The 230,686-nt window shown below is 70.3% G+C and carries 192 protein-coding genes, 6 tRNA genes, 1 pseudogene and 1 riboswitch (2 of these 200 only partly in view); of the genes and pseudogenes, 136 read left to right on the top strand and 63 right to left on the bottom strand.

Features of this window, described 5'->3' with window-relative positions; translation table 11 throughout:
* Positions 1–1,319, top strand: the 3' portion of a protein-coding gene (locus tag JG616_RS02995; protein ID WP_199391631.1) for a sigma-54 dependent transcriptional regulator. The gene continues 46 nt to the left of window position 1, outside the view; 1,319 of the gene's 1,365 nt are visible here — the last part of the coding sequence; its start codon lies beyond the left edge, outside the window; the stop codon is at positions 1,317–1,319.
* A gap of 6 nt (positions 1,320–1,325) precedes the next feature.
* On the opposite strand, the gene JG616_RS02990 is transcribed toward JG616_RS02995, so the two are convergent.
* From JG616_RS02990 to JG616_RS02980, 3 genes are all read right to left on the bottom strand, one after another.
* Positions 1,326–1,790: a thioesterase family protein gene (locus tag JG616_RS02990; protein WP_199391630.1), complete on the bottom strand. Its 465-nt coding sequence runs from the start codon at positions 1,788–1,790 to the stop codon at positions 1,326–1,328.
* On the bottom strand, positions 1,787–4,738 hold the full coding sequence (gene uvrA, locus JG616_RS02985; protein WP_199391629.1) for an excinuclease ABC subunit UvrA: 2,952 nt from the start codon (positions 4,736–4,738) through the stop codon (positions 1,787–1,789). The genes JG616_RS02990 and uvrA overlap by 4 nt, the downstream gene beginning before the upstream one ends.
* A gap of 430 nt (positions 4,739–5,168) precedes the next feature.
* Positions 5,169–7,589, bottom strand: a complete 2,421-nt coding sequence (locus JG616_RS02980) for a S8 family serine peptidase (RefSeq protein WP_199391628.1) — start codon at positions 7,587–7,589, stop codon at positions 5,169–5,171.
* Positions 7,590–8,181: 592 nt separating this feature from the next.
* On the opposite strand from JG616_RS02980, the gene rplU reads away from it, so the two are divergent.
* The 3 genes from rplU to cgtA all read left to right on the top strand — a co-directional run bounded on the left by rplU (position 8,182) and on the right by cgtA (position 9,945).
* The gene (gene rplU, locus JG616_RS02975; protein ID WP_199361252.1) at positions 8,182–8,505 is read left to right on the top strand and encodes a 50S ribosomal protein L21; all 324 of its coding nucleotides are present in this window, start codon (positions 8,182–8,184) and stop codon (positions 8,503–8,505) included.
* A gap of 12 nt (positions 8,506–8,517) precedes the next feature.
* Positions 8,518–8,778, top strand: coding sequence for a 50S ribosomal protein L27 (rpmA, locus tag JG616_RS02970; protein ID WP_199361254.1), 261 nt, complete (start codon positions 8,518–8,520; stop codon positions 8,776–8,778).
* A 105-nt stretch (positions 8,779–8,883) separates the two neighbouring features.
* The gene (gene cgtA, locus JG616_RS02965) at positions 8,884–9,945 is read left to right on the top strand and encodes an Obg family GTPase CgtA (RefSeq protein ID WP_199391627.1); all 1,062 of its coding nucleotides are present in this window, start codon (positions 8,884–8,886) and stop codon (positions 9,943–9,945) included.
* 284 nt (positions 9,946–10,229) lie between these two features.
* Here cgtA and rpsT read toward each other — a convergent pair whose 3' ends face one another.
* Positions 10,230–10,502 carry a 30S ribosomal protein S20 gene (gene rpsT, locus JG616_RS13590; RefSeq protein ID WP_199361258.1) on the bottom strand — a complete coding sequence of 91 codons (273 nt, stop codon included), beginning with the start codon at positions 10,500–10,502 and terminating at the stop codon, positions 10,230–10,232.
* 118 nt (positions 10,503–10,620) lie between these two features.
* On the opposite strand from rpsT, the gene murJ reads away from it, so the two are divergent.
* The 5 genes from murJ (at position 10,621) to ispH (ending at position 17,811) form a co-directional block, all read left to right on the top strand.
* Entirely contained in the window at positions 10,621–12,312 is a 1,692-nt protein-coding gene (gene murJ / locus JG616_RS02955) for a murein biosynthesis integral membrane protein MurJ (protein ID WP_199361654.1), read from the top strand.
* Between the two features lie 92 nt (positions 12,313–12,404).
* Positions 12,405–13,355, top strand: coding sequence for a bifunctional riboflavin kinase/FAD synthetase (locus JG616_RS13585; RefSeq protein WP_235972855.1), 951 nt, complete (start codon positions 12,405–12,407; stop codon positions 13,353–13,355).
* 56 nt (positions 13,356–13,411) lie between these two features.
* A complete protein-coding gene (ileS, locus tag JG616_RS02950) occupies positions 13,412–16,198 on the top strand; it encodes an isoleucine--tRNA ligase (protein WP_234446629.1) in 2,787 nt (928 codons plus the stop codon).
* Positions 16,189–16,701 carry a signal peptidase II gene (gene lspA, locus JG616_RS02945; RefSeq protein ID WP_199361265.1) on the top strand — a complete coding sequence of 171 codons (513 nt, stop codon included), beginning with the start codon at positions 16,189–16,191 and terminating at the stop codon, positions 16,699–16,701. The genes ileS and lspA overlap by 10 nt, the downstream gene beginning before the upstream one ends.
* A 159-nt stretch (positions 16,702–16,860) precedes the next feature.
* Entirely contained in the window at positions 16,861–17,811 is a 951-nt protein-coding gene (gene ispH / locus JG616_RS02940) for a 4-hydroxy-3-methylbut-2-enyl diphosphate reductase (protein ID WP_199361267.1), read from the top strand.
* Positions 17,812–17,911: 100 nt separating this feature from the next.
* On the opposite strand, the gene JG616_RS02935 is transcribed toward ispH, so the two are convergent.
* Together JG616_RS02935 and JG616_RS02930 are read right to left on the bottom strand one after the other, a co-directional pair.
* A tRNA-Thr gene (locus JG616_RS02935) sits at positions 17,912–17,987 on the bottom strand.
* A 44-nt stretch (positions 17,988–18,031) separates the two neighbouring features.
* Positions 18,032–19,711 (bottom strand): GMC family oxidoreductase, encoded by a 1,680-nt coding sequence (locus JG616_RS02930; RefSeq protein WP_343224966.1) that lies wholly within the window; start codon positions 19,709–19,711, stop codon positions 18,032–18,034.
* Between the two features lie 152 nt (positions 19,712–19,863).
* On the opposite strand from JG616_RS02930, the gene radA reads away from it, so the two are divergent.
* A complete protein-coding gene (gene radA, locus JG616_RS02925; RefSeq protein WP_199391625.1) occupies positions 19,864–21,243 on the top strand; it encodes a DNA repair protein RadA in 1,380 nt (459 codons plus the stop codon).
* A gap of 15 nt (positions 21,244–21,258) precedes the next feature.
* Here radA and ccsA read toward each other — a convergent pair whose 3' ends face one another.
* Positions 21,259–22,041 (bottom strand): cytochrome c biogenesis protein CcsA, encoded by a 783-nt coding sequence (ccsA, locus tag JG616_RS02920; protein ID WP_199391624.1) that lies wholly within the window; start codon positions 22,039–22,041, stop codon positions 21,259–21,261.
* Positions 22,042–22,138: 97 nt separating this feature from the next.
* A riboswitch (molybdenum cofactor riboswitch) is annotated at positions 22,139–22,245 on the top strand.
* 6 nt (positions 22,246–22,251) lie between these two features.
* Here ccsA and moaA point away from each other — a divergent pair.
* From moaA to rplS, 12 genes are all read left to right on the top strand, one after another.
* Positions 22,252–23,232, top strand: a complete 981-nt coding sequence (gene moaA, locus JG616_RS02915; RefSeq protein ID WP_199391623.1) for a GTP 3',8-cyclase MoaA — start codon at positions 22,252–22,254, stop codon at positions 23,230–23,232.
* A gap of 83 nt (positions 23,233–23,315) precedes the next feature.
* Entirely contained in the window at positions 23,316–24,284 is a 969-nt protein-coding gene (moaCB, locus tag JG616_RS02910) for a bifunctional molybdenum cofactor biosynthesis protein MoaC/MoaB (protein WP_207748924.1), read from the top strand.
* Positions 24,281–25,546, top strand: coding sequence for a gephyrin-like molybdotransferase Glp (gene glp / locus JG616_RS13765; RefSeq protein WP_343224965.1), 1,266 nt, complete (start codon positions 24,281–24,283; stop codon positions 25,544–25,546). The genes moaCB and glp overlap by 4 nt, the downstream gene beginning before the upstream one ends.
* Positions 25,543–25,803, top strand: coding sequence for a MoaD/ThiS family protein (locus JG616_RS02900; RefSeq protein WP_199391621.1), 261 nt, complete (start codon positions 25,543–25,545; stop codon positions 25,801–25,803). The genes glp and JG616_RS02900 overlap by 4 nt, the downstream gene beginning before the upstream one ends.
* Positions 25,804–25,805: 2 nt before the next feature.
* A complete protein-coding gene (locus JG616_RS02895; protein WP_199391620.1) occupies positions 25,806–26,291 on the top strand; it encodes a molybdenum cofactor biosynthesis protein MoaE in 486 nt (161 codons plus the stop codon).
* Positions 26,288–26,641, top strand: a complete 354-nt coding sequence (locus JG616_RS02890) for a hypothetical protein (protein WP_199391619.1) — start codon at positions 26,288–26,290, stop codon at positions 26,639–26,641. The genes JG616_RS02895 and JG616_RS02890 overlap by 4 nt, the downstream gene beginning before the upstream one ends.
* A gap of 454 nt (positions 26,642–27,095) precedes the next feature.
* Positions 27,096–28,463 (top strand): signal recognition particle protein, encoded by a 1,368-nt coding sequence (gene ffh, locus JG616_RS02880; RefSeq protein WP_199361287.1) that lies wholly within the window; start codon positions 27,096–27,098, stop codon positions 28,461–28,463.
* A gap of 17 nt (positions 28,464–28,480) precedes the next feature.
* Positions 28,481–29,323 carry an aminotransferase class IV gene (locus JG616_RS02875; RefSeq protein ID WP_199361289.1) on the top strand — a complete coding sequence of 281 codons (843 nt, stop codon included), beginning with the start codon at positions 28,481–28,483 and terminating at the stop codon, positions 29,321–29,323.
* Positions 29,324–29,426: 103 nt separating this feature from the next.
* Positions 29,427–29,690, top strand: coding sequence for a 30S ribosomal protein S16 (rpsP, locus tag JG616_RS02870; protein WP_199361291.1), 264 nt, complete (start codon positions 29,427–29,429; stop codon positions 29,688–29,690).
* A gap of 39 nt (positions 29,691–29,729) precedes the next feature.
* Complete coding sequence (gene rimM, locus JG616_RS02865; RefSeq protein WP_199361294.1) at positions 29,730–30,242, top strand: ribosome maturation factor RimM; 513 nt, start codon at positions 29,730–29,732, stop codon at positions 30,240–30,242.
* A gap of 58 nt (positions 30,243–30,300) precedes the next feature.
* The gene (trmD, locus tag JG616_RS02860; protein ID WP_199361656.1) at positions 30,301–31,086 is read left to right on the top strand and encodes a tRNA (guanosine(37)-N1)-methyltransferase TrmD; all 786 of its coding nucleotides are present in this window, start codon (positions 30,301–30,303) and stop codon (positions 31,084–31,086) included.
* 131 nt (positions 31,087–31,217) lie between these two features.
* Complete coding sequence (rplS, locus tag JG616_RS02855) at positions 31,218–31,640, top strand: 50S ribosomal protein L19 (RefSeq protein WP_199361297.1); 423 nt, start codon at positions 31,218–31,220, stop codon at positions 31,638–31,640.
* A gap of 14 nt (positions 31,641–31,654) precedes the next feature.
* Here the strand turns inward: rplS and JG616_RS02850 are convergent, their stop codons facing one another.
* A complete protein-coding gene (locus JG616_RS02850) occupies positions 31,655–33,175 on the bottom strand; it encodes an MATE family efflux transporter (protein WP_199391617.1) in 1,521 nt (506 codons plus the stop codon).
* Between the two features lie 48 nt (positions 33,176–33,223).
* Between JG616_RS02850 and JG616_RS02845 the strand changes: the two genes are divergently transcribed.
* Entirely contained in the window at positions 33,224–33,640 is a 417-nt protein-coding gene (locus tag JG616_RS02845) for an RNA-binding S4 domain-containing protein (RefSeq protein WP_199361302.1), read from the top strand.
* An 82-nt stretch (positions 33,641–33,722) separates the two neighbouring features.
* Here the strand turns inward: JG616_RS02845 and JG616_RS02840 are convergent, their stop codons facing one another.
* The 5 genes from JG616_RS02840 to JG616_RS02820 form a co-directional block, all read right to left on the bottom strand.
* A complete protein-coding gene (locus tag JG616_RS02840) occupies positions 33,723–35,252 on the bottom strand; it encodes a catalase (protein ID WP_199391616.1) in 1,530 nt (509 codons plus the stop codon).
* Between the two features lie 117 nt (positions 35,253–35,369).
* A complete protein-coding gene (locus tag JG616_RS02835) occupies positions 35,370–35,984 on the bottom strand; it encodes a DUF937 domain-containing protein (RefSeq protein ID WP_199361306.1) in 615 nt (204 codons plus the stop codon).
* 54 nt (positions 35,985–36,038) lie between these two features.
* Positions 36,039–36,734: an MOSC domain-containing protein gene (locus JG616_RS02830; RefSeq protein ID WP_199391951.1), complete on the bottom strand. Its 696-nt coding sequence runs from the start codon at positions 36,732–36,734 to the stop codon at positions 36,039–36,041.
* Between the two features lie 56 nt (positions 36,735–36,790).
* Positions 36,791–39,361: a DNA mismatch repair protein MutS gene (mutS, locus tag JG616_RS02825; protein WP_199391950.1), complete on the bottom strand. Its 2,571-nt coding sequence runs from the start codon at positions 39,359–39,361 to the stop codon at positions 36,791–36,793.
* Positions 39,362–39,431: 70 nt separating this feature from the next.
* Positions 39,432–40,895: a GGDEF domain-containing protein gene (locus JG616_RS02820; protein WP_235972853.1), complete on the bottom strand. Its 1,464-nt coding sequence runs from the start codon at positions 40,893–40,895 to the stop codon at positions 39,432–39,434.
* Between the two features lie 223 nt (positions 40,896–41,118).
* Between JG616_RS02820 and JG616_RS02815 the strand changes: the two genes are divergently transcribed.
* From JG616_RS02815 to JG616_RS02730, 18 genes are all read left to right on the top strand, one after another.
* A complete protein-coding gene (locus tag JG616_RS02815; protein WP_199391615.1) occupies positions 41,119–43,716 on the top strand; it encodes a TonB-dependent receptor in 2,598 nt (865 codons plus the stop codon).
* A gap of 120 nt (positions 43,717–43,836) precedes the next feature.
* A complete protein-coding gene (locus JG616_RS02810; RefSeq protein ID WP_199361457.1) occupies positions 43,837–44,331 on the top strand; it encodes a CinA family protein in 495 nt (164 codons plus the stop codon).
* Between the two features lie 153 nt (positions 44,332–44,484).
* Complete coding sequence (locus JG616_RS02805) at positions 44,485–46,167, top strand: AarF/UbiB family protein (protein ID WP_199391948.1); 1,683 nt, start codon at positions 44,485–44,487, stop codon at positions 46,165–46,167.
* Between the two features lie 33 nt (positions 46,168–46,200).
* Entirely contained in the window at positions 46,201–46,908 is a 708-nt protein-coding gene (lexA, locus tag JG616_RS02800) for a transcriptional repressor LexA (RefSeq protein WP_199361458.1), read from the top strand.
* Positions 46,909–47,131: 223 nt separating this feature from the next.
* Entirely contained in the window at positions 47,132–48,232 is a 1,101-nt protein-coding gene (gene recA, locus JG616_RS02795; protein WP_199361459.1) for a recombinase RecA, read from the top strand.
* Positions 48,233–48,387: 155 nt separating this feature from the next.
* The gene (locus tag JG616_RS02790) at positions 48,388–48,822 is read left to right on the top strand and encodes a regulatory protein RecX (RefSeq protein WP_235972852.1); all 435 of its coding nucleotides are present in this window, start codon (positions 48,388–48,390) and stop codon (positions 48,820–48,822) included.
* Positions 48,823–48,962: 140 nt separating this feature from the next.
* Entirely contained in the window at positions 48,963–51,680 is a 2,718-nt protein-coding gene (alaS, locus tag JG616_RS02785) for an alanine--tRNA ligase (RefSeq protein WP_199391613.1), read from the top strand.
* Positions 51,681–51,820: 140 nt separating this feature from the next.
* Positions 51,821–52,024, top strand: a complete 204-nt coding sequence (gene csrA / locus JG616_RS02780; protein ID WP_199361462.1) for a carbon storage regulator CsrA — start codon at positions 51,821–51,823, stop codon at positions 52,022–52,024.
* A gap of 71 nt (positions 52,025–52,095) precedes the next feature.
* Positions 52,096–52,188 (top strand) — tRNA-Ser (locus tag JG616_RS02775).
* Positions 52,189–52,263: 75 nt separating this feature from the next.
* Positions 52,264–52,340: transfer RNA gene (locus JG616_RS02770), tRNA-Arg, on the top strand.
* A gap of 371 nt (positions 52,341–52,711) precedes the next feature.
* Entirely contained in the window at positions 52,712–57,952 is a 5,241-nt protein-coding gene (locus JG616_RS02765; RefSeq protein WP_199391612.1) for a DEAD/DEAH box helicase, read from the top strand.
* 11 nt (positions 57,953–57,963) lie between these two features.
* Positions 57,964–60,768: a helicase-related protein gene (locus tag JG616_RS02760; protein ID WP_199391611.1), complete on the top strand. Its 2,805-nt coding sequence runs from the start codon at positions 57,964–57,966 to the stop codon at positions 60,766–60,768.
* A complete protein-coding gene (locus tag JG616_RS02755) occupies positions 60,765–64,691 on the top strand; it encodes an N-6 DNA methylase (RefSeq protein WP_199391610.1) in 3,927 nt (1,308 codons plus the stop codon). The genes JG616_RS02760 and JG616_RS02755 overlap by 4 nt, the downstream gene beginning before the upstream one ends.
* Complete coding sequence (locus JG616_RS02750) at positions 64,688–66,937, top strand: hypothetical protein (protein ID WP_199391609.1); 2,250 nt, start codon at positions 64,688–64,690, stop codon at positions 66,935–66,937. Before JG616_RS02755 ends, JG616_RS02750 begins: the two co-directional genes overlap by 4 nt.
* A 40-nt stretch (positions 66,938–66,977) precedes the next feature.
* Positions 66,978–67,322: a hypothetical protein gene (locus tag JG616_RS02745; RefSeq protein ID WP_199391608.1), complete on the top strand. Its 345-nt coding sequence runs from the start codon at positions 66,978–66,980 to the stop codon at positions 67,320–67,322.
* Positions 67,319–69,121: a DUF262 domain-containing protein gene (locus JG616_RS02740; protein WP_199391607.1), complete on the top strand. Its 1,803-nt coding sequence runs from the start codon at positions 67,319–67,321 to the stop codon at positions 69,119–69,121. The genes JG616_RS02745 and JG616_RS02740 overlap by 4 nt, the downstream gene beginning before the upstream one ends.
* Entirely contained in the window at positions 69,118–69,861 is a 744-nt protein-coding gene (locus JG616_RS02735) for an HNH endonuclease (RefSeq protein ID WP_199391606.1), read from the top strand. The genes JG616_RS02740 and JG616_RS02735 overlap by 4 nt, the downstream gene beginning before the upstream one ends.
* 57 nt (positions 69,862–69,918) lie before the next feature.
* On the top strand, positions 69,919–71,589 hold the full coding sequence (locus tag JG616_RS02730; RefSeq protein ID WP_199391605.1) for a tetratricopeptide repeat protein: 1,671 nt from the start codon (positions 69,919–69,921) through the stop codon (positions 71,587–71,589).
* A 15-nt stretch (positions 71,590–71,604) separates the two neighbouring features.
* Here JG616_RS02730 and JG616_RS02725 read toward each other — a convergent pair whose 3' ends face one another.
* A complete protein-coding gene (locus JG616_RS02725; RefSeq protein WP_199391604.1) occupies positions 71,605–74,586 on the bottom strand; it encodes an AAA family ATPase in 2,982 nt (993 codons plus the stop codon).
* Between the two features lie 210 nt (positions 74,587–74,796).
* Here JG616_RS02725 and JG616_RS02720 point away from each other — a divergent pair, with 210 nt between their 5' ends.
* The 7 genes from JG616_RS02720 (at position 74,797) to JG616_RS02690 (ending at position 82,445) form a co-directional block, all read left to right on the top strand.
* Positions 74,797–75,411, top strand: coding sequence for a type IV toxin-antitoxin system AbiEi family antitoxin domain-containing protein (locus JG616_RS02720; RefSeq protein WP_132999428.1), 615 nt, complete (start codon positions 74,797–74,799; stop codon positions 75,409–75,411).
* Positions 75,401–76,324 (top strand): nucleotidyl transferase AbiEii/AbiGii toxin family protein, encoded by a 924-nt coding sequence (locus JG616_RS02715; RefSeq protein WP_199391603.1) that lies wholly within the window; start codon positions 75,401–75,403, stop codon positions 76,322–76,324. The genes JG616_RS02720 and JG616_RS02715 overlap by 11 nt, the downstream gene beginning before the upstream one ends.
* Positions 76,311–76,529 carry an antitoxin gene (locus JG616_RS02710; protein WP_235972850.1) on the top strand — a complete coding sequence of 73 codons (219 nt, stop codon included), beginning with the start codon at positions 76,311–76,313 and terminating at the stop codon, positions 76,527–76,529. Before JG616_RS02715 ends, JG616_RS02710 begins: the two co-directional genes overlap by 14 nt.
* Positions 76,530–77,111: 582 nt before the next feature.
* A complete protein-coding gene (locus tag JG616_RS02705; RefSeq protein ID WP_199391602.1) occupies positions 77,112–78,884 on the top strand; it encodes a right-handed parallel beta-helix repeat-containing protein in 1,773 nt (590 codons plus the stop codon).
* A 251-nt stretch (positions 78,885–79,135) separates the two neighbouring features.
* Positions 79,136–80,488: a TIGR03013 family XrtA/PEP-CTERM system glycosyltransferase gene (locus JG616_RS02700; protein WP_343224964.1), complete on the top strand. Its 1,353-nt coding sequence runs from the start codon at positions 79,136–79,138 to the stop codon at positions 80,486–80,488.
* Positions 80,489–80,547: 59 nt separating this feature from the next.
* Positions 80,548–80,814, top strand: a complete 267-nt coding sequence (locus tag JG616_RS02695; RefSeq protein ID WP_343224963.1) for an acyl carrier protein — start codon at positions 80,548–80,550, stop codon at positions 80,812–80,814.
* On the top strand, positions 80,811–82,445 hold the full coding sequence (locus tag JG616_RS02690; protein WP_199391600.1) for an AMP-binding protein: 1,635 nt from the start codon (positions 80,811–80,813) through the stop codon (positions 82,443–82,445). Before JG616_RS02695 ends, JG616_RS02690 begins: the two co-directional genes overlap by 4 nt.
* A gap of 61 nt (positions 82,446–82,506) precedes the next feature.
* On the opposite strand, the gene JG616_RS02685 is transcribed toward JG616_RS02690, so the two are convergent.
* Genes JG616_RS02685 through JG616_RS02655 form a run of 7 tightly spaced genes read right to left on the bottom strand, consistent with a single transcriptional unit; the run spans position 82,507 to position 90,306 of the window.
* Positions 82,507–83,613 (bottom strand): hypothetical protein, encoded by a 1,107-nt coding sequence (locus JG616_RS02685; protein ID WP_199391599.1) that lies wholly within the window; start codon positions 83,611–83,613, stop codon positions 82,507–82,509.
* A 2-nt stretch (positions 83,614–83,615) separates the two neighbouring features.
* The gene (locus tag JG616_RS02680; protein WP_199391598.1) at positions 83,616–84,560 is read right to left on the bottom strand and encodes a hypothetical protein; all 945 of its coding nucleotides are present in this window, start codon (positions 84,558–84,560) and stop codon (positions 83,616–83,618) included.
* Positions 84,557–86,287 (bottom strand): HAD-IIIC family phosphatase, encoded by a 1,731-nt coding sequence (locus JG616_RS02675; protein WP_199391597.1) that lies wholly within the window; start codon positions 86,285–86,287, stop codon positions 84,557–84,559. The genes JG616_RS02680 and JG616_RS02675 overlap by 4 nt, the downstream gene beginning before the upstream one ends.
* Positions 86,284–86,583 carry a hypothetical protein gene (locus JG616_RS02670; RefSeq protein ID WP_199391596.1) on the bottom strand — a complete coding sequence of 100 codons (300 nt, stop codon included), beginning with the start codon at positions 86,581–86,583 and terminating at the stop codon, positions 86,284–86,286. The genes JG616_RS02675 and JG616_RS02670 overlap by 4 nt, the downstream gene beginning before the upstream one ends.
* Positions 86,580–88,541 (bottom strand): asparagine synthase (glutamine-hydrolyzing), encoded by a 1,962-nt coding sequence (asnB, locus tag JG616_RS02665; RefSeq protein ID WP_199391595.1) that lies wholly within the window; start codon positions 88,539–88,541, stop codon positions 86,580–86,582. Before asnB (JG616_RS02665) ends, JG616_RS02670 begins: the two co-directional genes overlap by 4 nt.
* Before the next feature lie 2 nt (positions 88,542–88,543).
* Positions 88,544–89,314: a J domain-containing protein gene (locus JG616_RS02660; RefSeq protein WP_199391594.1), complete on the bottom strand. Its 771-nt coding sequence runs from the start codon at positions 89,312–89,314 to the stop codon at positions 88,544–88,546.
* On the bottom strand, positions 89,311–90,306 hold the full coding sequence (locus JG616_RS02655) for a polysaccharide deacetylase family protein (RefSeq protein WP_199361472.1): 996 nt from the start codon (positions 90,304–90,306) through the stop codon (positions 89,311–89,313). Before JG616_RS02655 ends, JG616_RS02660 begins: the two co-directional genes overlap by 4 nt.
* 101 nt (positions 90,307–90,407) lie before the next feature.
* On the opposite strand from JG616_RS02655, the gene JG616_RS02650 reads away from it, so the two are divergent.
* From JG616_RS02650 to JG616_RS02640, 3 genes are read left to right on the top strand one after another with little or no spacing between them, the layout of a single operon-like run.
* On the top strand, positions 90,408–93,197 hold the full coding sequence (locus JG616_RS02650; protein ID WP_199391593.1) for a right-handed parallel beta-helix repeat-containing protein: 2,790 nt from the start codon (positions 90,408–90,410) through the stop codon (positions 93,195–93,197).
* A 40-nt stretch (positions 93,198–93,237) separates the two neighbouring features.
* Entirely contained in the window at positions 93,238–94,308 is a 1,071-nt protein-coding gene (locus tag JG616_RS02645; protein ID WP_199391592.1) for a Gfo/Idh/MocA family oxidoreductase, read from the top strand.
* Complete coding sequence (locus tag JG616_RS02640) at positions 94,305–95,315, top strand: NAD-dependent epimerase/dehydratase family protein (protein WP_199391591.1); 1,011 nt, start codon at positions 94,305–94,307, stop codon at positions 95,313–95,315. The genes JG616_RS02645 and JG616_RS02640 overlap by 4 nt, the downstream gene beginning before the upstream one ends.
* A gap of 14 nt (positions 95,316–95,329) precedes the next feature.
* On the opposite strand, the gene JG616_RS02635 is transcribed toward JG616_RS02640, so the two are convergent.
* On the bottom strand, positions 95,330–96,496 hold the full coding sequence (locus tag JG616_RS02635) for a glycosyltransferase (protein WP_199391590.1): 1,167 nt from the start codon (positions 96,494–96,496) through the stop codon (positions 95,330–95,332).
* A 26-nt stretch (positions 96,497–96,522) separates the two neighbouring features.
* On the bottom strand, positions 96,523–97,353 hold the full coding sequence (locus JG616_RS02630) for a class I SAM-dependent methyltransferase (protein ID WP_199391589.1): 831 nt from the start codon (positions 97,351–97,353) through the stop codon (positions 96,523–96,525).
* A 163-nt stretch (positions 97,354–97,516) separates the two neighbouring features.
* Here JG616_RS02630 and JG616_RS02625 point away from each other — a divergent pair, with 163 nt between their 5' ends.
* From JG616_RS02625 to JG616_RS02570, 12 genes are all read left to right on the top strand, one after another.
* Positions 97,517–99,085, top strand: a complete 1,569-nt coding sequence (locus JG616_RS02625) for an oligosaccharide flippase family protein (RefSeq protein WP_199391588.1) — start codon at positions 97,517–97,519, stop codon at positions 99,083–99,085.
* A gap of 116 nt (positions 99,086–99,201) precedes the next feature.
* Positions 99,202–100,314 carry a glycosyltransferase family 2 protein gene (locus tag JG616_RS02620; RefSeq protein WP_199391945.1) on the top strand — a complete coding sequence of 371 codons (1,113 nt, stop codon included), beginning with the start codon at positions 99,202–99,204 and terminating at the stop codon, positions 100,312–100,314.
* Between the two features lie 5 nt (positions 100,315–100,319).
* The gene (locus tag JG616_RS02615) at positions 100,320–101,465 is read left to right on the top strand and encodes an acyltransferase (protein ID WP_199361479.1); all 1,146 of its coding nucleotides are present in this window, start codon (positions 100,320–100,322) and stop codon (positions 101,463–101,465) included.
* Positions 101,465–102,844: an O-antigen ligase family protein gene (locus JG616_RS02610; RefSeq protein ID WP_199391587.1), complete on the top strand. Its 1,380-nt coding sequence runs from the start codon at positions 101,465–101,467 to the stop codon at positions 102,842–102,844. The genes JG616_RS02615 and JG616_RS02610 overlap by 1 nt, the downstream gene beginning before the upstream one ends.
* A gap of 4 nt (positions 102,845–102,848) precedes the next feature.
* Entirely contained in the window at positions 102,849–104,075 is a 1,227-nt protein-coding gene (locus JG616_RS02605) for a glycosyltransferase (protein WP_199391586.1), read from the top strand.
* Between the two features lie 110 nt (positions 104,076–104,185).
* The gene (locus JG616_RS02600; RefSeq protein ID WP_199361482.1) at positions 104,186–104,434 is read left to right on the top strand and encodes an acyl carrier protein; all 249 of its coding nucleotides are present in this window, start codon (positions 104,186–104,188) and stop codon (positions 104,432–104,434) included.
* Positions 104,435–104,438: 4 nt separating this feature from the next.
* Positions 104,439–105,938 (top strand): AMP-binding protein, encoded by a 1,500-nt coding sequence (locus JG616_RS02595; protein WP_199391585.1) that lies wholly within the window; start codon positions 104,439–104,441, stop codon positions 105,936–105,938.
* Positions 105,935–106,942, top strand: coding sequence for an NAD(+) synthase (nadE, locus tag JG616_RS02590; RefSeq protein WP_207748954.1), 1,008 nt, complete (start codon positions 105,935–105,937; stop codon positions 106,940–106,942). Before JG616_RS02595 ends, nadE begins: the two co-directional genes overlap by 4 nt.
* Entirely contained in the window at positions 106,939–108,018 is a 1,080-nt protein-coding gene (locus JG616_RS02585) for a hypothetical protein (protein ID WP_199391584.1), read from the top strand. The genes nadE and JG616_RS02585 overlap by 4 nt, the downstream gene beginning before the upstream one ends.
* A gap of 2 nt (positions 108,019–108,020) precedes the next feature.
* Positions 108,021–109,232 (top strand): GNAT family N-acetyltransferase, encoded by a 1,212-nt coding sequence (locus JG616_RS02580; RefSeq protein WP_199391583.1) that lies wholly within the window; start codon positions 108,021–108,023, stop codon positions 109,230–109,232.
* Positions 109,233–109,237: 5 nt separating this feature from the next.
* Positions 109,238–110,452 (top strand): glycosyltransferase family 4 protein, encoded by a 1,215-nt coding sequence (locus tag JG616_RS02575; protein ID WP_199391582.1) that lies wholly within the window; start codon positions 109,238–109,240, stop codon positions 110,450–110,452.
* Positions 110,449–111,678 carry a pyridoxal-dependent decarboxylase, exosortase A system-associated gene (locus tag JG616_RS02570; RefSeq protein WP_199391581.1) on the top strand — a complete coding sequence of 410 codons (1,230 nt, stop codon included), beginning with the start codon at positions 110,449–110,451 and terminating at the stop codon, positions 111,676–111,678. Before JG616_RS02575 ends, JG616_RS02570 begins: the two co-directional genes overlap by 4 nt.
* 4 nt (positions 111,679–111,682) lie before the next feature.
* Here the strand turns inward: JG616_RS02570 and JG616_RS13715 are convergent, their stop codons facing one another.
* Genes JG616_RS13715 through JG616_RS02545 form a run of 5 tightly spaced genes read right to left on the bottom strand, consistent with a single transcriptional unit; the run spans position 111,683 to position 116,744 of the window.
* Positions 111,683–112,438, bottom strand: a complete 756-nt coding sequence (locus JG616_RS13715; RefSeq protein ID WP_199391580.1) for an acyltransferase — start codon at positions 112,436–112,438, stop codon at positions 111,683–111,685.
* The gene (locus JG616_RS02560; protein ID WP_199391579.1) at positions 112,435–113,745 is read right to left on the bottom strand and encodes a hypothetical protein; all 1,311 of its coding nucleotides are present in this window, start codon (positions 113,743–113,745) and stop codon (positions 112,435–112,437) included. The genes JG616_RS13715 and JG616_RS02560 overlap by 4 nt, the downstream gene beginning before the upstream one ends.
* Before the next feature lie 22 nt (positions 113,746–113,767).
* Positions 113,768–114,538 carry a CpsD/CapB family tyrosine-protein kinase gene (locus JG616_RS02555; RefSeq protein WP_199391578.1) on the bottom strand — a complete coding sequence of 257 codons (771 nt, stop codon included), beginning with the start codon at positions 114,536–114,538 and terminating at the stop codon, positions 113,768–113,770.
* The gene (locus JG616_RS02550; RefSeq protein ID WP_199361491.1) at positions 114,535–116,124 is read right to left on the bottom strand and encodes an XrtA system polysaccharide chain length determinant; all 1,590 of its coding nucleotides are present in this window, start codon (positions 116,122–116,124) and stop codon (positions 114,535–114,537) included. Before JG616_RS02550 ends, JG616_RS02555 begins: the two co-directional genes overlap by 4 nt.
* Positions 116,124–116,744, bottom strand: coding sequence for an XrtA/PEP-CTERM system exopolysaccharide export protein (locus JG616_RS02545; RefSeq protein WP_199391577.1), 621 nt, complete (start codon positions 116,742–116,744; stop codon positions 116,124–116,126). Before JG616_RS02545 ends, JG616_RS02550 begins: the two co-directional genes overlap by 1 nt.
* Before the next feature lie 130 nt (positions 116,745–116,874).
* Here JG616_RS02545 and galE point away from each other — a divergent pair, with 130 nt between their 5' ends.
* Complete coding sequence (gene galE / locus JG616_RS02540) at positions 116,875–117,891, top strand: UDP-glucose 4-epimerase GalE (RefSeq protein ID WP_199361663.1); 1,017 nt, start codon at positions 116,875–116,877, stop codon at positions 117,889–117,891.
* Here galE and JG616_RS02535 read toward each other — a convergent pair.
* Positions 117,888–118,826 carry an alpha/beta fold hydrolase gene (locus tag JG616_RS02535; RefSeq protein WP_235972849.1) on the bottom strand — a complete coding sequence of 313 codons (939 nt, stop codon included), beginning with the start codon at positions 118,824–118,826 and terminating at the stop codon, positions 117,888–117,890. The genes galE and JG616_RS02535 overlap by 4 nt on opposite strands.
* Entirely contained in the window at positions 118,823–119,632 is an 810-nt protein-coding gene (gene thiD, locus JG616_RS02530; protein WP_199391576.1) for a bifunctional hydroxymethylpyrimidine kinase/phosphomethylpyrimidine kinase, read from the bottom strand. The genes JG616_RS02535 and thiD overlap by 4 nt, the downstream gene beginning before the upstream one ends.
* A 123-nt stretch (positions 119,633–119,755) precedes the next feature.
* Here thiD and JG616_RS02525 point away from each other — a divergent pair, with 123 nt between their 5' ends.
* Together JG616_RS02525 and JG616_RS02520 are read left to right on the top strand one after the other, a co-directional pair.
* Positions 119,756–120,778, top strand: coding sequence for an acyltransferase (locus JG616_RS02525; protein WP_199391575.1), 1,023 nt, complete (start codon positions 119,756–119,758; stop codon positions 120,776–120,778).
* 16 nt (positions 120,779–120,794) lie between these two features.
* Entirely contained in the window at positions 120,795–122,462 is a 1,668-nt protein-coding gene (locus JG616_RS02520; RefSeq protein WP_199391574.1) for a SulP family inorganic anion transporter, read from the top strand.
* 154 nt (positions 122,463–122,616) lie between these two features.
* Here JG616_RS02520 and JG616_RS02515 read toward each other — a convergent pair whose 3' ends face one another.
* The 3 genes from JG616_RS02515 to JG616_RS02505 all read right to left on the bottom strand — a co-directional run bounded on the left by JG616_RS02515 (position 122,617) and on the right by JG616_RS02505 (position 125,208).
* Positions 122,617–124,026, bottom strand: a complete 1,410-nt coding sequence (locus JG616_RS02515; RefSeq protein WP_199361496.1) for a PhoH family protein — start codon at positions 124,024–124,026, stop codon at positions 122,617–122,619.
* A gap of 120 nt (positions 124,027–124,146) precedes the next feature.
* Positions 124,147–124,626, bottom strand: a complete 480-nt coding sequence (locus tag JG616_RS02510) for a peroxiredoxin (RefSeq protein ID WP_199361497.1) — start codon at positions 124,624–124,626, stop codon at positions 124,147–124,149.
* 18 nt (positions 124,627–124,644) lie between these two features.
* Complete coding sequence (locus JG616_RS02505) at positions 124,645–125,208, bottom strand: glycine cleavage system protein R (protein ID WP_229822980.1); 564 nt, start codon at positions 125,206–125,208, stop codon at positions 124,645–124,647.
* 188 nt (positions 125,209–125,396) lie between these two features.
* Between JG616_RS02505 and dapA the strand changes: the two genes are divergently transcribed.
* Positions 125,397–126,308: a 4-hydroxy-tetrahydrodipicolinate synthase gene (gene dapA, locus JG616_RS02500; protein ID WP_199391573.1), complete on the top strand. Its 912-nt coding sequence runs from the start codon at positions 125,397–125,399 to the stop codon at positions 126,306–126,308.
* Positions 126,309–126,329: 21 nt separating this feature from the next.
* Positions 126,330–126,851 carry a hypothetical protein gene (locus JG616_RS02495; protein WP_199361499.1) on the top strand — a complete coding sequence of 174 codons (522 nt, stop codon included), beginning with the start codon at positions 126,330–126,332 and terminating at the stop codon, positions 126,849–126,851.
* A gap of 79 nt (positions 126,852–126,930) precedes the next feature.
* Here JG616_RS02495 and fdxA read toward each other — a convergent pair whose 3' ends face one another.
* Together fdxA and JG616_RS02485 are read right to left on the bottom strand one after the other, a co-directional pair.
* Entirely contained in the window at positions 126,931–127,254 is a 324-nt protein-coding gene (gene fdxA / locus JG616_RS02490; RefSeq protein WP_199361500.1) for a ferredoxin FdxA, read from the bottom strand.
* A gap of 162 nt (positions 127,255–127,416) precedes the next feature.
* Positions 127,417–127,492, bottom strand: a tRNA-Glu gene (locus JG616_RS02485).
* A gap of 149 nt (positions 127,493–127,641) precedes the next feature.
* On the opposite strand from JG616_RS02485, the gene pcnB reads away from it, so the two are divergent.
* From pcnB to pgi, 6 genes are all read left to right on the top strand, one after another.
* The gene (pcnB, locus tag JG616_RS02480) at positions 127,642–128,961 is read left to right on the top strand and encodes a polynucleotide adenylyltransferase PcnB (protein ID WP_199391572.1); all 1,320 of its coding nucleotides are present in this window, start codon (positions 127,642–127,644) and stop codon (positions 128,959–128,961) included.
* Positions 128,958–129,452 carry a 2-amino-4-hydroxy-6-hydroxymethyldihydropteridine diphosphokinase gene (gene folK, locus JG616_RS02475; protein WP_199391571.1) on the top strand — a complete coding sequence of 165 codons (495 nt, stop codon included), beginning with the start codon at positions 128,958–128,960 and terminating at the stop codon, positions 129,450–129,452. Before pcnB ends, folK begins: the two co-directional genes overlap by 4 nt.
* 82 nt (positions 129,453–129,534) lie before the next feature.
* Positions 129,535–130,365, top strand: coding sequence for a 3-methyl-2-oxobutanoate hydroxymethyltransferase (gene panB, locus JG616_RS02470; protein ID WP_199391570.1), 831 nt, complete (start codon positions 129,535–129,537; stop codon positions 130,363–130,365).
* Positions 130,362–131,243, top strand: coding sequence for a pantoate--beta-alanine ligase (gene panC / locus JG616_RS02465; RefSeq protein ID WP_199361503.1), 882 nt, complete (start codon positions 130,362–130,364; stop codon positions 131,241–131,243). The genes panB and panC overlap by 4 nt, the downstream gene beginning before the upstream one ends.
* Positions 131,244–131,557: 314 nt before the next feature.
* Positions 131,558–131,938 carry an aspartate 1-decarboxylase gene (gene panD / locus JG616_RS02460; protein ID WP_199391569.1) on the top strand — a complete coding sequence of 127 codons (381 nt, stop codon included), beginning with the start codon at positions 131,558–131,560 and terminating at the stop codon, positions 131,936–131,938.
* Between the two features lie 3 nt (positions 131,939–131,941).
* Positions 131,942–133,456 (top strand): glucose-6-phosphate isomerase, encoded by a 1,515-nt coding sequence (pgi, locus tag JG616_RS02455; RefSeq protein WP_199391568.1) that lies wholly within the window; start codon positions 131,942–131,944, stop codon positions 133,454–133,456.
* 186 nt (positions 133,457–133,642) lie between these two features.
* On the opposite strand, the gene queG is transcribed toward pgi, so the two are convergent.
* A complete protein-coding gene (queG, locus tag JG616_RS02450) occupies positions 133,643–134,752 on the bottom strand; it encodes a tRNA epoxyqueuosine(34) reductase QueG (RefSeq protein WP_199391941.1) in 1,110 nt (369 codons plus the stop codon).
* 22 nt (positions 134,753–134,774) lie between these two features.
* Between queG and JG616_RS02445 the strand changes: the two genes are divergently transcribed.
* From JG616_RS02445 to JG616_RS02420, 6 genes and pseudogenes are all read left to right on the top strand, one after another.
* Complete coding sequence (locus JG616_RS02445; protein ID WP_199391567.1) at positions 134,775–136,271, top strand: NAD(P)H-hydrate dehydratase; 1,497 nt, start codon at positions 134,775–134,777, stop codon at positions 136,269–136,271.
* A 14-nt stretch (positions 136,272–136,285) separates the two neighbouring features.
* A pseudogene (tsaE, locus tag JG616_RS02440) lies at positions 136,286–136,678 on the top strand (tRNA (adenosine(37)-N6)-threonylcarbamoyltransferase complex ATPase subunit type 1 TsaE); the annotation flags it as partial.
* Between the two features lie 162 nt (positions 136,679–136,840).
* Positions 136,841–138,406, top strand: a complete 1,566-nt coding sequence (locus JG616_RS02435) for an N-acetylmuramoyl-L-alanine amidase (protein WP_199391566.1) — start codon at positions 136,841–136,843, stop codon at positions 138,404–138,406.
* A 72-nt stretch (positions 138,407–138,478) separates the two neighbouring features.
* On the top strand, positions 138,479–140,413 hold the full coding sequence (mutL, locus tag JG616_RS02430; protein ID WP_199391565.1) for a DNA mismatch repair endonuclease MutL: 1,935 nt from the start codon (positions 138,479–138,481) through the stop codon (positions 140,411–140,413).
* Positions 140,413–141,399: a DUF1684 domain-containing protein gene (locus JG616_RS02425; RefSeq protein ID WP_234446604.1), complete on the top strand. Its 987-nt coding sequence runs from the start codon at positions 140,413–140,415 to the stop codon at positions 141,397–141,399. The genes mutL and JG616_RS02425 overlap by 1 nt, the downstream gene beginning before the upstream one ends.
* Before the next feature lie 47 nt (positions 141,400–141,446).
* Positions 141,447–142,475 carry a TraB/GumN family protein gene (locus JG616_RS02420; RefSeq protein ID WP_199391564.1) on the top strand — a complete coding sequence of 343 codons (1,029 nt, stop codon included), beginning with the start codon at positions 141,447–141,449 and terminating at the stop codon, positions 142,473–142,475.
* On the opposite strand, the gene rnfB is transcribed toward JG616_RS02420, so the two are convergent.
* The 4 genes from rnfB to JG616_RS02400 all read right to left on the bottom strand — a co-directional run bounded on the left by rnfB (position 142,433) and on the right by JG616_RS02400 (position 148,734).
* Positions 142,433–142,897, bottom strand: coding sequence for an Rnf electron transport complex subunit RnfB (gene rnfB, locus JG616_RS02415; RefSeq protein ID WP_199361511.1), 465 nt, complete (start codon positions 142,895–142,897; stop codon positions 142,433–142,435). The two genes, JG616_RS02420 and rnfB, sit on opposite strands and share 43 nt — an antisense overlap.
* A 7-nt stretch (positions 142,898–142,904) precedes the next feature.
* The gene (gene metG / locus JG616_RS02410) at positions 142,905–144,992 is read right to left on the bottom strand and encodes a methionine--tRNA ligase (RefSeq protein WP_199391563.1); all 2,088 of its coding nucleotides are present in this window, start codon (positions 144,990–144,992) and stop codon (positions 142,905–142,907) included.
* 140 nt (positions 144,993–145,132) lie between these two features.
* Positions 145,133–148,162, bottom strand: coding sequence for a TonB-dependent receptor (locus JG616_RS02405; RefSeq protein ID WP_199391562.1), 3,030 nt, complete (start codon positions 148,160–148,162; stop codon positions 145,133–145,135).
* 110 nt (positions 148,163–148,272) lie between these two features.
* Positions 148,273–148,734, bottom strand: a complete 462-nt coding sequence (locus JG616_RS02400) for a DUF2147 domain-containing protein (RefSeq protein ID WP_199361514.1) — start codon at positions 148,732–148,734, stop codon at positions 148,273–148,275.
* A gap of 159 nt (positions 148,735–148,893) precedes the next feature.
* Between JG616_RS02400 and apbC the strand changes: the two genes are divergently transcribed.
* Both apbC and dcd read left to right on the top strand, forming a co-directional pair.
* The gene (gene apbC, locus JG616_RS02395; RefSeq protein WP_199361515.1) at positions 148,894–149,775 is read left to right on the top strand and encodes an iron-sulfur cluster carrier protein ApbC; all 882 of its coding nucleotides are present in this window, start codon (positions 148,894–148,896) and stop codon (positions 149,773–149,775) included.
* A gap of 106 nt (positions 149,776–149,881) precedes the next feature.
* Positions 149,882–150,469, top strand: a complete 588-nt coding sequence (dcd, locus tag JG616_RS02390) for a dCTP deaminase (protein WP_199391561.1) — start codon at positions 149,882–149,884, stop codon at positions 150,467–150,469.
* 3 nt (positions 150,470–150,472) lie between these two features.
* On the opposite strand, the gene JG616_RS02385 is transcribed toward dcd, so the two are convergent.
* Positions 150,473–150,910, bottom strand: coding sequence for an HIT family protein (locus JG616_RS02385; RefSeq protein ID WP_199391560.1), 438 nt, complete (start codon positions 150,908–150,910; stop codon positions 150,473–150,475).
* 13 nt (positions 150,911–150,923) lie between these two features.
* On the bottom strand, positions 150,924–151,679 hold the full coding sequence (locus tag JG616_RS02380) for a dienelactone hydrolase family protein (protein ID WP_199361518.1): 756 nt from the start codon (positions 151,677–151,679) through the stop codon (positions 150,924–150,926).
* A 149-nt stretch (positions 151,680–151,828) separates the two neighbouring features.
* Here JG616_RS02380 and rimO point away from each other — a divergent pair, with 149 nt between their 5' ends.
* Both rimO and JG616_RS02370 read left to right on the top strand, forming a co-directional pair.
* Positions 151,829–153,232: a 30S ribosomal protein S12 methylthiotransferase RimO gene (gene rimO / locus JG616_RS02375; protein ID WP_199361519.1), complete on the top strand. Its 1,404-nt coding sequence runs from the start codon at positions 151,829–151,831 to the stop codon at positions 153,230–153,232.
* Between the two features lie 10 nt (positions 153,233–153,242).
* Positions 153,243–154,349: an acyltransferase family protein gene (locus tag JG616_RS02370; RefSeq protein WP_199361520.1), complete on the top strand. Its 1,107-nt coding sequence runs from the start codon at positions 153,243–153,245 to the stop codon at positions 154,347–154,349.
* Here the strand turns inward: JG616_RS02370 and greB are convergent.
* Positions 154,334–154,840 (bottom strand): transcription elongation factor GreB, encoded by a 507-nt coding sequence (gene greB, locus JG616_RS02365; RefSeq protein ID WP_199391559.1) that lies wholly within the window; start codon positions 154,838–154,840, stop codon positions 154,334–154,336. The genes JG616_RS02370 and greB overlap by 16 nt on opposite strands.
* A 60-nt stretch (positions 154,841–154,900) precedes the next feature.
* Positions 154,901–156,427, bottom strand: a complete 1,527-nt coding sequence (locus JG616_RS02360; protein WP_199361522.1) for a helicase HerA-like domain-containing protein — start codon at positions 156,425–156,427, stop codon at positions 154,901–154,903.
* 143 nt (positions 156,428–156,570) lie between these two features.
* Here JG616_RS02360 and JG616_RS02355 point away from each other — a divergent pair, with 143 nt between their 5' ends.
* From JG616_RS02355 to JG616_RS02340, 4 genes are all read left to right on the top strand, one after another.
* Entirely contained in the window at positions 156,571–158,097 is a 1,527-nt protein-coding gene (locus JG616_RS02355) for a transglycosylase SLT domain-containing protein (protein ID WP_199391558.1), read from the top strand.
* 41 nt (positions 158,098–158,138) lie between these two features.
* Positions 158,139–159,800 carry a protein adenylyltransferase SelO gene (locus tag JG616_RS02350; RefSeq protein WP_199391557.1) on the top strand — a complete coding sequence of 554 codons (1,662 nt, stop codon included), beginning with the start codon at positions 158,139–158,141 and terminating at the stop codon, positions 159,798–159,800.
* 38 nt (positions 159,801–159,838) lie between these two features.
* Entirely contained in the window at positions 159,839–161,776 is a 1,938-nt protein-coding gene (locus JG616_RS02345) for an ATP-binding cassette domain-containing protein (RefSeq protein ID WP_199391556.1), read from the top strand.
* A gap of 127 nt (positions 161,777–161,903) precedes the next feature.
* The gene (locus tag JG616_RS02340; protein WP_199391555.1) at positions 161,904–162,977 is read left to right on the top strand and encodes a diguanylate cyclase; all 1,074 of its coding nucleotides are present in this window, start codon (positions 161,904–161,906) and stop codon (positions 162,975–162,977) included.
* A gap of 16 nt (positions 162,978–162,993) precedes the next feature.
* Here the strand turns inward: JG616_RS02340 and JG616_RS02335 are convergent, their stop codons facing one another.
* Entirely contained in the window at positions 162,994–164,808 is a 1,815-nt protein-coding gene (locus tag JG616_RS02335; protein ID WP_199391554.1) for a M14 family metallopeptidase, read from the bottom strand.
* Between the two features lie 120 nt (positions 164,809–164,928).
* On the opposite strand from JG616_RS02335, the gene JG616_RS02330 reads away from it, so the two are divergent.
* Together JG616_RS02330 and JG616_RS02325 are read left to right on the top strand one after the other, a co-directional pair.
* Positions 164,929–166,566 carry an oligopeptide:H+ symporter gene (locus tag JG616_RS02330; protein WP_199391553.1) on the top strand — a complete coding sequence of 546 codons (1,638 nt, stop codon included), beginning with the start codon at positions 164,929–164,931 and terminating at the stop codon, positions 166,564–166,566.
* Positions 166,567–166,574: 8 nt separating this feature from the next.
* Positions 166,575–167,177, top strand: coding sequence for a rhomboid family intramembrane serine protease (locus JG616_RS02325; protein WP_199391940.1), 603 nt, complete (start codon positions 166,575–166,577; stop codon positions 167,175–167,177).
* Between the two features lies 1 nt (position 167,178).
* Here the strand turns inward: JG616_RS02325 and JG616_RS02320 are convergent, their stop codons facing one another.
* Positions 167,179–167,364, bottom strand: a complete 186-nt coding sequence (locus JG616_RS02320; RefSeq protein WP_199361529.1) for a hypothetical protein — start codon at positions 167,362–167,364, stop codon at positions 167,179–167,181.
* A 178-nt stretch (positions 167,365–167,542) separates the two neighbouring features.
* Here JG616_RS02320 and JG616_RS02315 point away from each other — a divergent pair, with 178 nt between their 5' ends.
* The 5 genes from JG616_RS02315 (at position 167,543) to JG616_RS02295 (ending at position 171,078) form a co-directional block, all read left to right on the top strand.
* Complete coding sequence (locus JG616_RS02315; protein WP_199391552.1) at positions 167,543–168,463, top strand: hypothetical protein; 921 nt, start codon at positions 167,543–167,545, stop codon at positions 168,461–168,463.
* A gap of 9 nt (positions 168,464–168,472) precedes the next feature.
* Positions 168,473–168,751, top strand: a complete 279-nt coding sequence (locus JG616_RS02310; protein ID WP_199361531.1) for a GNAT family N-acetyltransferase — start codon at positions 168,473–168,475, stop codon at positions 168,749–168,751.
* 77 nt (positions 168,752–168,828) lie between these two features.
* Positions 168,829–169,548: a pseudouridine synthase gene (locus JG616_RS02305; protein ID WP_199391551.1), complete on the top strand. Its 720-nt coding sequence runs from the start codon at positions 168,829–168,831 to the stop codon at positions 169,546–169,548.
* 259 nt (positions 169,549–169,807) lie between these two features.
* Complete coding sequence (locus tag JG616_RS02300) at positions 169,808–170,017, top strand: cold-shock protein (protein ID WP_096297887.1); 210 nt, start codon at positions 169,808–169,810, stop codon at positions 170,015–170,017.
* A 209-nt stretch (positions 170,018–170,226) separates the two neighbouring features.
* Entirely contained in the window at positions 170,227–171,078 is an 852-nt protein-coding gene (locus JG616_RS02295; RefSeq protein ID WP_199391550.1) for a DUF3298 and DUF4163 domain-containing protein, read from the top strand.
* An 87-nt stretch (positions 171,079–171,165) separates the two neighbouring features.
* On the opposite strand, the gene JG616_RS02290 is transcribed toward JG616_RS02295, so the two are convergent.
* The 7 genes from JG616_RS02290 to JG616_RS02260 all read right to left on the bottom strand — a co-directional run bounded on the left by JG616_RS02290 (position 171,166) and on the right by JG616_RS02260 (position 178,950).
* On the bottom strand, positions 171,166–173,337 hold the full coding sequence (locus JG616_RS02290; protein ID WP_235972918.1) for a M3 family metallopeptidase: 2,172 nt from the start codon (positions 173,335–173,337) through the stop codon (positions 171,166–171,168).
* A gap of 176 nt (positions 173,338–173,513) precedes the next feature.
* The gene (locus tag JG616_RS02285) at positions 173,514–173,936 is read right to left on the bottom strand and encodes a universal stress protein (RefSeq protein ID WP_199391548.1); all 423 of its coding nucleotides are present in this window, start codon (positions 173,934–173,936) and stop codon (positions 173,514–173,516) included.
* Positions 173,937–174,006: 70 nt separating this feature from the next.
* The gene (locus JG616_RS02280) at positions 174,007–174,816 is read right to left on the bottom strand and encodes a ferredoxin--NADP reductase (protein ID WP_199361536.1); all 810 of its coding nucleotides are present in this window, start codon (positions 174,814–174,816) and stop codon (positions 174,007–174,009) included.
* 58 nt (positions 174,817–174,874) lie between these two features.
* Positions 174,875–176,770: an ABC transporter ATP-binding protein gene (locus tag JG616_RS02275; protein WP_199391547.1), complete on the bottom strand. Its 1,896-nt coding sequence runs from the start codon at positions 176,768–176,770 to the stop codon at positions 174,875–174,877.
* A 55-nt stretch (positions 176,771–176,825) separates the two neighbouring features.
* A complete protein-coding gene (locus JG616_RS02270) occupies positions 176,826–177,737 on the bottom strand; it encodes a DUF4097 family beta strand repeat-containing protein (protein WP_199361538.1) in 912 nt (303 codons plus the stop codon).
* A 14-nt stretch (positions 177,738–177,751) separates the two neighbouring features.
* Positions 177,752–178,378, bottom strand: a complete 627-nt coding sequence (locus JG616_RS02265) for a hypothetical protein (RefSeq protein ID WP_199391546.1) — start codon at positions 178,376–178,378, stop codon at positions 177,752–177,754.
* Complete coding sequence (locus JG616_RS02260) at positions 178,375–178,950, bottom strand: RNA polymerase sigma factor (RefSeq protein WP_235972848.1); 576 nt, start codon at positions 178,948–178,950, stop codon at positions 178,375–178,377. The genes JG616_RS02265 and JG616_RS02260 overlap by 4 nt, the downstream gene beginning before the upstream one ends.
* Before the next feature lie 106 nt (positions 178,951–179,056).
* Here JG616_RS02260 and JG616_RS02255 point away from each other — a divergent pair, with 106 nt between their 5' ends.
* Positions 179,057–180,583, top strand: a complete 1,527-nt coding sequence (locus JG616_RS02255) for a fumarate hydratase (RefSeq protein WP_199391544.1) — start codon at positions 179,057–179,059, stop codon at positions 180,581–180,583.
* A 25-nt stretch (positions 180,584–180,608) separates the two neighbouring features.
* Here JG616_RS02255 and JG616_RS02250 read toward each other — a convergent pair whose 3' ends face one another.
* The 5 genes from JG616_RS02250 to JG616_RS02230 form a co-directional block, all read right to left on the bottom strand.
* Positions 180,609–181,874: a phospholipase D-like domain-containing protein gene (locus JG616_RS02250; protein WP_199361669.1), complete on the bottom strand. Its 1,266-nt coding sequence runs from the start codon at positions 181,872–181,874 to the stop codon at positions 180,609–180,611.
* Between the two features lie 103 nt (positions 181,875–181,977).
* Positions 181,978–183,096, bottom strand: coding sequence for a phospholipase A (locus JG616_RS02245; RefSeq protein ID WP_199391543.1), 1,119 nt, complete (start codon positions 183,094–183,096; stop codon positions 181,978–181,980).
* A gap of 44 nt (positions 183,097–183,140) precedes the next feature.
* A complete protein-coding gene (locus tag JG616_RS02240; protein WP_199391542.1) occupies positions 183,141–183,626 on the bottom strand; it encodes a DUF456 domain-containing protein in 486 nt (161 codons plus the stop codon).
* A 78-nt stretch (positions 183,627–183,704) separates the two neighbouring features.
* Positions 183,705–184,184: a glycine zipper 2TM domain-containing protein gene (locus JG616_RS02235; protein WP_199391541.1), complete on the bottom strand. Its 480-nt coding sequence runs from the start codon at positions 184,182–184,184 to the stop codon at positions 183,705–183,707.
* 162 nt (positions 184,185–184,346) lie between these two features.
* Positions 184,347–184,835 (bottom strand): hypothetical protein, encoded by a 489-nt coding sequence (locus tag JG616_RS02230; RefSeq protein WP_199391540.1) that lies wholly within the window; start codon positions 184,833–184,835, stop codon positions 184,347–184,349.
* Positions 184,836–184,903: 68 nt separating this feature from the next.
* Between JG616_RS02230 and JG616_RS02225 the strand changes: the two genes are divergently transcribed.
* Positions 184,904–185,743: a tRNA threonylcarbamoyladenosine dehydratase gene (locus JG616_RS02225; protein WP_199391539.1), complete on the top strand. Its 840-nt coding sequence runs from the start codon at positions 184,904–184,906 to the stop codon at positions 185,741–185,743.
* Position 185,744: 1 nt separating this feature from the next.
* On the opposite strand, the gene JG616_RS02220 is transcribed toward JG616_RS02225, so the two are convergent.
* Both JG616_RS02220 and JG616_RS02215 read right to left on the bottom strand, forming a co-directional pair.
* Entirely contained in the window at positions 185,745–186,509 is a 765-nt protein-coding gene (locus tag JG616_RS02220) for a TatD family hydrolase (protein WP_199391939.1), read from the bottom strand.
* 4 nt (positions 186,510–186,513) lie between these two features.
* The gene (locus JG616_RS02215) at positions 186,514–186,744 is read right to left on the bottom strand and encodes a DUF6116 family protein (RefSeq protein WP_199361547.1); all 231 of its coding nucleotides are present in this window, start codon (positions 186,742–186,744) and stop codon (positions 186,514–186,516) included.
* A 179-nt stretch (positions 186,745–186,923) separates the two neighbouring features.
* On the opposite strand from JG616_RS02215, the gene JG616_RS02210 reads away from it, so the two are divergent.
* The 4 genes from JG616_RS02210 to JG616_RS02195 all read left to right on the top strand — a co-directional run bounded on the left by JG616_RS02210 (position 186,924) and on the right by JG616_RS02195 (position 192,114).
* On the top strand, positions 186,924–187,730 hold the full coding sequence (locus JG616_RS02210; protein WP_199391538.1) for a glycine zipper 2TM domain-containing protein: 807 nt from the start codon (positions 186,924–186,926) through the stop codon (positions 187,728–187,730).
* Positions 187,731–188,009: 279 nt separating this feature from the next.
* Positions 188,010–189,179 (top strand): acyl-CoA dehydrogenase family protein, encoded by a 1,170-nt coding sequence (locus JG616_RS02205; protein ID WP_199361640.1) that lies wholly within the window; start codon positions 188,010–188,012, stop codon positions 189,177–189,179.
* Positions 189,180–189,252: 73 nt separating this feature from the next.
* Entirely contained in the window at positions 189,253–189,804 is a 552-nt protein-coding gene (locus tag JG616_RS02200) for a GNAT family N-acetyltransferase (protein ID WP_199391537.1), read from the top strand.
* A 36-nt stretch (positions 189,805–189,840) separates the two neighbouring features.
* Positions 189,841–192,114: a thiamine pyrophosphate-dependent enzyme gene (locus JG616_RS02195; RefSeq protein ID WP_199391536.1), complete on the top strand. Its 2,274-nt coding sequence runs from the start codon at positions 189,841–189,843 to the stop codon at positions 192,112–192,114.
* 135 nt (positions 192,115–192,249) lie between these two features.
* On the opposite strand, the gene JG616_RS02190 is transcribed toward JG616_RS02195, so the two are convergent.
* Together JG616_RS02190 and JG616_RS02185 are read right to left on the bottom strand one after the other, a co-directional pair.
* Entirely contained in the window at positions 192,250–192,741 is a 492-nt protein-coding gene (locus JG616_RS02190) for an OmpA family protein (RefSeq protein ID WP_199361637.1), read from the bottom strand.
* Positions 192,742–193,060: 319 nt separating this feature from the next.
* The gene (locus tag JG616_RS02185) at positions 193,061–193,969 is read right to left on the bottom strand and encodes a folate-binding protein (RefSeq protein WP_234446607.1); all 909 of its coding nucleotides are present in this window, start codon (positions 193,967–193,969) and stop codon (positions 193,061–193,063) included.
* Between JG616_RS02185 and JG616_RS02180 the strand changes: the two genes are divergently transcribed.
* The 21 genes from JG616_RS02180 (at position 193,876) to JG616_RS02080 (ending at position 213,141) form a co-directional block, all read left to right on the top strand.
* Entirely contained in the window at positions 193,876–194,178 is a 303-nt protein-coding gene (locus tag JG616_RS02180) for a DUF1674 domain-containing protein (protein ID WP_343224962.1), read from the top strand. The genes JG616_RS02185 and JG616_RS02180 overlap by 94 nt on opposite strands.
* Positions 194,179–194,269: 91 nt before the next feature.
* On the top strand, positions 194,270–194,659 hold the full coding sequence (sdhC, locus tag JG616_RS02175; RefSeq protein ID WP_199361636.1) for a succinate dehydrogenase, cytochrome b556 subunit: 390 nt from the start codon (positions 194,270–194,272) through the stop codon (positions 194,657–194,659).
* The gene (gene sdhD, locus JG616_RS02170) at positions 194,656–195,063 is read left to right on the top strand and encodes a succinate dehydrogenase, hydrophobic membrane anchor protein (RefSeq protein WP_207748887.1); all 408 of its coding nucleotides are present in this window, start codon (positions 194,656–194,658) and stop codon (positions 195,061–195,063) included. Before sdhC ends, sdhD begins: the two co-directional genes overlap by 4 nt.
* 10 nt (positions 195,064–195,073) lie before the next feature.
* Positions 195,074–196,864: a succinate dehydrogenase flavoprotein subunit gene (gene sdhA, locus JG616_RS02165; protein ID WP_199391535.1), complete on the top strand. Its 1,791-nt coding sequence runs from the start codon at positions 195,074–195,076 to the stop codon at positions 196,862–196,864.
* Positions 196,865–196,877: 13 nt separating this feature from the next.
* Positions 196,878–197,669 (top strand): succinate dehydrogenase iron-sulfur subunit, encoded by a 792-nt coding sequence (locus JG616_RS02160; RefSeq protein ID WP_199361634.1) that lies wholly within the window; start codon positions 196,878–196,880, stop codon positions 197,667–197,669.
* A 49-nt stretch (positions 197,670–197,718) separates the two neighbouring features.
* A complete protein-coding gene (locus JG616_RS02155; protein ID WP_199391534.1) occupies positions 197,719–197,976 on the top strand; it encodes a succinate dehydrogenase assembly factor 2 in 258 nt (85 codons plus the stop codon).
* Positions 197,924–198,376 carry a hypothetical protein gene (locus JG616_RS02150; protein ID WP_199391533.1) on the top strand — a complete coding sequence of 151 codons (453 nt, stop codon included), beginning with the start codon at positions 197,924–197,926 and terminating at the stop codon, positions 198,374–198,376. Before JG616_RS02155 ends, JG616_RS02150 begins: the two co-directional genes overlap by 53 nt.
* A gap of 23 nt (positions 198,377–198,399) precedes the next feature.
* Positions 198,400–199,641, top strand: a complete 1,242-nt coding sequence (locus JG616_RS02145) for a lipoprotein-releasing ABC transporter permease subunit (protein ID WP_199361631.1) — start codon at positions 198,400–198,402, stop codon at positions 199,639–199,641.
* A 10-nt stretch (positions 199,642–199,651) separates the two neighbouring features.
* Positions 199,652–200,380, top strand: a complete 729-nt coding sequence (lolD, locus tag JG616_RS02140; RefSeq protein WP_199361679.1) for a lipoprotein-releasing ABC transporter ATP-binding protein LolD — start codon at positions 199,652–199,654, stop codon at positions 200,378–200,380.
* Positions 200,381–200,581: 201 nt separating this feature from the next.
* The gene (locus JG616_RS02135) at positions 200,582–201,055 is read left to right on the top strand and encodes a transposase (RefSeq protein WP_199391532.1); all 474 of its coding nucleotides are present in this window, start codon (positions 200,582–200,584) and stop codon (positions 201,053–201,055) included.
* A gap of 158 nt (positions 201,056–201,213) precedes the next feature.
* Positions 201,214–203,559: a DNA internalization-related competence protein ComEC/Rec2 gene (locus JG616_RS02130; RefSeq protein ID WP_343224961.1), complete on the top strand. Its 2,346-nt coding sequence runs from the start codon at positions 201,214–201,216 to the stop codon at positions 203,557–203,559.
* 186 nt (positions 203,560–203,745) lie between these two features.
* Positions 203,746–204,453, top strand: a complete 708-nt coding sequence (locus JG616_RS02125; RefSeq protein ID WP_199361628.1) for a MotA/TolQ/ExbB proton channel family protein — start codon at positions 203,746–203,748, stop codon at positions 204,451–204,453.
* A gap of 7 nt (positions 204,454–204,460) precedes the next feature.
* Positions 204,461–204,907, top strand: a complete 447-nt coding sequence (locus tag JG616_RS02120; protein WP_199361627.1) for a biopolymer transporter ExbD — start codon at positions 204,461–204,463, stop codon at positions 204,905–204,907.
* A 65-nt stretch (positions 204,908–204,972) separates the two neighbouring features.
* Entirely contained in the window at positions 204,973–206,724 is a 1,752-nt protein-coding gene (gene msbA / locus JG616_RS02115) for a lipid A export permease/ATP-binding protein MsbA (RefSeq protein ID WP_199361626.1), read from the top strand.
* Positions 206,725–206,764: 40 nt separating this feature from the next.
* Positions 206,765–207,781, top strand: a complete 1,017-nt coding sequence (gene lpxK, locus JG616_RS02110; RefSeq protein ID WP_199391530.1) for a tetraacyldisaccharide 4'-kinase — start codon at positions 206,765–206,767, stop codon at positions 207,779–207,781.
* Between the two features lie 209 nt (positions 207,782–207,990).
* Positions 207,991–208,761, top strand: coding sequence for a 3-deoxy-manno-octulosonate cytidylyltransferase (gene kdsB / locus JG616_RS02105; protein WP_199391529.1), 771 nt, complete (start codon positions 207,991–207,993; stop codon positions 208,759–208,761).
* A 116-nt stretch (positions 208,762–208,877) separates the two neighbouring features.
* A complete protein-coding gene (locus tag JG616_RS02100) occupies positions 208,878–210,311 on the top strand; it encodes a redoxin family protein (protein WP_199391528.1) in 1,434 nt (477 codons plus the stop codon).
* On the top strand, positions 210,308–212,191 hold the full coding sequence (gene uvrC, locus JG616_RS02095) for an excinuclease ABC subunit UvrC (protein ID WP_199391527.1): 1,884 nt from the start codon (positions 210,308–210,310) through the stop codon (positions 212,189–212,191). The genes JG616_RS02100 and uvrC overlap by 4 nt, the downstream gene beginning before the upstream one ends.
* The gene (gene pgsA, locus JG616_RS02090; protein WP_199391526.1) at positions 212,188–212,787 is read left to right on the top strand and encodes a CDP-diacylglycerol--glycerol-3-phosphate 3-phosphatidyltransferase; all 600 of its coding nucleotides are present in this window, start codon (positions 212,188–212,190) and stop codon (positions 212,785–212,787) included. Before uvrC ends, pgsA begins: the two co-directional genes overlap by 4 nt.
* A gap of 134 nt (positions 212,788–212,921) precedes the next feature.
* A tRNA-Gly gene (locus JG616_RS02085) sits at positions 212,922–212,997 on the top strand.
* 70 nt (positions 212,998–213,067) lie between these two features.
* Positions 213,068–213,141 (top strand) — tRNA-Cys (locus JG616_RS02080).
* A 38-nt stretch (positions 213,142–213,179) separates the two neighbouring features.
* Here JG616_RS02080 and JG616_RS02075 read toward each other — a convergent pair.
* Positions 213,180–214,979 carry a sensor domain-containing diguanylate cyclase gene (locus tag JG616_RS02075; protein ID WP_199391525.1) on the bottom strand — a complete coding sequence of 600 codons (1,800 nt, stop codon included), beginning with the start codon at positions 214,977–214,979 and terminating at the stop codon, positions 213,180–213,182.
* Between the two features lie 205 nt (positions 214,980–215,184).
* Between JG616_RS02075 and JG616_RS02070 the strand changes: the two genes are divergently transcribed.
* The 14 genes from JG616_RS02070 to asnB (JG616_RS02005) all read left to right on the top strand — a co-directional run.
* Positions 215,185–215,979: a CpsB/CapC family capsule biosynthesis tyrosine phosphatase gene (locus JG616_RS02070; protein WP_199391524.1), complete on the top strand. Its 795-nt coding sequence runs from the start codon at positions 215,185–215,187 to the stop codon at positions 215,977–215,979.
* A 41-nt stretch (positions 215,980–216,020) separates the two neighbouring features.
* Positions 216,021–216,719 carry a polysaccharide biosynthesis/export family protein gene (locus JG616_RS02065; RefSeq protein ID WP_199361618.1) on the top strand — a complete coding sequence of 233 codons (699 nt, stop codon included), beginning with the start codon at positions 216,021–216,023 and terminating at the stop codon, positions 216,717–216,719.
* Between the two features lie 29 nt (positions 216,720–216,748).
* Complete coding sequence (locus JG616_RS02060) at positions 216,749–219,031, top strand: polysaccharide biosynthesis tyrosine autokinase (RefSeq protein WP_199391523.1); 2,283 nt, start codon at positions 216,749–216,751, stop codon at positions 219,029–219,031.
* An 8-nt stretch (positions 219,032–219,039) separates the two neighbouring features.
* Complete coding sequence (locus tag JG616_RS02055; RefSeq protein ID WP_199391522.1) at positions 219,040–220,359, top strand: J domain-containing protein; 1,320 nt, start codon at positions 219,040–219,042, stop codon at positions 220,357–220,359.
* Positions 220,356–221,516, top strand: coding sequence for a hypothetical protein (locus JG616_RS02050; protein WP_199391521.1), 1,161 nt, complete (start codon positions 220,356–220,358; stop codon positions 221,514–221,516). The genes JG616_RS02055 and JG616_RS02050 overlap by 4 nt, the downstream gene beginning before the upstream one ends.
* A gap of 59 nt (positions 221,517–221,575) precedes the next feature.
* The gene (locus tag JG616_RS02045; RefSeq protein WP_199391520.1) at positions 221,576–221,989 is read left to right on the top strand and encodes a hypothetical protein; all 414 of its coding nucleotides are present in this window, start codon (positions 221,576–221,578) and stop codon (positions 221,987–221,989) included.
* A 144-nt stretch (positions 221,990–222,133) separates the two neighbouring features.
* A complete protein-coding gene (locus JG616_RS02040; RefSeq protein WP_199391519.1) occupies positions 222,134–222,562 on the top strand; it encodes a hypothetical protein in 429 nt (142 codons plus the stop codon).
* 73 nt (positions 222,563–222,635) lie between these two features.
* Positions 222,636–224,063: an O-antigen ligase family protein gene (locus JG616_RS02035; RefSeq protein WP_199391518.1), complete on the top strand. Its 1,428-nt coding sequence runs from the start codon at positions 222,636–222,638 to the stop codon at positions 224,061–224,063.
* A complete protein-coding gene (tviB, locus tag JG616_RS02030) occupies positions 224,060–225,346 on the top strand; it encodes a Vi polysaccharide biosynthesis UDP-N-acetylglucosamine C-6 dehydrogenase TviB (RefSeq protein ID WP_199391517.1) in 1,287 nt (428 codons plus the stop codon). Before JG616_RS02035 ends, tviB begins: the two co-directional genes overlap by 4 nt.
* 46 nt (positions 225,347–225,392) lie before the next feature.
* Positions 225,393–226,730: an oligosaccharide flippase family protein gene (locus JG616_RS02025; RefSeq protein ID WP_343224960.1), complete on the top strand. Its 1,338-nt coding sequence runs from the start codon at positions 225,393–225,395 to the stop codon at positions 226,728–226,730.
* Between the two features lie 10 nt (positions 226,731–226,740).
* On the top strand, positions 226,741–227,916 hold the full coding sequence (locus JG616_RS02020) for a polysaccharide pyruvyl transferase family protein (RefSeq protein WP_199391515.1): 1,176 nt from the start codon (positions 226,741–226,743) through the stop codon (positions 227,914–227,916).
* Between the two features lie 2 nt (positions 227,917–227,918).
* Positions 227,919–229,124 carry a glycosyltransferase gene (locus JG616_RS02015; protein WP_199391514.1) on the top strand — a complete coding sequence of 402 codons (1,206 nt, stop codon included), beginning with the start codon at positions 227,919–227,921 and terminating at the stop codon, positions 229,122–229,124.
* Positions 229,124–230,194: a glycosyltransferase family 4 protein gene (locus JG616_RS02010; protein ID WP_199391513.1), complete on the top strand. Its 1,071-nt coding sequence runs from the start codon at positions 229,124–229,126 to the stop codon at positions 230,192–230,194. The genes JG616_RS02015 and JG616_RS02010 overlap by 1 nt, the downstream gene beginning before the upstream one ends.
* Positions 230,194–230,686 carry the 5' portion of an asparagine synthase (glutamine-hydrolyzing) gene (asnB, locus tag JG616_RS02005; RefSeq protein ID WP_199391512.1) on the top strand. 1,460 nt of this gene lie beyond the right edge of the window, so the window shows 493 of its 1,953 coding nt (coding positions 1–493); the start codon lies at positions 230,194–230,196; its stop codon lies off the right edge, out of view. The genes JG616_RS02010 and asnB (JG616_RS02005) overlap by 1 nt, the downstream gene beginning before the upstream one ends.

The raw sequence follows: 230,686 nt of genomic DNA, 5'->3' as shown, positions 1-230,686 counted from the left end.
AGGCGCTGCCCGCCGGACTGGGCGGGCGGGGCTGGGAGGCGCGGATGGTGTCCTCGGCCGACGCGATCCCCGGCCTGCTGGCCGACGGCGGCAGCTGCAGCGCCGGCCTGCTCGACCTGCGCGGCGGCGCCGAGCCGACCGCGCACGCGCTGGACCGCATCCGCGAGGTGCTGGGTCGCGGCGGCCTGGGCTGGGTCGCCGGGCTGGCGCCGGGCCAGGTGCGGCTGGAGCAGGTCCGCCAGCTGGTGCGCGACCACTGCCACGACTACGTGGTGCTGCCCTGCGACGACGGCCTGCTGGCCACGGTGCTGGGGCACGCCCACGGCATGGCGCGGCTCGAGGACCGCGGCGTGTCGGCGCCGCGTCCGCTGCCGTCGATGGACGGCATGATCGGCGACAGCCCGGTGATGCAGGCCCTGTACCGCCAGCTGCAGCGCGCCGCGCTGACCGATGCGCCGGTCTGCATCGGCGGCGATACCGGCACCGGCAAGGAGCTCGCCGCCGCGGCGATCCACCGGCATTCCCGCCGCCATGGCGCACCGCTGGTGGTGATCAACTGCGGCGCGATCCCCGACAGCCTGGTGCAGTCGGAGCTGTTCGGCTTCGAGCGCGGCGCGTTCACCGGCGCCAACCAGCGCAAGCGCGGACGCTTCGAGCATGCCGACGGCGGCACCCTGTTCCTCGACGAGATCGGCGACCTGCCGCTGGAGTCCCAGGCCTCGCTCCTGCGCTTCCTCGAGCAGGGCACGATCCAGCGCCTGGGCGGCCACGAGGACGTCGCGGTGAACGCGCGCATCATCTGCGCCACCCACGTCGACCTCGCGACCGCGGTCGAGCGCGGCCGCTTCCGCGAGGACCTGTACCACCGCCTGCGCGTCATCGAGCTGCACATGCCGCCGCTGCGCGAGCGCGGCGGCGACATCGCGCTGCTGGCGGCCTGGGCGCTGGACCGGCATACGGGGGAGGCGGGGAGCCGGGTTCGCGGCTTCACCCGCGACGCGCTGCGCGCGCTGCACGACCACGGCTGGCCCGGCAACGTGCGCGAACTGGTGAACCGCGTGCGCCAGGCGGTGGTGATGGCCGAGGGCACGCGGATCACCGCGCGCGACCTGCGCCTGCAGGAGGCGGGCGTGGCGCTGCAGACCCTGGGCGAGGCGCGGCTGGAAGGCGAGCGCGCCGCCATCGAGCGTGCGCTGCTGCGCAACAGCGGCCGCCTGCAGGCGGCCGCGCGCGACCTCGGCATCTCCCGGGTCACCCTCTACCGGCTGATGAACCGGCACGGGCTGCGCGGCGGCGAGGACGCCACCGGAACCGGCTGAGGCGGCTCAGCCCCCGGCGACCCGCCTGACCGCCCCCGGCAGGGCGGTGGGCCGGCCGGTGCGGCGATCGACCCAGACCATCACCACGTGGCCGTCGGCGTGCAGGGTGCCGCCGTCGGCGCCGGTGATGCGGTGGCCGATGGTGACGCTGCTGGTGCCGACCCGGTCGGCGGTCAGTTCGACCACGATCGAGCCCGGATACGGGATCGGCTGCCGGTAGTTCATCTGCACCGCGGCAAGCAGCGGCGCGGTTTCGTCGGTCACCCAGTCCTCGCCCAGCGATTCGAACCAGCGGATCCGGGCCTCCTCCAGGTAGGTCATGAAGTTGGAGTTGTTGACGTGGTTGAAGGCGTCCAGGTCGCGCCAGCGGAGCTCGATCGGCATGCGGTGGAGGAGGGCGCCATGCTCGGCGGGGGCGCGCTGGGCGGGGGCGTGCTTGTCGGGGGCATGCTTGTCGGGTTCGTGGCTCATGAGATGTCCCGGGCCTTGCGGCGGCGCGTGGGGATGCCGGTCTTGCCGCGCGCACGCGGCTTCGCCGGCTCGGCGATGGTGGGCACGGTGGCGCGCGCGGCGTGTTCCTCGAGCAGCTTGGCGAGGAAGCGGCCGGTATGCGACTGCGGCATGGCGGCGACCTCCTCCGGCGTGCCCTGGGCGATGATCTCGCCACCGCGGTGCCCGCCGTCGGGGCCCAGGTCGATGACGTGGTCGGCGGTCTTGATCACGTCCAGGTTGTGTTCGATCACCACCACGGTGTTGCCGTCGTCGCGCAGCTTGTGCAGCACGCCCAGCAGGTGGTCGATGTCGTGGAAGTGCAGGCCGGTGGTCGGCTCGTCGAGGATGTACAGCGTGCGCCCGGTGTCGCGGCGCGAGAGCTCCTTCGACAGCTTGACGCGCTGCGCCTCGCCGCCCGACAGCGTGGTCGCCGACTGCCCCAGGCGGATATAGCCCAGGCCGACGTCGGCCAGCGTCTCCAGCTTGCGCGCGAGCGTCGGCACCGTGTGGAACAGGTCCAGCGCCGCCTCGACGGTCAGCTCGAGCACCTCGTGGATGTTCAGGCCCTTGTAGCGGATCTCGAGCGTTTCGCGGTTGTAGCGCTTGCCGCCGCAGACGTCGCAGGGCACGTAGATGTCGGGCAGGAAGTGCATCTCGACCTTGAGCAGGCCGTCGCCCTGGCAGGCCTCGCAGCGGCCGCCGCGCACGTTGAAGCTGAAGCGCCCCGGGCCGTAGCCGCGCGCGCGCGCCTCGGGCACCTGCGCGAACAGCTCGCGCAGCGGCGTGAACAGCCCGGTGTAGGTCGCCGGATTGGAGCGCGGCGTGCGCCCGATCGGCGACTGGTCGATGTCGACCACCTTGTCGAACAGGTCCAGGCCCTCGACCGTGCGGAACGGCGCCGGCTTGTGCGAGGCGCCGTTGATCTCGTTCGCGGCCAGCGCGTACAGGGTGTCGTTGATCAGGGTCGACTTGCCCGAGCCCGAAACCCCGGTGACCACGGTGAACAGCCCGTGCGGGATCACCAGGTCGACGTCCTTGAGGTTGTTGCCGCTGGCCCCCAGCAGGCGCAGGGCCAGCTTCGGATTCGGCGCGTGGCGCGTGGCGGGAACCTCGATGCGGCGCGTGCCGGACAGGTACTGGCCGGTCAGCGAGCGCGGCGCGGCCAGCACGTCGGCGTAGCTGCCCTGGGCGACCACCTCGCCGCCGTGCACGCCGGCGCCGGGTCCGATGTCGACGATGTGGTCGGCCAAGCGGATCGCGTCCTCGTCGTGCTCGACCACGATCACCGTGTTGCCGAGGTCGCGCAGGCGCGTCAGCGTGCCCAGCAGGCGTTCGTTGTCGCGCTGGTGCAGGCCGATCGAGGGCTCGTCGAGGACGTACATCACGCCGACCAGGCCGGCGCCGATCTGGCTGGCCAGGCGGATGCGCTGGGCCTCTCCGCCCGAGAGCGAATCGGCCTTGCGCTCGAGCGTCAGGTAGTCGAGGCCGACATCGACCAGGAAGCCGAGCCGCTCGCGGATTTCCTTGACGATGCGCTCGGCCACTTCGCCGCGCCAGCCGGGCAGTTCCAGCTGGCGGAAGAACGCCAGCGCCTCGCCGATCGGCAGCACCACGATCGACGGCATCGCGCGTTCGGCGACGAAGACGTTCCGCGCCGAACGGTTCAGGCGCGCGCCTTCGCAGTCGGGGCAGGGTTGTTCGCTGATGTACTTGGCGAGCTCCTCGCGCACGGCGGCCGATTCGGTCTCGCGGTAGCGGCGCTCGAGGTTCGGGACGATGCCTTCGAAGCGGTGGCGACGCTTGCTGCGCACGCCGCCCTCGGTCATGTAGGTGAAGCCGATGGCCTCGTTGCCGCTGCCGAACAGCACCGCCTGGCGCACGTCCTCGGGCAGCTCCTGCCAGCGGGTGTCGACGCTGAAGCCGTAGTGCTTCGCGAGCGAGGCGATGAGCTGGAAGTAGTAATGGTTGCGCCGGTCCCAGCCGCGCACCGCGCCCGCGGCCAGCGACTGCTCGGGATGCACCACCACGCGTCCCGGATCGAAGAACTGGCTCACGCCCAGGCCGTCGCAGGTGGGACAGGCGCCGGCGGGCGCGTTGAACGAGAACAGCCGCGGCTCGAGCTCGGGCAGGGCGTAGTCGCAGACCGGGCAGCTGTAGCGCGACGAGAACAGCAGCGGCTCGACCGCGGCATCCTCGAGCGCCCGCACCTCGGCCATGCCGTCGCCCAGCTTCAGCGCCGTCTCGAAGGACTCCGCCAGACGCTGCTGCATGTCCTCGCGCACGCGGAAGCGGTCGATCACCGCCTCGATGGTGTGCTTCTGGCGCAGCGCGAGCGGCGGCACCGCATCGATCTCGTACACCGCGCCGTCGACGCGCACGCGCACGTAGCCCTGGGCGCGCAGCTGCTCGAACACCTGGGCGTGCTCGCCCTTGCGCTCGCGCACCACGGGCGCCAGCAGCATCCAGCGCCGCTCGGCGTGGGCCGGGTCGGCGGCCAGCGCCATGACCTGGTCGACCATCTGGCTGACGGTCTGCGCCTCGAGCGGGTAGTGGTGGTCGGGACAGCGCGGCTGGCCCACGCGGGCGTACAGCAGGCGCAGGTAGTCGTAGACCTCGGTGATCGTGCCGACCGTGGAGCGCGGGTTGTGCGAGGTCGATTTCTGCTCGATCGCGATCGCCGGCGACAGGCCTTCGATGTGGTCGACGTCGGGCTTGTCCATCACGCTCAGGAACTGGCGCGCATAGGCCGACAGGGATTCGACGTAGCGGCGCTGGCCCTCGGCATAGATGGTGTCGAAGGCCAGCGACGACTTGCCGGAACCGGACAGGCCCGTGACCACGATCAGCTTGTCGCGGGGCAGGTCGAGGCTGATGTCCTTCAGGTTGTGCGTACGGGCTCCGCGGATGCGGATGAGGTCCAGCGCCATGCGGGTGGGGTCCGGGGTCGGGTAAGGGGAGCGGAGGGCGATCGACCAGCCTACCGAGCCCCCTTGATGGGGGCAATCGCGGGGATTTCCAGCTCGGGCGCCGCGCCCGGTGCATCGCCGCGGCGCTTTGACGCATGGCCTGCTGCCGCTCATGTCCCCCGACGCCGGCCCGCCGGGCCGGCATCTCCTCCTTGACTTCCCGTCAGCAGGCCACGCGCCAAAGCGTTGCAGGCCGCGGGCGACCGGAGCAAGAACAAGAGCGGGAGCCGCGCGCTGGCCCCGGCAGCAGGCTTCGCACCCCAGCACCGCCAAGCATCCCGCCGGACAGCGTGCCGGAATCGGCCGACGCGCAATGCCAGGACCTGGGAGAAGCGGCAAAAGAAAGGGGCCCGGCGAACCGGGCCCCTCGTGTTGCGCCTTGCGTCCGGGATCAGCGACGCGCGGTGTAGTTCACCGTGATCTCGGCGGAGCATTCATCGGTGCCGGCGTTGCAGACCTGGTAGGTCGCGCTGCCGGGGCCGACGGCGCCCGCGTTGAAGGTGTGCATGAGTTCGCCGTTGTTGGCGACCGTGGCGGCCACCTCGCCGTTGAACACCACGTCGACCTGCTCACCCTCGCCACCCGACCAGGTCAGGGGAACGCGGACGCGCTGGCCGCGCAGGACGAACACATAGCGGGCCGTGAGGTCGTCCGGAGCCACGCCACCGCCCGGACCGCCGACGTAGCTGGCGGTCAGCGACAGCCCGGACGCCGCGGCATAGCCGTGGACGCGGACATACCACTGGCCGGCCTGCGGGGTCGGGAACGCGCAGTTCTCGTTGTTCCCGGTGTTCCACGAACGGCAGTCGTACAGCGTGTTGGTCGGAACCTCGTTGCGGCGGACGTACAGGTCGGCGTCACCGCCGGCCGCACCCGCAAGCTGCACGTTCAGGTCGGTCGCGCCTTCCGGCACGTCGATGAAGTACAGCAGCTGCTCGCCGGTGCCGACGCTCAGACCACTGACCGTGACGCCATTCTCCAGCTCGCCGGTCGGCGGCGGCGGCGGCGGGGGCGGCGGACCGTCCTCGTCGTAGGTACCGGTAAGCGTCCAGTTGTCGGATGCGCTGTAGGCATCGACGCGGACGTGCCAGGTGCCGGCCTCGGGGTTGTCGATGGTGCAGGTCTCGGCCACCGCGCCACCGGTGTACGGGCGGCAGTCGTAGAGCGCATCGGTCGGAGCCGCACCGAAGCGGACATACAGGTCCGAATCGCCGGTGCCCGGTGCCATGGTGAACACCAGGCTGCCCATGTCTTCCGGAACTTCCAGGGTGTAGAAGCGGTCCTCGCCCGCACCCATCGGCCCGGCGTTCACCGTGACCCCGTTCTCGAGCTCGACCGGCGGCGGCGGCGGCGGCGGCTCCGGCGGATCGTCCGGCAGCTCCTCGGTGCCATCGGCCACGGCCACCGCGCGACCCGCGTCGATCAGGCTGGCGCACCACAGGGACGCGGTGCTGCAGCCGGTGACGAGGCCGTTGGCGTCATACCCGGTGTTGCGCAGCATGGTCTCGACCTCGTCCGGCGGCAGGTGTTCGCCGGCGGCTTCCATCATCAGCGCGGCGGTGCCGGCCACGTGCGGGGCCGCCATCGAGGTGCCGGCGTACCACGCATACGAGTCGTCCTCCGGGCCTTCGAGACCGGTGTTGAGGGTCGACAGCACCTGGTTGGTCGCGGGCATGACGCCACTGCCGGCCGGGGCCGCGACGCTGATGCCGGAGCCGTAGTTGGTGCTGGCGTACTTGGTGTTGTTCGGGCCGGTGCCGGCAACGGCGATCACGCCGTCGCAGCCCGCGGGGCTGAAGTTCGCCACGTCGGAACTGGAGTTGCCGGCCGCCGCGATCACGGTGGTGCCATTGGCGATCGCGAGGTCGATCGCGTCCTGCATGGCCGTCGGGCAGACGGTCGAGCCACCCAGGCTCAGGTTGATGATGTGCGCCGGGGTGGCGTTGGCCGGCACGCCCGGGACGGTGCCGCCCGAGGCCCAGACGATGGCGTCGTTGATGTCTGCGAACGAGCCGCCGGCGTTGCCCAGGACGCGCACGTGCTGGACCTTGGCGCCGTGTGCGACGCCGGCGACGCCGAGGCTGTTGTTGGTCAGCGCGGCGACGGTGCCGGCGACGTGGGTGCCGTGCCAGCTGCTGTCGTACTTGTCGTCCCAGTCGCCGGTATCGGTCGGGTCGGCGTCGCGACCGTCGCCGTCGCGCGCGTTGGCGGGATCGGAGATGAAGTCGTAGCCCGCGACGAACTGGCCGGTGAGGTCTTCGTGCTCGAGCTCGCCGGTATCGAGCACGGCGACGATGTAGCCGCTGCCGTCGGCGGTGTCCCAGGCTTCGGTGGCATTGATGCCCATGCCGCCGCCCTTGTAATGCCACTGCTGCGCGAACATCGGATCATTGGGTTCGAACGCGCGGTACAGGCGGCCGTTCGGCTCGACCGCCCGGACGGACGGGTGCTTCATCAGCGCGACTTCGAGCTGCCTGCGCTCGACGACGTCGATATCCCGGTTGGTGCGGATCAGCTGGGCGCCGGTGCCGGTGGTCCGCTCGATGGTGATGCGGGCACCGAGCGCCTTGCCGATCGCGTCGAGCTGGCGCTGCATGTCCGCGGCGGGCTTCGCGCCCTTGTGGAAGCTCACCAGGAAGCTGTCGTAGTGCGTGTCGGCGGGGGCCTTCAGGTTGGTGCCATAGGCCTGCGCGGGCTTGGAAAAGACCGGCTGCTTGGCCACCGCCTTCTGCATCTGGGCGATCTTGCCGGCCGCTGGCGTGCGCATGGCCGAGTAGGCGGGCGCCGCGAACAGGGCGGCGGTGATCGCCACTGCCAGTGCGGTCGTTGTGTTGCTCCGAGTCGTGCTTGTCATTTCGTTCCTCTCTCCTTTCGTCGATCCGAACGCGCTTGGCGGTCGGCCCCATCCACGTCGTGGCTCGTGCTACTCCAGTGGAAGCTGTACGCACGCCCATGGCGCAGCCCCTGGGGCTGCGGCCTGTGGACGTGCAGGTGGAAACGCGGCGCGCTGCGCTGCGGGGGCCGGCGGATCGCGGAGGATCCGGGGGCGGTGAATCGGGTTTGCGGGACGCGTGCGTCCGCACGCCGCGGGGCGGCCGCGAAGGCTGGAACGGGTACCCGGGTGGTTCAGGCTGAGCACGTACAGAGGATCTCCGGTAGGCGATCGCAGCCTTTGCGGCGCTTACCACGGCGCCGGCATCGGGTGCCTGACAGCTGGTTGTGCAGCGGATGGGCCCCTGTACCCGTCCGACAACCCGAACCTACCGGAAGCCGCCCGGGAAGCGCAACCGTATAGCGGCCATTCAGCGAGGTTTGACCGCAAATTGCCGATTCCTCTACAATTCCGCTCCTGTCCGCCCTCGATGGCGGCAGGCGACCACAATAACTACAGAGGAAGTCTGGTCATGTACGCAGTCCTGGTAACGGGCGGCAAGCAGTACCGCGTGATGCAGGGTGAGACCCTGCGCGTGGAGCTGCTGGACGTCGAAGCGGGCAAGGAGATCACGTTCGACAACGTGCTCATGCTCGGTGATTCCGATGGCATCAAGCTCGGTGACGCGCTCAAGGGCGCCACCGTCACCGCCACCGTCAAGGCCCACGGCCGCGCCGACAAGGTGCGCATCGTGAAGTTCCGCCGCCGCAAGCACCATCGCAAGCAGATGGGCCACCGGCAGCACTACACCGAAATCGAGATCACCGGGATCGCTGATTCCGGCGACAAGAAGTAAGGAGACGCAGCCATGGCACATAAAAAGGGCGTAGGTTCCTCGCGCAACGGTCGCGACTCCAATCCGAAGTACCTCGGCGTGAAGATGTACGGTGGCCAGGCGATCGACGCCGGCAACATCATCGTCCGCCAGCGCGGCACCCAGTTCCACCCGGGTTCGGGCGTCGGCCTCGGCCGCGACCACACCCTATTCGCGCTGATCGACGGCAAGGTCGAGTTCACGACCAAGGGTCCGAAGAAGCGCCGCACCGTGAACGTGATCGCCGAGGCCTGAGCCTCGCGACACGTTCCGTGAAGGGCCCCGCTCCGGCGGGGCTTTTCGTTTCCGGGCATCCTTCGCGGAGCCCCGTCCATCCCATCAGATCCGGCAGCCGACCCCATGAAACTCGTAGACGAAGCCGAAATCACCGTGATCGCCGGCAATGGCGGCAACGGCTGCGTCGGCTTCCGGCGCGAGAAGTACATTCCCCTCGGCGGCCCGGACGGCGGTGACGGCGGCAACGGCGGCGACGTGTGGCTGGAGGCGACGCGCAACCTCAACACCCTGGTCGATTTCCGCCACCAGAAGCTGTTCCGCGCGCAGCGTGGCCAGGACGGCATGGGCCAGCAGCGCTACGGCAAGGGCGGCGACGACGTGGTGATCATGGTCCCGGTGGGCACCCAGGTCCTCAACGTCGACACCGAGGAGGTGATCGGCGACCTGGTGGGCGACGGCGATCGCCTGCTGGTGGCCCGCGGCGGCGAGGGCGGCCTGGGCAACATGCATTTCAAGAGCTCGGTCAACCGGGCCCCGCGCAAGGCCACGCCGGGCGCCGAGGGCGAACAGCGCGAGCTGCGCCTGGAGCTGAAGCTGCTGGCCGACGTCGGCCTGCTCGGCTTCCCCAACGCCGGCAAGTCCACCCTGATCCGCGCCGTCTCCGCGGCGACGCCGAAGGTGGCCGATTACCCGTTCACCACGCTCTACCCGAACCTGGGCGTGGTCAGCGTGGAGCCGGCGCGCAGCTTCGTGATCGCCGACATCCCCGGCCTGATCGAGGGCGCTGCCGACGGCGCCGGCCTGGGCGCGCTGTTCCTGCGCCACATCCAGCGCACCCACCTGCTGCTGCACCTGGTGGAAGTCGAGCCGCTGGACGGCTCCGATGCCGCCGACCAGGTGCGCGCGATCGAGCAGGAGCTGGCGAAGTTCGACGCCGGCCTGATGGACAAGCCGCGCTGGCTGCTGTTCAACAAGGCCGACCTGCTGCCGGCCGATGACGCCCGCGCCCACGCCGAGCGCGTGGTGGCCACCCTGGGCTGGACCGCCCCCTGGTTCATCGTCTCCGGCCTTGCCCGCGAAGGCACCCGCGACGTGATGCTGAAGATCCAGGCCTTCCTCGACGAACAGTCCCGCGACGCCGCAGATGCCGCCCATGCGGCGGCCGAGGGGCCCGTGGCGGGCTGAACGACAAAGGCTTTTGCCACGGATCTGCGCGGATCAAGAGCCCATTTGCACGGATAAGGCAAAAGCCTTCTTTATCAGCCGCCCCACTCCCCGCAAGATTGCGCGCATCACTGCTTCGCGCGATCCCCGGCTGAAGAGCCTTGGCTCTATCCGTGTAAATGGGCTCTTGATCCGCGCAGATCCGTGGCAAAGCTGTTGCCCTGGTACCACGGACGGAGCCCGAATCCCACGCAAACGAAAAGCCCGGCCGGAGCCGGGCTTTCGGGTGTCGCGGGCGTGCTGCCTCAGGCGGCGGTGGCGATCGCCTTGATGCGGGCGGCCAGGCGGCTCTTGTGGCGGGCGGCCTTGTTCTTGTGGATCAGGCCACGGGCGCTGAACCGGTCGAGAAGCGGCTGCGCGGAGTTGAAAGCCTCCTGCGCGCCAGCGGCGTCATTGGCGTCGAGCGCCTTCAGCACCTTCTTGACGGCGGTGCGCATCTGCGAGCGCTGGCTGTTGTTGCGCAGGTTGCGCACGACGGCCTGCTTGGCGCGCTTCTTGGAGGACTTGATGTTGGCCACGGCGGGATCCTGGAAACGGTGTAAAGATGGAATTCGGGTCGAACAAGCAGGAAAGTATGGCCGAATCATGGATTTGCGTCAACAATCCCCGGGTCATGGGATTGCTGGCGTGAGTGCAATGGTACAGGGCGGGGCCAAGGGGGAGGGCGTGGACGGCGCGGTCGGGGCCGCGGGGCTGGATCCGGCCGCCGCCACGCCGGCGGGCTCGGCTCCAGGAACGCCGCCCGCGCCGCCGCCCGCCAATGCCCCCAGGCGGGGCGGCGGCCTGTTGCGTTCGACGGCCGTGTTCAGCGCCATGACCCTGCTGTCGCGCATCGCCGGCTTCCTGCGCGACGCATTGCAGTCGCGCGTCTTCGGCGTGTCGGTGGCGATGGACGCCTTCGTCATCGCCTACCGGATCCCCAACTACCTGCGCCGGATCTTCGCCGAGGGCTCGGTGCAGATGGCCTTCGTGCCGGTCTTCAACGAGCTGCGCGAACGCGGCGACCCGCGCGCGCTGAAGGCGTTCCTGGACGCCATGGCCGGCGCGCTGCTGGCCGTGGTGCTGGTGTTCGCGGCCGTCGGCATGCTGGCCGCGCCGCTGCTGGCGCGCATGTTCGCGCCGGGCGCGATCGACGATCCGGAGAAGCTGGCGCTCATCGCCGACATGCTCCGCATCACCTTCCCCTACCTGGTGTGCATCTCGCTGATGGCCCTGGTGGCCTCGGTGCTCAACAGCTTCGGCCGCTTCGCGCTGCCGGCGGTGACGCCGGTGCTGCACAACCTGGTGATGATCGCCGCCATCGTCTGGGGGTCGCGCTACTTCGCCGAGCCGGTGAAGGCCCTGGCCTGGGGCGTCCTGGTGGCGGGCGTGCTGCAGCTGGCCCTGCTGTGGCCGGCGCTGGGGCGGCTCGGCATGCGGCCGGCCTTCAAGCCCGGCTTCCGCCATCCCGACGTGCGCCGGGTCGCCAGGCTGATGGTGCCGACCCTGTTCTCGTCCTCGGTGGCTCAGCTCAACCTGCTGGTGGGCACGGTGTTCGCGTCGCTGCTGGTGACCGGCAGCCAGACCTGGCTGTACCTGTCCGATCGCCTGGTGGAGTTTCCGCTGGGCCTGTTCGGCGTGGCCATCGGCACGGTGATCCTGCCGCACCTGTCGCGCCGGCACGCCGCCGAGGACAGCGAGGGCTATGGCGTCACGCTCGACTGGGCGCTGAGGATGGCGCTGCTGGCGGGCGTGCCGGCCGCGGTCGGCCTGCTGCTGCTGGCCGAGCCGCTCACCGCGGTCGTCTACCAGGGCGGCCGCTTCACGCCGCACGACACCCGCATGGCCGCGCTCAGCCTGTCGGCGATGAGCATCGGCATCCCGGCCTTCATGCTGACCAAGGTGCTGGCGCCGGCCTTCTATGCCCGCCAGGACACGAAGACCCCGATGCGCGCGGCGATCATCACGGTGATCGCCAACGTCGTCATGACCATCGCCTTCACCACGCCGCTGTGGCTGTGGGACGTGCCCGGGGCCCACGGCGGGATCGCCCTGGCGACGGGGTTGGCCGGCATCGTCAACGCCTGGCTGCTGTGGCGCTACCTGAAGCGCGCCGGCCTCGCCCGGCTGCAGCCGGGTTGGGGCGTGTTCTGGCTGCGGATGGCGGTCGCCTGCGCGGCGATGGCGGCCACGGTGCTCGCGCTCAGCCGCTGGATCGGCGACTGGACGGCCATCGACAGCCTGCTGCTGCGCGCCGCGCTGCTGCTGGCGGTGGTCGCCGCCGGTGCCCTGGCCTACGGGGTGGCGATGCTGGCGCTGGGCCTGCGACCACGGCACCTGCGGCACTGAAGCCGGGTGCAGGGACGCGGCCGCTATACTGGGCGGCCGACCCCGGTCGGGCGCGCGGCCACGGGTGGCCGCGCCACACCACACTGGATCCCATGAAGCAGCTGTTCCGCGACGTCGACGGCGGGCCCCTGTGCCCCGAAGGCAGCGTGGCCTGCATCGGCGCCTTCGACGGCCTGCACCTCGGCCATCGCGCGCTGGTGCGCCACGCCGCGGCGCGCGCACGCGCGCTTGACGTGCCGCTGGTGGCCCTGAGCTTCGAGCCCTTGCCGCGCGAGTTCTTCGCGGCTGCCGCCCCGCCGCCCCGCCTGATGCTGCCGCGCGCGCGCGCAGCCGGGCTGCAGGCGCTGGGTGCGGACCTCGTCGGCCTGCTGCGCTTCAATGCGCGCTTCGCGGCCATGTCCCCGGACGCGTTCGCCGCGCGCGTGCTGGCGGGGCGGCTGCGTGCACGCGAGGTCTGGGTCGGGCCATGCTTCCGCTACGGCAGCCGGCGCGCCGGCGACCTGGCGACCCTGCGCGCCTCGGGCGAAGGCCTGGGCTTCAGCGCGGGCGAGATCGCGCCGGTGCAGCTCGACGGCGAGCGCGTGTCCAGCACGCGCATCCGCGCCGCGCTCCTGGCTGGGGATTTCAACAGCGCCGCGCGCCTGCTGGGCCGCCCCTACGCCATCAACGGGCGCGTGGTGCGCGGGCGCCAGCTCGGCCGCACGCTGGGCTTCCCCACGGCCAACCTGCGCTTCGGCGGCAAGGTGCCGGCGCTGCAGGGCATCTACGCCACCCGCGTGCACGGCGTAGGCGACGCACCCTGGCCGTCCGTGTCGAGCTTCGGCACCCGGCCCACGGTGGGCGGCCTCGAACCCCTGCTCGAAGCCCACCTGTTCGATTTCTCCGGCGACCTGTACGGTCGCCGCATCGAGGTGGAATTCGTCGCGCGCCTGCGCGACGAAGAGAAGTACCCCGACCTGCCGACCCTGGTCGCGCAGATGGATCGCGATGCCGCGCAGGCACGCGACATCCTGATGCAGGCCCCCCAGCGAGCAACCGCGTGACCGACGACAGCCAGCGCTACAAGCCGACCATCCTCCTGCCCGAGACCGCGTTCCCGATGCGCGGCGACCTGCCCAGGCGGGAGCCGGACACGCTCGCGCGCTGGGAGGCGGACGGCCTCTACCGGCAGCTGCGCACGCACGCCGCGGGTCGGCCGCGCTTCGTGCTGCACGATGGCCCGCCCTATGCGAACGGTCCGATCCACCTCGGGCATGCGGTCAACAAGATCCTGAAGGACATCATCGTCCGCTCGAAGACGGTGGCCGGTTTCGATGCGCCCTACATCCCGGGCTGGGACTGCCACGGCCTGCCGATCGAGATCGCGATCGAGAAGAAGCACGGCCGCGTCGGTGCCAAGCTCGACGCCGCCGCGTTCCGCCAGGCCTGCCGCGAATACGCGCTGTCGCAGATCGCGCTGCAGAAGCAGGACTTCAAGCGCCTCGGCGTGCTCGGCGACTGGGACGATCCCTATCTTTCGCTCGACCCGAAGTTCGAGGCCGACGAGATGCGCGCGCTGGCCAAGGTGATCGACAACGGGCACCTGCTGCGCGGCGCCAAGCCGGTGTACTGGTGCTTCGACTGCGGCTCGGCGCTGGCCGAGGCCGAGATCGAGTACCAGGACAAGGTGTCGCCGGCGGTGGACGTGGCCTACGTGGCGCGCGACGCCGCGGCGCTGGCCCGTGCGTTCGGTGCGGTGCTGCCGGATGGCGTCGAGGTTGTGGTGCCGATCTGGACCACGACTCCATGGACGCTGCCCGCGTCGCTGGCGGTGTCGCTGGGCCCGGACATCGAGTATTCGCTCGTCGAAGGCCCCGCGCATGGCGACACGCCGCGCTGGCTGGTGCTGGCCGCGTCGCTCGCCGAGCGTGCGCTGGCGCGCTACGGCGTCGAAGGCGAGGCGGTCGTGCATGGCCATGCCAAGGGCGAAGCGCTGGAGCACATGCTGCTCGCGCATCCCTTCTATGCCGCACGCGATATCCCGCTGATCCTGGGTGGCCACGTCACCGACGACGACGGCACGGGCGCCGTGCACACGGCCCCCGGCCATGGCCAGGAGGACTTCACCGCCGCGCAGCAGTACGGCCTGGTCGAGCGCTACACGGCAGGGCAGATGAACCCGCTCGATGGCCGTGGCGTCTACCTGCCTTCGACGCCCGCGGCCAACGGCGTCGAACTGGCCGGCACGCACATCTGGAAGGCCAATGACGCGCTGGTCGAAGTGCTGCGCGCCAGCGGCGCGCTGCTGGCGTACGCCAAGCTCGAGCACAGCTATCCGCACTGCTGGCGCCACCGCACGCCGGTGGCCTTCCGCGCCACCCCGCAGTGGTTCATCTCGATGGACCAGGCCGGCCTGCGTCGCGATGCGCTGGCCGCGATCCAGGGCGTCGAGTGGTTCCCCGGCTGGGGCGAGGCGCGCATCGCCGGCATGGTCGAGGGCCGTCCGGACTGGACCATCTCGCGCCAGCGCACCTGGGGCGTGCCGATCGCGCTGTTCGTGCACCGCGAGACCGGCGAGCCGCATCCGCGCTCCAGCGAACTGATGCGCGCCGCCGCCGACCGGGTGGAGCAGGGCGGCATCGACGCCTGGTTCGACCTGGATCCCGCGGAGCTGCTGGGCGACGAGGCCGCGCACTACGACAAGGTCACCGACATCCTCGACGTCTGGTTCGACTCCGGCGTCACCCACGAATGCGTGCTGGCCGCGCGCGGCATCGGCAAGCCGGCCGACCTCTACCTGGAAGGCTCCGACCAGCACCGCGGCTGGTTCCAGTCGTCGCTCCTGACCGGCATCGCGATCGACAAGGCGGCGCCGTACCGGCAGTGCCTGACCCACGGTTTCACCGTCGACGAGCACGGCCGCAAGATGTCGAAGTCGCTCGGCAACGGCATCGAGCCGCAGGAGATCATGAAGACGCTCGGCGCCGACATCCTGCGCCTGTGGATCGCCTCGGCCGACTACAGCAACGAGATGTCGCTGTCGAAGGAGATCCTGAAGCGCAACGCCGACGCCTACCGCCGCATCCGCAACACCGCGCGCTTCCTGCTCGGCAACCTGCACGGCTTCGACCCCGCGGTGCACCTGCTGGCGGCGGACGACATGCTCGCACTCGACCGCTGGATCGTGCACCGCGCCTGGGAGCTGCAGGCGAAGATCACCGACGCCTGCGCGCGCTACGACTTCGCCGAGGTGGTGCAGCTGTTGATGAACTTCTGCAGCGTCGACCTGGGCTCGCTGTACCTCGACGTCACCAAGGACCGCCTGTACACCATGCGCGAGGACTCGCGCGGACGACGCAGCGCGCAGTCGGCGATGTACCGCATCAGCGAGGCCTTCGTGCGCTGGATCGCACCGATCCTGGCCTTCACCGCCGACGAGATGTGGGCCTACCTGCCGGGCGAGCGCGAGGACAACGTGCTGTTCGCGACCTGGTACGAGGGACTGGAGCCGCTGGCCGATGGCGCGCCACTGTCGGCGCGCGAGTTCGACGAGCTGCTGCGCCTGCGCGAGCAGGTCTCGAAGGTGCTGGAGCCGATGCGCGCCAGCGGCGAGATCGGCGCCGCGCTCGATGCCGAGATCACCCTGGCCTGCGGCGTGGCGGACCAGAACCGGCTGTCGGGCCTGGTCGACGAGCTGCGCTTCTTCTTCATCAGCGGCGACGTGGCCCTGGTCGCCGAGGACGGCGCCGAGGCGATCCGGGTGTCGGCGGTGAAGACGGACAAGCCCAAGTGCGTGCGCTGCTGGCAGCGGCGTGGCGACGTGGGTTCCGTGGCCCTGCATCCGGCGCTGTGCACGCGCTGCGCATCCAACGTCGACGGTCCGGGGGAGGATCGCCAGTGGTTCTGAAGCCCAAGCCCAATGCACTGTCCTGGCTGCTGCTCTCGCTGCTGGTCCTGGTGCTCGACCAGCTGACCAAGCAGTGGGTGCTGACGAGCCTGCCCGAGTACACCGCGATCCCGGTGATCGACGGCTTCTGGAACTGGTACCGCACCTACAACACCGGCGCGGCATTCAGCTTCCTGTCGGACGCCGGCGGCTGGCAGAAGTGGTTCTTCACCGTGCTGGCCTTCGGCATCAGCGGCCTGCTCGCGGTGTGGCTGTCGCGCACCCCCCGCGCCGACTGGCGCACCGCGCTGCCCTTCGCGCTGGTGATCGGCGGGGCCATCGGCAACGTCATCGACCGGCTGGTCCATGGCCACGTGATCGACTTCATCCAGTGGCACTGGCGCGAGCATTACTGGCCGGCCTTCAACATCGCCGACGCCGCGATCGTCGGCGGTGCCGTCGGCATCGCGCTGTTCGGCCTGCTGGCGCCGAAGCCGGAAGCCGGCCGCAGCCCGCCGATGTAGGAGCGGCCATGGCCGCGATCGCCACCCGCGCCATCGTATTGCCTAGGCCAGGCGGCGCCCGATGCCGATCGCGGCCATGGCCGCTCCTACAGGGAGGGACGGTAGGGGTCCCGCCGGCTCGTAGGGCTGGTAAAGGCGCCGCCGGGTAGAATGGGCGCCATGGACATCCTGCTCGCCAATCCCCGTGGGTTCTGCGCCGGCGTCGATCGCGCGATCGAGATCGTCAAGCGCGCGATCGAGACCCTGGGCGCACCGATCTACGTTCGCCACGAGGTCGTCCACAACCGCTACGTCGTCGACGACCTCAAGCAGCGCGGCGCGATCTTCGTCGAAGAGCTCGACGAGGTGCCGGACGGCAACACGGTCATCTTCAGCGCCCACGGGGTCTCGCAGGCCGTGCGCAGCGAAGCCGAGCGCCGCGGCCTGAAGGTCTTCGATGCCACCTGTCCGCTGGTGACCAAGGTGCACTTCGAGGTCGCGCGCCACTGCCGCGCGGGCCGCGACGTGGTGCTGATCGGCCACGCCGGGCATCCCGAAGTCGAAGGCACGATGGGCCAGTGGAACCGCGAACGCGGCCGCGGCAGCATCTACCTGGTCGAGGACGTCGCCGACGTCGAGGCGCTGCAGGTGGCCCAGCCGGAGAATTTCGCCTACACCACGCAGACCACGCTCTCGGTCGATGACACCCGCAGCGTGATCGCGGCCCTGCGCCGGCGTTTCCCGGCCATCCAGGGCCCGAAGAACGACGACATCTGCTACGCCACCCAGAACCGCCAGGACGCGGTGCGCGAGCTGGCCGCCGAGTGCGACCTGGTGCTGGTCGTCGGCTCGCCAAACAGCTCCAACTCGAACCGGCTGCGCGAGCTGGCCGAGCGCGAGGGCGTGGAGGCCTACCTGATCGACGGCGCCGACGAGATCCAGCCCGGCTGGGTGCTGGGCCGCCGCCACGTCGGCGTGACCGCGGGCGCATCGGCGCCGGACGTGCTGGTCGAGGGCGTGCTGGCGCGGCTGCGCGAGCTGGGTGCCGACGGCGTGCGCGAACTCGCAGGCGAGCCCGAGAGCATGGTGTTCGCGCTGCCCAAGGAGCTGCGGCTGCAGCTGGTGGAGTAGGGGCGCACTGACGCACGTGACCGGCCGTGTGAACCTGCGCGGCCATGAACGACAAAGGGCTGGACGGGATCCGTCCAACCCTCTGGTGTATCGCTGCAACTGGTGCCGGAAATAGGAATCGAACCTACGACCTACGCATTACGAATGCGCCGCTCTACCAACTGAGCTATTCCGGCGTGGCCGCGTATTGTAGGGGGCGCCCGGCGCCGGGGTCAAAGCATCAGAGGCCGACGATCTCCAGCCCGGTGCGCAGCCGGTCGGCGAGGCGCATCGCGAGCGCGACGATGGTGAAGGTCGGGAAGGCCCAGCCGCTGGTCGGGAAGACCGAGCTTCCGGCCACGTGCAGGTTCTCCATGCCGTGGACCCTGCAGTGCGGATCGACCACGCCATCCTCGGGCCGACTCGCCATGCGCGTGGTGCCGATGTGGTGGGCGGTCCCGACCACGGCGGGTTCCACCGACGGGTCGCGCACCCACGGCGAGGCTTCGAAACGCCCGCCGCAGCACCGCGCCGCCTCCTCGCCGAGCAGGGCTGCGCTGGTCCGGTAGGAGGCATGGTCGAGCGCGGTCAGGCGCCAGTCGACCCGCACCCTGCGCATGCCCAGCGCGTCGCGCGCCTCGCCCAGGGTGATCCGGCTGTCCGGGTTGGGCGCCTGCTCGAAGTAGGCCATCAGGTCGACCCGGCTGTAGCGGTCGACCGGCCGCTTGCGCAGCCTGCGCGCGAAGGCACCCGCGACGTCGCTCGCGTTCATGCCGACCCGCAGCGCCAGGCGGGCGCGCCGGCCGTTGCTCCTGCGCGGTGCCGGGGCCGGCATGGAGGCGCCGGCAATGCCGCTGGCCAGTGCCTGCTGCACCTCGGCATCGACCTTGTTCGCCGCCTCCAGCGCCGGTGGACGGAAGCTCGCGCGCAGTTCGCGCAGTGCCTGCAGCCCCGCGGGCGCGGCGTCGGTGACCGGGATCGGCCGCGCCCGCGCATTGAGCAGGCCCAGGCGTCGCTGCGCGCTGTCGGCGAGCCCGAGCTCCCGGTAGAGCGGGCGGCTTTCGCGCTGTCCGTCGCGATCGTACGGGCGCAGCAGCGCGGCAAGGTCGCCGCCCACCACCTGGCCGGCGACGCAGCGCGGGTGGTCCATGAAGTGGCGCCCGACCTGGTCGTGGCGGTTGCCGAGCCCGCCCGGGTGCACGCCGTCGGACGCCAGCAGCAGGCGTGCGTTCTCGATGCCGCCGGCGGCGAGCACGTAGTGCCTGGCGTGCACGGCGCCGCGGCGCCCATCGAGCGCGCCGATGCGCGCGGCCTGCACCCGGCCGGCGTCGCGTGCGGCGGCCAGCTCCATCAGGTTGGCGTGCAGCAGCAGGGTGATGTTGCCGGACTCCTGGAACAGGGTCCGGTAGTGGGTCTGGAACAGCACCGGGCTTTCGATGCAGACCCGGTCGATGGCGTGTTCGCCGCGCAGCGGAAGGGCGTGCAGGAAGCGCGCGTTGGCGAATGAACCGTCACCGATGTCGTGGCGCGCGTCGATGCCGCAGGCGTCGCGGGCACGCCGGCACCAGGCCACGAGTTCGTCGAAATCGAGCGGCCAGCCGCTGGACGGCACCCACGGGCGGGCCTCCAGGTCGAGCCGGGTCAGGGGCACGCAGCCGCCGCCCCAGAGCCGGCAGCTGCCGCCCAGGGCGCGCAGCCGGCACAGCGCGGGGTCGAGCAGGGCAGGGCCCACCGATTCGCCGTCATTGAGCGCCTGGCTGTCCTGCTCGCTCTCCAGTCCGCCGCTTTCCAGCACGCAGACCGTGAACCGGCTGTGCGCGAAGGCCGACGCGATGGCGATCCCGGCCGGCCCGGCCCCGATGACGCAGACATGGCAGTTGAAATCATCGGGCGTGGACGGGTCGAGGTAATCGAGGATCACGTGCCTGCGCTCCGGATGCCGCCGAACACGGCGGGTGACCCGACTGGAAACGTGAACAGGCCGACGCAGCGGACACCGCGCGGGCCGCGTCTCGCGCCCCGCGACGGGCGCCGGCTATCCTTCCGGCCACTTCCCCCGAGGCATCCCGATCCATGGCCAAGGCCCGTACCGCCTACGTCTGCAACGAATGCGGCGCCGATTTCAGCAAGTGGCAGGGCCAGTGCGGGGCCTGCGGGGCCTGGGACACGCTGTCCGAGATCGTGCTCGAAAGCGCGGCCTCGGCCAAGGCGGCCGGGCCGGCGCGCCGCGGCGGCTGGGCCGGCAAGGCCGAGGCGCCGAAGGTCATGCCGCTGGCGGACGTGCGCCAGGCCGACGAGGTGCGCGTGAGCACCGGCATCGGCGAATTCGACCGCGTGCTGGGCGGCGGCCTGGTCGAGGGCGCGGTCGTGCTGGTGGGCGGCGATCCCGGCATCGGCAAGTCGACCCTGCTGCTGCAGGCGGTGGCCAGCATGTCGGCGGAGCTGCCCGGGCTGTACGTGACCGGCGAGGAGTCGCTGGCCCAGGTGGCCGGGCGCGGATACCGGCTCGGCCTGCCGCTGGACGGGGTCAATGCGCTCGCTGAAACCTGCGTCGAGCACATCCTCGGGCATGCCTCGAAGCTCAGGCCGCGGCTGATCGTCGCCGACTCGGTGCAGACGCTGTGGACCGAGACGCTGACCGCCGCCCCGGGCTCGGTCAGCCAGGTGCGCGAGAGCGCGGCAAGGCTCGTGCGCTACGCCAAGGAGACCGGCACCGCGGTGTTCCTGGTCGGCCACGTGACCAAGGAGGGCGGGATCGCCGGTCCGCGCGTGCTCGAACACATGGTCGACGCGGTGCTGTACTTCGAGGGCGACTCGGGCAGCCGCTTCCGCGTGCTGCGTGCGTTCAAGAACCGCTTCGGCGCGGTCAACGAGCTGGGCGTGTTCGCGATGGGCGACAAGGGCCTGAAGGAGGTGCCGAACCCGTCGGCGATCTTCCTCTCGGGCGGCTCGCGCCAGCCCGGAAGCTGCGTGATGGTCACCCGCGAAGGCACGCGGCCGCTGCTGGTCGAGGTGCAGGCCCTGGTCGATTCATCGCCACTGTCCAACCCGCGCCGGGTGGCGGTTGGCCTGGAGCAGAACCGGCTGGCGATGCTGCTGGCCGTACTGCACCGCCACGGCGGCATCGCCACCGGCGACCAGGACGTCTTCGTCAACGTCGTCGGCGGCATCCGCGTGCAGGAGACCGCGGCCGACCTGCCGGTGCTGCTGTCGGTGCTGTCCTCGCTGCAGGACCGGCCGCTGGCCGACAAGACCATCGCCTTCGGCGAGGTCGGGCTGTCCGGCGAGATCCGCCCGGTGCCCAACGGCGAGGAGCGGCTGAAGGAGGCCGCGACGCACGGCTTCCTGCGCGCGATCGTGCCAAAGGCCAACGCCCCGAAGTCCGGTCGCTACAAGGACCTGGAGGTGGTTGGCGTCGAGCGCCTGGCCGACGCCATCGACGCCGCCGGGTGACCGGCCCAGCCAGGATCAGGCGCGCTGCAGCACCAGCTCCAGCACGAACTTGCTGCCGAAGAACGCCAGGACCAGCAGCGCCATCGCGGCCAGGGTCCAGTGCACGGCGGTACGGCCGCGCCAGCCCTTGCGCCAGCGGCCCAGCAGCAGCACGCCGAACACCAGCCACGACAGCAGGCTGAGCACGGTCTTGTGCAGCAGGTGCTGCGCCAGCAGGTCGTCGACGAACAGGATGCCGGTCAGCAGGGTCGCGCCCAGCAGCACGAAACCGGTGGCGATGGTGCGGAACAGCAGGGTCTCGAGCTCCACCAGCGGTGGCAGCGCGCGCAGCCAGTGGTGGATCTCCCGGCGGCTGAGGGCGCGTTCCTGCAGCCAAAGCCCGACCGCGAGCAGCGCCGCGACCGCCAGGGTCGCGTAGGCGAGCAGGGCCATCCAGGCATGCAGCTGCAAGCGCCAGTCCAGCGGCTCAGGGGGACGATGGCCGTGCATATGGGTTGCCACCAGCGCCGCGGAGGCGAGCGGGAACACCACCATCCCGAGCGTGGCCATGCGTCCGCGCGCGCCCACCGCCGTGGTCAGCACCGCCATGCCGAGGGTCACCAGCGACAGCGCGGCGTAGAAGTGCATGTCGGCGCCGCCGATTCGGCGCCAGGCAAATACGTGCTCGGCCGCATGCATCACCAGCGCGAGCGCCGCGGCCGGCAGCCAGGCGCGGCCGGCGCCGCCGCGGCGGACTTCCGCCACCAGCAGGCCGGTGGCCAGGAGATACAGCGCGACGGCGGCGAGCACGGCAATCATCCGCGCAGTTTCGCATACGGGCTCTCCCGCTGAACGCGCACCGCGGTCGGCGCGCGGAGCGGCTATGCTGGCGGCAAGCGGGGCCCTGGCTCCGCGACTCCAAGCCCGGCGGCCTGTGTCCTCACGGATATGGCTCCCGGGCCGTGGCCTCCGGGCCACCGGGTCGGACTGGAAACGGACCGGCCTCCCTGCATCGGAATGGAGCACAACATGGTGGCCCTGGTCGACCGGTTCGGACGGTCGTTCCCGTATCTGCGCCTCTCGCTGACGGAGGCGTGCAACTACAGCTGCAGCTACTGCCTGCCGGACGGCTATCGCGCGGAGGGCCGCGCGCGCTTCCTCGAGCTCGACGAGATCCGGCGCCTGGTCCGCGGCTTCGCGGCGCTCGGCATGAGCAAGCTGCGCCTGACCGGTGGCGAGCCGACGTTGCGCAAGGACCTGCTGCCGATCATCTCGACGGTCGCCACCGTACCGGGCATCCGCCGCGTCGCCATCACCACCAATGGCACCCACCTGCCGCGCCATGTCCGCGCGTGGCGCGAGGCCGGCCTGACCGCGCTCAACGTCAGCCTCGACACCCTCGATGCCGGGCGGTTCCGCGAGATCACCGGCCACGACCGCTTCGCCGAGGTCACCGAAGGCGTCGAGCTGGCGCTTGGGCTCGGCTTCGACTCGGTCAAGCTCAACGCCGTCCTGCTGCGTGGCCGCAACGACGACGAGCTGCCCGCGTGGTTCGACTACCTGCGCGGGCGCGACGTCGCGATCCGCTTCATCGAGCTGATGCGCACCGGCGACAACCTCGACTTCTTCGAGCGCCACCACCTGCGCGCGGAAGCGATCGAGCAGCAGCTGCTGGCCGCCGGCTGGTCGCTGCGCCCGCGCGCGCCCGACGCCGGCCCCGCGCGCGAGTACGCCCACCCCGACTATCGCGGCCGCGTGGGCATCATCGCGCCGTACTCGAAGGACTTCTGCGCCGGCTGCAACCGCCTGCGGGTCACCGCGCGCGGCGACCTGCGCCTGTGCCTGTTCGGCGACTTCGGCATCGGCCTGCGTCCGCTGCTGCAGTCCGACGACGACTTCGACGCGCTGGTCGCGCGTATCAGCACCCAGCTCGGCCTCAAGGCCGCCGGCCACGGCCTGCACCAGGGCCAGACCGGTCTCACCCCGCACCTGGCATCCATCGGAGGATGAGCCACAGCATGGCGCACGAAAGCCCGACCCACGACGGCACGAAACACGAAGGCCCGCCCCAAGACAGCCCGGCCGCCTTCCACATGGCCGACATCCGCAACAAGCGCGCGACCCGCCGGCGCGCGGTGGCCGTGGGCGAGCTGCTCGCCGGCGCGGCCGCCTTCCCGCTGATCGTCGGCCGCCGCCTGCCCAAGGGCGATGCGCTGGTGATGGCCGAAGTGGCCGGCCTGCAGGGCGCGAAGATGGCGTCCGCGCTGATGCCGCTGTGCCATCCGCTGCCGCTGGAGCTGGTACGGGTGCGCTGCGTGCCGGTGGCGGCGCGCAACGCCATCCGCGTGTACTGCGAATGCGCCACCGAGGCGCGCACCGGCGTGGAGATGGAAGCGCTGGCAGGTGCCAATGCCGCGCTGCTGACGCTCTATGACCTGACCAAGCCGGTGGAGCCGGCGCTGGCCATCGGCGGCATCCGCCTGCTGTTCAAGGAAGGCGGCAAGAGCGGCCTGTGGCTGCACCCCGAGGGCATGGACGACGACGAGCGGGCGCACTACCGGCCGCGCGACATCGCGCCCCTGGCCGACGTGCCCTGCGCGGTGCTGACGCTGAGCGACCGCGCGAGCCGCGGCGAGTACAAGGACACGTCCGGGCCGGCGCTGGTCGACGGCCTGCGGAGGCTGGGCGCACGCGTGGCCGAGGCCGAGGTGCTGCCCGACGGCGTCGAACCGTTGGCCGGACGCCTGCGCGCGCTGGCCGGCGAGGACGTGCGCATCACGCTGTGCACCGGCGGCACCGGGCTCGGCCCGAACGACGCGACGCCGGACGCGCTGCGCGCGGTGGCCGACCGCCGCATTGACGGCCTGGCCGAGATGTTCCGCAGCGAAAGCGCGAAGCACACGCCGATGGCTTGGCTGAGCCGCGCCGACGTGGTCCAGGTCGGGCGGATGCTGGTGTTCGCGCTGCCGGGCAGCGAGCGCGCGGCGAAGCAGGGCATGGACATCCTGGCGCCGCTGCTCGCGCACGCGCTGGCGATGGTCGATGGCGGGGGCCACGCGTGAGCGGCGCGGTCAGCCACGAGGAGGCGCTGGCGCTGATCCTGCACGAGGCCGCGCCGTTCGCGGTCGAGCACCGGAGCCTGGCCGAGGCCACGGGCCTGGTGCTGGCGGAGGACGTGGTGGCGGGCGCCGACCTGCCGCCATTCGACAATTCCGCGATGGACGGGTTCGCGCTTGTCGCCGACGGCGGGTCGCTGCCGGCGGGTACGGAGTTCGAGGTCGCCGGCTCGCAGGTCGCGGGCGACGAGGCGTCGCACGCTCGCGGCGCCGGCGCCTGGGAAATCATGACCGGCGCGCGCATGCCCGGCGGCCTGGACAGTGTCGTGCCGGTGGAGCGCGTCGAGGTGCTGGCGCGCGACGGCGACGGGCGCGCGCGCCGCATCCGGCTCACGGCCGACGTGCAGCCCGGCGACAACGTGCGCCTGCGCGGGCAGGACGTCGAGCGCGGGACGACCGTGCTCACGGCTGGCCGGCCGGTGGATGCCGCCGCGGTGATGGTGCTGGCCTCGCTCGGCGTCGACCAGGTCGCGGTGCGGCGACGGCCACGGGTGGCCGTGCTCAACACCGGGCGCGAACTGGTCGATGATCCCCGCCGGTCCCTGTCCTCGGGCGAGATCCGCAACAGCAACGGGCCCTTCCTCGCCGCGCGCGTGGACGCCGCGGGCGCGGAGCTGGTGCTGCGCGAGACGGTGACCGACGAGCCGGCGGACTTCCTCGCCGCCCTCGGGCGTGCCCGGGCGGCCGGTGCCGACGTGGTGCTCAGCACCGGCGCGGTGTCGATGGGCCGCCATGACTTCGTGCCGGATGCGCTGCGCGGCATCGGCGCCGACATCCGCTTCCACAAGGTGGACATCCGCCCCGGGCGGCCGCTGCTGTTCGCCCGCCTGGCCGGCGGCCAGCTGTATTTCGGGCTGCCCGGCAACCCGGCCTCGGCCGCGGTCGGCCTGCGCTTCTTCGCCGAGGCGGCGCTGCGGGCGTTCACCGGCCTGGCGCCCGAGCGCCCGCTGTGGATGCCGCTGGCCGCGCCCTGGCAGAAGCGCGCCGCGCTCCGCTTCCACCTGAAGGCGCGGGTCGAGCTGGCCGACGGCGTGGTGCGCGCGCGAGTGCTGCACGGGCAGGAGTCGTTCAAGGTGCAGCCGCTGATCGATGCCAATGCGTGGATCGTGGTGCCTGCAGCCACGATGGCCTTTGCGGCCGGCGACATGGTGGAGGTCTACGCACCCGGGCATGCCGAGGGCCTGAAGTTCGAGGAGGTGGCGCGATGAAGGTGGTCGTGAGCCTGTTTGGTGCGTTCCGCGAGCACGACCCCGCCGCGAGGCTGGAACTCGACCTGCCCGACGGGGCGCGCGTCGCCGACCTGCGCGAGGCGCTCGACCGCCATGGGCGCGAACACTGGCCGGCGTACCGGCCCGAGCTGCTCAAGGCCTCGGCGTTCGCGAGCGAGACCACGCTGCTGCGCGACGCCGAGCAGGTGCCCGATGGCGTGCCGATGGCGGTGCTGCCGCCGGTGAGCGGAGGCTGAGCATGGAGCGCTTCCACTGTGCGGTCAGCGACATTGCCAACGGCCCGCTGGATCCGGCGGCGGCGATCGCCTTCGTGTCCGATCCGGGCTTCGGCGGCATGACCATGTTCGCCGGCCGCGTGCGCGACCTGAACCACGGCCGGGTCGTCACCGGTGTGAGCTACGACATGTTCGAGCCGCTGGCACTGAACGGCTTCCGCGCCATCTGCGAGGACATGGACGCGCGCTTCGGGCCGAAGGTGAAGCTCTACGTGGCGCATGCCAGGGGACGGCTGGGGGTCGGCGACCTGGCGGTGGTGATCGCCGCCGGCACCCCGCACCGCGACGAGGCCTTCCGCGCCTGCCGCGAGCTCATCGAGCGGGTCAAGCACACCAGCCCGATCTGGAAGCAGGAGCATTACCTGGACGGCGACAGCGTGTGGAGCGAGGGCTGCTCGCTGTGCGGCGTGGACGACGCGTCGCCCGCGGCGGAGCCGGGACCGCGATGAAGGTCCAGCTGCAGGGCCAGTCGCTGCGACTGCGGATCGACGAGGACGAGCTGGCGCGTCTCCTGGATGGCGGGGTGGTGGCGAACGAGACCCGGGCCCCGGGCGCTGCATTGGGGCACTTCCTGCGCATCGTCGAGGGCGCGGCAGCGACCTTCGCCGTCGGCTCCGACGGCTGGCACATCGGCTTGCCCGATGAGGACCTTCGTGGCTACGTCTCCGGTCTGCCCTCCCGGGATGCCCTGGAGTTCACGCTGGGCGGGGGCGACGCCGCTCTCGCGCTCGTCTTCGAGGTCGACGTCCGCGACAGCGTCCGCCGCCGCGGCCCGCCACCGCGCCGCCGACCCCGGTAACCCCGGTAACCCCGGTAACCCCGGTAACCCCGGCAACCGCGGCAACCGCGGCAACCGCGGCAACCGCGGCAACCGCGGCAACCGCGGAACCCCCGGAACCCGCGGAACCCGCGGAACCCCCGGAACCCCCGGAACCCCCGGAACCCCCGGAACCCCCGGAACCCGCGGAACCCCCGGAACCCCCGGAACCCCCGGAACCCCCGGAACCCCCGCACCCCCCGGACCCCCCGCACCCCCCGGACCCCCCGCACCCCCCACCCTGTAGGAGCGGCTACAGCCGCGATCGCCCTGCGTGGTCCTGCGGGCATCGTCATGGGCATGACCAGGTGCGTCCTCCCTGTCGGCGATCGCGGCTGTAGCCGCTCCTACAGGGGGGAGCCGGGGCCGGGCCGGGCGTCGGCTTACGGGCCGAAAGCTATACTTGCCGGTCCAACGCCCCACGCAGGTCCACCGCATGTTCGAGTCCCTCACCCAGCGCCTCTCCGGCACCATCGAGCGCCTGCGCGGCCGCGGCCGGCTGACCGAGGAGAACATCCGCGAGGCCACCCGCGAGGTGCGCATCGCGCTGCTCGAGGCCGACGTCGCGCTGCCCGTGGTGCAGGCCCTGATCGAGCGCATCAAGGTGCGCGCGGTTGGCCAGGAAGTGCTCAAGTCGCTGACGCCGGGCCAGGCGCTGATCAAGGTCGTGCGCGACGAGCTGACCGCGGTCATGGGTGCCGCCGCCGCGGACCTCAACCTCAACGTGCCGGCGCCGGCGGTCATCCTGATGGCCGGCCTGCAGGGCGCGGGCAAGACCACCACCGTTGGCAAGCTCGCGAAGCTGCTGAAGGAAAAGCGCAAGAAGAAGGTGATGGTGGTCAGCGCCGACGTCTACCGGCCGGCCGCCATCGCCCAGCTGGAAACGCTGGCGAAGCAGGTCGACGTGCGCTTTTTCCCGTCCGACGCCGCGCAGAAGCCGGTCGACATCGTCCGCGCCGCGATCGAGGACGCCCGCCGGTCCTTCATCGATGTGCTGCTGGTCGACACCGCCGGCCGCCTCGCGATCGACGAGGCGATGATGGCCGAGATCAAGGCGTTGCATGCCGCCGTGAACCCGGTCGAGACCCTGTTCGTGGTCGACGCCATGACCGGCCAGGACGCGGCCAACACCGCCAAGGCCTTCAGCGAGGCGCTGCCGCTGACCGGCGTGGTGCTGACCAAGACCGACGGCGACGCCCGCGGCGGCGCGGCGCTCAGCGTGCGCTACATCACTGGCCGGCCGATCAAGTTCATCGGCACCGGCGAGAAGGTCGACGGGCTCGACGTCTTCCATCCCGACCGCATCGCCAGCCGCATCCTCGACATGGGCGACGTGCTGTCGCTGGTCGAACAGGTGGAAGGGCAGGTCGACAAGGAGAAGGCGCAGAAGCTCGCCGAGAAGGTTGCCAAGGGCAAGAAGTTCGACCTCAACGACATGCGCGACCAGCTCGAGCAGATGCAGGGCATGGGCGGCATCCACGGCCTGATGGACAAGCTTCCGGGCATGGGCCAGGTGCCGGACTCGGTGAAGAACCAGGTCACCGGCAAGGAAGTGCCGCGCATGGTCGCGATCATCAATTCGATGACGAAGAAGGAGCGCCGCAACCCGGCGCTGCTCAACGGCTCACGGCGCAAGCGCATCGCCGCCGGTTCCGGCGTCACGCCGGCCGACGTCAACAAGCTGATGAAGCAGTACCAGCAGATGGAAAAGATGATGGCCAAGCTGGGCCGCGGCGGCATGAAGGGCATGATGCGCGGCCTGCAGGGGATGATGGGCGGCCGCGGCGCGATGCCGTTCCGCTGAGCGCTGGAGCCCGTCGCATGGCGGAGGATCCGGCGGTGCCCAAAGCCCTTGCCACCTCCGCGGACGATCCCGTGGAGGCCGGCCACTTCACCACCATGCAGATGCGCGCGGGCCGTGTGCAGGGGCGCGACCTGCACCTGCTGCGGCTGCGCCAGGCGTCCGGGCACCTGTGGGGGATCGGTACGGACAAGGGCAAGCTGCTGCGGGAAATCCGCGATGCCTGTCTGCGGCACGGCGACCGGACCGATCGCACGCTCCGGGTCTGCGTGCGTCCCGGCGGGTCCCGGGTGTCGTCGGACGACGACGCGGCCGTCGCTTCGCCGTTCCGGTACGACACGTCGGCACCGGGCGACGCGGTTCGTCTGCTGCGTGTCGACGTCGAGATCGAGCGGCCGCGCACCGTTCCCGCATCGCCGCTGCGCGTGCGCAGCCATCACGGCCTTCGCGCCTGCCCGGAAGTGAAACACCTTGCGCTGCAACCCCAGTTCGCGCTGCGCGCGGAGGCACAGTCCGCCGGTTACGACGATGCACTCCTGGTCGCCCCCGATGGGCGCATCGCCGAAGGCAGCTTCTGGAGCGTCGCCTTCTGGGACGGGGACACGGTGACCTGGCCCCTTGCTCCTGCGCTCCCGGGCGTGACCTGGCGGCTGCTGGAGCGTGCGCTCCACGAGGCCCGGATCCCCCAGCAGCGCGTGCCGCTGCGCCTCGACGAGCTGGCCGGGCAGCGCGCCGCCTTCGCGGTCAATTCGAGCGGAATCCGCGCCATCGCGGCGGTCGATGCCCATGTGTTTCCCGGTGATGCCGGGTTCGGCCGCGCGCTGCGGGACCTTCTGGACGCCGTTCCCTGGGACGACCTCTAGGCGCGGGACGGGGAGGCGGGGCGGGGTTTCGCGCGGCTTCGGCCTGGGCTACAATTCCCGGCTTACCTCGCCATCCTGGCGACTGGGCAACACGGAAACCACCATGGTCAAGATCCGCCTTACCCGCGGCGGCGCCAAGAAGCGCCCCTTCTACCACATCATCGTCACCGACTCGCGCAGCGCGCGCGACGGCCGCAACATCGAGCGCGTGGGCTACTACAACCCCGTCGCGCAGGGCGCCGAGCAGCGCGTCGTGCTGGACACCGCCCGCGTCGACCATTGGGTCTCGCAGGGCGCGCAGCTGACCGACAAGGTCCGCGACCTGTACAAGGAAGCGGCCAAGGCGACGGCGGCAGCCGCCGCCTGATGTCCGGGCCGCGCCTCCGCGCGCGGCCGCATCCTGCATATGGACAGCCAAGGGCGCCGCATCCTGCTGGGCAGGGTCCACGGCGCCTTTGGCGTGCGTGGTGAACTGAAGCTGGAGTCGTTCACCGACCCGGCCCGCACCATCTTCCGCTACCAGCCCTGGATCCTGCGCGACGCGCAGGGACGTGAGCGCGAGCTCGAGGGCGTGCGTGGGCGCGACGGCGCGAAGGGACTGGTGGCCACGTTCCCGGGCGTCGAAGACCGCGAGAGTGCCGACGCCCTGCGCGGCACCGAGGTCTGGGTCCCGCGCGCGGCGCTGCCGCCGCCGGCACCCGGTGAGTACTACTGGGTGGATCTCGAAGGCCTGCGCGTGGCCACCGTCGAGGGGGTCGACTTCGGCACCGTCTCGCACCTCTTTTCCACTGGCGCCAACGACGTGCTGGTGGCGCGTGGCGATCGCGAACGCATGATCCCGTTCGTGACCCCGGACTACGTGGTGTCGGTCGACTTCGAGGCCGGCCTGGTCACGGTCGACTGGGACCCGGAGTTCTAGCGTGGCGCCCGACGCCACGGAGCTGGCCGGCGCCGGCGACGCGGCCGCGCGGCCGCCGCTGCGCATCGACGTCATCAGCCTGTTCCCCGACTTCGTGGCCCAGGTCGCCGGCCACGGCGTGGTCGGTCGCGCAACCGCGCGTGGCCTGCTGTCGCTGGAAGGCTGGAACCCGCGCGACCACGCCGAAGGCAGCTACCGCCGCGTCGACGACCGCCCCTTTGGTGGCGGCCCCGGCATGGTGATGCTGCTCGACCCCCTGCGCGCGACCATTGCCGCGGCCCGGGCCGCCGATCCGGCGCCGGCACGCGTCGTGTACATGAGCCCGCAGGGGCGCCGCTTCGACCAGGCCAAGGCCCGGGAGCTGGCGGCGCTGCCGCGGCTGGTGCTGCTGTGCGGCCGCTACGAGGGCGTGGACGAGCGGCTGCTGGCGGCCGAGGTCGACGAGGAGCTCTCGATCGGCGACTACGTGCTGTCGGGCGGCGAGCTCGCGGCCGCGGTCGTGGTCGATGCCGTGGCCCGGCTGCTGCCGGGGGCGCTCAACGACGCCGAGTCCGCCGCCCAGGACAGCTTCGAAGCCCCGGCCGGCGGCGCCGGCCCGCTGCTCCTGGACTGCCCGCATTACACGCGCCCGGTCGAACATGCGCTCGGCACGGTGCCCCCGGTCCTGCTTTCGGGCAACCATGCGGCCATCGCGCGCTGGCGCCGCCAGCAGTCGCTGGTCCGGACCTGGCGGAGGCGGCCGGACCTGCTGGACCTCGACGCCCTTCCGGCCGCTGACCGCCGGCTGCTCGACGAGGGGCTGGCCGAGGCCGGTCTCCCGCGGGTCGGGCCTGGCCGGACCTAGGCCGGGCGCTGGCGCGGCCCGTCGGAATCGGGGTAGAATGCGCGGCTAGCTGTCACCACGCCAAGACGCGGGTCCACGTGCACTCGCGCTACAACAGCCCACAGGGCACTACCAACAGGCATCCAACCACCATGAACAAGCCCTCGCTCAACACCCTGCTGCAGACCTTCGAGACCGAGCAGGCCACGCGCCAGCTTCCCGTCTTCGGCCCCGGCGACACCGTCGTGGTCAACGTCAAGGTGAAGGAAGGCAATCGCGAGCGCGTCCAGGCCTACGAGGGCGTGGTCATCGCGAAGAAGAACGCCGGCCTGAACTCGTCGTTCACCGTGCGCAAGATTTCCCATGGCTTCGGCGTCGAGCGCGTGTTCCAGAGCCACAGCGCCGCGATCGACTCGGTCGAGGTCAAGCGCCGCGGCGCCGTGCGCGCCGGCAAGCTCTACTACCTGCGCGAGCTGGAAGGCCGCAAGGCGCGCATCAAGGAAGACCTGGCGGGCAACGCGAAGGCGCGCGCCAAGGCCGCCGCCGAAGCCGAAGCCGCCAAGTCGGCCGGCTGAGCAACGCCCCGGCGCTATCGCAGCGCTGATCCGGACGGCCGCCCCAGGGCGGCCGTTCGCGTTTCCTCGTCCGACGTCCGCGGGCAGGGGTCGGCCACCGGACCCGGGGGTTGCGAAGGCACCTCGGCCGGGATCGCGACCGCATCGGCCTCGTGGCCGCCGGCGCCGGCCAGCATGCGCGCCTCCCGCCAGCCTCCCCAGCGGTAGTAGGCAAGCGACATCGCCATCGCGCAGAGCGCGCTGACCGGGAAGCTCAGCCAGATCGCGTCGGCCCCCAGGCTCGGCTGCAGCAGGTTGGCGAAGGGCACGCGGATACCCCAGAGGGCCAGGCCCAGGATCAGCAGCGGCGGGATCACCGCGCCGGTGGAGCGCACCACGCCCGACACCACGAAGGTCACTCCGAAGAACAGGAAGGACCAGATCGCGATCACGTTGATGTGCTGGCCCAGCTCGATCGACGGACTGCCCGGAGGCAGGAACAGCGACAGGATCCGCGGACCGAACAGCAGCAGCGGCGCGATCAGCGCACCGGTCAGCAGGAAATTGAACGCGACGCCGGCGCGCATGGTGCCGCCGACGCGGTCCCAGCGCCCGGCGCCGACATTCTGCGCCGCCATCGAGGTGCAGGCCGCGCCCACCGCCATGGCCGGCATCTGCACATAGGTCCAGAGCTGCAGCGTCGCGCCATAGGCGGACGCGGTGTCCACGCCGTGCGCGTTGACCATGCTGATCATCACCAGCATTGCCAGCGAGACCAGGATCATCTGCAGCCCCATCGGAACGCCCTTGACCACCAGCGCGCGGACGATCGCGAGGTCCGGGATGTAGGCGCGGCGTTCGCTGCGCGGGATCCACAGTGGATGGCGACGCCAGCGCAGCCAGGCGAGGAGCGCCGCGAGGCTCGCGGCATTGGCCACCAGGGTGGCCGCGGCCGAGCCCGCGATGCCCATGCGCGGCAATGGGCCCGGGCCGAAGATCAGCAGCGGGTTGACGATGATGTCGATCACCACCACCAGCGCCAGGAAGAAGAAGGGCGTGCGGGTGTCGCCGGCACCCCGGAGCACCGCGCTGATGAAGGCGAACATGTAGAGGAAGGGCACCGCCAGGAAGATCACCTTCAGGTAGGCCTCGGCCAGCGGCAGCGAGGCCTCCGGCGTGCCCATCCACGCCAGCACGTGGCGCGCCAGCGGCAGGCCGGCGGCGGCGACCAGCAGCGACAGGCCGCCGAAGAAGCTGGCGCTGGTGCCGATGACCCGCCGTGCCTGCACCGCATCCTTCGCGCCGATCGCCTGGGCGACCAGGATCGTCGCCGCCATCCCGATGCCGAATACCGAGCCCAGCAGGAAGAACAGGATGTTGTTGGCGTTGGCCGTGGCGACCAGGGCCTCCTCGCCGAGGAAGCGTCCGACCCACACCGCATTCACCGAGCCGTTGAGCGACTGCAGCGCGTTGCCGGCGAGGATCGGTAGCGCGAAGACCAGCAGGGTGCGCCCGATGGCGCCGTCGGTGAGGTCACGCGTGGACGGTTTCGGCATCGGCGCATCCTGCCAGAGCGGCGTTGAAGGCGGCGCTAGAATCCGCGCATGACGCAGGACGAAACCGGCAGCACGCGCCCCGACAGCGTGCGCATCGACGTGTGGCTCTGGGCCGCGCGGTTCTTCAGGACCCGCACGCTGGCCCGGCAGGCGCTGGAGACCGGCAAGGTCGAGGTCGGCGGCCAGCGGCCGAAGGCGTCGCGCGCGGTGCGGGTGGGCGACGCGCTGCGCGTGGTGCGCGGCGAGGACGTGTTCGAGGTCGAGGTGCTGGGATTGTCGGACGACCGCGGGCCTGCGGCCGTCGCGCAGCAGCTCTATCGCGAATCGGAGGCCTCGGCCCGGGCGCGCGCCGAAGCGCTCCTTGCTCGGCGCGCGGCCCGCGACGGCTACCGCGCGCCGGAACACCGGCCCGACAAGCGTGCCCGCCGGCTCATCCGCGCCCTGGGCGACATCGACGCCACCTGAGCCCGTCCGGACGCAGCGGGGCCGCGGCTCTGGAGGGAACCGCGGCCCCGGTCTCAGGCGGCGTGCGTCACGGCGATCGGCCTCACGCCAGCGCGGACGCCTCCTCCTGGCCCAGGCTGTTGGGCGACTGCCCGGCGGCGAACGCGCCCAGCTTGCGCAGCGCGGCCTCGACGCCGGCACCGTAGGCCGGATCGGCCTTGCTGCAGTTCTCCACGTGGCGGCGCTTGATGAAGTCGGGCGCGTCACCCATGGCGCGGGCGGTGTTGTCGAACAGCGCCTGCTGCTGCGCCGGCGTCATCAGGCGGAACAGGTCGCCCGGCTGGCGGTAGTAGTCGGCGTCGTCCTCGCGGAAGTTCCACCAGTCGGCCACGCCGCCGATCTTCAGCGGAGGCTCGCGGTACTGGGGCTGCTCCTGCCACTGCTGGAAGCTGTTGGGCTCGTAGTGGGGCAGGCCGCCGTAGTTGCCGTCGACGCGGCCGATACCGTCGCGGTGGTTGCTGTGCACCGGGCAGCGCGCGGCGTTGACCGGGATCTGGTGGTAGTTCGTGCCCAGCCGGTAGCGCTGCGCGTCGGCGTAGTTGAACAGGCGCGCCTGGAGCATCTTGTCCGGCGACACGCCGATGCCCGGCACCAGGGTCCCGGGCGCGAACGCGCTCTGCTCGACGTCGGCGAAGAAGTTTTCCGGGTTGCGGTTGAGCTCGAACTCGCCGACCTCGATCAGCGGGAAATCCTTCTTCGACCACACCTTGGTCAGGTCGAAGGGATGGAACGGCACCTTCTCCGCGTCCGCTTCAGGCATGACCTGGACGTACATCGTCCACTTGGGGAAATCGCCGCTCTCGATCGCGTTGTAGAGGTCGCGCTGGTGGGTCTCGCGATCATTGCCGATGGCCTCGGCGGCCTCGGCGTCGGTCAGGTTGCGGATGCCCTGTTGGGTGCGGAAGTGGAACTTCACCCAGAAGCGCTCGCCGGCCTCGTTCCAGAAGCTGTAGGTATGCGAACCGAAGCCGTGCATGTGGCGGTAGCTGGCCGGGATGCCGCGGTCGCTCATCACGATGGTGACCTGGTGCAGGGCCTCGGGCAGCAGCGTCCACCAGTCCCAGTTGTAGGTCGCCGAGCGCAGGTTGGTGCGCGGGTCGCGCTTCACCACCTTGTTGAGGTCGGGGAACTTGCGCGGGTCGCGGATGAAGAACACGGGGGTGTTGTTGCCCACCATGTCCCAGTTGCCTTCCCCGGTGTAGAACTTCAGCGCGAAGCCGCGGATGTCGCGCTCGGCATCGGCCGCGCCGCGCTCGCCGGCGACGGTGGTGAAGCGGGCGAACATTTCGGTCGTCTTGCCCACCTGCGAGAAGATCGCGGCGCGGGTGTACCTGGTGATGTCGCGGGTAACCGTGAAGGTGCCGAAGGCGCCGGAGCCCTTGGCGTGCATCCGCCGCTCCGGGATGACTTCACGGACGAAATTGCCGAGCTTCTCGTGCAGCCAGACGTCCTGGGCCAGCAGCGGGCCGCGCGGCCCGGCGGTCAGGCTGTTCTGGTTGTCGGGCACGGGTGCGCCGAAGTCGGTGGTCAGGTGCGTGACCGGACACGTCCTGGTGCTGTCGCTGCTGCTCATGTGCGGGGTTCCCCTTTCTGTGTGGGTGGCGGTCGGAGTCGTGCCTCGACTCTAGGACCGCCCGATAGAAAGGTGAAATCGAATGATGGAAATCGATTGATAGGCCACGCCTAATGATCATCTCCGCCCGAACAGTCCTCCCAGCTTCACCAGGTCGCCAAGGCCGAGTTCGCCGTCGCCGTCCTGGTCCAGCACTGCACCCAGCAGGCCGCCGCCCAGGCCGCCCTGCTGCCGGATCTCCTGCTGCTCCCGGCCCAGCAGCCCGCCCAGCGCCTGCGCGCCCGCCGGTTGCTGCGAACCCCCGCCGGACATCATCCGCTTGGCGAGGTAGGCCATCACGATCGGCGCCAGGATCCGCAGCAGCTGGCCGGCCTGGCCTTGGCCGAGCCCCGTGGCCTGGGCAACGCCGGCCTCGGCGCGCGGCTGCTGGCCGCCGAAGATGTGGCCGAGGATGCCCGCGCCGTCGGTCTGGCGGCCCTGCGGCGCGCCCCCCAGCACCGCGCCCAGCACGCTGCCGAGATCGACGCCTGCGTGGTCCTTCTGCAGCGCGCCGAACAGCGCCTGTGCGCCCTGCGGCTGGCTGGCATTGCGGCCGAGTGCGCCCAGGATCAGCGGCAGCGCCGCCTTGATCGCGGCCGAGGACTGCTCCTGGCTGATGCCGAGCTGCTGGGCCAGCTGGCTGGCGGGGCCGCCCTGCAGCTGGGCGGCGAGATCGTCGGTGAGCATGGCCATGTCAGCACTCCTGTCGTCCGGGACCCCGATCGTACGCGCGACCCCGCGCGCGGGTCACCCGTCCGCCGGCCCGTCGATGCGCCGCGTCCAGTCCTCGACCTGGCTCGTCGCCAGGCGGCGCTCGAGCACCGTGCGCCAGGACGGCACCAACGGGAGCTGCAGGGCCTCGGCCAGCTGAGCGGCGTCGAGCACGCGATCGGCCAGCAGCCGCATCAGGCGCCGCAGGGGCCAGCCGGGGCAGGGCCGTTCGACCAGTTCCAGCACGTCGCCGGTGCTGGCATGGCCCGGCTGCAGCACGCGGTAATACCAGCCGGTCCGGCCGGTGTCCTGCACGCGTCGCGCCATGTCGCGCACGCCGAAGCGGTCATTGAGCTTCCAGCATGGTTGCCGCCCCTGGCTCACCTCCAGCAGCGCCCCGCCGAGCGAGAACCGGTCGCCCAGGCAGACACTGCCCTCGTCCAGGCCAGCGCTGCTCAGGTTCTCGCCGAAGGCACCGGGCGCGGCCAGCAGCGGCAGGTTGCCGAGCTCCGTTCGCCAGGCCGCGTAGTGGTCGCGCGGATAGTGGTGGACGGCCTTGTCGACGCCGCCATGCACGCGCGGGTCGCCCTGTTCGTCGCCGTCGAGGCCCAGGCTGCCGATGTGCACCGGTCCGCTGCGCGGCGCCTTGGCGATGGCGCTGCGGCTGCCCGCGCGCGTATAGGGCACGGCGATCCCGGTGAGGAGGGCGTCGATGCGGACGGATGACGACAGGACGCCGGCGGGGCCGCCGTGGTCGGAGCGGGGCCTGTCGTCTTCGCCGCCGACGGTCACGTGAGCGCCTTCAGCCGGTACAGCGCTTCCAGCGCCTGCTTGGGCGTGAGTTCGTCGGGATCGATGCCGGCGAGCGCGTCAAGGGCGGCCGATGAGGGCGAGAACAGGCCGTACTGCTGCGGCGCGTCGAGCACCTCGGCCGACAGCGGCGGGCGGGCGGCCGGGCCCTGCTGCTCGAGTTCGGCCAGGCGGCCGCGGGCCTGGCGCAGCACCGGCCTCGGCAGCCCGGCCAGCGCCGCCACCTGCAGCCCGAAGCTGCGGTTGGCCGGGCCTTCCTTCACCGCGTGCATGAAGACCAGCGTCTCGCCGTGCTCGACGGCGTCCAGGTGCACGTTGGCGATGCCGCTGCCGGGCGCGGCCAGCGCCGTGAGTTCGAAGTAGTGGGTCGCAAACAGCGTGTAGCAGCGGTTGTGGCCGGCCAGGTGGCGCGCGCAGGCCTCGGCGAGCGCCAGGCCGTCGTAGGTCGAGGTGCCGCGGCCGATCTCGTCCATCAGCACCAGCGACTGCGCCGTCGCATGGTGCAGGATGTGGCTGGTCTCGCTCATCTCGACCATGAAGGTCGACTGCCCGCGGGCGAGGTCGTCGCCCGCGCCGATCCGGGTCAGGATGCGGTCGATCGGGCCGATCCGCGCGCGCGCCGCGGGAACGAAGCTTCCGATGTGGGCCAGCAGCACGATCAGCGCGTTCTGGCGCATGTAGGTGCTCTTGCCGCCCATGTTGGGCCCGGTGATGACCAGCATCCGGCGGTCGTCGCCGAGCACCAGGTCGTTGGGCTCGAAGGGCTCGTCGCGCACCGCTTCGACCACCGGGTGGCGGCCACGCTCGATCTCCAGGCAGGGCGCGTCGACGAGCTCGGGCCGCGCCCAGTCCAGCGCATGCGCGCGCTCGGCCAGGCCTGCCAGCACGTCGAGCTCGGCGAGCGCTCCGGCACAGCGCTTCAGCGACTCCAGGTGCAGGTTGAGTTCGTCCAGCAGTTGCTCGTACAGCAGGCGCTCGCGGGCCAGCGCACGTTCGCGCGCGGACAGCACCTTGTCCTCGAAGCCCTTCAGCTCCTCGGTGATGTAGCGCTCGGCGTTGGCCAGCGTCTGCCGCCGGGTGTAGTGGGTCGGCGCCCTGGCCGCGTGCGCCTTGCCGACCTCGAGGTAATAGCCGTGCACGCGGTTGTAGCCGACCTTGAGCGTGGGGATGCCGCTGGCCTCGCGCTCGCGGGCCTCCAGCTCGACCAGGAACTGGTCGGCATGGGTCGACAGCCGGCGCAGGTCGGCCAGCTCCGCATCGAAGCCGTCGGCAAAGACCCCGCCGTCCCGCGCCAGCACCGGCGGCTGTTCCACCAGGGCGTCGGCCAGCAGTGCCGCCTGCGCGGCGTGCTCGCCGAGACCGTCGACCAGGGCCTGCAGGCGCGGCGAATCCACCGGGCCCAGCAGCGTGCGCACGCCGGGCAGCATGCCCAGCGCATCGCGCAGCGTGGACAGGTCGCGCGGCCGCGCCGAGCGCAGCGCGATGCGCGAGAGGATGCGCTCCACGTCGCCGAGCCCGCGGAAGCGCTCGCGCAGGTCGCGTCCGGCGTCGCTGTCGAGCAGGGCCGACACGGCGTGCTGGCGCTCGCCGACGACGATCCGGTCGCGCAGCGGCCGGTGCAGCCAGCGCCGGAGCAGGCGCCCGCCCATCGGCGTCACCGTGCTGTCGAGCACCCCGAGGAGGGTGTGCTTCTGCTCGCCGTCGACGCGCGTGTCGAGCTCGAGATGGCGGCGCGTGGCCGCGTTCATCGCGATCGCGCCGTCGCTGGACTCGAGCGTGATCGAGGTGAGGTGGGGCAGGCGCTGCTTCTGTGTTTCCTCCACGTAGCCGAGCAGCGCGCCCGCCGCCGCGATCGCCTGCGGCCGGTCGTCGATGCCGAAGGCGGTGAGGTCGTGCAGTTCGAAGAAGCGCAGGAGCTGGCGGCGCCCGCTGTCGGCGTCGAACAGCCAGGGCGCGCGCCGGCGCAGGCCGCTGCGCGAGGTGGCGCAGGCCGGCCAGCCTTCCTCGTCGGGCAGCAGCAGCTCGGCCGGGTCGAGGCGGGCGAGTTCGGCTTCCAGCGCGTCGTCACCCGTGACCTCGTTGGCGAGGAAGCGGCCGGCGGACAGGTCGGCCCAGGCCAGGCCATAGCCGTCGCGGCCGCGGCTGACCGCGAGCAGCAGGGTGTCGCGGCGTTCCGACAGCAGCGCCTCGTCGGTAACCGTGCCGGGCGTGACGATGCGCACCACCTTGCGCTCCACCAGGCCCTTGCTGGTGGCCGGGTCACCGACCTGCTCGCAGATGGCGACCGATTCGCCCAGCGCCACCAGGCGCGCGAGATAGCCCTCGGCGGCATGGTGCGGCACGCCGGCCATCGGGATCGGCTGCCCGCCGGAGCTGCCGCGCTGGGTCAGGGTGATGTCGAGCAGCCTGGCCGCCTTGCGCGCGTCGTCGAAGAACAGCTCGTAGAAGTCGCCCATGCGGAAGAACAGCAGCACGTCGGCGTGCTCCGCCTTGGCGGCGAAGAACTGCTTCATCAGGGGCGTGTGTTCGGGCGTCTTGTCCAGCGTCATGCGTCCGGCGTGCAGGGTGCGCGCGGCGCGCGCGCAGGACACCGGATTGTAGCCGGGCGGGGCGCTCCGCTCAGCGGCGCAGGGCCTGCGCGCCGGGCGGATCGGGCAGGCCGCCGTCGTCGACCACGACGCGGTCGCGGCCGCCGCGCTTGGCCGCGTACATGGCCGCGTCCGCACGGGCCAGGACCCGTTCGTAGTCGGGGTGGCGGTCCTGGACCGCGACGCCGATGCTGCCGGTGAGCTGGAGCGTGCTGCCGTCGGCCAGGGCGACCGGCGCCAGGGCGATGGCGTTGCGCAGGCCTTCGGCGATCGCGACCGCGTCTTCGCGCGACACCGAGCCGAGCACCACCACGAACTCCTCGCCGCCGTAGCGGAACAGGTAGTCGCTGCCGCGGGTGTTCTCCACCAGCAGCGCGGCGACGTGCTTCAGCGCGCGATCACCGGCCTCGTGGCCGTGGGTGTCGTTGATCGACTTGAAGTGGTCGAGGTCGAGCATGAGCACCGCGAACTGGCGCCCGGTATTGGCCTGCAGCGCGATCTCGCGGCGCAGGATGGTCGGCAGGAAGCGGCGGTTGAGCAGCCGGGTGAGGGCGTCGCGGCCCGATTCCAGGTCGCCGATGCCGTCGAACATCATCGACACCAGGCTGCGGATGGCGTCGGCGCCGACGCGCAGTTCGTCGAGCAGCTCGCGGCGGTCGGCATGGGTCAGCGCTTGGGGCAGGCGCGCGCGCAGGGTGCTGTCGATGCGCGCGGCGATCAGGTTCACCTCGCGGGTCTCGGCGGTGTCGCCGAAGCTCGCCATGCCCTTGTGCAGGAACCACAGGCCGAACTCGGAGTTGGAGATCTGCAGCGGCGTGGCCGCGCCCGGGTGCTCGGACATCAGCGCGTAGATCAGTGCGTTCTCCCAGGTCAGCAGCAACGCGCGCTGGCGCTCGCGCTCCGTGCCGATGTTCTGGATCAGCGAGAACAGGCGGAAGGCGCCGTCGACCTGGCCGGCAGCCTCGCGCGAGCGGGTGTAGGCGCGCGTCATCGACTCCAGCGCGATGTCGACCAGGCCGTTCGCGCACAGGATCGCGTCGATCGCCAGCGCTTCGCTGCCGGCGTGCCGGCGGATCCCGGCGTGGAGGTCGTCCTTGAGCATGCGGCCGCCGCGCGCCACCAGGTCGACCGGGATGCCGATGCGCGCGTGGACCTGGCCGACGTGCTCCTGGGTGGCCTGCAGCGCGTTGACGTCGCCGGCGCGGGCCGACAGCAGCGCCACCAGCCAGCGCTGCAGCGACGGCTTCAGGCGCTCGCGCACCTGGTCGACGTTGAGGTAGCGCGAGGCCCGGGGGTCTTCCAGCATGTCGCCATAGAAATGGTCGGCCACGACCTGGCCGCCCTCGGCCACGACCACCGCCAGCACCGCCCGGACCTCGTCGGACAGCGCGTCGACGCGGCGCGCCCAGTCGGTGGCAAGCCTCGGATCCGGCATCGATTCGACCGTGGGACGGGCATGGCCCGCGGCGGGAAGGGGGGCTGCATGGACGGCCATCCGGATATTGTCGCCCGCTCCGCCAGGCGCGTGGTGAACGCGCCGCGCCGGGAGTGGAACGCACATACGCATGCGTCCGGAAGTGTGCTAGCGTCCGGCGCAAGGTTGCGATACCGCAGCGCCCGGCCAGTCCCCCCACGCAGGCCCGGCGCATCTGTCTGATGGCGCGTGCCATGGCAGCGGTCGCACCGACGTCGATGACATCCATCCGTAGGGGGACACCATGGTCTCAGGCCATCCGCAACGCCACGCGCTCGCCACCGCGCTTCTCGCCATCCTCGCAAGTCCCGCCCTGCTGTCCACGGCCCACGCCCAGGACGCCACGCCCGCGGTCGAGGACCGGCCCACCACGCTCGCCGGCATCACGGTCACCGCGCAGAAACGCGAGGAGGCCCTGCAGGACGTGCCGATCGTCGTCAACGTCCTCGACGCGCAGCTGCTCCAGGACACCGGGGTTCGCGACATCAAGGACATGCAGGTGCTGGTGCCCGGCCTGACCGTGACCAGTACCCAGTCCGCGGCGCAGACCACCGCGCGCATCCGCGGCATCGGCACCGTCGGCGACAACGCCGGCCTGGAATCCTCGGTCGGTGTGGTGATCGACGGCGTCTACCGCTCGCGCAACAGCGTCGGCTTCGGCGACCTGGGCGAGGTCGAGCGCATCGAGGTGCTGAAGGGCCCGCAGGGCACGGTCTTCGGCAAGAACACCTCGGCCGGCGTGATCAACGTGGTCACCCGTCGCCCCAGCTATTCGCAGAGCGCCGAAGCGGAGATCACCGCCGGCAACTACGGGCTGATCGGCGTGTCCGGCGGCTACAACGACGCGCTGGGTGATCGCGCCGCCTTCCGCGTGTTCGCGGCCAAGCGCGACCGCGACGGCGTCGACGAGGTCCGGACCGGCGGCGGCCCGCGCAAGGCGACCGACGACGGCGACCAGAACTACCACACCGTGCGCGGCCAGCTGCTGCTCGAACCCACCGACACGCTCGACATCAACTTCAGCGCCGACTACAGCAGCCGCGAGGAGAACTGCTGCGTCACGGTGACCACGCAGCGCGGCCCGACGGCCGCGATCATCAACGCGCTGACGCCGGGCGGCGAGGGCATCATCCCGACCGCGGACCCGGAGCGCCGCCTGGCCTACTCCAACCGTTCGACCGAGCAGGACCTCAAGGACAAGGGCGTGTCGATGCAGGTGGACTGGGACTCGTCCTGGTTCGGCAACGCCACCCTGACCTCGATCACCGCCTTCCGCGACTGGCAGGCGATCAACGGCCTCGACTTCGACTACAGCGGCGCCGACATCCTGTATCGCGCGCCGGACGCCGACGAGTCGCTGACGCGCTTCGAGACCTTCAGCCAGGAGCTGCGCCTGACCGGCTCGACCGATCGCCTCGACTGGATGGTGGGCTTCTTCTATTCCGACGAGGACCTGGACCGCAACGACTCCTACCGCTTCGGTGCCGCCTACGAGCCGTATCTGTCGACCCTCGTGGGCACCCAGGTGCTGGGCGCCGTGGCCGCGCAGCTGGCGCCGCTGGGGCTGACGGTGAACCAGGCCAATCCCGCGACCTTCCTCTCGCAGGTGTCGGGCCGGCCCTTCGGAACCAACTACCAGGGACTGGCGGCGCTGGACCGGCACGACCAGAACGCACGCACCACCGCGATCTTCACCAACAACACCTTCCACGCCACCGACGCGCTCGACATCACCCTGGGCCTGCGCTACACGCACGAGAAGAAGGAGCTGCACTCGGTCTACAGCAATCCCAACGGCAGCATCGGCTGCGGCTCCACGCTGGCCAATCCGGCCGCGCGCGTGGGCGGGGCGCTGGCGCAGCGCATCAACAACTTCGCCCTGCTGCCACCGGGGCTGCAGCAGCAGCTGCTCGGCGCCCTGGTGCCGGTGGTCGCCCCGCAGGTGGCCGGCTTCATGTGCCTGCCCTGGGCCAACATCGCCCACAACGGCCGCGACGTCGAGCAGTCGCGGACCGAGAAGGAGTGGTCGGGCACGGTGAAGGTCGCCTACGACTGGTCCGACGACGTCATGACCTATGCCTCGGTCGCGCGCGGCTACAAGGCCGGCGGCTTCAACCTCGACCGCGTGCAGTCGTCCAACGGCCTGTCGAGCGGCGTCCAGGGGATCCTCCCGGTCGACGACACCTCGTTCCCCGGCGAGTTCGTCAGCAGCTTCGAACTCGGTGCCAAGAGCACCTGGGCCGAGGGCAACCTGCTGCTCAACGCGGCGTTGTTCTACCAGGACTACAAGGACTTCCAGCTCAACAGCTTCCTCGGCACGAGCTTCGTGGTGCGCTCGATCCCGGAGGTGGTGTCGCGCGGCGTCGAACTGGACCTGATGTGGCAGACCCCCATGCAGGGCCTGATGCTGCAGGGTGGCCTGACGTATGCCGAAACCGAGTATGGCGACGACCTGCTGCCCGACGCCGACCTGGCGCTGCTGCCCGGCAACCAGATGAGCTTCGCGCCGAAGTGGTCGGGCAACGCGTCGGCCACCTACGAGTGGGATTTCGGTGCCAACTACCTGGGCCGCTTCAACATCGGCGCCAAGTACATGTCCGACTACAACACCGGCTCCGACCTCGATCCGCAGAAGGAGCAGGAGGCCTACACCCTGCTCAACGCGCGCATCGGCTTCGGTCGCCAGGACAAGCGCTGGATGGTCGAGTTCTGGGGCCAGAACCTGACCGACGAGACCTACAAGCAGGTGGGCATCGACGCGCCGATCCAGGCCGGCTCGTGGAACGCCTTCCTCGGCGCTCCGCGGACCTACGGCGTGACGTTCCGGGTCAACTACTTCTGATCCAGGCGGTCCCTGCACGACCCGACGGCCCGCACACGCGGGCCGTTTCCGTTCCGGTCGCGCGCGACAAACCCGGCGCCCACCGCCGATACTGCGCACACCCTCCCCCGGAACCACGCCATGCACGTCTCCAGCGACGAGGCCCTCGCACAGCTTGCGCACGACACCGGCGCCCGCCTGCAGGCCAACCGCGACATGCTGGTCACCGCCGAAAGCTGCACCGGCGGCTGGATCGCCAAGGTGGTCACCGACATCGCCGGCTCCTCGGCCTGGTTCGACTGCGGCATGGCGGTGTACAGCTACGAGGCCAAGCAGGCGCTGCTGGGCGTGCGCCCGCAGACGCTGGAAGAACATGGCGCGGTCAGCCGCGAGACCGTGATCGAGATGGTCTCCGGCGCCCTGGTGCATTCCGGCGCCACGGTGGCGGTGGCGGTCACCGGGATCGCCGGCCCCGGCGGCGGCACCGAGGACAAGCCGGTGGGAACGGTCTGGATCGCCTGGAAGCGGCGCGGCGGCTATCCGCAGGCGCAGGTCTTCCAGTTCGCCGGCGACCGCGACGCGGTGCGCCGGCGGACCGTGGTGGAGGCGCTGTCGGGGTTGGAGCGGCTGTTCTGATCGTGCGGGCAGGGCGGGGGCAGGGAACGCATCCTGTCGGGTCCGCGCGCTTCCGCGAGGCAACGGGTACCGCCGGTATAGTTGCGCGATGACCCTTGGCCACGCCTGTCCCGTGCCCTCCGGTCCTGCCGTCCGGGAGGGCCGCCGGTGACCATGCTCGACGCCCTCGCGGGTGTCCGCGATCTGGGCCGGCTGCAGGAAATCGCCAGCGTCTTCGTGCGCCACGGCTTCGGCGACCTGGTGCGGCGCAGCGGCATCGCCGGCGCGCTCGAGCGGGCCGGGCGCCTGCTGCACCGGGATCCGGGCGAGGCGCGACGCGACATGACCCCGCCGCGGCGCCTGCGCTCCGCGCTGCAGGAACTCGGCCCCACCTTCGTCAAGCTCGGCCAGGTGCTGGGCACGCGCGTGGACCTGCTGCCGCCGGACTGGATCGCCGAACTGGGCCTGCTGCAGAACGCGGTGCCGGCGCTGCCGTGGGAGGCGATCCGTCCGCAACTGGTGGAAGACCTGGGCATGGATCCCGAACAGGCCTTTGCCCGCGTGGAGACGGTGCCGGTGGCCGCGGCGTCGCTCGCCCAGGCGCATCGCGCCTGGCTGCACGACAGCACCGCGGTGATCCTCAAGGTGCGCCGCCCCGGCATCGTCGGCGTGGTCGAGGCGGACCTGCGGTTGATGGCCCGGCTGGCGGACATGATCGAGTCGCAGCTGCCGGACCTCCGGCGCTACCGGCCGGTGGAGGTGGTCCGGCAGTTCCGCGATTCACTGCGCCGCGAGCTCGACTTCGCCGCCGAGTGCCGCAACGCCGAGCGCATCGCCGCCAACTTCTCCGCCGATGCCGGCGTGGTGATCCCGCGGGTGCACTGGCAGTGGACCTGCGAGCGGCTCAACGTCCAGGACTTCATCGACGGCATCCCCGCCGGCGACCTGGCCGCGGTGGACGCGGCGGGCCTGGACCGCACCGCGCTGGCGCGGGCGGGCACCGGCATCGTGCTGGAGATGCTGCTCGAGGACGGGCTGTTCCATGCCGATCCACATCCCGGGAACCTCTTCTTCCTGCGCGACGGGCGCATCGCGATCATCGACTTCGGCATGGTCGGCCACCTCGGCGACCGCCGTCGGCTGGAGATCGCGCGCCTGCTGCACGGCATGGTGGTGCAGGACGCGGAAGCGGTGGCCGACATCCTGCTGCACTGGAGCATCGGCGGCGAGGTCGACGAGGAGCGGCTGGAGTCCGACACCGCCACCCTGGTCGACCGCTACCGCGGCGTGCCGCTCAAGGACCTGCGCATGGGCACGATGCTGTCCGATGCCGCGGGCCTGCTGCGTGCCCACGGCCTGGTGCTGCCGCCGGACCTGGCGCTGGTGATCAAGGCCTTCCTGACCCTGGAAGGCTTCGGGCGCCAGCTCGATCCGGACTTCGACATGGCGACCGAAGCCAGGCCGTGGCTGGAGCGCGTGATGCTGCGGCGCTATGCGCCGTCGGTGCTGGCGAAGCGCGGGCGCCGCGGGCTGGCCGGCATGCTGGAATTCGGCGCCGAGCTGCCGCGCGACCTTCGGCGGCTGCTGCGCGCCGCCCGCGGCGGCCGGCTGGGCGCGCGCATCGACATTCCCACCCTCGACGCCTTCGGCGATCGCATCGACCGCGCGGCCAGCCGGTTGACGATGGGGGTGATCACCGCGGCGCTGATCATCGGCTCCTCGATCGTGATGAACAGCGTCGGTGGCGGGGCGCGCAACCAGTGGCTGATGGCGCTGGGGGTGGCGGGCTTCGTCGGCGCGGCGGCGCTGGGGGTGTGGATCGTCTATTCGATCTGGAAGGGCGCCCACAGGCGTTGATTCCGGATCTCGTTAGTAGTATTACTACTAACCATGGACATCACCGACACCCAGCAGGCCGTCCTGGCCCTGATCGCCGAGCGCATCGCGGAGGAGGGCATGCCGCCTTCCCAGGCCGAGATCGCACGCGCCTTCGGCTTCAGCAGCGTGCGGGCCGCGCAGTACCACCTCGAAGCGCTCGAGGCCGCCGGCGCGATCGAACGCGTTCCGGGCCGCGCGCGGGGCATCCGCGTGCTGCGCGCGCCCGCCGCGGACCCCGCCGCCTCTGTAGGAGCGGCTACGGCCGCGATCGCCGGTGATGCGACCGCCAGATCGGGAATCGCGGCTGCAGCCTCTCCAACAGGACGCGGCATGGACGTTCTGGAACTCCCCGTCCTGGGCCAGGTGGCGGCCGGCGTCCCCATCGGCGCCGACATCGGCAGCGAGCAGATGGTGCTGATGGACCGCGCGTTCTTCTCGCCGGCGCCGGACTACCTGCTGCGCGTGCGCGGCGACTCCATGCGCGACGAAGGCATCTTCGACGGCGACCTGATCGGGGTGCACCGTACCGCCGACGCGCGTTCGGGCCAGATCGTCATCGCCCGCATCGACGACGAGATCACCGTCAAGCTGCTGAAGGTCGGCAAGGACCGGATCCGCCTGCTGCCGCGCAACCCGGACTACGAGCCGATCGAGGTCGCGCCTGGCCAGGACTTCGCGATCGAAGGCCTCTACTGCGGCCTGGTGAGGCCGAACCGGTGAGCGGCTGCCGGCCCGCCAGGCAGCCCTTGCCTGGCGACTGCGCCCCACCTGCAGGAGCGGCTACAGCCGCGACCGCCTTCCACCCACGCCGGCACGGGCCATCACCCGCTGCCCGGCCCGGTTTCCACCCTTCAATCTGGATCGGCATTCCAGGTCGCAGTCCCTGCGACCACCTGCCTGCACACTGATTCCATTCCCGAATACACGAGCTGAGGACACCACGATGGACGAGAACAAGAAGCGCGCGCTTTCCGCCGCACTGGGCCAGATCGAGAAGCAGTACGGCAAGGGCTCGGTGATGCGCATGGGCGACCGCGTCGCCGAAGTCATCCCGGTGATCCCCACCGGCTCGCTGCTGCTCGACGTCGCGCTCGGCATCGGTGGCCTGCCCAAGGGCCGCGTGGTCGAGGTCTACGGCCCGGAGTCGTCGGGCAAGACCACGCTCACCCTGCAGGCCATCGCCCAGTGCCAGAAGCAGGGCGGCACCGCGGCCTTCATCGACGCCGAGCACGCGCTCGATCCCACTTATGCGCAGAAGCTGGGCGTCAACGTCGACGACCTCCTGGTCTCGCAGCCGGACACCGGCGAGCAGGCGCTGGAAATCGCCGACATGCTGGTGCGCTCGAACGCCGTCGACATGGTGGTGGTCGACTCGGTCGCCGCGCTGACGCCCAAGGCTGAGATCGAGGGCGAGATGGGCGACCAGCTCCCCGGCCTGCAGGCGCGCCTGATGAGCCAGGCGCTGCGCAAGCTGACCGGCAACATCAAGCGCAGCAACTGCCTGGTGGTCTTCATCAACCAGCTGCGCCACAAGATCGGCATCATGATGCCGGGCCAGAGCCCGGAGACCACCACCGGTGGCAACGCGCTCAAGTTCTACGCCTCGGTGCGCCTGGACATCCGCCGCATCGGCGCGATCAAGAAGGGCGACGAGATCATCGGCAACCAGACCCGCATCAAGGTGGTCAAGAACAAGATGGCGCCGCCGTTCAAGCAGGTCATCACCGAGATCCTCTACGGCGAGGGCATCAGCCGCGAGGGCGAGCTGATCGACATGGCCGTGGATGCCAAGCTCGTGGAGAAGGCCGGCGCCTGGTACAGCTACGGCGACGAGCGCATCGGCCAGGGCAAGGAGAATGCCCGCCAGTACCTCAAGGAGAACGTCGCGGTGGCCGAGCGCCTGGAGGCCGAGCTGCGCGCGAGGATGGCGCCGCTCCAGGGTGCGGCCGCCGCCGTCGTGGAGGATGACGATGCCGGCGCCGAGGATGAAGGCGAAGGCGAGGGCGCGACGGTCGCCAAGCGCGGCCGGGGCGCCAGGGCCTGAGCATGGGCGGGGCCGGCAGCTTCGGCCGCCGTCGCCGCGGCACCGGTTCTGGCTCGGGCGTCGACTCCGGCTCCGGCTCCGCCGAGGGAGCCGGGGAGGGGACGTCCGCGCCGGAGCGCAGGCGTCGGCCGGAGCCCACGCCCGGCCAGCGGGCGATGGGCCTGCTGGTCCGGCGCGAGCATTCGCGCAAGGAGCTCGCGCGCAAGCTCGAAGCGCGCGGAGTGGACGGCGACGAGGCCGCGGCCACCGTCGCACGCATGGCGGAGGCGGGCTGGCAGGACGACGCGCGCTTCGCCACCGGACTGGCGCGCTCGCGCGCACTGGCCGGATACGGGCCGCTCAGGATCCGCGCCGAGCTGTCGACCCATGGCCTGGGCCAGGATCTGGTCCAGGCGGCCTTCGACGCACTGTCCGAGTCCGGCGATGACGACTGGCGGACGATGGCCCGCGGCCTGGTGGAGCGCCGGCATGGTGCCGGCGTGGTCGACGACCCGGCGCTGCGGCGCAAGGCCGCCGACTTCCTGTTCCGCCGCGGTTTCGACGGCGACACCGTGCGCGCGGCCACCGCCTTCGACTTCGACGACGCCTGACCGCTGGGGGGGCGGGGAGCCTCTGGATCTGCCCGGCCTGCTAACCTAACGGGGACCCGAGCGCCAGCGCCCGGCACCCGCGCAGGCCGAGGCCGGCAGGGCGCCGGCGCGGCTGCGCCCCCACCCTGCCTGCAGCCTCCATGCCCTCCGAACCGACTCCCGCACGCCCGACCACGGCCGACATCCGCCGTGACTTCCTCGACTTCTTCAGCGGCCGTGGCCACACGATCGTGCCCTCCGCCCCGCTGGTGCCCGGCAACGATCCGACCCTGCTGTTCACCAACTCGGGCATGGTCCAGTTCAAGGACGTGTTCCTGGGCGCGGAGAAGCGCAGCTATGTGCGCGCGGCCGACGTCCAGCGCTGCCTGCGCGCCGGCGGCAAGCACAACGACCTCGACCAGGTCGGCTACACCGCGCGACACCACACCTTCTTCGAGATGCTGGGCAACTGGTCGTTCGGCGACTACTTCAAGCGCGACGCCATTGCCTGGGCCTGGGAGTTGCTGACGGAGGTGTGGAATATCCCGGCCGAGCGCCTGGTGGTCACCGTCTACCACACCGATGACGAGGCCCACGGCATCTGGCGCGACGTGATCGGCGTGCCCGAAGACCGCATCATCCGCATCGGCGACAACAAGGGCGCGCCGTTCGCCTCCGACAACTTCTGGCAGATGGCCGACACCGGCCCCTGTGGTCCCTGCACCGAGATCTTCTACGACCACGGCGCCCACATCGCCGGTGGCCCGCCGGGCTCGCCCGACGAGGACGGCGACCGCTACATCGAGATCTGGAACCTGGTGTTCATGCAGTTCGACCGCCAGCCCGACGGCCGCCTCGACCCGCTGCCGGCGCCCTGCGTCGACACCGGCATGGGCCTGGAGCGTCTGGCCGCGGTGCTGCAGGGCGTGCACGGCAACTACGAGATCGACCTGTTCCAGGCGCTGATCGCCGAGGCCGCACGGCTGACCGGCACCGCCGACCTCGGCAACAAGTCGCTGCGCGTGATCGCGGACCACATCCGCGCCTGCAGCTTCCTGGTCGCCGACGGCGTGCTGCCCTCGAACGAAGGCCGCGGCTACGTGCTGCGCCGGATCATCCGCCGCGCGCTGCGCCATGGCTGGATGCTGGGCGTGCGCCAGCCGTTCTTCCACCGCCTCGTCGCCACCCTCGATACGCAGATGGGCGAGGCCTATCCGGTGCTGCGCGAGCAGCGCGCGCTGGTGGAGCGCGCGCTGCTCGCGGAAGAAGAGCGCTTTGCCGAGACCCTGGACAGTGGCATGCGCATCTTCGACGAAGTCGCGGCCCGCAGCGCCGGTCCCGCTTCAAACGGCGTGATCCCGGGTGCCGATGCCTTCCGCCTCTACGACACCTACGGATTCCCCCTGGACCTGACCGCCGACATGGCGCGCGAGCGCGGCATGGGCGTCGACACCGCGGGCTTCGACGCCGCAATGGCCGAGCAGCGCGAGACCGCGCGCGCGGCCGGCAAGTTCGGCGGCGGCACGACGCTGCCGGCCGAGCTCGTGGCGCGGATCGCGCCCACAGGCTTCCTCGGATATGACCAGGTCGAGGCCGAAGGGCTCGAGGTCGTCGCCATCCTGCGCGCCGGGGTTCCGGTCGAGCGCATCGATGCCGGCGACGAGGCGATCGTCCTCCTCGACCGCACGCCGTTCTATGCGGAGTCCGGCGGGCAGGTCGGCGACACCGGCAGCCTGGCTTCCGGGAACGCGGACGGGCCGGGCGTGCCAGACGCTGCAGGCGCCGGGCGCCCCGGAACCGTGTTCCGCGTCGACGACACCCGCAAGTTCGCCGGCCAGTTCCACGGCCACGTCGGCGAGCTGCAGGCGGGAACGCTTGCCGTCGGCGATCGGCTGGGCGGCAGGGTCGATGCCGCGCGTCGCGGCACCATCGTGCTCAACCACAGCGCCACCCACCTGCTGCACGGCGCGCTGCGCGAGCGGCTGGGCACGCACGTGGCACAGAAGGGTTCGCTGGTCGCGCCCGACCGGCTGCGCTTCGACTTCTCGCATTTCGAGCCGATCAGCGCCGCCGAGCTGCGCGACATCGAGCTCAGCGTCAACGACGAGGTCCGCGCCGACCACGGGGTCGAGATCCGCGAGATGGGCATGCAGGACGCGATCGACGCCGGCGCCATCGCGCTGTTCGGCGAGAAATACGGCGAGCGCGTACGCGTGGTCAGGATGGGCGGTTCGGTCGAGCTCTGCGGCGGCACCCACGTCGGGCGCACCGGCGAGATCGGACTGTTCAAGCTGGTGTCCGAGGGCGGTGTCTCCGCCGGCGTGCGCCGCGTCGAGGCCGTCACCGGCCGCGCCGCGCTGGAACACGTTGCGCGCGAGGAGGCCCGGCTCGAAGAGGCCGCGCGCCTCCTCGGTGGCACGACGGCCGAGGTTGCCGACAAGCTCCGCGCACTCCTCGATCGACAGAAGAAGCTCGAGCGCGAGCTGGACACCCTGAAGGCGCGCGCCGCCAGCAGCGCGACCGCCGACCTGTCGGCCGGCGCGGTGGAGGTGGGCGGGATCAAGGTGCTGGCCGCGCGCATCGAGGGCCTCGACGCACGTGCGCTGCGCGATGCACTGGACCGCTGCAAGCAGCAGCTTGGCGATGCCGTGGTGCTGCTGGCCGGCGCCAGCGATGGGCGCGCGGCCCTGGTCGCCGGCGTCAGCGGCGCGGCGCTCGGACGCATCAGGGCCGGCGAGCTGCTCTCGGCGGTGGCGGCACAGGTCGGCGGCAAGGGCGGAGGTCGGCCGGACATGGCCCAGGGCGGTGGCGAGGACGGGCCTGCGCTGCAGGCCGCGCTGGCCGCCGTGCCCGACTGGGTCGCCGCACACCTGGCCTGAACGCAGCCATCCTCCGTTACTTTCTGCATACATCGCGGCCGTGCGAGCGCCCGCTATGATGTTCAGCTAGGTGATCAAACCGGGTGGCGCCTCCAGGCGCCTCCACCAGACCGGGCGCAGAACCGGCTCAGGAGTTCGACATGTTGATTTTGACCAGGCGGGTCGGCGAGACGCTCATGATCGGTGATTCGGTCACCGTGACCGTGCTCGGCGTCAAGGGCAACCAGGTGCGCGTCGGCATCACCGCGCCCAAGGATGTCTCCGTCCACCGCGAGGAGATCTACCAGCGAATCCACCGCGACGACGCCGCGGCGCCGGGCGGTCAGGAGGAGGACGCGGACTGACGTTTGCCGGTTTCGCGTCGAGCCGGTATTCTTACGCACCTCGACGGCCGCAGGCCGCGAGCGTTTCACCCGGAGACTTGCCCGAGAGGCCGAAGGGGCTCCCCTGCTAAGGGAGTATGGGGTCAAAAGCTCCATCGAGGGTTCGAATCCCTCAGTCTCCGCCATCTCCAACGAGATGGGTTCCACCGAGATGATTGACGAACGTCATTCACCTCTTCATAATTCCGCTTCTGCACAACGCGCCCGTAGCTCAGCTGGATAGAGCACCAGGCTACGAACTTGGGGGTCGGAGGTTCGAATCCTTCCGGGCGCGCCATAGAAAAAGCACAAGGGTCAACGGGTTAGCGCTCGTTGGCCCTTTTGCGTTGTGGGCGCCGCGCGGCGCGCGTGCCAAATCCGTGCCAAATCCGTGCCATGCCCTGAGAAAGGCCCGTGCCAATTCGCGGAAAAGGGGTCATCCGGATTGGTGGTCGCTTCTGCTGCGACTGGGGCCACGCATGTTTCCAACATCCGGGAAGGTCAGGCGGCAGCTGACTACGCACGCCGCACCTGCTTTTGCGGGTCTGACTCCGTAGTATTGGGGGTCAGACACCCGATTTTGGCGACAGCAGCCAAGCGAATGTCAGGAGATGAAGGCCAAGTGTCGCCAGGGGGGCGGAGTTGGACGTATTTGCACTGAAGCAGCACTTGATCGGGGACTACAGCCGGTTTGCCCGTTCATTCACGACGATTCGTGCCGACGACCTGGGGCAGGGCGTCGAGCAGGAGTACGCCAGTGGGCGCTTCTGGCCCGAGCCGCTGATCCAGATCAATCCCCGTTACAGCCTCGGCCGGACCACTGCAGAGTTGGCGGCAGCAGCTGAGCTGCACCCTGTCACCGCCAAACACTTCCCGATCGGGCTCTACCGCCATCAGGAGCAGGCCGTTGCGTTTGCCGGGCAGGGCGAGAGCTTCGTCGTCACCACCGGCACCGGGTCCGGAAAGTCGCTGTGCTTCTTCTTGCCGATCGTCGACGCCGTCCTGCGCGCGAAGGAGCAGGATCCGACGCCGCGCACCCGGGCCATCGTCATCTATCCGATGAACGCGCTGGCGAACAGCCAGCGCGAGGAGCTGATCAAGTACTTGGGTGAGAACGGCCCGGTCACCTTCGCCCGTTACACGGGGCAGGAAGACCAGGACGAGCGCGAGCGGATCAAGAACAACCCGCCGGACATCCTGCTGACGAACTTCATGATGCTGGAAATGCTCATGACCCGGCAGTCGGAGCTGGACACCCAGGTCATCCGCAACTGCGAGGGCCTGCAGTTCCTGGTCCTGGATGAGCTGCATACCTACCGCGGTCGCCAAGGTGCGGACGTGGCCATGCTGGTCCGGCGCGTGCGCGAGCGCATGTCGCCCGAGCGACTGCAATGCATCGGCACGTCGGCCACCATGGCCTCTGGCGGGACCCGTCAGGACCAGAACACGCAGGTGGCCGAGGTCGCGTCCACGCTGTTCGCGACCACGATCCCGGCCTTCAACGTCGTGACCGAGGACCTGGACCGTGCCACCGACCCGGCCAGGACCGCCGAGTCAGTCGCCGGCGAACTGACTGCCGCGATCAACGCAGGTATCCGGCCGGACATCAGCGACGCCGACCTTCGGGACAACCCGCTCGCGATCTGGGTGGAAACGCGGCTCGGCATCACCCGTGACCAAGGGCACAAATGGATCCGTGCCAAGCCCGTCACGGTGGCAAAGGCGACCGAGTTGCTCGCCGCCGAGGCAGGCACCGACGAAGAGAGCGCCGGCCGTGCCCTCCGCGATCTTCTGCTGATCGCCGCCATTCCCGAGGGTGAGCGACGAGCAAAGGCTGAAGGCAATGATCGTGCGTTCTTCGCCTTCCGCCTGCACCAGTTCATCAGTGGCGCGGGCGTGGTGTACACCACGCTCGATCCCTACGGGAGCCGCCCTGTCGAGCTGGAAGGACAGCAGTTCTTGCCTGCCGACCCCGCCAAGCGCCTGTACTCCACCTATTTCTGCCGCAGTTGTGGCCAGGACTACCACCCCGTGCGCCTGCGCAAGGACGACGGTGGTCCGATGCTGCTGGCCCGCGACATCGACGACATGCCTCGTCAGGGCGACAAGGGCGAAGAAGACTCCGACGCTGACGATGACGCGCAAGGTGAGCGCCTGGGCTTCCTGCTCGGCGATCCGAAGCCAGGCGATCTGGACTTCACCGGCCAGATCGTGGACTACCCCGAGGCCTGGATCGAAACGCCGGCCAGCGGCGAGCCCCGGCTCAAGCGCACGCATCGCCATCTGGAGGCGCGGCAGCTTCTGGTCGAACCCGATGGCCGCGTCGGCACCGGACGGCCTTACTGGTTCTTGCCCGGCAAGTTCCGCTTCTGCCTGCAGTGCCGTGACGTCCACGGCGCGCAGGGCAAGGACATCAACCGCCTGGCCGCCCTGTCGGCCGAGGGACGCAGCTCCGCGACCACCTTGCTGACCACCAGCGTCCTGCGCTGGATGCATGGGGGGGCCTCGAACGGCATCGACGTCGACAAGCGTAAGCTGCTGGGCTTCACCGACAACCGCCAGGACGCCGCGCTCCAGGCCGGACACTTCAACGACTTCACCTTTGTCACCCTGCTGCGCGGCGCAATCTTCCGTGCCCTGCGCGAAGCCGGTGGGGAAGGCCTATCGGACAGCGGCCTCGGCGCGGCGGTCCGTGCCGCGCTTGGGTTCGATCGCGAGTTGGCGCGCGGCGAGGACCCTGGCGAAAGCCACCGCCGTGAATGGCTGCAGGATCCCGCCGCGATTGGCCGTGACCTTGCCGAGGCGCAGGAGAGCCTGCGCTTCATCCTTGCCTACCGCACCTGGTACGACCAGCGCCGTGGCTGGCGCTACACCAACCCGAATCTGGAAGAACTCGGGCTGCTGCGCGTGTCTTATCGGGACCTTGCAGAGTTGTGCGCTGATGTCAGTCACTTCGCCGACGCCCCCCCCCTGCTGCGCAACGCCTCAGCTGAAACCCGCGAGCGCGTATTCCAGGAACTGTTCGACTACATGCGTACCGGGCTGGCGGTCGACGCGGCGGCACTGGACAAGCAGTCGCTCGATCAATGTCGCGACGAATCGCTCCGGTTGCTCCGGGATCCGTGGGGCTTTGGGCGCGAAGAGCGCCCGCTCGGCTCGCGTTGGCTGTTCCTGCAGCCGCCATCCGGCCGCACGCTGCGCGGCAAGGACGAGGAGCTGATCCTGCGCGGCGGTCTGCAGACCCGCCTGGGCAAGACGCTGCGCAATTCGACGCTGTGGTCCGATCCGCACGCTGCCTCCCTGAATCGCAAGGATTATCAGGCGCTGTTCGAAGCGATGATCCGCATCGCCCAAGCGGGCGGCTTCATCCGCAAGGATGATCACACCCTCTTCAATGTGCCCGGTTACCGGCTCAATGCCGGTCGCGTGCGCTTCCTGGCCGGAGACGGTGGCGGCAAGCGGGCCAACGACTTCTTCCAGGCCCAGTACGCAACCGTCGCCGACGTACTAGCCCAGCAGGACCGCGCCTTGTTCGCGCTGGAGGCCCGTGAGCATACGGCGCAGGTGTCCGCCGAGCTGCGTGCCCTGCGTGAGATCCGCTTCCGCTTTGGCTTGGCCGAGCAGGCGAAGCTGGCCGGCGACCTCAAGGCCGCCTGCAAGGAGCAGGGCGAGCCGAACCGCTTCCTGCCGGTGATGTTTTGCTCGCCCACCATGGAGCTGGGCGTGGACATTTCGGCACTCAATGCCGTGTATCTGCGCAACGTGCCGCCCACGCCTGCCAACTACGTCCAGCGTGCAGGCCGGGCCGGCCGCAGCGGCCAAGCAGCGCTGGTGGTCACCTATTGCGCCGCGCGCAGCCCCCATGACCAGTACTTCTTCCGAGATCCTTCAGGGATGGTGCATGGCGTCGTCAGGCCGCCACTGCTCGACCTGGCCAATGAGTCGCTGATCCGCAGCCACCTGCAGGCCGAATGGCTGGCGAGCACCGGCCAGGCGCTGGAGACTTCCATCGCCAACGTTGTTGATCCGGGCCTGCCGAATGCTCCCGTCCGCGATGCATTGACCGTCGCCATGCGGACCGACGAGGTCACCCAACTGGCGACCCGGCGTGCGGAGCGGATCCTGCTGGCCATGGCGGGTCATCTCGATGCCACGCACGCCCCGTGGTATCCGGGCGCCAGCGCCTTCGCGCATGAGGTCGCAACTTCGGCGCCGGCGCAGTTCAACGCCGCCTTCAACCGCTGGCGTGATCTGCTCAGCTCCGCCCAGCGCCAGAAGCAGCTCGCTCAGAACACCCTCAACAACCTCGCCATCACCGATCGCCGCGAGCGTGAAGATGCCCAGCGCCGCGACCGCCAGGCCAACGATCAGATCAGCCTGTTGCTGCACGGCAAGGATTCGTTCTCCAGCGACTTCTACACCTACCGCTACCTCGCCACCGAAGGCTTCCTGCCCGGCTACAACTTCCCGCGCCTGCCGCTGATGGCCTATGTGCCGGGACGCGCGGACGTGCGCAGCGGCAACGTGTTCCTGCAGCGGCCGCGGTTCCTCGCATTGTCGGAGTTCGGTCCGCGCAGTCTCGTCTACCACGAGGGTCGCGCCTACCGTGTGGTGAGTGCCCGCATCGCCCTCTCCAGCGCCGAACAGGCCACGGCAGGCGGACTGCTGTCCACGTCGGCCGCTCGGGTCTGCGCGCACTGCGGGGCCGCGCACTTCGCCTCGCACTGGAACGACTGCCACTCCTGCGGCATGCCGCTGGCCGATGCTCACAAGATCAATGGCCTGTACCGCATCGAGAACGTCGACACCCAGCCGGCCGAACGCATCACCGCCAACGACGAGGAGCGCCAGCGCCAGGCCTTCGAGCTGCAGACGGTGTACGAGTGGGGTATCCGGCACGGCCGCGTGGATGCCAGCACTGTGCTGGCGCAGGACGGGGAGGGCGACATCCTGACCCTGCGCTATGGCCCCGGCGCCACCATTACCCGGGTCAACAAGGGCCTGCGGCGGCGCAAGAACCCCAACCAGTTCGGCTTCTTCATCAACCCCCGCACCGGCTGGTGGGTGAAGGAAGATGTGGACGAGGATGACAACGCCGGCCACGACGACAGGCTGCCGCCCCAGCGCATCGTGCCCTTCGTGCAGGACAACAAGAACGCACTGCTCATGCAGCCGCATGGCGACTGCGAGCCACGCACGCTGGCAACCCTGCAGCACGCGCTCAAGCGCGGCATCGAGGCCGTGTTCCAGCTGGAGGAAGCCGAACTGCTGGCGGAGCCGCTTCCCAGCGCAGGCGAGCGCCAGGGTGTGCTGTTCTACGAAGCCACCGAAGGCGGGGCGGGCGTCCTGACCCGACTGGCCCACGATCCCGGTGCCCTGGCCCAGGTCGCCCGTCATGCCCTGCGCGTGATGCACTTCGACATTCCAGATGCCGGGCCATTGCCCGCGCCGGAGGAGCTGCGCGACCTGCCGGAGGTGAAGTGCGTCGCCGGCTGTTACCGCTGCCTGCTGTCCTATTACAACCAGCCTGATCACGAGCTCATCGACCGGCGCGACCGCGGCGTGCTGCGCCTGCTGTGGCGACTGGCCCAAGTCACCACGTCGCTGCAGGCCCAGCCCGATGCGCCTGTGCAGCCACCGGAAGCGCCGGCGGCGCCGGGTTGGGCCGGGCAGTGGCATGCACAGCGCGCCAAGCACGGCCCCGATCTACCGCCGCCAGCCACCGCCGAAGCCGACGGCCAGGTGGTGTTGCACTGGCCGGACCACTATGCCGCTGTCGCCTTGCCCGATACCCCCCGTGAACTGCAGGCCGCTTGGGAAGACCGCGGCTACAGTTTCATCCGTTTCCCTGCCGACACCGCCGCCTGGCCGCCGCTGTTCCAGCGCCTGGGCCGGCTGCTCGGCCTCTGATTGCGTCATTGATGAACACACCAGCCCTGCAATTCACCCCCGGGTCCCTGGTCCGCGCCCGCGGCCGCGAATGGATCGTCCAGCCCGGCAGCGTCACGCCACTCCTGCGCCTGCGCCCGCTGTCCGGCGGCGAGGACGAAGGCGCGGTGATTCACGCCGGGCTGGAGCCGGACATCGGTTCCGCCCAGTTCCCCGCGCCCGATCCCGCGCAGGAAGGCAGCCAGCACGATGCCATCCTGCTCGCTGACGCCCTGCGCATGGCGCTGCGTCGCGGCGCCGGCCCGTTCCGCTGCTTCGGCAATATCTCGGTCGAGCCGCGCACCTACCAGCTCGTGCCCCTGCTGATGGCCCTGCGCCAGGATCCGGTGCGTCTGCTGATTGCCGATGACGTCGGCATCGGCAAGACCATCGAGGCCGCGCTGATCGCGCGCGAGCTGTACGACCGCGGCGAAATCCAGCGCATGGCCGTGCTTTGTCCGCCGCACCTGGTCGAGCAATGGGTGCGCGAGCTCAACGAACGCTTCCACATCCCGGCCGTGGCCGTCACCGCCAGCAGCGCCGCGCGCCTGGAGCGCGGCCTGCCGATCGGCGATTCGATCTTCCACGCCCACGCCTTCACCGTGGTGAGTCTCGACTACATCAAGTCCGACCGGCACCGCCACGATTTCATCCGCGCCTGCCCGGAGTTCGTCATCGTCGACGAGGCGCATACCTGCGTCAGCACCGGCCAGGCCCGCCAGCAGCGCTTCGAACTGCTGCGCGAGATTTCGGCGGATGCCGAGCGCCACCTGGTGCTGCTTACCGCCACCCCGCACAGCGGCGACCAGGAGGCTTTCTACAGCCTGTTGGCCCTGCTCAAGCGCGACTTCGCCCAGTTCGCCACCGCCAGCGGCGCGCTCAAGGAGACCCTGCGCGAGCAGCTCGCCCAGCACTTCGTCCAGCGTCGCCGCCCGGACATCGACGAGTGGCAAGACGGCAGCGTCTTCCCGCAGCGCGAAACCACCGAGATTACCTACAAGCTGACAGGCCAGTGGGACAAGTTCTTCCAGGACGTGCTCGACTACTGCCGCGACGTGACCGAGCGCGCCGGTGAAGACGCCCGCCGCCAGCGGCTGAGCTTCTGGGGCACGCTGGCGCTGATGCGCTGCGTGGCCTCAAGCCCGGCCGCCGCAGTCCAGGCGCTGAACACCCGCCTGCTGGCCGAACAGGTCGACAACGCCCCCGAGGAAGTGCTGCAAACCCTGTTCGACGGCAGCGAAGACAATCTGGATGAAGACGACGTCGCCCCCGCCGCCGACACCGGCGACCCGGCCCTGCACGCCCTGCTGGCCCAGGCCCGCGCGTTGGCGGGCGAGGACGACGACCCCAAGCTGCGCCTGCTGCACGAGCACCTGAAGCAGCTCATCGCCGACGGCTTCAACCCCGTGGTGTTCTGCCGCTACATCGCCACCGCCAACTACCTGCGCGAGCACCTGGACGGCAAGTTTCGCGGCGTCACCGTGGACGTGGTCACCGGCGAGTTCCCGTCCGAAGAGCGCGAGCGCCGCGTCGAAGCGCTGGGCGAGGCCGATCGCCGCCTGCTGATCGCCACCGACTGCCTGTCCGAAGGCGTCAACCTGCAGCAGCACCTGGACGCCGTGGTCCACTACGACCTGTCCTGGAACCCCACCCGCCACGAACAGCGCGAAGGCCGCGTCGACCGTTTCGGCCAGCCCAGCTCCAAGGTGCGCGCCACCCTGATGTACGGCGCCAACAACCCGGTCGACGGCGCGGTGCTGCAGGTGATCCTGCGCAAGGCGGAAAAGATCCGCGAGGAGCTCGGCGTACCGGTGCCGATGCCCGACGACGACCACACCCTGACCCAGGCCCTGATGAAGGCGGTGATGCTGCGCAGCGAGCGCGCCGGCGGCCCGCAGCAGGCGTTCGACTTCGACCAGTTCGAGGAAGCCCGTGAACTGGACGTGCGCTGGACCTCGCTGGCCGAAAAGGCCAAGGCCAACCGCACCGTGTTCGCCCAGCGCCGCCTGCGGCCTTCCGATGTGCTGCCCGAATGGGAGCGCATGAAAGCCGTGCTCGGTGACAGCGAAGACGTCCGGCGCTTCACCACCGAGGCCATGTCCCGCCTCGGAGCCGGTCTGCTGTTCCGCCCAAGGCGCGGCGCCACCGCGCCGCTCACCGCATTACCGCGCGTCCTGCGCGAGCGCCTGGAAGCGGCTGGCCTGGAAGGCGACATCGGCATCGACTTCACCCAACCGCCCGCGCCGCGCTGCCGCTACGTCAGCCGCAGCCACCCGCTGGTCAGCACCCTGGCCGACGAGCTGCTGGAGCGCGCCGTCAGCGGCGAAACCCGCGACAACCAGCAGCTCGCCACGCTGGGCCGCATCGGCGTCTGGCGCAGTCCGGCGGTGCAGGCCGTCACCACCGTGCTGCTGCTGCGTCTGCGCCACCAGATCACCACCACCCGTTCCGGCCGCAGTAGCGTGCTGCTGGTCGAAGAAGCGCTGCCGGTGGCCTGGCAGGGCCGCGCCAATCCGGCCGAAGTGCAGGGCGATCAACTACTGGCATGGTTGCAGGCCCCGGCCAGCGGCAACCTGCCCGAACCGGTGCGCCAGCGCGAGATGCACAGCGTGCTGGCCCTGATGGACGAACGCCGCGATGCACTGGAGGCCATCGCCGACGCCCAGGCCGAGCGCCTGCTGGCCGACCACCGTCGCGTGCGCGAGGCGGCCGACGCCCGCGGCCGCTACAAGGTGGATGCGCTGAAACCGGTGGATGTCATCGCTGCCTTCGTGCTGATGCCCGGAGCCGGCGCATGAGCCGCCGTGATGCCGCCCTGGCCTTCGACGCTATCCACATCGAAGGCGGCCTGCTGCCCGCCGAATGGCTGGCCAGCATCGCCGCGCTCAAGGCTGCCCACCAGTCGCCCGCCGACTATGGCATCCCCAAGGGCCTGAACCTGCGCGATGAAGTGGGCCGCTACTGGCGCATCGCCCAGGCCCACTGGAGCGATTTCGCCAACGCGCGCGAGCAGGCCGAAGACCCGCACGCCCTGGCCAGCCGGTTCGTGCAGGCGCTCATGCGCGACGTGTTCGGCGCCAGCGACCTGCAACCACACGCCGCGCCGGTCGAGATCGGCGAACGCCTGTACCCCATCAGCGCCAGCGCCCGCACAGGCCGCCTGCCGCTGGTCATCGCCGCTGCCCACCAGCGCCTGGACGAGCGCGACCGCCGCTACGGCGACAGTGGCCGCCAGCGCAGCGCCTTCGGCCTGCTGCAGGACTACCTCAATGCCGCCGACGCGGCCGTGTGGGGCATCGCCAGCAACGGCAGCCTGCTGCGCCTGGCGCGCGACAACGCCAGCCTCACCCGCCCGGCATGGATCGAGGCCGACCTCGCGCGCATCTTCAGCGAAGAACGCTACGCCGACTTCTCGCTGCTGTGGCTGCTGATCCACGCCAGCCGTTTCGGCAACCCGGATGCGCTGGCGGCGCAGTGTCCGCTGGAGACCTGGCGCGAGGCCAGCAAGGAACAAGGCACCCGCGCCCGCGACAAGCTCCGTCAAGGCGTGGAAGAAGCACTGCTGGCGCTGGGCCAGGGTTTCCTGTCCGAAGCCGCCAACCAGCCGCTGCGCGATGCCCTGGCCAGCGGCACTCTGGATCGCAATGCCTATTTCCAGCAGCTGCTGCGGCTGGTCTACCGGCTGATCTTCCTGCTCACCATCGAGGAGCGCGGCCTGCTGCACCCGGCCGCTGCCGATGCCGATGCCATCACGCTCTATGCCGATGGCTACAGCCTGCGCCGCCTGCGCGAGCGTGCCCGCAAGCGGCGCGCCTTTGATCGTCACGCCGACCTGTGGGAGGGCCTGAAGCCCGTGCTGGCGGGCCTGGCCCACGGCCAGCCGCTGTTGGCGCTGCCCGCACTCGGTGGCCTGTTCGCCGAAGACCAGTGCCCGGACCTCGACGCCGGCACCCTTGGCAACGCGGCCCTGCTCGAAGCCGTGGCCAAGCTTGGCTGGATGCGCGAGGGCCGCAGCCTCACCCGCATCAACTGGCGCGACATGGGCCCGGAAGAACTGGGCAGCGTCTACGAAAGCCTGCTGGAACTGGTGCCCGACATCAGTGCCGATGGCCGCGTGTTCCGCTTCGCCAATGCCGATGCGTCCAAGGGCAACGCGCGCAAGACCAGCGGCAGCTACTACACGCCCGACGCGCTGGTACAGGAACTGCTGGATTCCGCGCTGGAGCCGGTGATCGCCCAGCGCACCCATGGCGCCGCCGACCCTCAGGCCGCGCTGCTGTCCATTACCGTCTGCGATCCCGCCTGCGGCAGTGGTCACTTTCTGCTCGGCGCCGCGCGCCGGCTGGCCACGCGCCTGGCGCAGCTGCGTGCGCAGGGCACGCCCAGCGGCGAGGACTTCCGCCACGCCCTGCGCGATGTGGTCACCCACTGCATCTTCGGTGTGGACCGCAACCCCATGGCCATCGAGCTGGCGCGCATGTCGCTGTGGCTGGAGGCGATGACTCCGGACAAACCCTTGGGCTTCCTCGACCACCACCTGCAATGCGGCGACGCACTGCTGGGCCTCACCGATCTGGCCGCGCTGAAGCAGGGCATCCCCAAGGATGCGTTCAAGCCGCTGTCCGGCGACGACAAGGACGTCTGCAAGGAACTGGCAAAGCGCAACGCCGCCGAACTCAAAGACCTGCAACGCAAGCGCACCGCGCAGAGCTTCGGCCAGCGCGACCTGCTCGGCCTGCGCGCCGGCGGGCTGGAGCAGTTGCGCGCGCTGGAAGCGCTGCCCGACGCCACGCTGGAGCAGATCGCCGCCAAACAGGCCGCCTGGCAGGCCTTTGCCGATGAATCCGCCGACAGCTCGCTGCGCCACGCCGCCGACATGCTGCTGGCCGCTTTCCTGCTGCCCAAGACAAAAGCGACCCAGGACCACGTGCCCACCACCGCCACCGTGGTGCTGGAACTGCTGGGCGATCACGCCGCCCCCGGCCACGCCGGCAAGCGCGCCGCCACCCGCAAGGTCTGCGAGGAAGCCAGCGTGCTGCACTGGCCGCTGGCCTTCCCGCTGGTGCATGCGGCCGGCGGCTTTGCCTGCGTGCTCGGCAACCCGCCGTGGGAGCGCATCAAGCTGCAGGAGGAGGAATTCTTCGCCAGCCGCAACACGGATGTGGCCGAGGCCAAGAACAAGGCCGAGCGCAGCCAGCGTATCCAGTGGTTGAGCGAGGGCATGTTGGCCACGCACCTTCAGCCCGACGCCGGCTACAGCGCGGTGCAGGCACAGACCGAGCAACGCCTGTACCGGGAGTTCCTGAGCGCACGCCGCACCGCCGAGGCCGCCAGCGCCTTCGTCCACGTCAAGGGCGACGACGGCGGCCGCTATCCGCTGACCGGCGTTGGCGACGTGAACACCTACGCGCTTTTTGCCGAAACCATCAGCCAGGTGACCGCCGAATCGGGACGTTCCGGCTTCATCGTGCCCACCGGCATCGCCACCGACGACAGCACCAAGGCCTACTTCGGCGACATCACCCAGCGCGGCCGGCTGGTCAGCCTGTACGACTTCGAAAACCGCGAGGCCATCTTCCCGTCGGTGCATCGCAGCTACAAGTTCTGCCTGCTCACCCTGGGCGCAGCCGAACGCGCGCAGTTTGTGTGCTTCGCCACCCAGGTGGCCCAGCTCCACGACCCGCGCCGCCGTTTCACACTGACCCCCGACGAGTTCCGCCTGATCAACCCCAATACGCTCACCTTCCCGGTGTTCCGCAGTGAGCGCGATGCCGAGCTGACCAAGAAGCTCTATCGCGCCGCGCCCGTGTTGATCGACGAGGTGCGGGCAGATGGCAACCCGTGGGGCATTCGCTTCATGACGATGTTCCACATGTCCAACGACAGCCACCTTTTCGCCGACACGCCGGGGGAGGGACTGCTGCCGCTGTACGAGGCCAAGCTGATCCACCAGTTCGACCATCGCTGGGCCACGTATGGCAACGACGGCAACAGCCGTGATGTCACTTTGGCCGAGAAGGTCGACCCGGATTTCGGAGTGACGCCGCGGTATTGGGTGGAGGAGTCCGAAGTCACGCAGCGGCTTGAAGAAAAGGACTGGCAGCGCGACTGGTTGTTCGGATGGCGCGGCATCGCGCGAGCCACGGATGAGCGCAGCGTCATAGGTGCGCTCTTCCCACTCTCGGGAGTTGGTAACAGTTGCCACTTGGTACTTCCAAAGGCCGAGATGACGCCGCAGTTGGTCGCCGCACTTGTGGCGAATGTTTCTAGCTTGACCTTCGACTTTGTTGCGAGACAGAAGCTTGGGGGCATCAACTTCAACTTCTTCATCCCCAAGCAGCTGCCGGTACTCACTCAAGTCCGTTACAGCGATTTCGATCTCGCCTTCATCGTCCCGCGCGTGCTAGAGCTGACCTACACCGCCCACGATCTAGCCCCTTGGGCGCGCGACCTCGGTTTCGAAGGCCCACCCTTCGCCTTCGCCCCCGAGCGCCGCGCCCTCCTCCGCGCCGAACTGGACGCGTACTACGCCCGCCTCTACGGCCTCACCCACGACGAACTGCGCTACATCCTCGACCCCGCCGACGTCATGGGCGCCGACTACCCCAGCGAAACCTTCCGCGTGCTCAAGAACAACGAACTCCGCGAGTTCGGCGAATACCGCACCCGGCGGCTGGTGCTGGAGGCGTGGGACGGGCTGCAATCGGGCGCGCTGCCATGACCGCGCAGTCGCACGAGGCCACGCCGCCGCTGGACGCGGGCGCCGCCGAGCACGCCCTGCGCACGCTGGAGCGCGAGCTGGAGCGTGGTTCGGTGGGTGGCCCGCCGGGCGACGAGGCGCTGGCTCGCTGGCAACGGCAGGCCGAGACGCTGCGCGGCGCACTGGAGATCGCCACCGTGCCGGGCCGCCACCGCCTGTTCCGTGCGGCGCTGCGGTTTCTCGATGACCTGGAAGACATGCGGCAGCGCAAGGCGCGTTACCTCGCCCGAAAGGAGCCTGCGCGGGCGCCGGCATTCGCTACGGAGGTGTCGGGCTGGGCCGCTGGGCCGGACGCAATGCCCCGACAGGCGTTGGCCGCGAGCATCCACGCCGGGCTGAATCTGCTTCCGCAAGCAGAAGTCGTTTTGAAGCCTGGCGCAGCAGGCGCGGCAAGCCCGCCAGACGATCAGACAACGCCTGCCATTGATGCCGCGCCGGTGGCGCCCGCGACTGGAGGCGATCAGGTCGGGAAACCGGAACCGCTCGCCGCCGTAGAAATGGCAGTGGCGGCTGCCGACGAGCCAACCGTACCCGTCCGCGACGAGCGCGCTGCAAGTTCATCAAGACCGGTCGAACCTGCGCTGTCTGCCCCAGCCGCCAGGATGTCCCGTCGCTCCGACCCCATCATTGCGGTGGCCGGCAGGCTGGCGCGCGCCGGGAGTTTCAATGACGCCCGCGACATCGCCCTGAACTGGCTTCGCAAGAAGGGCTTCAAGGTGCCGACGGCGCACGCGGACGGCTTCGAGCTGCGCACGTCCAAGGGGCATTCCGCAACCTCGGTCAGTTTGCCGGAGAAGGGCGTCTGGGCGCTGCAGGCCGAGACCGTGGACAGCGGGTTCAAGGGCCGGCGCTGGCGTGTGGAGATGGTGTTGCTGGATGTCGAGCCCACGCCGGCAGTTTCGGTCACGCTCACCGCGATTTCGCCCGGCGGCTCGCCCGAGCCGCCTACCAGCGTCCCGCAACTGGTCACCCGGCTGGTGGACGGCATCGGCCTGCACGACGCCAACGACGGCGCGGCGCTGAATGCCGGCCCGATATGGATTCGGGATCAGAAGTCGTTGCAGTACGCCCTGGATTCGCTGCGATCCATGCGTCGCACGCGCCCGGTTGTGGTGCTCTCGACCTACCGGAAGGATGATCAGTCCAAGCAGTTGCTCGATCCGCTGGGCCTGTCGAGCAAGCTTGGAGGGCTGGCACAGGTTTTCGTCCTGGAACGCGACATGGCCTGGCCGTTCAACGAGGCGGTGGGGCGAGACGCAGCGGTCGCAGGCGCGAGCGTGCGCATGTTCCGCCCCGGATTCGACCCCGGCGATGCCCCAGGTCGCCATCCTTTGTGGTCGCCAACGGAGCTGACTGCGCAGGGGCTCGACCTGAACGGGCTGAGCCACGCGTTGCTGCGCGAAGCCGCTTACCTGTCGTTGCGCGCTCTTGAGCGCGAGGATTCGATCCCGGCGTTCGACCGTGTCCGCGACATGGTGCATCGGCGCCAGATCGCCGAGGCCCGCGAGAAGGCCGAGCTCGCGTCCCGGCAACGGGTCAGCGATGACGACGTGGTGTCGTTGCGCGCAGCGCTGGAATCGGAAACCGAGCTGCGCAGGCTTTTCGAGGAAGACAACGCGAGGCTGGTCGACGACCTTGCGAGCATCAAGGCTGAACGCAGCAAGCTGCAGGATGATATGGACACGCTGCGTGGTCGCGCGCTGCACCTGGAAGGCCGCGTCCAGGATCTGTTGGAGCAGCTTCGTGAGGCCCGGGGTTCTGGCGAGCCGTCCTTTCCTGATAGTTGGGACGATCTGGAGGGCTGGTGCGACGCGCATCTCGACGGCCGCGTGGTGTTGACGAAGAAGGCGCTGCGCAGCGCCAAGAACTCGCGTTATCTGGATATTCCGTTTGCTTACCGGGTTCTGTGGTTCCTGGCCGAACGGTACGTGCCGGCACGGCGCAACGGCGGCGAGGAGTTCAAGGACGGCTTGGCGGAGCTCGGATTGGATCTTTCACCGGTAGGCCGTTCCGCATCCGATCACCGCAGCCGCGAAACTTACAGCACCGACTACAAGCAGGAGCGCGTCAACCTGGACTGGCATGTGAAGGGCAGCAGCGATCGCGACCCGCGCTACGGGTTCCGAGTCTACTTCCATTGGCATGTGAGGGATCAGTGCGTGGTGGTCGGGTCGTTGCCGGAGCATCTGGACAACGTACTCACTTGAAGCATTTTCATCTGTCGTCGAGTGCAGAAAGGGGGGCAAGATGAAGCGGGCATTGATTGATGACTCACTCTGGTTCATCCACAAGGATGGCGGTCGCTTCTATCCATGGTTCCGCTACTCGAAGCACCATCGTCTGAGGAGCTTTTGGGTATCCGATGGCTCCAACCGGATCCAGGAAGCGACGCCCGTGGCCACGGTGACTGAACTGGTGGCCGAGGTCTTCTCCCGCGGCCGTAGCGTCTGGCTGTTCGACAATGGCAAGCGCGGCGGTCTGTACCGTTTTGGACGCGATGCAATTAAAGGCTGGGGAGCCACGGATGAAGTCATAGCATTGGCAGAGCGGGCGGGAGCGCCGGCCATCAGCCGCAAGGGGAAGCACGCATGACCGAAATGCTGTTCAAAAAGACCGACTACACCCTGCAGGGACTGCTGACGGATATCGACATGGGCCGCATCGGCCTGCCGGATATCCAGCGCCCGTTCGTCTGGCCTAACTCCAAGGTACGTGACCTATTGGACTCGATGTACCGGGGCTACCCGGTGGGCTACCTGCTGTTCTGGGAGACGGGTGCCGCCTCTGATCGCTCGCGAACCATCGGCGAAGGCGGCAAGCAGAAGGCGCCCTCGCTGCTGATCGTCGATGGCCAGCAGCGACTGACCTCGCTGTACGCGGTCATGCGGGGCATCCCGGTGCTGCGCGACAACTTCCAGCACGAGACCATCCGGATCGCCTTCAATCCGCTGGACGGCAAGTTCGAGGTGCCCGATGCCACGACCGACAAGACGCCGGAGTTTCTGCCCGACATCAGTGCGGTGCTGGCGAAGGATTCGTTCTCCGTCATCAATGGCTACTTGTCGCGGATCGAGACCACACGCACGCTGACGGACGACGAGCGTGATCGCGCGATCAAGGCGATCACGCGCCTTTTCGAGCTGCAGGGCTACCCGTTCGTAGCGCTTGAGCTCAATGCCACTGCTACCGAGGAGCAGGTGGCCGATGTCTTCGTGCGCATCAACAGCGAGGGCAAGAAGCTCAACCAGTCCGACTTCATCCTCACCCTGATGTCGGTGTTCTGGGACGAGGGCCGCACTGCGCTGGAGGACTTCAGCATTGAGACGCGCCGGCCGCCAACATCGCTGGGGGCTGCTTCGGCCTACAACCAGATCTTCCAGCCGGAGCCCGACAGCCTGCTGCGGGTCGGAGTGGGCCTGGCATTCCGGCGTGGTCGCCTGCAGCACACCTACTCGCTGCTGCGTGGCAAGGATCTGCAGACCGGCCAGTTCAGCCAGCAGCAGCGCGACCAGCAGTTCGAACGCCTGAAGGCAGCGCAGTCCCGTGTGCTTGACCCGACGCACTGGGCCGACTACCTCAACGTGGTGCGCGCGGCCGGTTACCGCAATGCGCGTTACGTCAGCTCGGAAATGGCCCTGGTGTTTGGCTATCAGTTCTACCTGATTGGCCGCACCGAGTATGGCGTTCCTCCGCATGCCTTGAAGCAGGCCGTCGCGCGCTGGCTGTTCATGTCACTCCTGACAGGGCGCTACACCGGCGCGACGGAAACCCAGTTCGAGAAGGACCTGGCCCTGCTGCCGGCGTCTGGCGATGCCAGTGACTTCCTGCGGACGCTGGCCGAAGTGGGCGACGCGGAGCTGACCGAGGACTACTGGGACAAGACCCTCTCCATGGAGCTGGCCACATCCTCGGGCCGCAGCCCCAGCCTGTTCGCCTACTACGCGGCGCTGGTACTGAGTGACGCGCGTGCCCTGTTCTCCAAGGGCAAGGTGGCCGATCTGCTCGATCCGCCGGCCTCGGGCAAGAAGAAGGCGCTGGAGCGTCACCATCTGTTCCCCAAGCGTTACCTCAAGAAGCTGAAGATCGAGGGCGTGCGCGAGACCAACCAGATCGCCAACTACGCCCTGGTGGAGTGGGACGACAACATCGCCATCTCCGACATTGCGCCGAAGGACTACTGGCCGGGCTACGCGTCGCGCTTCTCCACTGACGATCTTGGGGACATGATGCGCTGGCATGCACTTCCGCCGGATTGGTGGGAGATGGACTATCCGGACTTCCTGCGTGCCCGGCGGCCGTTGATCGCGCACGTGATCCGCGACGGGTTCCGCCTGCTGGCCACTGGCGAACAGACGGCCAGATCGACCGATGCGAGCACGGTTTCGGCATGACGGCGCCCGTGCCAGCGCTGGTTGCCAAGGCGCTCGCCGACACCGGCTACGATCTGCTTTCGTCGGTGGCCGACGGGTGGGTTGCTGCCGCAATCAGCGGTACTCCGGGCCGCATCCTGGTGCTGGCAGCGGAGGACGGCGTGGTGCTCGCGGTGGCCGAACCCACCATGGCCCGGCGGATCGGCCTGGCTTCGACCGCGGTGCCTGTGCCTTCGGGCATGGCGGACATCGGCATCGCTCACGGCGCCATGGAACTTTACGAGGCCCTTCGCGTGCTGCACTCGCTGCAGACGCATCCGGCCTCCGGACTGTCCGCGCGGGTGGAGGCGCGGCTGGCCAGAATCCCGGAAACGGAGCGGACCCGCGAAGTGCGTCAGCGCATTGGCCAGGACGTTTTCCGCGAGGCGCTGATGGACCTGTGGCAACGCCGCTGCGCCGTTTCCGGCATCCCATATCCGCCGGAATTGCTGCGCGCCAGTCATGCGAAGCCTTGGGCCGAGGCGACGGACGCAGAACGTCTCGATCCCTTCAACGGCCTGCTGCTGGCGACGCACCTGGATGCGATGTTCGACAGCGGGCTGATTGGCTTCGACGAGGACGGGGTGATGTTGTTTTCGCCGCAACTGGATCTGGTGGTACGTTCCCATCTGGGGTTGGTGGATGGAAGCCGCCTGCGCTCGCTTGCGCCCGGGCATCTGCCGTATTTGGCTTGGCATCGCGAATTCGTGCTGCGGGGGTGAGTCGACTTGCATGACTGCAAGCAAGTTGACGCGGGACTCCGCTTGTGGGGGATGAGAATGGATTGGAAACGCGTTCAGGAGTTGCGCAAGCAGGGGAACATCGCCGAAGGCAAGAGGCTTGCCTACGACCTGCTTGAGGCTGATGCCCGCGACTTCCGAACCCGGTCGATGCTGGAATGGTTGATCTATGACGAGGCCAAGCCCGCGCTCAAGAATGCGATTGATGCAGTCAAGGCCGACAAGCGTCCCCAGCAAGCGGATCTTCGGCGCATCGATCAGGCGTTGACGGAGTTCACCAGGTTGCCAGCGCAGCGCCCAGGAATGGCTTGCTCGGTGCTGCTGCAACAGCTCTGCCGCGTGGGTTCCGATTTCCCCCGGTTCGCCGCATTTGTGAAATGGGTCGGGATTGAAGGACTCAGGGAAGAAGACTGGAGTTCCCAGTCTTCCAATGACGGAACCTGGCCAGCCCTGGTCGTGTCGGTCGCGCGTGCGTTGACCAAATGGACTAAGGATCGCGACACCTCGACTGAGCGGTTGGAAGAGGCGTTGCAATGGCTGGACGCTGCGACACCCGTAGCGGAAGGTGGCGATAGCTTGTGGCTGCAGTGGGATAGGGCAGGAATGCTGCGGCGGCTCGAGCGGTATGACCAAGCCGCTCTTGCCCTTTCAGCCGTGATCAAGGCCAAGCGGAACGAGTTCTGGGTGTGGGCTGAGGCGGGCCGACTGTATCAGTCGGATGATCCCGATCTTGCGCTTGCTTGCTTTTGCCAGGCTTTGTTGTGTCCGTCATCTCCGGAGTTCGTGGCAAAGGCCCACCGGGAACTGGCTGAGCTCCTGGCTGAGCGCGGTGACTATTCCCAGGCGTGTGTTGAGATCGGGATCGCGGCGTCCGCTCGAGAAGAGCAAGGTTGGCGGCTGGGAGGCGAGTTGGAAAGCCTCATGCGCGAGCCTTGGTACGACCCGAATCCGCCTGATGCCCAGAAGCCGAAGGATTTCTATATCGCACATGCACCGATGGCGCTGAGTCTGTGCTTCGACGAAGTCGAGACGAGACCGGCAACGTTTCTTGGTTTGTTGACCCTTCCGCCACCCCGGGACGCAAAGCCGGGATGGAAGCCTCGGCCGCGCACGCGATTCGCGGTCATGCGCGAAGAGGGCAAGTCGGTCAGCATCCTCGGCCCGCATCTTCGCAAGGTCCCATGGAGGCCGGGGGAGCCGGTGGCTTTGGTGCTTGGCCGGCAAGCAGGCGAGGCCGAAGAGACGGTGGTACAGATCGTTCGGCGTCCAGCCGGACAGGCGTGGGATCGTACGGCCGTCGGCCACGGAGTTGTTGCTCAGGTGGCTGGTGAGGGGAGACCCATGCGGATATTTGTCGGCCGTGATCTAGGTGATTTCCCGGTCGATGGTGACTCCACTTCGACGGGGGATATGGCTGCTGGTGACGGAGTTCAGTTCCGGATGACGACGAATCCGAAGAATGGCCGGGTCGATCTGTTCGCCGCCAGTCCCGCCCAGTTGCCTGATGCGGATGTCAAGAGAATTCAGGGGCGGCTACATCGCGCAGAGGCCTCGGCGCATGCCTTCGTGGACGATGTTTTCGTGCCACCCCACGTGGTGAAGGCCATTCCCGAGAACGTCGATGAGGTTGGTGTCGTGGCAGTCTATGCCCGTCATCCAAAGAGGGAAGGGTACAGTTGGAGGGCAGTGCGAATGTCGCCTGCGAGCTGAGTCTGCTTTGAAGGGTCAGAGGCTGGCCATGGTTGCGTCAAGGCCCTGTTGAAGGGATGGATCCTGCGGCGGACGACCGATCCAGGAGTGCTTGGTGATGTTTTCTCGTCCGTCACAGTAGATCGCCAGCTCACCTCTAGCGGTGGAGCTGGCCAGAACAACGCGCAGGTTCCATGACTCCTCGATGACGCTGACAATCTGGAGACCGTTCGAGACTGCTGCTTCCGAGAACACAGGAAAGAAGCTGTTGAAGACATCGCGCGTGAACCGTGATGCTTGAGCGCTGGGTGGATTCTGATCGGCGAACTGGCAGCCCTTGATTTCCGAGAGCTGATCAGCGATCTCCAGGCCGAACTCGTCCCTCGGAACAGGCATGATGCTACCGACGATGCCCCTGGCGTTGTACGTGATGTTGATCCTGGTGAAGCGCGTGCCGTCGGAGATGTGATAGGCCTCCTGCCAAGCATTGTGATTGATCGTCTCTATTCTCACGCCCGGCATGTCTGCGATTCTGGCAGACACTGCGTGATAGATGCCGTCAAGGACGGGATCGCCCGTGCGTGCGCAGGCAGCGCTTGCGCCAGCTTCATCTGAAGCAGCGGTCCCAGTCACGGCTGCCGGTACATCAAGGGCAGGGGAGCCGCTAGTCCCAGCTGCGACAGGAGCGGGATCATGGGACGGTGATGATGTCCGGGCTCCACCCGGGTCACGGGCGTCACGCAGGTTCTGCCAAGGAGTGAGATGGGGCGGGTTGAGGAGGTGGAGCCGACTGCTTGCGCGGGTAATAGCCGTGTACAGCCAGCGGAAGTATTCTTCAGTACGGCGCTCCGCGTGGTGGGTCTTGCACTGGACGAAGACGTCCGCCCACTCGCTGCCCTGGGCCTTGTGGCAAGTCAACGCATAGCCGAACTTGACGCGCAAGGCGTTGAAGTACCGATCATCTCGTAGCGCGTCGCGCAACTCCTTTCCACCCTTGGGTAGATGAGGATTGCGGCGCTTGAAATCGATATACAGGGCTTTCGTCTCATCTGAGCTCAAGTTCGGATGACTGCTGTAAAGCAGGCTCTCGACGATCTTGACATTGGCACGGATGACTTCGCCGCTGGGAATCCGGAAGCCAATCTGCAAGTCTCTGAACTGCAGGAAGACTTCCGCTTCCTCTACTTTTCCCGTGGATTTGTTCTTCGTTCTGAGTGTGACCGACCGGGACTCGGGGGCGGCTGCAACGTGCGTGACGTAAACAAGATCGCCGTTGTTGAGATTGATTCCGCCCACTAAGCAGTTCATGATCACGACGAGCTTGTCGCCGTTCGTGACGTCTTCCTTGCCAGGGAAAAGCCGGCTGCGAACTTGTTCATTGAATGACGCCACGTCGGAATTTTTGCTGGCGATGATCATCGCTACGTCATTGACCTTGTTTCCACTCGCGGTCAGGTAGTCAGAAACCAGGTTGTCGGCTCCGGGGCATGTCTGCACGTCCGGAGTGTCTGTTGTTAGGGATAGCTTGTTGAAGATCCTCTTTGAGAGGGAGCCCCGAAGCGTGTTGGCGGACAACAGGATGCCGCTGTCGGCATCTTGCCGGACGACTTGTGAAAGTTCGAAGTGACGTGCAGTGGCGACGCCGAATGTCTTGGCGAGGTATCGCTGATCTAGCGCTGGGGAGAAGTTCATCCCGACCGGTGGAAGCTGAGCGGCGTCCCCGATGAAGATGACCTTCTTGGTGTGGTCATTGTGGTCGAGGTTGACGTACTTCATCAGGTCACTGAGGAGCTTTCCCGAGCCGAAGCGGAAGAATTCGCCTTCCGAGTACACATCGGAAACCATTGAAGCTTCGTCGACGACATATACGGTGTTGTCGGCGTCGTCGTTGACCTCGAGCTCTGCATACAGTTTGAACGTCTCGGAACCATCCAGCTCGTCGACCTTGTACTCCTTGATGTCGTCCATGGAGTAGATCTTCTTGTGGATCGTGGTGGCAAGTCGCCCTGATTTTTGTGTGATGACGCGTGCAGCTTTGCCGGTTGGCGCAGTCAGGACGCATTGGCGACCTGCTGCGCCGAGAAACTCCGAAAGCCCTTTGGTTATGAAGGTCTTGCCGGTGCCGGCGTAGCCTGACAGGATGAAAACGTGTTCGTCTTTGGCGCCAAGAAACGCCTCAAGCTCAAGGACAAGACTCTCTTGGTTGGCGGTGAGCTGATGGCCATCGAACGCATCTCGCAGCCGGATACTCGGCGCCCACTCTGCCTCGACGTGTTCACTTGCAAGCTTGGAACGCTCAGAGATGGTCGCCGCCGCGTCGGCATCCCATGGACTCAGGCGAGCCATCTCGGCTAGGCGTTCTTCATAGACTGCCGCAAGCGATTGCAGCTTCTTCTCCTGTTCCTCGGCCAGGCTGAGTGAGGCTTCGGCGTCCAATGTGCGCTCGTCGACGAGAGCGCGCAGACGATCCTCCTGTTCCTTGAGGCTTCGGACGAGTTCGTCGTTCTTCTCGGAGTCCTTGCGCTCCCTATTGAGTTCGGCCTCGAGGCGAGCAATTTCCGCCCGTAGGTCCACCTCTTCTTGCGTCCAGTCACGAGGGGGGATGAACGGGCCCGGTTTGAAGCCGGGATGGGGGCTGCAGAACGTGCGGTAGTACCAGATGCAGGCCTCTCGCGCGGAGCGTAGCGCTTTTCCTGCCTCGGCCTGGTCATGCCTGTACTCGTGGACCGCTTCGTTTCCGCTTTTGCGAAGGTGGTGCAGAAGACGTATGACCTTCTCGTCGACGTCGATCCGTGACTTGAGTGAGGAAATCAAACTGAAGAAGTTTTCGTCCGCTTCAGAGACAATGCCAAGCTGCGCCGCGGCATTCCGCGTCAGGTGCTCCGCCAGTTGGCGAAGCTTGACGAGCGTGACATTCGAGTCTGTGTAGAAGGCAGCTTCGGCGGTCGTCCCGATCTGGTGCAGGAGCGGTTCCTGATCGGCGAGGAACGCGAAGTTGCTTGTGTCATCCCTGGACATCGAATCGTGCTCCCCCTGGCGCAGCGACAGATTGAAAGCCGAGTCTAACGGCTACGCGCCACCAGCCGAGTCCGGGAAGGCGTCGCGAAGCTGAGTGGGATCGGCGAATCGATGGGCATTGCTGTTGCAGCACGTCCGAAGAGCTCGATCTGTGTGATAAAACCTATGCTAGTATGCGAATAAAGCAGAGGTAACGTCACATCCCTATCTATGGCCACGGCTCAGCGCGAAAAGGCACTCGATCTGCTTGGCAGCCATTCCATGCTGCGGGCAAGGGACTTTGCCGCCCATGGGATCTCCCCCGAGACGCTGTCGCGCCTTGTCCGGGATGGCGTCGTGGTGCGGCCGGCGCGGGGGCTTTACCAACTCGCCGATGGTCCCAGTGATGCCCGCCATGCTCTGGCTGAAGCCGCGACGCTGGTCCCCAAGGGCGTGATCTGCCTGGTATCAGCACTGCAATTCCACGGGCTGACACTGCAGATGCCGTCAACCGTATGGATGGCGATCGAACGCACGGCGTGGCGCCCACGCATCGACCATCCCCCCATCCGGTTCGTGCGCTTCACCCCCGTGGCCCTCAGTGAAGGCGTTGAGCGCCATCGCATCGAAGGCATCGAGGTCCCGATCACCGATCCGTCACGGACCATCGTCGACTGCTTCCGTTACCGGGCCAAGATCGGGATCGACGTCGCGCTGGAAGGGCTGCGCGAGGGGCTACGGCAGCGCAAGGCAACGAGCGACCAGCTGTGGCGCCATGCCACGAAGGCGAGAATCTGGTCGACCATGAAACCCTATGTCGAGGCGACGGTGGCCGATGGCGCGTGAACCCCTGAAGAGCATCGGAGCCTCCGTGCGCGCCAGGCTGCTGCAACGCTCCCGCGACGAGCGTACGGATTTCCAGATCCTGCTGACGCGCTATGCGCTGGAAAGGCTGCTGTACCGGCTGAGTCTGTCGGAGCATCGGAATCGGTTCATCCTCAAGGGGGCGATGCTGTTCGTGACCTGGGTGGAGGCGCCGTTCCGACCGACGCGCGACCTGGACCTGCTTGGCTACGGCGAGAACACGCCCGAGGCGATCGGCGACGCATTCCGCGCGATCCTGGCCTTGGCGGTCGATGCCGATGGCGTGGTGTTCGATCTCCATGGACTTGAAGCTGCGTCGATCCGCGAGGGCATCGAGTACGGCGGCGTGCGGGTGCGCACTCGGGCCATGATCGGCGGTGCACGTGTTCCGATCCAGGTGGACGTGGGTTTTGGCGATGCAATCACCCCAGGTCCGGTCGAGATCGACTACCCGGTGCTGCTTGATGCGCCCGCCCCACATCTGAGGGCGTACCCGGTCGAGACCGTGGTCGCTGAGAAGCTCCACGCCCTTGTCACCCTTGGCATCGCCAACAGCCGCTTGAAGGACTACTACGATCTGTGGCTGATCGCTGAGACGTTCGAGCTGGAAAGGGCACCGCTGGCCAAGGCCGTTCGCCAGACCTTCGACCGGCGTGAAACAGCGCTTCCCGATGGGGAGCTGACCGGGCTCAGCCAGGCTTATGTGGAATCCTGGGGCGGGCAGTGGCAGGCGTTCCTGACGCGTGAGCGCATGGCGGCCGCGCCTGGGCAACTGGCGGAGGTGGTCGCTGACCTTGCGCGATTCCTGCTGCCTCTGATCGAGGATGATGATGGGAGCTGGTGCTGGAAGCCTCGCGAGGGGTGGATCCAGGGCGCACCCCTTGAGCGACGTTGACCTGGCGGCAATGGCCGCAATGGAGGGCAGGGGGATGGAGTACGATCCGCTGGAGAGATTGGTCCACGGCGATGCCGATGGCGATCAGGCTTGGGAAGAGCTGAAAATCCTGCTGGGCAGCCGAATCGGCAAGGCTCTGGCTGGACAAGTGTCCGGCAAATCCATCGAGGAGGTCCTCGCTGACGAGTTGGCCGAGGGGCATTGAACTCGAGCTTGGATCGAATGTCGCGACCCCCAGGCAGCGGTTGTTGGCGAGTGCCGTGCCACACACTTGGAGGTCTCGTTTTTTACCGGGCCCCGTGCCCACTCTGTGCCAATGGGCCTCCGGGCCGGGACTAACCGGTAGAGAACGGGCTGCGAAGTGCGTGCGCCAAACCCTTGACCTGGAAAGGTTTTGCCGTTTAATCTCGGCTGGAACCACCCGGAACCGGTAGACGCCGACTCCCAAGCACCGACTACGAACTTGGGGGTCGGAGGTTCGAATCCTTCCGGGCGCGCCATCGCACAGAGTAGAAAGGCCAACGGTCATCCCGTTGGCCTTTTTGCTTTTCCGGCATCTTCGTTTCGGCATCTTCGTTCCGGCATTCCGGCGTTGCTGGATTCCGGTCCGTACAGCGCCTGACGCCCGGCTGACGGCGGATCTGCCCGCCGGGAAAACGTGATCGGGGGCACGATTGCGTGAAGGAACCGCCGGTAGCATGCGGCGTTCCGGTGGCCCCCGCCGCCGGAAGATCCTTCCCGCGGCGCCGAACAGGGGCGACGCCGCAAATCCCCTGGAGTCCACCCGATGCGATTATGTTCACGCACTGACCTGTTTGCGCCTGCGCACCTTGCCGCCGGCGGTCCCGCTTCAAGGCCTTCGCGCAGGCTTCCCCCAAAGCGCCACCTTCTGGCTTCGGCCACCTTCCTGCTCGCCACCGCCTCCGTCCCCGGCTTCGCTGCCGAGTGGTTCGTCTCCACGGCCGGCAACGACAGCTCGGGCAACGGTTCGCTGCAGAACCCCTTCCGCACCATCAAGCGCGCCACGTCGAACAGCGTTTCGTCGGCAGGCGACACGGTCACGGTGCGCGGCCCGGCGGGCAACGCCACCTACAACGAGTGCGAAGTGCGCCTGCGCCACCGGCTCGTGCTGCGCGCCTATCCGGGTGAACGCCCGCGCATCCACTGCAACGACATGTCGAATGACGTCGCGGTGCGGATCGACGTGGCGGGCTCCGGCAGCCGCGTCAGTGGCTTCGAGATCAGCGGCGGCTACTACGGCGTGATGCTGATGACCAACTGGTACCAGGGCGGCCCGTCCGGCAACCACGGTGCGCGCGACGTCGTGCTCGAGGACCTGCTGGTCCACCACACCGGGTTCGACGGCATCAAGGTCACGCCGAAGTCCGACAACGCGACGATCCGGCGCGTGGAGATCCATACCACCGGCGCCGGCTATCCGGCCGGTACGCCGGACGACGACAAGAACGCCGACGGCATCGACAACGTCAATGGTTCGGGCATGGTGGTGGAAGACAGCTACATCCACGACACCGCCACCACGGGCCTTTACTTCAAGGGCGGCGCCGCCGACGTCGTCATCCAGCGCAACCGCATCGAGAACACCGGCGACGCCGGCATCCTGGTCGGGTTCGACACCAGTCCGCAGTTCTTCGACCTGCAGCTCAACCCCGGCTATTACGAGGCGATCCGCGGCATCGTGCGCAACAACGTGGTGCGCAACACCGGCTACGCGGGCATCGGCCTGTATGCCTCGCGCGATTCGGTGGTGGCCAACAACACGATCATCAATGCCGCGCGTCGTGGCCATGCCGCGCTCTACTTCGGCGTGACCTTCCAGGACTGGGCTGACGCCGCGGGCCGTCCGGCCAACCGCACTGCGGTGCTGCGCAACAACCTCGTGATCCAGGATGGCGGCCGCTGCATCGACATCCGCCATTCGTCGGAGCTGGGCGGCCTTTCGGGCCTGGTCGGTGCGCCGGACAGCAACTTCAACGGCTTCCCGTCCAACTGCACGTTCCGCGACGGCCGTCCCGGCAGCAACCTGGGCAACGCCACCCTCGCGCAGTGGCGCGCCGCGAACGGCGCCGACGTCAACAGCACCGCCGCCAGCTTCAGCGTGTCGTCGATTGGTCACCTGCCCGCGGGCAGCCCGGCGATCGACCGCGGCGTGGCGCTGGCGCAGGTGCTCGACGACGTCGACGGTGACGCGCGCCCGGTGAACTACGACATCGGCGCCGACGAGTTCCGCGGTCCCGTGGTCGACGAGCCCGCGCCGCCGCCGCCGCCGCGCGATCGCAGGCGCCGCCGCGCCGACGTGCCGATGCCGCCGCCGGATTCCGGCAACGGCCCGGGCTCGCGCGTGCGCGACATCGAAATCCCCGCCGACCGCGGTCGTAACCCCGGCCCCGGTCCGCGGCCGAGGCCGCCGGGCGTCGGCGGCGCGACGGTGCCCGCGAGCGCGCCCGACGTCCGCATCACGCCGCCGGTCATGGCGGCCTGGGAGCGGATCCAGTCGTGGATTGGCACCGGCGACGCGCGGGACGCCGTCCAGCGCTGACCCGTCCGCCAGGACGTCAGGACAGGCCCCGGTGGGTGACGCCGGGGCCTTTCTGTTTCCGCGGCTGGCCGCTTTCCCTCGCGTCCGGAGTTTTCCCGGGTACAGCACCGCGGCCGGGATCGTCCCGGGCGGATGCAGACGGGGGCCACGATGCAGGACCAGCGCGTTCCAGGTGTGTGCAGTGCCCGTGTGTCCGCCGGGGTCTACCGGTGATCCCGGCGTTCGCAAGCCGCGCGAACCGGATCGTGCGCGTGCTCTGGGTCGTCGAATCGGTCCTGATCGTGCTGTCGGTCGTGGCCGCGATCTGGCTGCGGGCACATGCCGACCCGGAGGGCCGCGAGTGGCTCTTCGCCCGCGGTCCGGTCCCGGCGCTCCTGGTCGCGGCCTGCCTCACGCTGTCGATGGCGGCGTTCGGGCTGTACCAGTCGCACCTGCGGCTCAGGCGCAGCGAGCTGCTGCTGCGCCTGCTGCTGGCCTTCGCCTTCGGCGGCGTGGCGCTGCTGGTGCTGTACTACCTGATTCCCGCCACCCATATCGGACGCGGGCTGCTGGCGATCACGTTTGCGCTCGGCTTCGCCAGCGTGCTGGTGGTGCGGATCGCCATGGATCGCCTGCTGGGCGGTGAGGCCTACAAGCGTCGGGTCCTGGTCTACGGCGCCGGGGTCCATGCCGACCTGATCAACCTGCGGATGCGCAGGCGCGCGGATCGACAGAGCTTCGCCGTGGTCGGCTTCCTGCCGGTGCCCGGGCAGCCCGTCGTCGTCGAAAGCCGCCTTCTGCTTGAAACCCTGGAGTCGCTTCCCTGCCTGGTGCAGCGGCTGGGCGTGCAGGAGATCGTCGTCGCCCCCGACGAACGCCGCGGTGGCCTGCCGATGGACGAAATCCTCGCCTGTGCGCAGCGTGGGGTCTCGGTGGTCAACCTGCCGTCGTTTTTCGAGCGCGAAGCCGGGATGATCAAGCTCGAGGTGGTCGACCCGTCCTCGCTGGTGTTTTCCGGCGGCTTCGACCATTCGCTGGTGCGCCGGCTGAGCAAGCGGGCCTTCGACATCGCCGCGGCCTCCGTGCTGCTGCTGGTCGGCTGGCCGGCGATGCTGCTGGTGGCGCTCGCGGTCCACCTCGAAGGCGGGGGTCCGGTGCTGTACCGGCAGGTGCGCGTGGGCGAGAGCGGGCGGTGCTTCGAACTGGTCAAGTTCCGCAGCATGCGCACCGATGCCGAGAAGGACGGCGTGGCCCAGTGGGCCACGCAGCAGGACGCGCGCACCACGCGCGTGGGCCGCTTCATCCGCAAGACGCGGCTGGACGAGCTGCCCCAGCTGTTCAACGTCCTGGCCGGCGACATGAGTTTCGTCGGCCCGCGCCCGGAGCGGCCGCAGTTCGTCGACCAGTTCAACGACGAGATCCGCTACTACAGCGTGCGCCACTCGGTGAAGCCTGGCCTGACCGGCTGGGCGCAGCTGCGCTATCCCTACGGTGCGTCGGCCGCCGACGCCCAGGAGAAGCTGAAGTTCGACCTGTTCTACGTCAAGAACCACGGGCTGCTGTTCGACTTCATCATCCTGGTGCAGACGGTCGAGGTCGTGCTGTTCGGGCGCGGCGCGCGCTGAAAGGCCGTGCCCGGCGGCGGTTTGCGTTCCTTCGACAAGACCATTGAAGGGATGACCCTGTGAGCCAGTACGAAGCCCGGATCCGCGCCTTCCTCGACGAGAACTTCCCGCCGGCGGACGCAGGCGTGGTGCCTGCCACCGACGCCAGCCTGCTGGAATCGGGCGTGATCGATTCCATGGGCGTGCTGCTGCTGGTCACCTGGCTGGAGCAGGACTTCGGCTTCGTGGTCGACGACGACGAAGTGCTCCCTGACAACCTCGACAGCATCGCGGCCATCGACGGCTTCATCGCGCGCAAGTGCGTCGAGATGGAAGCCGCAGGGTGACGGCGCGCTGCGAACGCTGGCTGGCCCGCGCGGCCGCCGCCCATCCGTCCACGCCGGCCATCGTCCGCGGCGAGCGCCGGGTCGACTACGCCACGCTGCACGCCGCGAGCGAACGCTTCGCGGCTGCACTGGTCGACGGCGCGGGCCTCGCCGACGGCGAGCGCTGCGTGGTGTTCCTGGAGAATTCGGTCGAAGCGGCGGTGGGCGTTTTCGGCACGCTGCGCGCAGGCGGCGTGTTCTCGGTCATCAACCCGACCACCAAGGCCGACAAGCTCGCCTTCGTGCTCGGCGACTGCGGCGCAGCGGTCCTGCTGACCCAGACCAGCCTGCTGCCGGTGGCGCTGTCGGCGGTGGCGCGCGCGCCGGGCCTGCGCTGCGTCGTGGTGGTCGATGGCGATGACGACATCGAACGCGCCGGCGACATCGGACCCGCCGGCGTCGGCGGGGACGGCAGCGACGTCAGTGCGGAACCCGGCGCGCGCCTCACCAGCTACGCGCGGTTCCTGGCAGCCGCCGATCCCTCGCGCCTGCCGGCCCAGGTCGGCATCGACACCGATCTCGCGATGCTGGTCTACACCTCGGGTTCGACCGGCAATCCCAAGGGCGTGATGATGACCCACGCCAACGTCCGCTTCGCCGCCACCTCGATCACCGGCTACCTGCAGGCCAGCGCCGACGACGTGGTGCTGAGCGTGCTCCCGCTGGCGTTCGACTACGGCCTGTACCAGCTGCTGATGTGCGTGAAGCTCGGCGCCACGCTGGTGCTGGAGAAATCCTTCGCTTTCCCGCAGAAGGTGCTGCCGCTGCTGGCCAGCGAAGGGGTCACCGCCTTCCCGCTGGTGCCCACCATGGCGGCGCTGATCGTGCAGCTGGGCAACTTCGATCCGGCCTGGGCGCGCGGCGTTCGCTACCTGACCAACACCGCCGCCGCACTGCCGCCGGCGCACATCCTCCGGCTGCAGGAGCTGTTCCCGGCCGCGCGGGTGTACTCGATGTACGGCATGACCGAGTCCAAGCGCTGCACCTGGCTGCCACCCGGGGAGCTGGCGCGGCGCCCGGACAGCGTCGGCATCGCCATTCCCGGCACCCAGGCCTGGGTGGCCGACGAGGCGGGCCGCCCGGTGCCGGCAGGCGTGGTCGGCGAACTGGTCGTGCGCGGCGGCCATGTGATGCAGGGCTACTGGAACAACGCCGAAGCCACCGCGCGCACGCTGCGGCCGGGCCGCTACCCCTGGGAACGGGTGTTGCACACCGGCGACCTGTTCCGCATGGACGCCGAGGGCTTCCTGTACTTCGTCGGGCGCAAGGACGACATCCTCAAGACGCGCGGCGAGAAGGTCAGCCCCAAGGAGGTCGAGAACGTGCTCTATGCGATGCACGGCGTGCGCGAGGCCGCCCTGGTCGGCGTGCCCGATCCGGTGCTGGGCCACGCGCTGAAGGCGCTGCTGGTGGTCGACGATCCCGGCATCGACGCGCGCGCGGTCATCGCCCATTGCCGCGCCCACCTCGAGGAATTCATGGTGCCGCGGACGGTCGAGTTCCGCGATGCCTTGCCGAAGACCGGCACCGGCAAGATCCGGCGCAGCGAGCTGCAGGCCGAGGCGGAGGGGCGGCAGGTCGCAGAGGCCTGATGCCACCGCGTCGCGGCTTCCGTGCCGGGTCGCGACCGCGGTCAGCGAACGCCGCCAGCGGTCACAGGTGGATCGGGCCGTCGCCGTCGCCGCGGGTCATGTGGATGCGCGCGGCCGTGGTGGCCCACGGCTCCAGTGCCGCGCGCAGTCCCCTGGACACCGCGAGCGCATAGTTCGAGGGCCCCCGCAGGAAGCCGTGCGCGTGCAGGGCCGTGCACCAGGCCGCGTGCTGCTGGTTGCTCACCACCAGGTCGACGCCCGCCGCACGCAGGTGCTCGCGCGCCGCGAGCACCACGTCGCCCTCGTGCCCGGGCAGGGCCAGGCAGTCGACGAGGGTGCCCAGGCGCATGTCACCGAACTGCTTGTGGCCACGCAGCGCGCTGTCGAACAGCAGGGCCCAGCCGACCGCGCGGCCGTCCAGCGAGACCTTCAGCCGGATCGGCTTCGGCGCGTCCGGCGGGTAGAGCGTGTTGAGCTCCGCCGCATCGCGCAACGCAAGCAGCGCGTAGTGGCCGCGGACGCCCTCCCAGATCGCGTCGGCCCAATCGCCGAAGCTCGTCACCACCTCCGCGCGGGCCCGGGCTCCGTTGCGGCCGCGACCGCGCCGCTGCGCCACCGCGAGCACCGGCACGGCGAGCCCGCTGGCCGCGGCCGCATCGAGGAGCAGGCGCCGCGCGCGGCTGGTGCGCAGCACGCGGATATTGCGCAGGAACGGTCCCGCGCGCATTACGTGGAAATGGAACGGGACCAGTGACACCGTCCAGCCCATGCTGCGCAGCACCGTGGGCAGCGGCGTATGCGTGCCGCCCATGCCAAGGGCGTACATGCGGCGGTTGCGCCGGGCAGCGGTCGACAGGAGTTCGACGCCAACCTGCGCATAGGCGGAGTCGATGCTGCCTTCCGACAGCGGCAGCTGCAGGTTGCGGATGTCGTCGCACGGCTCGCCCTGCAGGGCGAAGGGCTGGTGCTTGACCATGTAACCGCCGCGCACCTCGTCGCCGTCGATCGCGACGTGGCCCTCGAGGAAGGTGTCGCGCCCCGGATCCCTGGGCAGCCAGGGAATGCGGCTGGTCGCCGGAAACCGGAACGGCGATCCGCCCTGGGCGAGTCGATGGTTGAAGCGGGCCACGGCGTCCTCGTGCCGGGGCAGGTAGGCCTCGATCGCCATGGTCAGGAAGTGCCGTGGCTGAACTTGTGCCGCAGCCAGCGCCGCTCGAGACGTCCGCGCTCGCCGCGGGTCAGCGCGTGGACGCCGCCGCGCGCCGCGGCGACGTGGTCCAGCAGCGTCGACACCGGCACGAACCAGCCGCCGCGCCTGGACAGGCGCGTCATCAGCTCGACAAAACGCGGCTCGAGTACCCCGTCGTTGCAGAAGCCCTTGCCGAAGTGCGTGTACATGACGCAGGCGCCGCCCTCGTCCTCCAGCTGCTCCTGGGCGGCCTCGTCCAGGGTCGCGTTGAAGATGCCGCAGTTCGCGCCTTCCGAGGATGCGAACCAGGCCTTGACCCACGGGCGGTCGGCGTCGTGGTACGGCATCCAGGGGCACGACGTCAGCGTGTTGGCGCCGGGGAAGGTGAAGTTGCGCACGTAGTCCACCTGCTCCAGGCACAGATCGCCCCAGAACGAGGGGTGCCCCTCCACATGCCCGCCGAAGCCGCGCTGGCGTCCGCGGGTGAGCACGTCGTAGACCACGCGCTGCGCGCCACTGACGCGCGCGCTGCCCCAGTACATGCCTTCGCCGCAGTCGGTGTGCGTGGCCAGAACGCGCGGCCGCTGGCCGAAGAGCGACTGGAACCGCTGCAGGCCCGCGGCGATCTCGCCGCGCAGGGAGGTGTGGTAGGTGACGTTGTGGAGCCCGATCTCGAAGCCTTCCGCCTGCAGGTGCAGCACCCAGTCGAGGTAGTCCGGTTCGGCGCAGGTGGCGCCTCCGACCACGCTCGGTGGACGGCTCGGTGTCAGGGGCCAGACCGACTTCGTGGTCATGATCCCCAGGTCGCGCAGCAGCGCGTAGACCGCTGGCACGTTGTCGAGGGTGCCGCGATCGGTGTCGTCGAAGATGGTGAACGCGAAGCGCTTGCCATCGGGCCAGGCTGGCGTCGCCGGCGCGGCGGTCATGCGTGCGCTTCCTCGACGCGGTCGGCTTCCAGCAGGGTCACAGAGGCCGGGAGACCCCATGTCGCGCGGGTGTCGAAGGCGAAGCGGGGCGCGTCCGCCGCGTCGAGCGGCGAACGCTGCAGCAGTTCGAGGCAGGGCTGGTTGCGCGCGGTGGCTTCGAACGCGACGACCAGCCGCGCGGCTCCCCGTTGCCGCGCCTGGCCTGCGAGCCAGCCCAGCATCGCGTCCTCGACCTGGCGGCCCATCACCCGGCAGCTGAGCACGAAGTCCACGACCACGGCCTCTGCGTCGCGCAGCGCGAGCGTGGCGATGCCGGTGAGGCCCGAATCGCCGAACCGGTCGCTGACACGGAAGGTCCACGCATGGTGCCCCGGCAGCGTCGCCCAGGCCGCGAACTCGGGCGCGGCCATGCGCCGGGTGCTGAGGTTCATCTGGTTGGTCTTGTTGAGCAGCTGGGCCGCGCGCTGCAGGTTGGCCGGCGACAGCGGTTCGATCGTCACCCGGGTGTCCAGGTCGCGCAGCCAGGCGCCCATGTCGCCGACCGTCGCGCGGGCGCCGCGGCGCTCGCGCTCGTTGGCATACGCGCGGGCCCTGTCCATGTCCTCCGCCGTGTGCTGCAGCGTATCGAAGCAGTCGAGCGCGCGCAGCGCCTGTGCATGGAGCATCGGGTCGCGGGGCCAGGCGGGGACCAGCACCTCGGGCAGGGCTTCGGCCACGCGGGCGCGTTCGACCGGGTTGTCGTCGATGAACACCACCGACTGCAGGCCAAGGCGAAGCTCCGCCGCCAGGTCGGCGATATTGGCCGCCTTGTCCGCCCAGTTGATCCGCCAGGCGGCGAAGTCCTCGCGGCGCAGGCGCATCTCGGGATGATGGTCGATCGCCTCGAGGGCGACCGCTTCGGTGTTCTTGCTGGCGATCGCGAGCACGATGCCGCGGCGGGCCAGCGCCTTGAGCGCGTCCTGGAAGGCGACGAAGGCCTCGCCCGCATGGTCATGGCCTCCGAGTACCAGCGACGGCCAGCCGACGTCGCCGACCACGCCGCCCCAGAGGGTGTCGTCGAGGTCGAGCACGACCAGCTTGCGCGTGCGCCCCTGCAGCGCGTCGATCGCCGCGTGGATGTCGGCCGCCGCTGCGGCAAAGACCTCCGCGCCATGCGGCACCTTGGCCATGAACCAGAGCTTGGGCGAGTAGGCGCGCGGACCGGCAACTTGCAGCCAGCGCTGCGTGTCGAGGACATGCGCGTTGCCGCAGTCCTGGAGCCGCTCGGCAAGACGCAGGTTCATGCGCGCGAGCGCCATCTGCAGGCCGACACCCTCGCGGTATTCCAGTGGTCCGCGTCCGCGCCCGGAGGCTGGCGCGACCCAGGCGGGCACCAGCAGCAGGCGGCAGCGGATGGCGGCCGCACGCAGGGCCGTGGCGTAGGCATCGACATCCGCCACAATCTCGGCCGGGTCGCAGGTCTCGCCTGCCGCCAGGCGCGCAAAGGCGGGAGACACCGCCTGCGCCTGACCCCAGGCGACGACGCAGTCGGGCGCGGTGCGCCAGGCAGCGTGTCCTCCGTCGGCGAGCACCCGGGTGAGCTGTCCGAATCCGCCATCTTCGATGTGCAGGTCCGCGCCGCGCCCATCGGCGGCCAGGTGGTTGGCCAGCGTTTCGATGTTGAAATCCGACAGCAGCAGGCAGCGCAGCTGCGGGACGTCCGGCATGCCCGGCACCGGTCGGCTCATCGCGCTTCGACCCGTCCGGCGAGCTCGCTCGCGAGCGCGTCGAGCGAGCGGAACGGGTTGTGTTCCAGCGGCAGGCCGAGCATGTCGGCCAGCGGCAGCTCCAGGTCGAACGCGTCCATCAGGCGATCCTCGATGTCGACCACCAGGCCCATCAGGGTCAGCGATTCGACACCGCTCCCGACGCCGACCAGCGCCTGGTCCGGGGACGTGCCGAGTCGGCGCGCGGCGGGCAGTTGCGCGTTGATGGCGTCGATGGACTGCCGCAGGACGGCAAGGACGGTGTCTCGGGTACTCATGTGGTTTCCAGTTCCGGGGAGAGGGGGGCTGCCGCAGGGGCGACGGTGCTGGCCTGCAGCAGCCGCGTCGAGAGGACCCCGACAAAGGCCTGGTTGTCGGCAAAGCCGGTGGCGCGGCCGGCGCGCGCCTTGGCGTAGAGGCGGCCTACGGCCTCGACGTCGAACAGGCCACTGGCGCGCAGTCCGTCGGGATCGAAGGCATCGGCGACGTAGTCCAGCGGTCGTCCATCGACGAAGAAGCTCTGGCTGTCGGGCGCGCGGTAGGGCTGCTTGGTCCGCTGCAGGATGTCCCGTGGCAGCAGGCCTGCCAGGGCCTTGCGCAGCACGTGCTTCTCCGACAGCCCGTGGATCTTCCACTGCGGCGGGAGCCGGTTGGCGAACTCGACCAGGGTGTGGTCGAGGAAGGGATAGCGACCCTCGATCGATGCCGCCATCGCGGCGCGGTCGCCCTGGCTCGCCAGCAGGTAGCCCGGCAGCAGGGTCTTCGCCTCCACGTACTGGTCGCGTGCCAGCGGCGCCCAGTCCATCACCCCGGGTGGCAGGCGCGATTCCATCAGCGCCAGGGGGTCGAAGCCGGCGACCTCCGCGCGCAGCGCCGGCGACAGGAATGCAAGCGCACGCGCCGAGGTCGACCAGCGCGGCACGTGCGCGAACACGGGCCGGTTGAGGTGCTCCATGCCCTGGCCGAAAAACGCCTGCGCGAAGCCCGGATGGGCCGCGGGCGAGTTCGTCAGGTAGCCGTACAGCCGGCCAAGCAGCTTCGGCCGCGCGGTGGACGCGGGCTGGCGCGCCCAGAACCGCCGCACCTTGGCCTCCTTGAACAGGTCGTAGCCGGCAAACACTTCGTCGGCGCCTTCGCCGGTGAGCACCACCCGGTAGCCTTGGCGGCGCACCGCATCGGCCAGCAGCATCATCGGCACGCCGGCCGTGCGCAGCACCGGCGTCTCGGCATGGGTGACGAAGCGGCGGAAGGCATCGCCGATCTCGCGTGCGCCGATGCGCAGCGTGTCGTGCTCGGTGCCGAGGTGGCGGACCATCGCCTGCTGGTGTGCGCTCTCGTCGAATTCGGGCTGGTCGAACGCGACCGAGAACGTGCGCACGGGCGTGCGCGTGGCACTGCGGATGAGCGCGACGATGCCCGAGGAGTCCAGGCCGCCGCTGAGGTAGGCGCCCACCGGCACGTCCGCGCGCAGCTGCAGGCGCACCGCGTCCACCAGGCGTTCGCGCAGCTCGCCGGCGGCGTGGTCGATGTCGCGCCACGGCACGTGGCGGTCGCCGGCGTCGGGGAAGCTCCAGTCCCAGTACCGGCGCAGGTGTTCCCGACCGTCGGCCTCGACGGCCAGCACGTGCCCGGGCGGAAGGCTCGAGACGCCCTGCCAGGCCGTGTCGGGATCGAGTGGCGCCCAGAGGGTGAAGGCCTGCGCCAGGCCGAGCGGATCCAGCCGTGCGTGGTCGGGCAGCGCCGCGAACAGCGCCTTGGTTTCCGACGCGAACCACAGCGCGCCGCGGGCCCGCGCGTGGTACAGCGGGCGGATCCCGAGGCGGTCGCGCGCCAGCACCAGCCGCCGGCGCGCGGCGTCCCAGAGCGCGATCGCGAACTGGCCGTTGAGGTGCTCGACGAACGCGTCCCCGTGGCGCTGGTAGAGGTGGACGATCACCTCGGTGTCCGAACGCGTGCGGAACACATGGCCCTGCGACTCGAGCCGCGCGCGCAGCTCGATGAAGTTGAAGATCTCGCCGTTGAACACCGTCCAGACCGTGCGGTCCGGGCTGGACATCGGCTGGTCGCCGGTCGCCAGGTCGATGATCGACAGGCGCGCGTGGGCGAGGCCCACGCCCTGGTCGAGGTGGAAGCCGAAGCCGTCCGGCCCGCGGTGGGCGAGGGTGCCGATCATCCGCCCGAGCAGGGCGCGTTCGCCCGCCGGGTGGGTACCGACATAGCCGGCCAGTCCGCACATGCTCAGGCCTCCCTGTACACGCGATCGCTGCCGGCGACGGCTGCCGGCGGACAGGCGGCCGCGCGGCGGTGGCGCGGCCTGTCCGCCAGCGCCACCGGCGTCCGCGCAGCGATGCGCAGCGGCCGCAGCGGCGAGCTGTACCAGTCGGCCAGTCGACCGCATTCGAAGCGCACCCAGGACGGACCGTAGATCCAGCGCGAATCGTCGCTGCTGCGCGCCACGGGCTCGCCGATCAGCGTGGCCACCGTGGCGCGATCCATGCCGAACTGGGCCAAGCCCTGGGGCGGCGCCGCGTGGCGGTCCGGGGTGTCGAGGGGCGCGTCGAAGCGGTCCGGCGGCGGTGCCGTCCCCGGCAGCCACAGCCAGGTCGCCACGACCAGCAGCAGGACCGGCAGCGTCAGCACGCGCAGCCCGCGCATGGACGGGACGCTTCGTGCCATGCCGGCTGCGGGCCTGGCTGGCGGGGTTGCCGCGGGTCCGGGCGAAGCGCTGCCCACCGGGCTTGCGGCCGGCGTCACGGGCACCGCGGATGCGCCCGGAAGCCGTCCGTAACCCCGATGGAACTCCAGGGCCGCGGCGTAGCCCAGGTTGAGGGCGACGAGCGCGTCCGGGTCGCGGCCGACGCTGGGCGGGCGGTCGGGATGTAGGCCGGCCACCCGCCGGCGATAGGCGTGCTTGAACGCGGCGAGTCCGCAGTCCGGGACCACCCCGAGCTCGGCATAGAGCTTGGCGAAGTCGATGCCGCCGGCGGTGGCGCGGGCCGTGCGGTTCACGCCGCGTCCCGCCTGCAGAACACCTGGGGCAGCTGCACCATGGCGCGGAAGAGTTCGGTTCCGATGTCCTCGACCACCGCCACGCGCTGCAGGTCCAGCGGCGCCGAACCCGGCTGCGCGACCCCGCCATAGAAGGAATAGGCCTGCTGCACCCCGGCCTCGTGCAGCAGCTGCATGGTCGCAGCGTCGAACGCGCGGCGGCTACCGACCGGGTAGGCGAAGTGCCGCATCCCGATCCCCAGCTCTTCGCGCAGCCGGGCCGCGCAGCCCTGGATCTCGGCGCGCTGCGCGTCCACCGGAAGGCTGGACAGCACCGGGTGGTTGACCGTGTGGCCACCGATGGTCATGCCGCCGCGCGCCATCTCGCGGATCATGTTCCAGTCCATCCATTCGCCCTCGACCGTTTCCGGCGGCTCGATCCCCGTCTCCGCCGCCAGCCGGGCGCGGAAGGGCGCGACCTGGGTGAAGTCGAGCCCCTTGTAGATGGAGAGCACAAGGCGGATCGACGGCTCGCGGTCGTCGCCCAGCGCCAGCGCGTCGGGCAGCCATGGCGCAAGGTCCAGCGAAGCGCGGACGGTCTCGCGCACCTGCATGGCGATCGCGTCCCACCAGGGCAGCGGCCTGGAATCGATGAAGCCGGTGGCGATGAAGAAGGCCGCGGGCACGCCATGGTGGCGCAGCACCGGGTAGGCGATGTCGTGGTTGTCCAGGTAGCCGTCGTCGAAGGTGATCGCGACGTGGCGGCCACGCTGGCCCAGCGCGTCCTGGACTTCGTCCAGCGCGATCACGTCGCAATTGGCCTTGAGGAAGGCGACCTGGGCGTCGAAGCCGTCGGCGGTCGCGCTCCACAGGCCGCGGTCGTAGCGCGAGGCACCGCTGTCGCCGACGCGGTGGTAGTTGAGCAGCACGACGCCGGTGCGCGGCGCGGCCGCGGCCACCAGCCTGCGCAGGCCGGGTGTCGCGAGTGCCTTTGCCGCCAGTTCCCTCTTCATCATCCCGCCGTCCCCCTGGGGCGGCCTCTCGCCGCCGAGATTCGCGTTGTCCATGTCAACGGAAAACCACGCCGCAACCAGCCATCGAGACAGGACCATCCATGCACCAGCTCCGAGCGCCGATACCCGACTCCATCGGCGCCAGTCGCGCCAAGGGGCGTCGCGCCAGCGTGGCCCTGGCCGTCCTCATGTTCGCCGCCGCGGCACCGGTCCATGCGCGCGAATGGTTCGTCTCGACCGAGGGTGACGACCAGGGCACCGGCAGCCTGCAACGACCGTTCCGCACGGTCGGCCATGTGCTCGGGCTGGCGGAAGGCGGCGACACGATCACCCTGCGCGCGCCGCCCGGAAACCGCACCTACGAGGAATGCGACCTGCGGCTGCGCGTGCCCCTGGTGCTGCGCTCGCATCCCGGCGAGCGTGCGCACGTGCATTGCGCGATCAGCAAGGAAGACACCGTCGTCGTCAAGGTGGATCCGGGTGGTTCCGGGAGCCGGATCAGCAACCTGGAGCTGAGCGGCGGAAGCGTCTATGGCGTGATGCTGCACAGCCACTGGTACCAGGGGGCGCCGGCCAGTGAACACGGGGCACGCGACGTGGTGCTCGAGGACCTGCTGATTCGCGACACCGGCCGCGACGGCATCAAGATCACCCCGAAATCCGACAACGCCACCATCCGTCGGGTCGAGATCCGCAATACCGGCACGATCTATCCGCCGGGAACCCACGTCGACGACATGAACGCCGACGGCATCGACAACGTCAACGGCTCGGGCATGCGGGTCGAGGACAGCCACATCCACGACACCGCCACGACCGGGCTGTACTTCAAGGGCGGTGCGGCCGACGTGCTGGTCCAGCGCAACCGGATCGAGAACGCGGGCACGGCCGGCATCCTGGTCGGATTCGACACCAGTCCCGAGTACCTCGATCCCGAGGTGAATCCCGCGTGGCACGAGTCGGTGCGCGCCGTGGTGCGCAACAACGTGGTGCGCAACACCGGCTATGCGGGGATCGGCCTGTACGCGTCCAAGGACGCACTGGTCGCCAACAACACGATCATCGATGCCGCGCGCGAGGGCCATGCGGCGCTGTTCTTCGGCATCGCGCTGCAGGACTGGGACGACCGTGCCGGGCGGCCGCCGAGCGTGAACCCGCGCATCGTGAACAACCTGGTCGTGGGTGGCGGGCGCTGCATCGAGATCCGCCAGCTCAGCGAACTTGGCGGGCTGGTCGGCCTCGACGGCGCGCCGGGCACGGACTACAACGCCTACCCGGAGGACTGCGGCTTCGTCGACCAGCGCACGGTGGCCGGTCGCCTGGTGCCGCGGCGGCTGGCGCAGTGGAAGCTGCAGGCCGGGACCGATGCGCACAGCGTCTCCGGCGGCTTCCGCGTCGACGCGGATGGGCGCCTGGCGGACGGGTCCGCGGCTCCCGGGCCGGGCATCGCGGTGGCCGGGGTCGTGGATGACGTCACCGGCGCGTCGCGCTCGGGCGACATGGTCATCGGGGCGTACGGCACGTCGGGCGGGATGGGTGCGGTCGCGCCGCTGCCGGCGCCGCCCGCACCGGCAGCAGGCGTGTCGGACGACGCACGCGGTGCGCCGGCCGCGGTCGACGTTCCCGAGGGCGCCGCCGCACTCGCGCTGGCCGTGCTGCCCCGTTCGCCCCTGGCGCAAGCCGCGCTGGCCCTGTTGTTCCTCGCGCTCGCCGGCACCGCCGCGATGGCCCGGCTGTTCCAGCGTCGCAACATGGGCGTGTGGCTGCTGTCCTGGCTGCGGCAGGACTGGCGCGCGCCGGTGCCCGAGGGCACGACACGCCACCTGCTGTTCTGCTTCGTCGACCATTACGAGCCCGGCTGGGGCGCGCCGGGTCTGGCGCGCGAGCGCGCGCGCGTTGCCCGCTGGCGCCGCGACCTGCCGCTGCTGTGCGCCCGCCATCGCGATGCGGATGGCCGGCCACCGGTGCATTCCTTTTTCTTTCCCGGCGACGAGTACCGCCCCGAACACCTCGACGCGCTGGTCGAGCTGTGCCGGATGGGCCTGGGCGAGATCGAGGTGCACCTGCACCACCAGGACGACACCGCGGCGACGCTGCGCGCCAAGCTCGCCGGCTTCACGGAGATCCTCGCGTCGCGCCATGACGCGCTGCCGCGCGACCCGGTCAGCGGCCAGCCACGCTGGGCCTTCATACACGGCGACTGGGCGCTGGACAACAGCCACCCGGGCGGCGGCCACTGCGGCGTCGACAACGAGCTCATCGTGCTGCGGGAGGAGGGCTGCTATGCAGACTTCACCTTCCCGGCCGCCCCGGATCCGTGCCAGCCGCGCACGATCAACCGCATCTACCGCGCCACCGACGATCCGCTGCGTCCCAAGTCGCACGACACCGGCGAGCGGGTGCGCGTGGGCGGGCACCGCGATGGCGACCTGATGATCATCCAGGGACCACTCGGGCTGAACTGGCGCAGCCGCAAGTTCGGCCTGCTGCCGCGGATCGAGAACGGCGACGTACGCGCGGTGTCGCGGCCGCTGCCCGCGCGCATCGATGCCTGGGTGCGCACCGGCATCCATGTCGAAGGGCGTCCGGAATGGACCTTCGTCAAGGTCCATACCCACGGCGCCGAGGACTGCGACATGGACACGCTGCTGGGACCGGCCATGGACGAGGGCTTCAGCCACCTCGAGTCGCGCTACAACGATGGCACCCGGTGGAAGCTGCACTACGTCAGCGCGCGCGAGATGTACAACATCGCCCGCGCGGCCGAGGACGGGCTTGCCGGCGACCCCGACGCCTGGCGCGACTACGAGGTGCCGCGGCCGGGCTACCGGGAGCAGGAGGCGCCCTCCGCCAGGACCACGCCGGCAGCTGCCGCCGCGGTGGCTTCGTGACGGCGACGGCCAGGGACCCGTCAAGGCCAGGGGGCAGGTGATGCGGGTCGGAATCATCGGCTGCGGCAAGATCGCCGACGGCCATGCCGAGCAGCTGCGTGCGCTCGACGGCGTCGAGCTGGTCGCGGCCTGCGACCGCGAGCCGCTCATGGTCGGGCAGTTCATGGACCGCTGGCCCGGGATGACCGGCTACACCGATGTCGCGGCCATGCTCGACGCCGGTCGGCTGGACGTGGTGCACGTGGCCACGCCGCCGGATTCGCACGTGGCCCTGGCCTGCGCCGCGCTCGACGCGGGATGCCACGTCTTCGTCGAGAAGCCCTTCGCGCTCGATGCGGCCGGCGCGCGCGAGATCCTCGACTGCGCCGCGCGCAACGGGCGCAAGGCCTGCGTGAACTACCTCTACAACTTCGAGTCACCCGCGCTCGCCCTGCAGGAGCTGGTGGACCGCGACCGGCTGGGCGGGATCGTCCACATCGAGACCAGCTATGGCTACAACCTGTCCGGCGACTACGGCATCGCGGTCATGGGCGATCCGGCGCACTGGGTGCACCGCCTGCCCGGCAAGCTGTTCCACAACGTGATCGACCATGTGCTGGCCAAGGTGGTGCCCTTCCTCGAAGGCCCGGTCGAGGTGCATGCGCGTGCCTGGCGCAGGCGCGCGGCCAGCGGCAGCGCCCTGGTCGATGCGATGCCCGACGAGCTGCGCTTCCTGCTGGCCGATGCGGCCGGGGTGACGGTGTCCGGCATGGTGAGTTCGCACGCCAGGCCGGTGGCGCACGCGATGACCGTGCGCGGCACGCGCGACACGGTGGAGCTGGACTACGCCGCCCGGACGCTGGTACGCAGCCAGCGCCAGGAACAGCCGAGCGCGCTGGGGCGGCTGTTCCCGGCCTGGGTGCAGTCCGCGCGGTTCGCACGCGGTGGCCTGGGCAACGCGGCCGCGTTCGCACGCAGCGACTTCCACTATTTCCAGTGCATGCGGGTGCTGCTGGAGCGCTTCCATGCCGCGATCCGCGGCGTCGGCGCAGACCCGGTGCCACCCGCGCAGATCCTGATGGTGGCGACGCTGATCGATGCCATCGTGGCGGCCGTGGAGCCGCGGCCATGACGGTGCTGGTCACGGGGGGCGCGGGCTTCCTCGGCAGGCACGTCGCGGCCAGCCTGCTGGAGCAGGGCGTGCAGCGGCTGCGGCTGCACGTGCGCGCCCGCGCGCCCGAGGGCCTGGTGGAGGACCTGCGCGCGCGCTTTCCGCAGGCGTCGATCGAAGTCGCGGCCGCCAACCTGCTGTACCGCCACGAGCTCGATGCCCTGGTCGACGGCGTGGACTGCGTGGTGCATGCGGCGGCTGGCATGCGCGGGGCCGCCGCCGACATGTTCGCCAACACCGTGGTCGGCACGCGCAACCTGCTCGACGCCGCGGTGGCCGCGGGCGTGCGCCGGGTGGTGCTGGTGAGTTCGTTCGCCGTCTACCGCACGGCGGCGCTGCCGACCGGCGGGCGCCACGACGAGGGGGTGCCGATCGAGGACATCGGCATCGCCAAGGGCGCCTATGCACACGCCAAGACCCGCCAGGAGCACCTGGTGGCGCAGTACCGCGCGGCGCACGGTCTGGAGACGGTCACGCTGCGTCCGGGCGTGATCTACGGTCCGGGGGGCGCCGGTCCCTCGTCGCGCGTCGGCATCCAGGCGATGGGCCTGTTCTTCAGCCTGGGTGGACGCGCGGAGCTGCCCCTGACCTATGTCGAGAACTGTGCCGACGCGATCGCGGTGGCGGCCCTGCGCGCGCCGGATGGCGCCGCGTACAGCGTGGTCGACGACGCGCTGCCGAGCTGCGCCGACTACCTGCGCGCCTACCGCCGCGGCCGCGGCGGCCTGCGCGTGCTGCCGGTGCCGTACTGGGCGCTGCTGCTCGGCTCGCACGTGCTCGTGGCCTACCACCGTCGCTCGAAGGGCCAGCTGCCGGCGGTCTTCACGCCCTATGTGGTGCGCTCGGTCTACCGGCCGTTCAAGCACTCGAATGCGGCGCTCAAGGCCCTCGGCTGGCAGCCCCGCGTCGACACGCGCGAGGGTATGGCGCGGACGTTCGCGACGCTGGCGGGCGCTGCGGAACGCTGACGCGCCGTCGAGGTTCAGGCCGTGCGGACCGGGCCGGGCGTCACGTCGTGCCGTGCGCCCGCGAGCGCATCCGCATACAGCCGGTCGTAGCTCAGGCGCATCGCGTCGATCGACGCATGGGTCATGACCCACTCGCGCGCGGCCAGACCCAGTGCGAGCCGGAGCGGCCGGTCGCCGAGGATGCGCAGAAGCGCCGCCCGGAGCGCGTCGCCGTCGTCGACGGGGACGAGCAGCCCCGTACGCCCATGGCGGACGATCTCGGGGTTGCCGCCCACGTCGCTGGCCACCACCGGCAGTCCCGCGGCGCAGGCCTCGAGCAGCGCGATGGACAGGCCCTCGGTGAGCGAGGGCAGGGCGAACACGTCGACGCCGGGCAGCAGCTTGGGCACGTCGCGTCGCGTGCCGGCGAACAGGACGCGCTCCGCGATCCCGAGCGCCTGCGCCTGGCGCTCGAGGGCCGCGCGCTCCGGCCCGTCGCCGAGCAGCACGACGTGCAGCCGCGGGAAGGCCGTTGCCAGCTCCGGCACCTGGCCGAGCAGAAGGCGGTGGTTCTTCAGCGCCACCAGGCGTCCGACGCACGCGACCACGAGGGCATCGGCCGGAAGGCCCAGGGCGGCGCGCGCCCGGCTGCGGGTCGCGGAGGTGGACGCCGGCGGTAGGGGCACGCCGTTGCGCACCGCGCTCACCCGCGCGGCTGGCGCCAGGCCACTTGCAACCAGATGCTCCGCCACCTGCCGACCCACCCCCGCCACGTGGGCGGTGCGGGCGAGCGACAGCCGGTACAGCAGGCGCAGCCTGGGTCGCGCAAGCCGGCCGCCCATGTTGTGGCAGGTGTTGACCAGCGCGGCGCGCGCGCGCAGCCGAGGCGCGAGTGCAAGCGCGGCCTGGTAGCTGGGCACGAAGTTGTGGCTGTGGACGATGTCGGCGCCGTGCGCGTCCATCGCCCCGCGCAGGCGCGACAGCAGGCCGAGATCCAATCCCGCCCGCTTGCCTCCGGCCATCACGGGGATGCCGGCCGCTTCGAGTTCCGGACCGAGGCCCGCGGTGTCGGTGAGGCTGAACACCGCGACCCTGTGTCCATGGTCGCGCTGCGCGATGGCGAGGTCGACCACCACCCGCTCGAGACCCCCGGTCTCCAGCGAATCCACCACGTGCAGGATCGAGTGGACGCGTCGGGTCATCGCGTCTGGCAGCGAGGCGTCCTGCATCACATGGCGTGGCCGCTGGACGACCGCGGCGGGAGCGTCCCCCGCGGACACGGCGGGCGCTCCGGCTTGCGCGCCAGGTAGTGGACCCAGGGGTCGGCGTGGCGCGGGGGATCGCGGCGGCCGCGGGCATCGAAGGTCACCGCGTCGACGAAGCCCGCAGCGGCCAGTGCCACGCGCTCGGCACCCGGGTCGACGTAGATGGTCAGCAGCGAGTAGTCGTACGAGGGGTCGTTCACCAGGGCGTGGTCGGCGGCGAAGTACTGGCGGCCGCCGAGTCGGCGGCGATTGACGCGGCAGCGCAGGCCGGCGGTCAGCCTGCGCGCGCCACGGACGAGCAGGCGCATCGGATCCACCGTCGGCACCAGCGGCGGGGGGCTGAGCGCGGGCGGGTGTCCACCGAGCACGGCAAGGTTGTGCGAGGAGTACACGAAGGCCCCGCCCGGGCGCAGGACGCGGTACACCGCCTCCAGGACCCGACGGCGATCGCCATGGTCGATGTAGTCGATGCCGTTGAAGGAGAACAGCACCAGGTCGTAGGCCGCGTCCGCGTGGCCGTCCAGCGTGCGCGCATCACCCGCGCGCACGTCGGCCCCCGGATGCAGGGCGCGGCAGGCCTCGACCATGCGCTGACTGATGTCGAGCGCCCGGTAGCTGCGCGCGACGCCACGCAGATAGCCGGTCGTGCGGCCCCCGCCGACTCCCACGTCGAGCAGGTCGCCGCGCACCAGCGGCCACACCTCGCCCAAGGCGGCGACTTCCGCCGGCATCAGGTAGTCGCGCGATGCGAAATCCCGGACGATGTCGTCGCGGTCGTAGGCCTCGTAATGCATGGCTTGCGGCGTCGTTGCCAAAAGGTTCCCCCAGCGTCCCTCCGGTTGTCTCCAGGGCAACGCGAAAGCCCGCGCGCGCAGGCCAGCGCGACCCGGCGAATGGCCGCTTTCGGTCGCGCTGCACGTTGATCGGGACAGCCGTCCTTCGCCCAGCGAACCTCCTTTGGCACTCCCGACGTCGAACCACCTTTTCAGCGGCGTGTCGGCCTTCCGCGGGGCGCTGATGATGACGGGCTCGACCTATGTCAGCTACGCGCTGGGCATGCTGGCGAGCATCGTCATCGCGCGCACGCTGGGACCCGACGACTTCGGCCGGTACTCCTACGTGGTGTGGCTGGCCGGATTGCTGGTCGTTCTGGCCAACAACGGCATCACCACCACCGCGATCCGCTTCGTGTCCGAAAGCCTTGGCCGCGGGGCCGGCGATGACGCCGCGCGCGTGCACGGCTGGCTGGCGCGGCGCCAGCTCGCCAGCGCGCTGCTGGTGGCCGCTGGCTTCCTCGCCCTGCTGCCCCAGTTCATGCCGACCGGCTGGGGCCACGACGGCATCGGCCTGCTCGCCACCGCCACGCTGACGGCCGGACTCTGCAAGGCCTGGTTCATCTTCGACGTGTCGATCGCCAAGGGCCACGGCCACTACGGCATCGAGGCGGGATCGACGGTGCTGATGAGCCTGCTCAGCATCGTCGCGGTCCTCGCGCTGGCGTGGATGGGCGCGGGACTGGAGACCTACGTGGTGCTGTTCGCGATCGTGGGTGTCGGCCATGCCGTGGCGGGCTGGACACTGCGGCGGCGCGCGGCGCTGCTGCCGGCCTACCGGCCGCTGGATCCGGCCCTGCTGCCCCGGGTGCGCACTCACCTGTGGTGGACGGTGCTGCTGGTGCTGGCCTGGGCGCTGGGCAACAAGTCGATCGAAACGTGGCTGCTCAACCGGACCGTGGGCGCCGCAGCGGTCGGTTACTTCGCCATCGCCGCCGCGCTCACCCGCGGCGGCATCGACATGCTGTCGTCCGGGCTCGGCACGGTGCTGATGCCGATGATGGCGCATGCCTACGGCGCGGGCGGCAGCGCGCGGGCCAACGTGATCGTCGCCGCAGCGGTGCGGTGCTACGCCGCGCTTGGACTGCTGCTGGCCGGCGCTGGCGCGCTGGCTGCGCGCCCGCTGGTGGCGCTGCTCTATGGCGACGCTTACCGCGAGGTCGTGCTGCCGCTGCAGGTCATGGTGGTGGTCGGCGGGCTGACGCTCATCGAGGCGGCCTTCGGCGCGCTGCTGTCGACCACCGACAACCAGAAGTTGCGGGTCGGCTTCGTGGTGCTGTCGCTCCTGGTCACCGCGACGCTGGCGATCTTCCTGGTCCCGCGCTACGGCCTGCACGGCGCGGTGCTGGCGCACGCAGCCTCGCGCCTGCTGGTCTTCGCCGTCACCTGGGCCGGTATCTCCCGCGTGCTGCAGCTGCGCATGCCCTGGTCGCAGCTGCTGCGCCTGGTCTCGGCGGCGGCCACGGCGCTGGTGCCCGCGCTGCTGCTCGAGCGCCTGCTGCCGGACCGCTGGGGCGGTCTCGCGGCGGCGGTCGCCTACGTGCTGGTGTACGTGGTGGCCAGCGTGGCGTTTCGCGCCTGGCGCAGCGAGGATGCCCAGGTGTTCGCGGGCCTGGCACGACGCTTCCCGAGACTCGGCGCGATCGCAGGCAGCTGCGCCGCGCGCCTGGCAGGCCGCGGTGGCCTGCCGTGACCCGCTCATCCCCGCGGTCCGCGGCGATGGACCCGGGTGCCCCGTGACCCGCGTGCTGTCCGCGGTCGCCGCCGCCCGCCGTTCTCTGGAGGACGGAACTTGAGGGCGTGCACGTGATGGAACTGGTGTTCTGGGGATGCGCCGGCCTGCTGGCCATGGCGTTCGCAGGGTATCCGCTGCTCGTCCGGCTGCAGGCACGGCTGAGGCCCCGCCCCTGGCGGCGCGGTACATGGGAACCGCAGGTGAGTGCCGTGCTCGCCGCGCACGTCGGAGGGCCCGCGCTCGCCGCACGGATCGACAACCTGCTGGCCCTCGACTGGCCCGCTGACGCGCTTGAAGTCGTGGTGTTCTGCGACGGCTGGGTGCCGGACGGCGTGGACGCGTGGGCGCTGCATCCCCGCGTGCGTTTCCTCTCGCACCCGTACCGGCGCGGCAAGGCGGCATGCCTCAATGACGCCGTGGCATCGGCCAGCGGCCAGGTCCTGCTGATGGTCGATGTGCGCCAGCGCATCGAGCCGGGCGCGGTGCGCGCGCTGGTGGCCTGCCTGGCCGATCCCGAGGTGGGCGCGGTGAGCGGCGAACTCTGCTTCGAGGATCCCGAGACCGGGTTCGCCCGCGGCGTGGACGCCTACTGGCGCTACGAAAAGGCGATCCGGCTGGCCGAAGCCCGGAGCGGATCGGTGGTGGGCGTGACCGGCGCGCTGTACGCCATGCGGCGCGAACTGTTCCGGCCGCTCCCCGAGGGCACCGTGCTCGACGACGTGCTGCTGCCGATGCAGGTGGTCGCCGCCGGCGCGCGCGTGGTGTTCGAACCCGGCGCGCGGGCCTGGGACCGGCCGTCGTCGTCGCCGCTCGAGGAGCGCGCGCGCAAGGTGCGGACGCTCGCGGGCAACCTGCAGCTCCTCCGGTTGGCCCCATGGCTGCTCGATCCGCGCGCCAATCCCGCCTGGTTCCGCTTCGCCTGCCACAAGCTGCTGCGCCTCGCGGCACCCTGGCTGACCGTCGGGCTCGCTGTTGCGACCGCGGTGCTGGCGCCGACGCATCCCTTCTACGCGCTCGCGCTGGCCTTGCTGCTGGCAGCGGCCGGGCTTTTGCTGGTTTCCGGCCTGTGGACGCCGCTCGCGCGCTCGCGGCCGGTACGCCTGCTCGCCGCGTACTGGCACATGAACCTCTATGCGGCGCAGGCACCGTTCGCGTTCGCGCGCAATTCGCGGCTGCATCTCTGGTGAGCACCATGCCCCAGCCTGAGCCTGCGCTGCGCGCGCCGGACCTGCCGCTGCAGATCCCGTCGCTGGACGGCATGCGCGCGGTGTCGATCATGCTCGTGCTGTTCGCTCATGCGGCCTCGACGCGCGGGTTCCCGGAGTTCTTCGACCGCGAAAGCTTCACGTCACTGGGCAACGTCGGCGTGCGCTTCTTCTTCGTGATCTCCGGCTTCCTGATCACCACGCTGCTGCTGCGCGACCTCGACCGTCACGGCCATGTGCGCCTGCCGCTGTTCTACAAGCGCCGGGCGCTGCGCATCCTTCCGGCGGCACTGGCGTACATCGGGGTGATCTGGGCCGCGTACATGGCCGGGCTGATCGACCTGCGCTACCAGCACCTGTCCGATACCCAGGCGACAAGCGCGGTGCCGGGACTGCTGCACGCACTCAGCTTCACCTACAACTACAAGCTCGACTACAACTGGTACTTCAACCACCTGTGGTCGCTGTCGGTCGAGGAACAGTTCTACCTGCTGTGGCCGTTCACCCTGGCATGGCTGGGGCTGGCGCGCGGGGCCAGGGTCGCGCTTGCCGCGCTGCTGGTGGTGCCCTTCATCCGCCTGGGCATGCACCTGTCGGGCGAGTGGCCCGAGCTCGCGCTGAGCCGCAACTTCCAGGCCGTGTGCGATTCCATCGCGACCGGCTGCCTGGGGGCGATCTTCTTCAATGCCATGTCCACCCGGCGCGCGTTCGCCTGGCTCACCGGCTGGCCGGCGATCCCGATCGCGGGTGCCTGCATCGCCATCGGCTACGGCTCCGCGCTGTTCTCGCGGCCGATCGCGTATGTCGCCGGCCAGTCGCTGGCCAACCTCGGCATCCTGCTGCTGCTCCTGCACGTGATCACGCGCCCGCGGGATCTTGCGGGGCGGATCCTCAACACCGGGCCGATGGTCGCGATCGGGGTGCTGAGCTACTCGCTGTACCTGTGGCAGGAGCCGTTCCTCTACTTCCGCGGCACCGGCTGGGCGACGGCCTTCCCGCAGAACATCGTGCTGACCTTCATCGCCGCGTACGCCTGCCATCGCCTGGTCGAGAAGCCCTTCCTCGCCATCAAGCAGCGCCTCGGCACCAAGCCGGTGGCGCCGGCCACGCCAGACCCGGCGACGCCGGCGTGATGTTCGCGCTATACCTGATCATGCTGGTGCTGGTGCTGCTGAAGCCGGTCGAGGCCTTCGCGCCCGAGCTGGCCGGCCTGCGGATCGCGATGGTGCTCTCGCTGCTGGTGTTCGCGCTGGCCCTCGGCTCGGCCATGCGCACGGGGGAAATGGCGATCCGGGGGCGCCACGTGCTGGTGCTCAGCGGACTCACCGCGTCGGTGGTGATGTCGCAGGTGGCGCAGGGCTGGCTGGGCGGCGCCAGCCAGGCGTTCACCGACTTCATGCCCTCGGTGCTGCTGTTCCTCACCACGGTGATGGTGGTCACCACGATGTCGCGGCTCAAGGCGACCTGCACGCTGATCGTGCTGTGCATGGTGGCGCTGTCGATCGCCGGCATCGCCGCCTACCACTGGGGCTTCATGGTCCAGGACCTGGTGATCCGCGAAGGCAGCAGCAGCGCGGTCGACCACCTTGCCGTCTACGACGGCACGCTTGCCCCCGCACACGACAGGACCGGAACCAGCCTGTGGCGCATTCGCAGCTGGGGATTCCTCAGTGATCCCAACGACCTCGCGCAGATGATCGTGGTCGCCCTGACCGTGATGTTCGGGGCGCGCATGGACGGGCAGGGCGTGCGCAACCTGCTGCGGATCTGGCTGCCGGCGGCGATCCTGGTGTACGCGCTGTGGCTGACGCGTTCGCGCGGCGGCATGCTCGGACTCGGCGTGGTCCTGGCTTACGCCATGCTGCAGCGGACGGGCCCGGTGCGCGCAGGCATCGTGGCCAGCCTGTTCGCGCTCGCGGCGATCGCCACCGGCGCCACCGGTGGCCGCGGCTATTCGGCGGACGAGGCTTCGGCCGGCGGGCGCATCGACGCCTGGAGCGAAGGTTTGACGATGCTGGGCCACAACCCTGTGTTCGGCGTCGGCTACGGCAACTTCACCCAGCACCACGCGTACACCGCGCACAATTCCTTTGTCCTGGCGTTCTCCGAACTCGGCCTGGTCGGCTACATGTTCTGGCTGGCGCTGCTGGTGCTGGCCTTCCGCGAGCTTGCGGTGGCCAGGCGGATGAGCGAGCCGGAAAGCGACGAGGCGCGCTGGGCGCGGCTGCTGCAGTTCTCGCTGGTCGGTTTCCTGGTGTGCGCGGTGTTCCTGTCGCGCAGCTTCGTGCCGACGCTGTATCTCCTCCTGGGGCTCTGCTACGCCTGCTGGCACTGCGCGGTGAAGGCCTCGCTCGCGCGCGACTGGGAGGCCCCGATCGAGGACGGCGCACCCGGGCCCGCCCTCCTGGCCGAGGCACCGGTGCGCTGGGTCGGGCTCACGGTCGCGGCGCTTCCGGCCAGCATTCTGGTGCTGTATGCGGTGGTGCGCCTGCAGCACATGGGCGGAGGATGATCCGTTGATCGCGCAGCGGCCGCGCATCGCGCTGGTGACCCCCAACCTTCCCGTGCCGCACGACCTGGCCCGCGGCCGCTACATCCACGCCACGGCCACCGAGCTCTCGAAGCTGGCCGAGGTCCGGGTGTTCCTCCCGCAGGTCCGCTACCCGCGCCTGCCCGCAGCCCTGGGCCCCCGCACATTCGTGCACGGGCTGGTCGCGGACGACTACCGGCTGCCGGGAATCGACCTGCAGGCCTATTCCTATCCCGCGGTGCCGGGGCTCTCGCGCGTGGGCAACGGCGTCGTCGGTGCGACGGCGCTGGCGCCGCGACTGCGTGCCTTCATGCCCGACCTGGTCCTCGCCTATTGGGTCTACCCCGACGGCGATGCGGCCGTGCGCGCAGCGCGTGCGATCGGCGTGCCCTGCATCGTCGGTGCGCGCGGATCCGACGTGCACCAGCGAAGCGGGCTCCTCCGATGGCTCACGCGCCGCACCCTGGCCAAGGCGGATTCCGTGCTGACCGTGAGCCAGGCCATGCGCCGCGCGGTGATTGACGGCTACGGCATCGCGCCTGCGCGCGTCGGCTGCATCGTCAACGGCATCGACACGGCGGTGTTCCGGCCGGCGGACCGCAGCAGCGCACGGGCGGCGCTCGGCATCCGCCCTGACGCGCGGCTGGTGGCCTACGTCGGGCGGATGGTCGAAGCCAAGGGCCTGCGCGAGCTGATCGAGGCGTTCACCGCGCTTGCGGCCGCCGACCGGCAGGTGGAACTGGTGCTGGTCGGCCACGGCGTCATGCAGGCCGAGCTCCGTGCGCTGGCCGCTGCGACGGGACTGGGCGAGCGGATCCATTTCCCCGGCGGGATGGAGCCGCCCGACGTCGCCCGCTGGCTCGCGGCCTGCAACGTGCTGGCACTCCCAAGCTGGTCCGAGGGCTACCCCAACGTGCTGGTGGAAGCGATCGCCAGCGGGCGCCCGGTGGTGGCGAGCGACGTGGGCGGTGCGGCCGAGATCGTCGATGCCGGGAGCGGCCTGCTGGTGCCGGCGCGCGACGCGCCGGCCCTCGCTGCAGCGCTTGCCGCGGCCCTGGACCGCGAGTGGGACGCGGCGGCGATGTCGCGCGCGATGTCGCGCGGCTGGGACCAGGTGGCGGCCGAGACGCTTGCCGCCTGCCGCCAGGTCCTGGGCGCGGCCGCGGTGGGCGCCGTTGCCTGCACGTCGGTACCGGAGACCGGTGGCGGCTGAGATCCGTGGGCCGCTTCCGGGTGCCGTTCGCGTTACTGCGTAGGACGGAAAACCCCGGCGCCGATGCGCCCAGCGACGAGCCAGGCAGGGATATGGATACGGTCAACACGATGGATTTCAGGCACACGGTCAAGCCCTTCATCCTCGACAATTTTCTCTTCACCAGCGACGGCTCCGCGCTCGACGACCGCGCGTCGCTGATCCGCGGCGGCATCGTCGACTCCACCGGCGTGCTGGAGCTGATCGAGTTCCTCGAGGAGACCTACGGCATCCGCGTCGCCGCCGAGGAAATGGTTCCGGCCAACTTCGACTCGGTCGACACCATCTGTGCCTTCCTCTCGCGCAAGCTCGCGGCCTGACGCGATGCGCCCGCTGGCCCTCCGCCTGCTCGATACCGCCGCGTCGACGCCCGACGCGGTGGCGATCGTCGACGGCGCGCGCAGCACCACCTATGGCGCACTGGTGGCGCGCGCGCGCAGGTTCGCCTGCCTGTTGCGCGCGCGCGGGCTCGGACAGGGCGAGCGCGTGGCCCTGGTCCTGGCCAACGGCGTGGACGCGGCGGCGGCCTGGTATGGCTGCTGGCTGGCGGGCTGCATCGTGGTTCCGCTCGGCCCGCAGTCGACGGCGGCGGAACTGTCGGCCTGTTTCAGGCACTGCACGCCCTCGCTGGTACTGCACGGACTTGAACAGGCCGATGCGGTCACGGCCGCGATGGCCGAGGTGCCGGCGGCCATCGCCATGGTCTGCGAGGAGGACGCCGATCCCGCCTGGACCTCGGCGGAAGCCGGCGCGCAGCCGCAGCCGTGGCCGCAGGCCGCCATCCTGTACACCTCGGGCACCACCGGGGCTCCGAAGGGAGTGACCCTCGGGCACGCGAACTTCGCCGCCAACGTCGATGCCATCGTCGCCTACCTGGAGCTGCGACCCTCCGACCGCACGGTGCTGGTGCTGCCTTTCCACTACGCCTACGGCGCCTCGGTGCTGCACACCCACCTGGCGGTGGGCGCCAGCGTGGTGCTGGAGCCCAACCTGGTGTTCCCGCACGCCGTGGTGGACACCATCGAACGCACCCGCGCGACAGGCTTCTCGGGCGTGCCGTCGACCTTCACCCTGCTGCTCGAGCGCGGCGTGCTCGCGGGCCGCTGCCTCGACAGCCTGCGCTATCTCACCCAGGCTGGCGGAGCGATGACCGCGGCCACCGCCGACCGGCTGCGCGCGCAGCTGCCGGGCGCGCGGCTGTTCCTCATGTACGGGCAGACCGAGGCCACCGCGCGTCTCACCTACGTGCCGCCGGAGCGCCTGGACGACAAGCGCGGCTCCGTCGGGCGTCCGCTGCGCGGCGTGGCCATCGAGGTGCGCGACGAAGCCGGGAACGTGCAGCCCGCGGGTGCCGTCGGCGAAGTCTGGGCGCGCGGTCCCAACGTCATGACCGGCTACTGGAACGATCCCGCGGCCACCGCGCTGGTGCTGCGCGATGGCTGGCTGCGCACCGGCGACGTCGGCCACCTGGACGCGGACGGCTATCTGCACCTGCGCGGCCGCCGCAGCGACATCATCAAGAGCGGCGCGCACCGCGTGCATCCGCTGGAAGTCGAGGAAGCGCTGCTCGAACTGTCGTGGGTGCGCGAGGCGGCCGTTGCAGGCGTCGACGACGCCCTGCTCGGCCAGGTGGTCAAGGCCTGGCTGGTGGTCGACGGCGCGCGCGAGGCCAATGCCGTGCGCGCCCACTGCCGCGTCCGCCTCGCGCCGCACAAGGTGCCGCGCCAGGTCGAATTCGTCGATTCCCTCCCCCGGACCGCGTCCGGGAAGCTCCGCCGCGCCGCCCTGGTCGCGGCTCCCACAGTCGCCCTGGAGACACCGTGATCCGATCCGAATCCGCGACCTTCGACCGCAGCGTCCTCGATCTCGACCTCGAGGCCGAGGCCGACCGGATCGCCGCCGGCCTGCGCGAAACCACCGCGCACGTGCTGCACCGCCGTGGCCTGGTGGTCGCGATCTCCGGCGGCATCGATTCCTCCTGCTGCGCGGCGCTGGCAGTGCGCGCGCTCGGCGCCGGGCGGGTGCTCGGGCTGGTGCTGCCCGAGCGCGACTCCTCGGACGACAGCGCCGCGCGCGCGCATGCGCTCGCCACCCACCTCGGCATCGACGTGATCGAATTCGACATCGCGCCGGCGCTCGAGGCGATCGGCTGCTACGCCGCGCGCGACGCCGCGGTGCGCGAGGCGCTGCCCGGCTACGCCGACGGCTGGTCGTTCAAGATCGTCATCAGCGGCGGCACGCGGGGGCAGTTCAACACCTTCGGACTGGTGGCCCGTGATCCCGCCGGCGGCATGCACGAGCGCAGGCTGGGCCGCGCCGAGTACCTGCAGATCGTCGCCGCCACCAACTACAAGCAGCGCATCCGCAAGACCATCGAGTACTTCCACGCCGACCGCCTGAACTACGCGGTGGTCGGCACGCCCAACCGGCTGGAGTACGACCAGGGCTTCTTCGTCAAGAACGGCGATGGCTCGGCCGACGTCAAGCCGATCGCCCACCTGTACAAGACCCAGGTCTACGCCATGGCGCGGTACCTGGGCCTGCCGGCGCGCGTTTGCGCGGCGGTGCCGACCACCGACACCTACAGCCTCGAGCAGGGCCAGGACGAGTTCTACTTCGCGCTGCCCTATGCCGAGATGGACCTCGCGCTGTGGTCGGTCGAGCAGGGCCGCCCGGCCGCGGAGCTGGCGCGCGCGCTCGGGCTGGACGAGGACCAGGCCGCCGCGGTGCAGGCCGACATCGGCAACAAGCGGCGCACCACCCGCTACCTGCATGAGCGTCCCGTTCTGCTGCACGCGCAGCCGCTGCGGGAGGAGATCCCGGCTTGAACGTGGAGACCGCAGCCGTCCGTGCGACGTACCGGATCTGCGCGGGTGGCGGCGACCCCGGGGACGCGCGCGCCGCGGCGATCCGCGCCTGGCGCGGCAGCCTGGGTGACGATGACGCCGTGCTCGGTGCGCGCTACGACGCCCTGTGCGTGCATGCGCCGAACGGCCCCGCCCTGCTGCGCTTCGTCGAGCATGGCGACGACGGGGTGGTGGGCTTCCTGGCCGTGGCCCCGCGCCGGATGCGCGCGGGCCGGCGCGAGCTGCGCGCCGGCGTGCTGTCCCACCTGGCCATCGCCCCTGCGCATCGTTCGCTGGGCCCGGCGCTGATGCTGCTCGACGCCGTGCTGGCCGCTTCGGCCGGGCGCTTCGACCTCGTCTACGGGATCCCCAACGCCAACGAAGGTGCCTCCGCCGCGCTCCGGCGCGCCGGAATGCAGCCGTGGGCCATGCTCGAGCGCCGGGTGCGCATTGTCCGGCATGGCCCCTACCTGGACCGGCGCGCACCGCGCTGGCTCGCGCGGCCGGCTGGCCTGGCGCTGGATGCGCTGGACGCCACCGCCGGCGCCTGGCGGTTCCGCCGCCGGCCGCGGCTGAGCGGGCGCTGGGCCACGCGCTTCGAAGCCGCCATGGACGCGCCATGGGCGGCGGCGGCGGACCATCCCGCGATCACCGCCGTGCGCGACGAAACGATGCTGCGCTGGCGCTTCGACGCGGCCGTGGGCAATCCGGTGCGCTACTTCCTGGTCACCGACGAGGCGGATGCGGTTCGGGCCTGGTTCGCCTGCGTTGTCGAACCGCAGTGGCCACACGTCCTGGACGTGCATGATTTCTGGTCGCTCGACGGCTGTGGTGCGATCGACCGCGCGGCCCTGCACCTGCTGATGCGCGCCGCGCGGCGGGACGGGCGCGCGGCGGTCAGCCTGCGCGCCGCGATCGCGCGGGAGGCGGCGGAGCCGTGGTACGCGAGCGGATTCCGGCCGCGCGGCGGGCAGCAGGTCTTCGTGCGCTGGCTCGATCCCCGCCTGGCTGCTTCGCCGCCGCCGGCGCATCTCACCTACATCGACCAGGACGGTTGACGATGGTCCAGGTCGCAACACCCGCGCTCGCCACGGCGACACACCAGGCGAGGGCGCGTTCCGGGTTTCGCGCCGAGCTGCGGCCCATCGGGCAGCTGTCGGAGCTGGAGCGTGAGTGGACCGCACTCGAGGCGGTGATCGAATGCGCCCCGTTCTTCAGCTGGTACTGGGTGTCGACCTGGTTGCGGGAATTGCCCTCGACCGTGCGGCCGCTGCTGTTCCGCGCGACGGGACCGGACGGCATCGTCGCGCTGGCGTTGCTGGTGGCCGCCCCGGAGCGCGGGCGGACGCGCTGGTTCGGGCGCCATTCCTGGCACATGCAGGAAACCGGCGATACGGAACTTGACGAGGTCACCGTCGAGTACGGGGGGCTCCTGGCGCGGCCTGGCGACCTGGTCGATGCGTGGAGTGCACTGGCCGGACTGCTCGAGGGCCTTCCGCGCGACTGGCGGCGCCTGCGCATCACCACGTCCGCGCAGGGCAGTGCGATCGCCGCCGCGCTGCCGTCGGGGATGCAGGCTGCCAGCGTGCGCGCGCGGCCCTGCTACCGGGTCGACCTGGAGGCGGTGCGGACTGCAGCGGGGGGCTACGTCGAAGTCCTGGGACGCAAGGCGCGCGGCGCGCTGCGCCAGACGCTTCGGGCCTACGCGGCACTCGGTCCGCTGCATGCGGAAGCCGCGCCGGATGCCGGCACGGCGCTCGCCTGGTTCGATGCCTTCGAGCATCTGCACACGCGCCATTGGCAGCAGCGCGGGGCCGGGGGGTGCTTTTCCCGCCCCTTCTTCGGGCGCTTCCACCGTGCCCTGATCGCGCGCGCGACGGACGACGGGTTCGTGCGCATGACGCGGGTGAAGGCCGGTGACGTGCTGGTGGGCTACCTCTACAACCTGGGCTGGCAGGGCCGGGTCTACTACTACAACGCCGGGATGAACTACGGGATCCTCGGCCGCCACGACCGGCCGGGCATCGCCTCGCTGTACGCGGCGGTGGAGCAGGCCGCGGCCGAGGGCGCGCAGGTCTTCGACTTCCTCGCCGGCGAGCAGGAATACAAGCGCCGCCTGTCCACCGACGCGGTCACCCTGCATTCCATCGACGTGCGGCGCGCCGGCATGCGCGCCACCGCCGAGCGCATCGGGGCCGGCCTGGCAGGCCGCGACACACTCGGGGTTTCGCTGGCCGAAGCCCTGGCCACACCGTCCACGCAAGGGGATTGACCACCATGGACACCGTCAACGCCGCGGTCCGCGTGCGCAAGGTGCTGTACCACCACCGGACCCAGGGCAAGGCCGTGGAGGGCGTGCACATCCGCGGGATCACCGATGCGCTGCGCGCCGAGGGCGTCGAGGTCGAGGTGATCTCGCTGCCCGGCGCCGACCCGTATGCGTCGCCCGGGGCGATGTCGCCGACCCGCCAGGCGCGGCCATGGATGAAGCTGGTGACGCGGCTTCCGGAGCCGTTGTTCGAACTGGCCGAGCTGGCGTACAACCTCGTCGCCGGCTGGCGCGTCGCCGCCTGGCTGCGGCGCAATCCCGACGTCGACTTCATCTACGAGCGCTATTCGCTCTTCATGTACGCCACGGTCTGGCTGGCGCGCCGCCGCGGCATCCCGGTGATCCTGGAGGTCAACGACTCGGCCATCGTCGAGCGCGTGCGCCCGCTGTCGCTGAAGCGCCTGGCGATGGCGGTCGAGCGCCGCGCGTTCCGCGATGCGGACGGCCTGGTGTTCGTATCCGGCGTGTTCCGCGACCGCGCGCGGGCGGCGCATCCGGACATGGCGCCCGCCATCGTCACGCCGAACGCGGCCAACATCGCCAAGTTCTCCTTCAGCGCCGCGCAGCGCGTCGAGACGCGCGAGCGGCTCGCGCTCGAGGGCCACGTGGTCTGTGGCTACCTCGGGGCCTTCGTGCCCTGGCATGCGATCGACGCCTTCGTGCACCGCATCGCCGGGCGCCTGGCGGGCGTGCCCAGGCTCAAGCTGCTGCTGGTTGGCGACGGTGCGACCTATGCGCCGCTGCGCGCCTTCGTCGAGGAGCGCGGGCTCTCGGGCCAGGTCGTGCTGACCGGACGCGTCGCCCACGACGAGGTGCCGGGTCTGCTGGCGGCCATGGACATGGCCATCCTGCCCAGCGCCGGCGACTACACCTCGCCGGTGAAACTGTTCGAGTTCATGGCCTGCGCCGTGCCGCCGGTGGCACCGGATTTCGAGCCGATCCGCGAGGTGCTGGAGGAGGGCGAGACCGGCTGGATGTTCCCCGCAGGCCGCCTCGACGCCGCGGTCGACGCCGTCATCGCCCGCAGCCGTGATCCAGACGGCCTCGCGCGCGTGGGCGCGAATGCCCGGCGCCGGGTCGCCGAGCGCCACCAGTGGCGCAACAACATCCTGCAGCTGGTGGATTTCCACCACCGGCTGCAGGCGGACGGAGTCCGCACGTGAACGGTGAAGGCGCGCGCGTGGGGCTGCCCTCGTGGCCGGTGGACGAGGCCGGCGAGTTCCTGGTCGGCGGCCGGCCGCTGTCGCGCGTCGTCGCCGAGGTCGGGCGCACGCCCTGCTACCTCTATGACCGCGCGCGGATCGCCGAGAGGGCGCGCAGCCTCCGCGCCGCGCTGCCGGAGACGGTCCGGCTGCATTACGCGATGAAGGCCAACCCGATGCCGGCCCTGGTCGGCCACATGGTCGGCCTGGTCGACGGCATCGACGTCGCCTCGGCCGGCGAGCTGCGCGTGGCGCTTGATGCCGGCGCGACGCCGTCGGATGTGTCCTTTGCCGGCCCCGGCAAGACCGACGCCGAGCTGGCGCAGGCGCAGGCGGCCGGGGTGCTGGTCAACATCGAATCGACGCGCGAGATCGCCATCCTCGCCCGCGCCAGCGCCGCCACGGGCACGCCGGCGCGGGTGGCGTTGCGCGTGAACCTGCCGTTCGAGCTCAAGGCGTCGGGGATGAAGATGACCGGCGGCGCGCGCCAGTTCGGCATCGATGCCGAGGAAGTACCCGCCGCGCTGCGCGCGATCGGCGACGCCGGCCTGGCCTTCGAGGGCTTCCACATGTTCGCGGGCTCGCAGAACCTGCGCCCGGCGGCGATCGTCGAGGCCCAGGCACGCAGCTACGACCTCGCGATGGAGTGGACCGGGCTGCTGCCCGCGCCGCTCAGGAGCCTGAACCTCGGCGGCGGCTTCGGGATCCCCTATGCGGCCAACGAGTCGGCGCTGGACCTCGCGCCGGTGGCCGCCAACCTGGCGGCGCTGGCGGCACGGCTGCGCACCGACGCCCCGGATGCACACCTGGTGGTCGAGCTCGGCCGCTACCTGGTCGGAGAAGCGGGGCTGTACGTCTCGCGCGTGGTCGACCGCAAGCTGTCGCGTGGCCAGGTGTTCCTGGTGGTGGATGGCGGCATGCACCACCACCTCGCGGCGTCCGGGAATTTCGGCCAGGTGATGCGGCGCAACTACCCGGTGGCGGTCAATGGCCGCAGCGCGGCGTTCGAGACCGCCAGCGTGGTCGGCCCGCTGTGCACACCACTGGACCTGCTGGGCGACCGCATGGCCCTCGGGGTGGCGGCGCCCGGCGACCTGGTGGTGGTGTTCCAGTCGGGCGCCTATGGCCGCAGCGCCAGCCCGCGCGACTTCCTCGGCCATCCGGACGCGGCCGAAGCGCTGGTCTGAGGTGTCAGGCGGCGGCCGCGCTCGCCGGCGCGGCAGCGGCGCCGGGCGCCGCCTGTCCGACCATGCCGATGCGCCGCGCGGGATTGCCGGCGACGATGCTGTAGGGCGCGACCTTGCCCGAGACCACCGCATGGGCCGAGACGATCGCGCCTTCGCCGATCTCGGTGCCGGGCATCACCAGCGCCCCGGTCCCGATCCAGGCGTGGTCGTGCACGATGACCGGCTTGACGTCATCCGGGTCGGGTGCGCTGCCGAGCCGGCGGCGCTCCGGATCGGTCGGGTGCCCGCCGGAGTCGCGGAAGGTCACGCCGCCTGCGACCTGCACGTGGCGCCCGAGGCGGATCTCGCGCCCCACGACGAAGCGCGTCTCGTGCGCGATGTCGGAATGGTCGCCGATCTCCAGGCGCGGCCGGCTGGTGAAGCTTGCCGCGTAGCTGATCGAGATCTTGCCGCTGACGCGCACATGGTCGCCGACCACGAGTTCACCGCTGCCCTGGACCCAGGGCACGTGGATGCCGGTGGTCACGCCGCGGCCCACGCGGGTGCAATAGGCCTTGAACAGCGGCTCGGCCACCAGCACCCGGCGGAGGAAGAACAGCGTGCCGCGCATCCCCAGGAACAGCCACAGGTAGGGGCGGACCAGGACGCGCGGCGCGGGCAGGGTGAATGCAAGCGCCGCACCCCGCGTGCGCCGGGCCACGGCCGCCGCCGGGTGCGGCGAGGTGCGGGCCCAGTGGCGCAGCGATGCGAGCGTGCTCACCGTGGACGGTTCCGGTACGACATCCACAGGTACCAGACGTTCTGCCGCACTTCGTTGTCGAGGACGCCGCTGTCGCGTTCGTAGCGGTAGTAGCTGAGCGAGGTGCTCCAGTGCCGGGTCCAGCTCTTTTCCAGCGACAGCCCGATGCGGCGGGCCTCGTCCTCGGCGCCGAGCTGGCGGTACTCGATCCACTCGAAATCGGCCCAGCCCGCGAGCGTCACGCTGGGCGCCAGGCGATAGGTCAGCGCCAGCAGCAGCCCGCGGTCGTCCTCGTCGGGCACGAACGCGTCCACGTAGCGCAGGCGCTGGGCGTAAGCCTCGGTGCGCAGGCCGAAGCGCTCGCCGGCGTGGTCCCAGGCCAAGGCCGCGCGCTGCAGGCGATAGACCGAGGGCACGATCGCGCCGCCGTCCACCAGCACGCCGCCGGGCACGGTCGCCTCCGGCCTGCCGGCGGCGCCGTCGACCAGCGCCTGGTCGGCGGCGTCGGAGAACTGGTAGGCCAGGGCCAGCGAGATCCGGTTGCGCTCGCCCTGGCGCCAGCCGGCCTCGAGGCGGAGCAGGGGACTGTCGCGCGTTTCGCCATCGGCGTAGTCGAGCCAGGAATACCCGGCGTCGATCGCGTAGTCGATGTGCGCCTGCTGGCGCTCGAAACGGGCATAGACGTCGGTCCGCTGATGGTCGCGCGCGAGCAGCGGCTGGTCGTAGTCGGTATCGGTCCACTGCGCGTTGAAGCCCAGCCGGCTGCGGTCGTCGAACTCGCGGGTCAGGCGCAGGGCTACGCCGACGCGGCTGGAATCGAATTCATCGGTGACCTCGGCCCGGGTGTCGATCCAGCGCGCCTCCAGGCGCCCGTGCAGGCTGCCCAGGTCGAACAGGAAGTTGGGCCCCGCCGACAGCACGTTGACCTGCTGCCGGTTGTCCGGCGCGTCGGCGGCGTAGCGGTCGATCGCCTGCAGTTCGAGCTCGTCCTGCACGGTGAAGCTGAGCCGGTCCTGGAGCAGGACCCAGTTGAGGTAGGCCGAGAGCATGCCTTCGACGCCGTCATCGAGGCCGCCCTGGAAGTCGCGGTAGTCGGCGCGGCCGGCGACCGCGGCCTGCACGGCCGAACCGTCCTGGGTGACCAGGAAGCCCAGCCCTGCGCGCAGGATGCGCTGGCTGTCGGCGTCGACCGGCGTCAGGCGGACGTTGTCGTCGTGCTCGACGCCGGCGTCGACCGTGTAGTCGATGCGCGCCGCCTGCGCCGGCGCGGCGATGTGCACCGCCAGCGCGGCCGCGACCAGCGAGACGCGGATGCTGCAGCTTCCCATGGCGATCCCTTTCCGATGGCGGTCAGTGGTTGTCGTTGAAGACGATGCCCGCGAGCTTCGCCGGGTCGAAGTTGGCGGCGGCCTTGTCGATGGCCTCGAGCGTGACCTTGCCGTAGCCGGCCACCAGCACCACGACGTCGGCGAGGTCGGAAAGGATGCGCGCGTCGGGCGAGTTCAGGGCCGAGGGCGCATCCAGGATCACGTAGCGGTTGGGGTCGTCGGAGCGCAGCGAGTCGATCATCGTGCGTGCGCGGGTCGAGGTGAAGTATTCGCCCGCGATCTCGCGCACGCTGCCGTTGGGGATCAGCTGCAGCCGCGGGATTCCGGTGGCGTACTGGATGTCGCCGAGATCGTCGACGCTGCCGTCGAGGTAGTCCATCAGCCCGCAGTTGTCGCTGCCCGCGGCCAGCGCCAGGTGCTGGCTGGGATGCAGCGCGTCGCAGTCGACCAGGAGCGCGGTCTTGGCCTCGTCGAAGGCGAAGGCCAGCGCGAGGTTGCGCGCGACGAAGCTGCCGCCGCAGGCGCGGCCGACCGGCGCGACCAGGGTGATGAAGTTCTGGTTGCCGCGCAGGTTGAGCAGGCGCGTGCGCAGGTCGCGGAAGGCGTCGGCCTGCACCCGCACCGAGTCCTGGCGATGGATCAGCCGGCGCTCCTCGAGCGCGCGCGGCGACAGCGGCGGCGGCTGCACGCGGGCCAGCTGCCTGGACGCACCGGTGCGCGGTGCCGGCATTCCGGCGGCGATGTCGTGCGCGTCGCGCACGTGCTGCGGTTCGATCAGCGATGCGGAGCTCATGCGGCCACGATCCTGTAGGCGTAGGTGAGGACATAGACCAGCACCACCGAGCCGGCCATGGCGACGGCGAAGGCCATCGACGCGTACTCGCGCCTCCGCTCGCCCGGCGTGGGATAGGACGGCACGGTGGTGAGGAGCGGCAGGCTGGCGTGCTTGACGATCAGGTGCGGCGTGCGCACGCGCGGGTCGAAGCGCGCCACCAGGAACACCAGCGCCAGCGGAAGGGTGATGGCCAGCAGCAGTCCGGCCGCGGCGATGTGCAGGAAGCGCAGGCCGGATGGGCGCAGCGGCATGGTGGCCGGGTCCTGGATGCGGAGCGTCAGGCCCCGGTTCTCCTGGTCCAGTCCCATCGAGACGCGCGCGTTCTCGCGCCGGCGCAGCAGGTCCTGGTAGATCTCGCGGTTGACCTCGTAGTCGCGCGTCAGCTCGGCGAGCGCGCCTTCCGAGGCCGCGATGCGCCGGCTGCGGTCGAGTTCGTCGTCAAGCAGCGACTGCGCGATCGCCAGCCGCGAGCGGGTGGCCGCCGTCTCGCGCCGGGCCTGCGACAGCTGGCTGCGCAGTTCCTGGTACAGCGGGTTGGCCTGGGCCTCGTCCGACAGGGTGCCGGCGCTGCCGGGCGCCTCGCGGCGACCGCGCTCGTCGGCGAGCATGCGGTTGATGTCGTCGATCTGGTGGCGCAGGCGCATCACGTCGGGGTGCTGTTCGGTGTAGGCCAGCAGCAGGCGGTCACGCTCGGCCTGCAGCTCGATCAGGCGCGTGCGGTACAGGCTTTCGCGCGTCTGCACCGCGGTCACCGCGGACTCGCCCGACAGCTGGGCCTCAATCGAGGATTCGCGCGACTCCTGCTCCAGCAGCGCCATGCGCGTCTGCTCCAGCTGGGTGCGCAGGGCGCCGATGCGGGTGGTGGCGTCGGCGGCGCTGCCCGGCTGCGCGTCGACGTTGCGCGACTGGTAGTCCTGCAGGTTGCCTTCGGCGCCCGAGAGCTTGGCGTGGTAGGCCTGCACCTGGCTGTCGATGAACTCGTAGGCCTCGCGGCTCTCGCGCTGCTTGGTGGCCGCGGCCTCGCGCATGAACAGGTCGCCGAAGGCCTGGGTGATCTGGAACGCGCGCTCGGGGTCGCGGTCGCGGTAGCTGATCTGCACCAGGTCCGGGCGCGGGCTCTCGATCATCGTGCGGTTGCGGATCTCCTCCTTCAGCCGGTCGCGCGCGACCGCGCTCGGGCTGTCCTCGAGCCAGCCACCGATGGCCAGCGCCTCTTCCAGCACCTTGCGGCCGTAGATGATCTGCCGCGCCATGCCGGCGCGGTCCGCCACGCCCGTGGGGACCGCGCGGCCTTCCAGCAGCGGCTGGATGATGTCGCTGTCCTGCGCCAGGATGGTCACCGAGGCGGTGTAGTTGCGCGGGATCACGAACAGGCCGACCACCAGGGTCAGCAGCGCGATCGCGGTGAAGATCGCCACCAGCAGCACGATGCGCGAGCGTGCCTCGCGCAGCAGGATCGGCAGCAGTTCGTTGGGCGTGAGCTCGGGCGCGCGGGGCAGGGCGACGCCGGCGCGGCGCGGGGCGGCGAGTGCGTTGGAGGACATCAGAACGCGCGCTCCGGGATGGTGATGACGTCGCCGGGCGCGACGCGGTGGTTGGTGGTGAGGTCGCCGCGGTCGAGGATGCGGTCCAGGCGCACGGCGTAGGTGCTGGTGGTGGACTGGCCGTTGCGGCGGTAGAGCGCGGCACGGTCGGAGGCGGCGAATTCGTTCACCCCGCCCGCGGCCAGCACCGCGTCGAGCACGGTCATGCCCTGGCGGAACGGGATCGAGACCGGCTGGCGCACGGCGCCCGTGACGCGCACCCGCGACAGGTATTCGTGGCTGCGCAGGTCGGTGAGGATCACCGCGACCTGGGGATCGCGCACATAGGCGGCGAGCTTCTCCTGGATGTCGGCTGCCACCGCCGAGGGCGTCAGGCCGCCGGCGACCACGTCACCCACCAGCGGCACCGAGATGCGGCCATCGGGGCGCACCGGCACGGTGATCCCCAGCTCCGGGTTGCGCCACACGGTGACCTGGACGATGTCGTCGACGCCGATCAGGTATTCGCCGACCGCCGCCTGCGGCTGGTCGGGGGGAACGTCGGCGATGCCGCCGGACGATGCGCAGGCCCCGAGCAGGACGGCAAGCGCGAAAGTGGCGAGCAGGCGGAACACGGTCATCGGAAGGCATCCACGGCAGCGGTTGCCAGAGAGAACGTCAAAGCACGCATCCTGCGGTCACCCGGCTTCGCCCGCGACGCACCCGCTTTGGCGTACCCTGCCGGCCCGAATGGACAGCCTGGGACACCCGATGCGCATCCTGGTCACCGGCGGTGCCGGCTACATCGGCAGCCACACCTGCACCGTGCTCGCCGCGCGCGGCCACCGGATCGTGGTCGCCGACAACTTCTGCAACAGTTCACCCCGCGTGCTCGAGCGGCTCGAGGCCATCTGCGGCAGCCGCCCGGACCTCGTGCAGGTCGACCTGCGCGAGCGCGAGGCGGTCGCGGCGCTGTTCGCCGGCGCCGGCTACGACGCGGTGATCCACTTCGCCGCGCTCAAGGCGGTGGGCGAATCCTGCGAGCGTCCGCTCGACTATTTCGACAACAACATCGCCGGCACCATCCACCTGCTGCAGGCCATGCAGGCGCACGGCGTGCGGCGCCTGGTGTTCAGTTCCTCGGCCACGGTCTACGGCGATCCGGACTCGGTCCCGGTGCGCGAGGACGCGCCGCTGCGCGTCACCAATCCCTATGGCCGCACCAAGCTGGTCATGGAGCAGCTGATCGGCGACCTCTGCGACAGTGACCCGGGCTTCCATGCGGTGAACCTGCGCTACTTCAACCCGGTGGGCGCGCATCCCTCCGGCCTCATCGGCGAAGCCCCCGGCGGCGTGCCCAACAACCTGATGCCCTATGTCTGCCAGGTCGCGGTGGGCCAGCGCGAGCGGCTTGCGGTCTTCGGCGGCGACTGGCCGACGGCGGACGGCACCGGCGTGCGCGACTACATCCATGTCATGGACCTGGCGCGCGCGCACGCCGACGCGATCGACTTCCTCGCCCGCGAGGGCCGCAGCGCCAACATCAACCTCGGCACCGGGCGCGGCACCAGCGTGCTCGAGCTGGTGCAGGCCTTCGAACGCGCTTCGGGGCGCAGCGTGCCCTGCGACATCGTCGCGCGCCGCCCGGGCGACGTCGCCGAGGTCTATGCCGATGCTTCGCTGGCGCGCGAGCTGCTGGGCTGGAGCGCCGAGCACGACATCGACGCCATGTGCCGCGACGCCTGGCGCTGGCAGTCGGCCAATCCGCGCGGCTACGCCGACGGCTAGAGCGGCTGGAACCAGGCCGCGACGGGCACTGGCGACTTCATCCAGGCGAAATGGTCGGCGCGCACGCCCAGCGCGGCGTCGTCGAGGACGGTGCCGGCGATCCGCGCCCGCGGGAACCTGGACGCCAGGTGCTGCAGCGAGGTGGCGGGCGCGAGCCAGTCACGGGCGAAGAGCACCGTGCGCAGCTCCACCGCCGCCGTGGCCATGCGCGGTTCGAGGTCGCCCAGGCTCCCGGTCGCGTAGCGCCCGCTGAGCGCCGTGCCGGCCCAGTCGTGCATCACGCCGCGCGCCTCGTTGCCGCCGAAGCCGATGCGCCGGCCTGGCAGGCTGCCGGCCCGCGCCGCCAGCCAGGGCAGGGCGCGATACGCCAGCGGCAGCACGAGCCGCTGCGGACGCGGGAACGCGCGCCAGTAGGGCGCGCCGGAACCCGCCAGCCACAGTGCGTCGCACGCGGCCGGGTCCAGGCCCAGCCGGCACGCGGCGAGCTGGCCGCCGAGGCTGTGGCCACCGGCGATCCGCGGCAGCCCGGGCGTCGCCGCCGCGATCGCGGCCTCGCTGGCGGGCAGGTCGAGGGTGAGCAGCTCCCGGTAGCCCCAGTCGCAGTCACGGCCGGCACGCAGGCTGCTGCTGCCGTGTCCGCGCCATTCGTGCAGGAACACCGCGACGCCGCGCGCCGCGAGCGCGTCCGCCACTGGCAGGTAATGACGTGCGGCGACCCCGAGGGCGGGGAGCCAGAGCAGGCTGCGTCGCGGCCGCTCGGGAATGCGGGTCAGGAGCTCGAAGCGGTGGCCGTCCGAGGCCTCGATGGCCATGGTGGACTGTGCGTGCGACGCCACCTCGCGCCCATGGTTGGATGCCGCCGAAGCCCTGTAGGAGCGGCTATAGCCGCGATCGCCGGCCATCGCGCCTGTAGCCGCTCCTGCAGGACCGCTCATGCGTCGGGGCGCGCGGCGAAGTGGCCCAGCACCAGGACCTCGCTGCGCCCGGGACGGACGCCGGCGCTCAGCGCGCTTCGGATGTAGTCCACTCCGCGCGCGCAGGCTTCGGCCATCCCCAGGCCGAGGCACAGGTTGGCGGCGATCGCCGAGGCCAGGGTGCAGCCTGTTCCGTGCCCGTCCACCTGCAGGCGCGGTCCGCGGAACGCGCGGCGCGTGGTGGCGTCGGCGTAGCGGTCGATGACGGTGTCGCCCTCGTCCAGGTGCCCGCCCTTGAGCAGGACGGCGCGCGCACCCAGCGCCAGCAGCGCGTCGAGCGCGGCTTCGGCATCGGCGGCATCGACGATGGAGCGGCCCAGCAGCAGTTCCGCCTCCGGGATGTTCGGGGTCACGATGCCGGAACCGGGCAGCAGCCGGGTCCGCAGCGCCGCCAGCGCGTCCTCCTCCAGCAGGCGCGCGCCGGAGGTGGCCACCATGACCGGGTCGACGACCAGCTGCGACGGACGGTGCGTCGCAAGCGCATCGGCCACGGCGTGGATCACCTCGGCCGAGGCCAGCATGCCGAGCTTCACCGCGCCGATGTCGAAGTCCTCGAAGCAGGCGTCGATCTGCGCGCGCAGGAACCCGACCGGGGGCACGTGCACCGCGGTCACGCCGCGCGTGTGCTGGGCGGTGAGGGCGGTGATCGCCGACAGCCCATGGACGCCGTGCGCGGCGAAGGTCTTCAGGTCGGCCTGGATGCCGGCGCCGCCGCCGGAGTCCGAGCCGGCGATGGTCAGTGCGGAGATCGTGCCGGGGTTCGCCATGGCCCCATTATGCCGGCGCACGCCACTGTCCGAGCCGCGGTTGCCGGTTGCCGGTTGCCGGCGCGATTGGCGTTGGGCAGCAGAGACCGAGGGCGGTTCGTCCGGGTGGGGGCAGGGCACGCGATGCAGGGACACCTTCCGGGCCTGGACGGCCTGCGCGCGATCGCGGTCCTGATGGTCATCGTCGGACACGCGGCCCGCTTCCCCGGTTTCCCCGGCGCGGCGAGGTCACTGCTGGTGGTGAACATCGCCCACCTGGGGGTGACCGTCTTCTTCGTGCTCTCGGGTTTCCTGATCACCACCCTGCTCATCGGCGAGCGCGCCAGGACCGGGCGGGTCTCGCTGGGCGCGTTCTACGCCCGGCGGACCGTGCGGATCTTCCCCGCCGCCTATGCCTACATCGCGGTCGTGGCACTCGCGGCCTGGGCAGGGCAGGTGCGACTGCTGCCGGGCGACCTGCTGCACGCGCTGACCTACACGATGAACTACCACCACGACCGCGGCTGGGCGCTGGGCCACCTGTGGTCGCTCGCGGTCGAGGAGCAGTTCTACCTGCTCTGGCCACTGGTGTTCGTGCGTTCCGGCAGACGCGCGCTGTCGGTGACCCTGCTGGTGCTCGCGCTGGCCCCGGTCGTGCGCACGCTGTCCTGGATCCTGTTCCCGGCGGCGCGCGACGGCATGGACGAGGAGTTCCAGTTCGTCTGCGACTCGCTGGCCACCGGCTGTGCGATGGCCCTGCTGGTCGACCGCGTCGGGCTGGCCAGGGCGGGCGCGTGGCTGCCGGCATGGACCGGGGTCGCGGCACCGCTGGCGACGCTGGTCGCGGCGCGGTTCATGGACTGGCCCTCGTTCCACCTGCCGCTCGGCGCCACCCTGGTCAACCTCGGCATCGCGACCACCGTCCTCTGGACAGTGACCCGTCCGTCCGGCCTGTCCGGACGCGTGCTCAATTCCCGCGCGGCCATGGTGCTCGGTTCGATGAGCTACTCGCTGTATCTCTGGCAGCAGCTGTTCCTGGATACCGAAGCCTGGCAGGGAATGCCGGCGCTGGTGCCGCGGCTGCTGCTGGTGCTGCTGGCGGCGGCCGCGAGCTACTACCTGCTCGAGCGGCCGCTGCTCGCGCTCCGGGCACGGCTGCGCCGCTGAGCGTTAGCATGGATCGATGATCGCCCTCTTTGAAGCGAAGCGCGCTGGGCTCCTGCGCGCCGCGAACTGGCCGCGCAACCTCTCCGCCGGCCTGATCGTCGGCGTGGTCGCGCTGCCGCTGGCGATGGCCTTCGCGATCGCGTCGGGTGTGAAGCCGGAGCAGGGCCTGTACACGGCGATCATCGCCGGCATCACGGTGTCGCTGTTCGGCGGCTCGCGGGTGCAGATCGCCGGCCCGACGGGCGCCTTCATCGTGATCCTGGCCGGCGTGGTCGCGCAGTTCGGCGTCGGCGGCCTGCTGGCGGCCACGCTGATGGCCGGCGTGATCCTGGTCGCGATGGGACTGGCGCGCTTGGGCGGGGTGATCCGGTTCATCCCGGATCCGGTGATCGTCGGCTTCACCGCCGGCATCGCCGTGATCATCTGGGTCGGGCAGTGGCCGTACTTCTTCGGCCTGCCATCGCCGGGCGAGGGTCCGTTCTACCTCAAGGCCTGGGGCCTGCTCGGCTCGTTCGGGCAGCTGCACGTGCCGACGGCGCTGCTCGGCCTGGGCAGCCTGGCGCTGGCGCTGGGCGGGCCGCGCATCCCGGGCCTGTCGAAAGTCCCCGGACCCCTGCTGGCGATGGTGGCGGCCACCGTGGTGGTCATGGCGTTCGACCTGCCCGGCGTCGCCACCATCGAGTCGACCTTCGGCGCGATCCCGCGCGCGCTGCCGGCATTCGCGGTGCCCGCGCTCAGCTTCGACGTGGTCCTGCTGCTGCTGCCCGCGGCCTTCACCATCGCCATGCTGGGCGCGATCGAGTCGCTGCTGTCGGCGGTGGTCGCCGACGGCATGGCGGGTACGAAGCACGACTCCAACCAGGAGCTGATCGGACAGGGCATCGCCAACATCGTCTCGCCGCTGTTTGGCGGCATCGCCGCGACCGGCGCGATCGCACGCACCGCCACCAACATCCGCAACGGTGGCAACGCGCCGATCGCCGGCGTCGTGCATGCGCTGGTGCTGGTCCTGATCCTGCTGGTGGTCGCGCCCTGGGCAGGCAAGGTGCCGCTGGCCGCGCTGGCGGCGATCCTGTTCGTGGTGGCGTGGAACATGAGCGAGGCGCCGCGCTTCATCCGCATGGTGCGCAGGGCGCCGACGGCCGACGCGGTGATCCTGCTGATCACCTTCGCGCTGACCATCCTCACCGACCTGGTGGTGGCGGTGAACATCGGCGTGATCCTGGCGATGCTGCAGTTCATGCGCCGCATGAGCGCGTCGGTCGACGTGGTGGAACAGGCGCCGGCGGGGCTGCGCGCGGAGCTGGCGAAGGCGGGCCTGGAAGCGCTGCCCGCCGACGTGGTGGTGTATTCCATCGACGGGCCGTTCTTCTTCGGCTCGGTCGATTCGCTGGAGCGCGCCCTGTCGTGGTCACGTCAGCCGCCGCGCTTCGTGGCGTTGCGCCTGGAGCGGGTGCCGTTCATCGATGCGACCGGGCTGAAGCGCCTGGAATCCACCATTAGTAACCTGCGCGCACGCGGTGTGCACGTGCTGCTCAACGGCGCGAACATGGCGGTGCTGCGCAAGCTGGTGCGCGCGGACGTCGTCAGCCGGGATATCCCCGGAAGCTATTTCACCGACCTGGCGGAGGCACTGCGCTACGTCGAAGGCCTGCGCGCCGCGGACGAGGACGCCCCCAGCTAGCAGACGGCGCCATCGTCTTCTGTAGGAGCGGCTACAGCCGCGATTCGACGCGGGGCCGATCGCGGCTGTAGCCGCTCCTACAGAGGCAAGCTGCTACGAGGCAAGCTCCGACGGAGGCAGGCTCCCGGAAGGTCGCTGCCCCCGGGGCCGCCGGTCAGAGCACCTCCGACGCGTAGTCGGCCAGCCGCGAGCGTTCACCGCGGCGCAGGGTGATGTGCGCGCTGTGCGCCCAGTGCTTGAAGCGGTCGACGGCGTAGGTGAGGCCCGAGGTGGTCTCGGTGAGGTAGGGCGTGTCGATCTGTTCGACGTTGCCGAGGCAGACGATCTTGGTGCCCGGACCGGCGCGCGTGATCAGCGTCTTCATCTGCTTGGGCGTCAGGTTCTGCGCCTCGTCGAGGATCAGCCAGCGGTCGAGCAGGGTGCGCCCGCGCATGAAGTTCATCGAACGGATCTTGATGCGCGAGGCCAGCAGGTCGTTGGTGGCCGCCCGGCCCCAGCTGCCGCCATCCTTGTTGCTGCTCGGCAGCAGCACTTCGAGGTTGTCGGTCAGCGCGCCCATCCAGGGCGTCATCTTTTCCTCCTCGGTGCCGGGCAGGAAGCCGATGTCCTCGCCGACGCTGATCGTCGCGCGGGTCATGATGATCTCGCGGTAGCGCTGCGCGTCCATGGTCTGCGCCAGGCCCGCGGCCAGCGCCAGCAGGGTCTTGCCGGTGCCGGCGGTGCCGAGCAGGGTGACGAAGTCGATCTCGGGATCCATCAGCGCGTTGAGCGCGAAGTTCTGCTCGCGGTTGCGGGCGACGATGCCCCAGACCGCATGCTGGTGGCTGCGGTAGTCGTCGACGATCTGCAGCACCGCGCGCTCGCCCTCGACGGCGGCCACGCGGAATTCGGCTTCCTCGTCGCCGGGCAGGTAGAGGTACTGGTTGGGATGCCAGTCGTCGTCCTCGCCGCGGCGCACCTCGTAGTACGTGCGGCCCTTGTCGGTCCAGGACCGGAGGTCCTTGCCGTGGCGCTGCCAGAAGTCTTCGGGCAGCGCGGTGGCGCCGGTGTACAGGAGGCTGAAATCGTCGAGCGCGCGATCGTTCTCGTAGTCCTCGCTGGCGATTCCGGCGATCGCGGCCTTGATGCGCAGGTTGATGTCCTTGGAGACGAACACCACCGGCAGGTCGGCGCCGTCGTCCGCGCGCAGCGCGAGGATCGCGCCGAGGATGCGGTTGTCCGGGGCCACCGCGCCGAACGAGGTCTTGTCCTCCTTCGGCACGGTGGTCTGGAAGCGCAGCAGGCCACTCGAGCCCGCCCCGCGCAGCTGCAGCCCGCCGGGTCGTTCAAGCTTCAGGCCCGAGGCGATCCGGTCGGCGCCGTGGGCCTCGATCAGCTCGTTGATGAAGCGGCTGACCTGGCGCGCGTTGCGGCTGGCCTCCGAAGTCCCCTTCTTGCCGTTGTCCAGCTCCTCGATCACCTGCATCGGCAGGTAGACGTCGTGCTCCTCGAACTTGAACAGCGCGGTGGGGTCGTGCATCAGCACGTTGGTGTCGAGTACGTAGATCCGCTTGCCGTGGTTCATCAAGGCCTCAGTCCGTGCGGGTGTGCGTGGCGAAGGGTGGCGCTGGAGCGTGTGTGTCCCACGCGAAGGCCGCCGCGGCCCGCGGGGCGGGGCGGCGCTGCGCGCGGGCAGGGCGGTGGATCACCGGGTGCGGGCTTCCTTCAGCGCCTCGAGCACGGCGTCGACGTGGCCCGGAACGCGCACCTTGCGCCATGCGCGCGCGATGCGTCCCTCGGGGTCGATCAGGAAGGTGCTGCGTTCGATGCCCAGCACCTTGCGGCCGTACATGTTCTTCTCGCGGATCACGTCGAACGCGCGGCACAGCGCCTCGTCCGCATCGCTCACCAGCGGGAACGCGAAGCCCTGCTTCGCGCAGAAGTTGTCGTGCGACTTCACCGAGTCGCGCGACACGCCCAGCACGCCGGCGTCGAGCGCTTCGAACTCCGGCAGCAGCGCGTTGAAGTCCAGGCCCTCGGTGGTGCAGCCGGGCGTGGAGTCCTTGGGATAGAAGTAGAGGACCAGCCAGCGGCCGGCGTGGTCGGCAAGCGTCGCGGTCGCGCCGCCGGACAGCTGCAGCGGAAGCGCGAGGGTGGTGCGGTCGAGCGTGTCGCCTTCGTTCATTCGTCCCTTCGCCTGCGGTCAGAACTTCATCGGGTCCATGATCGCGTCGAGATTGAGGTGGTCGCAGAACTCGAGGAAATCGTCGCGCAGCGCGGCGATGTGCATGTCCGCCGGCACGCCGATGGTGACCTGGGCCGAGAACATGTCGGCGCCGGTCTGCATGGCGCGGTAGCGCGAGCAGTGCAGGCTCTCGATGGTGATGCCCTGGCGATCGAAGAAGTCGGCCAGCTGGTAGAGGATGCCGGGCTTGTCGGACGCCACGACCTCGACGATGTAGGGCAGCAGGTTGGACTGGATCGGCTTCGGACCGGTGCGGTACCAGACCAGCTTCAGGCCTTCCTCGCGCTCGAGCCGGGTCAGCATCGCCTCGAGCTTGGCCACCGCGTCCCAGGAACCGGTGGCCAGCGCCGTCACCGAGACGTCGCGGCCCACGGTCGACAGCCGCGTATCCACCAGGTTGCAGCCGCTGTCGGCGATGCGCCGCGACACCGCCAGCAGGGGCGAGCGCGGGTGCGTCGTGTAGGCGTTGATGAGGAGGTGGTTCTCGGTCGGCGCGGGCCGGGATGTATCGGTGTCGGTCAAAGCGGAGTCCACGGAGTGCGGTGGGGGCGCCGGTTGCCGGCTGCCGTGCGGCCCTGGACGCGGGCGCTGTCGCCGCCCTGAGGCTGCGGCCAGCATACTTGCCCGTGCTTCGAAGCCGCAAGTAAGATCACGGCAGCCGTGCGCCCGTCGCGCGGCACCCCCGCACGGCTTCCCAACGCAGGTCCAGCTTGCATCTTTCCGGCAGCATCACCGCGCTGGCGACGCCGTTCACGGCCGCCGGCGACCTCGACATCGACGCCTGGCTGCGCCTGGTCGACGCGCAGCTCGCGGGCGGTACCCAGGCGCTGGTCGTGGCCGGTTCCACCGGCGAGGCCGCCGCGCTCACGCCGCGCGAATACGAAACGCTGCTGCGTGCCGCGGTCGGGCGGGTGGCCGGGCGCGTGCCCGTGGCCGCCGGCACCGGGCAGTCGGGAACCGCTCACACCATCGAGCGCACGCGCCTGGCCGCCGCCTGCGGCGCCGACGCCGCCCTGGTGGTCACGCCGCCCTATGTGCGTCCGACCCAGGCCGGGCTGCTGGCGCATTACCGGGCGGTTGCGGACGACGGTGCGCTGCCGGTGATCCTCTACAACGTGCCGCCGCGCACCGGCTGCGACATGCAGCCCGGCACGGTTGCCGCGCTGGCCAACCACGACGCCATCATCGGCATCAAGGAGGCGGTGGCCGACGAGGCGCGGATGCAGGCACTGCTGGAGCTGGCGGGCCCGGGCTTCGCGATCCTCGGCGGAGACGACGCCACCGCCGGGCGCGCGATGCTCGCCGGCGCGGACGGCCTGGTCTCGGTGGCCTCGAACGCCGCACCGGCCGCGTTCCGCCGCCTGTGCGACCTGGCGCGTGGTGGCGACGTCGATGGCTGCGCGGCCCACGCCGCGGCGATCAGCGCGCTCGTGGAGTTCTGCGGCGTAGAATCCAATCCCATTCCAGTGAAGGCGCTGCTGGCGCGGCTCGGCTTCGGCCACGTCGACGGCATCCGCCTGCCGCTGCTGCCCCTGTCGGCGCAGCACGCGGGCACTGCCGACCGCATCGCCGGCGGCATCGCGGCACTCGAACAGACCTGCCGCGACGCACTCGCGGCCTGACCGATCCAGCAGGAGACAGCCATGCAGCCTTCCCGTTCCATGTTCCGCCCGGCGCTTGCCGTGGCCATCGCCGCGACCCTGGTCGCCACCGCCGGCTGCAGCTGGTTCCGCAAGGACACCGCGGTTTACGCCGCCGCCCCGCAGGACCGCCCGCTGGAAGTGCCGCCTGACCTCGACCGTCCGGACACCAGCTCGGCGATGGCCGTGCCCGCCACCGGCACCACCAGCGTGACCCGCTCGGGGATGACCGCGGCCGCCGCGACCCCGCAGGCGTCCAACGGCTTCACCGTGTCCGCGTCGCGCGACGAGACCTTCGGTCGCATCGAGCCGATCCTGGCCGGCATCGAAGGCGTGACCGTGGTCAGCAAGGCCCAGCTGCTGGGCACCTACGACGTCGACGCCGGCGACAGCAAGTTCCTGGTGCGCGTCAGCCAGACCGACTCCGGCAGCTACGTCTCGGCGGTCGACCCGCGCGGCGTCGCGGCGACCGGCGAGCACGCGGTGCGGGTGATCGAGGCGCTGCGCGCGGCGCTGGCGCAGTAATCCGGCTCCCCTGGAACGCGAAAGGCGCGGCCCTGGCCGCGCCTTTTGCATGTCCGGCCGGCCCGGAGCTGACGGCGTCTCAGCGCTCCAGCAGCGGCAGCTTGCCGGGCTTCCCGTCCCAGTCCTCGGCGCCGGGCAGCGGCTCCTGGCGGGTGGTGATCACCGGCCACTCCTTGGACAGCTCGGCGTTCAGGGCGACGAAGCCTTCCTGTCCGGCGGGCACGTCGTCCTCGGCATAGATCGCGTTGATCGGGCACTCGGGCTCGCACAGGGTGCAGTCGATGCACTCGTCGGGATCGATGACCAGGAAGTTCGGCCCTTCATGGAAGCAGTCCACCGGGCACACCTCGACGCAGTCGGTGTACTTGCACTTGATGCAGTTCTCGGTGACGACAAAGGGCATGGTTCGCTGGGCTCGCTGCGCGGGTTGTGCGGGGCGCGCATAGTGTAGCGCCGACGATGCGGATGATCCGCGCGGTCGTGGTGGCGAATCGGCATCAGGGACCGGAGTCAGTGACCGGAACGGACAGGGCCCGCGACGTCGCCGGCGCGGGCCCTGGGGATATGGCGCTCCCTACGGGATTCGAACCCGTGTTTTAGCCTTGAGAGGGCCACGTCCTGGGCCTCTAGACGAAGGGAGCAGTGGAGCGTGCCGTGCTGCCCGGGGGACTCCCGGAAGCGCGGCGCCGGCTGGACGACCGGCCCGCAAAAGCCATGCAGGCCCTGCGAGCTTGCTAGTATAGCAACGACAGGCTGCCGCTGGGCAACCCGAGCAGGTACTTTTTCGCAGATGCCCAACGACACTTCATCCCACGCACCGGTCCTGCGGGCGATCCCGCGCGAACAGCACACCATTTCCCGCAAGGACATCAGCCCCAACGCGCTCCGGGTGCTGTACCGCCTGCGTGAAGGCGGGCACGAGGCCTACCTGGTCGGCGGCGCCGTCCGCGACCTGCTGGCCGGTGGCCATCCCAAGGATTTCGACATCGCCACCGGCGCCACGCCGGAAGAGGTCCGGGCGCTGTTCCGCAACTGCCGGCTGATCGGCCGGCGCTTCCGCCTGGCGCACGTGGTCTTCGGCCGCGAGATCATCGAGGTCGCGACCTTCCGCGCCAACGTCGACGACGGCAGCGGCGACCGCGAGACACACGAGGGTGGCCGCCTGCTGCGCGACAACGTGTACGGAACGGTCGAGGACGACGCGGTGCGCCGCGACTTCACCGCCAACGCCCTGTACTACACCATCGAGGACTTCTCGGTCCGCGACTATGTCGGCGGCTTCGAGGACGTGCAGAACCGCGTGCTGAAGCTGATCGGCGATCCGGAGACCCGCTACCGCGAGGACCCGGTGCGCATGCTGCGCGCGGTGCGCCTGGCGGCGAAGCTCGACTTCGACATCGATCCGGCGACCGCGGCGCCGATCCGCGCGCTGGCGCCCCTGCTGTCGGAAGCCGCGCCCGCGCGGCTGTTCGAGGAGTGCTTGAAGATGTTCCTGTCCGGCCACGCCGCGGCCAGCTTCGAGGGTCTCGAGCGCCACGGCCTGCTGCCGGCGCTGCTGCCGGAAGCGGCCGCGGCGATGAAGGCCAACCGCAGCGGCGCGCTGCGCGCCGTGGTGCTCGAAGGCCTGCGCGGCACCGATGCACGGGTGGCCAGCGACGAGCCGGTGTCGCCGGCGTTCCTGTTCGCCCTGCTGCTGTGGCCGGCCTATTGCCGCACGTTGATGACGCTGCAGGCGCAGGACGTGCCACCCGCCGATGCCCAGCGCCGCGCCGCCGACCGGGTCACCGTGCACGAGCTGCAGGCGGTCGCGTTGCCGCGCCGCTTCTCGGTGCCGATGCAGGAGATCTGGCTGCTGCAGTCGCGATTCGGCCTGCGCCAGCGCAAGCGGGTGATGCGCATGCTTGCCCATCCGCGCTTCCGCGCCGCTTTCGACTTCCTGCAGGTGCGGCAGGCGGGATCGGACGAGCACGCCGACGACATCGCGTTCTGGCGCGAGGCCCAGCTCGATCCCGACATGGCGATCGCGCACACACCTGCCGGCGACGACGATGACGCCGCGCGGACGCCGCGCCGGCGCCGGCGCCGCCCGACGACCGCTTCCGCGGGATGAGCGCGCCGCTCCGGGCCTGCATCGGCCTCGGCGGCAACATCGGTGACGTGGCGGCGGCGCTGCGGACGGCGCTGGCCGCGCTCGACGCGCTGCCCGGCACGCGCCTGCTGGCGGCCTCGCGTTTCTACCGCACGGCGGCCTGGGGCGTGGAGGCGCAGCCGGACTTCATCAATGCCGCGGCGCTGGTCGACACCGCGCTGGCGCCCCGCGACCTGCTCGACGCGCTGCTCGGGATCGAACGGGCACACGGACGCGAACGCGCGGGCGACGGCAGCCGCTGGGGCCCACGGACCCTCGACCTCGACCTGCTGCTGTACGGCGATGCCGTCATCGACGCACCGGGCCTGGTGGTGCCGCACCCGCAGCTGCACCGGCGTGCATTCGTGCTGGTGCCGCTGGCCGAGGTCGCGTCCGACCTTGAGGTGCCGGGTCTCGGTCGGGTTTCCGCCCTGCTCGAAGGCATCGATACGGGTGGCATCGTTCCGGCCTGAGCGGGATCGGTGCAGGGGCGCGGGCGAAAGATGGCGGGCGTAACATGGCGTGCCCAGCCCACACCCCCGGATGCATGACGCCATGAGCAAGACCAGCGAGCAGGGACACGACGTCCGCCGCCCGATGACCGTACCCGGGCTGGCCGCCGCGCGCGCCGCGGGGCACCGGCTGTCGATGCTGACCGCCTACGACGCCGGCTTCGCGCGGGTGTTCGATGCCGCCGGTGTCGAGCTGATCCTGGTCGGCGATTCGCTCGGCATGGTGGTCCAGGGGCGCACGTCGACGCTGCCGGTGACGGTCGACGACATCGCCTACCACACCGCCTGCGTTGCCCGCGGACTGACCCACGCGCTGCTGGTGGCGGACCTGCCGTTCCAGGCCGACGCGACGCCCGCGCGCGCGCTCGACGCCTCGACCCGCTTCCTGCAGGCCGGCGCGCAGATGGTCAAGCTGGAAGGCGCGGGTCCGAAGCTCGAGGTGATCCGTTTCCTGGTCGAGCGCGAGATCCCGGTCTGCGCGCACCTTGGCCTGACGCCGCAGTCGGTGCTGCGTTTCGGCGGCTTCAAGGTGCAGGGACGCGAGGACGCCGCGGCCGCGCGCCTGCGCGACGAGGCGCGCGCGGTGGCCGAAGCCGGCGCGACGCTGATCGTGCTCGAAGGCGTGCCGGCGCCGTTGGCGGCCACGATCACCCGCGACAGCGCGGTGCCGACCATCGGCATCGGCGCCGGTGCCGGCTGCGACGGCCAGGTGCTGGTGATGCACGACATGCTCGGACTCGACTCCGGCCACCGGCGGCCGAAGTTCGTCAGGGATTTCCTCGCCGAGGGCGGCTCGGTCGCCGGCGCGGCGCGTGCCTTCGTGGCCGCGGTGCGCGACGGCAGCTTCCCCGACGCCGCGCATTCCTACGCATGAGCGGGGCGATCGCGGTGGTGCGCAAGCCGGACGAACTGCGCGCGCGCATCGACGACTGGAAGCGCGAGGGCCTGCGCATCGGCTTCGTGCCGACCATGGGCAACCTGCATGACGGCCACTACAGCCTGGTGCGGCTGGCGCGCGCGCATGCCGACCGCGTGGTCGCGAGCGTCTTCGTCAATCCCACGCAGTTCGGTCCCGGCGAGGATTACGAGCAGTACCCGCGCACGCCGGAGGACGACGTCGCCGGCCTCGCGGCCGCCGGCTGCGACCTGGCCTGGATGCCGTCGTTGGACGCGATGTATCCGCTGGGCACGGCGCGCGCGGTCCGGGTGCAGGTGCCGGGCATCACCGGCGTGCTCGACGGCGCGCACCGCCCCGGGCATTTCGACGGCGTGTGCACGGTGGTCGCGCGCCTGTTCAACCAGGTGCGGCCCGATGTCGCGGTGTTCGGGCGCAAGGACTACCAGCAGCTGGCGGTGATCCGGCACATGGTCCGCGACCTTGCCTTCCCGATCGAGCTGCTGGGCGCCGACATCGTCCGCGAGGCCGACGGCCTGGCGCGCAGCTCGCGCAACCAGTACCTGTCGGCGGACGAGCGCGCGCAGGCACCGGAGATCCACCGCGCCCTGCTGGCGATGCGCGACGCGCTGCAGGCCGGGCAGGGCTGGCGCCAGGCCGAAGCCGACGCCACCGCGCGACTGCAGCAGGCCGGCTTCGCCGTCGACTACGCGGTGCTGCGCACGCCGCTGCTGGTGGAGCCGCCGGACGCGCCCGCGCCGGGCGACGACGGCCAGCGTGTGGCGCTTGTGGCAGCACGCCTTGGCCGCACGCGCCTGATCGACAACCTCGAATTCAGCGCGCACCCCAACCTGTAGGAGCGGCTACAGCCGCGATCGCGGTGGCCGGCGCGTCCGGCCCGTGAATCTGTAGGAGCGGCTACAGCCGCGACCGCTTTGGCCGCCGCGTCCGGCCACTCGACCTGTAGGAGCGGCTATAGCCGCGATCGCTTTGGCCGCAGCGTCCGGGCATCGCGGCTATAGCCGCTCCTACAGGGGACGCGTGCTGGACGCGGCTGAATCGCGGCCAAGGGCATGGCCGTACACTGCGCCTCGCGTCGCCGGGGCGGCGTGCGCCTTCCGGTAGAATCCGCGCCTGACGCCGGAGCGCCGGCAGCCAGCGGTCCCCCACGATGCTCCTGACACTCCTCAAAGCCAAGATCCACCGCGCCACCGTCACCCACGCCGAGCTGCACTACGAAGGCTCCTGCGCGATCGACGGCCGCCTGCTCGACCTGTCGGGCATCCGCGAGTACGAGCGCATCGAGATCTACAACATCAACAACGGCAAGCGTTTCGCGACCTACGCCATCCGCGGCGAAGCCGGCAGCGGGATCATCTCGGTCAACGGCGCCGCCGCGCACCAGGCCGAACCAGGCGACCTCGTGATCATCTGCGCCTACGGCGCCTGCGACGAAGCCGAGGCGGCGAAGTTCAAGCCCAGCCTGGTCTACGTCGACCGCCAGAACCGGATGACCCACACCAACGACGCCATCCCGGCACAGGCCGCCTGAGGCATGGCCGGGGAAGCGCTGGTCCGGCAGTTCCTCGACCACGCCGAACGCCTCGCCGGCGCACGCATCCCCGATCTCGTCGCCGCCGACCCGTCGCGCGCTGGCGCGATGTCGCTGCGCGTGGGCCCGGTGTATGCGAACTTCGCGCGCCAGCGCCTGGACGCCGCCACGCTCGCCACCCTGGGCGAACTCGCCGGGCACGTGCGCCTGTCGCTGGCGATGCGCGCGCTGGTCGACGGTGCCGAGGTCAACGCGTCCGAGGGGCGTCCGGCGTTGCATACGGCGCTGCGTTCGGACATTGGCCAAGGCGAGGTGGCACGCGCCGCGCACGCTGAAGCGCTGGCCGCGCGCGAACGCATGGCGTCCCTGGTCGACGGGCTGCGCGCGTCCGGCGTCACCGACATCATCAATATCGGCATCGGTGGCTCCGACCTGGGTCCGCGGCTGGCGGTCGACGCGCTCAAGGACTTCAACGACGGCCGCTTCCGCCTGCACTTCGTCAGCAACGTCGACGGCAGCGAGGTGCAGCACGCGCTGCGCGGGCTGGATCCTGCACGCACCGCGGCGATCCTGGTGTCCAAGAGCTTCGGCACCCAGGAGACGCTGCTCAACGGCGCGCTGGTGCGCGACTGGCTGGGCGGCGGCGAGCGGCTGTACGCGGTCAGTGCCAACGTGGCGGCGGCCGAAGCCTTCGGCGTCGATTCCGCGCGCGTGCTGCCGATGTGGGACTGGGTTGGCGGGCGCTATTCGCTGTGGTCGACGGTGGGCTTCGCGATCGCGCTGGCGATCGGCATGGAGGGCTTCGAGGCGCTGCTGGCCGGCGCGGCGGAGATGGATGCGCACGCCGTCGAAGCGCCGCTGGAAGCCAACCTGCCGATCCTGCACGCGCTGGTGGCGGTGTGGAACCGCAATGCGCTGGACCTGCCGACGCAGGCGGTGCTGCCCTACGACCAGCGCCTGGCGCGCCTGCCGGACTACCTGCAGCAGCTGGTGATGGAGAGCCTGGGGAAATCGGTGCGCAGCGACGGCCGCGTCCCCGGCGTGGCGACCGTTCCGGTGGTCTGGGGCGGCGCCGGCACCGGCGCCCAGCACAGCTTCTTCCAGGCCCTGCACCAGGGCAGCGACGTGGTGCCCGCCGACTTCATCGGCGTGGTGCGCCCGGCGCACGGCCACCGCGGCAACCACGAGGCGCTGCTGGCCAACCTGCTGGCCCAGGCGGAAGCGCTCGGCAATGGCCATGCCGCCGAGGATCCGCAGAAGGCCTATCCCGGCAACCGTCCCTCGACCCTGTTCCTGCTCGACGCGCTGACGCCGCATTCGCTGGGCGCCTTGCTGGCGATGTACGAGCACAGCGTCTACGCCCAGTCGGTGCTCTGGGGCATCAATGCCTTCGACCAGTGGGGCGTGGAGCTCGGCAAGCGCATCGCGGGCGAACTGCTGCCGGCCGTGCGCGGGGAAGCCGAAGCCGGCGACGCGGTGACCCGCACGCTGATCGCCGAGATCCGCGCACGGAGCTGACGCGCGGCCGGCATCGCCCTGTAGGAGCGGCTACAGCCGCGATCACGCTGGCCGCAGCTTCTGCGCCATCGCGGCTGTAGCCGCTCCTACAGGTGGTCCCGGGCAGGTGGTCGCGATCGAGCGGTTCCGATCAGCTGGCCGCGATCGAGTGGTCGCGATCGAGTGATCCCGATCTGGTCGTCGCGATCAGCGGCCCCGGTGGCGCGACAGCGCCCACCCGACGTGTTCGCGGATCACCGGATCCGGATGGTCGCGGCGCGTCTCCAGCGCGGCGATGACATCGGGCGTGGTCGGCGCGTTGCCCAGCGCCACGGCGATGTTGCGCAGCCAGCGTGCGTGGCCGCTGCGGCGCAGCGCGGTGCCCTCGGTGCGGCGCAGGAACTCGTCTTCCTCCCAGGCGAACAGGTCGGCGAGGCTCGCGGTGTCGAGATCGTTGCGCGCGCGGAAGTCCGGCTCGTCGCTGCGCCGCGCGAACTTGTTCCAGGGGCAGGCCAGCTGGCAGTCGTCGCAGCCGAAGATGCGGTTGCCCATCAACGGCCGCAGCGCCTCGTCGATCGCGCCCTCGTGCTCGATGGTGAGGTAGCTGATGCAGCGGCGCGCATCCAGCACGTTCGGCCCGAGGATGGCCTGCGTGGGGCAGACCTCGATGCAGCGCCGGCAGCTGCCGCAATGCGCGGTCGCGGGCGGGTCGGGCGGCAGGGGGACGTCGAGGTAGATCTCGCCGAGGAAGAACCAGGAGCCACCGTCGCGGTCGATCAGGCAGGTGTGCTTGCCGATCCAGCCCAGCCCCGCGTTGCGCGCCAGCGCGCGTTCGAGCACCGGCGCCGAGTCGACGAAGACGCGGTGGCCGAATGGCCCGATTTCGCCGGCGATCCGCTCGGCCAGCTTCTGCAGGCGGTTGCGCATGAGCTTGTGGTAGTCGCGTCCGAGTGCATAGCGGGCGACGTAGGCGCGCTCGCCGTCGGCCAGCGTCTCCCAGGCTTCGACGTCGTCGCGCCGCCCGTAGTCGAGTCCCACCGAGAGCACGCTGATGGTGCCGGGCACGAGCTCCTGCGGCCGCGAGCGCTTGTCGCCGTGCCGCGCCATCCAGTCCATCGAACCGTGGAAGCCGCGCGCCAGCCACGCGCGCAGGTGTCCTTCGTCGTCGCCCAGGTCGATCCCGGTGATGCCGCAGCGCTGGAAGCCGGCCTCCCTCACCAGCTCGCGGATCCGCGCGGCCAGCGCGGCGGGGTCGGGAGTCACCGTGCGCAGCGCGCCCGGGGGCGCGACACCGGCATCGTCGGAGGGCGGGTACATGCCTGAAGTATAGAATCCGCGCATGTACGCCTCCCGCGCCGACGCCGCCACGCCGCTGTACGACATCGCCGGGGTCCGCCGGGTGGAGGCGCAGGCGATCGCGCTGCTGGATGGCGACGGCGACGAGCTGATGCTACGCGCCGGCGCGGCGGCCTGGCGCTGCCTGCTCGGGCACTGGCCGCAGGCGCGGCGCATCGTCGTGGCCTGCGGCCCCGGCAACAACGGCGGAGACGGCTATGTCCTCGCGCTGCATGCGCTGCAGGCCGGTCGCGACGTCACGGCCCTGCATCCCGCCGGCCATGCGCCGCGCAGCGCGCTGGCACGACGCGCCTGCGCGGCGTTCGTGGAGGCCGGCGGCATGGCGCTCGCCGCGCCGGACGCGCTGCCGGAAGCGGACCTGGTGGTCGATGCGCTGTTCGGCATCGGCTTCGACGGGCGCACGGATGCCGGCATCGACGCGCTGGTGGCCGCGATCGCAGGCTCCGGCACCGACGTGCTGGCGCTCGACGTCCCCACCGGTGTTTCAGCCGGCGGTGGCGGGGTGCCGGGCACCGCGCTGCGCGCGACGCGCACGCTGCAGTTCATCGCCAACCACGCCGGACTGTCGACCGGCCCCGCGCTCGACCATGTCGGGGCGCTGGACATGGCGGCGCTCGACCTCCCCGAGGGCAGCTTCGACGGCGTCACCCCGGCCGCCTGGCGCCTGCAAGCCGGGGCGCTGCAGGCCCTGTTGCCGGTACGCGAGCGCACTGCACACAAGGGCCGTGCCGGCCACGTGCTGGTGGCCGGTGGCAACCACGGCATGGGCGGCGCGGCGCTGCTGGCGGCCGAAGCGGCACTGCGCGCCGGCGCCGGCCTGGTCAGCGTCGCCACCCGCGCCGCCCACGTGGCGCCATTGCTGGCGCGGACCCCGGAAGCGATGGCGCATGCCATCGAGGAGCCGGAAGACCTGGTGCGGCTGTCGGCCAGCGCCGACGTCTGCGCCATCGGTCCCGGACTCGGGCGTGACGCGTGGGCCGTCGGCATGCTGCGCGCGGCGCTCAACGGCGCGCACGCCCTGGTCGTGGACGCCGACGCGCTCAACCTGCTGGCGGCCAGCCCGCGCAGCCTGCCAGCGGACACCGTGCTCACCCCGCATCCGGGCGAGGCCGCGCGCCTGCTCGGCAAGTCGGTCGCGGAGGTCCAGCACGACCGCCTCGCCGCCGCGCATGCGCTGTGTACCCGCTTCGGCTGCGTGGCGGTCCTGAAGGGCGCGGGCACCGTGGTTGCCGCGCCCGGCGAAATCGCGTGGATCATCGACGCCGGCAATCCCGGCATGGCCGTCGGCGGCATGGGCGACGCGCTGACCGGCGTGATCGCCGCGCTCCGTGCGCAGGGCCTGGCGGCGGCCGATGCGGCGGTGGCGGGCGCGCTGCAGCACGCGGTGGCCGGCGATCGGGCCGCCGGCGGTGGCGGCTCCCGCGGCCTGCTGCCCAGCGACCTGATCTCGGCGCTGCGCTACGTGGAGGCGACGCCGTGAGCACGACCCGCCATCTGTCCCTGGTCGATGCGGAGGCGACGGGCGCACTGGGCGCCGCGCTCGCGTCGACCCAGCCCGCCATGGCCGTCGTGCACCTGCACGGCGATCTCGGCGCCGGCAAGTCGACGCTCGCGCGGGCCTGGCTGCGCGCCCTCGGCGTGACCGGTCCGGTGCGCAGTCCCACCTACACCCTGGTCGAGCGCTATCCGCTGGCCGGCGGCGGGGAGGCGCTGCACCTCGACCTGTACCGCATCGGGGATGCGGGGGAACTCGAATTCCTGGGCCTGGACGACGCCGACGCCCGCCTGTGGCTCGTCGAATGGCCCGACCGCGGCCTGGGCGCGCTGCCGGCCCCCGACCTGCAGGTCGAGCTGGAGGTCAGCGGCACCGGTCGCGGCTGCCGACTGTCCTTCAACGGCGATGCGGGCGGCCGCTGGCTGGCCGCATTCGACGATGCCTGTCGTTTGCGGCGGCTTCCTGAACCGTAGCCAGAGGAATGGACGGCAGGTGACGGATTCCTAAAGGAAAACGTGTTGCAAAGATCGTCGCGGGGTGCTTCACTTCAGCCCATGCGCGTACGGGGAATCCACCTCCAGCAACTCCTGCTCGGTGCGGCCTTGTTGGCCGCCCTCGTCTGGAATCTGGCCAGGGCGTCTGAAATCAACGAGTTGCGGCTCAGCGCCGGGCCGACCGGCACGCGCGCGGAGCTGAAGCTCGATGCCGAAGCCGAGTACAGGCTGATTCCGCTCTCCGGCCCCGATCGCCTCGTGGTCGATTTCCCCGGCAGCCGACTGGCCCAGCGGGTTTCGCCTCCAGCCGGCGCCGGCGTGGTCACGTCGGTCCGCACCGGCCAGCCTGCGCCGGGCACCACGCGCATCGTCTTCGACCTCGCCATGCCGGTGGTCGCGCTCAAGCCGCGCTTCGAGTCGGGCGCCGATGGCGTCCGCCTGGTGCTGGAGTGGCCGGGAGACCATGGTCCGGCGGCGGCCGGCGCGACCGCCGCGCCCGCGGGCCGCGCCGCGGCGGCGGGTGCCGGTACTGCTCCCGCCGACCCGATCGCGCGCATCGCCGCCGCGAGCCAGTCCAGCGCCGCAGCCGTCGAGCCCGCCCCCACGCCGGAGGCCGCCGCGCGGGCGTCCGCCGATGCCACCTCGCGCCTGATTGCAAGCCTTCCCGCCGCAGGCGCCAGTGCGCCCGCGGCCACGTCCACGGCATCGCCGCAGCGGCCGCAGCCATCGGGCGACCCGTCGCCGCGGCAGGCGGTGCCGACCACCGTTGCCACCGGCGTCCCCGCGCCCGTCCAGCGCGAGCCCGCCGCGCAGCCCGCCCCGCCGCCGCGCAGCAGCGCCGCGCAGGTGGCGGCCGCCCGCAGCGCGCGGCCCCTGGTGATCGCCATCGACGCCGGCCATGGCGGCCAGGATCCCGGCGCCGTCGGCCCCACCGGCAAGCGCGAAAAGGACATCACCCTGGCGATCGCCCGCGAGCTGGCGCGCCAGGTCAACGCCACGCCCGGCCTCAAGGCGCACCTGGTCCGCGACGCCGACGTCTTCATCCCGCTCAACCGCCGCGCGCAGCTGGCGCGCGGAGCCGGCGCGGACATGTTCATCTCGATCCACGCCGACGCGGCCGAGAACCGCAACGCCAAGGGTTCCTCGGTCTACGTGCTGTCGCTCAAGGGCGCCTCGTCGCAGCGCGCGCGCTGGCTGGCCGACAAGGAGAACGCGGCCGACCTGATCGGTGGCGGCAAGGTCGCGACCTCGGACAGCACGCTGACCAACGTCCTGCTGGACCTGACCCAGAGCGGCCAGATGAAGGCCTCCGAGGATGCCGGCAACCACATCCTGGCGGGGCTCAAGCGCATCGGGAACAACCACAAGCCGCATATCGAGCGGGCGAACTTCGCCGTGCTGCGCACGTCGGACATGCCGGCGATGCTGGTCGAGACCGCGTTCCTGTCGAATCCGGAAGAAGAACGCCGGCTGATCGACCCGACCTTCCAGGCGAACGTCGCGCGCGCGGTGCTCGACGGCGTCAAGACCTACTTCACCAGCCAGCCGCCGCCGGGCACGCTGTTCGCGGTGGGCGCGGGGTCGGGCGGCGCATCGTCCACCGGTGCCAGCGGCGGCAGCCGCTGAGGGCACGCGCCTCGCTTATCATCGGGGTTGGCCCATACCGGCCCGGCGCACCCGCCGGGTGACCGCAGTTCCTTGAGCATCCGCCAGCTTCCCGACACCCTCGTCAACCAGATCGCCGCCGGCGAGGTCATCGAACGCCCTGCGTCGGTGGTCAAGGAACTGGTCGAGAACGCGCTCGACGCCGGCGCCCGCCGCGTCGACATCGACCTCGAGGAGGGCGGCGTGCGCCTGGTGCGCGTCCGCGACGACGGGCTCGGCATCCCGCCCGAGGAACTGCCGCTGGCGGTCTCGCGCCACGCCACCAGCAAGATCGCCTCGCTCGACGATCTCGAGGTGGTGGCCACGCTCGGCTTCCGCGGCGAGGCGCTGCCGTCGATCGCGTCGGTCAGCCGCTTCGCCCTCAGCTCGCGCCGCACCGGCGCCGGACATGGCGCGACCCTGCAGGTCGACGGCGGCCGCGTCGGCGAGGTCACGCCCAGCGCGCATCCGCAGGGCACGACGGTCGAGGTGCGCGACCTGTTCTACAACGTGCCGGCGCGGCGCAAGTTCCTGCGCGCCGAGCGCACCGAGCTCGGGCACATCGAGGAATGGCTGCGCTCGCTGGCGCTGGCGCGACCCGACGTCGAGCTGCGCGTCGCGCACAACGGCAAGCCGTCGCGCCGCTACCGCGGGGGCGGCGAGGAACGGCTGGATTTCGACGATGGCGCCACGCGCCTGGTGGAAACCCTGGGCGAGGCGTTCGCACAGTCGGCGCTGCGCGTGCAGCACGCCACCACGTCGCGTCCCGCCGACGACGGCCGCGAGGCCGCGCCAGCGCTGCGCCTGCACGGCTGGATCGCGCAGCCCACGTACTCGCGCGCCAGCGCCGACCAGCAGTATCTCTATGTCAACGGCCGCGCGGTGCGCGACCGCAGCGTCGCGCACTCGGTGAAGCAGGCCTATGCCGACGTGCTGTTCCACGGCCGCCAGCCGGCCTACGTGCTGTTCCTCGAGCTGGACCCGGCGCGGGTGGATGTCAACGTGCACCCGGCCAAGCACGAGGTGCGCTTCCGCGACGCGCGCATGGTCCACGACTTCGTCTACCGGGCGCTGCACGAAGCGCTGTCGGCGACGCGCGCCGGCAACGCGCCGCTGGTGGCCGCGGTCAGCACGCAGGCGCAGGTCGGCCGCGAACTTGCCGCGCGGGTCGCCGGCCAGCCGGGCCTAGCGCTGCGCGACGACGCCACGCGCGACGCGATGGCGATGCTCTATGGCGCAGGGATTTCCGGCCCCTACGGTCCGGCCGCAGCGGGCGCGGACGGGACGTCAAGCGCCGGAGTCGACGGGTTTGCCGGCGGCACGGCCGGGTACGCCGTGGCGGACGCCGCGTGGTCGCCGGCGATGCCGGGCGGGGCGACCCTGCCTGCGACGGGCGACGACGGGATCCCGCCGCTCGGCTTCGCCGTCGCCCAGCTGCACGGCATCTTCATCCTGGCCGAGGCCGCCGACGGCATGGTCGTGGTCGACATGCACGCCGCGCACGAGCGCATCGGCTACGAGCGGCTGAAGAACGCGCATGACGGCGCCGGCCTGCGCCTGCAGCCGCTGCTGGTGCCGCAGGCGGTGGCGGTCAGCGAGCGCGAGGCCGACATCGCCGAGCGCGAGGCGGCGACGCTGGCCGAACTCGGTTTCGAGGTCACCCGCACCGGACCGCAGTCGCTGCTGCTGCGCGGCGTGCCCGCGCTGCTCGCGCAGGGCGACACCGAAGCCCTGCTGCGCGACGTGCTCGCCGACCTGCGCGAGCACGGCGAAAGCCGGCGCGTGCGCGCGGCCCGCGACGAACTGCTTTCGACCATGGCCTGCCACGGCGCGGTGCGCGCCAACCGCCGCCTGACGATCGCCGAAATGAACGCCCTGCTGCGCGACATGGAGGCCACCGAGCGCTCCGGGCAGTGCAACCACGGCCGTCCGACCTGGACGCGCATCCCGCTTGCCGATATCGACCGCTGGTTCCTGAGGGGACGCTGATGACCCGATCCATCCCGCGCGCGGCCTGCGCCGCGGCCGGCCTGCTCATGGCCCTGGCCTCCCTTGCTTCCTGCGGCGGCGAGACGTCCGATACCGGCTCCGACGCCAACGCCAACGCCGACGCCGCCGCCGCCGGCGCAGCGCCGCAGGCCAGCGCCGCCTTCGCCGCCTCCGAAGCGGAGTGGCGGCAGGCCCGGCGGGCCGGGCTGCTGGCCGAGGATGGCTGGACCAGCCTGGTCGGCCTCCACTGGCTGGAGCTGCGCGCCCACTACGTCGGCAGCAGTGCGACCAGCGGAATCCGGTTGGCCCTGGGCCCGGAAAAGCTTGGCCTGGTGCAGCGCGAAGCTGGCCGGGTGTACTTCACGCCGGAGCGCGGCGTGGCGGTCAGCGCCGGGGAGCAGCCGGTGAAGGGCCGCATCGAACTGCACGACGACCGCGCCGACGAGCCGTCCGAGCTGCGCTTCGACGACGGGCGCGGGCGCCTGTCGCTGATCCGTCGCGGCGAGCGTCACGCCCTGCGGGTGAAGCACGCCGACGCGCCGGCGCGCACCGGCTTCGGCGCGATCGAACACTGGCCGATCGACGCCGGCTGGGTGCTGGAAGGCCGGTTCACGCCGCACCCCGCGGGCCGCACGATCGAAATCGCCAACATCGTCGGCGGCGTGGACGCGATGCCCAATCCCGGCGCGGTCGAGTTCACGCGCGACGGCCGCGACTACCGCCTGGAAGCGCTCGAAGGCAGCGAAGGCGGCCTGTTCCTGGTGCTCGCCGACCGCACCAGCGGCCAGGGCAGCTACGGCGCCGGTCGCTACCTGGATACCGCTGCGCCCGACGCCCAGGGCCGGGTGATGCTCAACTTCAACCGCGCCTACAACCCGCCCTGCGCGTTCACCGCCTTCGCCACCTGTCCGCTGCCACCGCCGGACAACCGCCTGGACCTGGCGGTGACCGCCGGCGAGCGCGCCTACGCCAAGCCCGCCACCTGATCCGCCCGGCGTGGCCAGCCGGCCCGTCGACCACTGAAAGGAAGCCCATGACCGACACCCGCACGCGCACCCCGTCTTCCGTCCTCGCCGCCGCGCTCGCCGCTTCGGTGGCGCTCTGCACCGCCGCCGCACTGGCCAGCCCGCAGGCCCCGGGCTCCCGGTCCGCAGCCGGCAGCGCCCCCGCGACGACGCCGGTGCTCCCCGCGGCCGCCACGGCGCCGCCGGTGCCGCTGCTGTGGAAGGTGTCCGACGCGGACAACTCGCTGTACCTGCTCGGGTCCTTCCACCTGCTGCTGCCTGGCGACTATCCGCTGTCGCGCGACGTCGACATGGCCTTCGCCGACGCGGAGAAGCTGGTGTTCGAGATGGCGCCCGAGGAAATGGCCTCGCCGCAGCTCGGCCTGCAGATGGCCCAGGCCGCGATGCGCACCGACGGCAGCACGCTGGACCAGCAGCTGGGCCCCGAGCTCGCCGCCAAGCTCGCCAGCTGGGGCCGGGACAACGCCGCGCAGCTGGCGGCCACCGGCATGACGGTCGAGGTGCTGCAGCGCTTCGAGCCCTGGTTCGTCGGCATGATGGTGACCATCAGCCAGATGATGGGCATCGGCTTCGACCCCGCGCTTGGCCTCGACGCGCACATGGGCGGGCTGGCGCACCAGGCGCAGAAGCCGGCGACCGGGCTGGAAACCGGGGCACAGCAGATCGCCTTCCTCGACGGCATGGACGACGGGGAGCAACTGCAGATGCTGGAGCAGGCCTTGGACCAGTCTGAAGCCGGCGCCGACCAGACCCTGGCGCTGCACGCCGCCTGGCGCGCCGGCGACGTCGAGGCGATCCTCGCCGGCACCGTGGCCGAGCTGCGCCGCGACTTCCCCGAGCTCTATCGCGCGATCAACGTCGAGCGCAACGATGCCTGGCTGCCGAAGCTGGAGGCGCGCCTGCACGAGGACGGCGAGGACGACACCCTGGTCGTCGTCGGCGCCATGCACCTGCTGGGCGACGACGGCGTGGTCGAGAAGCTGCGCGCGAAGGGCTACGCGGTCGAGCGCGTGTGCTCGGCCTGCGCCACGCCCTGAGGCGCGGCCGGCAGCATCACGATGCAGTCCACCGGGCAGGCTGGCACGCACAGCCTGCACCCGGTGCACAGCGGTTCCAGCACCACGTGCATGCGCTTGCTGGCGCCGATGATGGCGTCGACCGGGCAGGCCTGGATGCACTTGGTGCAGCCGATGCAGTCGGCTTCCACCACCAGCGCGACCTCGGGCGGGCGGTGCTCGCCCAGGGCGCGGTCATAGGGCAGGGGCGGCGCGCCGAGCAGGCGCGCCAGCGCGCGGGCGCCGGCATCGCCGCCGGGCGGACAGCGGTCGACCTGCGCCGCGCCGGCGGCCATCGCCTCGGCATAGGGACGGCAGCCCGCGTAGCCGCACTGGCCGCACTGGGTCTGCGGCAGCAGGCGGTCGAGGCGTTCGACCAGGGCGTCGATGTCGCGCGCGCCCATCCGGGGCTCAGCGCACCGGCATCCCGGGCGCGGCGCCGTCGTCGGCGCCCAGCAGGGCGAGCGCGCCGCCGTCGAAGCCCGCCGACAGGATCATCCCTTCGCTCAGGCCGAAGCGCATCTTGCGCGGCGCGAGGTTGGCGATGAACACGACGCTGCGCCCGACGAGCGCGGACGGATCGCCGTAGCTGGCGCGGATGCCGGAAAAGATCTGGCGTGTGCCGAGCTCGCCGGCGTCGAGTTCGAAGCGCAGCAGCTTGTCGGAGCCGTCCACGAATTCGCAGGCGAGCACCCGGCCGATGCGCAGGTCGAGCCTGGCGAAGTCGTCGATGCCGATGGTGGCGACGCCACCGGCAGCGGGAGCGGTGCCGGTCTTGCCCGCAGAAGCGGCCGGGGCCGCACTGGCCGGCGCCGGCGCTGGCGCCTGCGCCGGGGTCGTGGTGGGCTTCAGGTCATCCCTGCTGGCGTCGATCATGGCGGTGACCTGCCTCGGGTCGATGCGGGTGAACAGCGGCTGGTAGCTGGCGATGCGGTGCGCGAGCAGCGGCGCGTCGAGGTCTTCCCACTGCGCCAGCGGCGCGCCGAGGAAGGCTTCCACCTGCGTCGCCATCTCCGGCAGCACCGGCCGCAGCGCACCCGCCAGCACGCGGAACAGGTTGAGCCCCTGGGTGCAGACCGCCTGCAGCTCGGCCTCGGCGCCGTCCTGCTTCGCGATCACCCAGGGCTTGCGTTCGTCGATGTAGCGGTTGGCCTCGTCGGCCAGCGCCATCACCTGGCGCAGCACGCTGGCCGGCTCGTTGCGCTCGTAGGCCACGCGGACCGGTGCCAGGGCGGCGACGAAGCGTGCGTACATTTCGGGCTCCGGCAGCTCGGCCGCCAGCAGGCCGTCGAAGCGCTTGCCGACGAAGCCGGCGCAGCGGCTGGCGAGGTTGACGAACTTGCCGACGATGTCGGAGTTCACCCGCGCCACGAAGTCGGCGAGGTTGAGGTCGATGTCCTCGACGCCGCCGCCCGACTTGGCCGCGAAGTAGTAGCGCAGCGCCTCGGCGGGAAGCCCCGCTTCGAGCCAGGTCCGCGCCATCACGAAGGTGCCGCGCGACTTCGACATCTTGGCGCCGTCGACCGTCAGGTAGCCGTTGACGTGCAGGCGCGTCGGCACGCGATGGCCGCTGCCCTGCAGCACCGCCGGCCAGAACAGGCCGTGGAAGTTGACGATGTCCTTGCCGATGAAGTGGTGCATCTCGGCCGTGCTGCCCGGCGCGGTGAACGCGGCGTAGTCCAGGCCCTCGCGCTCGCACAGCGCCTGGAAACTCGCCAGGTAGCCGATCGGCGCGTCGATCCAGACGTAGAGGTACTTTCCGGGGTGGCCCGGGATCTCGAAGCCGAAGTAGGGCGCGTCGCGCGAGATGTCCCAGGCGCGCAGGCCGCCTTCGCCGTCGACCCACTCGAGCAGCTTGGCCTTGACCCCCGGCACGGCCACGTCGCCGGCCAGCCAGTCGCGCAGGAAGGCCTCGAAGTGCGCCAGCTCGAAGAAGAAGTGCTCGCTCTCGCGCAGCTCCGGCGTCGCACCGCTGACCACCGAATACGGCTGCAGCAGCTCGGTCGGGGAATAGGTGGCGCCGCAGTGTTCGCAGTTGTCGCCGTACTGGTCGGCGGTGCCGCAGCGCGGGCAGTTGCCCTTGACGTAGCGGTCGGGCAGGAACATGCCCTTGACCGGGTCGTAGAGCTGGGCCACCGAGCGCCGGCTGACGTGTCCGGCGGCCTCGAGGCGGCGGTAGATGTCCTCGGTCAGGGCCCGGTTGCGTGCGGAGTGGGTCGAGTCGTAGTTGTCGAAGGCGACGCCGAAGTCGGCGAAGTCGCGCTCGTGCCCGGCCTGGATGCCGGCGACGAAGGCCTCCGGCGTGGTCCCGGCCTTTTCCGCGGCCAGCATGATCGGCGTGCCGTGGGTGTCGTCGGCGCAGACGTAGTGCACGGTGCCGCCGGCCATCCGCCGCGCGCGCACCCAGATGTCGGCCTGCACGTAGCCGACCAGATGGCCGATGTGCAGGGGACCGTTGGCATAGGGCAGGGCGTTGGTGACGAGCGCGGGGCGGGGCATGGCAGGACTGCGTGCGGAAGGCCGGGGATTATCGCATGGGCCGGCAAGGCGCCCGGAGCGCGCCGGAAGCCGGGAAGGCCTGCCGCAAACAAAGAAGGCCCGGCTTTCGCCGGGCCTTCCCGTGGACGTGGTGCGGGTGATCAGAACTTGTAGGTCGCGCCCACGTAGATGAAGCGACCGATGTTGTCGTACAGCGCGCTCGGGATGTCGGCGCCGAAGTAGTTCAGCGGCGGATCCTTGTCGAACACGTTGTCGACGCCCAGGTACAGGTCAAGCCCGCTGTCGGCGAACTTGTAGCCCACCTGCATGTTGTGATAGACCCACGAACCGTTGCGGATCGGGCTCGTGGAACCCGGGTTGGAGCTGTAGCTCGCCGGGGTCACGCGGAGGTTGCCGTCCACGTAGTTCAGGTCCCACGACCCGCGCCAGTTGCCACGGCGGTAGGTGCCGTTGAGCTGCGCGCGCCAGCGGGGATCCTGCACGTAGGTCACGTACTCGAGGAACTCGTCCGGGAAGTCCTGGAACGCCCACTCGCGCGACTGGATCAGGCGCGTGCCGACGAAGCGGAGCGTGCTGTTGCCGCCGAACGCCTCGAAGCGGTAGTCGACCTCGAGGTCGACGCCGACGCGGCGGGACTTGGCCAGGTTCTCGTTGAGCGCGATCCAGTTGGTGATGCTGTACGCCGGGAAGTCCCGCCCCTGCGGATCGGTGTAGCCGCCGGCCGGTGCGCGGGTGATGAAGCTGCAGAACTTGTTGTCGATGCCGCCGGGCGAGTCCACGCAGCGGGTCGCGTTGGTCTGCGCGGTGACGGCGCCGATCGCGTCGTGCAGGGTGATGCGCCAGTAGTCGACCGAGACGCCCAGGCCTTCGACGAACTCCGGCTGCCAGACGAAGCCGAACGACACCGACTCCGCCTCTTCCTCGGCCAGGTTCGGGTTGCCGCCGCTCACGCCGGGGCGGTTCGCCGAGTAGGTGTCGACCCAGCCCACCGGGATGCCCAGCGCCGTGCAGTTGGCCTGGCGCAGTGCCACGTCAGGCGCCGTGTTCGGGCGGTTGGAGTTGGTGGTCAGGTAGTTGCAGGGGTCGTTGATGGTCGCGAAGTTCTGCGACTGCGGGTTGAACAGCTCGCCGATGCTCGGCGCGCGGACCGCCTGCGCGTGGGTGGCGCGGAAGCGCAGCGACGGGATGATCGTCCAGTCGAGGCCCACGTTCCAGGTCACCGCCGAACCGATGGTGCTGTAGTCCGAGTAGCGGCCGGCCAGGTCGATCGCCAGGCGCTCGACGCCCGGGAGGTCGGCCAGCACCGGGATCGTGGTCTCGGCGAACAGCTCGGTCACGTCGTACTCGCCGCCGCGGCTCGGGATGGCGTTGAGGAAGGTCAGGCCCAGGGCCGCCAGCGGATCGGTGTTCTCCTGGCTGCGTTCCTTGCGGTACTCGACGCCGCCGGCGAAGCCGACGTCACCGGCCGGCAGCGTGAACAGCGCGCTGTTGGACACCGACGCGGTCAGCACCTGCTGCTCGAGCTTGGAGGTGTTGAGCGAGTCCGTGTTGAACCACGCCGCGGCTTCGGGGCTGATCGCGCCGTTGCCGAAGGTGCTGAAGGGCACGCAGCCGGTGCGGGCGAAGGTGGAGTAGACCGTGCCGGTATGCGGGTTCAGCGCGTTCGGGTTGAGGGTGGTGCGGCAGACGATGTTGCCGGTCGCCGGGTCGCGAACCGCGTCCATGCCGGCGTGCCAGCGCTCGTTGATGCGGTTGTTGACGTTGAGGCGCGAGATGGTGGTCTGGCCGTAGTTGGCCGAGGTCTCGTAGCTCCAGTTCTCGCCGAAGAAGCCTTCCAGGCCGATGACCGCGCGCGTGGTCTGGCGCTCCACGTCCTCGCCGCGGCGGCCCGCGTCGACGTTGAAGCGCGACACCTGCAGGATCTTCTGCCCGTCGAGCGTCGGGATCGCCGACGCGTCCATCAGCGCGCCCAGTTCGGGCGAGATGTAGGCGTTGTCGCGGCGGATGCGGATCGGCTGGTCGAATGACGGCTGGCCGAAGAACTGCGATTCGGTCTTGCTGTACTTGCCTTCGAAGAACAGTCGGTGGTTGTCGTTGATGTCGAAGTTGATCGCCGTGTTGAAGCTGAAGCGGTCGAATGCCGGCTGCAGGTCGGCCACGGCATTGAGGTCGGCGAAGTCGCAGTCGACGCAGGAGCTGGCGCTGACGACGGTGCCGTCGTAGCGGTTCCGGCGGAAGCTGCCGTCGGTGTCGAAGATGTAGCGGTTGGCCCAGGTCGCCGGATTGGCCGGGTTGAAGCTGCCGATCGTGAAGGTGCCGCCGTAGGAAATGGCGTGGTTGCCACCCGGGCCCGAAATCACGGTCTGCGGGTTGCTCGGGCTGGGCGGCTGCGACGGATCGAAGTTCGGGTTGGGCACCGAGACGCGGTACTCGCGGCCGATGCTCCGGTCGCCGCGGCCGAAGCGGTCCTGCTTGCTGTATTCAAGCGAGAACGCCGCCGAGCCGCGGCCTTCGGCGAAGTCGCTGCCGCCGGAGAAGCTCAGGAACGAGCGGTCGAAGCCGCCCTCGGAGGCCTGGCCGGTCTGGCCGCGCAGCTCGAAGCCGTCGAAGGACCGCTTGAGGATGAAGTTCACCACGCCTGCGACGGCGTCCGCACCGTAGACCGCCGACGCGCCGCCGGTGATCACTTCCACGCGCTCGATCCATTCGGTGGGGATCGTGTTGACGTCGACCGCGGTCGAGCCCGGGCTGGAGCCGACGTGGCGGCGGCCGTTGACGAGGACCAGGGTCCGCGCCGTGCCCATTCCGCGCAGGTCGAGCAGGCCAAGGCCCGCGGTGCCGATGAAGCGCGTCGAGTTGCCCAGGGTGTAGTTGGGCGACAGCGCAGGCAGCTTGGTCATCAGGTCGCCGATGTTCACCGCGCCGGTGGTGCGGATCTCTTCGGCGGTGATCGCGGTGACCGGTGACGGGGTCACGAAACCGGCGCGCGAGATACGCGAACCGGTGACCGTGACGCGGTCGAGGTCGGTTGCGGATTCGGCGGCGGCCTCGTTGGCGGGCGCCTCCTGGTCAGCATCCTGCGCGAATGCGATTCCGGTGGCAGGCAGTGCGATGGCGGCGAACAAGGCCGCGCTCAGGCGGCTGCGCCTGTAAGTGGTGCGGTTGGACATGCTGACTCCCCTGGTGGTGATCTGTTGCGATCCGGACGCGCTACCCCAGCGCGCCCGAACCCCGACCCTATCACCCGGGAAGCCGTTGTTAAAGTGGGGTGACGATTCCGTTACGGAGCCTGTCGCGCGGCGGGTTGGCGTTCCCACAGCTGCGACTTGCAGATGAAGGCGACGCAGCCGGACACCTTGAGCTTCGCGCCGTTCTCCACCAGCTCCATCTTCGACTTGTACACCTTGCCCTCGTCGGGCTTGAGGATGGTGCCGCCGGACCAGGCCGCGCCATCGACCTTCATGCCGCGGATGATCTCCATCCCGGTGATCGGCTTGTCCTTGCGGTCGTCCTTGCACTTGTCGCAGGTCGGGTTCGGCCGGCTCGGATCGAGCAGTTCGACGATGCGGCCCGTAAGCGTGCCGTTCGCGGCCTGGGTGATCTCGACGATCGACTTCGCCTTGCCGGTCTGGTCGTCGATGGTCTTCCAGCGCCCGGTGGCGCCGTTCGCCTGTGCGCTGGCGCCGGAAGTGGCCAGGATGGCAACGGCGAGCAGGGCACCGCAAAGGAAGGTCTTGCGCATCGGTCACTCCAATAGGGTCGTAGGGTCCGCGCCCTCGGCGCTCCGCCCTTATACGCGCTGCCGCGGCGGAAAAGAACAACGGCGGCACAACGCGCCGCTCGCAGCGATCGCGGCTTTGGCGCAAGCTTGCAGGCCCGATGTCGACGCCGGAGTGCCGTGTTGTCCACCAGTAACCCGTCCGCCAGGGGAGCCCCCCGCATCCCCGCCCATGCCGTGCAGGCGAGCCTCAAGCCCCTGCCGCGGATCCGCAACATCATCGCCGTGGGATCCGGCAAGGGCGGCGTCGGCAAGTCGACCACCGCGGTCAACCTGGCGCTCGCGCTCGCGGCCGATGGCACGCGCGTGGGCATCCTCGATGCCGACGTCTACGGCCCCAGCATCCCGACCATGCTCGGCCTGTCGGGCCGCCCGGAAAGCCCGGACAACAAGTCGATCCTGCCGATGCGCGCGCACGGCATCGAGGCGATGTCGATCGGGCTGCTGGTGGAGCAGGACACGCCGATGATCTGGCGCGGTCCAATGGCCACCTCGGCGCTCACCCAGCTGCTCAACGACACGCTGTGGGGCGGCGAGGAGGGCCTGGACTACCTCATCGTCGACCTGCCGCCGGGCACCGGCGACATCCAGCTGACGCTGGCGCAGAAGATCCCGGTCGCCGGCGCGATCATCGTCACCACGCCCCAGGACGTGGCCACGCTGGACGCGCGCAAGGGCCTGAAGATGTTCGAGAAGGTCGAGGTCGCGGTGCTGGGCCTGGTGGAGAACATGGCCGTGCACGTCTGTACGCAGTGCGGCCACGCCGAGCACGTCTTCGGCGAGGGCGGCGGCGCGCGCATGGCCGAACAGTACGGCGTGCCACTGCTGGGCTCGCTGCCGCTGGAGCGCAGCATCCGCGAGCAGGGCGATGCCGGCACGCCGGTGGTCCTGGCGGCGCCGGATTCCCCCGCGGCCGCGGCCTACCGGCAGCTGGCCGCCAACGTCGCCGCGGAGCTTGCGAAGCGTCCGCGCGCGCCCGCGGCGATCTCCGCCTCGCTGCTGTAGCAGGGCGCGTCCCGGCCCGGGGTGCCGCGCCGGCCACCATTCCCTACAATCGCCGGTCCTGCCCCGGGGCGCGCGCCGCCGCCGGGGCGCCGCACCCGGGAGCCGCATGAGCATCAAGTCCGACCGCTGGATCCGCCGCATGGTCGAGGAGCAGGGCATGATCGAGCCCTTCGAGCCCGGCCAGGTCAAGTTCTCCGACAAGGGCGGCAGCGGCGGCGAGCGCATCGTCAGCTACGGCACCTCGAGCTACGGCTACGACGTGCGCTGCTCGCGCGAGTTCAAGATCTTCACCAACATCAACTCGACGATCGTCGACCCGAAGCACTTCGACCCGAAGAGCTTCGTGGACATCGAGGCCGACGAGTGCATCATCCCGCCGAACTCGTTCGCGCTGGCGCGCACAGTCGAGTACTTCCGCATCCCGCGCGACACCCTGGTGGTCTGCCTGGGCAAGAGCACCTATGCGCGCTGCGGGATCATCGTCAACGTGACCCCGCTCGAGCCGGAGTGGGAAGGCCACGTGACCCTGGAGTTCAGCAACACCACGCCGCTGCCGGCGCGCATCTACGCCAACGAAGGCGTGGCGCAGATGCTGTTCTTCCAGTCGGACGCCGACGATGTCTGCGAGACCTCCTACCGCGACCGCGGCGGCAAGTACCAGGGGCAGACCGGCGTCACCCTGCCGCGCACCTGAGCCTCAGTCCTGCAGGAGCGCCGCCTGCAGCTCGCGCACCCGCGCCACCAGGGCCTCGGGCGCATAGGGCCGCGCGGCCACGCGGCCCCAGACCGGTGCCGGCCAGGCCGGATCGTGTTCGAAGCGCGCGATCACGTGCACGTGCAGCTGCGGCACCAGGTTCCCGAGCGCGGCGACGTTGAGCTTGTGCGGCTGGACCACGTCGAGCAGCAACTGCTCGCAGCGCGCGATCTCCTCCATCAGCGTGGCGCGCTGGGCGGGGTCGAGGTCGGTGAGCTCACGCGCGCCGGGCACGCGCGGCACCAGCACCAGCCACGGATAGTTGTCGTCGTCCATCAGCTGCAGGTCGCACAGCGCCAGGGTCGCGACCGGATGGCTGTCGGCGGCGAGCTGGGGATGCATCGCGTGCGGTTCGGATGGCTGCTGCTTGCGCCTGGGCATGGGGGTCTCCCGGTCAATGGCCTGCGCCGGGCCGGAAGGCCCGCTGCAGGAAGTCGAGGGTGCGGACGTGGGCGAGGCGGGCCGATGCCGGATCGTGGTGGCGCGGGTCGACGTCGCGGTTGAAGCCGTGGCCGGCATCGTAGACATGCAGCTCCGCCTGCGGATGCGCGCGACGGTGGGCCTCGATGTCCGCCGGCGGAATGCTGTGGTCGCGGGCGCCGAAGTGGAACAGCATCGGCGCGCGCAGCGGTTCGTCCAGGACGGGCAGGGTGCGCGCGCCGTAGTAGCTGACCGCGGGCAGGCCGAGGCGGGTATTGGCCAGGAACGCCACGCTGCCGCCCCAGCAGAAGCCCACGGCGGCCACGCGCCGGTCGGCCGCTTCACCGGGCTCGGGGCTGGCCTGGACCCTGGTCGCGGGCGCCGGGCGGCCCCCAGGGGGCGCCAGCAGCATGGACAGCGTCGAGGCCGCCGCCCCCGCCACGGCCACCGCGCGGTCGAAGCCCAGGGCGGCGGCCAGGGCGCGCCCGCCCTCGAAGCCGGCTTCGTCGTAGGTGAGCTCGGCGTCGCGCTCCACCGGATCGAACAGGGCGGGGGCCAGGGCCAGCAGGCCCTCGCGCGCATAGCGGTCGGTGACCGCGCGCATGTGTGCGTTGACCCCGAAGATCTCCTGCAGGACGACCACGCCGCCCTGCGGCGGGCCCTCGGGCCGCGCCAGCCAGCCGCCGACCTCGCCGATTCCGGGGACCTGCAGCTTCACCCGTGCGCCCATCGTCGCCTCCAGGCCCGGCCGTGGGGTCCGGCCTCCGGCGGATTCTAGCCCGCCGGTATAATCGCCGCCGGCCCCTCGCGGCCACGCCCTCACGCATCCCCCGCAAACCCGCCCCACCGGCGGTCCACACCGCCGAGCCGCCGCAGCGCATGAACGACACCGCCACCCCGACCGCCCCCCGCGTGGGCTTCGTCAGCCTCGGCTGCCCGAAGGCCCTGGTCGACTCCGAGCGCATCCTCACCCAGCTGCGGGTCGAGGGCTACGACCTGTCGGCCAGCTATGACGACGCCGACGTGGTGGTGGTCAACACCTGCGGCTTCATCGACTCCGCGGTGGCCGAATCTCTGGATGCGATCGGCGAGGCCATGGCGGAGAACGGCAAGGTCATCGTGACCGGCTGCCTGGGCAAGCGCGCGGAGCTGATCCGCGAGGCGCATCCCGGCGTGCTGTCGATCAGCGGGCCGCAGGACTACGGCAGCGTGATGCAGGCGGTGCACGCCGCGCTGCCGCCGCGCCACGATCCCTTCGTCGACCTGATGCCGGCCCCGCGCGTGCTCGGCGGCGAGGACTATGCCGCCGGCATCAAGCTCACCCCCAAGCACTACGCCTACCTGAAGATTTCCGAGGGCTGCAACCACCGCTGCAGCTTCTGCATCATCCCCTCGATGCGCGGCGACCTGGTGTCGCGCCCGGTGGACGAGGTGCTGCGCGAAGCCGAGCGCCTGGTGCATGGCGGCGTGCGCGAGCTGCTGGTGGTGTCGCAGGACACCTCGGCCTATGGCGTCGACCTGCGCTACGCCGAACGCACCTGGCGCGGCCGCGCGTACCAGACGCGCATGAAGGCGCTGTGCGAAGGACTGTCGGAACTCGACGCCTGGGTGCGCCTGCACTACGTGTATCCGTACCCGCACGTGGACACCATCATCGAGCTGATGACCCAGCACAAGGCCGACGGCACCCCGCGCCTGCTGCCCTACCTCGACATCCCCTTCCAGCACGCCAGCCCGCGCATCCTCAAGCTGATGAAGCGTCCGGGCGCCGTGGAGCGCACGTTGGAGCGCGTGCAGTCCTGGCGCGCGGCCTGCCCGGAGCTGACCGTGCGCTCGACCTTCATCGTCGGCTTCCCCGGCGAGACCGAGGCCGAGTTCGAGGCGCTGCTGGAGTTCCTCGACGCCGCCCAGCTCGACCGCGTCGGCGCCTTCGCCTACTCGCCGGTCACCGGCGCCGCGGCCAACCTGCTGCCGGACCCGGTGCCGGAAGCGGTCAAGCAGGAGCGCCTCGCGCGCTTCATGGAGCGCCAGGCGGAGATCTCCGCGCAGCGGCTGGAAGCGAAGGTGGGCACGGTGCAGCGCTGCATCGTCGATGCCATCGACGGCGACCTCGCGATCGCGCGCTCGATGGCCGACGCACCGGAGATCGACGGCCTGGTGCAGGTGCAGGACGGCCGCGAGGCCGGCCTGCGCGCCGGCGAGTTCGTCGACGTGCGGATCATGGGCAGCGACGAGCACGACCTCTACGGTGAGGTCGAGTACGCCGGGGAGCCCCTTGGCTAGCCCGCTGGGCATGCTCACCCGCACATTCCCCAGCGTCGGTACCCACATGGCGGCGCTGGATGGCCTGCGCGGGCTCGCGCTGCTGCTGGTGGTGGCGAGCCACGGCAGCAACATGGGCCTGCACCTCGTCCCGGGCGTGGACATGTCCGGCACCGGCAAGACCGGCGTCTGGCTGTTCTTCGTGCTCAGCGCCTTCCTGCTCATGCACCAGTTCCTGCACCTGGATGCGCTGGGACGCCTGGACGCGGGCGAATGGTGGCGCTACGCCTGGCGCCGCGTGCTGCGGATCTATCCGCTGTACACCGTGTTCCTGCTCGCCTGCTGGCTGCTGCCGCTGCAGCACCAGATGCCGCCGATGTCGGCGCGCGAGGTCTGGGACCACCTCACGCTGCAGCGCGCGTTCTGGCTCACCTGGTCGATCGCGGTCGAATTCAAGTACTACCTGGTGCTGCCGCTGCTGGTGCTGGCCTGGATCCACGTGGCGCGGCGCAGCTTCTGGGCCGCGACCGTGCTGGCCGCGGCGGCGATCGCCGCGCGCGAGTGGCTGGCCCCGGAGTTCCACGTCTTCCAGCTGCGGACCTATATCGCGATCTTCCTGGTCGGCTCGTGGGTGGCCGTCGCCCACCACCACCTGTCGCGCCGGCCCGGATGGCAGGCAGGCCTGCGTGGCCCGGCCGCCGTCGTCGCGTGCGCGCTCTTCGCCCTGGCGATCGCGATGACGCCCAGCCTGTGGAGCCTGCTGCGCGGGGCGCCGGTGGCGGTCAACCACTGGCACCAGTCGTACACGCTGTACGGGCTGATCTGGGGTGGGTTCATGCTGGCCCTGCTGCAGGCCCCGGCATGGCTGCAGGCCGGCTTCGGCTGGCTGCCGCTGCGGGTGTTCGGCGTGGTCAGCTTCAGCGGCTACCTCTGGCACGCGATCGTGCTGGAGAACCTGGGCTGGCTGCCGTTTCCGGTGGGCAGCCCGGCCGCCGCGGCGACGGTGCTGGCGGTCGTGGTCGTGGTCTCGGTGGCCAGCTACCTGGTGATCGAGCAGCCGTTCCTGCGCCTGGGGCGCCGCCGGCGCGCCGCGGGAGACCGCGGGCCGCTGCCGCCGGTGGCTCAGTCGGCGGGATAGTCGACCGCGACCACGGCGAAGCGGCGCTTTCCGCCGGGCAGTTCCACGTCGACCTCGTCATCCACGCGCTTCTTCAGGAGCGCCCTGGCCAGCGGCGAGTCGATGCTGATCCAGCCGAGCGCCGCGTCGGTCTCGTCGGGGCCGACGATGCGGTAGCGCGCGCAGTCGCCGCTGGCGACGTCCTCGACCTCGAGCAGCGCGCCGAAGTAGATCGCGTCGGGATCGCTTGGCCGGGTGTCGACCACGCGCAGATCCTGCAGGCGCCTGGACAGGTAGCGCACGCGGCGGTCGATTTCGCCCAGCTGCTTCTTGCGGTAGGTGTACTCGGCGTTTTCCGAACGGTCGCCTTCGGCCGCGGCCGCGGCCAGCGCGCGCACCACGTCAGGGCGGCGGACGCGCCACAGGTCGTCGAGTTCGGCCTTCAGCCGCGCATGGCCTTCGGCGGTGACCAGGGCGGTGGATTTCTCCGCGGGCGGGCGCCAGCGCGACATCGTTGTCTCAGCGCGCCATGTCGCGCGTCGTGCCGCGCGCACGGTGAGCCAGGGCGGCGCTCACTTGCGCCCCGTGATGCCGCCGAAGATCCCGCGCAGGATCTGGCGGCCGATCTGGTTGCCGACCGTGCGCGCGGTCTGCTTGGCCATGGTTTCGACCATGCCCTGGCGGCGCTTCGTGCCGAACACGGCATCCTTGACCGCCTGGGCGAAGCCGCCACCGGCCTCCTCCTCGTCCTGCTTCGCGGTGCGCGCCTGCGGAGCGCCGGCCTGCGCCGCCAGGCCTTCGGCCTTCTTCGCCAGCAGCTCGAACGCGGACTCCCGGTCGACCGCGGCGTCGTACTTCGCGCCCACCGGGCTGCCGGCGCGCACCTGCGCGCGCTCGGCGTCGGTGATCGCGCCCATGCGGCAGCGCGGCGGCGCCACCAGGGTCTGCTCGACCGGCATCGGCGCGCCCTTGCCCTGCAGCGTGGACACCAGCGCCTCGCCGGTGCCGAGCTGGCCGATCGCCTTGGCCACGTCCAGGCCCGGGTTGGACACGAAGGTCTCGGCCGCGGTGCGCACCGCCTTCTGGTCGCGCGGGGTGTAGGCGCGCAGCGCGTGCTGCACGCGGTTGCCGAGCTGGCCCAGCACGTTGTCGGGCACGTCGTCGGGGAACTGCGAGCAGAAGTACACGCCCACGCCCTTGGAGCGGATGAGCCGCACGACCTGTTCGATGCGCTGCAGCAGCGCCGGCGGTGCGTCGGCGAACAGCAGGTGGGCCTCGTCGAAGATGAAGGCGAGCTTCGGCTTGTCGAGGTCGCCAACCTCCGGCAGGGTCTCGAACAGCTCCGACAGCAACCACAGCAGGAAGCTGGAATACAGCCGCGGCTTCAGGATCAGGCGGTCGGCGGCCATGATGCTGACCACGCCGCGGCCGTCGGTGGTGGTGCGCATGATGTCGGCCAGCTCCAGGGCGGGCTCGCCGAAGAAGGCCTCGCCGCCGTCCGACTCCAGGCGCAGCAGTGCGCGCTGGATGGCGCCGATCGACGGCGTGCTGACCAGGCCGTACTGCGTCGACACCGCCTTGCGCTCTTCGGCCACCAGGCCGAGCAGGGCGCGCAGGTCGGCAAGGTCGAGCAGCAGCAGGCCGCGGTCGTCGGCGAGCTTGAACACGATGTCGAGCACGCCGGACTGGGTGTCGTTCAATTCGAGCATGCGCGCCAGCAGCGTCGGACCGATCTCGCTGACCGTGGTGCGCACGGGGTGCCCGAGCTTGCCGTAGATGTCCCAGAAGATGACCGGGCTGGCTTCGGCGTCGTAGCCGTCGACGCCGATCATCGCCGCGCGCTCGCGGAGCCTGTCGTCGATGTCGCCCGGGACCGCGAGACCGGCGACGTCGCCCTTGACGTCGGCCATGAACACCGGCACGCCGATCCGCGAGAACCCCTCGGCCAGGGTCATCAGGGTGACCGTCTTGCCGGTGCCGGTGGCGCCGGCGACCAGGCCGTGGCGGTTGCCGAACTTCGGCTGCAGGAAGACGCGGCCACCGGTTTCGGGCAGCGAGTCGGGCGCGGTGACGGCCTTGCCGACGAGGATCGGGTCCATGGGAGCTCCTGGGGTGATGCCGCGATTCTAGCCAAATGCCCTGACCGTCCCGGCGAACCGGAAACCCGTGGCGCGCGGGCTTTGCGCTTGCAGCGGGGCCTCGTTACCCTGCGGTTCGCGTTTTCGCAGTCCCCGGTTGTCGCATGCCCCCATATTCCGCAGTCCTGCGTCGGCTCGTGCTCGCCACGGCCGTCGTCGTTTCGCTCTCCCACGTTCCCGAGGCCTCCGCCCAGTCCCGGCGCGACCGGGCCGCCACGGCCGATCTGGCCGAACGCATGGCCGCCGCCGAGGCGCGCTACCGCGAGTCGCTGGTCAAGGCCGCCAACGCCGATCCCGAGGCGCTCGCCCAGGGCGACGCCGCGCTGGAGGACGTGGAGGACGTGCTGCTGGCCTGCGAGAAGCAGCGCGGCTGCGAGCTTTCGGCGCTGCTCCCGGGCGTGAAGCGCCTGCTGAAGGCGCAGGCCGACGATGTCGGGGGCGCCGACGGCGTCGAGACCGACGACATCGGCGACATCGGCGACGACGGCATGCCCACCGGCGACGTTCCCGAGGCGGCCACCGCCGCGGCGCTGCTGAGCGAAGACGGCCAGCGCTTCGTGCGCATGGTGCAGTTCAATCCGGCGGTGCAGGAGGGCATCCGCCGCTGGCTGACCGACATGCGCGTGTCGCTGGTCACCAGCCACGAGAACTACCAGTACATGCGCCATCTGATGGCCCCGGCTTTCGAGAAGCGTGGCCTGCCCGAGGCGCTGCTGTTCGGGATCATGGCCAAGGAATCCAACGGCCGCGTGCATGCGGGTTCGCGCGCAGGCGCGGTGGGGCCGCTGCAGTTCATGCCCGCGACCGGGCGCCGCTTCGGCCTGGGGCCGGACGGCAGCGGCTTCGACACCCGCTACGATCCCGCGCAGTCCGCGGACGCGGCGGCGAGCTACCTGTCCGAGCGCTTCGCCGAGTTCGGCAACGAGGTCGAGAAGTGGCTGGCGGCCTACAACGGCGGCGAAGGCCGCGCGCGGCGCATCCATGACGCCAGTGGCGGCCGCGCCTTCTGGGAAGCCGACGTCTACAGCCAGTTCCCGGCGGAGACCCGCGACTACGTGCCGATGGTGATCGCGGCGGCGTGGCTGTACCTGCATCCCAGGGAATACGGGCTGAGCTTCCCGAAGATCGACGTGCGACCAACGCACTTCGCGCTGTCGCGGCCGGCGTCGATCTACGAGCTGACCATCTGCATGGGCGACAGCGGCAGCCGCCACGGCTACATGCGCCAGCTGCGCAACCTCAACCCGCGCTTCGAGGCCGACCAGGTCATTCCCGCCGGCGCCGTGCTCCAGGGCACCACGCGCATGGCCGCGCTGTACAAGCGCTGGTGCGCCCAGGGCCGGCGCGCCGACCTGGCCCAGCAGCTGATGGGCAGCCGGGTGGACGCGGCGCTGGTGCGCACCGGGCCGATCGAGGTCGTGCGCCCCGAAGGCACGACCGTGGCCACCGGCGTGCCCACGCCGGCGTCCGCGCCGCGCGAGCACCGCGTGGCCCCTGGTGAAACCCTGGTCGGCATCGCCCGGCAGTACGGCTGCGAGGCGCGCGAGCTGGCCCAGGCCAACCGCCTGCAGGCGCCGTCCTACGCGATCCGCGTGGGGCAGCGGCTGCGCCTGGAAGGCTGCAGCGGCTGACCCGCACGTCGCGTTCGCGCGCCGCTGACGATACTGCGCGCATGCGACTCGACTTCGACAACGCGTTCCTGCGCGAGCTGCCGGGCGACCCGGTCGAGGGGCCCGGCCTGCGCCAGGTCCAGGCCGCCTGGTCGCGGGTGTCGCCGACCGCGGTGCGGTCCCCGCGCCTGGTCGCACATGCGGCGGAGGTCGCCGACATGCTGGGGCTGGGGGCGCCCGATGTCGCGTCGCCCGTCTTCGCCGCAGTGTTTGGCGGCAATGCGCGGCTGGACGGCATGGATCCCTGGGCCGCGAACTACGGCGGGCACCAGTTCGGCCACTGGGCCGGCCAGCTCGGCGACGGGCGTGCGATCAGCCTCGGCGAGGCCGTGGGTGCCGACGGACGACGCCACGAGCTGCAGCTGAAGGGTGCGGGCGCCACGCCGTATTCGCGCGGCGCCGATGGCCGCGCCGTTCTGCGCTCCTCGATCCGCGAGTTCATCTGCAGCGAGGCCATGCACCACCTTGGCGTGCCGACCACGCGTGCCCTGTCACTGGTGGCCACCGGCGAGCCGGTGGTCCGCGACATGTTCTACGACGGTCATCCGCGGCCCGAGCCCGGCGCGGTCGTGTGCCGCGTTTCACCCTCGTTCATCCGCTTCGGCACCTTCGAGCTTCCGGCCTCCCGCGGTGATCCCGAGCTGCTGCGCGCGCTGGCGGAGTTCTGCGTGTGGCGCGATTTTCCGTGGCTGCTGCACGCGCCGGGCGGCGGCGCCGATGCGGCAGGGGCCGGATCCAGCGGCGTCGGCCTGCCGGCGACCGGGCCGGGCTCGCTCGCCGACCTGCGCGCGGCGGGGGCCTTCGACGAGGCCCTGTTCGCCCGCTGGTTCCACGAGGTCTGCGTGCGCACCGCGCGCCTGGTCGGCCACTGGATGCGGGTGGGCTTCGTCCACGGCGTGCTCAATACCGACAACATGTCGATCCTCGGGCTGACCATCGATTACGGGCCCTACGGCTGGATCGACGACTACGACCCCGACTGGACGCCCAACACCACCGATGTGCAGCACCGGCGCTACCGCTTCGGCTGGCAGCCGCGGGTGGCGCACTGGAACCTCGGGCGGCTGGCGCAGGCGCTGGCGCCGCTGTTCGCCGACGCCGCGCCGCTGCAGGCGGGCCTCGACGCCTACGCCGCGACCTGGGCCGGCTGCGAGCGCGACAACGCCTGCGCCAAGCTGGGCCTGGAGCGCTGCACGGACGGCGACCTCGCGCTGATGCGTGAGCTGCAGGCGCTCATGCACCGCGCCGGTGCCGACATGACGCGGTTCTTCCGCGCGCTGGCCGATGTCGACATCGATGCCCCGCAGACCTCGCTCGAACCGCTGCGGGGCGCGTTCTACGACGAGCAGCGACTGGCAGGGGAGGCTGCAGGGTTCGAGGCCTGGCTGACGCGCTACGCCGCCCGCTGCCGCGCCGACGGCCTGCCACGCGAGGCGCGGGTCGCGCACATGAACGCGGCCAATCCCCGCTACGTGCCGCGCAACTACCTGGCCCAGCAGGCCATCGACCGCGCCGAGGCGGGTGACGAGGCGGGAATCGCCGAGCTGCTGGACGTGCTGCGCGATCCCTACGGCGAGCAGCCCGGGCGCGAAGCCTTTGCCGCGCTGCGCCCGGACTGGGCGATGGACCGCGCCGGCTGCTCGATGCTGTCCTGCAGTTCCTGAGCCGCCGGCCGCCGCGCGCGGGCCGGTAGAATGGGCGGATGCCTCTCATCACCCTGAATGCCGTCGACTACAGCGTCGGCGGCCCGCTCCTGCTCGAGAAAGTCGAGCTGGCCATCGAAACCGGCGAGCGGATCGCCCTGATCGGCCGCAACGGCGCCGGCAAGTCCACCCTGATGCGCCTGCTCTCGGGCGAGATCAGGCCCGACGACGGTGACATCCGCCGCGACGGCGGCGTGCGCGTGGCGCGGCTGGAGCAGGAAGTGCCGGCCGGCGCCTCGGGCACGGTGTTCGACGTGGTGGCCGAGGGCATGGGCGAGCTTGGCGCCTGGCTGGCCGAGTTCCACCACCTGAGCCACGGCGACCATTACGACGCCGACGCCATGTCGGCGGTGCAGGCGAAGATCGATGCGGCCGACGGCTGGGCCGCCGACCAGCGCGTCGAGGAAACCCTGCAGAAGCTCGGCCTCGACGGCGAGCTGGCGTTCTCGCGCCTCTCCGGCGGCATGAAGCGGCGGGTGCTGCTGGCGCGCGCGCTGGTGTCGGCGCCGGACCTGCTGCTGCTCGACGAACCCACCAACCACCTCGACATCGAGGCGATCGACTGGCTCGAAGGCTTTTTGAAGGCCTGGTCCGGCGCGCTGGTGTTCGTGACCCATGACCGCCGTTTCCTGCGCGCGCTGGCCACGCGCATCGTCGAGATCGACCGCGGGCAGGTGACCAGCTGGCCCGGCGACTGGGCCAACTACCTGCGGCGCAAGGAAGAGCGGCTCAACGCCGAGGCGCAGGAGAACGCGCGCTTCGACAAGCTCCTGGCGCAGGAAGAGGTCTGGATCCGCCAGGGCATCAAGGCCCGCCGCACCCGTGACGAGGGCCGCGTGCGCCGGCTGAAGGCGATGCGCAACGAACGCGCCGCCCGGCGCGAGCAGGTCGGCACCGTGCGCATGGATACCGCGCAGGCCGGAGCTTCCGGCAAGAAGGTGATCGAGGCCAAGGATGTGTCGTTCGCGTTCGGCGACCGGGTGATGGTCCGCGACCTGTCGACCACCATCCTGCGCGGCGACCGGATCGGCCTCATCGGCGCCAACGGCAGCGGCAAGACCACCCTGCTCAAGCTGATGCTCGGCGAGCTCGAACCGCAGGCCGGCGAGATCCGCATCGGCACCCAGCTGCAGGTCGCCTATTTCGACCAGTACCGCGCCACCCTGCGCGAGGACTGGAACGCGCTGGAGAACGTGGCCGAGGGCCAGGACTTCGTCGAGGTCGGCGGCAAGCGCAAGCACGTCATCGGCTACCTGCAGGACTTCCTGTTCACGCCCGAACGCGCGCGCGCGCCGATCACCCGCCTGTCCGGCGGCGAGCGCAACCGGCTGCTGCTGGCCAAGCTGTTCGCGCAGCCCTCCAACCTGCTGGTGATGGACGAACCGACCAACGACCTCGACGTCGAGACCCTGGAGCTGCTGGAAGAACTGCTGGCCGACTACCCGGGCACCCTGCTGCTGGTCAGCCACGACCGCGAGTTCCTCGACAACGTGGTGACTTCGACCCTGGTCATGGAGGGCGACGGCCGCGTCGGCGAGTACGTGGGCGGCTACAGCGACTGGCTTCGTCAAAGCCAGTCGTGGCTGCGCCAGGGCCTGTCAGGGCCTGGCCCGGCGGGCCCGGGGCTGCCGCAGGCAAACGTGCGTCCGGAGCAGCAGGGGGAGTCGGCCGCGGTCGCGTCGGCCGGCGCACCCGCTCAGGCGCCGGCGCGCGCGAAGCTGTCATTCAAGGACGCGCGCGAGCTGGAACAGCTGCCGGCGCGCATCGAGGCGCTGGAAACGCGGCTCGCCGGCATGGCGGCCGCGCTGTCGGACCCGGACTTCTTCCGTGCCGACGTGGCTGCCATCACCGCGCACAACGCGGCGATGGCCCAGGCGCAGGCCGAACTCGACGCCGCCTACGCGCGCTGGGAGGCGCTCGACGCGGCGTCGGGCTGAGCGCGCGGGCCTCGCGGATCCGGAGCTCCGGCCCGGCGCGCTGACAAACGTGACGGCGTTCCGTTGTTGGTGCCGCTGAAAGGCGGAAACGCTTGCCGGAGCCGCCGATCGCCGCCACTCTGCGCGCATGCACCCGACCGACGACGAACCCGTCCGCCAGCGCGAACTGCGTTTCGCCCGGCGCGTCCACCATGTCCGCACGCTCGGCGCAGCGCTGTCCGCGCTGCTGGTCGCCTCGGTGCTGGCACGCGACGGCGCGCCGGCCTGGACCTGGACGCTGTGGGCGTTCAACGGGTTCCTGTGGCCGCTGCTCGCCCATTCGCTGACCCTGCGCTCGTCCGAGCCCGCGCAAAGCGCGCAGCGCTTCCTGGTCTTCGACTCCGCGGCCGCCGGCATGTGGATCGCGATCATGCAGTTCAACCTGGTGCCCAGTGCGGTGCTGCTGGCGATGGTGTCGATGGACAAGATCGCCGTGGGCGGCTGGCGCTTCCTCGGGCGCACCACGCTGCCACTGCTGGCGGCCTGCGCGCTGACCTCGACCGCGCTCGGGTTCGCGGTGCGGCTGGAGAGCAGCATGTCGAACGTGCTGGCGACGCTGCCGTTCCTGTTCGTCTATCCGATCGCGCTGGCCACCCTCACCTACGGCCTGGGCCGCAGCGTGGCGCTCAAGAACCGCCAGCTCGAACGCCTCAACCGGGTCGACGTGGTCACCGGCCTGCTCAACCGGCGCGGCTGGAACGAGACGCTGGGCGCCGAGCTCGCGCGGCATGCGCGCACCCGCCGGCCGGCGGTGCTGATGCTGGTCGACGTCGACGGCTTCAAGGCGGTCAACGAGCGGCACGGGCACCTGGCCGGCGACGCCGTGCTGCGCAGCGTGTCGTCGGTGCTGCGTGCCTGCACGCGCGAGATCGATGCCCCCGCGCGCTACGGCGGCGACAAGTTCGGCGTGCTGCTGGCCGAGACCAGCCAGGCCGGGGCCCTGCGCGTGGCCGAGCGGGTGCGGACCGCGTTCCTGGCCGAGCGCACGGCGGAGGCCGCGGCCGAGGGCTGCACCCTCAGCATCGGCCTGGCCCAGGCCGACCTGTCGGTGGTGACCACCGACGAGTGGCTCACGCGCGCCGATACCGCGATGTACCGCGCCAAGGCCGGCGGGCGGAACCGGGTCGAGCCCGACGGGACGCTGGCCGGACAGCTGTACTGAGCCGTGCGCGGCCCGCTCAGGGCGGGGTGACGGCGGTGCGGAAGACCGGATAGAGGCCCAGCCGCTCGTCCCAGCTTGCATGCCGGCGATGGAACCATTCGAGCCGCGCCGACGCACTGGCCGCGAACGCCGCGTCCTCCGCGAGCCTTCGTTCGAACGCGGCGCGGACCGCCGGGTCGCGGAGCATGTCGCGCGCCACGTCCTCGGCGACGTAGGCCTCCATGTACTCCTTGCGCTCGAAGGCGTTGTTGAACTCGCCCCAGGCCAGCATCGAGTCCGGCGCCTGCGGCTCCAGGATCGCCATCGCCAGCCGCGCGCGCGGCTGCCCGACCGGGACGAAGAGCGCGCCCGCGGCCACGTCGCGTGTCTCCGGCGCCCAGTCGCCCTCGAGCTCCAGCCGCTGGCGGCCTTCGCTCGAGGCCGCCGCAGGCCGCCATTCGCTGGCGCGGAAGACCTCGAGGCTGGCCGCCGGCAGGGCGTGGGCGAGGCGCCGGTAGCCGATCCCGTGCAGGTCCAGCCAGCGCGCCGCCGCTGCCGCATGCGCGGGCGGCACCAGGTAGCCGGCGCCGGGTACCGGCACGCGGCGGCCGGGCACGATCTCGTCGCGCAGCGGCATTTTCCACAGCTGCGGCGTGGTTTCGTCATAGCGGGTCGCGAGGGTGCCGGAGACTTCGGATGGCGTCCGCGTCCAGGCGTAGCCGCGGAAATCCACGGTGCGCACGCGGTCGGTGGCGACCCACTCGAGCGGCACCGTGGTGCCGGCCAGCGTCGCCGCGCGCGCGTCGGCGGCGGCCGCGGCAGCCAGCCAGTCGCGGCCATGCCGCGCGGTTTGTTCCAGCATGCCCACCACCAGGTTGCGCGTGATGCGCACCCGGACCGGGTACTCCTTCCACGAGTGCGTCTCCACCAGGATCCCGAAGCGGTTGCGCAGCGCGAAGTAGCCATGCGAGAAGCGCGGCGGCGCCACGCCGTCGACGATGCCCGAGGACGGGTCGTCGTGGACTTCGAAGGAGGGATAGAAGGGCAGCGGCAGCGAACCCTGTTCCGTGAGCCCGGCGAGCAGCGCCTCGCGCAGCGCCAGGCCCGCACGTGCGAGGCCGGCGTCCCCGGAGTGCAACGGCTCGATCTGGACCGAGATGTCGTGTTCGAACTGCGCGCCGTTGGTGGCATGCAGGTCGACGTAGGCGATCGGGTCCCAGGCCTGCACCAGGCCCAGCATCGCGCGCATCTCGGGCGCATCGGCCTTCACGTAGTCGCGGTTGAGGTTGTAGTTCTGCGCGGTCGTGCGCCAGCCCATCTCCTCCGGGCCGCGCTGGTTGGGCCGGTTCCAACGCCCGAAGCGCTCGTGGCCATCGGCGTTGAACACCGGCACGAAGACCAGCACCACGTCGTCGAGCGCCCCCGGGGCCGCCTCGCCGGCCAGCAGCTCGCGCAGCGCCAGGAAGCCGGCGTCCTTGCCGTCGACTTCACCGGCGTGGATCCCGCCCTGCACCAGCAACACCGGCAGGCCACGCGACCGCGCGGCCCCGGGCGTGAGCGCGCCGCTGCGCGAGGCGACCAGGGCCTTCATCGGCCGGCCCTCGGGCGTGGTGCCGAACTCGATGCAGCGCACCGCCTGCGGGTAGCGGGCAGCGAAGGCGTCGCACAGGGCCAGGACCTCGGCATAGCGGCCAGTGCGCTGGAAGCCGGAGCGTTCGGCTTCGGTCACCAGCGATGCGACGGCCGAGGTGCGTGTGGCCGTGGTGGCTGCAGGCGCCCCCGTGGCGGGCGCGAGGCCCAGCAGCAGGGCGAGTGCGAGGCTGGCGGGCAGGGCGGGGGAGGGACGGGTCATCGGGCGGGCGGCCGGGCTGGGAAGACCCGGCCATGATGACCGTACATGACCTTTCGGCCAAAGCGTCGCGGCGTCCGATGCGCTAGCCTTCGTGCTTCCGCCCGCAAGACGCCAAGCCGCATGAGCACAGCCCCCGTTGCCACCGACGCCGGCAGGATGCCGCGCCAGATCCCCTTCATCATCGGCAACGAGGCCTGCGAGCGCTTCAGCTTCTACGGCATGAGGAACATCCTCATCCCGTTCCTGATCAGCTCGATGCTGCTGGCCTACCTCCCGGCCGGCCCCGAGCGCGAGGGCGCGGCGAAGGACATCTTCCATACCTTCGTCATCGGCGTGTACTTCTTCCCGCTGCTGGGCGGATGGCTGTCCGACCGCTACTTCGGCAAGTACAACACCGTCCTCTGGTTCTCGCTCATCTACTGCGCCGGCCACGCCTGCCTGGCGCTGTTCGAGGACAGCCGCAACGGCTTCTATGCCGGCCTGTTCCTGATCGCGCTGGGATCGGGCGGCATCAAGCCGCTGGTGGTCTCGTTCTGCGGCGACCAGTTCGACCAGACCAACAAGTCCAAGGCCAAGATCGTCTTCGACGCGTTCTACTGGATCATCAACTTCGGCTCGTTCTTCGCCTCGCTGCTGGCGCCGCTGCTGCTGCGCAGCTACGGACCCGCGGTGGCGTTCGGCGTGCCGGGCGTGCTGATGTTCATCGCCACGTTCGTGTTCTGGCTGGGCCGCAAGCAGTACGTCAACGTGCCGCCGTCGGGACACGACCCCGATTCCTTCCTCAACGTGGTCCGCACTGCGCTGCGCGAGCGCCGCGAAGGGCAGGGCAACGCCGGCTCGCTGGTGGCCTGGACGGGCATCTCGGTTGCGGTGCTGATGCTGGCGCTGTGGGCGCTCAAGGCCGCGGGCGTGGCCCTGCCGTGGTGGCCGGATTCGTTCGGCTTCGTCATCACCGCCTGCCTGGCGCTCGGCGTGCTGATCGCCGCCGGCGGCTGGGGCGCTTCGCTGCAGCTGGAACGCGCCCGCGGCCGGCATCCCGACGCCGCCGTCGACGGCGTGCGCGCGGTGCTGCGGATCCTGATCGTGTTCGCCCTGGTCACCCCGTTCTGGTCGCTGTTCGACCAGAAGGCGTCCACCTGGATCATCCAGGGCAATGCCATGGTGATGCCGCACGACCAGTGGTGGTGGCCGAGCTGGCTGGTCAAGGAGCCGGCGCAGATGCAGGCGCTCAATCCGCTGCTGGTGATGCTGCTGATCCCGTTCAACAACCTGGTGCTGTACCCGGCGCTGCGGCGCATGGGCTTCCAGGTCACGGCGCTGCGCCGCATGGGCTGGGGCATCGCGATCTCCGGCCTGTCGTGGGTCGTGGCCGGCATGCTGCAGCTGTGGCTCGACGGCGGCAGCGAGGTCTCGCTGGCCTGGCAGGGCCTGCCCTACCTGCTGCTGACCTTCGGCGAGGTGCTGGTCTCGGCCACCGCGCTTGAGTTCGCCTACAGCCAGGCGCCGCAGGCCATGAAGGGCGTGATCATGGCCTTCTGGTACCTCACCAGCACCTTCGGCAGCCTCTGGGTGCTGCTGACCAATGCCGGCGTGCGCAACGACGCGGTCACCGCCGCCATCGCCCACACCGGCCTCAGCGAGAACGCCTTCCTGATGTTCTTCTTCGCCGGGTTCGCCTTCGTGGCGGCGGCGGCGTTCGCGGCCTATGCACGGCGCTATCCGATGCAGGACAACTACCGCGTGGCGGGCGTCGCCTGATGGACGGGATGGTGACGCTGGCGATCCTCGCGGTCACCGCGCTGGTCTCCTGGCAGGCGTTCGGCAACCGGCGCCTGCTGGAGCGGCTGCTGCTCTGGCCCCCGGCGGTGGAGCGCCAGCGCCAGTACGACCGGCTGGTCACCCACGGCTTCGTGCACGCGGACTGGCAGCACCTGCTGTTCAACATGATCACGCTGTACTTCTTCGGCCGGCACGTCGAGGCGCTGTTCACGACGTACATCGGCGCGCTGGGCTTCGCGCTGTTCTACCTGTCGGCGATCCTGGTCGCGATCCTGCCGACGTACCTGCGCCATCGCCGCGATCCGTCCTACCGCAGCCTCGGTGCCTCGGGCGCGGTGTCGGCAGTGCTGTTCGCCTTCATCCTCGTGCAGCCGTGGACGCTGATCTTCGTCTTCTTCATCCCGGTGCCGGCGATCGTCTACGCCGTGCTCTACATCGGCTACTCGATCTGGATGGACCGTCGCGGCGGCGACAACGTCAACCACAGCGCCCATCTCTGGGGCGCCGGCTACGGCGTGCTGTTCACGGTGATGATGGAGCCGCGGGTGTTCGAGGTGTTCCTCGCGCGGCTGGCCTCGCCTTCGTTCTGAGTCAGGAGATCGACTCGCTGGCGCCGTCGTTGCCGGCCCGGTCGCCATCGTAGGTTTCGAGCAGGCGCGAATACACCAGCGAATCGAGCTGGCTGAACTCGACGTTGTCGACCGCGCCGGCCCGGGAGAGGTCGAACAGGCGGGTGACGGCGTCGTGCCCGGCGCTGGTATCGAGGATCGCGTGCATGGCGGAGCTCCACGGTGGTCGGTCTGCCGACGGCTGACGCATCAAGCGTGCCAATCGCGCGCGCCGCCCAGCGCTTTGGTGGGCAGGTGACGCTGAGCGGCAGTCGCGGTTCGGTCCCGGCGGCCTGTGACGCGGGCAGGCCCTGCTCACCCGGCCTGAATCCCGTGCGTGTTAAGCATTGGCCGTTCCCATCCGCAGGAGATCGCCCATGCCGTTCACTCGCGCCCAGGCCACCGCGCTGCTCAACAAGTCCGAGATGCAGCTATTCGACGACAGCCGGGCCAACGCGCTCCGGGGCTTCGATCGCACGGCGCTGGCCGGACGGGTCGAGCGCGCGCGTGCCTCGCGCGACCGCGCCCGCGACCTCCTGAAGCGCCAGCGGCTGGCAGCGCGCAAGCGCGGCGAAGGCCGGGACGAGGGCATCGCCGGAAGGACGGCTCGCAAGGAGGCGCTCCTGGTGGAGATCCTGCAGCGTTTCAGCGAGGCCCGCCGGAATGCCCCGGCGCAGCCGGTTGCCCGGAAGGCGACCAGGAGTGCCGCTGCGAAGAAGGCCGTTGGGAAGACGGGCGTCGGGCGGAAGACGACGGCGAAGAAGGCCGTGGGCAGGAAGGCCGCCACCGGGGCGTCCTCGGTAAAGAAGACCTCCGAAGAGGCCAGCCCGGCAGGGAAGAACTCGCCCAGGAAGGCAGCGGTAGAGAAGTCCGCAGCAAGGAAGACCACAGCAAACAAGGGCACAGCGAAGAAGGCTGCGGCCAAGCCAGCCCAAGGGACGGTTGCCGAATCGGGTCCATCCCGAGACAGGCGGTCCGCCCCGGCGGACGCCCAGCCCCGCAAGCGCGTATCGCGCGCACGCGCGCTGGAAAACACCCGCCGCCTGCTCGAGGAGCAGCAGCAGCGCGCCCGCGCCACCCTGCCGTGGCACGCGCTGGATCCCGTCGTCGACCATGCACCGCAGCCCGGCTACCAGTCGCAGGAGGCGGCCGGCAAGGCGCTCAAGCTGCATGCCGGCGAGTCGAGGATGGCGTCCATCCAGGGCAGCAGCTCGACGCGCGACCGCCGCAGCCAGGGCAAGCGCGACCACCGCGGCGACACCGAATAGGACCCGGCCATGTCCGATCTCGACATCACACACCACCGCATCCCCGGGCGCTTCGTGACCGGGGTCGACGGCCACGTCGCCAACGTCGACTACGAAATGGCCGACGGAGTCATGCACATCACCCACACCCGGGTGCCCGAGGCGATCGGAGGGCGGGGGATCGCCGGCAAGCTGGTCGAGGCGGCGTTCCACCACGCCCGTGTCGAGGGCTGGAAGGTCCGGCCGCTGTGCGAGTACGCCGCGACCTGGGTCCGCCGCCACCCCGAGTACGCCGACCTGGTCCGTTGAGGGCGGCCGGTCACGGGTAACCGCCCGCGGCCGCCCGCGATCTGCCAGACTTGCGCCCCTTTCACGCGGGGCCGCCTGTGTCGATTCGCCTCAACAAGCACATCAGCGAGACCGGGGCCTGCTCGCGCCGTGAAGCCGACCGGCTGATCGGCGAAGGCCGGGTCACGGTCAACGGGATCCGGGCCCGGGTCGGCGCCGAGGTGGGCGAGGGCGACGAGGTGCTCGTCGACGGACGCCCGCTGCGCGCGCGCAGCGCCGCGCCGGGCAAGCGCCGGCACGTCTATATCGCCCTGTACAAGCCCACCGGCGTCACCTGCACCACCGAAACCGGGGTCGCCGGCAATATCGTCGACTTCGTCGGGCATCAGGAGCGCATCTTCCCCATTGGCCGGCTGGACAAGGACTCCGAGGGCCTGATCCTGCTCACCAGCAACGGCGACATCGTCAACGCCGTGCTGCGCGCCGAGAACAAGCTCGAGAAGGAATACCTGGTGGGGGTCAACAACCCGGTCACCGACGACTTCCTGCGCGGGATGGCCCGCGGGGTCCCGATCCACGGCGAGGTGACCCTGCCATGTCGCACCGGGAAGCTCGGACGCTACGGATTCCGCGTCACCCTGGTCCAGGGCCTGAACCGCCAGATCCGCCTGATGGCCGCGCACTTCGGCTATCGGGTGAAACGCCTGGTGCGGGTGCGCATCGGGCCGGTGCAGATCGGCCACCTGAAGCCGGGGCGCTGGCGCAACCTCAGCGACGCCGAGCTCGCGGCGCTGTTGCCCGGCCAGGACGCCTGGTGACCGGGCCATCCGGGTCCCCGGGATGACGGGTGGTGCCGGGCATTCACATTTGCGGTCGAAAGTGCGGTATGGTGCGTCCACTGTTCAAAGCGGGATCACGGTACATCGTGGCTCCGGTGCGGTAGATCCAAGGTTTCAAGGCCGGTCAACGGCCGGGTCCTGACGATCCGCTCCATCGTTCCTGTGTTACCCCTTGCTTCGCAGTCTCGGATCCGTTCGCGGACCGTGCCAATTCCAAAACGTTTCAAGGAGTAACACCATGTCCGATCGTCAGACCGGCACCGTCAAGTGGTTCAACGACGCCAAGGGCTTCGGCTTCATCACCCCCGAGAGCGGCCAGGACCTCTTCGTCCACTTCCGTTCCATCCAGGGCACCGGCTTCAAGTCGCTGCAGGAAGGACAGAAGGTCTCGTTCAAGGTCGTGCAGGGCCAGAAGGGTCTGCAGGCTGACGAGGTGCAGGCCGTCTAAGGCCCGCGTCTCGCGACACCAGAAGGCCCCGGGCGGAAACGCCCGGGGCTTTTCGTTTGTGCGCTGGTTCCGGATTGGCCACAGGCGGGACGCGGGGCGGTGCTGCGGCGCCATGCGTCAAAGCGCCGCGGCGCTGCCAGGTCGTGATCGCCGGCATCACGCGCGGCGGGCTAGCCTTTTTGCATTGCTGACTGGGACAGGGGAACAGGATGTATCGCACGACACGCGGGCTTGCGACCAGTGGACTGGTGCTGGCGCTGGCGCTGGCGCTGGCCGGATGCAGGCAGGAGGCCGAGGTGCCCGGGGGCACCGCCGGGCCGGATGCTTCCGCGATGCCTGCGGCGGCCGACACGGCCGCGGCCGCACCGGTGGCGCTCGAGGACGTGATGGAGACCGATCCGCGCTACATCGTCGGCATCAGCTATCCGCCGGGCATGGATCGCTACCCGGGGCTGGCGGCGGAGCTCAGGCGCTACGCCGACGCCGCGCGCGCCGACCTGATGGAAGCGGTCGAGGCGCACGACCCTGCCGAGGGCGGCGAGCGCATCCCCTACGACCTGACCCTGGCCTACGACGTCCTGATGGAGACCCCGACCATCGTCGCGGTCCAGGCCTGGGGCACGCTCTATACCGGCGGCGCCCACGGCAACCCGCTGGTGGCGCGCTTCGTCTGGCTTCCGCAGCGCAAGGAGATGCTGCGCGCGGAGAAGCTGGTGGCCGGCGAGGACGGCTGGCGCGAGGTCTCGGCCTTCGTCCGCGAGTCCCTGCACGCGGCGCTGTCGCAGCGGCTGGACGCCGACGACGTCGCGCCGGCCGACCGCGTGAAGCTCATGCGCAGCGGCAGCGAGATGATCGACGACGGGACCGGTTCGCTGGCGGAGAATTTCGGCCAGTTCGAACCGCTGCCGGGTGAAGGCGGCCGGCTTCGCGGGCTGCGCTTCGTGTTCCCGCCCTACCAGGTGGGGCCGTATTCCGACGGCATGCAGACCGTCGAGGTGCCGGCGTCCGTGCTGCTGCCGCATCTTGCCCCGGAATACCGCGACCTGTTCGCGGCCGGCTGAGCCGGGCCGCGGGCCGAGCCCGGCCCACGCTGGCGGCTCGAGGCCCGGAAAGAACTTCCCCCGCCGGAGCGGGGGAAGTGGTTCAACTCAGTCCTGCTGCGCTGCCCCGGCCGGCGGTGCGCCGTCCTCGACCGCGCCGTCCAGGCCGCGCTTGACCAGGAGCGGGCGGATGTCGGGCTCCTTGCCCGAGAAGTCACGGAACAGCTGCAGCGCGTCCTTGCTGCCGCCCTGCGACAGCAGGGTCGCGCGGAAGCGGTCGCCGTTGGCGCGGGTCAGGCCGCCGTTTTCCTCGATCCAGGCCACGGTGTTGGCGTCCAGCACCTCGGACCAGATGTAGGCGTAGTAGCCGGCCGCGTAGCCGCCCATGATGTGGCTGAAGTACGTGGTGCGGTAGCGCGGCGGCACCGCGGCGAAGTCCAGGCCGGCGGCCTTGAGCGCGGCGGCCTCGGTGGCGAGGATGTCGCCCTTCGCCGGCAGCCTGTCGGCCGGCAGCTGGTGCAGGTACTGGTCGAGCATCGCCGCGCCCAGGTATTCGGTGGTGGCGAAGCCCTGGTTGAACTTGGCGGTCTCGACCACCTTGTCCAGCAGCGCCTGCGGCATCGGCTCGCCGGTCTGGTGGTGCTTGGCGTAGTTGGCGAGGATCGACGGCCAGTCGGCCCACATCTCGTTGACCTGCGACGGGAACTCGACGAAGTCGCGCGGGACGCTGGTGCCGGAGAAGTAGGGGTATTCCACGTCCGAGAACATGCCGTGCAGCGCATGGCCGAACTCGTGGAACATGGTCGTCACTTCGTCCCAGGTCAGCAGGGTCGGCTTGCCGGTTTCCGGCTTGGGGATGTTCTGGTGGTTGGCCACCACCGGCTTGGTGTCCTCGAGGCCCGACTGGGTGACGTAGGAACTCATCCAGGCGCCGCCGCGCTTCGAGTCGCGCGCATAGGGGTCGAAAATGAAGAACGCGAGCTGGCTGCCGTCGGCGTTGGAGACCTCGTACACCCAGGTGTCGGGGTGGTACTTCGGCAGGTCGGTGCGCGGCTTGAAGGTGATGCCGTACAGCTGGGTGGCGGCGTGGAAGACGCCGTTTTCCAGCACGTTCTTCATTTCCAGGTAGGGCTTGAGCTGGGCCTCGTCGAAGTCGTACTCGGCCTTGCGCACCTTCTCGGTGTAGTAGGCCCAGTCCCAGGGCTCTAGCTGGAAGGTCGGCTCGCCCTTGGCCTTCTGCTCGGCATCGATCATCGCCTGCAGCTTGCCGGCCTCGCGGCGCGCGTTGGCGACGGCGGCCGGGGCCAGCTGGCCCAGCATGGCGTTGACCGCCTCGGTGGTCTTGGCGGTTTCGCCGTCGAGCACGTAGTCGGCATAGGTGTCGAAGCCGAGCATCTTCGCGCGCTCGGCGCGCAGCTTCAGCACCTGGGCCACCAGGCCGGTGTTGTCCCACTGGTTGCCGCGCGCGCCGCGGACCACGGAGGCCTTGTGGATGCGCTCGCGCAGCTCGCGGTTGGCCAACTGCGACAGCGGCGGCTGGCCGGTGGTGTTGAGCAGGGTGACGACGTACTTGCCCTCGTGGCCGCGCGACTTCGCGGCGTTGGCGGCGGCCTGGATCTGCTCCGGGGTCAGCCCTTCGAGCTCGGCGGCGGTATCGACCACCACAGCGGAGTCGTTCACCTCGGCCAGCACGTTCTGGCTGAAGGTGGTGCCCAGCGTCGCCAGTTCGGAGTTGATCTCCTTCAGGCGGGCCTTCTGGGTTTCATCCAGGGCGGCGCCGGCGCGCACGAGGTCCTTGTAGTACTCCTCAACCAGGCGCACGCCCTCGGCGTCGAGGCCGAGCCCGGCGCGGTTGTCATGCAGGGTCTTGATGCGCGCGAACAGCTTCGGGTCGAGCGCGATCGCGTCGCGGTGCGCGGCGAACTTCGCCGAGTAGTCGGCCTGCAGCTTCTTGCGCGCGTCGTTGGTGTCGGTACCGACCAGGTTGAAGAACACGCGCATCGCGCGGCCGAGGGTCTCGCCGTTGGTTTCCAACGCGAGGATGGTGTTCTCGACGGTCGGCGGTTCCGGGTTGTCGGCGATCGCGCGCACTTCGGCGAGCTGCTCGGCCATGCCGGCGTCGAAGGCCGGCGCGAAGTGCTCATCGCGGATCCGGTCGAAATGCGGGTACTGCAGCGGCAGGGTGCTGCGTGCCGCGAACGGGTTGCCCTTCAGGGCCTCGGCGCTGGCGGCCATGGTGGACTCCGCGTCGGCGGTGGACTGGGCGAGGGCGGGCGACATGCCGGCCCCGGCGAGGGCGATGGCCAGGGCGAGCGACAGCGGATGCTTCATCGGGTGGTTCCTTGCGCGACTGAGTTCCCTAGGGTACCCGGTCACGGCGGAGGCCCAACGTGACTAAAGCCATGGTCGGTGAAGGCCCGGCTGCAGCCGCTCCCGCGGGGTGGCGACGGCCCGGCTCAGCGGACGATGGTGACCGGGATGTCGGTCTGCGCGATGACCTTGCTGGAGACCGAGCCCAGCAGGATGCCCTTGACCGAACCGCGGCCGTGGGAGCCCATGACCAGCAGGTCGACCTTGTTGTCGCGCGCGGCGGCGAGGATCGCGTCGGCGGGCTCGCCCACCACCGCGAATTCGCGCACCTCGGCCTTGCTGCGGGCCAGCGCGCGGCGCACCGGGGCCAGCATGCGCTCATGGTTTTCCGCATGGATCCGCTCCATCGCCTCGCGGCCGATCTTGCTCACCACGCCCGGGAACGGGGCGGCGTCCACGGCGACCAGGACGATCCTGGCGGGCTTGGCGAGGCGCTTGGCCAGGGCGTTGGCGTGCTTCGCGGCGCGGACGCTGATATCGCTGCCGTCGACGGCGACCAGGATCTTCATGCGGGGTTTCCTTCGGCTTGTGCGTGTTGGGTCGGGATTCTACGCCGGTGGCCAGCGGCGGGTGCCGGGGCTACTTCTCGACGAAGGCCCGTTCGAAGACATAGTCGCCGATGGCGCCGATGCGCATCGAGGGCTTGAAGCCGCGGCCGTCGAGCAGCGCGCGGAAATCAGCCAGCATCCCCGGGCTGCCGCAGATCATCGCGCGGTCCTTCGCCGGGTCCAGCGCATCGAGCCCCAGGTCGGACATCATCTGGCCGGTGGCCATCAGGTCGGTCAGGCGGCCACGCTGCTGGCGGCCGTCGAAGGTGAAGTCGGCGCGGGTCACCGCCGGGTAATAGACCAGGCGCTCGCGCAGGATGTCGCCCAGCAGTTCGTGCTGCGGCAGTTCCCTGACGATGTAGTCGCGGTAGCAGAGGTCGGCCTCGTGGCGGACGCCATGGCACAGCACCACGCGCTCGAAGCGCTCGTAGGTCGCCGGATCCTTGATGACCGACATCCACGGCGCCAGCCCGGTCCCCGTGCCCAGCAGGTACAGGTTGCGGCCGGGGTGGAGATCGCTGATCAGCAGGGTGCCGGTCGGCTTGCGGCCGATCAGCACCTCGTCGCCGGGCTGGATGTGCTGCAGGCGCGAGGTCAGCGGACCATCCGGCACCTTGATGCTGAAGAATTCGAGCTGCTCCTCCCAGTTCGCGCTGGCGATCGAGTACGCGCGCATCAGCGGCTTGCTGCCGCCGCCCGGCTGTTCCACCGGCAGGCCGATCATCACGAACTGCCCGTTCTCGAAACGGAAGCCGTCGTCGCGGGTCGTGGTGAAGCTGAAGTAGTCGTCCGTCCAGTGACGGACGTCCAGCACCGTCTCGGTGCCAAACGCGGAAGACATGCGGATATGGGCCGGAGGGGAGGGAAACCGGCCCATTGTACGCCGCTGCCGCGGCCCGTCAGCGGTAGCCCGCGGCCTGCAGTTCGAACAGCTCGGCGTAGCGGCCGCCCTCGGCCATCAGCTGGTCGTGGGTGCCGCTGGCCTCGATGCGGCCATCGCCCATCACCAGGATCCGGTCGGCCATGCGCACGCTGGAGAAGCGGTGCGAGATCAGCACCGTGGTGCGGTTGTCGGACAGCTCGCGGAAGCGCTGGAAGACCTCGTATTCGCTGCGCGCGTCGAGCGCCGCGGTCGGCTCGTCGAGGATCATCACCTGGGCGTCGCGCATGTACGCGCGGGCGATCGCGATCTTCTGCCACTGGCCGCCGGAGAGGTCCACGCCCGTCTTGAAACGGCGACCGATCACCTGCTCGTAGCCACGCGGCAGGCCCGCGATGACCTCGTCGGCCATGGCGCGGCGCGCGGCCGCCTCGATGCGCGGGCGGTCGTCCATCGCGTCGATCTGGCCGACGCCGATGTTCTCGGCCGCGGTCATGTGGAAGCGCACGAAGTCCTGGAAGATCACCCCGATGTTGGCGCGCAGGTCGTCCAGGTCGTAGTCGCGCAGGTCGCGGCCGTCGAGCAGGATGCGGCCCTCGTCGGGGTCGTACAGGCGCGCCAGCAGCTTGACCAGGGTGGTCTTGCCGGCGCCGTTCTCGCCGACCAGCGCCAACACCTCGCCCGCGCGCAGCTCGAGGTCCACGTGGCGCAGCGCCCAGCGCGTGGCCTCCGGGTAGCGGAAGCCGACGTCCTCGAAGACGAAGCCCGTGGTGACCGGCCGCGGGATCGCGGATGCGCCGGGCCTGGACACGATCTCCGGCTCGATCTCGAAGAAGGAATACAGGTCATCGAGGTACATGGCCTGGCCGGCCACCTGCGAGAAGCCCACCAGCAGGCCTTCCAGCAGCTGGCGCAGGCGGCGGAAGCTGCCGGCGAGGAAGGTCAGGTCGCCGATGGTGAAGTCGCCGCGCACCGTGCGCCAGGCGATGTAGGCATAGGCGACGTAATAGCCGAGCGTGCCCAGCGCCGCGAGCAGGGTGCCCCAGACGGCGCGCCGCCGCGCCAGGCGGCGGTTCGCGACCAGGAAGGCCTGCGACAGCGTGCGGAAGCGCTCCACCAGGAAGTGGTGCAGCCCGAAGATCTTCACTTCCTTGGCGGTGTCGACGCTGGCGCCGGTCTGGCGCAGGTATTCGAGCTGGCGGCGCTCGGCCGTCCACTGGAAGTTGAGCGAATAGTTCAGCGCGTTGAAGTGTGATTCGCCGATGAAGGCGGGGATCAGGGCCACCGCAAGCAGCAGGATCAGCCATGGCGCGTAGACCAGCAGCCCGGCGGCGAAGCTGATGATGGTGATGATGTCCTGCACCTGGCCGAACAGCTGGCCCATCAGGTTCATCCGGCCCATGGTCTGGCGCCGCGCGCGATCGAGCTTGTCCTGCAGCTCCGGATCCTCGAAGTCCTCGAGGTCCAGCGTGGCCGCATGCTCCATCAGGCGCACGCTGGCGGCGTTGGTGAACATCTCCGACAGCACCTGGTCGCAGTACGACACCCCGCGGCCAAGGAGGTCGGACAGGATCGCCAGGCCGAACTCTGCGGCAAGGAGCACGGCCAGCGGATCGAGCAGGCCGCTGCGCCAGGCCTCGGCGATGCCGCCATCGATGGCGCCCGTGCCCACCAGGCCGATCGCCTCGTCGATGATCAGCTTGCCCAGGTAGAGCATCGCCACCGGCAGCAGCGCCCGCAGCAGGCGCAGCGTCATGGTGGCGATGGTCAGCGGGCGACTGGTGCGCCAGATCTCGCGCAGGAAGGGCGGCAGGTTCCCCAGGGCGTCGACCCGCTCGCGGAACGAGGGGCGTCCGGCCTGGGGGTCGGGTGCGGGCGTGGTGCGGGCGGCGGCACCGGGGGCTGGGGTCGACATCGGCCCATGATGCCGCCTGCCGCGTGAGCGCGGGAAGGACGCCGCGCGGCGGCGCTTACTCCATCACCAGGCGCACGTCGCCGGAGAAGGTCTCGACCGCGATCGAGGCGTCACCCGTGCCGTAGCGGTGCTCGAGGCTCGCGCCCGGGCCGTAGCGCTTGCGCACCACGTTGGCACCCGGAGCGTCGATGTCGCCGCTGAAGGTGGAGGCCTCGACCCGCGCCGAGGCACTGGCCGGGAGCGCCAGGCGCAGGTCGCCGCTGACCGATTCGAAGCGGAAGCGGCCGGCGTCGGCGATGCCGCTGCGCACGCTGGCGTCGCCCGACACCGTGCTCAGCTCCAGCCGCGCAAGGCGCTCGCCGCGGGTGTCCACGTCGATGTTGCCCGACACCGTTTCCACGTCCACGGTGCCGGCGATGCGGCCACGCAGCAGGAGCTTGCCGCTGACGCTGTCGACCTCGACGTCGCGGCTGTTGAGGTTGAGCCGCAGGTCGCCGCTCACGCTCTCGATCGAGGCCTTGCGCGGCGCGCCCACCGCGACCACGGTGCCGCTGACGCTGTCGACCTCCAGTTCGTCGCCGGCGATGCCCTGCACGTCGACGTCCGCGGCCACCGAGTCGACGTCGAGGCTCGCCTGGCGCGGGATCTCCAGCACCAGGGTGGTCGGCTCGCTGTTGTGGCTGTTGCGCGGGTAGCGCACGCGCACCGCGAGCTTGCGGCCGCTGCCGTCGATCTCCAGGCGCTCGACGCCGTCACCGAGGCTGCCGCTGATGCGCACTTCGTTGCGCTCCCAGGTGCGGACCTCGATCCGCCCCTTGAGGTTGGTCACTTCGACTTCGCCGCGTGCGTCGAGCGGCCGGGTTTCGTTGATCGGCGTGGCCGCGAAGGCGGGGCGCACGAGGCCAGCGGAGGCAAGGGCACCGAGGGCAAGGCCCGCGAGGGCGAGGCCGGCAAGGGATCGGGTCATGGGACTCTCCTGGGTCAGGCCTGGCGCAGGCTGAGCGCGAGGCGGTGGGCGTAGATGCGCTGCAGCCGGTGGAGCAGGTGCAGGGCGTCGGGATCACGGGCGAGGGCGGCGCGGACTTCGGTGGCGCTGCGCGCGAGCTCGGCGTCCAGGCCGGCGGCGGCCAACGGCGGGCCGCTCGTGCCCGCGTCGGCGACCAGGCCGGCGCTGCCGGCCGCGACCTCGCGCAGCGCGCCCTGGTACTCGCGCGCCAGCGCATCGGCGGCGCGCAGCAGGGGCGCGTCGGCGTCGGCGACCGGGCCTGTCGCCACGATGGCCTCCGGCGCCGGTGGCGGCGCCTGCGGCGCGACCGCCCCGGGCCAAAGCTGCCAGCCGATGCCGGTCGCGAGCACCACCGCGGCGGCTGCGGCGTAGCGGGCGTTGCGCAGCGCGAAGGCCGGGCGGCGCCCGACGAGTCGCGGCACCCGCATGGGCGCGTGCCCTGGCGCCTGCGTGGCCGGGCCACGCGGCTGCAGCCGGCCAGCGATGCCGGGCCACAGGTCGCGCCCCGGTGCCGCGTCCACGCGCAGGCCGCGCAGGCCGCATGCAAGGGTTTCGGGCAAGGGTCCGGTCTCGTTCTTCAGCTCGTTCAGGCCGGTGTTCATGCTGTGTCTCCAAGGCGTGCGCGGAGCAGCCCGCGGGCGCGGTGCAGCTGGGATTTGGAACTGCCGGTCGCCATGTCGAGGGCCGCGCCGATTTCGCCGTGGGTCCAGCCTTCGATGTCGTGGAGCACCAGCACGGCGCGGGCGCGCGGCGGAAGGGTGGCGACCGCACGCGCGAGATCGATGGCGAGCGACCCGCCGTGGCCCGGGGATCCGACCGCCGGCAGGGCGTCGAGCGCGGCGGCGTCGTCACCGTCGAGCGCAGGCCGGACACGCCTGGCGCGCAGGTCCATCAGCGCGACGTTGACCGCCAGGCGGTGCAGCCAGGTGCCGAAGGCCGCGTCGCCGCGCCAGCCGGGCAGGGCCTGCCAGGCGCGCAGGAAGGCCTCCTGGACCAGGTCCTCGGCCCGCGCGCGCTGCCAGCCGGCCAGGCGCAGCACCACGCCGTGGACGCGTGCGCTGTGGCGGCGGTAGAGCGCCTCGAACGCCGCCGTATCGCCGGCCGCGGCGGCCAGCGCCAGGGCGTGGTCGCCGTCCCCGGCGTCGGTCGCCGGGGCTTGCGGGCTTTCGGTCATGGCGGCATCGAGCATACCCAGTCGGATGCAGCGTCGCGGCGAAAGGTTCAAGCCTCGGGGGCGGCCGGCTTAAAATGGGCGTCCAAGCCCGCCATCCGAGCCCGCCGTGACCCAGATCCGCCAGGAAGACTTCATCCAGAGCGTCGCCGACGCCCTGCAGTACATCAGCTACTACCACCCGGTGGACTACATCCGGAACCTGGCGGCGGCGTACGAGCGCGAGGAGTCCCCGGCGGCCAAGGACGCGATGGCGCAGATCCTGATCAACTCGCGCATGTGCGCCGAGGGCCACCGGCCGATCTGCCAGGACACCGGGATCGTCACCGTGTTCCTGGAGATCGGCATGGAGGTGACGTGGCCGGACGCCACGATGGGCGTGGAAGAGATGGTCAACGCGGGCGTGCGCCGCGCCTACAACCTGCCCGAAAACAAGCTGCGTGCCTCGGTGCTGGCGGACCCGGCCGGCGCGCGCCGCAACACCGGCGACAACACCCCGGCGATCGTCAACTTCAAGGTGGTGCCCGGCGGCAAGGTCGACGTGATCGTGGCCGCCAAGGGCGGTGGTTCGGAGGCGAAGTCGAAGTTCGCCATGCTCAATCCTTCCGACTCCGTCGTCGACTGGGTGCTGAAGACGGTGCCGACCATGGGCGCCGGCTGGTGCCCGCCGGGCATGCTCGGCATCGGCATCGGCGGCACCGCCGAGAAGGCGATGCTGCTGGCCAAGGAAGCGCTGATGGAGCCGATCGACATCGTCGACCTCAAGGCCCGCGGCGCGTCGACCCGCCTGGAGGAGATGCGCCTGGAGATCTTCGACAAGGTCAACGCACTCGGCATCGGCGCGCAGGGCCTGGGCGGCCTGACCACCGTGCTCGACATCAAGATCCGGGACTACCCGACCCACGCGGCCAACCTGCCGGTGGCGATGATCCCCAACTGCGCGGCCACCCGGCACGCGCACTTCAGCCTCGACGGCAGCGGACCGGTGATGCTGGATCCGCCGTCGCTGGAGGACTGGCCGAAGATCACCTGGGACGCGTCCAAGGGCCGCCGAGTCGACCTCGACACCGTGACCCGGGACGAGGTCGCCGCCTGGCAGCCCGGTGAGACCCTGCTTCTCAACGGCCGGCTCCTGACCGGCCGCGACGCCGCGCACAAGCGCATGGTCGACATGCTCAACCGCGGCGAGTCTTTGCCGGTCGACCTGGCCGGGCGCTTCATCTATTACGTCGGCCCGGTCGATCCGGTGGCCGGCGAAGTGGTGGGTCCGGCCGGCCCGACCACGGCCACGCGCATGGACAAGTTCACCGACCAGATCCTGTCGGAAACGGGGCTGTTCGGCATGGTCGGCAAGGCCGAGCGCGGCCCCGCGGCGATCGAGGCGATCCGCAGGCACCGGTCGGCCTACCTGATGGCGGTGGGCGGCTCGGCCTACCTGGTGTCGAAGGCGATCAAGGCGGCCCGCGTGGTCGCGTTCGAGGACCTCGGCATGGAGGCGATCTACGAGTTCACCGTGCAGGACATGCCGGTGACGGTGGCGGTCGATGCCGCCGGCGTCTCGGTGCACGAGACCGGGCCGCGGGAGTGGCAGTCGCGGATCGGCAAGATCCCGCTGCAGGTGATTGCCACGGCCTGAGGAGCGATCGCGGCTGTAGCCGCTCCTACAGCTGTGACCGGAACGGACGGACGAACTTCTCGGCGAGCTTCTCGCGCAGCGGGCGGTTGTCCCACATCTCGTAGGAGTACTGCACCGCCGACTCGAGGTCCTTTTCGAAGACTTCGGTCATGCGCGCGGCGAAGCCATGGTCGTAGACGTTGAGGCTGGCCTCGTCGTTGAGCCGGAACGAGCGGATGTCGAAGTTGGTGGAACCCAGCGACACCAGTTCGCCGTCGACGATCAGCAGCTTCACGTGCAGCATCGTCGGCTGGTATTCGTGGATCTCGATGCCGGCCTGGAGCAGGCCGCCCCAGCTGGCCTTGGAGGACAGCCGCACGGTCTCGGAGTCGATGTGCTCGCCCGGCAGCAGCACGCGCACGCGCACCCCGCGCTTCCGTGCCGCCACCAGCGCCTTCATGATCAGCTCGTCCGGGACGAAGTACGACGCGGTGAGGTCGATGGTGTGTTCGGCCGCGGCGATCGCCGAGAGGTACATCAGGTGCATGCTCTCGCTGCCGCCGGCGGGGGAGGCGATGAAGAGGTGGGCGTCCATGTCGCCGACCGGCTCGAGCGGCGGGAAGTAGTCCGGGCCGTTGAGCAGGGTGCCGGTGGTCTTGATCCAGTTGTCGTTGAAGGCCGACTGCATCTGCGCCACCGCCGGGCCCTCGATGCGGAAATGCGCCTCGCGCCAGTGGTCCGGATCCTGCGCGTGCCCGGTCCACTGGTCGGCGATGCCGACGCCGCCGGTGTAGCCGACATGGCCGTCGATGACCAGCAGCTTGCGGTGGGTGCGGTTGTTCATGCGGCCGAGGTTGTACCAGTGCAGCGGCCGGTAGCGCTCGACCTCCACGCCGGCGTCCTTCATGGACTGCAGCATGTCCTCGTCCATCTTGATGCTGCCGACCCAGTCCACCAGCAGGTGCACCTTGACCCCGGCGCGCGCGCGCTCGGACAGCGCCTGTTCGAACTTCTTGCCGATGTCGCCGGACCAGTAGATGTAGGTCTCGAAGGTGATCGTCTTCTGCGCCGAGGCGATGGCGCCCAGCATGGCCGGGAAGATCTCGTCGCCGTTCTCGTAGTCGATGACGTGGTTGCCCGGAAGGATGGCCGGGCCCAGCAGCACCGACATCTCGCGCCGGAACTGCGGATCGGCGATCGCGTGCCGGTGCTCGATCTTGCGTTCGATCTTCTTCTCGGGAGTGGAGAAGTTCATCGCCAGCACCACGGCGAGGACCGTGATCGCGGCGGTCAGGACGATCGTCCAGGCCATGTGCTTGCGGCTCCAGGTTCTGAGGCTCATCGACACCCTCGGCGACCAACGCCGGAGCCGCACTGTGCGCTGTGCCTATTCAGCGGCGCGTGAAGCCCGCCGCTCAGAACCAGTCCAGCACGGAAATGCCGAAGCCGACGTAGGTCGCCTGGTGGTCGTAGTCGAGCATGCTCTCGCCGTAGCCGCTGAAGAGCTGCATGTGGCCGTGCAGGTGGCTGCTGATCGGGAAGCCCCAGTCGAACTGCAGCGCGCCACGCGAGCGGTCGCCGCCGCGCAGCGAGTGGCGTGCCATCAGCGAGAACACCTGGTCGCCGCGGGTGTGCACCACAGTGACGTCGCCGCGGCCGAGGTAGTCCTCGATGCCGGGGTTGTCGTCGTCGCTGCCGTCGCTGATGCGGATCCAGGGCCGGAAGGTCACGGCCCAGTCCTCGCGGTCGAGGCCGACGTTGAACATGATCCGGTTCCAGCTGCGCGACACCGGATCCGGACGCCCGTTGGACTGGTGGTTGATGCCGACCGCGGCCATGCGGCCCTTCCAGCCGCCCAGCGAATAGTTGTTGCGGAAGACCAGCAGCACTTCGGGCTCGTAGTTGGTCTCCCGGAACGGGCGCGAGCTTTCGGTGTTGTAGACCTGCCAGCGGGAGCTCTGGGTGTAGCCCATCCAGATGTCGCCGTTGTCGCCGAACAGGTTCTCGACCGCCTTGGTCTTGAAGCTGATCTGGAACTTGGTCTCGATGCTGTCGGTGTCGGTGGATTCCAGCGGCGCACCGTCGAGCGACGAGGTCGGCATCGCGTTCGGACGGCTGCTCCAGAACGCCGGCAGCAGGTAGACCGGCTTGTAGGCGCGCATGTTGAAGGTGCCGAGCTTGGAGTCGGCGGCCAGCTCCCAGCGGCTGTCGAGCAGCGAGCCGCGGCCGGCGTTGGCCAGCGCGCGGCGCGGGTCGCCATCGTGCGGAAACAGGTCGCTGCGGGTCTCGGGCGCCTGCCGCGGGGCGTCGGCGACCACCGCCTGGGCCTGCTCGGCGGCTGCGTCGGCCTCCTGCGGGCTGGGCGCGACGCGCTGGGCGACGCGGTCGTAGCAGGCCAGGCGCTCGGCGGCGGTCTCGACGGCGACGCAGGCGGCCAGCGCCGGCGCGGGCTCGGGGCCCGCGGGCTGGGCGTTGGCGGACAGGGGGGCGGCGCACAGGAGCATGAGCAGCGGCGTCGTGTGGCGTCGTTCCATGGCGTCTTCGTTCCTGCGGCGGCGTTGGCGCGCGAGTGTAGCGTTCAGAACACCCAGGCGAGCACGAACAGGCCGACCATCGTGAAAGCCAGGGCCAGCTTGAGGACCGTGCCGAAGACCACGCCCAGCCAGGTCCCGAAGCCGACGCGGGTGGCGCGGCCGACGTCGCGGCCGTGCAGCAGCTCGCCCGCCAGCGCACCGATGAAGGGGCCCGCGAACAGGCCGACGGGGCCGAAGAAGATGCCGACGAAGGTGCCGATCACCGCGCCGGCCACCGCCTTTCCGCTGGCGCCGACGCGCTTGGCGCCGAGCGCGGTGGCCCAGAAATCGACCGCCAGCGACAGCACCGTCAACACCCCGAGGACCACGAGCACCGGCACCCCGATGTACTCGAAGTGGCCGGCCCAGGCGCCGAGCAGCATGCCGGCGAAGACCAGCGGCAGTCCCGGCAGGGCCGGGAGGATGGTTCCCGCGATCCCGACCAGCACCAGGAGGGCCGCGATCGCGTAGTAGAGGGTCTGCAGGTCCATCCGCACAGTCTGCCAAAGAAAAACGGCCCGCAGGGCGGGCCGTCAAAGAGAGAGATGACGCTGGATCTGTGCGGCGGCTCAGCGCACGCTGGCGCGACCGCCGGCGACGTTGACGTACGAGCCCTCGCGGATGCCGCCGAGGTCGTTCTGGGTGACGACCGTCATGCGACCGTTGTCGAGCCGGACGTGCACGTCGTAGACCGACTGGCCCTGCACGCGGTTCTGGATGGCATTGCCGGCCACCGCGCCACCCACCGCACCGGCCACCGTGGCGGTGTTGGCCCGGCCATCGCTGTCGGTGTTGCGTTCGGCGATCTCGCGCGCCGCCACCGCACCCACGATGCCGCCGAGGACGGCGCCGGTCGCGTTGGGCGTGTTCGACGCACGTGCGCGGTGGTCGATGCGGGTGACCACGCCGCAGGTGTCGCAGCGCGCTGTGCTGCCGTAGCTGCCGCTGCTGCCATAGCCGCCGCTGGGATAGCCGGGGGACGTGCTGGCGCAGCCGACCAGGGTGGCTGCGGCGATGAGCGCACTGGCGCTGATCAGTCGGACCTTCATCGGTGGGACTCCTGCGATGGCACCGGGGGAGATGCCTTGCAGGCGAAGTTAGTCAGACGGCCGTGAACGGCCAATCAATCGTCGCGCTTTGCACGCGCGGATCCCGAGCCCATGCAGGGTCCGTTCATTTGGACACACCGTGTCGGCACGCCCGGATGGCCGTCAGCCGCGGAAGTCGCCGTGGCAGGCCTTGCAGTCGCCGCCGATCGCCTCGAGCGTGCTCTTGAGGCCGGCACAGTTCATCGGCGGCGAGGACAGCGCCTGGTCGAGCGTCGCGCGGTAGCTGCCGGTGTGCCCGGCGAAGCGCGTGTTGTCGCGCAGGTCGGGGAAGGCCGGGTCGAGGTCGTTGCCGACCATGCGCAGGGCCTGCAGGTGCGGCAGGACGTCGGTGGCCGCGCAGCGGTTGGCATCGAGCTTCTGGCGCAGCTGCGCGGTATGCGCGGACATCAGCTGCATGGCCGCGGTGGGGTAGTGGTCCTGCCACGTCTTCCGCCCTTCGAGCGAGCGCAGCAGCATCACCACGGTGATGATGCCGATCACCAGGCCCAGCAGGAACAGGAACAGGTAGCGGCCGGCGGCCGAGGGCGGCTTGCGCGGGGGGCGCGGCGCGGAGGGATCGACCTTCGTGGCCTGCGGCTGTGGCGTCGACATGCGGCGGGTTCCTGTACGGGCAGAGGGTGGCGGGGCGATTGTATGCGGCGCATCGGTAAAATGGACCGATGGACGCAGACTGGAACCAGCGCTTCGCCGGCATCGACCGCCTCTACGGGCGCGGCGCGGTGGAGCGCTTCGCCGCCTGCCACGTGGCCGTGATCGGCCTCGGCGGCGTGGGATCGTGGGTGGCCGAGGCGCTCGCGCGCAGCGGGGTCGGCACCCTGACCCTGGTCGACGCCGATGACCTGTGCGTCTCCAACACCAATCGCCAGCTTCCGGCGCTCGCCGGGCAGTACGGACGCGCCAAGGTCACGGCGATGGCCGAGCGCTGCCGCGCGATCAACCCGGCGATGGTGGTGCACGAGGTGCCGAGTTTCCTGACGCCGTCCAACCTCGACGCGCTGCTGGATCGCGGCTATGACCTGGTGGTCGACGCCTGCGACAGCTTCCGCAGCAAGGTCGAGATGATCGCCTGGTGCCGGCGCCGTAAGCTTCCGCTGGTGGCCGTGGGCTCGGCCGGCGGCCGGATCGATCCGACCCTGGTCCGCGTCCGCGACCTGTCGAAGACCGAGCATGACGCCATGCTCGCCCTGGTGCGCAAGAAGCTGCGTGCGGAGTTCAACTTCCCCAAGGGACCGAAGCGCTACTTCGGCATCCCGGCGGTCTACTCGCTTGAGAACGTGCGCTATCCGCAGGCCGACGGCAGCGTCTGCGGCCTGCGCCCGCCGGTCGGTGGCGAGGACGGCTTCAAGCTCGACTGCGGCGGCGGCCTGGGGGCGGCGACGCACATCACCGGCGCGTTCGCGTTCGCGGCCGCGGGCAAGGCGCTGGAGCTGCTGCTTGCGCGCGCGACGATCCGCGACGCGGTTCCCGCGGCGACTGCCGCTGCCGCCGGGGACGGCTGACTCAGTCGGGCAGGGCGAACAGCCGACGGGCATTGGCGGTCGTGGCCGCCGCCACCTCGTCCGCTGCCACATCGCGAAGTTGCGCGATGGTCTCGCAGACCCGGCGCAGCCGCGCCGGCTCGTTGCGCTGGCCGCGGTGGCCGGCGTCCGGCTGGTCGGGCGCGTCGGTCTCCAGCAGCAGCCACTCCAGCGGCATGGTCGCGGCCAGGGTGCGCAAGCGGTTGGCGCGCGGGTAGGTCACCGGGCCGCCCAGGCCGAGCATGAAGCCGAGTTCCCACAGCTTTTCCGCCTGCTGCCGGCTGCCAGAGAAGCTGTGCACCACGCCACGCAGGCCGCCGATGCGGCGGATCGCGGCGGTGACCTGGTCGACCGCGCGTCGCGCGTGGACGATCACCGGCAGGTCGGCGTCGCGCGCGATGCGCAACTGGCCCTCGAAGAAATGCGACTGCGCATCCGCGTCCAGGCCGTCGACGAAGAAGTCCAGGCCGCATTCGCCCACCGCGACCGGGCGCTCGCGCTCGATCCACGCTTCGAGTTCCGGCAGGTGCGGATCGCGGTGGTGCTGCAGGAAGGTCGGATGCAGGCCGTAGGCGGCGTGCAGGCCGGGGTCCAGCGCGGCAGCCTCGCGCAGCGCCGGCCATTCCGTGGCGTGGGTGGCCGGCAGCACCTGCATGGCCACGCCGGCGGTGCGTGCGCGGGCGATCACGTCGAGGCGATCGTGGGCGAACTCGTCGGCGTCCAGGTGGCAGTGCGAATCGACCAGCATCGGCTCAGCCGCGGCGCGCTTCGCCATCGATGACCCGACCGCTCGGCGCTTCCGGCTTGCGTTTGCGCCGTGCGATCAGCAGCGCGCCCATGCCGAGCAGCAGCTCGTCGACGAAGGGCAGGGGATCGGGCACGACCACGCTGATCGCGAACAGGACGGCCGCCATGGCGAACAGCTTGGGATAGCTGAGCCGGCCCAGCCAGCGCAGCACGGGGGCGAGGATGGGATTGGCCACTGCAGTCTCCGGAGATGCGTCTTCGCGGCACGCTAGCACGCGGCCGATCGCGGCAGGGTTCACGGATTGCTCAGTCCGGGACCGCCTGATCGGGACCTGTTCAGGCGCGGAGTGGTCGAATCGGGTCACCGCCGGATCTTCGCTCGCAACGACCGGCTTCGCCCCCGAGGAGCCCCCTTATGAAGAACAACACGCTCGCCATTGCACTCGCCTCGCTGCTCGTTGGCGGCGTCGCCGTGGCTGCCTTCCAGGGCAACCGCGATGACGGCCCGCGCGCCGACGTCGCCGCGACCGGCGATGCCGCGCGCATCGGTGACGCCTTCGCGCTCGACGAGGCGCTTCCCGGCGAAGGCCGGCTCGAGTACGCCCCGGTGGTCGCCATCGAGCCCATCACCGAGCGCGAGCCGCAGTACGCCACGGTGATCGGCTCCGAGGCCATCCGCGAGACCTCCACCACCAGCTCGCCGCGCCAGGTCTGCGAGGACGTGGTGGTGCAGGAGCGGATGGCCGAGCGTGACGGCAACGTCGGCGGCACGGTCGCTGGCGCCGTCATCGGCGGCCTGGTCGGAAACCAGGTCGGCAGCGGCAACGGGCGCAAGCTCGCCACCGTCGCAGGCGCCGTGGGCGGCGGCCTCGCCGGCCGCGAGGTCGACCGTCGCCACGTCGGTGGCCGCGTGGTCGAACGCGTCGACCGCCAGTGCCGCACGGTGAACGACAGCTCGCAGTCCTCGCGCGTGGTCGCCTACAACGTGACCTATCGCAACCCGGACGGCACCACCGGCAGCATGCGCACCGACAGCAAGCCGGCGAACCGCATCGCCCTGGGTGATACCGAGGTGACGGTGGGCTACGACGTCACCTACCGCTACGACGGCGCCGAGCGCAGCATCCGCATGGACGAGCGCCCCGGCGACCGCCTGCCGGTGATCGACGGCCAGGTCGTGACCCAGGTCGCCGCGGTCGACGGCGACTCCAGCCGCGGCTGATCGCCTCCCTCCGTGCGAAGAAAGACGCCCCACTCGGGGCGTTTTTTCTTTCTGTAGGAGCGGCTAGAATGCCGGGTTTCCTGCCGGCGGGTGCGCGCCCATGGCCCTGTACCCCTCCGACCGAAGACAGCCGCCCCCCCCGGGGCGTTTTGGCTTTCTGTCGGCGCGGCTACAGCCGCGATCCCTGTCACGGCGACGAGGCGATCGCGGCTGTAGCCGCTCCTACAAGGGGGGCGGAGTGGCTAGAATGCGGGGTTTCCTGCCGACGGTTGCGCTCCCATGGCCCTGAACCCCTACGACCTCTACGACGTCCGCTCGCTGCTCACCGAGGAGGAGCGCGCCGTCCAGGACAGCGTGGCCCGGTTCACCGACGAGCGCGTGCTGCCGATCATCGGCGAATGCTTCGACGAAGGCCGTTTCCCCAGCGAGCTGATCCCCGAGATCGCGGGCCTGGGCCTGCTCGGCGCGACGCTTCCGGCCGAATACGGCGGCGCGGAGCTCAACTACGTCAGCTACGGCCTGATCTGCCAGGAGCTGGAGCGCGGCGACTCCGGGCTGCGCAGCTTCGCCAGCGTCCAGTCCTCGCTGTGCATGTACCCGATCTTCGCCTATGGCACGGAGGAGCAGAAGCAGCGGTGGCTGCCCGACATGGCGGCGGGCAAGGTCATCGGCTGCTTCGGCCTGACCGAACCGCACGGCGGTTCCGACCCGGCCAACATGAAGACCCACGCCAGGCGCGACGGCGGCGACTGGGTGATCAACGGCTCCAAGATGTGGATCACCAACGGCAACATCGCCGACATCGCGATCGTCTGGGCGCAGACCGATGACGGCATCCAGGGCTTCGTTGTCGAGAAGGATTTCCCGGGGTTCAAGGCCCAGCTGGTCAAGCACAAGATGAGCCTGCGGGCCTCGGTCACCAGCGCGCTGTTCTTCGACAACGTGCGCGTGCCGGAGGCCAACCGGCTGCCGAACGTGAAGGGCCTGAAAGGCCCGCTGGGCTGCCTGACCCAGGCCCGCTACGGCATCACCTGGGGCCCGATCGGCGCCGCCATCGCCTGCCTGGACGAGGCGCTGGAGTACAGCAAGGAGCGGATCCTGTTCGGCCGCCCGGTGGCCGCGACCCAGAGCGCGCAGATCAAGATGGCCGACTGGGCGCGTCGCATCACCAGCGCCCAGCTGCTCTCGCTGCAGCTGGGCCGCCTGAAGGACGCCGGCAGGATGCAGCCGACCCAGGTGTCGCTGGCGAAGTGGAACAACTGCCGCATGGCCATCGACATCGCCCGCGAAGCACGCGACCTGCTCGGCGGCGCCGGCATCACCACCGAACACTGCCCGATCCGCCATGCGCTGAACCTGGAATCGGTGATCACCTACGAGGGCACCGAGACCGTGCACCAGCTGGTCGTGGGTCGCGAGCTGACCGGCATCAACGCCTTCGGCGGCTGAGCCCCGATCCAGGGAGTCCCGGCCCGGCACGTCGTGCCGGACGGCTACGCAAGGTCAGCAACGGAGCAGGCCGATGTCCGTGCACGAGGTCCGCATCGAAACCGAACGGCTGGTCCTGCGCCTCCCGCGGATCGGCGACTTCGACCGCTTCGCCGAACTGCTGGCCGACGAGGATGCGGCGCGCCACATCGGCGGCCACGCGCCGCGCGCGGCCGCCTGGCGTCGCTTCCTGCAGCAGCCGGGCGCCTGGATGCTGCAGGGCTTCGGCATGTTTGCGGTCATCGACCGCGACACCGGGCTCTGGCTGGGCCAGGCGGGGCCCTGGAAGCCGGAAGGCTGGCCGGGCAACGAGATCGGCTATTCCTTCCATCCCGACGCCTGGGGGCGCGGTTATGCCACCGAGGCCACGGTCGCCGCGGTCGACTGGGCGCTCGCCAACCTCGGCTGGGACGACTTTATCCACTGCATCGCACCGGCGAACCTCGCCTCGCAGGCCCTGGCCCGCCGCCTGGGCTCGCGCCTGAGGGGCCCCGGACAGCTGCCGGCGCCGTACGAGGATGCGCCCGTGGAGGTCTGGGAACAGACCCGCGCGCAGTGGCAGGACACCCGCAAGCGCTTCGCCTGAAGCCGCCACGCACCTTTCGACAGGACACGCAACGCCATGTTCGCAGCCGTTCCCACGCCCATCCCGGCCCGCATGAAGGGCCTCAACCGCGCCGAGATCTGCGACATCAATTTCCGCGAGTTCGTGCTCGGCTGGGACGGCCGTGCGGGCCAGGCGCCCGCCGCGGCTGAGCCGGTGCTGGAGGGCAGCGCGCTCGACGCCCGCGGTTTTCGCGAACTGTTCGAGTCGCAGCTGGTCAGCCGCCACCTCGACCTGATGGCGCGCGTGCTGCGGGTGCAGAACAAGGTCTTCTACACCATCGGCTCGAGCGGCCACGAAGGCAACGCGATGGTCGCCCGCGCCTCGCGCCATACCGATCCGGCCTTCCTGCACTACCGTTCGGGCGGCTTCATGGCCGAGCGCTTCCGCAAGCTGCCGGGCATGGACCCGGTGATGGACTCGGCGCTGTCGTTCGCCGCAAGCAAGGACGACCCGGCGTCGGGCGGACGCCACAAGGTCTGGGGCAGCAAGCCGCTGTGGGTGCTGCCTCAGACGTCCACGATCGCTTCGCACCTGCCCAAGGCATTCGGGACGGCGGTGGCGATCGAGCAGGCGCGGCGCATCGGCCATGCGCTGCCGGTTCCCGACGACAGCATCGCCATCTGTTCCTTCGGCGACGCGTCGAGCAACCATGCCACCGCGCAGACGGCTTTCAACGTCGCCGCCTGGACGGCGTACCAGAAGCTGCCGGCGCCGGTGCTGTTCGTCTGCGAGGACAACGGCATCGGCATTTCGGTCAAGACGCCCGACGGCTGGATCGCGCGCAACTTCAGCCAGCGGCCCGACCTCGACTATTTCGCCGCCGACGGCCTTGACCTGGCCGGCGGCTACGGCGACGTGCAGCGCGCGGTCGAGCACTGCCGCCGCACGCGCCGTCCGACCTTCCTGCACCTGCGCACCACCCGGATCATGGGCCACGCCGGCACCGACTTCGAGATCGAGTGGCGTTCGATCGAGGAGCTGTGCGCGGTCGAGGCCACCGACCCGCTGCTGCGTTCGGCGGTGATCGCGCTGGAGTCCGGACTGATGTCGAAGGACGAGGTGATCGACCTGTACGAGGCCACGCGGGCGAAGTGCTTCGCCGCGGCCGAGGACGCCGATCGCCGGCCGCGGCTGGAGCTGCTGGAGGATGTGATGGCGCCACTTGCGCCGTACACGCCCGGGGCGGTGGCGGCCGAGGCCGCGCGCGCCGACTATGGCTCGCGGCGCCTCGAAGCGTTCGGCGGAGAGGCGAAGCTGCCCGAGCGCCAGCCGCCCAGGCACCTCGCCATCCAGATCAACCAGGCGCTGCACGACCTCTTCGCCAAGTACCCGGAAGCCCTGCTGTTCGGCGAGGACGTGGCCCAGAAGGGCGGCGTGTACACGGTCACCAAGGGCCTGCAGAAGGCCTTCGGCGCGCGCCGCGTGTTCAACACCCTGCTCGACGAGACGGTGATCCTGGGCCTGGCCCAGGGCTACGCCAACATGGGCCTGCTGCCGATGCCGGAGATCCAGTACCTGGCCTATTTCCACAACGCCTGCGACCAGATCCGCGGCGAGGCGGCCAGCCTGCAGTTCTTCTCCAACGGCCAGTACCGCAACCCGATGGTCATGCGCATCGCCTCGCTCGGCTACCAGCGCGGCTTCGGCGGGCATTTCCACAACGACAACTCGATCACCGCGCTGCGCGACATCCCGGGCCTGGTGGTCGGCTGCCCCAGTCGCGGCGACGACGCGGTCACCATGCTGCGCACGCTGATGGCGCTGGCCAAGGTCGACGGGCGCGTCTGCGCCTTCCTCGAGCCGATCGCGCTGTACATGGCCAAGGACCTGCACGAGCCGGGCGACGGCGGCTGGCTGACGGAGTTCCCGGCGCCGGGCGAAGCCATGGCGCTGGGCGAGGGTCGCGTCTACGGCCAAGGTGGCGACGACCTGGTGGTCTTCACCTTCGGCAACGGCGTGCCGATGAGCCTGCGTGCCGCGCGCACGATCGAGGCGAAGCACGGCTGGTCGGTGCGCGTGGTCGACCTGCGCTGGCTGGTGCCGCTCAACGACGCTTTCATCCGCGAACAGGCCGCAGGCGCCAAGCGCATCCTGGTGGTCGACGAAGGCCGGCGCAGCGCCGGCGTGGGCGAGGGCATCATCACCGCCCTGGTCGAGGGCGGGCTGGCGGGTGTCCCGCTGCAGCGCGTGGTGGGTGCGGACACCTTCACCCCGCTGGCGGGCGCGGCCTTCCTGGTGATCCCGTCGGAGGAGCAGATCGTGGCCGCCGCGGACCGCCTGGCGGCCTGAAGCCGCCCGACCCTAACCGCCGCCAGAAGAACCTGTAGGAGCGGCTAAAGCCGCGATCAATCTGCCGGAAACCCGCCACATCACCGGCTACCCGCATCGCGGCTGTAGCCGCTCCTACAGGGGGTGGGCCTGCAATCAGGGAGCGACCACGCGTACCTCGACGCGGCGGTTGGGCGCCAGGCAGTCGATCAGGGTCTGGCCGCGTTCGCCTTCGCAGGTCGCCACCGGCTCGACGCTGCCACGGCCCACGGCGGTGACGCTGCCGGCCGGTACGCCGGCCGCGACCAGGTGGTCGCGCACGGCCGCCGCGCGCTTGCGCGACAGTTCGACGTTGGCCGCGTCCTTGCCAATGCGGTCGCTGTGGCCGATCACATGGACCATGTCGATGCCGGGCGTCGCCAGCACGCGCGCGGCCAGCGCGTCGAGCTCCGCGCGGCCGGCCTCGCTCAGATTGGCCACGCTGGCCTGGCCGAATGCGAACAGCGCATCGCCTGACAGGGTGTGGTCGAATGAGGCCACCGGCGGCGCCGGCTCGGGCGCAGGTGCCGGGGCCGGCGTGCTGGCGCAGGCGGCGGCAAGGCAGGCGGTCGCGAACGCCGCCAGCAGCGGCTTCGTGTGTCGATGCATGGATGTCCCCTCAGCTGTGGTGCAGCGGCACCAGGCCCCATGCCTGGCATCCCCCTCCGGATCCCCTGCGCCGGAGCATAGCCAAGGCCCGTGAAACTTGTGCAACCGCAGTCGCGTTTCCGGCAGCCGCCGACGTTTCCCCCTGTAGGAGCGGCTACAGCCGCGATCGCGCAATGCGGCGGACTGGCGGAGTGCGTCGGGACGAGCGGAGTGCGTCGCGAAGGGCCGAGTGCGTCGCGAAGGGCGGAGTGCGTTGCGAGGGGCGATCGCGGCTGTAGCCGCTCCTACAGGGGGCTGGCGTGCGTGGGTGGCTGGGCGGTCAGCGGGCCAGGCCGTCCTGCAGTGGCAGGGGCGCCAGCGGCAGGCCTTCGACGGCAAGCGGCGCGGCGTCCGCGGGCCGGTCCAGCGGAAGCACCGCCAGCACCAGCCCTGCAGGTGCGCCGGTGGCACCGTGCGCCCCGGCGAGATCGACGGCCGGGGCCGACGAGGCCACCGTGCCAATGGTGCGATCCCCCTCCATCACCTGCGCCCCGACGGACGCCTCACCGGCGGACCCGAACAGCGCCAGGCCGCGCTTGGCCTGCCCGAGGAAATGCGTGCGGGCCACGATTTCCTGCCCGGGATAGCAGCCCTTGCGCACGCTGTAGGCCGCCAGGCGATCCAGCGACAGCTGCTGCGGCGTCCAGGCCTCCAGGCCTGCGGAGCCGGGGCGGGGCAGGCCATGCACCAGGTCGAAGGCCCGCCAGCGGGCGAGGGCGCCCGGATCCGCGGGTGCCAGGCAGCCCTGGCAGACGCGCAGCGTCCGAGCCGTGGTGCCGTCACCGAGGTCGAATTCGACGCGTCCCTTGGCATCGGTCGCGGTCATCGCGCCCGAGGCCGCCGCCGGTGCGCTGAACGAGGCGCAGAGCGTCAGGCCGTCGGGCACGCGCAGCGTCACCTTGCTGCGGAAGACGAAGCGCTCCATCGCCGCCTTCAGGGCCTGTGCGTCGCCGTCGGGCAGCAGCAGCCAGACCGCTTCGGGGCCCACGCGCAGCAGCGCGAACAGCGCCTGCACCCGGCCCTTGGGCGTGAGCCAGCCGCTCCACTGCCACTGCCCGTCGGAAAGCGTGGCGACGTCGCTCATGCACTGCGCCTGTGCGAAGGCGACGGCGTCACGCCCCTCCAGGGCGAGCAGCGCGTGGTCGGAAAGGGCGAAAAACGGCGCCTTGGCGGCGGCTGGCTTGTCCAAACTGTGCTCCGGGACGTAAACTTCGGCTCGTGCCAGACCCCGCAATCATAGGCGAAACGCCGCCTCGGACCGCTCCGGACGCAAGGTCGGACGATTCCAGGGCCACTCCCGTGACGCCGCCAGCGGCGCCGGAACACGGTGGCCGCGAGGGTCTGGATCCGACGCGCTACGGGGACTGGGAAAAGAACGGACGCTGCATCGACTTCTGATGCCGCGGGCTGCAGGACGCGGCCGCAAGTCCCACCTGTCCATGAAAGCCAACGCGGCGTCACCGCCGCCCAGCGAGAGATGCCTGCCGCGATGACCCACCCCAAACGTCCCCTGTCGCCGCACCTCCAGGTGTACCGCTGGCAGATCACCATGCTCATGTCGATCCTGCACCGCGCCACGGGCGTCGCCCTGGTGGTCGGTGCGTTCGGACTGGCCTGGTGGCTGCTCGCCGTCGCCGCCGGTGGCGACGCCTATGCATCCGCCGCGGCCTGCCTGGCGTCGCCGCTGGGCAAGCTCGCGCTGTTCGGCTTCTCCCTGGCGCTGGTCTACCACCTGCTCAACGGCATCCGCCACATGCTGTGGGATTCGGGCTGGGGCTTCGAGCTTCCCGAGGTCTACCGCTCCGGCTATGCGGTGTTCGGCCTGACCGTGGTGCTGACCGCGCTGATCTGGTTCTTCGCGATGGGAGGTGCGGCATGACCGACGTCGACGCCAAGGCGATCCCCGAGTACCGCACGCCGCTCAAGCGTGCGCGGCGCCTCGGCTCCGGCAAGTCCGGCACCGGCCACTTCTGGTGGCAGCGCGTCACCGCCGTCGTGCTTGCCCTGCTGGTGCCGTGGCTGGTCGGCACCCTGGTGTCGATGGTCGGCGCCGACCTCGCCCAGGTGCACGAGGTCTTCTCGCGGCCCTGGAACGCGATCCTGATGGCGCTGTTCGTGGTCGCGCTGTTCTGGCACGCCAAGCTCGGCCTGCAGGTGGTGATCGAGGACTACGTCCACGACCGCGCGACCGAGCTCGTGCTGCTGGTGCTCAACATCCTCCTGTGCAGCCTCGGCGCGCTGGCGTCGCTCTACGCGATCGCCCGGATCGCGCTGCTGGCCTGACGAGACCGAAATGACCAACGCCTACAAGATCACCGAACACAAGTACGACATGATCGTGGTCGGAGCCGGCGGCGCCGGCCTCCGCGCCACCTTCGGCCTGGCCCAGAAGGGCCTGCGCACCGCCTGCATCACCAAGGTCTTCCCGACCCGCTCGCACACGGTCGCGGCGCAGGGCGGCATCTCAGCCGCGCTCGGCAACATGGGCGAGGACGACTGGCGCTTCCACTTCTACGACACTATCAAGGGTTCGGACTGGCTGGGCGACCAGGACGCCATCCAGTACATGTGCCGCGAGGCGATCCCGGCGATCATCGAGCTCGAGCACCAGGGCGTGCCGTTCTCGCGCACCGAGGAGGGCAAGATCTACCAGCGCCCCTTCGGCGGCATGACCACGCACTACGGCAAGGGCATCGCCCAGCGCACCTGCGCCGCCGCCGACCGCACCGGCCACGCCATGCTGCACACGCTGTACCAGCAGTCGCTGGCGCACCAGGCCGAGTTCTTCGTCGAGTACTTCGCGCTCGACCTGATCATGGACGACGAGGGCGTCTGCCGCGGCGTACTGGCCATCGACATGGCCGAGGGCACGCTGCACCTGTTCCGTGCCCAGGGCACGGTGCTGGCCACCGGCGGCTACGGCCGCGCCTATTTCTCCGCGACCTCGGCGCACACCTGCACCGGCGACGGCGGCGGCATGGCGCTGCGCGCGGGGCTGGGCCTGCAGGACATGGAGTTCGTGCAGTTCCATCCCACCGGCATCTACGGCGCCGGTTGTCTGATCACCGAAGGCGTGCGCGGCGAAGGCGGCATCCTGCGCAACGCGCAGGGCGAGCGCTTCATGGAGCGCTATGCGCCCAACGCCAAGGACCTCGCCTCGCGCGACGTGGTGTCGCGCTCGATGACCATCGAGATCCGCGAAGGCCGCGGCGTCGGCGCCCACGGCGACCACATCCACCTCGACCTGACCCACCTCGACCCGAAGGACATCCACGAGAAGCTGCCCGGCATCGCCGAGAGCGCGCGGATCTTCGCCGGCGTCGACGTGGAGAAGCAGCCGATCCCGGTGATCCCGACCGTGCACTACAACATGGGCGGCGTGCCGACCAACTACCACGGCGAAGTGGTGCAGCTGAAGGACGGCAATCCCGACGCGGTCGTGCCGGGCCTGTACGCCATCGGCGAGGCCGCCTGCGTGTCGGTGCACGGCGCCAACCGCCTGGGCTCGAACTCGCTGCTCGACCTGGTGGTGTTCGGCCGCGCGGTGGCCAACCGCTGCGCCGAGACCATCACCCCCGGCGCGCCGCACAAGCGCCTGGCCACGGATGCCTGCGACAAGGCGCTGGCCAACCTCGACAAGCTGCGCCATGCCAACGGCGGCACGCCGACCGCGGTCATCCGCGACAACATGCAGCGCACGATGCAGGCCGACGCCGCGGTGTTCCGCACCGGCGAGACCCTGGCCGAGGGCGTGGCGAAGATCCGCGAGATCCACGCCTCGTTCGCCGACGTCAAGGTCAGCGACCGTTCGCTGGTCTGGAACTCGGACCTGATCGAGACCTTCGAGCTGCAGAACCTGCTCGGCCTGTCGCTGGCCACCATCGTGTCGGCGGAGAACCGCAAGGAATCGCGCGGCGCCCACGCCCGCGAGGACTACCCGGACCGCAACGACGCCGAGTGGCAGAAGCATTCGCTCACCTGGGTCGACGAGGCGGGCAACACCCGCATCGACTACCGCCCGGTGCACATGTACACGCTCGACGATGAGGTCGAAGTCGTCCCGCCCGTTGCGCGCGTCTACTAGGATCGATAAGCAGATGGCCGAATTCTCACTCCCCAGGAACTCCAGGGTCCACAAGGGCAGGCACTTCGCCGCGCCGTCGGGTTCGACCCGCGTGCGCGAGTTCAAGGTCTACCGCTGGAGCCCGGACGACACCGAGAACCCGCGCACCGACACCTACGAGGTCGACCTCGATGCGTGCGGTCCGATGGTTCTCGACGCGCTGATCAAGATCAAGAACGAAATCGACCCCACGCTGACCTTCCGCCGGTCATGCCGCGAGGGCATCTGCGGTTCGTGCGCGATGAACATCGACGGCACCAACACGCTGGCCTGCACCAAGGCGATCGACGACTGCGGCAAGGGCAAGGGCGAGGTGCCGATCTACCCGCTGCCGCACATGGAAGTGGTCAAGGACCTGGTCCCTGACATGACCCACTTCTACGCGCAGTACGCGTCGATCCAGCCGTGGATCCGCACCCAGAGCCCGGCGCCGCCGGACCGCGAGCGCCTGCAGTCGAAGGAAGACCGCGCCAAGCTCGACGGCCTGTACGAGTGCATCCTCTGCGCCTGCTGCAGCACGTCCTGCCCCAGCTACTGGTGGAACGGCGACCGCTACCTCGGCCCGGCGATCCTGCTCCAGGCCTACCGCTGGATCGTCGACTCGCGCGACGAGGACACCGGCACGCGCCTGGACGACCTCGAGGATCCGTTCAAGCTCTACCGCTGCCACACGATCATGAACTGCACGCGCACCTGCCCGAAGGGACTCAATCCCGCGAAGGCGATCGGCGCGATCAAGCAGCTGATGCTCGAGCGCCAGGTCTGAGCGGAACGACGCGCCGGCCCACGCCGGCGCTTTCGTACCCGGTGACGCGATGATCCTCGAGGACGACGACGCCGAGCTGCGTCGCCTGCGCTGGCGCTGCCGGCGCGGCATGCGCGAGCTCGACCGGCTGCTCGAGCGCTGGCTCGAGCAGGAATGGCGGGCTTCCCCGACGGCTGAACGTGCCACCTTCCTGCGCCTGCTCGACAGCGAGGACGATAGGCTGTGGAAATGGTTCCTCGGCCACGAACGTCCGGATGACGCCGAACTCGAAGCCCTCGTCGGGCGGATCCGCGCCCTGCCGCATTGAGTGGCGGCCCTCGCGCTGGCTGCTCGCGGCGCTGCTGATGCTGTCCGCGCTGGCGCCGCTCGCGGTGCTGGCGAGCGAGCTTCCACGCGGCGCGGCCTGGATGCTCGCGGCGGCGGCGCTCCTGCACGGCCTGTCCCTCGCGTGGCGCGCATGGCACCAGCCGCTGCACAGCCTGCTGTTCACCGCGGACGGGCGCCTGCTGCTGGACGGGGACGAGGTTTCCGGCATCGAACTGCAGTGGCGCGGACCCCTGGCGTTCATGGTCCTGCGCGGCCCGACCGGCCGCCGCCAGCGCCTCGCCTGGTGGCCCGACACCCTCCCGCCACACCGGCGCCGTGAACTCCGGCTGGCCACCGGGCGGCTGGACCCTGCGCGCGCCGGGCCATCGGTGGCACCATAGCGGCATTCAGCCGGCGAGACCCGATGTTCAAACCACTGCCTGTCGCCATCGGCCTGCGCTACCTGCGCGCCAAGCGCCGCAACGGCTTCATCTCCTTCATCTCCCTGGCCTCGATCCTCGGCATCGCCATCGGCGTGACCGCGCTGATCACCACGCTTGCCGTGATGAGCGGTTTCCAGCGCGAGATCCGCGACCGCATGCTGCAGATGACGCAGCACGCCACCGTCAGCGCGCACGGCGAGCCGATGGCCAACTGGCGCCAGGCCGTCGAGGCCGGCAACGCCGACCCGCGCGTGGCGGCCGCCGCGCCCTATATCTCGACCGAGGCCCTGCTGTCCGGCAAGCGCCGCGAGCCGGCGATGCTGCGCGGCATCCGTCCGGACGACGAGGCCAAGGTCTCGATCCTCGGCGAGCGCATGGTCGAGGGCAGCCTCGGGACGCTCGAACCGCGCAGCTACAACATCGTGCTCGGCCGCGAGCTCGCGCTGTGGCTGGGCGTACGCCTGGGCGACAGCGTCGTTGCCACCACCGACTTCCAGGCCACGCCGATGGGCGCGGTGCCGCAGCTCAAGCGCTTCACCGTCAGCGGGATCTTCGAGGCCGGCTACCAGGACTTCGACCGCGGCCTGGCCGTGGTCAACATCGAGGACCTGCAGCGGCTGCTGCGCATGGGCGACGGCGTGACCGGCGTGCGCCTGCAGATGCACGACATGGACCAGGCATACGCGGTGGCGCGCGATCTCGCGCTGAAGCTCGAAGGGCCCTACATGGTCAGCGACTGGACGATGGAGAACGCGCACCTGTTCCGCGCGCTCAAGCTCGAGAAGACCATGATCGCGATCCTGCTGTCGCTGATCATCGCCATGGGCGCCTTCAACCTGGTGTCCTCGCAGGTGATGCTGGTGACCGACAAGCAGTCCGACATCGCGATCCTGCGCACGCTGGGCCTCACGCCGCGCGGCGTCATGCAGGTGTTCATGGTGCAGGGCACGCTGATCGGCGTGCTCGGCACGGTGCTGGGGGTGATCGGCGGCCTCGCGCTGACGCTCAACCTCGAGCGCATCCTGCGCCTGATCGAAAAGGTCACCGGCGCCGAGCTGATGCCGGCCGACGTCTACTACATCACCGGCCTGCCGACCGACCTCAGCGCCCAGGACATCACCATCGTCGCGATCGTCGCCCTGGTCATGGCCTTCCTGGCCACCATCTACCCGGCGCGCCGCGCGGCGCGCACGGCCCCGGCGGAGGCGCTGCGCTATGAGTGAGCAGGCTGCGATGGCAGGCGCCAGGGCGCATGCCGACACGCGCCACGCCGACGAAGTGGTCGGCGCCGACGGCCTGGGCAAGACCTATGCCGAGGGCCGGATGCATACGCCGGTGTTCGACGGCCTCGACCTGAGCGTCGCCGCGGGCGAGACCGTCGCCATCCTTGGCGCCTCCGGCGCGGGCAAGAGCACGTTGCTGCACCTGCTCGGCGGACTCGACACGCCGACCGCGGGCGAGGTCTACGTGGCCGGACAGCGCATGAGCGCACTGTCCGACGCCGACCGCGGCCGCCTGCGCAACCGCGCGCTCGGCTTCGTCTACCAGTTCCACCACCTGCTGCCCGAGTTCACCGCGCTGGAGAACGTGATGCTGCCGGTGCTGCTGTCGGGCGCCGCGGTGCCCGACGCCTCGTCGCGCGCGCGCGCGCTGCTGGAAGGCGTCGGCCTGGGCCATCGCCTCGAGCACAAGCCCGGCGAACTGTCGGGCGGCGAACGCCAGCGCGCCGCCGTCGCCCGCGCACTGGTCAACCGTCCGGCCTGCGTGCTCGGCGACGAGCCCACCGGCAACCTCGACGAGAAGACCGCGGCCACCGTTTTCGACCTGATGCTCGAACTCAACCGTGCCGAGCGCACCAGCCTGGTCCTCGTCACCCACGACCGCAGCCTGGCCCGCCGCCTCGACCGCGTCCTCGAACTCCACGAAGGCCGCCTCCGCGAGATCGCCCCCGCCAGCGCCTGACCCCCGCGCCTCCTCTCGCTGTAGGAGCGGCTACAGCCGCGATCAACGTCCCGCAATCGCGGCTATAGCCGCTCCTACAGGGGGACGGCGGCCCGGATCGCGGCTGTAGCCGCTCCTACAGGGGGGTGGCGGGAATCTCCTAGGGGGTTTCCGGAAGCGGGAGGGCTGCTTGCCGCCGCCGCGGGCCGCACGCTCGTGTGCATGCCCACACGCCGTTCCCCCGAGCTCCGATCGGGCCGCTGGTCGGAACCCGGCCGGATCTACCTGGTCACCATCGTCACCGACGGTCGCAGGCCGTGGTTCCAGGACTGGGAGCCCGCGGCCGCGGTCGCACGTGCACTCGCCGGGCGGGATGCCTGGCCCGGATCGAGGCTGCTCTGCTGGGTCCTCATGCCCGACCACTGGCACGGCCTGCTGGAGCTGGGCGAGTCCGAATCCCTGTCACGGACCGTCGGCCGCGCCAAGGCCCACGCCACGCGCGTCTGGAAGCCGGATGCAGGCCGGCTCTGGCAGCCGGGCTTCCACGATCGCGCACTGCGCTCGGATGACAACCTGCTGGCGGCCGCCCGTTACGTCGTCGCGAATCCGATCCGCGCCGGAATTTCCCGGAGCTTCGGCGGCTATTCCTACTGGGACGCCGTCTGGATCAGCGCCGATGCCGACGCCGCGTCATGAGCGATGAACCCGAAGGCACCCCCTGTAGGAGCGGCTACAGCCGCGATTGCGGGAAGAGTGGAAGTGTGACGCAGCGCGCGATCGCGGCTGTAGCCGCTCCTGCAGCAGGTGAGGGAGACGGCATCGCGGCTGTAGCCGCTCCTACAGGGACGGGGGCTGTGACGGCGCGAGCGGGGCAGGCGCCGCTGCTGGGTGTGGGCGCCGCCGCTGCGCTGGTGGCTGGCGTGGTCCTGTGCCTGGCCCTGCCGCGGCTGCCGGCTGTGGCCCTGTTCTACGTGCTGCTCGTCGCGGGGCTTGGCACCTGGTGGAAGATCGCGGGCCGGTGGCGATGGACCGGCGCGCTGCTGGCCGGCTTCGCCTTGTGCGGCCTGCACGCGACAGCGTCGCTCGACGGCCGGCTGCCTGCCGCGCACGAGCGGGGCGACTTCACCGTGACCGGTCGCATCACCGGCCTGCCCGAGTCCGAACCGCGCCGCACGCGCTTCGAGTTCCGCGTCCACGATGATCCAGCGCTTCCCGACTTCCTGCGAGGCGCGAAGCTGCGGCTGTCCTGGTACGACAACGAATGGGCGGACGAGCCCTCGCGGCGCCACGAGTTGCAGCCAGGCGCCGAGTGGCGCCTCCAGCTGCGGCTGCGCGCCCCGCGCGGGCTGCGCAATCCGGGCGGATTCGATGCGGAGCGCCATGCGCTGGCCGCGCGCATCGCGGCCACCGGCTACGTACGCGAGCAGGCCACCGCCCTGCAGCTGGCGCCGGCGCGCGGGCTCGACGCGTGGCGTGACCGCATCGCCCAGCGCATCGCGGCCGCCGTGCCCGGTACCGCGTCCCGCTACGTGCGCGCGCTCGCCCTTGGCGATACCCGCGCGCTCACCGACACCGACTGGGAGCTGCTGCGCGCCACCGGGCTCACCCACCTGATCGCCATCTCCGGCTTCCACGTCGGCCTGGTCGCCGGCGCCTTCGCCCTGCTGGGCACGGCCGTCTGGCGGCTGGTCCCGGCGCTCGGCCTCGTCGTGCCGCGTCCCCAGGCCGCGGCGCTGGCAGCGTTCGCCGGAGCACTCGGCTATGCCGCGCTCGCCGGCTTCGCGCTGCCCACGGTGCGCACCGTGCTGATGATCGCGGTGGCCGTGGCTGCGCGACTGTGGCGGCGGCCGCTGCAGATCCCGGAGTCGCTGGCCCTGGCCGCGATCGCCATCGTGCTGGTCGATCCGCTGGCGCTGCTGTCGGCAGGCTTCTGGCTCAGCTTCGGCGGCGTCGCCTGGCTGCTGTGGTGCCTGCCGCAGGCCGGCCGGCGGCCCGTGCGCGATTTCCTGTCCGCGCAGTGGGTGGCCACGCTCGGCCTGCTGCCGTTGACCGCGATCCTGTTCGGGCAGGCCTCGCTGGCGGGCCCGCTCGCCAACCTGGTCGCGATTCCCTGGTGGAGCCTGGTCGTGGTGCCGCTGTCGCTGCTCGGCACCGCGCTCGAAGCCATGCAGGCGGGCTGCGGCGACGCCGCCTGGCGCCTGGCCGCCGCGGCCTTCGAACTGTCCTGGCCGCTGTTCGAGCGCCTGGGCGAAAGCCCGCTGGCGCTGTGGTGGCTGCCCGAGCCGGCGTGGTTCGCGCTGCCGATGGCGCTGGTCGGCGCGTTCTGGCTGCTGCTGCCGCGCGGACTGCCGGGCCGGCCGCTGGCCCTGCTGCTCTGGCTGCCGCTGCTGTGGCCGGACCGCCACCTGCCGCGCGCCGGCGAGGTCGAGCTGGTGATGATCGACGTGGGGCAGGGGACGTCGCTGCTGGTACGCACCGCCGGCCACGCCCTGCTGTACGACATGGGGCCGGCGGTGCGCGATGGCTGGGACGCCGGCGAACGCGCGGTGGTCCCGGCGCTGCTGGCGCTGGGCGTGCGCCGCATCGACACCATGGTGGTCAGCCACGCCGACAGCGACCACGCCGGCGGGCTGGCGGCCGTGCGCCGCCGCGTTCCCGCGGCGCGCCTGCTGGCGCCCGAGAGCGCGGCCATTCCAGGCGCCGCGGGCTGCCTGGCCGGCAGCGGCTGGCAGCACGATGGCGTGCAGTTCCGCTTCCTGCATCCACCGCTGCACTTCCCCGACCTGCGCAACGAATCCAGCTGCGTCCTGCGCATCGAGACCGTGCACGGCGCGCTCCTGCTGCCGGGCGACATTGGCGAGGCGGTCGAGGAGCGCCTGGTGGGGCGCCTGCCAGAAGACCTGCCCGCGGAGGTCGTCCTCATACCGCACCACGGGTCGCGGCACTCATCGAGCGCGGACTTCGTGGCGGCCACCGGCGCGACGCTGGCGCTGGTGTCGGCGGGCCACGGCAACCGCTTCGGACATCCGGACGCGGGCACGGTGGAACGGTGGGAGCGGCGTGGCACGACCGTGCTGGGAACGCCCGAAGGCGGCGCGGCGCACCTGCGCCTGACCAGCGCCGGCCTGCAGGTCCAGACCGAACGCGCCCGCCGCCGTCGCTTCTGGGACGCCACGACCCGCGACACCCCGCCCCTGTAGGAGCGGCTACAGCCGCGATCGCCGTGTCCCGCGGTCCAGCAGCGTCAACGACGCCGCCTCGCGATCGCGGCTGTAGCCGCTCCTACACGAGAGGGGCCCCCCGGCGGCCCCGGTCGCGGGCGGGGCGGCTGGCGGTATCCTATGCGCCCTGTTAGCCCGCGGGCCCCCCGGCCCAGGAGTGGATACGTGCTGGAACTGGTCAAGGCAGGCGGGTGGCCGATGCTGCCCTTGCTGCTGCTGTCGGCGGTGGCGCTGGCGATCATCGTCGAACGGTTCTGGACCCTGCGCCGCGCGCAGGTGCTGCCGCCAGGCCTCGGCCGCGAGGTGCGCGACTGGGTCGGGCGCGGCGGACAGCTCGATCCGGCGCACATCGAATCGCTGCGCGGCAACTCGCCGCTTGGCGCGCTGCTGGCCAGCGTGCTCGACATGCGCAACCACCCGCGCGACGAGATGCGCGAACGCGTCGAGGACGTCGGCCGCCATCTCGCGCACCGCATGGAGCGCTACCTCAACGCGCTCGGCACGATCGCCGGCATCGGCCCGCTGCTGGGCCTGTTCGGCACCGTGGTCGGCATGATCCAGATGTTCCTCGGGATCATGGACGTCGGCATGGGCGAGATGAACGAGCTCGCCGGCGGCATCGGCAAGGCCCTGGTCTGCGCCGCCGCGGGCATGGTGGTCGCGGTGCCGGCGCTGATGTTCCACCGCTACTTCCGCGGGCGCATCGATGGCTACATCGTCGAGATGGAGCACGAGGCGATCGCGCTGATGGACACGCTGGATCCGCGCAACCGCCGCGTCGCCACCGCCACCGCCGCAGGCACCCACGCGCAGGCCGGTACACCCGGTGCGCCTGCCGGCCACGGCACGGCCGCCCGTCCGGCCGAGGCCTGAGCCGCGCATGCGCATCCGCGACCGCCGCGCCGAGGACATCCCCGAGATCAACCTCGTGCCGCTGATCGACGTGATCCTGGTGCTGATCATCTTCTTCGTGGTCACCACCACCTTCGACACGCGCTCGATGCTGAAGCTCGAACTGCCGCGGGCCGATGCGCGTGCCGCCGACAGCGAGGAGCCTGCGCTGAGCGTCCTGGTCAACGCCGAGGGCCGCTACTTCATCGACGACCGCGAAGCGCTGCGCACCGACGTCGAGGCGATCAAGGCCACCATCCTGGAAGTCGCCGGCGACGACCGCGAGCGCCCCGTGCTGCTGCGCGCCGACGCCCGCACGCCGCACCAGGCCGTGGTGACCGCGATGGACGCGCTGGGCCAGCTCGGCTTCCGCCGCATCTCGATCGCGACTGCGCCGGAGGCCGGCGCCGCGGCCGTGCAGGCGCCGGCGCAGTGAGCAAGCCGGAGGCCGGACACGTTCCGCGCGGAGCAGGGCAGGCATCCGCGCCGCGGCAGGCGGGCGTGACCGCGGCCGAGCCCTCCGCCTGGCAGACCTACCGCCGCCTGCTCGGCCACACGGTCAACTATCGCGCGCTGCTGGTCGTGGCGATGGTCGGCATGGTGGTCGAGGCCGCCGCCGGCGCCGCCTTCGTCTGGCTGATGGAGCCGCTGACCAACGAGGGCTTCGTCGATCCGCAGCCGCGCATGGCGCTGATCCTGCCGGCCGCGATCATCGGACTGTTCCTGGTGCGCGGACTGGCCACCTTCTGCACCGACTACGGCATCGCGCGCGTCGGCCGCAGCGTGGTGCGCGACCTGCGCGAACTCGTGCTCGGCAAGTACCTGCGCCTGCCCAGCAGCCGCTTCGACACCGAAGCCGTGCCGCAGATGGTCAGCCGGCTGAACTTCGACACCGAGCAGGTCACCCAGGCCAGCGCCGACGCGCTGAAGATGATCATCGCCGACGGCCTGACCATCGTCTTCCTGCTCGGCCTCATGCTCTGGACCAGCGTCAAGGTGACGCTGGCGATGATCCTGATCGCGCCGCTGATCGGCGTGGTGGTCTGGTACGTGGGCGGTCGCTACCGGCGCATCAGCCGCGGCATCCAGACCGGCATGGGCGACCTCGCGCACAGCGCCGAGCAGTCGCTGGCCGCGCAGCAGGACGTCAAGGTCCATGGTGCACAGGGCTTCGAGCAGTCGCGCTACTCCACGCTCGCCAACCGCGTGCTTGGCCTGAACATGAAGGTCGAGGCGACGCGTGCGACCTCGTCGGCGCTGGTGCAGATCCTGGCCGCGCTGGCGCTGGCGGCGATCGTCTGGGTGGCGATCCACGAGTCGCTGGCCGGACGGCTGAATCCCGGCGAGTTCATCAAGCTGATGACCGCGATGATGGGCATCATCCCGTCGCTGCGCCGGATTACCAACGTGCAGAGCGTGCTCGGTCGCGGCGTCGCCGCCGCCGAGCGCCTGTTCGCGATCCTGGACGACGAGGAAGAGGACGACCGTGGTCGCCACAAGTTGCAGCGTGCGCGCGGCGAACTGGTGTTCGACGACGTCGGCCTGCGCTATGCCCGCGGCGACGGCAGCGCGCTGGAGGCCGTGAGCTTCCGCGCCGCGCCGGGCACGGTGACCGCGATCGTCGGCCGGTCGGGCAGCGGCAAGACCAGCCTGGTCCGCCTGGTGCCACGCTTCTACGAGCCGACGTCGGGCCGGATCACGCTCGACGGCGTGGCGCTGGCGGACTATCCGCTGGCCGACCTGCGCCGCCAGATCGCACTGGTGGGCCAGCGCGTGGCGCTGTTCGACGACACCGTCGCCGCCAACATCGCCTACGGCATCGACGCCCCGCGCGAATCCATCCGCGCCGCCGCCGAAGCCGCCAACGCCTGGGAGTTCATCGAGCGCCTGCCGCAGGGCCTGGACACGCCGATCGGCGAGAACGGCTCGCTGCTGTCGGGCGGGCAGCGCCAGCGCCTGGCGATCGCGCGCGCCATCCTGCGCGACGCGCCGATCCTGATTCTCGACGAGGCCACCGCTGCGCTCGACACCGAATCCGAGCGCCTGGTGCAGGACGCGCTGCAGCGGCTGATGCCCGACCGCACGACCCTGGTGGTGGCCCACCGGCTGTCGACGATCGAGCACGCCGACCAGGTGCTGGTGTTCGACCAGGGCCGGATCGTGGAGCAGGGCACCCATGTGGAGCTGCTGGCGCGTGGTGGCCTCTATGCGCACCTGCACGCCATGCAGTTCCGCGAGGGCGCGACGACATGAGGCCGCGGGTGCGCCAGTGCGCGCGACGAGGGTCTACGTCATGAGCCGCCAGGCACCGAAATGGTGGTACCAGCCCGGCGCGCGCGTGCCGCTGTGGGCCGCGGCGGTCGCGCCCGTGTATGGCGCGGCGGTGGCGCTGCGCCGGCGCCTCTACCGCGCCGGGCTGCTGCGCCGGCAGTCGCTCAAGGTGCCGGTGCTGGTGGTCGGCAACCTGGTCGCGGGCGGCAGCGGCAAGACGCCGCTGACCCTGGCGATCGTCGAACGCCTGCGCGCCGAGGGCTGGACGCCCGGCGTCGCCAGCCGCGGCTACGGCCGCGCGAATGTGTCGAAGGCGATGTGGGTGGAGGCCACGACGCCTGCGTCCGAAGGCGGCGACGAGCCGGTGCTGATCGCGCGCCAGTCCGATGCCCGGGTGCGCGTCGACCGCGACCGCGTCGCGGCCGCCCGCGCGCTGGCCAAGGCCGGCTGCGACATCGTGGTCTGCGACGACGGGCTGCAGCATTACGCCCTGGGCCGTGACATCGAGATCGAAGTCATCGACGGCCGCCGCCGCCACGGCAACGGCCGCCCGATTCCCGCCGGTCCCATGCGCGAACCGGCCGAGCGCGGCGAGGGCTGCGACTTCCGCGTGCTCAACGTCGGCAGCGATCCGGATCTCGCCGCCGGCTTCGGCGAATGGCCGATGTGGCTGGCGCCGGGCGATGCCGTGCCGCTGGTCGGCGGCCGCCCGCTGCCGCTGTCGACCTTCGCTGGCCGCCGGGTGCATGCGGTCGCGGGCATCGGCGATCCGGAGCGCTTTTTCGACATGCTGCGCGCGCTGGACATCGCCGTCGTGCCGCACGCCTTCCCCGACCACCACGCCTACGTCGCCGACGACCTGCGCTTCGGCAGCGACCTGCCGGTGCTGATGACCGCCAAGGACGCGGTGAAGTGCGCCGCCTTCCTGACCGACAAGCACTATGCCGTCCCGGTCCAGGCCGAACTGCCAGAAGCCTTCTGGGTCGCCTTGCTGGCGAAGTTGCCCAAGCCCAACACCTCCGCGGCTGCCCACCTGTAGGAGCGGCTACAGCCGCGATCGCAGGTTCCGTTGCCGGGGACACATCGGGATCGCGGCTATAGCCGCTCCTACAGCGATTGCAGCATCGGTTGCCGGGACACCTCGGAATCGCGGCTATAGCCGCTCCTACAGTTGCATCGTCCGCGGCGATCGCGGACGTCCGGGGCTGTGGCTGATCGCGGCTCGTGGCGAGGTGGCACAATCGCCCGATGAACCATCCCTTCGTCGTCGCCATTCCGGCGCGTCATGCCGCCTCGCGCCTGCCGGGCAAGCCGCTGCGGTTGCTCGGCGGCGAGCCGCTGGTCCTGCATGTCGCGCGGCGCGCGCTCGCGGCCGGTGCGGACGCGGTCTGGGTCGCCGCCGACGATCCGCGCATCGCCGATGCGCTGGCCGGCAGCGGCGTGCGCATCGCCATGACCTCGCCGGACCATGCGTCCGGCAGCGACCGCCTGGCCGAATGCGCCGCCATCGCCGGCTGGAGCAACGACACGGTGGTGGTGAACCTGCAGGGCGACGAACCCTTCGCGCCGGCCGCCGGCATCCGTGCGGTGGCCGCGGCCCTGGTCGATTCCGCCGCCGACATGGCGACGCTGGCGACGCCGGTCGAAGACGCGGCCACGCTGGCCGATCCGAATGCGGTGAAGCTGGTCCGCGCCGCCAGCGGCGACGCGCTGTACTTCAGCCGCGCGCCGATCCCGTGGCCACGCGACGCCTGGGCCACCGCCGAAGGGCGCGCCCAGCTGCCCGGCGGCCACCAGTGGCTGCGCCACATCGGCATCTACGCCTATCGCGCGGGGTTCCTGAAGCGCTTCGCAGCGCTGCCGCCGACGCCGCTGGAGCGCGCCGAATCGCTCGAACAGTTGCGCGCGCTCGAACATGGCCACCGGATCGCCGTGGCCCTGTCCCCGGAGCCGTTCCCGCCGGGGGTGGACACGCCGGAAGACCTGGAACGCGCTGAGCGGCGACTGGCGGCAGGCTGATCGCGGCTATAGCCGCTCCCACAGGGCATGGGGCTGATCGCGGCTGTAGCCGCTCCTGCAGGAGGAGGGGCGGGGGCGATCGCGGGGGGCGGAGCAGGACAGGCATAATCGGGCGCATGGATGCCGCCGCGCTCGCCCCCGAATTCCCCGCCGGCCTGGACTGGCTCAACACCACCGCGCCGCTGCGCATGTCGCAGCTGCTGGGGCGGGTGACCGCGCTGGCCTTCGTCAACGGCGGCTCGGCCTGGTGCAACCAGACCCTGGTCGACCTCGACCACCTGCGCAACCGCCACCCCGACCGCCTGAACGTGGTCGCGGTCAACGTGCCGCGCTTCGATCACGAGCGCGAGCCGCGCCGCGCCGGCAAGCGCTTCGCCCGCCACCGCTTCGAGTTCCCGGTCGCGCACGACGCGGACTGGGTGCTGTGGCAGCACTACGGCATCGAGGCCTGGCCGACCGTGGTGTTGTTGGATGCGCGCGGCCGCGTGCGCGAGCGCTTCGTCGGCGATGGTCAGCTGCGCGAAATCGACGCCGCGATCAGCCGCCTGCAGGCCGAAGGCGCGCCGCGTGCGCTCAACGCCGAGCGCATCGAGATGCGCCGCGGCGGCGAGCCGCAGCTGCCGCTGTGCTTCCCGGTCGGCCTGGCGCTGTCGGGCAACTATCTCTACGTGGCCGACAGCGGCCACCACCGCGTGCTCGAGTGCGACCTCAGCGGGCGCGTGCTGCGCCAGTTCGGCAGCGGCGGCTCGGGCTTCATCGACGGGCCGATGGAGCTGGCCGCGTTCAACCGGCCGCAGGGCCTGGCGATCGAACGCGACACGCTGTACATCGCCGATACCGGCAATCACGCGGTGCGCCGCGTCCAGCTGCGCAGCGGCGACATCGACACCGTGGTCGGCGCCGGCCGGCCCGGCACGCCCACCGAGGGTCTGGTCGCGGATCCGCGCATGGTGGCGCTGGACCAGCCTCGGGCGGTCGCCGCCTCGCTCGCGGCCAGCAGCCTGTTCATCGCCACCGCCGGGGACAACCGCGTGTGGCGTTTCGACCTCGGCACGCGCGAGATCGCGCTGGTGGCCGGCTCGGGCGAGCTGGCGGTGACCGACGGGGTGGGGCCGCAGGCCGCGTTCGCCGAGCCGGCCTCGCTCGCCACCGTGCAGCAGGCGGTGTACGTCTGCGACGCCGCTGGCTCGGCCATCCGCTCGGCCAATGCGCGCAGCGGCCAGGTCACCACGCTGGTGGGCGCCGATGCCTGGACCCACGGCAATGCCGACGGCGCGCGCACCGAGGCCCGGCTGCAGCAGCCGCAGGCGATCGCGCTCGACCAGACCTCGCCGGTGCTGTGGATCGCCGACAGCGGCAACGACTGCCTGCGGGCGCTGCGCCTGGGCGGCGGCGAAGTCACCACCGTGCCGCTGCCGCAGCGGCTGCACGCGCCCTGCGGCCTGGCGGCCGCGGACGGCGTGGTCTGGATCGCCGACACCGATGCCCACGCGGTGCTGCGCCACGACACCCGGGACGGCAGCCTGAAGCACGTCCCGATCGGCGAATGACCAGGCCCGGCGACCCCACCGGGCCCGCCGCACCGTCCGAGCCCGCCCCGCCGCCGTTCGACGGCAAGGCCTTCGTCCGCGGACTGAGCACCGCACCGGGCGTCTACCGCATGTTCGCGGCCGACGACAGCGTGCTCTACGTCGGCAAGGCCGGTGCGCTCCGCAAACGCGTCGCCAGCTACTTCAACGCCAGCCCCAAGAACGCGCGCACCGCGGCCATGCTGTCGCAGGTCGCGCGCATGGAGGTCACGGTCACCCGCACCGAGGCCGAGGCGCTGCTGCTGGAAAACCAGCTGATCAAGTCGCTCAAGCCGCGCTACAACGTGCTGCTGCGCGACGACAAGAGCTATCCGCACCTGCTGATGACGCGCGAAGAGTGGCCGCGCATCGCGCTGCACCGCGGGCCGCAGTCGGTGCCCGGGCGCTACTACGGCCCGTATTCCAGCGTGGTCGCCGTGCGCGAAACGCTCAACCTGCTGCACAAGCTGTTCAAGCTGCGCAGCTGCGAGGACAGCGTCTTCAGGAACCGCACGCGGCCCTGCCTGCAGTACCAGATCGGCCGCTGCAGCGCGCCCTGCGTGGGTTTCGTCGAAGCCGACGAGTACGAGGCCTCGGTGCGCCGCGTGCGCCTGTTCCTCGAAGGCCACAGCGACGAGCTGCTGGTGGAACTCGGCAACGACATGGAGGCCGCCGCCGGTCGCCTGGACTTCGAGCTGGCCGCGCGCCTGCGCGACACGCTCGCCAGCCTGCGCGGCATGCAGGCGCGGCAGTACGTCGATGGCCGCGCGGCCGATCTCGACGTGCTCGCCATCGCCACCGAGCGCGCCAGCGCCTGCGTGCTGCTGCTGGCCTTCCGCGACGGCCGCAACTTCGGCACCCGCGCCTTCTTCCCGAAGACCAACGGCGTCGAGGAGCCGGCCGAGGTGCTGGCCGCCTTCGTCGCGCAGTACTACACCGCGCACCAGCCGCCACGCGAGATCGTGCTCGACCGGGTGATCGAGGACGTGCCGTTGCTGGAGGAAGCGTTCGCGCTCAATGCCGGCTACCGGGTGGCGATCAAGACCAGCGTGCGCAGCGAGCGCGCCGGCTACCTGGACCTGGCGCGCCGCAACGCCGAGAACTCGCTGGCCGCACAGCTCGGCAGCCAGGCCGCGCAGGCCGCGCGCGCCGAATCGCTGCGCGATCTGCTGGGCCTGGCGCAGCCGGCGCGGCGCATCGAATGCTTCGACATCAGCCACACCATGGGCGAGGCGACCGTGGCCTCGCAGGTGGTGTTCGATGCCGAAGGCCCGGTGCGCGGCCAGTACCGCCGCTACAACATCGCCGGCATCGAACCCGGCGACGACTACGCCGCCATGCACCAGGCGCTGACGCGCCGATTCAAGCGCGCCGCGGGCAATCCCGACGCGGTGCTGCCCGACCTGCTGCTGATCGACGGCGGGGCCGGGCAGGTGGCCCAGGCCAATGCGGTGCTCACCGGGCTCGGCATCGAAGGGGCGATCACGGTTGTGGGCGTGGCCAAGGGCGAGGCGCGCAAACCCGGCGACGAGACCCTGCTGCTGCCGGACGGGCGCGAGCTCAAGCCCGGCGCGGCGTCGCCCGGGCTGCAGCTGGTGCAGCAGGTGCGCGACGAAGCGCACCGCTTCGCCATCACCGGCCACCGCGGCCGGCGGCAGAAGGCGCGCAGCACCAGCCGGCTCGAGGACATCCCCGGCATCGGCCCGCGGCGGCGCGCGTCGCTGCTCAAGCATTTCGGCGGACTGGGCGGCCTGCGCGCCGCCGGCGTCGAGGAAATCGCCCGCGTGGAGGGCGTCAACCTCGCCCTCGCCGAACGGATTTACGCCACACTGCACGGGTTGGACGCCCCCGGAACCGCATGAAACTGACGCTGCCCACCTGGCTGACCCTGCTGCGCATCCTCCTGATCCCGGTGCTGGTGCTGACCTTCTACCTGCCGTGGCAGTGGAGCAATTTCGCCTCCGCCGGCGTGTTCGCGCTGGCCGCCTTCACCGACTGGCTGGATGGCTGGATCGCGCGCCGCTACGGCATGAGTTCGGCCTTCGGCGCCTTCCTCGACCCGGTGGCCGACAAGCTGATGGTGGCGACCGCGCTGTTCCTGATCGTGCAGGGCCATCCCACGCCGTGGATGGCGTTCTGGGCGGCGGTGATCGTCGGCCGCGAGATCGCGGTCTCGGCGCTGCGCGAATGGATGGCCGAGCTCGGCCAGCGCGCCACGGTCAAGGTCGCGACCATCGGCAAGATCAAGACCGTGGTGCAGATGGGCGCGCTGCTGTGCCTGCTGTACGCCGTGACCCCCGACAAGAATCCGCCGCGCCCGCAGCCCTGGCTGGGCGAGCCGATCTTCCACGTCGGCGACTGGATGCTGGCCGTCGCCGCGCTGCTGACCCTGTGGTCCGCCGTGCTCTATCTCCGCGCCGCGTGGCCGGCGCTGAAGGCCGGCGAGCGCCGCTCCTGACAGCCGCACCTGGCCGTTGCCGGACGCGTCGTGCGTATGCATAATTGCGCCGCGCCCGACGCCATTCATCGGCGGCACACTCCGGCAACAGGTGTTGACAGTCACCTGGTTAACGGTAGAATGGCGGGCTCAACGCGGGAATAGCTCAGTTGGTAGAGCACGACCTTGCCAAGGTCGGGGTCGCGAGTTCGAGTCTCGTTTCCCGCTCCAGATTTTGACAAGGCCCCGGAAACGGGGTCTTGTTGTGTCAGGCACTGCAATTCGCCTGGCGCCAGTTTCAGGCCTCATGGCAGAGTGGTCATGCAGCGGACTGCAAATCCGCGTACGCCGGTTCGATTCCGACTGAGGCCTCCAGACAGAAGCCGCCCGCAGGGGCGGCTTTTTGTCGTCTGTCAGGCGGGCAGCGGGGCGAGGTGCCAGGTGCTGCGGCCGGCCTTCTTGGCGGCATAGAGCGCGGCGTCGGCCTGTGCGGCCAGGTCGGCGGCAGCCAGCGGCCGGTCGGTCCAGGCGATGCCGATGCTCGTTCCCACCACCACCGGGGTGCCCGCGGCATCGACCGGCGCGCCCATGGCCTCCAGCACCTTGCGCGCCACGCGCTCGGCCGCGGCCGGCTCCACGCCTTCCAGCAGCAGCACGAACTCGTCGCCGCCCAACCGCGCCGCCAGGTCGGTGGCGCGCAAGCTGTCGAGCAGGCGGCGCGCGAAGGCCTGCAGCACGGCATCGCCCGCGGCATGGCCCAGCGTGTCGTTGATGCGCTTGAAGTGGTCGATGTCCAGGTACAGCAGCGCGACCGGCCCGCCGCCGCGCGTGAGCCGGGCCAGCGCCAACGCAAGGCGCTCGTCCACCTGGCGGCGGTTCGCCAGCCCGGTCAGCGGATCCGTGCGCGTCATGCGCTCGAGCTCGCGCCGGCTTTCGGCGAGCGCCTCCTCGGCGGCCACCCGGCGGGTGATGTTGCGCGCGGTCAGCATCACGTCGGCCTGGCCGCCCGGCTCGTCGGCCGGCAGGCAGCGCGACACGACCTCCACCCAGACATGGTGGCCCGCGCGGTGGCGCAGCCGGTAGATGTCGGTGCGCGGCTTGCCGGTCGCAAGCACGTCCGCCATCGCCTGGCGCTGGGGCTCGCGGTCCTCGGGATGCACCAGGTTCCAGCGCGAACCCAGCATCTCCTCGGGCCTCCAGCCCAGCATCTCGCTGGACGAGGGCGAGACGTAGACGCGTTCGCCGTCCGCGCGGATGCGCGTGATCAGGTCGTGCGAATGGTCGGCCAGCATGCGGTAGCGGCGCTCGCTCTCGGACAGGCGCTCGTCCATGCGCTTGCGCTCGGCCATCGCCAGGCAGACCGGAAAGGTCATCAGGCAGCCTCCGGCCAGGAAGATCTGCAGCAGGGCGATGCGCCCGTCGTCGCCCAGGCCCTGCTGGTCGGCAAGGGGGCCATGGCCGAAATGCGTGGCCACGGCGGCGATCAGCGCGAGCACGATCACGCCCAGCGCCACGCCCACGAAACGATGGCGCATCGCCACCAGCAGCAGCGGGGGATAGGTGAGGAAGAGCATCGGATAGGGGCTGAGGAAGACGGCGGTCCCCACCGCCGCCAGCAGCGCCGTGGTCAGGGCAAGATCCCAGCCGCGGCGGCCCGACACCGCCATGCGCAGGCTGCGGCGGTGGACGACCAGGGTGGTGGTGGCCACGATCACCATGCCCACGACGTGCGCGGCGAACCAGCCGGCGAACGCGCGTTCGTAATCCTGGGCGTTCATGGCATGCGCCACCCAGGCGGCCAGCAGCCCGGACAGCGCGCAGGCCCCCAGCGTGGCCGCGATCGCGATGCCGCCCAGGGTGACCCAGCGCTCGGGATCGCGGACATCCGGGACCATCTGCCGCACCACGCCCGCCACCACCAGCACTTCCAGCAGGTTCGCGCCCGCGATCGACAGCGCGTAGGTGAAGCCGTCGCCGGCCAGCATGCGCGCCGGCAGTTCGGCCAGGACGGCGATGGCGAGGTAGGGCGGCCAGGTGACGCTGCGCCGGGACAGCAGCCAGCCGGTGAGGATGCCGTTGCCGACCCAGATCGCGGCCAGCTCACCCGGACCACGCGCCAAGGTCAGCGACAGCCATGACGTGCCCGCGATCAGGAACGCGAGCAGGCAGCGATCGGCCCATCGGGTGCGGCGCAGCGGCGGGCCTTTCGGCATGGCGGTCTCGGGGTGGGGGCGGGCACTCTAGCCCGGGCGGCGTGAACAGGCGACCCGGTCAGGGCGGATGCGCGGCCTCGGGGCGGCGCACGGGCCGAGATCGGGAAGCAAGGAGCGGGCCATATGTGACTCCGCTCCCGACCCGCCCGCCTGCCAGCTGCTAGAGTGCCCGGTCGTCCGGCGTGCACCCTCGGAAATCGCGACCTTGTACGACCTCCATTGCCACCTGCTGCCCGCCATCGACGACGGCGCCACCGACCTGGCGATGTCGCTCGAAATGGCGCGCATGGCCGTGGCCGACGGCATCACCGTGACCGCCTGCACCCCGCACATCTATCCCGGCCTGTACGAGAACAGCGGCCCGGGCATCCGCGCCGCGATCGCCGAGCTGCAGGCCGAGCTCGACCGCGAGGGCATCGCCTTGAAGCTGGTGGAGGGCGCCGACGTGCACCTCGACCAGAACCTGGTGGCCGGCATTCGCGACGGCCGCGTGCCCACGCTCGCCGGCTCGCGCTACCTGCTGTTCGAGCCGCCGCACCACGTCGCCCCGCCGCGGCTGGAAGAGACCCTGTTCGAGCTGCTCGCCGCCGGATATGTGCCAGTGATCACACATCCGGAACGTCTCACCTGGGTTGAGCAGCACTACCAGACCTTCGTCACCCTGGCCCACCGCGGCTGCTGGATCCAGGTCACCGGCGGCGCGCTGACCGGCCGCTACGGCCGCCGGGCGCAGTACTGGGGCCAGAAATTCGTCGGAGAGGGGCACTGCCACATCCTCGCGACCGACGCCCACCATCCGACGCGCCGGCCGCCCTTCCTGGCCGAAGCGCGCCAGGCGGCCGCGGCCCTGGTGGGTGCCGAGGAGGCTGATCACATGGTGAATACGCGTCCCGCCGGCATCGTCGGCAACGCTCCACCGGATACACTGCCCCCCCTGAAGGCGCCAGCGCCGCGCGCGCCACGTCGCGGGCTGCTGGCCCGGTTCCTGCGCTCCGCCTGACGTTTCCCGCCCGAAGTCCCGCCGTTCCACCGAGGTCCCCCATGAAACAAGCCAGCCGACTCCTGATCGCGGCCGTCTTCGCTTTGCTGCTTGCGGCGTGTGCCTCCGCGGGCAAGCGCAACGCGGCCCATGGCGTCACGCTCCCGCCGCCCGATACCACCGCCGCCTCTGGCGCCTACGAGGGCGCCACCGACTACCGCGTCGGTTCGCAGGACCTGCTGGAGATCAGCGTGTTCGGCGTCAAGGATCTTTCGCACCAGGCGCGCGTGAACTCGAACGGCATGATCAACCTGCCGCTGGTGGGCAGCGTCATGGCCGGCGGCAAGACCGTGCCGGAACTGGAGCGCGAGCTGGGCGAGAAGTACGCCGATGGCTACCTGCAGAATCCCCAGGTGACCGTCTTCGTCAAGGAATACACCAGCCAGCGGGTCACGCTCGAAGGCGCGCTGAAGAAGCCCGGCATCTATCCGCTGACCGGCAAGACCTCGCTGCTGCAGGCCATCGCCATGGCCGAGGGCACCGACGAGTTCGCCGACCTCGAAGGCGTGGTGCTGTTCCGCAATGTCGAAGGCCAGCGCATGGCGGCGGCCTACGACCTGACCAAGGTGCGCCGTGGCGAACTCGCCGATCCCCAGGTCTACGGCGACGACATCATCGTGATCGAACGTTCGGGCAGCAAGTCGGCGTTCCGCGAATTCATCCGCTCGGTGCCTGCGCTGGGCCTGTTCCTGGCCCTCTGAGCCACACCTGTTATGGACAACGCAAGCTGATGCAAGACGACAACCTTCCCGCGCAGCCCGAAAGCGGCAATCCGGACCGGCTCCCGGTCCAGCGTCCGGGCCAGCTCGCCGTCGCGACCGGCCAGCGCGGGCTCCCGCTCGACGTCTTCGAGGACAGGCGCGCAGGCGACGAAGACGAGATCGATCTCCTTGCCTACTGGCGCATCCTGGTCAAGCGCAAGTGGCTGGTGCTGGGCGTGCTCGGCACGGTGGTCGCCCTGGCGCTGATCGCCACGCTGATGATGCCCCCGGTGTATCGCGCCACCGCGGTGATGCAGATCGACCGCGAGTCGGTGCAGATCCTGCAGGTCGAAGGCACGGGCAGCGCCGAGGCCGCCGCGCCGGACTTCCTGACCACCCAGTACGAACTGTTGAAGAGCCGCGCACTGGCCGAGCGCGTGGCCAACGAGCTGGCGATCGACGCCGGCACCATCGAGCGCCTCGCCGCCACCTCGTGGTGGCAGCGCGCCACCGGTGCGCTGCGCCCGCAGCCCGCGAATGCGCCGGGCGATGACCCGGCCACCACCGCCGAAGCCGACGCCATGGTCGACCTCGGCCAGGCCGTGGGCATCGTGCGCAGCGGCCTGACCGTGGAGCCGGTGCGCAACTCGCGCCTGGTGCGCATCCATTTCGACTCCACCCTGCCGGCGTTCTCGGCGCGCGTGGTGAACGCCGTGGCCGATGGCTTCATCGCACACGCCATCGAGCGCAAGTTCGACGCCTCGTCCTATGCCAGCAAGTACATCGAGGAGCAGCTGGCGCTGGCCAAGGGTCGGCTCGAGGAATCCGAGCGCGCGCTGGTGGCGTTCGCGACGAAGGAAAACATCGTCACCAGCGGCGAGGGCAGCCAGAGCCTGGAAAGCCAGAACCTCGGCGCGCTCAATGCCGCGCTGGCCGCGGCGCAGGACGATCGCATCCGCGCCCAGGCCTCGTGGAGCCAGGTCTCCGGCGGCGGCCAGCTGCCGGCCGGCGCGATCAGCAACTCGATCCTCAACTCGCTGCAGCAGCAGCGCGCCACGCTCAACTCCGAATACCAGCAGCAGCTCAAGACCTACAAGCCCGAGTATCCGAGCATGCTCGCGCTCAAGGGCCAGATCGACGAGGTCGACCGCCAGATCGCGCAGGAGCGCAACGCCGTCCGAGCCTCGATCAAGGCCGAGTACGACGCCGCGCAGGCGCGCGAGAACATGCTGGTCGCGCAGATCGATTCCGCGCGTGGCCGCACGCTCGACGTCGACAACCGCTCGATCGACTACAACATCCTGCGCCGCGAGGTCGACACCAACCGCCAGCTCTACGACAGCCTGCTGCAGCGCTACAAGGAAGTCGGCGTGGCCGCCGGTGCCGGCGTCGGCACCAACAACATCTCGATCGTCGACCGTGCCGTGGTGCCGGGCGGGCGCTTCAAGCCGAACCTGCCGCTCAACCTCGCCATCGGCCTGATGCTCGGGCTGATGCTGGGCGTGCTGCTGGCCTTCGTGCTCGAGTTCCTGGACGACACGCTCAAGGGTCCGGAGGACATCGAGCAGCACCTGCGTATGGCGGTGCTGGGCATCATCCCGCACCTGAAGAAGCAGAGCGTGGCCGACGCGATGGCTGACCCGCGCTCGGCGTTCGCCGAAGCCTATCGCTCGGTGCGCACCGCGCTGCAGTTCTCCACCGACCACGGCGTGCCCCGGGTGCTGCTGGTCACCAGTGCCAGTGCCTCGGAAGGCAAGTCGACTACCGCCACCACGCTGGCGCGCAACTTCGCCCAGATGGGCAAGCGCGTGCTGCTGATCGAGGCCGACCTGCGCAATCCGTCGATGCACCGCATGATGGGCGTGCGCTCGGACACCGGCCTGTCCAGCCTGCTGGCGGGCGCCGCCAGCGCCAGCCAGGTGATCATGGACACCGACGACGAGCGGCTGAAGATCATCCTCGCCGGGCCGCTGCCGCCGAACCCCGCAGAGCTGCTGGCCGGCAGCCGCCTGCTGTCGATGCTGACCATCGCCGCCGAAAAGTACGACCAGGTGATCATCGACGGCCCGCCGGTGCTGGGCATCGCCGACGCGCCGATCCTGTCGAACGTCGCCGGCGGCACGCTGGTGGTGGTGCAGGCGGGCGAAACCCGCATCAAGACCGCGCAGGCCGCGCTCAAGCGCCTGGCCGCGGCGCGCGCGCACGTGATCGGCGCGGTCCTGACCCACTACGACGCCAAGGTCGCCGGCTACGGCTATGACTACGCCTCGTACTACTCCTACGGGACCCAGCCCAGGCTGGCCGGGAAGTAGGGACCGGCGTGGGGGAGCACGCGGGGATGGTGGGGCAGGGCGGCGAAGCGCTGGACCAGGCGCTGGGGCTGCTGCGCGCGCCGGCGCTGCGCACGGCCCTGCGCACCCGGCCGCTGCCGCAGGGCATCGGCGAACTGCTGGCCATCGCGTCGGGAACGTCCGATGCCACGCGTGGGGCGATCTCCCGCACTGGCCGCGCCGAAGCCGAACTCGTCGAAGCCGCGCGCTTCTACGTGCAGCAGGTGCTGCTGGCCGAGGGCGCCGATGCCTACCGCCAGCTTGGCGCCGCCCCTGACGCCGACCAAGCCGTGCTGCGCGAGCACCACCACCTCCTCATGCGCTGGCTGCACCCCGACCGCAGCGAGGGCGCCCAGTGGGACTCCGCCCTCTCGACCCGCGTCAACCAGGCCTGGAACCACCTCCGCACCCCCGCCGCCCGCGCCCGCTACGACGCCGAGCATCTGGCGCTTGCTACCCCTGTAGGAGCGGCTACAGCCGCGATCCCTATCCCCATCACCTACACCCCCCTACAACCCCCGAAACCCATCCCAACAGGCCCCATCGCCGTCGCCTTCCTCACCATCGCCTGCCTCGCCCTGGCCTGGCTTGCCGTGACCCGGGAAGACCGGCTGGACGACCTGCGTGATGCGAGCCGGTTCCAGGAGACGGGCGTGGACGTCAGCCAGCGGATGGCGGCGCCATTGCCGCAGGTGATGGAGGAAGTGGCTGTGCGGGTGCCTGCGATGGTGGTGAGCGTGCCGGAGGGGCAGCCCGAAGTCCTGACTGAAACCGCGACGCAGACCGTGCCGGAGCCGGCGACGGAGATGGAGACGGCGGCGGCGCAGACAGAAACGGCGGCGGCGCACTCAGCCGGATACCCGGTGCTGGAAGCTGCGACGTTTGCGACGGAGGACGTGAGCGAGGGTGATTGGGGGAGGGAGATCGCGGCTGTAGCCGCTCCTACAGGGGGGCGGGATACCGCGGATCCGCTGCAGCTGTTCCGGCAGGCCGAGGCCGCTGTCGACAGCGTCAGCGCCTGGTTCTCCTCCGGCCGCGGCGGCGAGCCGCTGTGGCTCGACCTTCCGGTCAGCCTGGAGGCCGCGGCCCTGCGTCAGGACCTCCGCGCCCGCCATGACGCGCGCCAGCGCGGCCGCATGTCAGTAAACCACCCCAACTGGACCCTCGGAACCGAGTCCGCGTCGATGTCAGGGGCCTACCGCTTCGGCGGCCGACGCGGCACCGTCGAAACCGGCGTGCTCCACGTCGGCCTGGAGCGCCGCGGCGCCCACTGGCGCATCGCCCGCCTGCACCTGGACCCGGCGCGATGAGCCCCGCACGCTGGATCGCCTTCGTTGCCCTCATCGCCGTGCTGGTCGCCGCCGGCTACGGCCTGGTCACCACCCGGGGCGAGCTGCAGCGCCTGCACGAGGACCTCGCCGCCGCCAACGCCGCCCTGCAGCAGGGCGACAAGCCGCGCGCCGCCGCCATCGCCCGCGACGTGCTCGCGCGCGCACCGGTCATGGGGCGGGCCTTCGGCATCATTGCCCGTGCGGAAGACGGGAAGGGCGGCGCCGACGCCACCCGCGCCCGCTACGGGACCGCCGCCCGCCGCGCGCCGCGCGACCCGCAGGTGCGCGGCTGGCTCGCCACCCACGCGCTGCAGTCCGGCGACTTCGCCGCCGCCGCCGATCATCTCGACGCCCTGCTCACCGTGGCGCCTGCGCAGCGCCAGCAGCTGCTTGAACTCATCGCCCAGCTCGCCCAGGACCCGGCATTCGCCGAGGCCCTGGCCACCCATCTCGTCCAGCGGCCCCAGTGGCGCGCGGCCATCCTGCGCGCCACGACCGCCAGCCGCATCCCCGAAGCCGCCGACAACCTGCACGGCGCCCTGCGCGCCCAGGGCGCCCTCGACGCCGACGACACCGCCCGCTGGATCGACGGCATGCTCCGCGACGGCCGCTGGGGCAGTGCCTACGCCCGCTGGGTCAGCGGCCTCGAGACGCCGCCCGAGCGCCTCCCGGTGCCGTGGAATGGCGATTTCAGCCGCGCCCCGTCCTCCTCGGGTTTCGACTGGCGCGTCCGCCGGGTGCCCGGCGTGCTGTTCGACCGGATCCCGCTCGACAGCGGCGGCCACGCGGCGCGGCTGCGCTTCCTCGGCCGCCCCGTCGGCGATACCGGCCTGGAAGTGCCGATGCTGCTCGCCCCCGGCGACCACGTGCTCCACCTGCGCGCCCGCACCCAAGGCCTGCGCTCGGACCAGGGACTCGAGTGGCGCCTGACCTGCAGCGACGGCCGCACCGCGATTGGCGCCGGCGCGCGGGTGCGCGAAGCGCGGGTCTGGGCCGAACTCGCCTTCACCTTCACCGTCCCCGCGGGCGAGGGCTGTGAAGGCCAGTGGCTGCGCCTGGTCAACCCGGCACCACGCGGCGTCGCCCAGATCCTGCGCGGCGAACTCCACCTGGCTGATCTCCAGGTCGGACCGTGATCACTGGCACGCTTTTTGCGCTAGACTTCCGAGCACACGAACAAGGACGCTCAACCACCATGGCACAGCATCGCAAGCTCATCGCGCTCGGACTGGCGCTCGCCCTCGCTCCGCTGGCCGTCCAGGCCCAGGAACCCGCCGCCGCGCCCATCGGGCTGCAGGTGGACGGCGGCTCGGTCCTGGTCAGCAGCGGCGGCGAGTTCGTCCAGGCGGCGCCCGGGCAGGCTGTCGAGCCCGGCCACCGGGTCATGCTGGCCGAAGGCGCCAGGGCGTCGCTCGACTATGGCAACGGATGCCGGAAGGCGATGTCCGAGCCCGGCGTGTACACCGTTACCGCCGTTTGCAATGCAGCCAGCACCCAGCGCGGCTACAGCACCGGCACCGTCGTGGCGGCCGCGGCGGCCGGCGTGGCGGTGATCGCGGCCGTGGCGGGCGGTGGTGGCAGCGACGACCCGACTCCGGTCAGCCGCTGAACACGGTCATCGTCACGCCGCGCGTCACATTCTCCTGATAAAACAAGGGCATCCGCCCGAATGCAGCTTGCATCAGCCACCTCGGCTGGGTAGTCTGTACTGCACTGCAGCATCGCCGGACTCCCCCGTCCCAAGGAAGATTCCATGAACAAGCCACGCATCCTCAGCTTCGCTGCCATCGCCGCCGCCGCGCTCTTCGCCGCTCCCGTGTTCGCCCAGGGCAGCGCCGCCACGCTCCGCGTCGACATCGGCAGCGCCATGGTGAGCAACGGCGGTGAGTTCGTCTCGGCCCCGTCCGGCACCCAGGTGCCCGCCGGCAGCCGCGTGATGCTGGCCGAAGGCAGCCAGGCGACGCTGGTGTATCCGAATGGCTGCACCCAGCCGCTCTCGGCCGCCGGCGTGTACGGCGTGCCCGCCACCTGCGTGGCCGCGGCCGGCAGCAGCGCCGCCGGCGCCACCGGCGTGGACGTGGGCGGCCTGGCCACCGTGGCCGGCATCGCCGCGGCCGGTGCCGCCGCGCTGGCCACCATGGACGACGTCGAGTACGTCGAACCGGAGCCCGTCAGCCGCTGATCCAGGCGGTCAGGCAGCAGGATCGGCGGGACGGGGCGACCCCGTCCCGTTTTCGTTGGAGGCAAGGACACCCATGCACGGCGCGGATGCCGACACCCACCACGGCGGGCACGCTCTCGACCGCCAGTCCCTTGCGGGGCTGGTGGCGGTGGGGGCGTTGCTGGCGCTGTGCGTGGTCACGGGCGGCAGTTCGCAGGAATCCGGAGCCGGGGTGTTTGCCGCCCAGTTGATGTCGCTTCCGGTGCTCGGCTGGGCGGGCTGGCGCCTTCTGCGCGGCACGCACCAGACGTCCCCTACATATCTATATGCATGGCTGGCGTTCGCAGTCGTGCTGTTTGCGATTCCGGCACTGCAGGCCCTGCTTCCTGGCTCCGTGGCCGGCGGAGAAGGCCGTCAGGCGTTGGCAGCCGACCTTGCACAGTTCGGCGGCGGGGCGCCCGCCCGGTGGTCGCTCGCCCCGGGCGCCAGCCGCGACGCGGCCTTCCACCTGCTTCCCGGGCTCGCCATCTTCGCGATGGTGCTCTCGCTGCCGCACGCCGCGCAGCGCCGCCTCGCCCAGCTGGTCGTCGCGCTGGCCATCGCCAGCCTGCTGCTGGGCCTGGCCCAGCTCGGCGCCCCGCAGGAAAGCCCGCTCAATCCCTATCCACAGTGGTCGCCGGCGATGAACGGCTTCTTCGCCAACCCCAACCACCAGGCCACCCTGCTGGTCGTCGCCGCCACGCTGGCCTGCGCCCGCTTGGCGATGGTGGTGGGCGCATGGCCCCCGGGCCGCCCGCATCGCGTCGTTCACGGCGTGGTCGCCGCGCTGGTGATGCTGCTGGCGGCCGTGGCGCTGCCGCTGACCGGCTCGCGCGCCGGCGTGGTGCTGATCATCCTGGCCTGTGCCCTGGTGGTGCTGGCGCACTGGCCGGCCTGGCGCGGCGGGCTGCGCAGCCGCGCGGTGCTGGTCGCCAGCATGGCGATCGCGGCCGCGGCGCTGTTCCTCTCGCTGCGCTGGATGCAGGTCGACGCCATCGACGAGCTGCGCGGCCCGCTGCGGGCGCTCACCGGCGAGATCGCCGCGCGCTATGCGCCCATGGGTGCCGGAATCGGCAGCTATGTGCCGCTGTTCGAACAGGAAGCCCCGCGCGAGCTGCTCATGGCCAACTACGTCAACCACGCCCACAACGAGTACGCGCAGTGGTGGCTGGAGGCCGGCGTGTCCGCCGTGGCGGCCATGGCGCTTGGTGCCGTCGCATTGGCATTGAGCTTGCTTGGACTGCTGCGCCAGCCGGCGCAGGTGCGCGGGCTCGGAGTGACCGCGCTGGTCGCGATCGGCGCGATCCTGGCGCACTCGGTCGTGGACTATCCGCTGCGCACCCCGGCCATGCTGGCCGTGGCGGCCGCGCTGGCGGGAATCGCGGCGGGGCAGGCCGTCCAGGCTGCCAGGACACGTAACAGCGCGGGGGGCCGCGAACGTGCAGGCACCGCACACAGATTGCAAAGGGACATGACAACGTGACGCAGACCTTTCCGTCGAAAGACGAGACCCGTATCGCCGTGGTCGGCCTTGGCTATGTCGGCCTGCCGCTCGCCGTCGAGTTCGGCAAGCAGTACGCCACCGTGGGCTTCGACATCAATGCCGCGCGTGTGGCCGAGCTGGGGGAGGGCAAGGACAGCACGCTCGAGGTAGAGCCCGAGCTGCTTGCCAGCGCCACCAAGCTCAGCTTCACCAGCGACCTGGAAGGCATCCGCGACTGCAACGTGTACGTGGTCACCGTGCCCACGCCCATCGACAGCGCCCGCCGCCCGGACCTCACCCCGCTGCGCAAGGCCAGCGAGTCGCTGGGCAAGGTGCTGCAGCCCGGCGACACCGTGGTGTACGAGTCCACCGTGTATCCCGGCTGCACCGAAGAAGTGTGCGTGCCGATCCTGGAGCAGGTGAGCGGCCTGACGTTCAACGTCGACTTCTTCTGCGGCTACAGCCCGGAGCGCATCAACCCCGGCGACAAGCAGCACCGCGTCACCACCATCATGAAGGTGACCTCCGGCTCCACGCCGGCCGCCGCGGATTTCGTGGATGCGCTGTACGCCAGCATCATCACCGCCGGCACCCACAAGGCCAGCAGCATCAAGGTGGCCGAAGCCGCCAAGGTCATCGAGAACACCCAGCGCGACCTCAACATCGCCCTGGTCAACGACCTGGCGATCCTGTTCAACAAGCTGGGCATCGACACCCTGGAAGTGCTGGAAGCCGCCGGCACAAAGTGGAACTTCCTGCCGTTCCGCCCGGGCCTGGTGGGCGGGCACTGCATCAGCGTGGATCCGTACTACCTGACGCACAAGGCGCAGGAAGTGGGGCACCACCCGGACGTGATCCTGGCCGGCCGCCGCACCAACGACGGCATGGGTGCGTACGTGGCGGGCGAAGTGATCCGGCTGATGGTGCGCAACGGCATCAACCCGGTACGCGCGCGGATCCTGATCCTGGGCCTGGCGTTCAAGGAGAACTGCCCGGACCTGCGGAATACGCGGGTGGTGGACATCATCGGTGCGCTGCAGGGTTACAACGCGCGCGTGGATGTGTGTGATCCGTGGGTGGATGCGGGCGAGGCGAAGCACGAGTACGGGCTGACGCTGTTCAAGCCGGGCGAGGGCGAGTACGACGCCATCATCGTGGCGGTGGGACACGAGGAGTTCCGGAAGCAGGGTGCGGCGGGGATCCGCGCGCATGGCAAGCCGGGCGCGGTGTTGTATGACGTGAAGTATGTGTTGCCGCGGGAAGCGGTGGATGGGCGGCTATGAGTGATCGGGCGCTCATCGCACAGTGGCTCTCGGACATCCGAGCCAGATGATCTCAAAGTGTCGAAAATACTTCGCAGGTAGTGGACTGGGCCCCACTCTTCTGAGGGCAGCCTTTGGGAGCATGGGATTGAGGATCGCTGGGATGGGATTCGCATTCCTTGTTGGTGTGCAACTTGCTCGTGGTCTAGGCGCACAGGGTTATGGAATCTATGGCGTAGCAATGTCAATCACCGCATTGCTCGCAGTGCCTACGGAATTTGGGCTTCCGCAATTAGTAACGCGAGAAGTTGCTGCGGCGAACACAAGGAGCGAATGGGGGCGACTCAAAGGCATAGTTCAGTGGGCCAGTCGAACCTCCTTCTTAGTATTCGCCGTCGTGGCAGTCGGGGTGCTGGTGTGGCTATATCTATCGAATATCGCCATCGATTCCGAATTGGCACTAACAGTGCTTGCGGGATTAACGATGATTCCTCTAGTTGCTCTTGGGAAAATAAAAGGCGCTACGCTGCGAGGGTTGCACCACATTGTGAAAGGCCAGCTGCCCGATATCTTAGTCAGGCCTCTGGCGTTCTCTGCATTTCTTCTTGTCGCAACGGGACTCGTTACTAGAATGACGCCAAGCATGGCGATGATCCTAGGTTCAGCGGGATCCGGAGTTGCCCTTCTGGTGGCAAGCTTTATGTTGCGAAAGTCCCTTCCCCGTCAGGTCGCTACAGCGTCGGTTGCATCAAGTAGCCCGGATTGGTGGTCGGCAGCGTTTCCAATGGCGTTAAGCGAAGGCATGCGGGTACTGCAATCACACGTCGTGATTCTGCTGCTAGCCGCAATAGCGGCAATGAGCGCCGTCGGGGCCTACCGAGTCGCCACTTCAGTTGCCCTCATCGTATCTGTTCCAGTAACGATGCTCAGTGTTGTATGTGCGCCTGTAATTTCAAGTCTTTTTGCAGGCGGAGATAATGCGCGGTTGCAGCGCCTCTTGCGCGCCATCGCGGCTGGAATGTCTCTCGGAGCGCTTCTCGTCGCTCTCCCGTTCTTTGTGGCGGGAGACTGGCTAATTGGGTGGGTGTTTGGAGCCGAGTATCTTGCTGCTGTGCCAGCGCTTCAAATTATTTGTTTGGGAATCGTTGTGAGCGGTGCATGCGGGGCTGGTGCGGCGTTGCTGAATATGACAGGCAATCATAAGCACGTAACGAAGGCGTCCGGGATTTCGCTCGCTTTGTTATGTGTCACGGCCCCTGTCCTAATCTCGTATTGCGGTATTCTCGGTGCTGCAGTAGCAAGCGCGTCGGCGCAGATAGTGTGGAGCATCATCATGTGGCTTGATGCCCGACGGGTAATAGGGCTGGACTCCAGCGTGCTCAGTTTGATGTTTGTGAAATCCTAAGGAGACACGAGTGGCGTCGATTTTGCTGTTTAATACCAGCTTTAAGAATAAGGGCGATGCGCTGATGAATGAAGCGATCGTTCGTGAGCTCGGTGACGGCCACGATTGGGCCGCGCCAGCCAGTCTCCATTTTACTAGTCGTCGCGAGGCGCGAGGTTATCGCGTGTGCCTTGTGTCCGATTTGCCGGGCGCTACGTGGAAGCAGCGCACGTTCAATCGTGTAGTGTCAGTATCGGCAGCTCTTGCGCACATCGCTGGTCCGGAACTACGACGGCGTATCGGCGTTTGCATCGTCGAGGATATTGATGTTGCTATGGACGTGTCCGGTTATTGTTATGGCGACGTATGGGGCCAAGAAAAGATTGAATGGGGGGTGAGGACATACAAGCGTCTGCATCGTGCTGGCGCCTGTGTAATTCTGATGCCTAAGACGTGGGGTCCGTTTGAGAAGATATCAAAAGCTTCGGTGCGTGAGATGCTGCGCTTCGTAGATCTGGCGTTCGCGCGCGATGAAAATTCGAAGAGCACGCTGGATGAGATAGTGCCTGCTGAGCGCAGTAATGTCAGGTTTGCGCCTGACTACACTCATAAGGTCGCTTCTTCTGGCGGAGTTGAGTCAGGGCCTGGGGATGTCGCGTACGTGATCCCAAGTTATCGTGTTATCGATAGTGGCGCCCTGGATAAAGCAATGTATTATCGCGTTCTTAGTGATGCACGGCGCATTCTGGAAAAGCGCGGGCTTGTGCCGAAGCTTCTAATACATGAATCCTCAAATGATCTTCAATTCGTGGATGATGTTGGCGAGTTGGGCTTCTCAGTTAATGATGTCGTAGTCTTTGATGATCCCGTGGAGTTAAAGAACGCGATTTCTACGGCAGCGGCTGTAGTTACTTCAAGGCTGCATGGGCTGTACAACGCGCTTAATTCGGCCGTCCCAGTTGCTGTGGTTGCGTGGGTGTTTAAGTATCGTGAGGCCTTGCGGCAGTATGGCTGCGAAGAGTGTCTGGTTGATTTGACTAATCCTATCGGATCTCTCCATAGCGTCCTGGAGATGATTACCGATAATTCTCATGCAGAGCTTCTGAAATCCAAGATGCGCGCCGGCAAGGCTTATTCAGATTTGGCAACGGCTGCGATGTGGACTGAGATTCGCGACCTGATTCTGCCTTTTGACGGGCCGGGTTGAGTATGGCTGAGGTTTCAGCGCTTTATGTCTCCTACGACGGCATGCTCGAGCCCCTTGGCCAGTCCCAAGTGCTAGCCTACTTGGAGCGCTTGGCGGGCGATCGCCCCATCCACCTGCTCAGCTTCGAGAAGCCGCAGGACTGGGCTGAGTTGGACAAGCGCCGGGCGCTGGCCGCACGCATTGCGGCCGCCGGCATCCACTGGCACCCCCGTCGCTATCACAAGCGTCCGTCCGCGCTCGCCACGGCCTGGGACGTCCTGGTGGGGATCGTCAGCGGGTTGTGGCTGGCGCGGCGACACCGTATCGGCATCGTCCACGCCCGCAGCTACGTGCCTGCCGTGATTGCGCTGGTACTCAAGCGCTTGGCCGGAGTGAAGTTCGTGTTCGACATGCGCGGCTTCTGGGCCGATGAGCGTGTGGATGGTGGTCTCTGGCCGCGCGATGGGCGCATGTACTGGGTCGCGAAATGGTTCGAGCAACGCTTCCTGCTGGCAGCCGACCACGTGGTGTCGCTGACCCACGCCGCTGTGGTCGAAATGCAGAGCTTCGATTATTTGAAGGGTCGCATGCCACCAGTTACCGTGATTCCCACCTGCGCCGACCTTGCGCGTTTCCGTCCGCACTCGCGACCGCCGGGGAGCAGTGGCGCATTCACTCTGGGCTACGTCGGTTCGGCCGGCACCTGGTATCTGTTCGATGAAGTGGTGGTGATATTCTCGCGCCTACGGCAACTCCGTCCGGATGCGCGGCTGCGGGTGGTTAACCGTCACGAGCACGATTACATCTGCCAGCGCCTAGTCGCTGGTGGAGTGGACCTGGCTGCGGTGGACCTGCTCAGCGCCGGCCACGATCAGGTGCCTGAGGAGATGGCGCGGATGGATGCGGGGATCTTCTTTTACAAGCCCTCATACTCTCGCGCGGCCTGCGCTCCGACGAAGCTCGGAGAATTCCTCGGCTGCGGCATCCCTTGCATGTCCAATCAGGGCGTGGGCGACATGGCTCAGGTGCTCGAAGGCGAGGGGGTGGGTGTGGCCATCGATGCATTCGATTCGGCCACGCTGGACGCTGGCCTGCAGCGCCTGCTTGCCTTGGTGGCGGATTCCGCCACCAAGGACCGTTGCGTAGCCGCCGCTCATCGGCATTTCTCGCTGCAGGAAGGCGTTGAGCGGTACCGGCAGGTGTGGACTTCCGTGGAAGCGGAGGCCTGATGCGCCTGCTGGTATTGCCACGCTACGACGCCGATGGCGCAAGCAGTCGGCTGCGCATGCTGCAGTACTTGCCAGCGCTGCAAGCCATGGGTGTTGGTGCGGAAGTGGCGCCTTTGCTGGGCGATGGCTACGTTTCGGACCTGTATGCCGGCAGCATGTCTGTGCCGAAAGTCGCCCGCGCCTACGCGCGCCGCCTGAGGCGGTTGCTTAGCGCCGGCCAATTCGATGCGCTGTGGGTGGAGAAAGAGATGTGGCCTTGGTTGCCCGCCTGGCTTGAGCTTGCTTCGATGCCTTCACGACCACGTCTGGTGGTGGATTACGACGACGCGGTGTTTCATCGCTACGACCAGCATCGTTCGTTCTTGGTACGTGGCTTACTGGGACGCAAGATTGAAGCGGTGATGGCACGCGCTGACATGGTCACCGTCGGCAATGACTACTTGGCAGACCGAGCCCGTGCCGCCGGTTGCAAGCGCGTGGAGTGGCTGCCTACGGTCATCGATCTGGAGCGTTACCCGGCGCCAGCGCAACGTGAGGTGGCAGGGCCGGTCGTGGTGGGGTGGATCGGATCACCCGCCACGGCCGGATACCTGAGCGAGGTGGCGGGGGCGTTGGCGCCCTTGCAGGCCGCCGGACAGATCCGCTGCGTGGCCATTGGTGCACGCCCGGATCAGGTGCAAGGCACGCCATTCCAGGCGCAGGTCTGGCGGGAAGACACGGAAGTGGAGCAATTGCAGCAGCTCGACATTGGCATCATGCCGCTCCAGGACGAGCCCTGGGAACGCGGCAAGTGCGGCTACAAGCTGATCCAGTACATGGCCTGTGGGCTGCCGGTGGTGGCGTCTCCGGTGGGGGTCAACGAGGTGATCGTGTCTTCCGAAGAGGGATTTCTCGCCTCGACCCCGGAGCAGTGGAGCGATGCCCTGAGCCAACTGGTCGCCGATCCTGCCCTGCGCTCAGCAATGGGTCGGGCCGGTCGTCGAAAGGTGGAGGAAACGTACTCGTTGCAGGCACAGGCACCACGCTTGGGGCGGGTGCTGCGTGATGTCGCGAAGGAAGCGGCCAGCTGATGTGTGGACTGACTGGATTCTGGGCAAAGGATGGCGATGTAGCCGATGCGGGTGCCATTGCGCTGGCGATGGCTGATCCGCTCCGGCATCGCGGTCCCAACGATGGTGGCGTGTGGGTTGATGCTGATGCGGGCTTTGCGTTGGCACACCGGCGTCTTTCGATTCTGGATCTGTCGCCCGCCGGTCGCCAGCCGATGCTCTCCCCCAGCGGACGCTGGGTGCTGGCCTATAACGGCGAGGTTTACAACCATCTGGAGCTTCGCCGGCAACTGGAGGGCGAGAGCCGCGCACCCGCGTGGCGAGGACATTCGGACACCGAGACATTGCTTGCATGCATCGAGGCCTGGGGCCTGGAACGCACCCTTCAAGCGAGTGTCGGCATGTTCGCCATTGCCCTTTGGGACCGCAGCGAACGGGCGTTGACCTTGGCGCGTGACCGCATGGGCGAGAAGCCGCTGTACTACGGCTGGCAGGGCGGCACCTTCCTGTTCG

Origin of the sequence: Luteimonas sp. MC1895 (genome assembly GCF_016457215.1) — a bacterium.
Taxonomy (GTDB): Bacteria; Pseudomonadota; Gammaproteobacteria; order Xanthomonadales; family Xanthomonadaceae; genus Luteimonas.
This window is presented reverse-complemented; position numbering and strand designations above follow the sequence as displayed.

Excerpts from the sequence above, each read along its gene's own strand:
- JG616_RS02545 (WP_199391577.1), bottom strand. The coding sequence starts at position 116,744 with ATGACCGTGTTCCGCCTGCTCGCCACTTTCGCGCTTGCCGTCCTGCTC.
- moaCB (WP_207748924.1), top strand. The coding sequence starts at position 23,316 with ATGGCCGACATCCGCAACAAGCGCGCGACCCGCCGGCGCGCGGTGGCC.
- recA (WP_199361459.1), top strand. The coding sequence starts at position 47,132 with ATGGACGAGAACAAGAAGCGCGCGCTTTCCGCCGCACTGGGCCAGATC.
- JG616_RS02805 (WP_199391948.1), top strand. The coding sequence starts at position 44,485 with ATGCTCGACGCCCTCGCGGGTGTCCGCGATCTGGGCCGGCTGCAGGAA.
- JG616_RS02380 (WP_199361518.1), bottom strand. The coding sequence starts at position 151,679 with ATGGGCGCACGGGTGAAGCTGCAGGTCCCCGGAATCGGCGAGGTCGGC.
- ileS (WP_234446629.1), top strand. The coding sequence starts at position 13,412 with ATGCGCGGCGACCTGCCCAGGCGGGAGCCGGACACGCTCGCGCGCTGG.
- JG616_RS02555 (WP_199391578.1), bottom strand. The coding sequence starts at position 114,538 with ATGAGCTCCGCATCGCTGATCGAACCGCAGCACGTGCGCGACGCGCAC.
- cgtA (WP_199391627.1), top strand. The coding sequence starts at position 8,884 with ATGAAACTCGTAGACGAAGCCGAAATCACCGTGATCGCCGGCAATGGC.
- panC (WP_199361503.1), top strand. The coding sequence starts at position 130,362 with ATGAGCGGGGCGATCGCGGTGGTGCGCAAGCCGGACGAACTGCGCGCG.
- JG616_RS02650 (WP_199391593.1), top strand. The coding sequence starts at position 90,408 with ATGCACCAGCTCCGAGCGCCGATACCCGACTCCATCGGCGCCAGTCGC.
- JG616_RS02425 (WP_234446604.1), top strand. The coding sequence starts at position 140,413 with ATGACCCGATCCATCCCGCGCGCGGCCTGCGCCGCGGCCGGCCTGCTC.
- JG616_RS02160 (WP_199361634.1), top strand. The coding sequence starts at position 196,878 with ATGGCCGAATTCTCACTCCCCAGGAACTCCAGGGTCCACAAGGGCAGG.
- JG616_RS02285 (WP_199391548.1), bottom strand. The coding sequence starts at position 173,936 with ATGAAGATCCTGGTCGCCGTCGACGGCAGCGATATCAGCGTCCGCGCC.
- JG616_RS02520 (WP_199391574.1), top strand. The coding sequence starts at position 120,795 with ATGATCGCCCTCTTTGAAGCGAAGCGCGCTGGGCTCCTGCGCGCCGCG.
- JG616_RS02010 (WP_199391513.1), top strand. The coding sequence starts at position 229,124 with ATGCGCCTGCTGGTATTGCCACGCTACGACGCCGATGGCGCAAGCAGT.
- queG (WP_199391941.1), bottom strand. The coding sequence starts at position 134,752 with ATGTACCCGCCCTCCGACGATGCCGGTGTCGCGCCCCCGGGCGCGCTG.
- JG616_RS02645 (WP_199391592.1), top strand. The coding sequence starts at position 93,238 with ATGCGGGTCGGAATCATCGGCTGCGGCAAGATCGCCGACGGCCATGCC.
- JG616_RS02670 (WP_199391596.1), bottom strand. The coding sequence starts at position 86,583 with ATGAGTACCCGAGACACCGTCCTTGCCGTCCTGCGGCAGTCCATCGAC.
- sdhC (WP_199361636.1), top strand. The coding sequence starts at position 194,270 with ATGACCCACCCCAAACGTCCCCTGTCGCCGCACCTCCAGGTGTACCGC.
- JG616_RS02145 (WP_199361631.1), top strand. The coding sequence starts at position 198,400 with ATGTTCAAACCACTGCCTGTCGCCATCGGCCTGCGCTACCTGCGCGCC.
- JG616_RS02560 (WP_199391579.1), bottom strand. The coding sequence starts at position 113,745 with ATGGGAAGCTGCAGCATCCGCGTCTCGCTGGTCGCGGCCGCGCTGGCG.
- JG616_RS02040 (WP_199391519.1), top strand. The coding sequence starts at position 222,134 with ATGAACAAGCCACGCATCCTCAGCTTCGCTGCCATCGCCGCCGCCGCG.
- JG616_RS02630 (WP_199391589.1), bottom strand. The coding sequence starts at position 97,353 with ATGCATTACGAGGCCTACGACCGCGACGACATCGTCCGGGATTTCGCA.
- JG616_RS02525 (WP_199391575.1), top strand. The coding sequence starts at position 119,756 with ATGCAGGGACACCTTCCGGGCCTGGACGGCCTGCGCGCGATCGCGGTC.
- JG616_RS02270 (WP_199361538.1), bottom strand. The coding sequence starts at position 177,737 with ATGACCCGATCCCTTGCCGGCCTCGCCCTCGCGGGCCTTGCCCTCGGT.
- JG616_RS02025 (WP_343224960.1), top strand. The coding sequence starts at position 225,393 with ATGATCTCAAAGTGTCGAAAATACTTCGCAGGTAGTGGACTGGGCCCC.
- moaA (WP_199391623.1), top strand. The coding sequence starts at position 22,252 with ATGGTGGCCCTGGTCGACCGGTTCGGACGGTCGTTCCCGTATCTGCGC.
- JG616_RS02275 (WP_199391547.1), bottom strand. The coding sequence starts at position 176,770 with ATGTCGACCCCAGCCCCCGGTGCCGCCGCCCGCACCACGCCCGCACCC.
- JG616_RS02135 (WP_199391532.1), top strand. The coding sequence starts at position 200,582 with ATGCCCACACGCCGTTCCCCCGAGCTCCGATCGGGCCGCTGGTCGGAA.
- radA (WP_199391625.1), top strand. The coding sequence starts at position 19,864 with ATGGCCAAGGCCCGTACCGCCTACGTCTGCAACGAATGCGGCGCCGAT.
- JG616_RS02680 (WP_199391598.1), bottom strand. The coding sequence starts at position 84,560 with ATGACCGCCGCGCCGGCGACGCCAGCCTGGCCCGATGGCAAGCGCTTC.
- JG616_RS02990 (WP_199391630.1), bottom strand. The coding sequence starts at position 1,790 with ATGAGCCACGAACCCGACAAGCATGCCCCCGACAAGCACGCCCCCGCC.
- JG616_RS02685 (WP_199391599.1), bottom strand. The coding sequence starts at position 83,613 with ATGGCGATCGAGGCCTACCTGCCCCGGCACGAGGACGCCGTGGCCCGC.
- sdhD (WP_207748887.1), top strand. The coding sequence starts at position 194,656 with ATGACCGACGTCGACGCCAAGGCGATCCCCGAGTACCGCACGCCGCTC.
- JG616_RS02755 (WP_199391610.1), top strand. The coding sequence starts at position 60,765 with ATGAGCCGCCGTGATGCCGCCCTGGCCTTCGACGCTATCCACATCGAA.
- JG616_RS02400 (WP_199361514.1), bottom strand. The coding sequence starts at position 148,734 with ATGCGCAAGACCTTCCTTTGCGGTGCCCTGCTCGCCGTTGCCATCCTG.
- sdhA (WP_199391535.1), top strand. The coding sequence starts at position 195,074 with ATGACCAACGCCTACAAGATCACCGAACACAAGTACGACATGATCGTG.
- JG616_RS02580 (WP_199391583.1), top strand. The coding sequence starts at position 108,021 with ATGGTCCAGGTCGCAACACCCGCGCTCGCCACGGCGACACACCAGGCG.
- mutS (WP_199391950.1), bottom strand. The coding sequence starts at position 39,361 with ATGACGCTGGACAAGACGCCCGAACACACGCCCCTGATGAAGCAGTTC.
- JG616_RS02790 (WP_235972852.1), top strand. The coding sequence starts at position 48,388 with ATGGGCCTGCTGGTCCGGCGCGAGCATTCGCGCAAGGAGCTCGCGCGC.
- panD (WP_199391569.1), top strand. The coding sequence starts at position 131,558 with ATGCTCCTGACACTCCTCAAAGCCAAGATCCACCGCGCCACCGTCACC.
- rnfB (WP_199361511.1), bottom strand. The coding sequence starts at position 142,897 with ATGGGCGCGCGCGACATCGACGCCCTGGTCGAACGCCTCGACCGCCTG.
- JG616_RS02810 (WP_199361457.1), top strand. The coding sequence starts at position 43,837 with ATGCACGTCTCCAGCGACGAGGCCCTCGCACAGCTTGCGCACGACACC.
- uvrC (WP_199391527.1), top strand. The coding sequence starts at position 210,308 with ATGACCAGGCCCGGCGACCCCACCGGGCCCGCCGCACCGTCCGAGCCC.
- JG616_RS02155 (WP_199391534.1), top strand. The coding sequence starts at position 197,719 with ATGATCCTCGAGGACGACGACGCCGAGCTGCGTCGCCTGCGCTGGCGC.
- JG616_RS02320 (WP_199361529.1), bottom strand. The coding sequence starts at position 167,364 with ATGCACGCGATCCTCGATACCAGCGCCGGGCACGACGCCGTCACCCGC.
- rpmA (WP_199361254.1), top strand. The coding sequence starts at position 8,518 with ATGGCACATAAAAAGGGCGTAGGTTCCTCGCGCAACGGTCGCGACTCC.
- rpsP (WP_199361291.1), top strand. The coding sequence starts at position 29,427 with ATGGTCAAGATCCGCCTTACCCGCGGCGGCGCCAAGAAGCGCCCCTTC.
- JG616_RS02045 (WP_199391520.1), top strand. The coding sequence starts at position 221,576 with ATGGCACAGCATCGCAAGCTCATCGCGCTCGGACTGGCGCTCGCCCTC.
- JG616_RS02610 (WP_199391587.1), top strand. The coding sequence starts at position 101,465 with ATGTTCGCGCTATACCTGATCATGCTGGTGCTGGTGCTGCTGAAGCCG.
- JG616_RS02720 (WP_132999428.1), top strand. The coding sequence starts at position 74,797 with ATGGCCACGGCTCAGCGCGAAAAGGCACTCGATCTGCTTGGCAGCCAT.
- JG616_RS02340 (WP_199391555.1), top strand. The coding sequence starts at position 161,904 with ATGCACCCGACCGACGACGAACCCGTCCGCCAGCGCGAACTGCGTTTC.
- JG616_RS02335 (WP_199391554.1), bottom strand. The coding sequence starts at position 164,808 with ATGACCCGTCCCTCCCCCGCCCTGCCCGCCAGCCTCGCACTCGCCCTG.
- JG616_RS02535 (WP_235972849.1), bottom strand. The coding sequence starts at position 118,826 with ATGAGCGGTCCTGCAGGAGCGGCTACAGGCGCGATGGCCGGCGATCGC.
- alaS (WP_199391613.1), top strand. The coding sequence starts at position 48,963 with ATGCCCTCCGAACCGACTCCCGCACGCCCGACCACGGCCGACATCCGC.
- JG616_RS02510 (WP_199361497.1), bottom strand. The coding sequence starts at position 124,626 with ATGAACGAAGGCGACACGCTCGACCGCACCACCCTCGCGCTTCCGCTG.
- JG616_RS02725 (WP_199391604.1), bottom strand. The coding sequence starts at position 74,586 with ATGTCCAGGGATGACACAAGCAACTTCGCGTTCCTCGCCGATCAGGAA.
- JG616_RS02760 (WP_199391611.1), top strand. The coding sequence starts at position 57,964 with ATGAACACACCAGCCCTGCAATTCACCCCCGGGTCCCTGGTCCGCGCC.
- JG616_RS02575 (WP_199391582.1), top strand. The coding sequence starts at position 109,238 with ATGGACACCGTCAACGCCGCGGTCCGCGTGCGCAAGGTGCTGTACCAC.
- JG616_RS02220 (WP_199391939.1), bottom strand. The coding sequence starts at position 186,509 with ATGCTGGTCGATTCGCACTGCCACCTGGACGCCGACGAGTTCGCCCAC.
- folK (WP_199391571.1), top strand. The coding sequence starts at position 128,958 with ATGAGCGCGCCGCTCCGGGCCTGCATCGGCCTCGGCGGCAACATCGGT.
- JG616_RS02050 (WP_199391521.1), top strand. The coding sequence starts at position 220,356 with ATGAGCCCCGCACGCTGGATCGCCTTCGTTGCCCTCATCGCCGTGCTG.
- JG616_RS02840 (WP_199391616.1), bottom strand. The coding sequence starts at position 35,252 with ATGAGCAGCAGCGACAGCACCAGGACGTGTCCGGTCACGCACCTGACC.
- JG616_RS02640 (WP_199391591.1), top strand. The coding sequence starts at position 94,305 with ATGACGGTGCTGGTCACGGGGGGCGCGGGCTTCCTCGGCAGGCACGTC.
- JG616_RS02295 (WP_199391550.1), top strand. The coding sequence starts at position 170,227 with ATGTATCGCACGACACGCGGGCTTGCGACCAGTGGACTGGTGCTGGCG.
- JG616_RS02890 (WP_199391619.1), top strand. The coding sequence starts at position 26,288 with ATGAAGGTCCAGCTGCAGGGCCAGTCGCTGCGACTGCGGATCGACGAG.
- JG616_RS02600 (WP_199361482.1), top strand. The coding sequence starts at position 104,186 with ATGGATTTCAGGCACACGGTCAAGCCCTTCATCCTCGACAATTTTCTC.
- kdsB (WP_199391529.1), top strand. The coding sequence starts at position 207,991 with ATGAACCATCCCTTCGTCGTCGCCATTCCGGCGCGTCATGCCGCCTCG.
- JG616_RS02240 (WP_199391542.1), bottom strand. The coding sequence starts at position 183,626 with ATGGACCTGCAGACCCTCTACTACGCGATCGCGGCCCTCCTGGTGCTG.
- JG616_RS02300 (WP_096297887.1), top strand. The coding sequence starts at position 169,808 with ATGTCCGATCGTCAGACCGGCACCGTCAAGTGGTTCAACGACGCCAAG.
- fdxA (WP_199361500.1), bottom strand. The coding sequence starts at position 127,254 with ATGCCCTTTGTCGTCACCGAGAACTGCATCAAGTGCAAGTACACCGAC.
- JG616_RS02550 (WP_199361491.1), bottom strand. The coding sequence starts at position 116,124 with ATGTCCTCCAACGCACTCGCCGCCCCGCGCCGCGCCGGCGTCGCCCTG.
- asnB (WP_199391595.1), bottom strand. The coding sequence starts at position 88,541 with ATGTGCGGACTGGCCGGCTATGTCGGTACCCACCCGGCGGGCGAACGC.
- lexA (WP_199361458.1), top strand. The coding sequence starts at position 46,201 with ATGGACATCACCGACACCCAGCAGGCCGTCCTGGCCCTGATCGCCGAG.
- ispH (WP_199361267.1), top strand. The coding sequence starts at position 16,861 with ATGGACATCCTGCTCGCCAATCCCCGTGGGTTCTGCGCCGGCGTCGAT.
- JG616_RS02265 (WP_199391546.1), bottom strand. The coding sequence starts at position 178,378 with ATGAACACCGGCCTGAACGAGCTGAAGAACGAGACCGGACCCTTGCCC.
- JG616_RS02735 (WP_199391606.1), top strand. The coding sequence starts at position 69,118 with ATGACGGCGCCCGTGCCAGCGCTGGTTGCCAAGGCGCTCGCCGACACC.
- JG616_RS02370 (WP_199361520.1), top strand. The coding sequence starts at position 153,243 with ATGCTCACCCGCACATTCCCCAGCGTCGGTACCCACATGGCGGCGCTG.
- rimM (WP_199361294.1), top strand. The coding sequence starts at position 29,730 with ATGGACAGCCAAGGGCGCCGCATCCTGCTGGGCAGGGTCCACGGCGCC.
- JG616_RS02205 (WP_199361640.1), top strand. The coding sequence starts at position 188,010 with ATGGCCCTGAACCCCTACGACCTCTACGACGTCCGCTCGCTGCTCACC.
- JG616_RS02730 (WP_199391605.1), top strand. The coding sequence starts at position 69,919 with ATGGATTGGAAACGCGTTCAGGAGTTGCGCAAGCAGGGGAACATCGCC.
- JG616_RS02190 (WP_199361637.1), bottom strand. The coding sequence starts at position 192,741 with ATGCATCGACACACGAAGCCGCTGCTGGCGGCGTTCGCGACCGCCTGC.
- JG616_RS02875 (WP_199361289.1), top strand. The coding sequence starts at position 28,481 with ATGGCGGAGGATCCGGCGGTGCCCAAAGCCCTTGCCACCTCCGCGGAC.
- JG616_RS02310 (WP_199361531.1), top strand. The coding sequence starts at position 168,473 with ATGTCCGATCTCGACATCACACACCACCGCATCCCCGGGCGCTTCGTG.
- uvrA (WP_199391629.1), bottom strand. The coding sequence starts at position 4,738 with ATGGCGCTGGACCTCATCCGCATCCGCGGAGCCCGTACGCACAACCTG.
- JG616_RS02435 (WP_199391566.1), top strand. The coding sequence starts at position 136,841 with ATGCGCGTACGGGGAATCCACCTCCAGCAACTCCTGCTCGGTGCGGCC.
- JG616_RS02595 (WP_199391585.1), top strand. The coding sequence starts at position 104,439 with ATGCGCCCGCTGGCCCTCCGCCTGCTCGATACCGCCGCGTCGACGCCC.
- metG (WP_199391563.1), bottom strand. The coding sequence starts at position 144,992 with ATGCCCCGCCCCGCGCTCGTCACCAACGCCCTGCCCTATGCCAACGGT.
- JG616_RS02895 (WP_199391620.1), top strand. The coding sequence starts at position 25,806 with ATGGAGCGCTTCCACTGTGCGGTCAGCGACATTGCCAACGGCCCGCTG.
- lolD (WP_199361679.1), top strand. The coding sequence starts at position 199,652 with ATGGCAGGCGCCAGGGCGCATGCCGACACGCGCCACGCCGACGAAGTG.
- JG616_RS02715 (WP_199391603.1), top strand. The coding sequence starts at position 75,401 with ATGGCGCGTGAACCCCTGAAGAGCATCGGAGCCTCCGTGCGCGCCAGG.
- JG616_RS02740 (WP_199391607.1), top strand. The coding sequence starts at position 67,319 with ATGACCGAAATGCTGTTCAAAAAGACCGACTACACCCTGCAGGGACTG.
- JG616_RS02015 (WP_199391514.1), top strand. The coding sequence starts at position 227,919 with ATGGCTGAGGTTTCAGCGCTTTATGTCTCCTACGACGGCATGCTCGAG.
- JG616_RS02100 (WP_199391528.1), top strand. The coding sequence starts at position 208,878 with ATGGATGCCGCCGCGCTCGCCCCCGAATTCCCCGCCGGCCTGGACTGG.
- JG616_RS02355 (WP_199391558.1), top strand. The coding sequence starts at position 156,571 with ATGCCCCCATATTCCGCAGTCCTGCGTCGGCTCGTGCTCGCCACGGCC.
- JG616_RS02245 (WP_199391543.1), bottom strand. The coding sequence starts at position 183,096 with ATGGAACGACGCCACACGACGCCGCTGCTCATGCTCCTGTGCGCCGCC.
- JG616_RS02060 (WP_199391523.1), top strand. The coding sequence starts at position 216,749 with ATGCAAGACGACAACCTTCCCGCGCAGCCCGAAAGCGGCAATCCGGAC.
- JG616_RS02845 (WP_199361302.1), top strand. The coding sequence starts at position 33,224 with ATGACGCAGGACGAAACCGGCAGCACGCGCCCCGACAGCGTGCGCATC.
- pcnB (WP_199391572.1), top strand. The coding sequence starts at position 127,642 with ATGCCCAACGACACTTCATCCCACGCACCGGTCCTGCGGGCGATCCCG.
- JG616_RS02330 (WP_199391553.1), top strand. The coding sequence starts at position 164,929 with ATGAGCACAGCCCCCGTTGCCACCGACGCCGGCAGGATGCCGCGCCAG.
- dcd (WP_199391561.1), top strand. The coding sequence starts at position 149,882 with ATGAGCATCAAGTCCGACCGCTGGATCCGCCGCATGGTCGAGGAGCAG.
- JG616_RS02195 (WP_199391536.1), top strand. The coding sequence starts at position 189,841 with ATGTTCGCAGCCGTTCCCACGCCCATCCCGGCCCGCATGAAGGGCCTC.
- JG616_RS02280 (WP_199361536.1), bottom strand. The coding sequence starts at position 174,816 with ATGTCTTCCGCGTTTGGCACCGAGACGGTGCTGGACGTCCGTCACTGG.
- ffh (WP_199361287.1), top strand. The coding sequence starts at position 27,096 with ATGTTCGAGTCCCTCACCCAGCGCCTCTCCGGCACCATCGAGCGCCTG.
- ccsA (WP_199391624.1), bottom strand. The coding sequence starts at position 22,041 with ATGATTGCCGTGCTCGCCGCCGTCGCGCTGTATCTCCTGGCCACCGGC.
- lpxK (WP_199391530.1), top strand. The coding sequence starts at position 206,765 with ATGAGCCGCCAGGCACCGAAATGGTGGTACCAGCCCGGCGCGCGCGTG.
- JG616_RS02815 (WP_199391615.1), top strand. The coding sequence starts at position 41,119 with ATGGTCTCAGGCCATCCGCAACGCCACGCGCTCGCCACCGCGCTTCTC.
- JG616_RS02405 (WP_199391562.1), bottom strand. The coding sequence starts at position 148,162 with ATGTCCAACCGCACCACTTACAGGCGCAGCCGCCTGAGCGCGGCCTTG.
- JG616_RS02035 (WP_199391518.1), top strand. The coding sequence starts at position 222,636 with ATGCACGGCGCGGATGCCGACACCCACCACGGCGGGCACGCTCTCGAC.
- JG616_RS02675 (WP_199391597.1), bottom strand. The coding sequence starts at position 86,287 with ATGAGCCGACCGGTGCCGGGCATGCCGGACGTCCCGCAGCTGCGCTGC.
- galE (WP_199361663.1), top strand. The coding sequence starts at position 116,875 with ATGCGCATCCTGGTCACCGGCGGTGCCGGCTACATCGGCAGCCACACC.
- JG616_RS02515 (WP_199361496.1), bottom strand. The coding sequence starts at position 124,026 with ATGAACCACGGCAAGCGGATCTACGTACTCGACACCAACGTGCTGATG.
- JG616_RS02615 (WP_199361479.1), top strand. The coding sequence starts at position 100,320 with ATGCCCCAGCCTGAGCCTGCGCTGCGCGCGCCGGACCTGCCGCTGCAG.
- JG616_RS02200 (WP_199391537.1), top strand. The coding sequence starts at position 189,253 with ATGTCCGTGCACGAGGTCCGCATCGAAACCGAACGGCTGGTCCTGCGC.
- JG616_RS02250 (WP_199361669.1), bottom strand. The coding sequence starts at position 181,874 with ATGGCCTGGACGATCGTCCTGACCGCCGCGATCACGGTCCTCGCCGTG.
- pgsA (WP_199391526.1), top strand. The coding sequence starts at position 212,188 with ATGAAACTGACGCTGCCCACCTGGCTGACCCTGCTGCGCATCCTCCTG.
- JG616_RS02745 (WP_199391608.1), top strand. The coding sequence starts at position 66,978 with ATGAAGCGGGCATTGATTGATGACTCACTCTGGTTCATCCACAAGGAT.
- thiD (WP_199391576.1), bottom strand. The coding sequence starts at position 119,632 with ATGGCGAACCCCGGCACGATCTCCGCACTGACCATCGCCGGCTCGGAC.
- pgi (WP_199391568.1), top strand. The coding sequence starts at position 131,942 with ATGGCCGGGGAAGCGCTGGTCCGGCAGTTCCTCGACCACGCCGAACGC.
- JG616_RS02225 (WP_199391539.1), top strand. The coding sequence starts at position 184,904 with ATGGACGCAGACTGGAACCAGCGCTTCGCCGGCATCGACCGCCTCTAC.
- JG616_RS02495 (WP_199361499.1), top strand. The coding sequence starts at position 126,330 with ATGCAGCCTTCCCGTTCCATGTTCCGCCCGGCGCTTGCCGTGGCCATC.
- JG616_RS02385 (WP_199391560.1), bottom strand. The coding sequence starts at position 150,910 with ATGCCCAGGCGCAAGCAGCAGCCATCCGAACCGCACGCGATGCATCCC.
- murJ (WP_199361654.1), top strand. The coding sequence starts at position 10,621 with ATGGTACAGGGCGGGGCCAAGGGGGAGGGCGTGGACGGCGCGGTCGGG.
- rimO (WP_199361519.1), top strand. The coding sequence starts at position 151,829 with ATGAACGACACCGCCACCCCGACCGCCCCCCGCGTGGGCTTCGTCAGC.
- JG616_RS02655 (WP_199361472.1), bottom strand. The coding sequence starts at position 90,306 with ATGAAGAGGGAACTGGCGGCAAAGGCACTCGCGACACCCGGCCTGCGC.
- JG616_RS02235 (WP_199391541.1), bottom strand. The coding sequence starts at position 184,184 with ATGAAGGTCCGACTGATCAGCGCCAGTGCGCTCATCGCCGCAGCCACC.
- JG616_RS02120 (WP_199361627.1), top strand. The coding sequence starts at position 204,461 with ATGCGCATCCGCGACCGCCGCGCCGAGGACATCCCCGAGATCAACCTC.
- JG616_RS02075 (WP_199391525.1), bottom strand. The coding sequence starts at position 214,979 with ATGCCGAAAGGCCCGCCGCTGCGCCGCACCCGATGGGCCGATCGCTGC.
- JG616_RS13585 (WP_235972855.1), top strand. The coding sequence starts at position 12,405 with ATGAAGCAGCTGTTCCGCGACGTCGACGGCGGGCCCCTGTGCCCCGAA.
- panB (WP_199391570.1), top strand. The coding sequence starts at position 129,535 with ATGAGCAAGACCAGCGAGCAGGGACACGACGTCCGCCGCCCGATGACC.
- greB (WP_199391559.1), bottom strand. The coding sequence starts at position 154,840 with ATGTCGCGCTGGCGCCCGCCCGCGGAGAAATCCACCGCCCTGGTCACC.
- rplS (WP_199361297.1), top strand. The coding sequence starts at position 31,218 with ATGAACAAGCCCTCGCTCAACACCCTGCTGCAGACCTTCGAGACCGAG.
- JG616_RS02705 (WP_199391602.1), top strand. The coding sequence starts at position 77,112 with ATGCGATTATGTTCACGCACTGACCTGTTTGCGCCTGCGCACCTTGCC.
- JG616_RS02820 (WP_235972853.1), bottom strand. The coding sequence starts at position 40,895 with ATGGCCGTCCATGCAGCCCCCCTTCCCGCCGCGGGCCATGCCCGTCCC.
- JG616_RS02210 (WP_199391538.1), top strand. The coding sequence starts at position 186,924 with ATGAAGAACAACACGCTCGCCATTGCACTCGCCTCGCTGCTCGTTGGC.
- JG616_RS02635 (WP_199391590.1), bottom strand. The coding sequence starts at position 96,496 with ATGACCCGACGCGTCCACTCGATCCTGCACGTGGTGGATTCGCTGGAG.
- JG616_RS02290 (WP_235972918.1), bottom strand. The coding sequence starts at position 173,337 with ATGTCGCCCGCCCTCGCCCAGTCCACCGCCGACGCGGAGTCCACCATG.
- JG616_RS02360 (WP_199361522.1), bottom strand. The coding sequence starts at position 156,427 with ATGGACCCGATCCTCGTCGGCAAGGCCGTCACCGCGCCCGACTCGCTG.
- JG616_RS02420 (WP_199391564.1), top strand. The coding sequence starts at position 141,447 with ATGACCGACACCCGCACGCGCACCCCGTCTTCCGTCCTCGCCGCCGCG.
- JG616_RS02065 (WP_199361618.1), top strand. The coding sequence starts at position 216,021 with ATGAAACAAGCCAGCCGACTCCTGATCGCGGCCGTCTTCGCTTTGCTG.
- JG616_RS02445 (WP_199391567.1), top strand. The coding sequence starts at position 134,775 with ATGTACGCCTCCCGCGCCGACGCCGCCACGCCGCTGTACGACATCGCC.
- JG616_RS02230 (WP_199391540.1), bottom strand. The coding sequence starts at position 184,835 with ATGTCGACGCCACAGCCGCAGGCCACGAAGGTCGATCCCTCCGCGCCG.
- rplU (WP_199361252.1), top strand. The coding sequence starts at position 8,182 with ATGTACGCAGTCCTGGTAACGGGCGGCAAGCAGTACCGCGTGATGCAG.
- JG616_RS02850 (WP_199391617.1), bottom strand. The coding sequence starts at position 33,175 with ATGCCGAAACCGTCCACGCGTGACCTCACCGACGGCGCCATCGGGCGC.
- JG616_RS02900 (WP_199391621.1), top strand. The coding sequence starts at position 25,543 with ATGAAGGTGGTCGTGAGCCTGTTTGGTGCGTTCCGCGAGCACGACCCC.
- JG616_RS02750 (WP_199391609.1), top strand. The coding sequence starts at position 64,688 with ATGACCGCGCAGTCGCACGAGGCCACGCCGCCGCTGGACGCGGGCGCC.
- JG616_RS02835 (WP_199361306.1), bottom strand. The coding sequence starts at position 35,984 with ATGGCCATGCTCACCGACGATCTCGCCGCCCAGCTGCAGGGCGGCCCC.
- JG616_RS02620 (WP_199391945.1), top strand. The coding sequence starts at position 99,202 with ATGGAACTGGTGTTCTGGGGATGCGCCGGCCTGCTGGCCATGGCGTTC.
- JG616_RS02325 (WP_199391940.1), top strand. The coding sequence starts at position 166,575 with ATGGTGACGCTGGCGATCCTCGCGGTCACCGCGCTGGTCTCCTGGCAG.
- JG616_RS02150 (WP_199391533.1), top strand. The coding sequence starts at position 197,924 with ATGACGCCGAACTCGAAGCCCTCGTCGGGCGGATCCGCGCCCTGCCGC.
- JG616_RS02350 (WP_199391557.1), top strand. The coding sequence starts at position 158,139 with ATGCGACTCGACTTCGACAACGCGTTCCTGCGCGAGCTGCCGGGCGAC.
- JG616_RS02345 (WP_199391556.1), top strand. The coding sequence starts at position 159,839 with ATGCCTCTCATCACCCTGAATGCCGTCGACTACAGCGTCGGCGGCCCG.
- JG616_RS02260 (WP_235972848.1), bottom strand. The coding sequence starts at position 178,950 with ATGACCGAAAGCCCGCAAGCCCCGGCGACCGACGCCGGGGACGGCGAC.
- csrA (WP_199361462.1), top strand. The coding sequence starts at position 51,821 with ATGTTGATTTTGACCAGGCGGGTCGGCGAGACGCTCATGATCGGTGAT.